Origin of the sequence: Klebsiella sp. Shm-1, assembly GCF_040804525.1 — a bacterium.
Taxonomy (GTDB): domain Bacteria; phylum Pseudomonadota; class Gammaproteobacteria; order Enterobacterales; family Enterobacteriaceae; genus Klebsiella; species Klebsiella pneumoniae.
The window spans coordinates 1,308,506-1,537,582 of sequence record NZ_CP161823.1 but is presented as its reverse complement, the minus strand read 5'-3'; the positions used below and the strand labels follow the sequence as shown (position 1 = coordinate 1,537,582).

211 protein-coding genes, 8 tRNA genes and 1 pseudogene (2 of these 220 only partly in view) are annotated in these 229,077 nt (G+C 58.1%); 83 read left to right on the top strand and 137 right to left on the bottom strand.

Annotated features, from left to right (window positions below):
* From yejM to eco, 4 genes are all read left to right on the top strand, one after another.
* On the top strand, positions 1-182 hold the end of the coding sequence (yejM, locus tag AB1E37_RS07500) for an LPS biosynthesis-modulating metalloenzyme YejM (protein ID WP_002912990.1). It extends 1,579 nt beyond the left edge of the window; 182 of the gene's 1,761 nt are visible here — the last part of the coding sequence; the start codon falls outside the window, past its left edge; the stop codon is at positions 180-182.
* Between the two features lie 76 nt (positions 183-258).
* Positions 259-335: transfer RNA gene (locus AB1E37_RS07495), tRNA-Pro, on the top strand.
* A 184-nt stretch (positions 336-519) separates the two neighbouring features.
* On the top strand, positions 520-1,629 hold the full coding sequence (locus AB1E37_RS07490; protein WP_002912992.1) for an AI-2E family transporter: 1,110 nt from the start codon (positions 520-522) through the stop codon (positions 1,627-1,629).
* Between the two features lie 174 nt (positions 1,630-1,803).
* On the top strand, positions 1,804-2,295 hold the full coding sequence (gene eco, locus AB1E37_RS07485) for a serine protease inhibitor ecotin (protein ID WP_004175048.1): 492 nt from the start codon (positions 1,804-1,806) through the stop codon (positions 2,293-2,295).
* 66 nt (positions 2,296-2,361) lie between these two features.
* Here eco and mqo read toward each other — a convergent pair whose 3' ends face one another.
* Positions 2,362-3,996, bottom strand: coding sequence for a malate dehydrogenase (quinone) (gene mqo / locus AB1E37_RS07480; protein WP_002912994.1), 1,635 nt, complete (start codon positions 3,994-3,996; stop codon positions 2,362-2,364).
* Between the two features lie 359 nt (positions 3,997-4,355).
* On the opposite strand from mqo, the gene AB1E37_RS07475 reads away from it, so the two are divergent.
* Positions 4,356-5,516: a SulP family inorganic anion transporter gene (locus tag AB1E37_RS07475; protein ID WP_074189156.1), complete on the top strand. Its 1,161-nt coding sequence runs from the start codon at positions 4,356-4,358 to the stop codon at positions 5,514-5,516.
* Here AB1E37_RS07475 and mgtE read toward each other — a convergent pair.
* The 6 genes from mgtE to AB1E37_RS07445 form a co-directional block, all read right to left on the bottom strand.
* On the bottom strand, positions 5,479-6,915 hold the full coding sequence (gene mgtE, locus AB1E37_RS07470) for a magnesium transporter (RefSeq protein ID WP_002912996.1): 1,437 nt from the start codon (positions 6,913-6,915) through the stop codon (positions 5,479-5,481). The genes AB1E37_RS07475 and mgtE overlap by 38 nt on opposite strands.
* Positions 6,916-7,065: 150 nt before the next feature.
* The gene (locus AB1E37_RS07465; protein ID WP_032447757.1) at positions 7,066-8,709 is read right to left on the bottom strand and encodes a multidrug ABC transporter permease/ATP-binding protein; all 1,644 of its coding nucleotides are present in this window, start codon (positions 8,707-8,709) and stop codon (positions 7,066-7,068) included.
* 74 nt (positions 8,710-8,783) lie between these two features.
* Positions 8,784-9,437 (bottom strand): DNA oxidative demethylase AlkB, encoded by a 654-nt coding sequence (alkB, locus tag AB1E37_RS07460; RefSeq protein WP_004140817.1) that lies wholly within the window; start codon positions 9,435-9,437, stop codon positions 8,784-8,786.
* Positions 9,437-10,501: a bifunctional DNA-binding transcriptional regulator/O6-methylguanine-DNA methyltransferase Ada gene (gene ada, locus AB1E37_RS07455; protein WP_032447758.1), complete on the bottom strand. Its 1,065-nt coding sequence runs from the start codon at positions 10,499-10,501 to the stop codon at positions 9,437-9,439. Before ada ends, alkB begins: the two co-directional genes overlap by 1 nt.
* 73 nt (positions 10,502-10,574) lie before the next feature.
* A complete protein-coding gene (gene apbE / locus AB1E37_RS07450; protein ID WP_004140821.1) occupies positions 10,575-11,627 on the bottom strand; it encodes an FAD:protein FMN transferase ApbE in 1,053 nt (350 codons plus the stop codon).
* Between the two features lie 103 nt (positions 11,628-11,730).
* Positions 11,731-12,828, bottom strand: coding sequence for a porin OmpC (locus AB1E37_RS07445; RefSeq protein WP_004180702.1), 1,098 nt, complete (start codon positions 12,826-12,828; stop codon positions 11,731-11,733).
* A gap of 771 nt (positions 12,829-13,599) precedes the next feature.
* On the opposite strand from AB1E37_RS07445, the gene rcsD reads away from it, so the two are divergent.
* A complete protein-coding gene (gene rcsD, locus AB1E37_RS07440) occupies positions 13,600-16,257 on the top strand; it encodes a phosphotransferase RcsD (protein ID WP_002913006.1) in 2,658 nt (885 codons plus the stop codon).
* Positions 16,258-16,272: 15 nt separating this feature from the next.
* The gene (gene rcsB / locus AB1E37_RS07435) at positions 16,273-16,923 is read left to right on the top strand and encodes a response regulator transcription factor RcsB (protein WP_002913007.1); all 651 of its coding nucleotides are present in this window, start codon (positions 16,273-16,275) and stop codon (positions 16,921-16,923) included.
* A gap of 45 nt (positions 16,924-16,968) precedes the next feature.
* On the opposite strand, the gene rcsC is transcribed toward rcsB, so the two are convergent.
* Positions 16,969-19,809 carry a two-component system sensor histidine kinase RcsC gene (gene rcsC / locus AB1E37_RS07430; RefSeq protein ID WP_117116841.1) on the bottom strand — a complete coding sequence of 947 codons (2,841 nt, stop codon included), beginning with the start codon at positions 19,807-19,809 and terminating at the stop codon, positions 16,969-16,971.
* Positions 19,810-19,978: 169 nt separating this feature from the next.
* Here rcsC and atoS point away from each other — a divergent pair, with 169 nt between their 5' ends.
* From atoS to AB1E37_RS07400, 6 genes are all read left to right on the top strand, one after another.
* Positions 19,979-21,805 (top strand): two-component system sensor histidine kinase AtoS, encoded by a 1,827-nt coding sequence (gene atoS, locus AB1E37_RS07425; protein ID WP_284302498.1) that lies wholly within the window; start codon positions 19,979-19,981, stop codon positions 21,803-21,805.
* Positions 21,802-23,187, top strand: a complete 1,386-nt coding sequence (atoC, locus tag AB1E37_RS07420) for an acetoacetate metabolism transcriptional regulator AtoC (protein WP_004184948.1) — start codon at positions 21,802-21,804, stop codon at positions 23,185-23,187. Before atoS ends, atoC begins: the two co-directional genes overlap by 4 nt.
* A 196-nt stretch (positions 23,188-23,383) precedes the next feature.
* Positions 23,384-24,046: an acetate CoA-transferase subunit alpha gene (gene atoD, locus AB1E37_RS07415; RefSeq protein ID WP_004899534.1), complete on the top strand. Its 663-nt coding sequence runs from the start codon at positions 23,384-23,386 to the stop codon at positions 24,044-24,046.
* Positions 24,046-24,696 (top strand): 3-oxoacid CoA-transferase subunit B, encoded by a 651-nt coding sequence (locus AB1E37_RS07410; protein ID WP_004899537.1) that lies wholly within the window; start codon positions 24,046-24,048, stop codon positions 24,694-24,696. Before atoD ends, AB1E37_RS07410 begins: the two co-directional genes overlap by 1 nt.
* Positions 24,693-26,015, top strand: a complete 1,323-nt coding sequence (locus tag AB1E37_RS07405) for a TIGR00366 family protein (protein WP_004184957.1) — start codon at positions 24,693-24,695, stop codon at positions 26,013-26,015. Before AB1E37_RS07410 ends, AB1E37_RS07405 begins: the two co-directional genes overlap by 4 nt.
* 28 nt (positions 26,016-26,043) lie before the next feature.
* Positions 26,044-27,228, top strand: a complete 1,185-nt coding sequence (locus tag AB1E37_RS07400; RefSeq protein ID WP_004899541.1) for an acetyl-CoA C-acetyltransferase — start codon at positions 26,044-26,046, stop codon at positions 27,226-27,228.
* A 110-nt stretch (positions 27,229-27,338) separates the two neighbouring features.
* Here AB1E37_RS07400 and gyrA read toward each other — a convergent pair whose 3' ends face one another.
* Positions 27,339-29,975 carry a DNA topoisomerase (ATP-hydrolyzing) subunit A gene (gene gyrA, locus AB1E37_RS07395; protein ID WP_004184961.1) on the bottom strand — a complete coding sequence of 879 codons (2,637 nt, stop codon included), beginning with the start codon at positions 29,973-29,975 and terminating at the stop codon, positions 27,339-27,341.
* 146 nt (positions 29,976-30,121) lie between these two features.
* On the opposite strand from gyrA, the gene ubiG reads away from it, so the two are divergent.
* From ubiG to yfaE, 4 genes are all read left to right on the top strand, one after another.
* A complete protein-coding gene (gene ubiG / locus AB1E37_RS07390; protein ID WP_004211972.1) occupies positions 30,122-30,850 on the top strand; it encodes a bifunctional 2-polyprenyl-6-hydroxyphenol methylase/3-demethylubiquinol 3-O-methyltransferase UbiG in 729 nt (242 codons plus the stop codon).
* Positions 30,851-31,194: 344 nt separating this feature from the next.
* Positions 31,195-33,480 carry a class 1a ribonucleoside-diphosphate reductase subunit alpha gene (nrdA, locus tag AB1E37_RS07385; protein WP_002913016.1) on the top strand — a complete coding sequence of 762 codons (2,286 nt, stop codon included), beginning with the start codon at positions 31,195-31,197 and terminating at the stop codon, positions 33,478-33,480.
* A gap of 101 nt (positions 33,481-33,581) precedes the next feature.
* On the top strand, positions 33,582-34,712 hold the full coding sequence (gene nrdB / locus AB1E37_RS07380) for a class Ia ribonucleoside-diphosphate reductase subunit beta (RefSeq protein WP_004140835.1): 1,131 nt from the start codon (positions 33,582-33,584) through the stop codon (positions 34,710-34,712).
* Positions 34,712-34,966: a class I ribonucleotide reductase maintenance protein YfaE gene (yfaE, locus tag AB1E37_RS07375; RefSeq protein WP_002913017.1), complete on the top strand. Its 255-nt coding sequence runs from the start codon at positions 34,712-34,714 to the stop codon at positions 34,964-34,966. Before nrdB ends, yfaE begins: the two co-directional genes overlap by 1 nt.
* A gap of 461 nt (positions 34,967-35,427) precedes the next feature.
* Here yfaE and glpQ read toward each other — a convergent pair whose 3' ends face one another.
* The gene (gene glpQ, locus AB1E37_RS07370) at positions 35,428-36,498 is read right to left on the bottom strand and encodes a glycerophosphodiester phosphodiesterase (protein ID WP_004899547.1); all 1,071 of its coding nucleotides are present in this window, start codon (positions 36,496-36,498) and stop codon (positions 35,428-35,430) included.
* Between the two features lie 9 nt (positions 36,499-36,507).
* Positions 36,508-37,854, bottom strand: coding sequence for a glycerol-3-phosphate transporter (glpT, locus tag AB1E37_RS07365; RefSeq protein ID WP_002913019.1), 1,347 nt, complete (start codon positions 37,852-37,854; stop codon positions 36,508-36,510).
* A 271-nt stretch (positions 37,855-38,125) separates the two neighbouring features.
* Between glpT and glpA the strand changes: the two genes are divergently transcribed.
* From glpA to glpC, 3 genes are read left to right on the top strand one after another with little or no spacing between them, the layout of a single operon-like run.
* Positions 38,126-39,748: an anaerobic glycerol-3-phosphate dehydrogenase subunit A gene (glpA, locus tag AB1E37_RS07360; protein WP_004899549.1), complete on the top strand. Its 1,623-nt coding sequence runs from the start codon at positions 38,126-38,128 to the stop codon at positions 39,746-39,748.
* Positions 39,738-40,997, top strand: coding sequence for a glycerol-3-phosphate dehydrogenase subunit GlpB (gene glpB / locus AB1E37_RS07355; RefSeq protein ID WP_004899550.1), 1,260 nt, complete (start codon positions 39,738-39,740; stop codon positions 40,995-40,997). The genes glpA and glpB overlap by 11 nt, the downstream gene beginning before the upstream one ends.
* Entirely contained in the window at positions 40,994-42,172 is a 1,179-nt protein-coding gene (gene glpC, locus AB1E37_RS07350; RefSeq protein WP_367777053.1) for an anaerobic glycerol-3-phosphate dehydrogenase subunit GlpC, read from the top strand. Before glpB ends, glpC begins: the two co-directional genes overlap by 4 nt.
* Positions 42,173-42,193: 21 nt before the next feature.
* Here the strand turns inward: glpC and yfaU are convergent, their stop codons facing one another.
* From yfaU to AB1E37_RS07315, 7 genes are all read right to left on the bottom strand, one after another.
* The gene (gene yfaU / locus AB1E37_RS07345; RefSeq protein WP_032447762.1) at positions 42,194-42,997 is read right to left on the bottom strand and encodes a 2-keto-3-deoxy-L-rhamnonate aldolase; all 804 of its coding nucleotides are present in this window, start codon (positions 42,995-42,997) and stop codon (positions 42,194-42,196) included.
* Between the two features lie 14 nt (positions 42,998-43,011).
* Entirely contained in the window at positions 43,012-44,301 is a 1,290-nt protein-coding gene (locus AB1E37_RS07340; RefSeq protein ID WP_002913045.1) for an MFS transporter, read from the bottom strand.
* 42 nt (positions 44,302-44,343) lie between these two features.
* The gene (gene rhmD / locus AB1E37_RS07335; RefSeq protein WP_004175029.1) at positions 44,344-45,549 is read right to left on the bottom strand and encodes an L-rhamnonate dehydratase; all 1,206 of its coding nucleotides are present in this window, start codon (positions 45,547-45,549) and stop codon (positions 44,344-44,346) included.
* A gap of 10 nt (positions 45,550-45,559) precedes the next feature.
* Positions 45,560-46,345: an IclR family transcriptional regulator gene (locus AB1E37_RS07330; protein WP_002913046.1), complete on the bottom strand. Its 786-nt coding sequence runs from the start codon at positions 46,343-46,345 to the stop codon at positions 45,560-45,562.
* A 204-nt stretch (positions 46,346-46,549) separates the two neighbouring features.
* Positions 46,550-47,746 carry a nicotinamide mononucleotide deamidase-related protein YfaY gene (locus tag AB1E37_RS07325; RefSeq protein WP_004184973.1) on the bottom strand — a complete coding sequence of 399 codons (1,197 nt, stop codon included), beginning with the start codon at positions 47,744-47,746 and terminating at the stop codon, positions 46,550-46,552.
* A gap of 102 nt (positions 47,747-47,848) precedes the next feature.
* Positions 47,849-48,391, bottom strand: a complete 543-nt coding sequence (locus AB1E37_RS07320; RefSeq protein ID WP_002913070.1) for a YfaZ family outer membrane protein — start codon at positions 48,389-48,391, stop codon at positions 47,849-47,851.
* Between the two features lie 273 nt (positions 48,392-48,664).
* Positions 48,665-49,606 carry an Rpn family recombination-promoting nuclease/putative transposase gene (locus AB1E37_RS07315; RefSeq protein WP_117116843.1) on the bottom strand — a complete coding sequence of 314 codons (942 nt, stop codon included), beginning with the start codon at positions 49,604-49,606 and terminating at the stop codon, positions 48,665-48,667.
* A 137-nt stretch (positions 49,607-49,743) separates the two neighbouring features.
* Here AB1E37_RS07315 and nudI point away from each other — a divergent pair, with 137 nt between their 5' ends.
* The gene (gene nudI / locus AB1E37_RS07310) at positions 49,744-50,169 is read left to right on the top strand and encodes a nucleoside triphosphatase NudI (RefSeq protein WP_004184975.1); all 426 of its coding nucleotides are present in this window, start codon (positions 49,744-49,746) and stop codon (positions 50,167-50,169) included.
* A gap of 55 nt (positions 50,170-50,224) precedes the next feature.
* Here nudI and menE read toward each other — a convergent pair whose 3' ends face one another.
* The 7 genes from menE to AB1E37_RS07275 form a co-directional block, all read right to left on the bottom strand.
* The gene (gene menE, locus AB1E37_RS07305; RefSeq protein WP_032447763.1) at positions 50,225-51,601 is read right to left on the bottom strand and encodes an o-succinylbenzoate--CoA ligase; all 1,377 of its coding nucleotides are present in this window, start codon (positions 51,599-51,601) and stop codon (positions 50,225-50,227) included.
* On the bottom strand, positions 51,598-52,563 hold the full coding sequence (menC, locus tag AB1E37_RS07300) for an o-succinylbenzoate synthase (RefSeq protein WP_004214603.1): 966 nt from the start codon (positions 52,561-52,563) through the stop codon (positions 51,598-51,600). The genes menE and menC overlap by 4 nt, the downstream gene beginning before the upstream one ends.
* Positions 52,563-53,420, bottom strand: a complete 858-nt coding sequence (gene menB, locus AB1E37_RS07295; RefSeq protein ID WP_002913098.1) for a 1,4-dihydroxy-2-naphthoyl-CoA synthase — start codon at positions 53,418-53,420, stop codon at positions 52,563-52,565. Before menB ends, menC begins: the two co-directional genes overlap by 1 nt.
* A gap of 14 nt (positions 53,421-53,434) precedes the next feature.
* On the bottom strand, positions 53,435-54,193 hold the full coding sequence (menH, locus tag AB1E37_RS07290; protein ID WP_032447765.1) for a 2-succinyl-6-hydroxy-2,4-cyclohexadiene-1-carboxylate synthase: 759 nt from the start codon (positions 54,191-54,193) through the stop codon (positions 53,435-53,437).
* Positions 54,190-55,860 carry a 2-succinyl-5-enolpyruvyl-6-hydroxy-3-cyclohexene-1-carboxylic-acid synthase gene (gene menD / locus AB1E37_RS07285; protein WP_032447766.1) on the bottom strand — a complete coding sequence of 557 codons (1,671 nt, stop codon included), beginning with the start codon at positions 55,858-55,860 and terminating at the stop codon, positions 54,190-54,192. The genes menH and menD overlap by 4 nt, the downstream gene beginning before the upstream one ends.
* Before the next feature lie 82 nt (positions 55,861-55,942).
* Positions 55,943-57,232: an isochorismate synthase MenF gene (gene menF / locus AB1E37_RS07280; protein WP_032412004.1), complete on the bottom strand. Its 1,290-nt coding sequence runs from the start codon at positions 57,230-57,232 to the stop codon at positions 55,943-55,945.
* Positions 57,233-57,367: 135 nt separating this feature from the next.
* Positions 57,368-57,829, bottom strand: coding sequence for a GNAT family N-acetyltransferase (locus tag AB1E37_RS07275; protein ID WP_004184987.1), 462 nt, complete (start codon positions 57,827-57,829; stop codon positions 57,368-57,370).
* Between the two features lie 57 nt (positions 57,830-57,886).
* Between AB1E37_RS07275 and rnz the strand changes: the two genes are divergently transcribed.
* Complete coding sequence (gene rnz / locus AB1E37_RS07270; RefSeq protein ID WP_004899577.1) at positions 57,887-58,807, top strand: ribonuclease Z; 921 nt, start codon at positions 57,887-57,889, stop codon at positions 58,805-58,807.
* A 54-nt stretch (positions 58,808-58,861) separates the two neighbouring features.
* Here the strand turns inward: rnz and nuoN are convergent, their stop codons facing one another.
* The 14 genes from nuoN to AB1E37_RS07200 form a co-directional block, all read right to left on the bottom strand.
* Positions 58,862-60,319, bottom strand: a complete 1,458-nt coding sequence (gene nuoN / locus AB1E37_RS07265) for an NADH-quinone oxidoreductase subunit NuoN (protein WP_004151107.1) — start codon at positions 60,317-60,319, stop codon at positions 58,862-58,864.
* Positions 60,320-60,325: 6 nt separating this feature from the next.
* On the bottom strand, positions 60,326-61,855 hold the full coding sequence (gene nuoM / locus AB1E37_RS07260; protein WP_002913146.1) for an NADH-quinone oxidoreductase subunit M: 1,530 nt from the start codon (positions 61,853-61,855) through the stop codon (positions 60,326-60,328).
* 169 nt (positions 61,856-62,024) lie between these two features.
* Entirely contained in the window at positions 62,025-63,866 is a 1,842-nt protein-coding gene (nuoL, locus tag AB1E37_RS07255; RefSeq protein WP_004899579.1) for an NADH-quinone oxidoreductase subunit L, read from the bottom strand.
* Positions 63,863-64,165: an NADH-quinone oxidoreductase subunit NuoK gene (nuoK, locus tag AB1E37_RS07250; protein WP_002913148.1), complete on the bottom strand. Its 303-nt coding sequence runs from the start codon at positions 64,163-64,165 to the stop codon at positions 63,863-63,865. The genes nuoL and nuoK overlap by 4 nt, the downstream gene beginning before the upstream one ends.
* Positions 64,162-64,716, bottom strand: coding sequence for an NADH-quinone oxidoreductase subunit J (gene nuoJ / locus AB1E37_RS07245; protein WP_002913150.1), 555 nt, complete (start codon positions 64,714-64,716; stop codon positions 64,162-64,164). The genes nuoK and nuoJ overlap by 4 nt, the downstream gene beginning before the upstream one ends.
* An 11-nt stretch (positions 64,717-64,727) precedes the next feature.
* A complete protein-coding gene (gene nuoI, locus AB1E37_RS07240; protein WP_002913152.1) occupies positions 64,728-65,270 on the bottom strand; it encodes an NADH-quinone oxidoreductase subunit NuoI in 543 nt (180 codons plus the stop codon).
* 14 nt (positions 65,271-65,284) lie between these two features.
* Positions 65,285-66,262, bottom strand: coding sequence for an NADH-quinone oxidoreductase subunit NuoH (nuoH, locus tag AB1E37_RS07235; RefSeq protein WP_002913156.1), 978 nt, complete (start codon positions 66,260-66,262; stop codon positions 65,285-65,287).
* Positions 66,259-68,985, bottom strand: coding sequence for an NADH-quinone oxidoreductase subunit NuoG (gene nuoG / locus AB1E37_RS07230; protein ID WP_004149179.1), 2,727 nt, complete (start codon positions 68,983-68,985; stop codon positions 66,259-66,261). The genes nuoH and nuoG overlap by 4 nt, the downstream gene beginning before the upstream one ends.
* Positions 68,986-69,017: 32 nt before the next feature.
* Positions 69,018-70,355 (bottom strand): NADH-quinone oxidoreductase subunit NuoF, encoded by a 1,338-nt coding sequence (gene nuoF / locus AB1E37_RS07225; protein WP_002913158.1) that lies wholly within the window; start codon positions 70,353-70,355, stop codon positions 69,018-69,020.
* Complete coding sequence (gene nuoE / locus AB1E37_RS07220; protein WP_002913160.1) at positions 70,352-70,852, bottom strand: NADH-quinone oxidoreductase subunit NuoE; 501 nt, start codon at positions 70,850-70,852, stop codon at positions 70,352-70,354. The genes nuoF and nuoE overlap by 4 nt, the downstream gene beginning before the upstream one ends.
* A gap of 2 nt (positions 70,853-70,854) precedes the next feature.
* On the bottom strand, positions 70,855-72,663 hold the full coding sequence (gene nuoC, locus AB1E37_RS07215) for an NADH-quinone oxidoreductase subunit C/D (protein WP_002913162.1): 1,809 nt from the start codon (positions 72,661-72,663) through the stop codon (positions 70,855-70,857).
* Between the two features lie 86 nt (positions 72,664-72,749).
* Positions 72,750-73,424, bottom strand: a complete 675-nt coding sequence (nuoB, locus tag AB1E37_RS07210) for an NADH-quinone oxidoreductase subunit NuoB (protein WP_002913178.1) — start codon at positions 73,422-73,424, stop codon at positions 72,750-72,752.
* Positions 73,425-73,439: 15 nt separating this feature from the next.
* The gene (gene nuoA / locus AB1E37_RS07205) at positions 73,440-73,886 is read right to left on the bottom strand and encodes an NADH-quinone oxidoreductase subunit NuoA (protein WP_002913181.1); all 447 of its coding nucleotides are present in this window, start codon (positions 73,884-73,886) and stop codon (positions 73,440-73,442) included.
* A gap of 651 nt (positions 73,887-74,537) precedes the next feature.
* Positions 74,538-75,464, bottom strand: coding sequence for a LysR family transcriptional regulator (locus AB1E37_RS07200; RefSeq protein WP_002913183.1), 927 nt, complete (start codon positions 75,462-75,464; stop codon positions 74,538-74,540).
* 872 nt (positions 75,465-76,336) lie between these two features.
* On the opposite strand from AB1E37_RS07200, the gene alaA reads away from it, so the two are divergent.
* Positions 76,337-77,554: an alanine transaminase AlaA gene (gene alaA, locus AB1E37_RS07195; RefSeq protein WP_002913185.1), complete on the top strand. Its 1,218-nt coding sequence runs from the start codon at positions 76,337-76,339 to the stop codon at positions 77,552-77,554.
* Between the two features lie 81 nt (positions 77,555-77,635).
* On the top strand, positions 77,636-78,235 hold the full coding sequence (gene yfbR / locus AB1E37_RS07190; RefSeq protein WP_002913188.1) for a 5'-deoxynucleotidase: 600 nt from the start codon (positions 77,636-77,638) through the stop codon (positions 78,233-78,235).
* Positions 78,236-78,279: 44 nt separating this feature from the next.
* On the opposite strand, the gene AB1E37_RS07185 is transcribed toward yfbR, so the two are convergent.
* The 4 genes from AB1E37_RS07185 to yfbV form a co-directional block, all read right to left on the bottom strand.
* Positions 78,280-80,112: an SLC13 family permease gene (locus AB1E37_RS07185; RefSeq protein WP_004149189.1), complete on the bottom strand. Its 1,833-nt coding sequence runs from the start codon at positions 80,110-80,112 to the stop codon at positions 78,280-78,282.
* 76 nt (positions 80,113-80,188) lie between these two features.
* The gene (locus tag AB1E37_RS07180) at positions 80,189-80,848 is read right to left on the bottom strand and encodes a sugar phosphatase (protein ID WP_004174996.1); all 660 of its coding nucleotides are present in this window, start codon (positions 80,846-80,848) and stop codon (positions 80,189-80,191) included.
* Positions 80,849-80,859: 11 nt separating this feature from the next.
* A complete protein-coding gene (locus AB1E37_RS07175; protein ID WP_002913193.1) occupies positions 80,860-81,354 on the bottom strand; it encodes a YfbU family protein in 495 nt (164 codons plus the stop codon).
* An 87-nt stretch (positions 81,355-81,441) separates the two neighbouring features.
* Positions 81,442-81,897 carry a terminus macrodomain insulation protein YfbV gene (gene yfbV / locus AB1E37_RS07170; protein WP_002913194.1) on the bottom strand — a complete coding sequence of 152 codons (456 nt, stop codon included), beginning with the start codon at positions 81,895-81,897 and terminating at the stop codon, positions 81,442-81,444.
* Positions 81,898-82,234: 337 nt separating this feature from the next.
* Between yfbV and ackA the strand changes: the two genes are divergently transcribed.
* Both ackA and pta (AB1E37_RS07160) read left to right on the top strand, forming a co-directional pair.
* Positions 82,235-83,437: an acetate kinase gene (gene ackA / locus AB1E37_RS07165; RefSeq protein ID WP_002913195.1), complete on the top strand. Its 1,203-nt coding sequence runs from the start codon at positions 82,235-82,237 to the stop codon at positions 83,435-83,437.
* A gap of 200 nt (positions 83,438-83,637) precedes the next feature.
* Positions 83,638-85,785 (top strand): phosphate acetyltransferase, encoded by a 2,148-nt coding sequence (gene pta / locus AB1E37_RS07160; RefSeq protein WP_002913196.1) that lies wholly within the window; start codon positions 83,638-83,640, stop codon positions 85,783-85,785.
* Positions 85,786-85,877: 92 nt separating this feature from the next.
* Here pta (AB1E37_RS07160) and yfcD read toward each other — a convergent pair whose 3' ends face one another.
* The 3 genes from yfcD to yfcF form a co-directional block, all read right to left on the bottom strand.
* Positions 85,878-86,429: an NUDIX hydrolase YfcD gene (yfcD, locus tag AB1E37_RS07155; RefSeq protein WP_002913197.1), complete on the bottom strand. Its 552-nt coding sequence runs from the start codon at positions 86,427-86,429 to the stop codon at positions 85,878-85,880.
* A 57-nt stretch (positions 86,430-86,486) separates the two neighbouring features.
* Entirely contained in the window at positions 86,487-87,038 is a 552-nt protein-coding gene (yfcE, locus tag AB1E37_RS07150; RefSeq protein WP_004174991.1) for a phosphodiesterase, read from the bottom strand.
* 62 nt (positions 87,039-87,100) lie between these two features.
* On the bottom strand, positions 87,101-87,739 hold the full coding sequence (gene yfcF / locus AB1E37_RS07145; RefSeq protein ID WP_002913199.1) for a glutathione transferase: 639 nt from the start codon (positions 87,737-87,739) through the stop codon (positions 87,101-87,103).
* 180 nt (positions 87,740-87,919) lie between these two features.
* On the opposite strand from yfcF, the gene yfcG reads away from it, so the two are divergent.
* The 3 genes from yfcG (at position 87,920) to AB1E37_RS07130 (ending at position 89,889) form a co-directional block, all read left to right on the top strand.
* A complete protein-coding gene (gene yfcG / locus AB1E37_RS07140) occupies positions 87,920-88,549 on the top strand; it encodes a GSH-dependent disulfide bond oxidoreductase (protein ID WP_004151103.1) in 630 nt (209 codons plus the stop codon).
* 65 nt (positions 88,550-88,614) lie between these two features.
* Positions 88,615-88,977 carry a dihydroneopterin triphosphate 2'-epimerase gene (folX, locus tag AB1E37_RS07135; protein WP_002913200.1) on the top strand — a complete coding sequence of 121 codons (363 nt, stop codon included), beginning with the start codon at positions 88,615-88,617 and terminating at the stop codon, positions 88,975-88,977.
* A gap of 18 nt (positions 88,978-88,995) precedes the next feature.
* Positions 88,996-89,889 (top strand): TIGR01777 family oxidoreductase, encoded by an 894-nt coding sequence (locus AB1E37_RS07130; RefSeq protein ID WP_002913203.1) that lies wholly within the window; start codon positions 88,996-88,998, stop codon positions 89,887-89,889.
* Here AB1E37_RS07130 and AB1E37_RS07125 read toward each other — a convergent pair.
* Complete coding sequence (locus AB1E37_RS07125) at positions 89,869-89,985, bottom strand: hypothetical protein (RefSeq protein ID WP_004217247.1); 117 nt, start codon at positions 89,983-89,985, stop codon at positions 89,869-89,871. The genes AB1E37_RS07130 and AB1E37_RS07125 overlap by 21 nt on opposite strands.
* A 119-nt stretch (positions 89,986-90,104) precedes the next feature.
* Between AB1E37_RS07125 and AB1E37_RS07120 the strand changes: the two genes are divergently transcribed.
* A complete protein-coding gene (locus AB1E37_RS07120; RefSeq protein ID WP_002913204.1) occupies positions 90,105-90,632 on the top strand; it encodes a GNAT family N-acetyltransferase in 528 nt (175 codons plus the stop codon).
* A 5-nt stretch (positions 90,633-90,637) separates the two neighbouring features.
* Here the strand turns inward: AB1E37_RS07120 and hisP are convergent, their stop codons facing one another.
* The 5 genes from hisP to argT all read right to left on the bottom strand — a co-directional run bounded on the left by hisP (position 90,638) and on the right by argT (position 94,715).
* Positions 90,638-91,411, bottom strand: a complete 774-nt coding sequence (hisP, locus tag AB1E37_RS07115; RefSeq protein ID WP_002913206.1) for a histidine ABC transporter ATP-binding protein HisP — start codon at positions 91,409-91,411, stop codon at positions 90,638-90,640.
* A 7-nt stretch (positions 91,412-91,418) separates the two neighbouring features.
* Positions 91,419-92,135: a histidine ABC transporter permease HisM gene (gene hisM / locus AB1E37_RS07110; protein ID WP_002913207.1), complete on the bottom strand. Its 717-nt coding sequence runs from the start codon at positions 92,133-92,135 to the stop codon at positions 91,419-91,421.
* Complete coding sequence (locus AB1E37_RS07105) at positions 92,132-92,818, bottom strand: histidine ABC transporter permease HisQ (protein WP_002913208.1); 687 nt, start codon at positions 92,816-92,818, stop codon at positions 92,132-92,134. Before AB1E37_RS07105 ends, hisM begins: the two co-directional genes overlap by 4 nt.
* 64 nt (positions 92,819-92,882) lie before the next feature.
* A complete protein-coding gene (gene hisJ, locus AB1E37_RS07100) occupies positions 92,883-93,665 on the bottom strand; it encodes a histidine ABC transporter substrate-binding protein HisJ (RefSeq protein ID WP_002913209.1) in 783 nt (260 codons plus the stop codon).
* A gap of 267 nt (positions 93,666-93,932) precedes the next feature.
* Positions 93,933-94,715 carry a lysine/arginine/ornithine ABC transporter substrate-binding protein ArgT gene (argT, locus tag AB1E37_RS07095; protein WP_002913210.1) on the bottom strand — a complete coding sequence of 261 codons (783 nt, stop codon included), beginning with the start codon at positions 94,713-94,715 and terminating at the stop codon, positions 93,933-93,935.
* A gap of 40 nt (positions 94,716-94,755) precedes the next feature.
* Here argT and AB1E37_RS07090 point away from each other — a divergent pair, with 40 nt between their 5' ends.
* Positions 94,756-94,917, top strand: coding sequence for a hypothetical protein (locus tag AB1E37_RS07090; protein WP_004140952.1), 162 nt, complete (start codon positions 94,756-94,758; stop codon positions 94,915-94,917).
* Positions 94,918-94,997: 80 nt separating this feature from the next.
* Here AB1E37_RS07090 and AB1E37_RS07085 read toward each other — a convergent pair whose 3' ends face one another.
* The 10 genes from AB1E37_RS07085 to pdxB form a co-directional block, all read right to left on the bottom strand.
* On the bottom strand, positions 94,998-95,567 hold the full coding sequence (locus AB1E37_RS07085) for a UbiX family flavin prenyltransferase (RefSeq protein ID WP_002913212.1): 570 nt from the start codon (positions 95,565-95,567) through the stop codon (positions 94,998-95,000).
* A 135-nt stretch (positions 95,568-95,702) separates the two neighbouring features.
* On the bottom strand, positions 95,703-97,220 hold the full coding sequence (purF, locus tag AB1E37_RS07080) for an amidophosphoribosyltransferase (RefSeq protein WP_002913213.1): 1,518 nt from the start codon (positions 97,218-97,220) through the stop codon (positions 95,703-95,705).
* Positions 97,221-97,253: 33 nt separating this feature from the next.
* Positions 97,254-97,742, bottom strand: a complete 489-nt coding sequence (gene cvpA, locus AB1E37_RS07075) for a colicin V production protein (protein WP_002913214.1) — start codon at positions 97,740-97,742, stop codon at positions 97,254-97,256.
* A 216-nt stretch (positions 97,743-97,958) separates the two neighbouring features.
* Positions 97,959-98,648, bottom strand: coding sequence for a cell division protein DedD (gene dedD, locus AB1E37_RS07070; RefSeq protein WP_004214089.1), 690 nt, complete (start codon positions 98,646-98,648; stop codon positions 97,959-97,961).
* Positions 98,638-99,906 (bottom strand): bifunctional tetrahydrofolate synthase/dihydrofolate synthase, encoded by a 1,269-nt coding sequence (gene folC, locus AB1E37_RS07065; RefSeq protein ID WP_002913219.1) that lies wholly within the window; start codon positions 99,904-99,906, stop codon positions 98,638-98,640. Before folC ends, dedD begins: the two co-directional genes overlap by 11 nt.
* A gap of 75 nt (positions 99,907-99,981) precedes the next feature.
* The gene (gene accD, locus AB1E37_RS07060) at positions 99,982-100,902 is read right to left on the bottom strand and encodes an acetyl-CoA carboxylase, carboxyltransferase subunit beta (protein WP_002913220.1); all 921 of its coding nucleotides are present in this window, start codon (positions 100,900-100,902) and stop codon (positions 99,982-99,984) included.
* A 185-nt stretch (positions 100,903-101,087) separates the two neighbouring features.
* Entirely contained in the window at positions 101,088-101,747 is a 660-nt protein-coding gene (locus tag AB1E37_RS07055) for a DedA family protein (RefSeq protein WP_002913221.1), read from the bottom strand.
* Positions 101,748-101,773: 26 nt separating this feature from the next.
* The gene (truA, locus tag AB1E37_RS07050; protein ID WP_002913226.1) at positions 101,774-102,586 is read right to left on the bottom strand and encodes a tRNA pseudouridine(38-40) synthase TruA; all 813 of its coding nucleotides are present in this window, start codon (positions 102,584-102,586) and stop codon (positions 101,774-101,776) included.
* Positions 102,586-103,599, bottom strand: a complete 1,014-nt coding sequence (locus AB1E37_RS07045) for an aspartate-semialdehyde dehydrogenase (RefSeq protein ID WP_023280385.1) — start codon at positions 103,597-103,599, stop codon at positions 102,586-102,588. Before AB1E37_RS07045 ends, truA begins: the two co-directional genes overlap by 1 nt.
* Before the next feature lie 63 nt (positions 103,600-103,662).
* Positions 103,663-104,799 carry a 4-phosphoerythronate dehydrogenase PdxB gene (gene pdxB, locus AB1E37_RS07040; protein WP_023280386.1) on the bottom strand — a complete coding sequence of 379 codons (1,137 nt, stop codon included), beginning with the start codon at positions 104,797-104,799 and terminating at the stop codon, positions 103,663-103,665.
* A gap of 110 nt (positions 104,800-104,909) precedes the next feature.
* Between pdxB and flk the strand changes: the two genes are divergently transcribed.
* On the top strand, positions 104,910-105,887 hold the full coding sequence (gene flk, locus AB1E37_RS07035; RefSeq protein ID WP_022615607.1) for a flagella biosynthesis regulator Flk: 978 nt from the start codon (positions 104,910-104,912) through the stop codon (positions 105,885-105,887).
* Positions 105,888-105,973: 86 nt separating this feature from the next.
* Here the strand turns inward: flk and AB1E37_RS07030 are convergent, their stop codons facing one another.
* The gene (locus tag AB1E37_RS07030) at positions 105,974-107,149 is read right to left on the bottom strand and encodes an MFS transporter (protein WP_023286747.1); all 1,176 of its coding nucleotides are present in this window, start codon (positions 107,147-107,149) and stop codon (positions 105,974-105,976) included.
* 209 nt (positions 107,150-107,358) lie between these two features.
* On the bottom strand, positions 107,359-108,579 hold the full coding sequence (gene fabB / locus AB1E37_RS07025) for a beta-ketoacyl-ACP synthase I (RefSeq protein WP_002913291.1): 1,221 nt from the start codon (positions 108,577-108,579) through the stop codon (positions 107,359-107,361).
* Between the two features lie 158 nt (positions 108,580-108,737).
* Here fabB and mnmC point away from each other — a divergent pair, with 158 nt between their 5' ends.
* Positions 108,738-110,726, top strand: coding sequence for a bifunctional tRNA (5-methylaminomethyl-2-thiouridine)(34)-methyltransferase MnmD/FAD-dependent 5-carboxymethylaminomethyl-2-thiouridine(34) oxidoreductase MnmC (mnmC, locus tag AB1E37_RS07020; RefSeq protein WP_023286748.1), 1,989 nt, complete (start codon positions 108,738-108,740; stop codon positions 110,724-110,726).
* A gap of 61 nt (positions 110,727-110,787) precedes the next feature.
* Here the strand turns inward: mnmC and AB1E37_RS07015 are convergent, their stop codons facing one another.
* Genes AB1E37_RS07015 through prmB form a run of 6 tightly spaced genes read right to left on the bottom strand, consistent with a single transcriptional unit; the run spans position 110,788 to position 115,344 of the window.
* Entirely contained in the window at positions 110,788-111,069 is a 282-nt protein-coding gene (locus tag AB1E37_RS07015) for a YfcL family protein (protein WP_002913338.1), read from the bottom strand.
* A 31-nt stretch (positions 111,070-111,100) separates the two neighbouring features.
* Complete coding sequence (locus AB1E37_RS07010) at positions 111,101-111,649, bottom strand: elongation factor P hydroxylase (protein ID WP_021440519.1); 549 nt, start codon at positions 111,647-111,649, stop codon at positions 111,101-111,103.
* The gene (locus AB1E37_RS07005) at positions 111,649-112,458 is read right to left on the bottom strand and encodes a sulfite exporter TauE/SafE family protein (protein ID WP_002913340.1); all 810 of its coding nucleotides are present in this window, start codon (positions 112,456-112,458) and stop codon (positions 111,649-111,651) included. Before AB1E37_RS07005 ends, AB1E37_RS07010 begins: the two co-directional genes overlap by 1 nt.
* On the bottom strand, positions 112,458-113,282 hold the full coding sequence (gene mepA / locus AB1E37_RS07000) for a penicillin-insensitive murein endopeptidase (protein WP_004174960.1): 825 nt from the start codon (positions 113,280-113,282) through the stop codon (positions 112,458-112,460). Before mepA ends, AB1E37_RS07005 begins: the two co-directional genes overlap by 1 nt.
* Before the next feature lie 2 nt (positions 113,283-113,284).
* The gene (gene aroC, locus AB1E37_RS06995; RefSeq protein ID WP_002913342.1) at positions 113,285-114,370 is read right to left on the bottom strand and encodes a chorismate synthase; all 1,086 of its coding nucleotides are present in this window, start codon (positions 114,368-114,370) and stop codon (positions 113,285-113,287) included.
* Positions 114,371-114,411: 41 nt separating this feature from the next.
* The gene (prmB, locus tag AB1E37_RS06990) at positions 114,412-115,344 is read right to left on the bottom strand and encodes a 50S ribosomal protein L3 N(5)-glutamine methyltransferase (protein WP_002913346.1); all 933 of its coding nucleotides are present in this window, start codon (positions 115,342-115,344) and stop codon (positions 114,412-114,414) included.
* Positions 115,345-115,511: 167 nt separating this feature from the next.
* Here prmB and smrB point away from each other — a divergent pair, with 167 nt between their 5' ends.
* The gene (smrB, locus tag AB1E37_RS06985; RefSeq protein WP_002913348.1) at positions 115,512-116,063 is read left to right on the top strand and encodes an endonuclease SmrB; all 552 of its coding nucleotides are present in this window, start codon (positions 115,512-115,514) and stop codon (positions 116,061-116,063) included.
* A gap of 20 nt (positions 116,064-116,083) precedes the next feature.
* On the opposite strand, the gene sixA is transcribed toward smrB, so the two are convergent.
* The 4 genes from sixA to AB1E37_RS06965 all read right to left on the bottom strand — a co-directional run bounded on the left by sixA (position 116,084) and on the right by AB1E37_RS06965 (position 120,677).
* Positions 116,084-116,569, bottom strand: coding sequence for a phosphohistidine phosphatase SixA (gene sixA / locus AB1E37_RS06980; protein ID WP_002913355.1), 486 nt, complete (start codon positions 116,567-116,569; stop codon positions 116,084-116,086).
* Positions 116,570-116,778: 209 nt separating this feature from the next.
* Positions 116,779-118,923 carry a fatty acid oxidation complex subunit alpha FadJ gene (gene fadJ / locus AB1E37_RS06975; RefSeq protein ID WP_367777046.1) on the bottom strand — a complete coding sequence of 715 codons (2,145 nt, stop codon included), beginning with the start codon at positions 118,921-118,923 and terminating at the stop codon, positions 116,779-116,781.
* Positions 118,923-120,233 (bottom strand): acetyl-CoA C-acyltransferase FadI, encoded by a 1,311-nt coding sequence (fadI, locus tag AB1E37_RS06970; protein ID WP_021313703.1) that lies wholly within the window; start codon positions 120,231-120,233, stop codon positions 118,923-118,925. Before fadI ends, fadJ begins: the two co-directional genes overlap by 1 nt.
* A 159-nt stretch (positions 120,234-120,392) precedes the next feature.
* Positions 120,393-120,677 (bottom strand): YfcZ/YiiS family protein, encoded by a 285-nt coding sequence (locus AB1E37_RS06965; protein ID WP_004185011.1) that lies wholly within the window; start codon positions 120,675-120,677, stop codon positions 120,393-120,395.
* Between the two features lie 373 nt (positions 120,678-121,050).
* On the opposite strand from AB1E37_RS06965, the gene fadL reads away from it, so the two are divergent.
* Entirely contained in the window at positions 121,051-122,373 is a 1,323-nt protein-coding gene (fadL, locus tag AB1E37_RS06960) for a long-chain fatty acid transporter FadL (RefSeq protein ID WP_002913360.1), read from the top strand.
* Between the two features lie 61 nt (positions 122,374-122,434).
* On the opposite strand, the gene mlaA is transcribed toward fadL, so the two are convergent.
* A complete protein-coding gene (mlaA, locus tag AB1E37_RS06955; RefSeq protein WP_002913362.1) occupies positions 122,435-123,196 on the bottom strand; it encodes a phospholipid-binding lipoprotein MlaA in 762 nt (253 codons plus the stop codon).
* A gap of 289 nt (positions 123,197-123,485) precedes the next feature.
* On the opposite strand from mlaA, the gene AB1E37_RS06950 reads away from it, so the two are divergent.
* The 4 genes from AB1E37_RS06950 (at position 123,486) to AB1E37_RS06935 (ending at position 126,560) form a co-directional block, all read left to right on the top strand.
* On the top strand, positions 123,486-124,415 hold the full coding sequence (locus AB1E37_RS06950; RefSeq protein WP_004899603.1) for a formate/nitrite transporter family protein: 930 nt from the start codon (positions 123,486-123,488) through the stop codon (positions 124,413-124,415).
* An 89-nt stretch (positions 124,416-124,504) separates the two neighbouring features.
* A tRNA-Arg gene (locus AB1E37_RS06945) sits at positions 124,505-124,579 on the top strand.
* 248 nt (positions 124,580-124,827) lie between these two features.
* Complete coding sequence (locus AB1E37_RS06940; protein WP_002913367.1) at positions 124,828-125,310, top strand: WbuC family cupin fold metalloprotein; 483 nt, start codon at positions 124,828-124,830, stop codon at positions 125,308-125,310.
* Positions 125,311-125,678: 368 nt separating this feature from the next.
* Positions 125,679-126,560 carry a hypothetical protein gene (locus AB1E37_RS06935; RefSeq protein WP_029884305.1) on the top strand — a complete coding sequence of 294 codons (882 nt, stop codon included), beginning with the start codon at positions 125,679-125,681 and terminating at the stop codon, positions 126,558-126,560.
* Positions 126,561-126,569: 9 nt separating this feature from the next.
* Here AB1E37_RS06935 and cynR read toward each other — a convergent pair whose 3' ends face one another.
* Positions 126,570-127,478 carry a transcriptional regulator CynR gene (gene cynR / locus AB1E37_RS06930; RefSeq protein WP_002913369.1) on the bottom strand — a complete coding sequence of 303 codons (909 nt, stop codon included), beginning with the start codon at positions 127,476-127,478 and terminating at the stop codon, positions 126,570-126,572.
* A gap of 132 nt (positions 127,479-127,610) precedes the next feature.
* Between cynR and AB1E37_RS06925 the strand changes: the two genes are divergently transcribed.
* The 3 genes from AB1E37_RS06925 to ypdK all read left to right on the top strand — a co-directional run bounded on the left by AB1E37_RS06925 (position 127,611) and on the right by ypdK (position 129,672).
* Positions 127,611-128,069, top strand: a complete 459-nt coding sequence (locus AB1E37_RS06925) for a nucleoside deaminase (protein WP_004899702.1) — start codon at positions 127,611-127,613, stop codon at positions 128,067-128,069.
* A complete protein-coding gene (locus tag AB1E37_RS06920) occupies positions 128,066-129,262 on the top strand; it encodes a cyanate transporter (RefSeq protein WP_004174937.1) in 1,197 nt (398 codons plus the stop codon). The genes AB1E37_RS06925 and AB1E37_RS06920 overlap by 4 nt, the downstream gene beginning before the upstream one ends.
* 338 nt (positions 129,263-129,600) lie before the next feature.
* Complete coding sequence (gene ypdK, locus AB1E37_RS06915) at positions 129,601-129,672, top strand: membrane protein YpdK (protein ID WP_099119320.1); 72 nt, start codon at positions 129,601-129,603, stop codon at positions 129,670-129,672.
* Positions 129,673-129,742: 70 nt separating this feature from the next.
* Here the strand turns inward: ypdK and alaC are convergent, their stop codons facing one another.
* A complete protein-coding gene (gene alaC, locus AB1E37_RS06910) occupies positions 129,743-130,957 on the bottom strand; it encodes an alanine transaminase (protein WP_002913372.1) in 1,215 nt (404 codons plus the stop codon).
* Positions 130,958-131,045: 88 nt separating this feature from the next.
* Here alaC and AB1E37_RS06905 point away from each other — a divergent pair, with 88 nt between their 5' ends.
* Positions 131,046-131,231 carry a hypothetical protein gene (locus AB1E37_RS06905; protein ID WP_004145585.1) on the top strand — a complete coding sequence of 62 codons (186 nt, stop codon included), beginning with the start codon at positions 131,046-131,048 and terminating at the stop codon, positions 131,229-131,231.
* Here AB1E37_RS06905 and AB1E37_RS06900 read toward each other — a convergent pair.
* Positions 131,228-131,341: a hypothetical protein gene (locus tag AB1E37_RS06900; protein WP_004153200.1), complete on the bottom strand. Its 114-nt coding sequence runs from the start codon at positions 131,339-131,341 to the stop codon at positions 131,228-131,230. The two genes, AB1E37_RS06905 and AB1E37_RS06900, sit on opposite strands and share 4 nt — an antisense overlap.
* Here AB1E37_RS06900 and AB1E37_RS06895 point away from each other — a divergent pair.
* Entirely contained in the window at positions 131,340-133,037 is a 1,698-nt protein-coding gene (locus AB1E37_RS06895; protein ID WP_032447821.1) for a sensor histidine kinase, read from the top strand. The genes AB1E37_RS06900 and AB1E37_RS06895 overlap by 2 nt on opposite strands.
* Positions 133,038-133,048: 11 nt before the next feature.
* Positions 133,049-133,786, top strand: coding sequence for a LytTR family DNA-binding domain-containing protein (locus tag AB1E37_RS06890; RefSeq protein WP_002913374.1), 738 nt, complete (start codon positions 133,049-133,051; stop codon positions 133,784-133,786).
* A gap of 53 nt (positions 133,787-133,839) precedes the next feature.
* Here AB1E37_RS06890 and glk read toward each other — a convergent pair whose 3' ends face one another.
* Positions 133,840-134,805 carry a glucokinase gene (glk, locus tag AB1E37_RS06885; protein WP_032447823.1) on the bottom strand — a complete coding sequence of 322 codons (966 nt, stop codon included), beginning with the start codon at positions 134,803-134,805 and terminating at the stop codon, positions 133,840-133,842.
* A 263-nt stretch (positions 134,806-135,068) separates the two neighbouring features.
* Here glk and AB1E37_RS06880 point away from each other — a divergent pair, with 263 nt between their 5' ends.
* Positions 135,069-136,304: an ion channel protein gene (locus AB1E37_RS06880; RefSeq protein WP_032420327.1), complete on the top strand. Its 1,236-nt coding sequence runs from the start codon at positions 135,069-135,071 to the stop codon at positions 136,302-136,304.
* Here AB1E37_RS06880 and AB1E37_RS06875 read toward each other — a convergent pair.
* Entirely contained in the window at positions 136,301-137,962 is a 1,662-nt protein-coding gene (locus tag AB1E37_RS06875) for an alpha-keto acid decarboxylase family protein (RefSeq protein ID WP_032447825.1), read from the bottom strand. The two genes, AB1E37_RS06880 and AB1E37_RS06875, sit on opposite strands and share 4 nt — an antisense overlap.
* A 180-nt stretch (positions 137,963-138,142) precedes the next feature.
* On the opposite strand from AB1E37_RS06875, the gene mgrA reads away from it, so the two are divergent.
* Positions 138,143-139,135, top strand: a complete 993-nt coding sequence (gene mgrA, locus AB1E37_RS06870) for an L-glyceraldehyde 3-phosphate reductase (protein WP_004174934.1) — start codon at positions 138,143-138,145, stop codon at positions 139,133-139,135.
* Between the two features lie 130 nt (positions 139,136-139,265).
* Positions 139,266-139,625, top strand: coding sequence for a DUF2502 domain-containing protein (locus tag AB1E37_RS06865; RefSeq protein ID WP_002913419.1), 360 nt, complete (start codon positions 139,266-139,268; stop codon positions 139,623-139,625).
* A gap of 57 nt (positions 139,626-139,682) precedes the next feature.
* On the opposite strand, the gene AB1E37_RS06860 is transcribed toward AB1E37_RS06865, so the two are convergent.
* Positions 139,683-140,924: an Nramp family divalent metal transporter gene (locus tag AB1E37_RS06860; RefSeq protein ID WP_002913421.1), complete on the bottom strand. Its 1,242-nt coding sequence runs from the start codon at positions 140,922-140,924 to the stop codon at positions 139,683-139,685.
* 346 nt (positions 140,925-141,270) lie between these two features.
* On the opposite strand from AB1E37_RS06860, the gene nupC reads away from it, so the two are divergent.
* Entirely contained in the window at positions 141,271-142,473 is a 1,203-nt protein-coding gene (gene nupC / locus AB1E37_RS06855) for a nucleoside permease NupC (RefSeq protein WP_002913423.1), read from the top strand.
* 6 nt (positions 142,474-142,479) lie between these two features.
* Here the strand turns inward: nupC and AB1E37_RS06850 are convergent, their stop codons facing one another.
* From AB1E37_RS06850 to AB1E37_RS06840, 3 genes are all read right to left on the bottom strand, one after another.
* Complete coding sequence (locus tag AB1E37_RS06850) at positions 142,480-144,693, bottom strand: EAL domain-containing protein (RefSeq protein WP_004149240.1); 2,214 nt, start codon at positions 144,691-144,693, stop codon at positions 142,480-142,482.
* A 209-nt stretch (positions 144,694-144,902) separates the two neighbouring features.
* Positions 144,903-144,978, bottom strand: a tRNA-Ala gene (locus AB1E37_RS06845).
* 41 nt (positions 144,979-145,019) lie between these two features.
* A tRNA-Ala gene (locus AB1E37_RS06840) sits at positions 145,020-145,095 on the bottom strand.
* A gap of 219 nt (positions 145,096-145,314) precedes the next feature.
* Between AB1E37_RS06840 and AB1E37_RS06835 the strand changes: the two genes are divergently transcribed.
* Both AB1E37_RS06835 and AB1E37_RS06830 read left to right on the top strand, forming a co-directional pair.
* Positions 145,315-145,668 carry a YfeC-like transcriptional regulator gene (locus AB1E37_RS06835; protein WP_002913434.1) on the top strand — a complete coding sequence of 118 codons (354 nt, stop codon included), beginning with the start codon at positions 145,315-145,317 and terminating at the stop codon, positions 145,666-145,668.
* A 3-nt stretch (positions 145,669-145,671) separates the two neighbouring features.
* Entirely contained in the window at positions 145,672-146,064 is a 393-nt protein-coding gene (locus AB1E37_RS06830) for a YfeC-like transcriptional regulator (RefSeq protein ID WP_002913435.1), read from the top strand.
* Positions 146,065-146,115: 51 nt separating this feature from the next.
* Here the strand turns inward: AB1E37_RS06830 and gltX are convergent, their stop codons facing one another.
* Positions 146,116-147,534, bottom strand: coding sequence for a glutamate--tRNA ligase (gltX, locus tag AB1E37_RS06825; protein WP_025368026.1), 1,419 nt, complete (start codon positions 147,532-147,534; stop codon positions 146,116-146,118).
* A 259-nt stretch (positions 147,535-147,793) separates the two neighbouring features.
* Between gltX and AB1E37_RS06820 the strand changes: the two genes are divergently transcribed.
* From AB1E37_RS06820 to AB1E37_RS06805, 4 genes are all read left to right on the top strand, one after another.
* Positions 147,794-147,869 (top strand) — tRNA-Val (locus tag AB1E37_RS06820).
* Between the two features lie 45 nt (positions 147,870-147,914).
* Positions 147,915-147,990, top strand: a tRNA-Val gene (locus AB1E37_RS06815).
* Positions 147,991-148,036: 46 nt separating this feature from the next.
* A tRNA-Val gene (locus tag AB1E37_RS06810) sits at positions 148,037-148,112 on the top strand.
* 4 nt (positions 148,113-148,116) lie between these two features.
* Positions 148,117-148,192 (top strand) — tRNA-Lys (locus tag AB1E37_RS06805).
* An 84-nt stretch (positions 148,193-148,276) separates the two neighbouring features.
* Here AB1E37_RS06805 and AB1E37_RS06800 read toward each other — a convergent pair.
* The gene (locus tag AB1E37_RS06800) at positions 148,277-149,203 is read right to left on the bottom strand and encodes a LysR family transcriptional regulator (RefSeq protein ID WP_002913438.1); all 927 of its coding nucleotides are present in this window, start codon (positions 149,201-149,203) and stop codon (positions 148,277-148,279) included.
* An 88-nt stretch (positions 149,204-149,291) separates the two neighbouring features.
* Here AB1E37_RS06800 and AB1E37_RS06795 point away from each other — a divergent pair, with 88 nt between their 5' ends.
* Positions 149,292-150,290, top strand: coding sequence for a bile acid:sodium symporter family protein (locus AB1E37_RS06795; protein WP_002913439.1), 999 nt, complete (start codon positions 149,292-149,294; stop codon positions 150,288-150,290).
* Here AB1E37_RS06795 and AB1E37_RS06790 read toward each other — a convergent pair.
* The 3 genes from AB1E37_RS06790 to zipA form a co-directional block, all read right to left on the bottom strand.
* Positions 150,287-150,505 carry a DUF3820 family protein gene (locus AB1E37_RS06790; protein WP_002913440.1) on the bottom strand — a complete coding sequence of 73 codons (219 nt, stop codon included), beginning with the start codon at positions 150,503-150,505 and terminating at the stop codon, positions 150,287-150,289. The genes AB1E37_RS06795 and AB1E37_RS06790 overlap by 4 nt on opposite strands.
* Before the next feature lies 1 nt (position 150,506).
* Complete coding sequence (gene ligA / locus AB1E37_RS06785; RefSeq protein WP_004180820.1) at positions 150,507-152,522, bottom strand: NAD-dependent DNA ligase LigA; 2,016 nt, start codon at positions 152,520-152,522, stop codon at positions 150,507-150,509.
* A 69-nt stretch (positions 152,523-152,591) separates the two neighbouring features.
* Positions 152,592-153,653, bottom strand: a complete 1,062-nt coding sequence (gene zipA / locus AB1E37_RS06780) for a cell division protein ZipA (protein WP_004180822.1) — start codon at positions 153,651-153,653, stop codon at positions 152,592-152,594.
* A 230-nt stretch (positions 153,654-153,883) separates the two neighbouring features.
* On the opposite strand from zipA, the gene cysZ reads away from it, so the two are divergent.
* The 5 genes from cysZ (at position 153,884) to crr (ending at position 158,755) form a co-directional block, all read left to right on the top strand.
* On the top strand, positions 153,884-154,645 hold the full coding sequence (gene cysZ / locus AB1E37_RS06775) for a sulfate transporter CysZ (RefSeq protein WP_004174922.1): 762 nt from the start codon (positions 153,884-153,886) through the stop codon (positions 154,643-154,645).
* Between the two features lie 176 nt (positions 154,646-154,821).
* Complete coding sequence (gene cysK / locus AB1E37_RS06770; protein WP_002913498.1) at positions 154,822-155,793, top strand: cysteine synthase A; 972 nt, start codon at positions 154,822-154,824, stop codon at positions 155,791-155,793.
* A gap of 380 nt (positions 155,794-156,173) precedes the next feature.
* The gene (gene ptsH / locus AB1E37_RS06765; RefSeq protein WP_002913505.1) at positions 156,174-156,431 is read left to right on the top strand and encodes a phosphocarrier protein Hpr; all 258 of its coding nucleotides are present in this window, start codon (positions 156,174-156,176) and stop codon (positions 156,429-156,431) included.
* Between the two features lie 44 nt (positions 156,432-156,475).
* Positions 156,476-158,203, top strand: a complete 1,728-nt coding sequence (ptsI, locus tag AB1E37_RS06760; protein ID WP_002913506.1) for a phosphoenolpyruvate-protein phosphotransferase PtsI — start codon at positions 156,476-156,478, stop codon at positions 158,201-158,203.
* 42 nt (positions 158,204-158,245) lie between these two features.
* Entirely contained in the window at positions 158,246-158,755 is a 510-nt protein-coding gene (crr, locus tag AB1E37_RS06755) for a PTS glucose transporter subunit IIA (protein ID WP_000522253.1), read from the top strand.
* 41 nt (positions 158,756-158,796) lie between these two features.
* Here crr and AB1E37_RS06750 read toward each other — a convergent pair whose 3' ends face one another.
* Positions 158,797-159,036: a hypothetical protein gene (locus AB1E37_RS06750; RefSeq protein WP_002913605.1), complete on the bottom strand. Its 240-nt coding sequence runs from the start codon at positions 159,034-159,036 to the stop codon at positions 158,797-158,799.
* A complete protein-coding gene (pdxK, locus tag AB1E37_RS06745) occupies positions 159,033-159,899 on the bottom strand; it encodes a pyridoxine/pyridoxal/pyridoxamine kinase (protein WP_004174917.1) in 867 nt (288 codons plus the stop codon). Before pdxK ends, AB1E37_RS06750 begins: the two co-directional genes overlap by 4 nt.
* 82 nt (positions 159,900-159,981) lie before the next feature.
* Between pdxK and ptsJ the strand changes: the two genes are divergently transcribed.
* Entirely contained in the window at positions 159,982-161,280 is a 1,299-nt protein-coding gene (gene ptsJ / locus AB1E37_RS06740) for a transcriptional regulator PtsJ (protein ID WP_002913617.1), read from the top strand.
* Between the two features lie 140 nt (positions 161,281-161,420).
* On the top strand, positions 161,421-161,816 hold the full coding sequence (locus AB1E37_RS06735; RefSeq protein ID WP_004209729.1) for a nuclear transport factor 2 family protein: 396 nt from the start codon (positions 161,421-161,423) through the stop codon (positions 161,814-161,816).
* Here AB1E37_RS06735 and cysM read toward each other — a convergent pair.
* The 5 genes from cysM to cysP form a co-directional block, all read right to left on the bottom strand.
* Positions 161,813-162,724: a cysteine synthase CysM gene (gene cysM, locus AB1E37_RS06730; protein ID WP_004145610.1), complete on the bottom strand. Its 912-nt coding sequence runs from the start codon at positions 162,722-162,724 to the stop codon at positions 161,813-161,815. The genes AB1E37_RS06735 and cysM overlap by 4 nt on opposite strands.
* A gap of 118 nt (positions 162,725-162,842) precedes the next feature.
* Positions 162,843-163,937, bottom strand: coding sequence for a sulfate/thiosulfate ABC transporter ATP-binding protein CysA (gene cysA, locus AB1E37_RS06725; protein ID WP_002913623.1), 1,095 nt, complete (start codon positions 163,935-163,937; stop codon positions 162,843-162,845).
* Positions 163,927-164,802: a sulfate/thiosulfate ABC transporter permease CysW gene (gene cysW / locus AB1E37_RS06720; RefSeq protein WP_002913625.1), complete on the bottom strand. Its 876-nt coding sequence runs from the start codon at positions 164,800-164,802 to the stop codon at positions 163,927-163,929. Before cysW ends, cysA begins: the two co-directional genes overlap by 11 nt.
* Positions 164,802-165,635, bottom strand: a complete 834-nt coding sequence (gene cysT / locus AB1E37_RS06715; protein ID WP_002913626.1) for a sulfate/thiosulfate ABC transporter permease CysT — start codon at positions 165,633-165,635, stop codon at positions 164,802-164,804. Before cysT ends, cysW begins: the two co-directional genes overlap by 1 nt.
* Positions 165,635-166,651, bottom strand: a complete 1,017-nt coding sequence (gene cysP, locus AB1E37_RS06710; protein ID WP_004185040.1) for a thiosulfate/sulfate ABC transporter substrate-binding protein CysP — start codon at positions 166,649-166,651, stop codon at positions 165,635-165,637. Before cysP ends, cysT begins: the two co-directional genes overlap by 1 nt.
* Before the next feature lie 200 nt (positions 166,652-166,851).
* Between cysP and AB1E37_RS06705 the strand changes: the two are divergent.
* A pseudogene (locus AB1E37_RS06705) lies at positions 166,852-167,096 on the top strand (endonuclease domain-containing protein); the annotation flags it as partial.
* A 194-nt stretch (positions 167,097-167,290) separates the two neighbouring features.
* Here AB1E37_RS06705 and AB1E37_RS06700 read toward each other — a convergent pair.
* The 4 genes from AB1E37_RS06700 to AB1E37_RS06685 form a co-directional block, all read right to left on the bottom strand.
* Positions 167,291-168,190, bottom strand: coding sequence for a Dyp-type peroxidase (locus tag AB1E37_RS06700; RefSeq protein WP_004145614.1), 900 nt, complete (start codon positions 168,188-168,190; stop codon positions 167,291-167,293).
* A gap of 94 nt (positions 168,191-168,284) precedes the next feature.
* Positions 168,285-168,860: an RpoE-regulated lipoprotein gene (locus tag AB1E37_RS06695; protein ID WP_032447831.1), complete on the bottom strand. Its 576-nt coding sequence runs from the start codon at positions 168,858-168,860 to the stop codon at positions 168,285-168,287.
* A gap of 61 nt (positions 168,861-168,921) precedes the next feature.
* Positions 168,922-169,371 carry a DUF2919 domain-containing protein gene (locus tag AB1E37_RS06690; protein WP_002913635.1) on the bottom strand — a complete coding sequence of 150 codons (450 nt, stop codon included), beginning with the start codon at positions 169,369-169,371 and terminating at the stop codon, positions 168,922-168,924.
* The gene (locus AB1E37_RS06685) at positions 169,358-169,783 is read right to left on the bottom strand and encodes a GNAT family acetyltransferase (protein WP_002913637.1); all 426 of its coding nucleotides are present in this window, start codon (positions 169,781-169,783) and stop codon (positions 169,358-169,360) included. Before AB1E37_RS06685 ends, AB1E37_RS06690 begins: the two co-directional genes overlap by 14 nt.
* A 211-nt stretch (positions 169,784-169,994) precedes the next feature.
* Here AB1E37_RS06685 and amiA point away from each other — a divergent pair, with 211 nt between their 5' ends.
* Together amiA and hemF are read left to right on the top strand one after the other, a co-directional pair.
* Entirely contained in the window at positions 169,995-170,867 is an 873-nt protein-coding gene (gene amiA / locus AB1E37_RS06680; protein ID WP_002913639.1) for an N-acetylmuramoyl-L-alanine amidase AmiA, read from the top strand.
* On the top strand, positions 170,867-171,766 hold the full coding sequence (gene hemF / locus AB1E37_RS06675; RefSeq protein WP_032417384.1) for an oxygen-dependent coproporphyrinogen oxidase: 900 nt from the start codon (positions 170,867-170,869) through the stop codon (positions 171,764-171,766). The genes amiA and hemF overlap by 1 nt, the downstream gene beginning before the upstream one ends.
* A 43-nt stretch (positions 171,767-171,809) precedes the next feature.
* Here hemF and eutR read toward each other — a convergent pair whose 3' ends face one another.
* From eutR to maeB, 18 genes are all read right to left on the bottom strand, one after another.
* Positions 171,810-172,862 (bottom strand): HTH-type transcriptional regulator EutR, encoded by a 1,053-nt coding sequence (eutR, locus tag AB1E37_RS06670; protein WP_002913642.1) that lies wholly within the window; start codon positions 172,860-172,862, stop codon positions 171,810-171,812.
* A 45-nt stretch (positions 172,863-172,907) separates the two neighbouring features.
* Positions 172,908-173,393: an ethanolamine utilization microcompartment protein EutK gene (eutK, locus tag AB1E37_RS06665; RefSeq protein ID WP_004151997.1), complete on the bottom strand. Its 486-nt coding sequence runs from the start codon at positions 173,391-173,393 to the stop codon at positions 172,908-172,910.
* Between the two features lie 11 nt (positions 173,394-173,404).
* A complete protein-coding gene (gene eutL / locus AB1E37_RS06660; RefSeq protein ID WP_004174905.1) occupies positions 173,405-174,064 on the bottom strand; it encodes an ethanolamine utilization microcompartment protein EutL in 660 nt (219 codons plus the stop codon).
* A gap of 9 nt (positions 174,065-174,073) precedes the next feature.
* Positions 174,074-174,973, bottom strand: coding sequence for an ethanolamine ammonia-lyase subunit EutC (gene eutC / locus AB1E37_RS06655; RefSeq protein ID WP_004174901.1), 900 nt, complete (start codon positions 174,971-174,973; stop codon positions 174,074-174,076).
* 20 nt (positions 174,974-174,993) lie between these two features.
* Positions 174,994-176,355, bottom strand: a complete 1,362-nt coding sequence (gene eutB, locus AB1E37_RS06650; protein WP_004152001.1) for an ethanolamine ammonia-lyase subunit alpha — start codon at positions 176,353-176,355, stop codon at positions 174,994-174,996.
* A gap of 11 nt (positions 176,356-176,366) precedes the next feature.
* A complete protein-coding gene (eutA, locus tag AB1E37_RS06645) occupies positions 176,367-177,770 on the bottom strand; it encodes an ethanolamine ammonia-lyase reactivating factor EutA (RefSeq protein WP_004213212.1) in 1,404 nt (467 codons plus the stop codon).
* Entirely contained in the window at positions 177,767-178,999 is a 1,233-nt protein-coding gene (gene eutH / locus AB1E37_RS06640) for an ethanolamine utilization protein EutH (protein WP_004149260.1), read from the bottom strand. Before eutH ends, eutA begins: the two co-directional genes overlap by 4 nt.
* A 199-nt stretch (positions 179,000-179,198) precedes the next feature.
* Complete coding sequence (gene eutG, locus AB1E37_RS06635; protein WP_021465895.1) at positions 179,199-180,386, bottom strand: ethanolamine utilization ethanol dehydrogenase EutG; 1,188 nt, start codon at positions 180,384-180,386, stop codon at positions 179,199-179,201.
* Positions 180,376-181,215 carry an ethanolamine utilization protein EutJ gene (eutJ, locus tag AB1E37_RS06630; protein ID WP_004180842.1) on the bottom strand — a complete coding sequence of 280 codons (840 nt, stop codon included), beginning with the start codon at positions 181,213-181,215 and terminating at the stop codon, positions 180,376-180,378. The genes eutG and eutJ overlap by 11 nt, the downstream gene beginning before the upstream one ends.
* 9 nt (positions 181,216-181,224) lie before the next feature.
* A complete protein-coding gene (locus AB1E37_RS06625; RefSeq protein WP_032447834.1) occupies positions 181,225-182,628 on the bottom strand; it encodes an aldehyde dehydrogenase family protein in 1,404 nt (467 codons plus the stop codon).
* 11 nt (positions 182,629-182,639) lie between these two features.
* Entirely contained in the window at positions 182,640-182,927 is a 288-nt protein-coding gene (gene eutN, locus AB1E37_RS06620) for an ethanolamine utilization microcompartment protein EutN (RefSeq protein ID WP_002913719.1), read from the bottom strand.
* A gap of 128 nt (positions 182,928-183,055) precedes the next feature.
* Entirely contained in the window at positions 183,056-183,346 is a 291-nt protein-coding gene (gene eutM / locus AB1E37_RS06615; protein WP_032447835.1) for an ethanolamine utilization microcompartment protein EutM, read from the bottom strand.
* Positions 183,347-183,384: 38 nt separating this feature from the next.
* The gene (pta, locus tag AB1E37_RS06610) at positions 183,385-184,401 is read right to left on the bottom strand and encodes a phosphate acetyltransferase (RefSeq protein ID WP_004213203.1); all 1,017 of its coding nucleotides are present in this window, start codon (positions 184,399-184,401) and stop codon (positions 183,385-183,387) included.
* Positions 184,391-185,197, bottom strand: a complete 807-nt coding sequence (gene eutT / locus AB1E37_RS06605; protein WP_004213201.1) for an ethanolamine utilization cob(I)yrinic acid a,c-diamide adenosyltransferase EutT — start codon at positions 185,195-185,197, stop codon at positions 184,391-184,393. The genes pta (AB1E37_RS06610) and eutT overlap by 11 nt, the downstream gene beginning before the upstream one ends.
* On the bottom strand, positions 185,194-185,883 hold the full coding sequence (gene eutQ, locus AB1E37_RS06600; RefSeq protein ID WP_032447837.1) for an ethanolamine utilization acetate kinase EutQ: 690 nt from the start codon (positions 185,881-185,883) through the stop codon (positions 185,194-185,196). The genes eutT and eutQ overlap by 4 nt, the downstream gene beginning before the upstream one ends.
* On the bottom strand, positions 185,861-186,340 hold the full coding sequence (eutP, locus tag AB1E37_RS06595) for an ethanolamine utilization acetate kinase EutP (RefSeq protein WP_002913727.1): 480 nt from the start codon (positions 186,338-186,340) through the stop codon (positions 185,861-185,863). Before eutP ends, eutQ begins: the two co-directional genes overlap by 23 nt.
* A 12-nt stretch (positions 186,341-186,352) precedes the next feature.
* A complete protein-coding gene (gene eutS / locus AB1E37_RS06590; RefSeq protein ID WP_002913729.1) occupies positions 186,353-186,688 on the bottom strand; it encodes an ethanolamine utilization microcompartment protein EutS in 336 nt (111 codons plus the stop codon).
* Positions 186,689-186,907: 219 nt separating this feature from the next.
* Positions 186,908-189,187 (bottom strand): NADP-dependent oxaloacetate-decarboxylating malate dehydrogenase, encoded by a 2,280-nt coding sequence (maeB, locus tag AB1E37_RS06585; protein WP_004185057.1) that lies wholly within the window; start codon positions 189,185-189,187, stop codon positions 186,908-186,910.
* A 294-nt stretch (positions 189,188-189,481) separates the two neighbouring features.
* On the opposite strand from maeB, the gene tal reads away from it, so the two are divergent.
* Positions 189,482-190,438, top strand: a complete 957-nt coding sequence (gene tal, locus AB1E37_RS06580) for a transaldolase (protein ID WP_004174884.1) — start codon at positions 189,482-189,484, stop codon at positions 190,436-190,438.
* Positions 190,439-190,454: 16 nt separating this feature from the next.
* Positions 190,455-192,449: a transketolase gene (tkt, locus tag AB1E37_RS06575; protein WP_019705961.1), complete on the top strand. Its 1,995-nt coding sequence runs from the start codon at positions 190,455-190,457 to the stop codon at positions 192,447-192,449.
* On the opposite strand, the gene AB1E37_RS06570 is transcribed toward tkt, so the two are convergent.
* The 3 genes from AB1E37_RS06570 to aegA form a co-directional block, all read right to left on the bottom strand.
* Positions 192,439-193,485 carry a DUF1176 domain-containing protein gene (locus tag AB1E37_RS06570; RefSeq protein WP_004149270.1) on the bottom strand — a complete coding sequence of 349 codons (1,047 nt, stop codon included), beginning with the start codon at positions 193,483-193,485 and terminating at the stop codon, positions 192,439-192,441. The two genes, tkt and AB1E37_RS06570, sit on opposite strands and share 11 nt — an antisense overlap.
* A gap of 63 nt (positions 193,486-193,548) precedes the next feature.
* On the bottom strand, positions 193,549-194,145 hold the full coding sequence (nudK, locus tag AB1E37_RS06565) for a GDP-mannose pyrophosphatase NudK (RefSeq protein WP_002913754.1): 597 nt from the start codon (positions 194,143-194,145) through the stop codon (positions 193,549-193,551).
* 58 nt (positions 194,146-194,203) lie between these two features.
* Complete coding sequence (aegA, locus tag AB1E37_RS06560; RefSeq protein ID WP_085855929.1) at positions 194,204-196,186, bottom strand: formate-dependent uric acid utilization protein AegA; 1,983 nt, start codon at positions 196,184-196,186, stop codon at positions 194,204-194,206.
* 372 nt (positions 196,187-196,558) lie between these two features.
* Between aegA and acrD the strand changes: the two genes are divergently transcribed.
* Complete coding sequence (acrD, locus tag AB1E37_RS06555; protein ID WP_029602644.1) at positions 196,559-199,672, top strand: multidrug efflux RND transporter permease AcrD; 3,114 nt, start codon at positions 196,559-196,561, stop codon at positions 199,670-199,672.
* A 127-nt stretch (positions 199,673-199,799) separates the two neighbouring features.
* Here the strand turns inward: acrD and ypfM are convergent, their stop codons facing one another.
* A complete protein-coding gene (gene ypfM, locus AB1E37_RS06550; protein WP_100181659.1) occupies positions 199,800-199,859 on the bottom strand; it encodes a protein YpfM in 60 nt (19 codons plus the stop codon).
* A 365-nt stretch (positions 199,860-200,224) separates the two neighbouring features.
* On the opposite strand from ypfM, the gene AB1E37_RS06545 reads away from it, so the two are divergent.
* The 3 genes from AB1E37_RS06545 to AB1E37_RS06535 are packed head-to-tail and all read left to right on the top strand — an operon-like array spanning position 200,225 to position 201,939.
* A complete protein-coding gene (locus tag AB1E37_RS06545; RefSeq protein WP_032447844.1) occupies positions 200,225-200,578 on the top strand; it encodes an ArsC family reductase in 354 nt (117 codons plus the stop codon).
* Between the two features lie 3 nt (positions 200,579-200,581).
* Positions 200,582-201,709: a succinyl-diaminopimelate desuccinylase gene (gene dapE, locus AB1E37_RS06540; RefSeq protein ID WP_032447845.1), complete on the top strand. Its 1,128-nt coding sequence runs from the start codon at positions 200,582-200,584 to the stop codon at positions 201,707-201,709.
* A gap of 26 nt (positions 201,710-201,735) precedes the next feature.
* A complete protein-coding gene (locus AB1E37_RS06535; RefSeq protein WP_002913768.1) occupies positions 201,736-201,939 on the top strand; it encodes a YpfN family protein in 204 nt (67 codons plus the stop codon).
* Positions 201,940-201,987: 48 nt separating this feature from the next.
* Here AB1E37_RS06535 and ypfH read toward each other — a convergent pair whose 3' ends face one another.
* From ypfH to dapA, 6 genes are all read right to left on the bottom strand, one after another.
* A complete protein-coding gene (gene ypfH / locus AB1E37_RS06530; protein ID WP_002913770.1) occupies positions 201,988-202,683 on the bottom strand; it encodes an esterase in 696 nt (231 codons plus the stop codon).
* A gap of 76 nt (positions 202,684-202,759) precedes the next feature.
* Positions 202,760-204,763 carry a tRNA(Met) cytidine acetyltransferase TmcA gene (locus AB1E37_RS06525; protein WP_032447846.1) on the bottom strand — a complete coding sequence of 668 codons (2,004 nt, stop codon included), beginning with the start codon at positions 204,761-204,763 and terminating at the stop codon, positions 202,760-202,762.
* Between the two features lie 9 nt (positions 204,764-204,772).
* Positions 204,773-205,648, bottom strand: a complete 876-nt coding sequence (locus AB1E37_RS06520) for a neutral zinc metallopeptidase (RefSeq protein ID WP_002913800.1) — start codon at positions 205,646-205,648, stop codon at positions 204,773-204,775.
* Between the two features lie 119 nt (positions 205,649-205,767).
* Positions 205,768-206,481, bottom strand: coding sequence for a phosphoribosylaminoimidazolesuccinocarboxamide synthase (purC, locus tag AB1E37_RS06515; RefSeq protein WP_002913801.1), 714 nt, complete (start codon positions 206,479-206,481; stop codon positions 205,768-205,770).
* Between the two features lie 228 nt (positions 206,482-206,709).
* Entirely contained in the window at positions 206,710-207,744 is a 1,035-nt protein-coding gene (gene bamC, locus AB1E37_RS06510) for an outer membrane protein assembly factor BamC (protein WP_002913802.1), read from the bottom strand.
* A gap of 16 nt (positions 207,745-207,760) precedes the next feature.
* Positions 207,761-208,639 carry a 4-hydroxy-tetrahydrodipicolinate synthase gene (gene dapA / locus AB1E37_RS06505; protein ID WP_002913803.1) on the bottom strand — a complete coding sequence of 293 codons (879 nt, stop codon included), beginning with the start codon at positions 208,637-208,639 and terminating at the stop codon, positions 207,761-207,763.
* Positions 208,640-208,792: 153 nt separating this feature from the next.
* Between dapA and AB1E37_RS06500 the strand changes: the two genes are divergently transcribed.
* Complete coding sequence (locus AB1E37_RS06500) at positions 208,793-209,359, top strand: glycine cleavage system transcriptional repressor (protein WP_002913804.1); 567 nt, start codon at positions 208,793-208,795, stop codon at positions 209,357-209,359.
* 3 nt (positions 209,360-209,362) lie between these two features.
* Complete coding sequence (gene bcp / locus AB1E37_RS06495) at positions 209,363-209,833, top strand: thioredoxin-dependent thiol peroxidase (RefSeq protein WP_002913805.1); 471 nt, start codon at positions 209,363-209,365, stop codon at positions 209,831-209,833.
* Positions 209,834-209,894: 61 nt separating this feature from the next.
* Here bcp and AB1E37_RS06490 read toward each other — a convergent pair whose 3' ends face one another.
* A complete protein-coding gene (locus AB1E37_RS06490; RefSeq protein WP_032447847.1) occupies positions 209,895-210,956 on the bottom strand; it encodes an AI-2E family transporter in 1,062 nt (353 codons plus the stop codon).
* Between the two features lie 54 nt (positions 210,957-211,010).
* On the bottom strand, positions 211,011-211,127 hold the full coding sequence (locus AB1E37_RS06485; RefSeq protein ID WP_004221267.1) for a hypothetical protein: 117 nt from the start codon (positions 211,125-211,127) through the stop codon (positions 211,011-211,013).
* A 51-nt stretch (positions 211,128-211,178) separates the two neighbouring features.
* On the opposite strand from AB1E37_RS06485, the gene bepA reads away from it, so the two are divergent.
* From bepA to AB1E37_RS06470, 3 genes are all read left to right on the top strand, one after another.
* Complete coding sequence (gene bepA / locus AB1E37_RS06480; protein WP_002913807.1) at positions 211,179-212,642, top strand: beta-barrel assembly-enhancing protease; 1,464 nt, start codon at positions 211,179-211,181, stop codon at positions 212,640-212,642.
* Between the two features lie 9 nt (positions 212,643-212,651).
* Positions 212,652-213,011 carry an arsenate reductase (glutaredoxin) gene (gene arsC, locus AB1E37_RS06475; protein WP_002913810.1) on the top strand — a complete coding sequence of 120 codons (360 nt, stop codon included), beginning with the start codon at positions 212,652-212,654 and terminating at the stop codon, positions 213,009-213,011.
* Positions 213,012-213,138: 127 nt separating this feature from the next.
* A complete protein-coding gene (locus AB1E37_RS06470; RefSeq protein WP_004899797.1) occupies positions 213,139-214,050 on the top strand; it encodes an Rpn family recombination-promoting nuclease/putative transposase in 912 nt (303 codons plus the stop codon).
* Here the strand turns inward: AB1E37_RS06470 and AB1E37_RS06465 are convergent.
* From AB1E37_RS06465 to bglK, 5 genes are all read right to left on the bottom strand, one after another.
* Positions 214,047-214,748: a DnaA inactivator Hda gene (locus AB1E37_RS06465; protein ID WP_020947395.1), complete on the bottom strand. Its 702-nt coding sequence runs from the start codon at positions 214,746-214,748 to the stop codon at positions 214,047-214,049. The two genes, AB1E37_RS06470 and AB1E37_RS06465, sit on opposite strands and share 4 nt — an antisense overlap.
* 98 nt (positions 214,749-214,846) lie before the next feature.
* Positions 214,847-216,133: a uracil permease gene (uraA, locus tag AB1E37_RS06460; protein ID WP_002913824.1), complete on the bottom strand. Its 1,287-nt coding sequence runs from the start codon at positions 216,131-216,133 to the stop codon at positions 214,847-214,849.
* Positions 216,134-216,228: 95 nt separating this feature from the next.
* Positions 216,229-216,855 (bottom strand): uracil phosphoribosyltransferase, encoded by a 627-nt coding sequence (gene upp, locus AB1E37_RS06455; RefSeq protein WP_002913827.1) that lies wholly within the window; start codon positions 216,853-216,855, stop codon positions 216,229-216,231.
* A 217-nt stretch (positions 216,856-217,072) separates the two neighbouring features.
* Positions 217,073-218,506, bottom strand: a complete 1,434-nt coding sequence (locus AB1E37_RS06450) for a 6-phospho-beta-glucosidase (protein ID WP_004174870.1) — start codon at positions 218,504-218,506, stop codon at positions 217,073-217,075.
* Between the two features lie 9 nt (positions 218,507-218,515).
* Positions 218,516-219,409 carry a beta-glucoside kinase BglK gene (bglK, locus tag AB1E37_RS06445; RefSeq protein ID WP_004213188.1) on the bottom strand — a complete coding sequence of 298 codons (894 nt, stop codon included), beginning with the start codon at positions 219,407-219,409 and terminating at the stop codon, positions 218,516-218,518.
* Between the two features lie 263 nt (positions 219,410-219,672).
* Here bglK and purM point away from each other — a divergent pair, with 263 nt between their 5' ends.
* The 4 genes from purM to ppx all read left to right on the top strand — a co-directional run bounded on the left by purM (position 219,673) and on the right by ppx (position 225,125).
* Complete coding sequence (gene purM / locus AB1E37_RS06440) at positions 219,673-220,710, top strand: phosphoribosylformylglycinamidine cyclo-ligase (protein ID WP_002913836.1); 1,038 nt, start codon at positions 219,673-219,675, stop codon at positions 220,708-220,710.
* The gene (purN, locus tag AB1E37_RS06435; protein ID WP_004145656.1) at positions 220,707-221,348 is read left to right on the top strand and encodes a phosphoribosylglycinamide formyltransferase; all 642 of its coding nucleotides are present in this window, start codon (positions 220,707-220,709) and stop codon (positions 221,346-221,348) included. Before purM ends, purN begins: the two co-directional genes overlap by 4 nt.
* 180 nt (positions 221,349-221,528) lie before the next feature.
* Positions 221,529-223,589: a polyphosphate kinase 1 gene (gene ppk1, locus AB1E37_RS06430; protein WP_002913838.1), complete on the top strand. Its 2,061-nt coding sequence runs from the start codon at positions 221,529-221,531 to the stop codon at positions 223,587-223,589.
* Positions 223,590-223,592: 3 nt separating this feature from the next.
* Positions 223,593-225,125, top strand: coding sequence for an exopolyphosphatase (gene ppx / locus AB1E37_RS06425; RefSeq protein WP_004149289.1), 1,533 nt, complete (start codon positions 223,593-223,595; stop codon positions 225,123-225,125).
* A 53-nt stretch (positions 225,126-225,178) separates the two neighbouring features.
* Here the strand turns inward: ppx and AB1E37_RS06420 are convergent, their stop codons facing one another.
* Positions 225,179-227,407 carry an EAL domain-containing protein gene (locus AB1E37_RS06420; protein WP_004899809.1) on the bottom strand — a complete coding sequence of 743 codons (2,229 nt, stop codon included), beginning with the start codon at positions 227,405-227,407 and terminating at the stop codon, positions 225,179-225,181.
* A gap of 370 nt (positions 227,408-227,777) precedes the next feature.
* Between AB1E37_RS06420 and AB1E37_RS06415 the strand changes: the two genes are divergently transcribed.
* The gene (locus tag AB1E37_RS06415; protein WP_004174861.1) at positions 227,778-227,951 is read left to right on the top strand and encodes a YfgG family protein; all 174 of its coding nucleotides are present in this window, start codon (positions 227,778-227,780) and stop codon (positions 227,949-227,951) included.
* A gap of 96 nt (positions 227,952-228,047) precedes the next feature.
* Here the strand turns inward: AB1E37_RS06415 and AB1E37_RS06410 are convergent, their stop codons facing one another.
* On the bottom strand, positions 228,048-228,959 hold the full coding sequence (locus AB1E37_RS06410; protein WP_074194804.1) for a LysR family transcriptional regulator: 912 nt from the start codon (positions 228,957-228,959) through the stop codon (positions 228,048-228,050).
* Between the two features lie 73 nt (positions 228,960-229,032).
* Between AB1E37_RS06410 and AB1E37_RS06405 the strand changes: the two genes are divergently transcribed.
* Positions 229,033-229,077, top strand: partial view of an MFS transporter gene (locus tag AB1E37_RS06405; protein WP_004899814.1) — the beginning only. It continues 1,188 nt past the right edge of the window; only the first 45 of its 1,233 coding nucleotides appear in the window; its start codon is at positions 229,033-229,035; the stop codon falls past the right edge of the window.

Sequence of the window (229,077 nt, the reverse complement as noted above, 5' to 3'; positions counted from 1 at the left end):
GGGTCACCGCGGCCAACGGCGATACGCTGGCCATCACCACCCCGACCATCACCGTGGTCCTCAACCATAACGGCACCTATACCACCTGGAGCCGCGACGGCGAGAAAATTAAAGATCAGAAACCGCAGCTCAGCCTGTTGCTGCAGGTCCTGACTGACGAAAAACGCTTTATCGCTAACTGATTGATTAATTATGAATCAATCGCGCGTGACCCGCTTGCATTCGCCTGGGGAACGGGTAATATTGTTCCCCACGCGTCGGCACGTAGCGCAGCCTGGTAGCGCACCGTCATGGGGTGTCGGGGGTCGGAGGTTCAAATCCTCTCGTGCCGACCAAAAACTCCACAGAAACCAGCCTTTTAAGGCTGGTTTTTTTATGCCTGTTTCCCCTGTTGCCGCCCGCTCGCTTAATTTGTGCCCTTTCTTCAATGTATCGTGAAGATGTACGACTATCCTGATGGTAAATTACGTCGTAGCATCTATTATTCGACCGTATGACTCATAAGCAGGAGCGGATAACATGAGAGTTAATGGACTTACCAAAGGATTTTTCATCCTTATCGTCTTCATTGTAACCCTGGCCTTTTTTGATGTTCTCTCACCCTATTATTCCGCCATCCTTTGGGCTGCGATCCTCGCGGTGATTTTTAATCCGGTCAAAAACAAGATCCGTACCCGCCTCGGCGAGCGCAATGGCCTCGCGGCGCTGATGACCATCGTCATTATCTGTCTTATCGTTTTTACGCCGCTGGCTATCATTCTCTCCTCGCTGGCCTACGAGCTCAACCTGGTGTACAGCAAACTGCAGCATAACGACACCCAGTTTCCGACGGTGGTCGCCAGCCTGTTCGCCCATCTTCCCGGCTGGGCCAGAAGCTTCCTCGCCGATCATAACCTTGATAGCGCGCAGCAGATCCAGCAGCAGCTCTCTGATGCCGCTCTGAAAGGCGGTCAGTATCTGGCCGGCAGCGCGTTTCTGATTGGCAAAGGGACTTTTGGCTTCACCGTCAGCTTCGGCATCATGCTGTATCTGCTGTTTTTCCTGCTGAAGGATGGACCTTATCTGGTGCTGTTGATCCTCGAGTCTCTACCGTTATCAAGCTATGTGAAGCAGCATTTGTTCGCTAAATTCGCCGCTGTGGCCCGCGCCACGGTAAAAGGTACCGTCGCCGTGGCGCTGGCGCAGGGGGCGCTGGGTGGCTTTGCCTTCTGGATCGCCGGTCTGGACGGCAGCATTCTCTGGGGAGCGCTGATGGCGTTTCTGTCGCTTATCCCGGCGGTGGGCTCGGCCATTATCTGGGTGCCAGCGGCCATCTACCTCTTCGCCACCGGCCAGCTGTGGCAGGGCGCCTTTATCGTCGGCTTCTTTGTGATTGTGATTGGCCTGGTGGATAACATTCTGCGTCCACTGCTGGTGGGCAAGGATACCAGGATGCCGGACTATCTGATCCTTATCGCCACTCTGGGCGGCATGGAGATCTACGGTATCAACGGCTTCGTGATCGGGCCGCTGATCGCCGCCCTGTTTATCGCCTGCTGGAACCTGCTGTCGGGACGAGAACATGCCGGCAATACCGATGAAATCGATGAAGAGTTTATTGAGGAAGCGAAAAATAGCCGTAATGAATAGCTTTCCCGGCAGGGGGCTGGCGGCCCGCCAGCGCCTCTGTTGCGCTCTGCGCGGCCGATGTCTTACCAGTAGATAACACTATTCATTTTGCAAAAATTGGTAAATAAATCTTAACATTCAGCTGAGTGATGATAGGCTATCTCTGTCAGGAACGAAAATAAAGGATGATCAACCGTGAAAAAAATCACTACGCTAGCCGTTTCTCTGCTGACCGCCGCCTGCATGTCCGCTGGCGCATTGGCCGCAGACCAGCCGCTGGAAAAAGTCGCGCCGTTCCCGAAAGCGGAAAAAGGCATGAAGCGTCAGGTTATTCAGCTGCCGCAGCAGCAGGATGAGTCGGCGCTCAAGGTTGAGCTGATGATCGGCCAGACGCTGGAAGTCGACTGCAACCATCATCGTCTCGGCGGGGAACTGGAAAGTAAAACCCTGGAAGGCTGGGGCTATGATTACTATGTCTTTGAGAAGCTGAGCGGCCCGGTATCCACCATGATGGCCTGCCCGGACGGCAAAAAAGAGAAGAAATTTGTCACTGCCGGCCTCGGGGATGACGCCATGCTGCGCTACAACAGCAAACTGCCGATCGTGGTATACACGCCGAGCAATGTCGATGTGAAATATCGCATCTGGCGCGCCGACGAGACTATCGGCAACGCCGTCGTCCGCTAAGGCGAACAGCGCAAACGGCAATAAAAAACGGCAGCCCGCAGGCTGCCGTTTTTGTCAGAGCGTTTATCAGAGCGCGATATCCGCCATCGGCTTGCCGCCGCTCAGCGGCTTCAGCTCCGCCTGCGGTACCTCATCCACCGCCCCGGCTGGCTCATATTTCAGTTCCAGCACTTCACTGGTCCACGCCAGCGCTTTCTCGATCTCCGCCGGGTTGCCGTCAAGACGAATACCGTAGGTTGGGATGATCGCCTTCAGCTTGGCCTGCCATTCCGGCGAATTGACTTTATCTTTAAACACTTTTTCCATTAGCTGCAGCATGATAGGCGCCGCGGTGGAGGCCCCTGGCGACGCGCCGAGAAGCGCCGCGACGGTGCCTTCATCATCGCTGACCACTTCGGTGCCCAGGCGCAGTACCCCGCCCTTCTTCGCGTCGCGCTTAATGATCTGCACGCGCTGACCGGCCTGCCACAACCGCCAGTCCTCTTTCCGCGCTTCCGGATAATATTCGCACAGCGCGGCCAGACGATCTTTATCTTTCTGCATCACCTGGCTAATCAGATATTTTACCAGATCGAAGTTGTCCAGGCCGACGTTGAGCATTGGCAAAATATTTGAGGTATTCGTCGAGGCCAGCAGATCCCACAGCGAACCGTTCTTCAGGAAACGGGTCGAGAAGGTGGCGAATGGTCCGAACAGCACCACGCGTTTACCGTCGATAATACGGGTATCGATGTGCGGCACCGACATCGGCGGCGCGCCCACTTCGGCCTGACCGTAGACCTTCGCCAGATGGTGGTTCACCACCTCCGGATTTTCGCAGACCAGGAACTGGCCGCCGACCGGGAAGCCCGCATACTCTTTGGCCTGCGGAATGCCGGTCTCCTGCAGCAGGGTCAGCGCTGCGCCGCCGGCGCCGATAAAGATAAATTTAGCTTTAATGACCCGCTTCTGACGACGATTGTCGGCATCCGCCAGGGTGACCGTCCAGCTCTTGTCGGCGTTGCGCTTGAAGCGACGCACCACGGTGCCCAGCTGTAGGGAGAAATTATCATGCTTTTGCAGACCGGCGATCAGCTGGCGGGTAATTTCACCATAGTTGACGTCGGTTCCCACTTCTGAGCGAGTGGCGGCGACCTTTTGCAGCGGGTCGCGGCCTTCCATCACCAGCGGCGCCCAGGCTTTGATCTGCTGATGGTCTTCAGAATAGCGAATACCGCGGAACAGTTCACTTTGCTGCAGCGCCGCGTAGCGCGCACGCAGGAAGTTGACGTTATCTTCGCCCCACACAAAGCTCATGTGCGGCACGCTGTTAATGAAAGATTTTGGTTTGTTCAGGACGCCGCGCGTCACCTGATGCGCCCAGAACTGACGCGAGATATGGAAGGCTTCGTTGATGTCGACCGCTTTGTCGATATTGATGCCGTTGGCGGTCTGCGGCGTGTAGTTCAGCTCCATCAGCGCCGCGTGGCCGGTACCCGCATTATTCCACCCGTTTGAGCTCTCTTCCGCCACGCTGGACATCTGCTCAACCATGGTAATAGACCAGTCTGGCTCAAGCTCCTGCAGCCAGGTTCCCAGTGTGGCGCTCATAATGCCGCCGCCAATCAACAATACATCCGTCTCTTGCTCATGGCGGGTGTTGGTCCGAGTGCTGTTGGGACCAACCGCCTGTGAGCGTGGTACGGCCATCTTTTTATTCATCGGATTTGAGCCTTACTTTACTCGCTGTTTTTATTTAGCGCAGGTGATACGATTCTCACCCCTCACGTTACCACCGAAGCTCAAAAATTTAAATATTGTTTAAATTTTAAGTTCTGTTTTGAGATCCGTTATAAAAATGTTTAATAAATGTATACACCAAATCACTTTTTGTACTGGTGCGCTGACAGATTCCGCGCTATCATCCCTGGTTTTGTGACAGACCGCACGGAAGCAGGGCCTGACACCGCTCCCTCTTTTTTTATAAGCTGCGAACTTTTTTTATGCCCCCAGTTTCTGACCCCGCCGCTTCCGGCAACCTGCGTCCCATCCTCCGCTCCCCGTCTTTACTAACGCGCGAAGTGCTGGCCGGCGTGCTCACCGCCCTGGCGCTCATCCCTGAAGTGATTTCGTTTTCAGTCATTGCCGGCGTTGACCCGCAGGTAAGCCTGATTGCTTCGGTGGTGCTCTGCCTGGCGATGTCAATCTTCGGCGGACGCCCGGCGATGGTCACCGCCGCCGCGGGCTCGGTGGCGCTGGTGATTGGCCCGATGGTGCATCAGCACGGCGTGGGGTACATTTTACCGGCTGTCATTCTGGCGGGTATTATTCAAATTTTGTTTGGTCTGTGCGGCATGGCGCGCCTGATGCGCTTTATTCCCCCGGCGGTGATGACCGGCTTCGTCAACGCCCTTGGGATCCTGATTTTCTTTGCTCAGGTGCCGCATTTCTGGAGTCGACAACCGCTAATCGTTGGCCTGTTCGTCCTGACGCTGCTTATCGTCCTGTGGGCGCCGCGCGTTATTAAGACTATCCCGGCGCCGCTGATCGCCATCGTCGCGCTCACCCTCTATACCGCGACCACCGGCCAGCAGCTGCCGACCGTCGGCGATGAAGGGTCAATGAGCGGCGGCCTGCCGGGGTTCACCGCCCTGACCGTTCCCCTGAACCTGACCACCCTGCAGATAATCTGGCCGTGCGCCCTCAGCATCGCCTTTGTCGGCCTGATGGAGTCCTTGCTGACGGCTAAGCTGGTGGATGATCTCACTCATACCTCGTCGAACAAATCGCGGGAAAGCGCCGGGCTGGGTATCGCCAATATCCTTGCCGGCTGCTATGGCGGCATCGCCGGCTGCGCGATGATCGGCCAGACTATCGTGAACGTGGAAATGGGCCGGGCCCGCAGCCGCCTCTCAACGGTAATCGCCGGCCTGGTGCTGCTCCTGCTGGTGACAGCGCTCAGCCAGGTGATGGCGAAGATCCCGATGGCGGTTCTGGCCGGGGTGATGGTGATCGTGGCGGTGAAGACCTTTAGCTGGCACAGCATTCGCCCGGGCGAGCTGGCGCGTAATCCGTGGCCGGAAACGCTGGTGATGCTGGTGACCGTCGCCGCGACGGTGGGAACCAGCAATCTGGCGATCGGTGTGCTGGCGGGGATTGTCGCGATGGCGATCATCCCCCGCCGCCTGCGGGCAAAAGCGCAGGCTACATTAGAAACAGCGTCGCCAGACCCAGAAAAATAAAGAAGCCGCCGGTGTCGGTGATGGCGGTGATCATTACGCTGGAGCCGACCGCCGGGTCGCGCCCCAGCTTCACCATGACCATCGGGATTATCACGCCCATCATTGCAGCCATCAGCAGGTTGAGCATCATGGCCAGCGTCATCACCCCGCCGAGCTGCGGATCGTCATACAGCCACCAGGTGATGGCCCCCATAATCCCGCCCCACACCAGACCGTTAATCAGCGCGACCCCCATTTCACGCAGGATCAGAAAGGTAAAGCTGCCGGGCTGGATCTGCTGCAGCGCCATCGCCCGGACGATCATGGTGATCGTCTGGTTGCCGGTGTTGCCGCCAATCCCGGCGACGATCGGCATCAGCGAGGCCAGCGCCACCAGCTGTGAAATGGTGTGTTCGAAGCCGTCGATGACCCGGGAAGCAATAAACGCCGTACACAGATTGACCGCCAGCCATGCCCAGCGGGTTTTCACCGCTTTGCTGACCGGGGCGAAGACATCCTCTTCATCGCTCAGGCCGCCCATCCGCCGCAGATCGTTATCGGTTTCTTCATAAACCACATCGACGATCTCATCGATGGTCAGGCGCCCGATCAGCTTGCCGTCGGCATCAATGACGGCGGCGCTGAGCAAGTCGTCGCGTTCGAAGGTGCGCGCCACCTTCTCCGCCTCTTCGTGCGGCTGAAAGGTGACCGGGTCGCCCTCCATCACCTCCCCCACCCGCTTCTGCGCATCATTGAGCAGAATGGTCTGCAGCTCCAGCTCGCCGAGCAGCAGCTTGTTACGGGTGGTAACGAACAGCTTATCGGTGTTTTCCGGCATTTTACCGAGACGCCGCAGATAGCGCTGCACCGCCGCCAGGGTGGCCTCCGGTCGCACCGTAATGACCTCAAACTCCATGATCGACCCGACGCTGTTGTCGGCGTAGCGCATAATCTGGCGAATACGGGCGCGCTTCTCGGCCGGCAGGGTCGCCAGCAGCCGTCCGGTCAGGTTGCGCGGCAGATGCTGCAGCAGGTAAACCTGTTCATCGATATCCAGCGGCTGCATGGCCTGCAGCAGCTCGGGGTCGCTCATCTTGTCGATCAGGTCGCCCCAGACGTTCTCTGAGGCCTCCAGCAGCACTTCGCCGCGTTTATCGTCGGGCACCAGGCACCATAGCGCGGTGCGGGCGTCATAGGGAAGCGCTTCCAGCGCATCGGCGAGATCCGGCGGCGGCAGATGCGAGACCAGCATTTCCACTTCGGCCAGGTCATCGGCCAGCGTCCCTTCATCATATCGTTCAGCCAGCGTCAGTTTGCCCAGCAGCGCGGAAGTCACCGCTTTATCGGTGCTCAAGAGCCAAATCAGACGGGCGCGCTCTTCGTCACGCAAGCGGGCGCTTTTTTTATGCAAAACGGACATCGATCGGGCAATCCTTTTGAGAATGGTGAGCCGGCCTGCGGGCCGGAAGCCTTAAGCATAGCGCGAGGAGGGGGAAATAATAACCGTCAACGATGTAGACGCTGAAAATTTCAGCGGCGCCCGGGCTTTTCACCGGGCGCGTGGCGATTGTCAGGCCGTACGGGCCACCGCATCGCGGGAAGCCTGTTCCCGCTCTTCGCCGGTAAGTTCGGCGAGCTGGCCGGTGCGCATCTCCAGCAGACGATCGGCGTGCTGGAAGTAGTGATCGTCATGGCTGATGGCGAACACGGTTTTGCCCATCTGCTGCATCAGCGGCAGCAGGACCTGGTAAAACTCGCGGCGGAAATGCGGATCCTGATCCGCCGCCCATTCATCCAGCAGAATGATGTCCCGGGACTCGGCCAGCGCCAGCAGGAGCGCCACGCGCTTCTTCTGCCCTTTCGACAGCCGCAGGTCGGCGATTTTTCCGTTCTCCAGCTGCAGCTTGTGGGCCATTTGCAGACGCTCCAGCCATGTCGCCACCAGCGCCGGATCGGGCTCCTCGCCCTGCGGCCCGAGCAGGCGGTCAAACAGCCAGACGTCGGTAAACACTGCGGAAAACAGTTTGCGGTACTCCTCTGGCCTCTCCGCCGCCAGCGGCTGGCCGTCGACGAGGATCTGACCGGATATTGGCTGGTACAGGCCGGTCAGGAGCATCGCCAGCGTTGACTTGCCGCTGCCGTTGCCGCCTATCAAAAACACCAGCTCGCCGCGCTTCAGCGTCAGATTAAGCGGCCCTACCGCAAAGCGCTGGTCCGGATAATGAAAGGTGACATCGCGCAGCTCCAGCGTCTGCCAGTCAGGATGCGCCTGCGGCCGGGGAAAGTCGGCCCGGTACGGGGCGAGGGAGAACTGACGCAGCTTGTTAAACGCCACCTGGGCGCTGAGCAGCGTGGGCAGCGCGCCGACGGCGGAGAGCAGCGGCGTGCGCAGAAACAGCAGCGTCAGGGAATAGGTCGCCGCCACGGCGGTATCGGCCCAGCCGAGGCTGTTGGCCATCCAGAATACCAGCCCGATGGCGCCAAGCATCATAATATTCGACCAGTTGACCGCGCTGAGGTGGAAGGTATCGGCGCGAACGATATGGTGCCGGTACTCCCTGGCGTCCGGGAGGTAGAGCTGGTTAAACACATACTCCGCGCGCTCGCGGTTGAGGGTCAGCTCTTTACGCCCCTCCAGCACCGTCTGATAGTCGTGATACAGTTTATCTTCCGTTTCGCGCAGGCTGGCCATATGTTTGTACACCCGCGAGACCAGCACAAAGCCGCCCCAGATGGTGAGCGCCATCCACAGCGCCGTCACCAGCATCATTTTTCCTGACAGCCAGGCGAGGTAGGCCGCGGAGCCGAAGGTGAGAATGATCCCCTGCACCAGCTCCGGCAGGCGCACAAAGGCGATGGTGATATTGCGGATATCGCTGGTCAGCCCGGCAAGCAGCGACGCGCTGCCGATCTTCTCTACTTGTTCAATCTGGGTATCGAGGATGCGTTTAACAAACTCACCGCGCAGACGATAGACAAAATGGTGGCCGAGGGTGGTTAGCGCCAGCTGCGAGCCCAGGGTCACCGCCATCAGCAGCCCCAGCAGACCAAGAAACTCCGGCAGGACCCGCAGCGAGGTATCGACAGAGGTAATCAGACGCAGGTTAATGAAAGCGATTAAGCCGATACCCAGCGCAGCGCTGAGCAGGCTGAGAGCAATAACGCCCAGAAACGGCCAGCGGTACTGGCGCCAGACGAGAGAGAGAAGTTCCATAACAGGCTATCCGCAAAAGCAAAACAGCCAGCAGTTTAAACGGCTCGCCGATGACATCAAGAATAATTCTTATTTTAATACTGGCGACCGCCCGCCTGTCGGAAGGTGAGATTGTAACGACAGTCGCCCGTTTCCGGATGATGCCCCGCTTTCAGCGGCTGAATGCCATGATAAAACAGGCGCGACTCGCCGCCCCAGACCACCACATCGCCATGCTCCAGCAGCAGCCGCTGCAGCGGGTCGCTGCGTTGCAAGCCGCCAAACTGAAAGATGGCCGGCAAGCCCAGCGAGACCGAGACAATCGGCGCCCGCAGATCCTGTTCATCTTTATCCTGATGCAACGACAGTTTTGCGCCAGGACAATAGCGGTTAATCAAACAGGCGTCGGGGGAAAACTCGGGATAGCCGCCGGCGGCGGCGGCCGCCAGCGCCAGTTCATGAAAGACGGCAGGCATCGGCGGCCAGGTTTGATCGGTTACCGGGTCGACCGGGGCGTACAAATAGCCGTGGCGATCGGTAGTCCAGCCCAGCGCGCCGCAGTTGGTCATGGCGACCGACATGGTGTACCCGCCCGGCGTGACCATCTGGCGAAACGGCGACTGACTGGCGACGTCGGCTATCGCCTGCAGCAGCGCCGGGGCGCGTTCGCGGGCAAATCGCCGCAGCACCACCGCGCCGGGGGCCAGCGGCTCCTGCCACGGTGGGGTATCGCTAAACAGATCGAGCATTACTCCTCCTCATGTTGGGCCTCGCGCGCCAGCAGCTGCGCTTTTCGCGCCGTTCCCCAGCGATAACCGGACAGGGCGCCATCTTCACGCACCACCCGGTGGCAGGGAACAATCACCGCCAGCGAATTCGCCGCGCAGGCGCCGGCCACGGCTCTTACCGCCCGCGGCTGGCCAATATGCTCTGCCACCTGGCGGTAGCTGCGGGTCTCGCCCACCGGGATCTGCCGCAGCGCCTGCCAGACCTGCAGCTGAAACGCGGTGCCCTGCAGATCCAGCGGCAGCGATACCGGCCGCCGGCTGTCGTCGAGGTGGGCGAAAATCTCGGCCATCTGCTGACAAAAATCAGGGTCGCCTTCACGCAGCTCGGCATTGGGAAAGCGCCGGCGCAGGTCGTCGAGCAATGCCGCATCGTTATCACCCGGCAGCACCGCGCAGACGCCGCGCTCGCTCTGCGCCACCAGGCAACGACCCAGCGCGCAGTCGCCCGTGGTCCAGGTTACCACGGTGGCGGCGCCGCCGCGGCGAAACTGGCTGGCGGTCATCCCTAACGCTGCGTCGGCCTGGCGATAATAGCTGCTGCTGTCGGGAAAACCAGCCGCCAGCGCGGCGCGGGTCACCGGTATCCCCTGCTCCAGCGCTTCCCGCAGGCGCTGCGCCCGCCACGCTTGTTGCCAGGCTTTAGGGGTCATGCCGGTGACGGATTTAAATAAACGGTGGAAATGAAACGGGCTCATCGCCAGCTGGCCTGCCAGCGCCTCGAGGGTCAGGGGCGAGTCCTGCTCCAGCAGCCGACAGGCCTGCGCTACTTTGTCGACCCTTTGCTGCTGCGGGTAGTCTTTATCCGGTTGGCAGCGTTTGCAGGGGCGGAATCCCGCCGCCACGGCGGCGGCGACGTCGGCAAAAAAGCGTACGTTTTCCCGCCGCGCGCGCCGCGAGCGGCAGGAGGGACGACAGCAGATGCCGGTGGTCAGTACCGCAAAGACGAACTGACCATCGGCCCGGGTATCACGTTCGCAGACCGCCTGCCAGCGGCGATCATCGGTATCGGCAACTATCGGTTTCATGACGGGTCTCCAGCTGTAAGTGTACCCTCAGTCTGTGGTAAAGCCCGCAGTAAAAAACCCGCAATCTTGCTTTTTAATTTTTCTCGCCGACAAGGAAAGTGCGGAACTGCGGCGACATCCAGGTTTTAAAACCCTCTCCATCTTTAACGATCATGTAGACCGCCAGCCCCTCCTCGCGCACCACCTGCTGCGCTTTTTCCGGCCCCAGCACCATCAGTCCGGTATCCCAGCCGTCCGCCTCCAGCGCCGTTGGCGCAATGACGGTCACGGAGACCAGCTTATGGGTTATCGGCTGCCCGGTCTGCGGATCGATAACGTGCGAGATGCGTTTGCCATCGAGTTCATAGTAGTTGCGATAGCTGCCGGAGGTGCTGATGCCGTGACCATTGATGTCGACAATCGCCTGAACGGCGTTTTCGCGGTCGGTCGGTTTCTGGATCGCTACCCGCCAGGGCTTGCCTTCGCCGTTCATCCCGCGGCTGACCAGCGCCCCGCCCACCGACACCAGATAGCGGGAGATCCCCTCCTGCTCCATCAACCGCGCGAGGTGGTCGGCGGCATAGCCTTCCCCCACGGTGGAGAGGTCGACAAACAGATCGGGAATATCTTTTTGCAGGAACTGCCTGCCGCTCTGATTAATAACCTGCAGATGCTGCAGGCCGGTGCGCGCCTTCGCCGCGGCTATCGCCTCGGCATCCGGGGTGGTGACCGGCTGTTTATCCGGGCCAAAGCCCCACAGGTTGACCAGCGGCCCCACGGTAATATCCATCGCGCCGTGCGTTTTGGCGCCAATCCGCAGCGACAGGGTGACGATATCCGCCATCGCTTCGCTCACCGGCCAGGGTTCGGTAGTGGCGGCATGATTGAAGCGCATCAGCGCGGAGTCGTTTTTCCAGGTCGACAGCAGGCGATCGTCGGCGTCCAGCTGGGCCTGAACCTTGGCGCGCAACGCCTGGGCCTTTGCCTCATCCACGCCAATGACGCTGACCCGCCAGAAGGTGCCCATCGTTTTGCCATCCAGCACGGTGGCCGTCGCGGCGGGGGTCGCAGGAGTGGTAGCTGAATCGCAGCCAGAGAGCAGAACGCAGGCGCCCAGCAGCGCGGCGCGAAAGAAAGTCATATCCATTAATCGAGGCTCCTCTTACCAGGGCGACAAGAGTATACCAGCGAGGTTAAACCGGACATAAAAAAAGGCGCCAGAGGCGCCTTTTTGTTATGCAGCTTGCAACTTAGAACTGGTAAACCAGGCCCAGTGCAACCACGTCGTCGGTAGAGATACCGGCGTTGCGGGTGAAGCTGTTGTCGTCCAGCAGGTTGATTTTGTAGTCAACATAGGTGGACATGTTTTTGTTGAAGTAGTAGGTCGCGCCAACGTCAACATATTTCAGGATGTCCTGGTCGCCGTAGCCGCGCTCCAGATCCTTACCTTTAGACTGCAGGTAAGCCACAGACGGACGCAGACCGAAGTCGAACTGGTACTGAGCAACCACTTCGAAGTTCTGCGCTTTGTTTGCAAAGCCCAGGGAACCGGCGCGAGTTGCGTTGTAGGTCTGGGTGTACTGAGAGGCCAGGTAGATGTTGTTGGCGTCGTATTTCAGACCACCGGTGTAGGTTTCAGCGTTGTCGCCACGACCCAGTGCCGGAACACTATTCTGCTCGTCGGTACGTTTGGAGTGAGAGTACGCGAAACCAGCGCTGATGCCATCCCAAATATCGTAGGTCAGAGAGGTGCCGAAGCCGTCGCCGTTCTGTTTGCTCCAACCACGACCGTTGTTGGTCGCGCCTTCGCCGCTGACGCTGCCGTTTTTACCCTGATACTGCAGAGCAAAGTTCAGGCCGTCAACCAGACCGAAGAAATCAGAGTTACGGTAGGTTGCAACGCCGTTAGCACGGGACTGCAGGAAGTTGTCAGAACCGTAGGTGTCGCCGCCGAATTCCGGCAGAACGTCGGTCCAGGACGTTACGTCGTATACTACGCCGTAGTTACGACCGTAGTCGAAAGAGCCCGCGTCGCCAAATTTCAGGCCTGCGAATGCCAGACGAGTCCATGCCTGATCGCTGGAGCTTTCAGTGTTGTTCGCCTGAACGTTGTATTCCCACTGGCCGTAACCGGTCAGCTGGTCGTTGATCTGGGTTTCGCCTTTCACGCCTACACGCATGTAGGTCTGGTCGCCGTCGACGCTCTTGTCGTCAGAGAAGTAGTGCAGACCGTCAATTTTACCGTACAGGTCTAATTTGTTGCCGTCTTTGTTATAAATTTCAGCCGCATTTGCTGCGCCTGCTACCAGCAGAGCCGGTACCAGGAGGGACAGTACTTTAACTTTCATGTTATTAACCCTCTGTTTGTTATATGCCTTTTATTATGCCACTGCTTACTGATTACCCTTCTAATCAGTCGGCTATTTCATTGTGCTGCAAAATGCAGAATAATCCAACAAGAATATGATACTAAAACTTCTAAGATGTTTCAAAGTTCCCACAAGATGTTTCAATTTGTAAATTCAGCGGAACTTTTTTCACCGCAAAATGGTCAGGGAAATACGCACTAATCATCAAAAAAAATATTTAACCTTTTATAATCAAAGTGATAGACGACAACATATCTATAGCACTGAATGGTAAAACAAAATGATCATTGGTGGCTAAAATAAGAGTCGCTATCATCATTAACTTTATTTATTACCGTCATTCAGTTCTGAATGTCTGTTTACCCCTATTTCAACCGGATGCCTCGCATCCGGTTTTTTTTACCCTTCTTTACACAACTTTAATTTATCTGTGCTACGGCTAATGATTCCCTAACGACTATTAATCAATCAATTAGGCCATCAGTGGTGCATATTCTGCCAATGTCTTGTTATTTCGTGCGATTCTTCCCTTTTGTTTCCGTCAATATCGTCGCCGGTTAACCTTCCCGGCGCGGTTTCATTTACGCTTCGTTTCTAAGATAATTCCTGGGCGGCATCGCACCGCTGGCGCCAATCTGTAGTATGGATTTACGCCATTAGCCTTTATACTGCCAGCAGCATCTGCTTTGTTGCCAGTTACTCTGGCGCTACATCCTGTTTACAAACAATGATGAGTCGTTCAGCCACAAGATGACCCCGAAAAAATTCTCCCTGATCCCCGGCAACATCAGCCGCTTCTTCATTTTGATGGTTATTGTCCTGCTGGCGACAATGGGGGTGATGATCCAAAGCGCCGTCAATGCCTGGCTGAAGGAGAAAAGCTATCAGGTGGTTGATGTCTCCCACGCTCTGCACCAGCGCATTGACGCCTGGCGCTATGCCACCTGGCAGATCTACGACAATATCGCCGCCACCTCAGTCAACACCGCAAGCGGCGGTCTGCAGGAGACGCGTTTAAAACAGGACGTTTACTACCTGGAGAAACCCCGGCGTAAAACCGAAGCCCTGATCTTTGGGTCCCATGACAGCTCCACCCTCGAAATGACGCAGAAAATGTCCGATTATCTCGATATTTTGTGGGGCGCGGAGACCATTCCGTGGTCGATGTACTATCTCAACGGCCTGGACAATAGTCTGATCCTGGTCTCCACCCTGCCGTTGAAGGACCTCTCTTCGAGCTTCAAAGAGTCAACGATCAGCAGCGTCGTGGAGTCACGGCGCGCGGAAATGCTGCTGCAGGCTAATACCCTTGATGAGCGCGAGACGTTCTCGCCGCTGCGCCATCTCGCCTGGCAGAACGCGCACTATTTTACGTTACGCACCACCTTCAACCAGCCCGGACACCTTGCCACGGTGGTCGCCTTCGACCTGCCGATTAACGATCTGATCCCGCCCGGCATGACCATCGACAGCTTCCGTATCGAGCCTGACCCGTCGCAAAATCTCGCCACCACGCCGGATAAAGAGAGCGCCGATCATATCGGGATCACCTTTAACGGCATGCAGATTGACATCGCCACCGACATCAGCACTACCGGTATGCAGTTGCTGTGGACGGTACCAATGAGCACCATGCTGCTGGAGTCCATGCAGAACATTCTTCTGCCGCTGCTGCTCAACATTGGTCTGCTGGCGCTGGCGCTGTTTGGTTTTACCACCTTTCGCCACTATAAAGGACGCAGCCATTCGTCTGGCGCCGGGCTCCCCTCCGCCGCCAACAGCGAACTGCGTCTGCTGCGCGCCATTAACGAAGAGATTGTTTCTCTGCTGCCGCTGGGGCTGCTCGTTCACGATCAGGAAGCCAACCGAACGGTTATCAGCAATCCAATTGCCGACCATCTGCTTCCGCACCTGAATCTGCAGAACATCACCAATATGGCGGACCAGCATCAGGGGGTAATTCAGGCCACCGTCAATAATGAGCAGTATGAAATCCGCCAGTATCGCAGCCAGGTAGCGCCGCGCACCCAGATCCTGATCATCCGTGATCAGGACCGCGAAGTGCTGGTCAATAAAAAGCTCAAGCAGGCCCAGCGCTTGTATGAGAAAAACCAGCAGGGACGGGCGGCCTTTATGCAGCACATCGGCAGCGCCCTGAAGCAGCCCGCGCTGACGCTGGCGGCAGAGGCGGCGGCGCTCAGTAGTACAGAGAATCGGACGCTGGCCCAGCATGCCGATGAGCTGGTCAAACTCATCGATGACATTCAGCTCGCCAATCTGCTGGAAAGCGATGCCTGGAAAACCAACCAGACGTTGTTCTCGGTGCAGGAGCTTATTGACGACGTCGTGCCGGAAGTGCTGCCGGCGATGAAACGCAAGGGTCTGCAGCTGCTCATCAACAATGCGCTCCCGGCCGGCGAGCAGCGCTATGGCGACCGTGAAGCTCTGCGGCGCACGCTGGTGCTGTTAATCCAGTATTCAGTGACCACCACGCCTATCGGCAAGATCACCCTCGACGTCTGTCAGGATGAGTCGGCCAGCGATCGCCTGACCTTCCGCATTCTGGATACCGGCAACGGCGTCTCGGCAAACGAGATCGACAATATGCACTTCCCGTATCTCAACGAGACCCAGAGCGACCTGTACGGCAAAGCAAACGCCCTTACCTTCTGGCTATGCGACCGCATGACGCGCAAGCTGGGCGGGCAATTGACCATTAAAGCCCGGGAGTCGCTGGGGACGCGCTATACCCTGCATCTGAAAATGCCGGCTAGCGAAGAGGCGCCAGAGGCGGGAGAGCATTTGCTGGATGACGTTATCGTCCTGCTGGATGTGACTTCCAGCGAAGTGCGGCGGATTGTCACTCGCCAGCTGGAGAGCTGGGGAGCGTCCTGCATCACACCGGACGATCGGGCGACCAGTCAAGCCTTTGATCTTTATTTAACGGATAATCCGTCTAATCTTACTGCTTCAGGCTTGCTTTTAAGCGATGATGAGGTCGGGATACGCAAGATCGGCCCGGGCCAACTGCGGGTCAACTTTAATATTAGCACGGCGATGCAGGAGGCTATCCTGCAGCTTATTGAGCAGCAGCTGGCGGAGGAGGCGGTTCAGCCCGTCACCTCAGGAAACGAGAGTAACGCCGAACTCCATGCCAGCGGCTATTACGCACTGTTTGCCGATACGGTACCGGATGATGTTCAGAGATTGTATACTGAAATCGAAGCGGGCGATTTTGCTGCTCTGGCGCAAACCGCCCACCGCCTCAAAGGGGCATTTGCTATGCTTAATCTGATACCCGGCAAGCAGTTATGTGAAACGCTTGAGCATCTGATTCGCGAAAAGGATGCGCAAGGCATAGAAAAATATATCAGCGACATTGACGCTTACGTCAAGAGCTTGCTGTAGAAGGTAGCCTTATACATGAACACTATGAACGTAATTATTGCCGATGACCATCCGATCGTACTGTTCGGTATTCGTAAGTCACTTGAGCAAATTGAGTGGGTGAACGTCGTTGGCGAGTTTGAAGACTCCACGGCCCTTATCAACAATCTTCCGAAGCTTGACGCCCATGTGCTGATCACCGATCTGTCCATGCCCGGTGACAAATACGGCGACGGGATCACGCTGATTAAATACATCAAGCGCCACTTCCCGGATCTGTCGATCATTGTTCTGACCATGAACAACAATCCGGCGATCCTCAGCGCGGTGCTGGATCTGGATATCGAAGGGATCGTCCTCAAGCAGGGGGCGCCGACCGACCTGCCAAAAGCGCTGGCCGCGCTGCAGAAAGGGAAGAAATTCACCCCGGAAAGCGTCTCTCGCCTGCTGGAAAAAATCAGCGCCAGCGGCTATGGCGATAAACGCCTGTCGCCGAAAGAGAGCGAAGTACTGCGCCTGTTCGCCGAAGGTTTCCTGGTAACCGAGATCGCCAAAAAGCTTAATCGCAGCATTAAAACCATCAGCAGCCAGAAGAAATCGGCGATGATGAAGCTGGGCGTCGAAAACGACATCGCCTTGCTGAACTACCTCTCTTCCGTCTCGCTGAGCGCGACGGACAAAGAGTAATCTCTTCGCCCTCTCCGTCTCGCCCCGGCGAGACGGAGCTCCCCATTATTCCCGCCCTTTACGCACCCGCGCCGCATATACCGTCAGCGTTTGCTTCAGTACGTCGAGGGTGACCGGCTTGGACAGACAACTGTCCATCCCCGATTCCAGACAGCGCTGCTTCTCTTCCGCCAGGGCATTGGCCGTTACGCCAATCACCGGCAGCGTCAGGCCAAGCTGACGAATGCGCTGCGTCAGGCGATAACCATCCATATTAGGCATGTTGACGTCGCTGAGCACGATATCGATGTGCTGCTTGCTGAGGACGTTGAGCGCGTCGATCCCGTCGTTCGCGGTCACGCACTGGTAGCCGAGCGAACCCAGCTGATCCGCCAGCAGGCGGCGGTTGATCGGGTGATCGTCGACCACGAGGATCATCATGTCGTCGTTATTGCCGGCCTGCGCCTCCGGGGCCATCAGCGCCGGGCTATTTTCCGCACTGGCGAGCGCAACATGGAAAATACGCCCCAGCAGCGGCAGCAGTTCGTGGGGAGTCGTCACGCTGTGCAGCCATTCGCCGGCGGACCGCTCCTGCGGAATACCGATATGACGGCGACAGAAGATGACCATGGCCCTTCCCTGCCATCCGTTCAGCGCCTCATCGTCAGTGAGTAAGACATCCTCGGCGTCCGGCGTTTCGCCGGCATGGCGGCGGACCGTCAGGCCGTGGTAGCTGAGCAGCGAGGTGACGAACATCGCCAGCGAAGTGTTATGAATCGCCAGCCAGCAGGTCTTGCCAGCGAAACCGTCTCTGCTCACCGGTGAGGTATTCTGCACGCCATACAGAGGAATACGGATGGTAAAGCGGCTACCCATCCCCGGCTCGGTTTCGACAGCAATATCGCCATCCATCATGCTGATCAGTTTTTCACAGATCGCCAGGCCAAGGCCGGTGCCCTGAAAATTGCGCTGCACGCCGGTCCCCACCTGGAAGAAAGGATCGAAGAGGCGCAATACCTCTTTCGCCGGGATCCCCTCTCCGGTGTCGCGAACGCTAATCTGCAGATAATCCCCCGCGCACTGGACGTGCAGGACAATACAGCCGGTATCGGTGAACTTTATCGCATTGCTGAGCAGATTTGAGATCACCTGCTGCAGGCGCATCGGGTCGCCGGACATTTGTTCCGGAACGTCCGGCTCGATAAAGCAGTACAGGCCCAGCTGCTTGCGCACCACCAACGGCAGATAGTTAGCGGAGATATGGTTCATGACTTCGCGCGGAGAGAACTCCCGCGGCTCGATCTTCAACTGCTCGGACTCGATTTTCGAGAAATCAAGAATATCGCTGATAATTTTCAGCAGCAGGCTGGAGGAGTTGTTCATCGCCGTCACAAGGCGATCGACGCCTTTCGGCAACGCTTTGGTCTGCAGCAGATCGAGGTTACCGATGATGCCATATAGCGGGGTACGCAGCTCATGGCTAACGGTCGCCAGGAACATCGATTTCGACTGGCTGGCCTGCTCCGCCGCCTGGGCCATCTCCTGCAGCGACTCCTCCATTTTCACGCGGGCGGAAACGTCCACCAGCACGCAAATGGCGACGTTTTCATTGCGATAGCGTGAATGAACAAAGCTAATCTGCAGGTTGGTATGGTTGCTGGTCAGCACGTCGACAAAATTGACCTGCTGGCCGCAGATGATCTGCGTCAGCCGCTGGCGGTCCTCGTGGGTCAGCATGTTCAGGTAGTTGTGCGCCAGTTCATTACTGAGAATATTGGTCCCGTCGGCAGTGCGCAGAATACAGATCCCTACCGGGGCAGAAGCCACAATTTTGCGGTTGAACTGCTCGTGCTCTTCCAGGCGCTGGGCGTCATTCTCCGCGGGGATAAAAATGCGCCGCTCATACATCCGCGCCAGCGCGAACAGCATCGCGCCGCTGAGGATATTAAGAACGATAGCATTGATGATCAGCATACGGATCCGCTCCAGCACCTGATCTACCGAGACGGAATAGACGATGCTCAGGGAGGACGGCGAGAGGCTTTTTTTCAGCACCAGCTCGCGGAAACCCGAACTGTAGCCAAACCACATCCGCTCCTGCATCCACTTCGCTTCGCTCTGGATTTTACCTTCCGCACCGGCCAGCGAAATCAGCGGCTGGCCGTTATCGTCAAAGATCGTCACGCTCATCGGCAGGCTGCCCGGCGTAAAGAAGCTTTCCATGCGGATGGTCTGCTCCACGCCCAGCATCGCCTGCAGGCGATTGGCCATATAGACCGGCGTCAGGGCGTAAAAATAGCCCACCCCGGGGCGAACGCCCTGGCTTATCCAGAACAGGTTGTTGCCGCGCTCATTTTGCGGCGCGTTGCGATATTGCTCTATGCGCTGATGCAGGACTTTCAGCGCCTGATCGCGCTCAATCGGCACGTCCCGCAGGCCAAAGTTGGCCATGCAGAAGTTATCGCTGCCGATGAGAAAGATGCGGTTAAGGTCGTAGGCGGCAGTAAAATTATCCCGCCAGTAGCGCATAAACCATGCCAGCGACTGCAGCGAATTACGCCAGGTGGCGCTCATCGCGCTGCAGTCGGAATCGGGGTACAGGGGTTCAAAGTTGGGCACCGCCATATCGCCGTTTTGCCCTTGCGCTACCGCGTCCCCTGCCGACAAGCGAGTACCGGCGACATACTTCAGCTCTTTCATTACATCCGCGGTACGCTGGATATAGCGCTGGGCCTGATCGGCGTTGAGATTAAGCTCCTGATGGATTTCGGCTTCCCGCTCGTGCAGCGCGTTGACGATATAAAACACAGAGACAAACGCAATAAGCAGCCACAGCAATACCGCCAGCGCTCTGAACAGATAACGTGAAACCTTCAGGGTTGTATGAAAAGAGGCAAGATATTTCAATGTGGCGATGCTCGGCCGTCAGGGACTCAACAGAATGCGGTTAAGGTAGCGGTAAATGCCCGGCGTCGCAATGCCCTCTCTTGATGGGAATATGATACATCCCCGAGAAACCTGTGCTGCGACCCTCGATAATCGACATTTGCATGAGAAGAACTACATGGATGTCTATATGCACTGGTTAAAAAGGATATACCCACGTCGCTTACGCAATCAAATGATTCTGATGGCTATCCTGATGGTCATTGTGCCGACGCTTTCTATTGGTTATATCGTAGAAACCGAAGGCCGGTCAGCGGTGTTATCTGAAAAAGAGAAAAAATTATCGGCCGTCGTACACCTGCTCGACGAGGCGCTGGGCGAACGCTTCAGCCAGCATAGTCAGCTGTCGCGCGCTGAACGGATCCGCATGCTGAATGCGGAATTGTCGCCAGTCACCGAACGCATCACCCACGCGTTTCCGGGGATTGGCGCCGGCTATTACAACAAGGCGCTGGACGCCATTATCACCTACGCCCCTTCGGCGCTGTATCAAAACAACGTCGGGGTGACTATCGCCGCCGATCATCCCGGACGGGAGGTTATGCGCGCCAACGCCCCGCGGGTGTTTTCCGGCAGGCAGGTGCGCGGCGATATCCTCAATTCCATGATTCCGATAGCGCGCCATGGCGAAGTTCTCGGTTATATCTGGGCCAATGAGCTGACGGAGGATATTCGCCAGCAGGCCTGGAAGATGGATGTCCGGATCATTGCTGTTCTGGCGGCCGGGCTTATCAGCAGCCTGTTGCTGATCGTCCTCTTTTCGCGCCGCCTGAGCGCCAATATCGACATCATCACCGACGGTCTGCCTACGCTGGCGCAAAAAATTCCCGCGCAGTTGCCCGATCTGCCCGGCGAACTGGGGCAGATCAGCCGCAGCGTCAACGCGCTGGCGCAAACATTGCGGGAGACCAAAACCCTTAACGACCTGATTATTGATAACGCCGCCGACGGCGTTATCGCCATCGACAGAGAGGGGAATGTCACCACCATGAACCCGGCGGCGGAGATCATCACGGGCTACAAACTGGATGAGCTGGTCGGGCAACCCTATGCGACCTTATTCGCCAACACCCACTTTTATAGCCCGGTGCTGGATACCCTGGCGCACGGCACAGAGCATCTGGCGCAGGAGGTCAGTTTTCCTGGCCGTGACCGCACGATTGAGATCAGCGTCACCACCAGCCGCATCCATAACGCCAACGGCGAACTGATCGGCGCGCTGGTTATCTTCTCCGATTTAACCGCCCGCAAAGAGGCGCAGCGTCGCCTGGCGCAAACGGAGAGACTCGCCACGCTGGGGGAGCTGATGGCGGGCGTCGCGCATGAGGTGCGCAACCCGCTCACCGCCATCCGCGGCTACGTGCAGATTATTCGCCAGCAGACGACCCTGCCGGTGCATCAGGAGTATCTGTCGGTAGTCCTTAATGAAATTGATTCGATCAATAAGGTCATCCAGCAGCTGCTGGACTTTTCCCGCCCACGGCAAAGCCAGTGGCAGCAGGTGCAGCTCAAAGCGCTGATTGAGGAGGCGCTGATCCTGGTACAAACCTCCGGAGTCCAGGCGCGGATCGACTTTAGTACGCAATTCGACGCCGAGCTGCCCGCGATCGTCGCCGATCGCGAACTGCTTAAACAGGTGCTCCTGAATCTGTTAATCAACGCGGTACAGGCGATCGGCGCGCGCGGTGAAATCCGCATCCGCACCTGGCGCGATACGTCAACGCATCTGGCGCTGACCATCGAAGACAATGGCTGCGGTATCGACAGCGATGTGCAAAACAAGATCTTCGATCCGTTCTTCACCACCAAAGCATCAGGAACTGGTCTCGGGCTGGCGCTAAGCCAGCGCATTATCAACGCGCATCAGGGCGATATCCGTGTGGCTAGCCAGCCGGGATTCGGCGCGACCTTTACCCTTATTTTACCGATTAACCCGCAGGAAACCTCGTTAGAATGAAAACCAGCTACCGTATTCTTATCGTTGATGACGAAGATAACGTTCGCCGTATGCTTGCCACCGCGTTTTCGCTACAGGGGCATGAGACCCACTGCGCCAGTAACGGTCAGGCGGCGCTGCAACACTTTGCCGACACGCCGCCCGACGTGGTGCTGATGGATATCCGGATGCCGGAAATGAACGGAATTGAGGCGCTGAAAGTGATGCGCGCGCAGCAGCCGCGGATCCCCATCATTCTGATGACCGCTTACGCCGAAGTGGAAACCGCAGTCGAAGCGTTGCGTAGCGGCGCATTTGATTATGTGATTAAACCATTTGATCTTGATGAGCTTAACCTGCTGATTCAGCGGGCCTTACAGCTACAGGCGATGAAGCAGGAGATCCGCAGCCTGCATCAGGCGCTGAGCACCAGCTGGCAGTGGGGACATATCCTGACCAACAGTCCGCGGATGATGGATATCTGCAAAGACACGGCGAAAATCGCCCTTTCGCAGGCCAGCGTGCTGATTTGCGGCGAAAGCGGCACCGGAAAAGAGCTGATTGCCCGCGCCATTCACTACAACTCCCGGCGGGCTAACGGCCCCTTTATCAAGATAAACTGCGCCGCCCTGCCCGAATCGCTGCTGGAGAGTGAACTGTTTGGCCACGAAAAAGGGGCGTTTACCGGCGCACAAACGCAACGTCAAGGGCTGTTTGAACGCGCCCATCAGGGAACGCTGCTGCTGGACGAAATCGGTGAAATGCCGCTGGTGTTGCAGGCTAAGCTGCTGCGGATCCTGCAGGAAAGAGAGTTTGAGCGTATCGGCGGGCAGCAAACCATTCAGGTGGATATCCGTATCGTTGCCGCCACCAACCGCGATCTGGCGGCGATGGTAAAAGAGGGAACCTTTCGTGAAGATCTGTTTTACCGGCTGAACGTGATCCATCTGCTGCTTCCGCCCCTGCGCGAGCGGCGGGAGGATATCGCCCTGTTAGCCAACCACTTTCTACAGAAATTCAGCGCGGAAAATCAGCGCGATATGATTGAGATCGATCCCGCCGCCATGTCGCGGCTTACCGCCTGGCCGTGGCCGGGCAACATCCGCGAATTATCCAATGTGATTGAGCGCGCGGTGGTAATGAGCACCGGCGCAGTAATTTTCGCTGAAGATCTGCCCGCCCCATTCCGCCAGCCGGTGAGCAAAGGCGGCGAAGTAAAAGCCGCGCAACCAGGGGAGCGCAACCTGAAAGAGGAGATTAAGCGTGAAGAGCGGCGAATTATTATGGAAGTGCTGGAACAGCAGGAGGGAAACCGCACGCGCAGCGCATTAATGTTAGGCATCAGCCGACGCGCGTTGATGTACAAACTGCAAGAGTACGGTATCGATCCGGCCGGCCTTTAGTACCAGAATCTGCTATGCAGAATTTTGCACAGTGCGCAAAATTCTGCATAACGCCCGCCAATATTCCTGCGCACCGCAGGGAAAATAAAAGTTTATATTCAGTAAGTTAACGAATTTCCTTCCGACGAATCAATCCTGGCATCCCGCTTGCTATTCCCTCTGCGTACCCAAAATGGAGTATGCAAAGGGAAACATAATGAAAACAAAACTGATTAGCTTACAGAACGCCTCTGGCTTCTTTCGTGACGGCATGACCATCATGATTGGCGGTTTTATGGGGGTAGGCACCCCGCCCCGCCTTGTGGAAGCCCTGCTTGAATCCGGCGTCAGAGACCTGACGCTCATCGCCAACGATACCGCATTTGTCGATACCGGCGTCGGCCCGCTGATCGTTAATGGTCGGGTGAGCAAAGTCATCGCTTCTCATATCGGCACGAATCCGGAAACCGGACGGCGGATGATAACCCAGGAGATGGAGGTTCAACTGGTTCCGCAAGGCACCCTGATTGAACAAATCCGCTGCGGCGGCGCAGGGCTGGGCGGGTTTCTCACCCCGACCGGCGTCGGCACCGTGGTGGAGGAAGGGAAGCAAACGCTCCAGCTTGACGGTAAAACCTGGCTGCTGGAACGCCCACTGCGTGCGGATTTGGCCCTTATCCGCGCCCATCGCGCCGACCCGCTCGGCAACCTGACCTACCAGCTCAGCGCCCGTAATTTTAACCCCCTCATTGCTCTCGCCGCCGACATTACGCTGGTTGAGCCTGACGAAATGGTGGCGACAGGCGAGCTGCTTCCCGACCAGATCGTCACCCCGGGCGCCGTTATCGACCACATCGTCATTCCACAGGAGAGCAAATAATGGATGCTAAACAACGTATTGCGCGCCGCGTGGCGCAAGAGCTTCGTGATGGCGACGTCGTAAACTTAGGGATTGGCCTGCCGACGATGGTCGCCAATTACCTACCGGAAGGAATTAACATCACGCTGCAATCGGAGAACGGCTTTCTCGGGCTGGGTCCCGTCTCAACCGTCCACCCGGATCTGGTGAATGCCGGCGGACAGCCCTGTGGAATAGTGCCCGGGGCGGCGATGTTCGATAGCGCGATGTCGTTCGCGCTGATTCGCGGCGGTCATGTCGACGCCTGCGTCCTCGGCGGGCTGCAGGTGGATGAACAAGCCAACCTCGCCAACTGGGTAGTGCCCGGCAAAATGGTGCCCGGCATGGGCGGCGCGATGGATCTGGTGACCGGCTCGCGCAAAGTAATCATCGCCATGGAACACTGCGCCAAAGACGGTTCCGCGAAGATCCTGCGCCAGTGCACCATGCCGCTGACCGCCCAGCATGCGGTTCATGTGCTGGTCACTGAACTGGCGGTATTCCGCTTTATTGATGGCCGGATGTGGCTGACTGAAATCGCCGAAGGGTGCGCCCCTGAAACTCTGCGGGCGAAAACCGAAGCACGCTTCGACATTGCCGCAGATCTGCTGATCCAGCGGGGTGGCGCATGATTGGCCGTCTCTCACGCTTTATGACGCGGGTCGTCAGCCGCTGGCTTCCTGATCCGCTGATCTTCGCGATGCTGCTGACCCTGCTGACCTTTGGCATTGCCCTCTGGCTGACGCCGCAAACGCCAATCAGTATGGTGAAATTCTGGGGCGACGGCTTCTGGAACTTGCTGGCGTTCGGCATGCAGATGGCGCTGATTATCGTCACCGGTCACGCGCTGGCCAGTTCCGGCCCGGTTAAAAGCCTGCTGCGCGCCGCCGCTTCCGCCGCGAAAACGCCCGTTCAGGGCGTGATGCTGGTGACTTTCTTTGGCTCCGTCGCCTGCGTGATCAACTGGGGATTTGGCCTGGTGGTCGGGGCGATGTTTGCCCGTGAGGTCGCCCGTCGCGTGCCCGGCTCCGATTATCCGCTGCTGATTGCCTGCGCCTATATCGGTTTTCTCACCTGGGGCGGCGGCTTTTCCGGCTCCATGCCCCTGTTGGCGGCGACGCCGGGCAACCCGGTCGAACATATTGCGGGCTTAATCCCGGTCAGCGATACCCTGCTCACCGGATTCAACATCTTCATCACGCTCGGGCTTATCGTGGTAATGCCGTTTATCACCCGCATGATGACGCCAAAACCGTCCGATGTAATCAGCATCGATCCGAAACTGCTGCTGGAAGAGGCCGATTTTCAGAAGAAACTGCCGGCTGACGCCCCGCCGTCGGAAAAGCTGGAAGAGAGCCGCATCCTCGCGCTGATCATTGGCGCGTTGGGGATTGCTTATCTGGCGATCTACTTCGCCGAAAAGGGATTCAACATCACCATTAACACCGTCAATCTGATGTTTATGATCGCCGGTCTGCTGCTGCACAAAACGCCGATGGCCTATATGCGCGCCATCAGCGCCGCCGCGCGCAGCACCGCCGGTATCCTGGTGCAGTTCCCCTTCTACGCCGGGATCCAACTGATGATGGAACACTCCGGCCTCGGCGGTCTTATCACGGAGTTTTTCATCAACGTCGCCAACAAAGACACCTTCCCGGTGATGACCTTCTTCAGCTCCGCGCTGATTAACTTCGCTGTGCCGTCGGGCGGCGGCCACTGGGTTATCCAGGGGCCGTTTGTGATACCTGCCGCTCAGGCGTTAGGGGCCGACCTCGGTAAATCGGTGATGGCGATCGCCTACGGCGAGCAGTGGATGAACATGGCGCAACCGTTCTGGGCGCTGCCCGCGCTGGCCATTGCCGGACTCGGAGTACGCGACATTATGGGCTACTGCATCACCGCCCTTCTCTTCTCTGGGGTCATTTTTGTCATTGGTTTGACCTTGTTCTGACGGCCCCCCTCACTTTTAAGGAATTAAGATGAAAAATTGTGTCATCGTCAGCGCGGCGCGTACCGCAATCGGCAGTTTTAACGGCGCGCTGGCGACCACCAGCGCCATCGACCTCGGCGCTACGGTAATTAAGGCAGCCCTTCAGCGCGCGCAGCTCGATCCTCAGCGCGTGGATGAAGTGATTATGGGCAACGTCCTACAGGCCGGTCTCGGGCAAAACCCGGCCCGCCAGGCGCTGCTCAAAAGCGGTCTTGCCGAGACGGTATGCGGCTTTACCGTTAACAAAGTGTGCGGCTCCGGCCTCAAAAGCGTGGCGCTGGCCGCGCAGGCGATTCTGGCCGGACAGGCGCAAGCGCTGGTCGCAGGCGGTATGGAAAACATGAGCCAGGCGCCGTACCTGCTGGACGCTAAAGCCCGCTGGGGCTACCGTCTCGGCGACGGGCGGCTCTCCGACGTGATCCTGCGCGACGGTCTTATCTGCGCCACTCACGGTTATCATATGGGGATCACCGCAGAAAACGTTGCTAAGGAATACGGCATCAGCCGGGAAATGCAGGATGAGCTGGCGCTGCTTTCACAGCGTAAAGCGCTTGCCGCCATCGATTCCGGCGCATTCCGGGCCGAAATTGTGCCGGTCAGCGTCACCTCCCGTAAAAAAACGACCATTTTTGAACGTGATGAGTTTCCTAAAGCCGACTCTACGACAGAAGGGCTTGCCGCTTTGCGTCCGGCCTTCGACAAGTCTGGCACAGTAACGGCAGGTAATGCTTCCGGCATTAACGACGGCGCGGCGGCGCTGGTGGTGATGGAAGAATCCGCAGCGCTGGCAGCGGGATTAAAACCTCTTGCACGGATCAAAGCCTGGGCCAGCGGCGGCGTCGCGCCGGCGTTAATGGGGATGGGGCCGGTTCCCGCTACGCAGAGAGCGCTGCAACTGAGCGGACTGACACTTTCTGATATCGATCTGATCGAAGCCAACGAAGCGTTTGCCGCACAGTTCCTTGCCGTGGGTAAGACGCTGGGTTTCGATCCGCAGAAGGTGAACGTCAACGGCGGGGCAATCGCCCTTGGACACCCTATCGGCGCCAGCGGTGCGCGTATTCTTGTGACCCTGCTGCATGCCTTGTCAGCGCACGATAAAACGCTCGGTCTGGCCACGCTGTGCATCGGCGGCGGTCAGGGCATCGCGATGATTGTGGAAAGGATAAATTAACCCCCCTTTGCCGAATGCTTTGTCATTCGGCAGCCCATCGTTACGCAGTATATTCAGAACGAAAAAAAGGGAGGCCAGGCCTCCCTTCTGTGCGATATCACAATACGGAATTACTCGTCGGCGTCATCCGCGACATCGTCATCGGTATCCGCTTCCGGGGCGATATCGTCATCGCCTTCCGCCGCGCTACCGTCGATGGCATCCAGCTCTTCATCATCCACCGGCTCAGCCACGCGCTGCAGACCCACCACGTTTTCATCTTCCGCGGTGCGGATGAGGATCACGCCCTGGGTGTTACGGCCCACGATGCTCACTTCGGAAACGCGGGTACGCACCAGCGTCCCGGCGTCGGTGATCATCATGATCTGATCGCAGTCATCCACCTGCACGGCGCCGACCACGGAACCGTTACGCTCGGTGACTTTGATCGAAATAACGCCCTGGGTGGCACGCGACTTGGTCGGATACTCCGCCGCCGCGGTACGTTTACCGTAACCGTTTTGCGTCACCGTCAGGATCGCGCCTTCGCCGCGTGGAATAATCAGCGAGACGACGCTGTCGTTTTCCGCAAGCTTAATACCGCGTACGCCGGTGGCGGTACGGCCCATGGCGCGAACGGCGTCTTCTTTGAAGCGTACAACCTTACCGGCCGCGGAGAACAGCATCACTTCATCCTGACCAGAGGTCAGATCGACGCCGATCAGCTCATCGCCTTCGTTCAGGTTGACCGCGATGATACCGGCGGAACGCGGACGGCTGAACTCGGTCAGCGCGGTTTTCTTCACGGTACCGCTGGCGGTGGCCATAAAGACGTTGACGCCCTCTTCGTACTCGCGGACCGGCAGGATGGCGGTAATGCGCTCATCGGCTTCCAGCGGCAGCAGGTTGACGATCGGCCGACCGCGCGCGCCGCGGCTGGCTTCCGGCAGCTGATAGACCTTCATCCAGTACAGACGGCCGCGGCTTGAGAAGCAGAGGATGGTGTCATGGGTGTTAGCCACCAGCAGGCGGTCGATAAAGTCTTCTTCTTTAATGCGCGCTGCCGATTTGCCTTTACCGCCACGACGCTGTGCTTCGTAGTCGGTCAGCGGCTGATACTTCACATACCCCTGATGCGACAGGGTGACCACCACATCTTCCTGGTTGATCAGATCTTCGATGTTAATATCAGCGCTGTTGGCGGTGATTTCGGTACGACGTTCGTCGCCGAACTGGTCGCGGATCAGCTCCAGCTCTTCGCGAATCACTTCCATCAGACGGTCGGCGCTGCCGAGAATGTGCAGCAGCTCTGCGATCTGCTCCAGCAGCTCTTTATATTCGTCGAGCAGTTTTTCATGCTCAAGGCCGGTCAGTTTCTGCAGACGCAGATCCAGAATCGCCTGAGCCTGCTGCTCGGTCAGGTAGTATTTACCGTCGCGCACGCCGAACTCTGGTTCCAGCCATTCCGGACGCGCGGCGTCATCCCCGGCGCGCTCCAGCATCGCCGCGACGTTACCGAGATCCCACGCCTGGGCAACCAGCGCCGTTTTCGCTTCTGCCGGGGTCGGCGCGCGACGGATCAGTTCGATAATCGGGTCGATGTTGGCCAGCGCAACGGCCAGCGCTTCGAGGATATGCGCCCGGTCGCGCGCTTTGCGCAGTTCGAAAATCGTACGACGGGTCACCACTTCACGGCGGTGGCGTACAAACGCGGCGATGATGTCCTTCAGGTTCATGATCTTCGGCTGACCATGGTGCAGAGCTACCATGTTGATGCCGAAGGAGACCTGCAGCTGGGTCTGGGAATAGAGGTTGTTAAGCACCACTTCCCCTACCGCATCGCGCTTCACTTCAATCACGATGCGCATCCCGTCTTTATCAGACTCGTCACGCAGCGCGCTGATGCCTTCCACGCGTTTTTCTTTGACCAGCTCGGCGATTTTCTCGATCAGGCGCGCTTTGTTCACCTGATACGGAATTTCGTGCACGATGATGGTTTCGCGGCCGGATTTCGCGTCCACTTCCACTTCCGCGCGCGCGCGGATGTACACTTTACCGCGACCGGTGCGATAGGCCTCTTCGATGCCGCGACGGCCATTGATAATGGCGGCGGTCGGGAAATCAGGGCCAGGAATATGCGCCATCAGCCCTTCAATGCTGATGTCTTCATCGTCAACATACGCCAGACAGCCGTTAATCACTTCCGTCAGGTTATGCGGCGGTATGTTGGTGGCCATCCCTACGGCGATCCCGGAGGCGCCGTTCACCAGCAGGTTAGGAATTTTGGTCGGCATGACGTCCGGAATACGCTCCGTACCGTCATAGTTGTCGACGAAATCGACCGTCTCTTTTTCAAGATCGGCCATCAGCTCATGAGCGATTTTCGCCAGACGAATTTCGGTATAACGCATCGCCGCGGCGGAGTCGCCGTCGATGGAACCAAAGTTACCCTGGCCGTCCACCAGCATGTAACGCAGCGAGAACGGCTGCGCCATACGCACGATGGTGTCGTATACCGCGGAGTCGCCGTGCGGGTGGTATTTACCGATTACGTCACCAACGACACGGGCTGATTTTTTATAGGCTTTGTTCCAGTCATTGCCCAATACGTTCATGGCGTAAAGTACGCGACGGTGTACCGGCTTCAGGCCATCTCGGACATCCGGCAGCGCACGGCCAACAATGACCGACATCGCATAATCCAGATAAGAGTTCTTAAGCTCTTCCTCAATGTTGACCGGTGTAATTTCTCTCGCAAGGTCGCTCATCTAACCGCTATCCCTCTACTGTATCCCGGATTCAAAGGTCGCAAATTATAACACAGCCGCGCTAATAGAGGTAAAGCAATACGGTTTATTCATGGCGCGCTGCTGATATACTCGCAGGTCTGAACAGAAAAGGAGTAAAAGCGCCCATGAATGCCGAAAAAACGTCGGTAGCCCCTAACGTCGATCATGCTGAAATCGCCAAATTCGAAGCCGTCGCCTCGCGCTGGTGGGATCTGGAGGGCGAGTTCAAACCGCTCCACCGCATCAACCCGCTGCGGCTGGGCTATATTGCCGAACGCTCCGGCGGCCTGTTCGGTAAAAAAGTCCTCGATGTCGGCTGCGGCGGCGGCATCCTCGCCGAGAGCATGGCGCGCGAAGGCGCGACGGTCACCGGGCTGGACATGGGGGCCGAACCGCTGCAGGTCGCCAGGCTGCACGCCCTGGAGAGCGGTATTCAGGTAAACTATGTTCAGGAAACAGTTGAGGAACATGCCGCGAAGCATCCCCAGCAGTATGACGTCGTGACCTGCATGGAGATGCTGGAGCACGTCCCCGACCCGCAGTCGGTGGTGCACGCCTGCGCGCGGTTAGTGAAGCCCGGCGGCCAGGTCTTCTTCTCCACCATCAACCGCAACGGCAAGGCCTGGCTGATGGCGGTAGTCGGGGCGGAATATGTCATGAAGATGGTGCCCAAAGGCACTCATGATGTGAAGAAGTTTATCAAGCCGGCCGAGCTGCTGGGCTGGGTAGATCAGACTACTCTGAAAGAGCAGCATATCATCGGTCTGCATTACAATCCGCTGACCAATACCTTCAAGTTAGCGCCGGGGGTTGATGTTAACTATATGTTGCATACCACCGCCAAACAGGACTGAGGTCAGCACCTCCGCTTATGATGATTGCGCGGCATCAAGCCGCGTGATTATTTCTTCCGATGAAGAAATCAGCACTCGATCAAATTTTCATTTTTTTTTCTGTTTTATTGACTTCTTCTCCAGGCCTTATGCGACGTGGACTTGCGGATTATTACCCTTCCGCAACCTCAATTTAACGTCAAAATCAACCCTTGTACTCAAAAGATTCCTTACTAAAATACTCACCATATAGCGTTTCTTTTATCGACAACCCCCTACATATAGTATTTATCCACAGAGTTAGTCACAACGGCCTTCTGTGGATAAACGGGGGATATTTTCTTTCACGGACAGGTAAAATCCACATGAATCAGAGTCTGCTGGTGACAAAGCGCGACGGGACCACCGAGCGCATCAATCTCGACAAAATCCATCGCGTACTGGATTGGGCGGCAGAAGGACTGAATAACGTTTCGATTTCCCAGGTAGAGCTGCGCTCCCATATCCAGTTCTATGACGGCATCAAAACCGCGGACATCCACGAAACCATTATTAAAGCCGCTGCGGATCTGATCTCCCGCGACGCACCGGATTACCAGTACCTCGCCGCGCGTCTGGCGATTTTCCATTTGCGTAAAAAAGCCTTCGGTCAGTTTGAGCCGCCGGCGCTCTACGATCACGTGGTGAAGATGGTTGAGAAAGGTAAATACGATCATCATCTGCTGGAAGACTACACGGAAGAAGAGTTCCAGCAGATGGACGGTTTCCTCGACCACTGGCGCGACATGAACTTCTCCTACGCAGCCGTTAAACAGCTGGAAGGCAAGTATCTGGTACAAAACCGCGTCACCGGCGAAATTTATGAGAGCGCGCAGTTCCTCTATATTCTGGTCGCCGCTTGCCTGTTCTCGAACTATCCGCGCGAAACGCGTCTGGACTATATCAAGCGTTTCTACGACGCGGTGTCCACCTTTAAAATCTCGCTGCCGACGCCGATCATGTCCGGCGTGCGTACCCCCACCCGTCAGTTCAGCTCCTGCGTGCTGATCGAGTGCGGCGACAGCCTGGATTCCATCAACGCCACCTCCAGCGCGATTGTGAAATACGTTTCCCAGCGCGCCGGCATCGGCATCAACGCCGGGCGCATTCGCGCGCTGGGCAGCCCGATCCGCGGCGGCGAAGCCTTCCACACCGGCTGCATTCCGTTCTACAAGCATTTCCAGACCGCGGTGAAATCCTGCTCGCAGGGCGGCGTGCGCGGCGGCGCGGCAACCCTCTTCTACCCAATGTGGCATCTGGAAGTGGAAAGCCTGCTGGTGCTGAAAAACAACCGTGGTACCGACGCCAACCGCGTTCGTCACATGGACTACGGGGTACAGATCAACAAGCTGATGTACACCCGTCTGCTGAAGGGCGGCGATATTACCCTGTTCAGCCCTTCCGACGTCCCGGGCCTGTATGACGCCTTCTTCGCCGATCAGGACGAGTTTGAGCGCCTATACACCCAGTACGAGCAGGACGACAGCATTCGTAAGCAGCGTATTAAAGCCGTTGAGCTGTTCTCGCTGATGATGCAGGAGCGCGCCTCTACCGGCCGCATCTATATCCAGAACGTCGACCACTGTAACACCCACAGCCCGTTCGATCCGGTAGTCGCCCCGGTGCGTCAGTCTAACCTGTGCCTGGAGATCGCCCTGCCGACCAAACCGCTGGAAGATGTCAACGACGAAAACGGCGAAATCGCGCTGTGCACCCTGTCGGCCTTCAACCTCGGGGCTATCGACAGCCTCGACGAGCTGGAAGAGCTGGCGGTGCTGGCGGTGCGTGCTCTGGATGCGCTGCTCGACTATCAGGATTACCCCATCCCGGCGGCTAAACGCGGTGCGATGGGGCGTCGTACGCTGGGTATCGGCGTGATCAACTTCGCTTACTATCTGGCGAAGCATGGCAAACGCTACTCCGACGGCAGCGCCAACAACCTGACGCACAAAACGTTCGAAGCGATTCAGTACTATCTGCTGAAGGCCTCTAACGAGCTGGCTATCGAGCAAGGCGCCTGCCCGTGGTTCAACGAAACCACCTATGCGCAGGGCATCCTGCCGATCGATACCTATAAGAAAGATCTGGACGGCATCGTCAGCGAACCCCTGCACTACGACTGGGAAGCATTGCGCGAATCCATTAAAACCCACGGCCTGCGCAACTCCACGCTCTCCGCGCTGATGCCGTCCGAGACCTCGTCGCAGATCTCCAACGCCACCAACGGCATTGAGCCGCCGCGCGGCCACGTGAGTATCAAAGCGTCCAAGGACGGTATCCTGCGCCAGGTGGTGCCAGATTACGAAAACCTGCAGAACGCCTACGAGCTGCTGTGGGAGATGCCGAACAACGACGGTTATCTGCAGCTGGTGGGTATCATGCAGAAGTTTATCGACCAGTCGATCTCTGCCAACACTAACTACGATCCGACGCGCTTCCCGTCCGGAAAAGTGCCGATGCAGCAGTTGCTCAAAGACCTGCTCAACGCCTATAAATTCGGCGTCAAAACGCTGTACTATCACAACACCCGTGATGGCGCTGAAGACGCCCAGGATGACCTGGCCCCGTCCATCCAGGACGACGGCTGCGAAAGCGGCGCTTGTAAGATCTAAGGTATTTTTGCCGGGTAACGCTACGCTTACCCGGCCTACGTTTGTGTAGGCCCGGCCAACCCATTCCTGCCGGGCAATACAGTTCAACAGGACTCACTTCAATGGCATACACCACTTTTTCACAGACGAAAAACGATCAGCTGCTGGAACCCATGTTTTTTGGCCAGCCGGTTAACGTGGCCCGCTACGATCAGCAAAAATACGACATCTTTGAAAAGCTGATTGAAAAGCAGCTCTCCTTCTTCTGGCGTCCGGAAGAGGTTGACGTTTCCCGCGATCGCATCGACTACCAGGCGCTGCCGGAACATGAAAAACATATTTTCATCAGCAACCTGAAGTACCAGACGCTGCTCGACTCCATCCAGGGCCGTAGCCCGAATGTGGCGTTGCTGCCGCTGATCTCCATCCCGGAGCTGGAGACCTGGGTAGAAACCTGGGCCTTCTCCGAGACCATTCACTCGCGTTCGTACACTCACATCATCCGCAACATCGTCAACGACCCGGCGACCGTGTTCGACGACATCGTCACCAACGAGCAGATCCAGAAACGTGCGGAAGGCATCTCTCACTATTACGATTCGCTGATCGAGATGACCAGCTACTGGCATCTGCTGGGCGAAGGCACCCACACCGTCAACGGCAAAACCGTGACCGTGAATCTGCGCGAGCTGAAAAAGAAACTCTATCTGTGCCTGATGAGCGTTAATGCCCTGGAAGCGATCCGCTTCTACGTCAGCTTCGCCTGCTCCTTCGCCTTTGCCGAACGCAAACTGATGGAAGGCAACGCCAAAATTATCCGCCTGATCGCCCGCGATGAAGCGCTGCACCTGACCGGCACCCAGCATATGCTGAACCTGCTGCGCTCCGGCAGCGACGATCCGGAAATGGCGGAAATCGCCGAAGAGTGCAAGCAGGAGTGCTATGACCTGTTCGTGCTGGCGGCTCAGCAGGAGAAAGAGTGGGCGGACTACCTGTTCCGCGACGGCTCGATGATCGGCCTGAATAAAGATATTCTCTGCCAGTACGTCGAGTACATCACCAATATCCGCATGCAGGCGGTGGGCCTCGATCTGCCGTTCCAGACCCGCTCCAACCCGATCCCATGGATCAACACCTGGCTGGTCTCCGACAACGTTCAGGTGGCGCCGCAGGAAGTGGAAGTCAGTTCTTATCTCGTCGGCCAGATCGATTCTGAAGTCGATGCCGACGATCTGAGTAACTTCCAGCTGTAATGAAGCGGATCTTCCTGAAAATCTCTGACACTCGCCTTGAGTGTCAGGATGAACACCCTTCCCTGCTGGCGGCGCTGGAGTCGCATAATATCGACGTCGAATATCAGTGCCGCGAAGGCTACTGCGGCTCCTGCCGCACGCGTCTGGTCTCCGGCCAGGTTGACTGGCTGACCGAGCCGCTGGCCTTTATCCAGCCGGGAGAAATTTTGCCCTGCTGCTGCCGGGCGAAAGGCGATATTGAGATCGAGATGTAGTCTTGTCAGGTGGCGCTACGCTTACCTGACCTACAAAACCGCAGTTCGTAGATACTGTTATCGGTTTGCAACTTTTTCGCTTGAGAAAAACGTTTATCGCGTGTCGCTTCAGAGGATATTGCGCTCCCGGTTAATTTTTATGCAATATGTTTTCCGTGGCGCAGGGAGCGCACAGAGGGCGGCCAATCGCCGCCGCCCTCTGTACTCCCGGGCTCTGGCCGCCAAAATCGCCACTTCGTGGTTCCTTCGACTTATCCCGGCAGGCTTCGGGTCGGGCCGAGGCAGCGTCCCTGCAAATCACGGCCCTCAGCCCGCATCCATGCGGGCTGCCCCGGCCTGCCGGGTACGTCTCAGCGATTTTGAGGCCACCAACACCGGCAGTTTCAGCCAGCATCGTGAATAAATTAAAGGCAGGCCGCACAGACCGTAGGCCGGGTAAGGCGTAGCCGCCACCCGGCTTTTTAGCGTTTCGCGTCCAGGAACTGCACCGCTTTATCCGGGAAATCGGTAAATAAGCCGTCGACGCCCGCCTGGTTATACAGCACGTCATAGAGCTGATTAACGTTAGTCGCGTACTCCGGCAACTGATCCGCGCGCACGGTGTACGGATGCACCTGCAGATGGCTGGCATGCGCCTCTTTCACCATCGCCGTCAGCTTCACCGCCCCCGGCTTCGAGCCTTCCGCTACCAGCATATGGTAATCCGGGCCGATACCGTCGGCGTACTGCGCAATCTGCGCCATCGCCCCTGGCTTGAACATCCAGTCATAGCTGTAGTTCACCCACTTACCATCGGCCTGTTTCTGCTGGGTTTCATTCCAGTCGGTATAGGCGATGAGCTGCACCAGATTGAGATCCATCCCCATCTTCGGCTCCAGCTCATTTTTAATGCGTTTGAGCTCGTTGGCGTCAAAGCACTGCAGATAAACCTTATCCTGCTTGCTGGTATAGCCATATTCCTTCAGCACCTTCAATGTGCTGGCGGCAATATCTTTGCCTTCCTGGTGGTGGAACCACGGCGCTTTGATTTCCGGGTAGATACCGATGTTTTTGCCGGTTGAATGGTTCAGCCCCTGGACAAACTCAATCTCCTCTTCAAAGGTATGAATACGGAAATCGGATTTGCCCATCGGGAATCGACCGGGATAGGTTTGCACGTTCTTACCATTTTTCGGCTCAAAACCTTCGGTAAACTTCAGCGATTTAATCTCGGCCAGGGTAAAGTCGATGGCGTAGAAACGGCCATCTTTACGCGCCCGCTGCGGGAAACGCTGCGCAACGTCAGTCACCCGATCGAGATAGTGGTCGTGTAACACCACCAGCCGGTCGTCTTTGGTCATCACCAGGTCTTGCTCAAGGTAATCCGCCCCCTGAGCGTAAGCCATCGCTTTCGCCGGCAGGGTATGTTCCGGCAGATACCCGCTGGCGCCGCGGTGGGCGATGACCATTTTATCAGCCGCTGTCGCGCTGAAGCACAGCGCCGAACTGGACAGAATCATTCCGCTCATCAGCGCGGTGAGTTTCATTTTCATCGCCGCTCCTTAGGCTTGTTTCAGCTGTTGGTGATGGCGACGTTCACCGAGCATCACGATAACCAGCAGGATAACCGCCAGCACGCTGCCGCCGATCATCACCATAAAGCCGCCGTCCCAGCCGAAGAAATCGACGGTGTAGCCGACGATAGCGCTCGCGGCCACGGAACCGCCAAGATAGCCGAACAGGCCGGTGAAGCCCGCGGCGGTCCCGGCGGCTTTTTTCGGCGCCAGCTCGAGGGCATGCAGACCAATCAGCATCACCGGGCCGTAGATCAGGAAGCCAATGATGATCATACAGGCCATATCGACGCCCGGATTACCCGGCGGGTTCAGCCAGTAAACGACAGTGGCGATGGTCACCAGGGTCATAAAGAACACGCCGGTGGCGCCGCGGTTGCCTTTAAACACTTTGTCCGACATCCAACCGCACAGCAGCGTGCCCGGGATCCCCGCGTACTCGTACAGGAAATAGGCCCAGGAGGATTTATCCAGCGCGAAGTGTTTAACTTCTTTCAGGTAGGTCGGCGACCAGTCGAGAATGCCGTAGCGCAGCAGATAAACGAAGACGTTAGCGATAGCGATGTACCACAGCAGCTTGTTCGGCAGAATGTACTGCATAAAGATCTGCTTCGCCGTCAGCTCTTCTTCGTGCTTTTCGCTGTAATCGTCCGGGTAGTCGTTTTTATATTCTTCAATCGGCGGCAGACCGCAGGACTGCGGGGTGTCGCGCATCATTGCGAAGGCGAAAATCGCCAGCAGAATGGCGCCGAATGCCGGCATATACAGCGCCGCGTGCCAGTCGTTAAACCACGCCATCCCTAACAGGAACAGCAGCGGCGGAATGCCGCCGCCGACGTTATGCGCGCAGTTCCACACCGAGACAATCCCGCCGCGCTCTTTCTGCGACCACCAGTGCACCATGGTCCGGCCGCACGGCGGCCAGCCCATCCCCTGGAACCAGCCGCAGAGGAACAGCAGCACGAACATTATCATGATGCTGGACGTCGCCCACGGCACGAAGCCCATCACCAGCATCACCAGCGCGGCGAGGATCAAGCCAGCCGGCAGGAAAATGCGCGGATTCGAGCGGTCAGAGACCGATCCCATGATGAATTTCGAAAATCCATAGGCGATGGAGATACCGGAAAGGGCGAAGCCGAGGTCGCCACGAGAGAACCCCTGCTCGATAAGATAAGGCATCGCCAGGGCAAAGTTCTTACGAACCAAATAGTAGGCGGCATAACCAAAAAAGATGCCAATAAAAATCTGCCAGCGTAATCGGCGATATAGCGGGTCAATCTCCGCTGCTGGCAAACGCGCTTTATGCGCGGCGGGTTTAAAAATACTTAACATATCAGCCTCCGTGGCCCTTGCTGTTTTCTACTGACGTCACGACAAAATCCCAGATTAATCACCAACTTCAAATATGGTCGCGATGGTAGGCAATACGTAGAGTTGATACTGTGAAACATCGCACAATTTGTTACAGAAATATGACAAAACGTTCCAATGTGAGCACGAAATCACATAACACGCTCAAATAACGCGCGAATATGCTCGAAATCAAACAATAACCTTACTAATTGTGGCTAAATGGTGTTAAACGAAAGCAGAGGAGCTGAAGATGACGGGACGTATTGATAGCGAGGTCATTATCATCGGCGGCGGAGCAACCGGCGCCGGTATCGCCCGCGACTGCGCCCGGCGCGGATTACGAACGCTGCTCATTGAGCGCCATGATATCGCCACCGGGGCGACCGGCCGGAATCATGGACTGCTGCACAGCGGCGCCCGCTACGCGGTGACCGACAACGAATCCGCCCGCGAATGCATCAGTGAGAACCGCATCCTGCGCCGCATCGCCCGCCACTGTATTGAACCGACCAATGGGCTGTTTATCACCCTGCCTGAAGATGACCTGGCATGGCAGCAAACCTTTATCGACGCCTGTCAGCAGGCTGGCATAGAGGCCACGCCGCTCTCGCCGCAGGAAGCGCTGCGCCGGGAGCCCGCCGTCAACCCGACGCTGCTGGGCGCGGTGCAGGTCCCGGACGGTACCATCGACCCGTTTCGCCTCACCGCGGCCAATATGCTCGACGCCCGCGAACACGGCGCGCAGATCCTTACCGGCTGCGAAGTAACAGGCCTGCTGCGCCGGGGCGATCGCGTCTGCGGCGTCCAGGTATACGACCGCCAACTTCACCAGGCCCGCACTCTGTACGCCGGGATGGTGGTTAACGCCGCCGGGATCTGGGGACAGCGTATTGCGGAATATGCCGACCTGCGCATCACCATGTTCCCGGCGAAGGGATCGCTGCTGATCCTCGATCATCGGATTAACAACCTGGTGATCAACCGCTGCCGTAAGCCGGCCGACGCCGATATTCTGGTGCCCGGCGATACCATCTCGCTGATCGGCACTACCTCAATGCATATTCCTTATGACGAAATTGACGACAACCGGGTAACAGCGGCGGAGGTCGATACCCTGCTGCGCGAAGGGGAAAAGCTGGCGCCGGTCATGGGCCGCACCCGGATCCTCCGCGCCTACTCCGGCGTCCGCCCGCTGGTGGCCAGCGATAACGATCCCAGCGGGCGCGGCGTCAGCCGCGGCATCGTCCTGCTCGACCATGCCCAGCGTGACGGTATGGAAGGCTTCATTACTATCACCGGCGGCAAGCTGATGACCTATCGCCTGATGGCCGAGTGGGCCACCGACGCCGTCTGTCGTAAGCTGGGAAACACCACCCCCTGTACCACGGCCGAAGCCCCGCTGCCCGGTTCACAGGAGCCAACGGAAAGTACCCTGCAAAAGATTATCTCCCTCCCCACCCCGCTGCGCGGCTCGGCCGTCTACCGTCACGGCGATCGCACCCCGTCCTGGCTTGGCGACAGCCGCCAGCACCGTAGCCTGGTCTGCGAATGTGAAGCCGTCACTGCCGGTGAAGTGAAATACGCGGTGGAAAACCTGGCGGTCAACACCCTGCTCGACCTGCGCCGCCGCACCCGGATTGGCATGGGGACCTGTCAGGGGGAACTCTGCGCCTGCCGCGCTGCCGGACTGCTGCAGCGCTTTAACGTCACCACGCCCGCGCAGTCGTTAACCCAGCTCTCGGAATTTCTCAATGAACGCTGGAAGGGCGTGCAGCCCATCGCCTGGGGCGATGCGCTGCGCGAAAGCGAATTCACCCGCTGGGTCTACCTCGGCCTGTGCGGATTGCCACAGGAGCACCGGGATGAAGTTTGATTGCGCGATTATCGGCGGCGGGCTCGCCGGCCTGCTGTGCGGGCTGGCCCTGAATCAGCACGGCCTGCGCAGCGTCATCATCAGCCGCGGGCAGAGCGCGCTGCATTTTTCCTCCGCGTCGTTAGACCTGCTCTCGGCGCTGCCCAACGGCGATCACGTCACTGACGTCGCACAAGGTCTGCAGCAGCTCGCTGAACAGCTTCCTGAACACCCTTATTCCCGGCTCGGCGCCGAGGCGGTACTCAAATACGCGACACAGACCGAAGCCCTGCTGGCCGCCTGCGGCGCGGTGATGCAGGGCGATGCGCGCCGGCCGCACCGGCGGGTAACGCCGCTGGGGACGTTGCGCCCGGCATGGCTGTCGCCCCTTGAGGTGCCTGTCGCGCCCCTGCCGTCGCAGGGCGCCTGTCTGGTGGGGATCAGCGGCTTTGCTGATTTTCAGCCGCATCTCGCCGCCGCCGCGCTCGGTCAACACGGAGTTACCGCCGCGGCGGTGGAAATCGAGTTACCGCTGCTGGATGTGCTGCGTGACAACCCGACCGAGTTTCGCGCCGCCAATATCGCCCGCGTCCTGGATGATGAGAATATGTGGCCGGCCCTGCATGCAGCGCTGCTACCGCTGGCGCAGCAGTATGACCTGCTGATCATGCCCGCCTGTTTTGGCCTCGCCGACGATCGCCTGTACCACTGGCTGCAGGCGCGTCTACCCTGCCCGCTGCGTCTGCTGCCGACGCTGCCGCCTTCGGTTCCCGGGATGCGTTTGCATTCTCAGCTGCAACGCCAGTTCATTCGCGAGGGCGGCGCCTGGCTCGCAGGCGATGAGGTGGTGAAAATCAGCCATCGACAGAACGCCGTCGAGGCGGTCTGGACGCGCAATCACGGCGATATTGCGCTGCGTCCGCGCTTTACCGTGCTGGCCAGCGGCAGCTTTTTCAGCAACGGTCTTGTCGCCACTCGCGATAGCGTGCGCGAGCCGATCCTCGGCCTCGACCTTCACCAGACTCTGCCACGGGAAAGCTGGTACCAGCGCGATTTCTTCGCCTCACAACCGTGGCAGCGCTTCGGAGTGAAAACCGATGCCCTGCTGCGCCCCCTGCTGGGCGGGCAGCCGTTCCATAATCTGTTCGCCATCGGCTCATTGCTCGGCGGGTTCGATGCCATTCAGCTCGGCTGTGGCGGCGGCGTCTGCGCCGTTACCGCGCTGCACGCCGCCAGACAGATCCACGCCCTTGCCGGAGGCCGGCCATGAACGATACCCGTTTTGAAAGCTGCATTAAGTGCACGGTCTGTACCACCACCTGCCCGGTAAGTCGGGTCAATCCGCGCTATCCCGGCCCGAAACAAGCGGGGCCGGACGGCGAACGCCTGCGTCTGAAGGATGGCGCGCTGTACGACGAGGCGCTGAAGTACTGCATTAACTGCAAGCGCTGCGAGGTCGCCTGCCCGTCGGATGTGAAAATTGGCGATATCATTCAACGCGCCCGGGCACAGTACGGCCAGCAAAAGCCGACCCTGCGCGACGCCATCCTCAGCCATACCGACCTGATGGGTACCCTTTCCACCCCCTTTGCCCCCCTGGTCAACGCCGCCACCGGCTTAAAACCGGTGCGCCGTCTGCTCGACGCGACGCTCAACATCGATCACCGGCGTACGCTGCCGAAATATGGTTTCGGCACCTTCCGCCGCGCTTACCGCCAGCTCGCCGCCCGTCAGAAGCAGTACAGCGAACAGGTGGCTTTCTTTCATGGCTGCTACGTCAACTATAACCATCCACAGTTGGATAAAGATCTGATTCGCGTCGTCAACGCGCTGGGTACCGGGGTGCAGTTGTTATCAAAAGAAAAATGCTGCGGCGTACCGCTCATCGCCAACGGTTTTTTCGACAAGGCGCGTAAGCAGGCGCAGAGCAACGTCGCCGCGATGCGGGAAAACACGCTACCGATCATTGCCACCTCCTCGACCTGCGCCTTTACGCTACGTGATGAATACCCCCATCTCCTCGATGTCGATAACAGCGATCTTCGCGATCGGGTCGAGCTTGCCACCCGCTGGATCTGGAAACAGCTGGCTGCCGGCAGGACGCTACCGCTGCGCCCGCTGCCGCTGAAAGTGGTCTATCACACCCCGTGTCATATGGAAAAGATGGGCTGGTCGCTGTATACCCTCGAGCTGCTGCGGCTGATCCCCGGCCTGCAGCTGGAGGTGCTGGATTCCCAGTGCTGCGGCATCGCAGGCACCTACGGGTTTAAAACTGAGAATTACGCGGTATCCCAGGCTATCGGCGCCCCGCTGTTCCGTCAGATTGAGGAGAGCGAGGCCGACCTCGTCGTCACCGACTGCGAGACCTGCAAATGGCAGATTGAGATGTCCACCAGCAAACGCTGCGAGCATCCGCTGACGGTGCTGGCGCAGGCGCTCGTCTGAGCCCAGCGCCAGCCTGTGCCGTCAATAGCTCGTTTTCTCTTGCGGCTGGGCGCTGGCAGATTTAAACATCGCCAGCCGGCGGTCCAGCGCCTGGGTATACAGCATGGTATCCACCCCGACGGCGACAAAGTTGGCCCCCCAGGCAAGACATTTTTCCGCCATCGCCGGGTCGACCGCCAGAAATCCGGCCGCTTTCCCCGCCGCGCGAATGCGCCGGATGCTCTGCTCGATCACCCGCTGCACGTCAGGGTGACCGGCATCGTCCGGGTAGCCCAGCGAGGCGGAGAGATCCGCCGGACCGATAAACACCCCGTCAATGCCTTCCACCTCGAGAATAGCGTCCAGGTTCTCCAGCGCGGTTCGGCTCTCGACCTGAATCAGCAGACAGAGTTCGTCATTCGCCTCCGCCATATAATTCTCCACCCTTCCCCAGCGCGCCGCTCTCGCCACGCCGGCGCCAACGCCGCGGCTCCCGATGGGGGGATAACGGGTCGCTGAGACCACCTCCCGAGCCTGCTCGACGGTATCGACCATCGGCACCAGCAAGGTTCTGGCGCCAATATCCAGCACCTGTTTTATCAGGCTGCGGTTGCCCTCGACCGGGCGAATGACCGGCTGGCTGGCATAGGGGGCAATCGCCTGCAGCTGATGATAAAGATCCTGAATGGTGTTCGGGGCATGCTCGCCGTCGATCAGCAGCCAGTCGTATCCCGACGTCGCAGCGATCTCCGCCATGTAGGATGAGGTGGAGCTCAGCCACAGGCCGATTTGCGTCTCACCGCGTAATAATCCCCGTTTGAAGGGGTTAGATAACAGTGCGTTCATAGCGATTCCTTTATTCAATGCTGTACGCTGCCGCGCTGGGGTACCGCGCGGGTAAGGCTCAATGAAAAGATAATGACCACCCCGACAATGGCGACGCCGGCCAGGGTTAACAGTCCGGCGGCGCTGCTGGCGAACAACGTTTCGGCCTGCACGCGCACGATCGGCGCCAGAAAACCACCGATGGCGCCAAACAGGTTAACAAAGCCAATCCCTGCGGCCAGCGCCGTGCCGGACAGCAGCTGCGTCGGCATCGTCCAGAAGACCGGCTGCACGGCTATCACCCCGACCGCCGCCACGCACAGCGCGATGATAGCCAGCACCGGCGCCACCAGTCCGGACACCGCAATCCCGACCGCCGCCGCCAGCAGCGTCAGGGCGGCAATATTGCGTCGCTCGCCGGTGCGATCGGAGTAGCGAGGGATAAGCCAGGTGCCAAACAGCGCCGCCACCCACGGGATGGCCGTCACCACCGAGGCAACGAAGCCGACTTTGGTGCCCAGCAGCGCAGCAACCTGGGTGGGCAGGAAGAAAATCAGACCATAGACCGCCACCTGAATGGTCAGATAAATCAGCGCCAGCTGCCAGACCCGCCCGTTACGCAGCGCATCGGACAGGCGCGAGGCAATCTTTTTCTCCTCCTCGCGCGCCAGCTCGCTTATCAGCGCCTGTTTCTCCGCTGCGCTCAGGAAGCGGGCATGCTGCGGCGAATCGTCCAGCCAGAAGAAGGTGAACGCTCCCGCGGCGACGGCGAGCAGGCCTTCAATGACAAACATCCAGAACCAGCCGGGATGGCCCATAAATCCATGCATCTCCAGCAGCGCACCGGATAAAGGCGATCCCAGCGTCAGGGCCAGCGGCGCGCCCATATAAAACAGCCCCATAATGCTGGCGCGGTTTTGCTGGGGAAACCACTGTGAAGTGAGGTAGATCATTCCTGGAAAGAAGCCCGCCTCCGCCGCGCCCAGCAGGGTACGTACCAGCAGGAATTTCGCTTCCGTATCCGCCCACGCCATCGCCGCCGACAGCACGCCCCACAGCAGCGTGGTGCAGCCGATCCATCGCCTGGCGCCAAATTTGCGCATCAGCAGATTGGCCGGCACCCCGAGGAAGGCATAGACCACAAAGAAGATACCGGCCCCCAGCGCGTAGGCCTCATTGCTGAGTCCGGTATCCAGCTGGTAGGTCTCTTTGGCGAAACCGATATTAGAACGGTCAAGAAACGCCAGCACGTACAACGCCAGCATAAAGGGGATTAAGCGGGCGCGGTTTTTCTTCACCACGCTCTCCAGCAGAGTGTTGCTCATCATAATATCCTCAGGCGCGGGCCGCCGGGCGGCCCGACGCAATCAGTGTTGATAAGGACGCTTCAGGTTGCAGTCGCGATTGAGCTCGACGCCAAAGCCGGGTTTATCCAGGACCGATTTATGAATGCGCCCTCTCTCCGGCACCGGCTCGCCGAGCAGGATCGGGTCGAACTGCGGGCGCAGCGTGGCGCAGTCCGGACTGGTCATCAGAAACTCACTGAACGGCGTGTTGGTGAAGGTGATCACCGCATGATGTGAGTAAACCGACGAGCCGTGGGGCACTACCAGCTGCCCGCGCGCTTTGGCGATGGCCGCGATCTCCACCAGGGTGGTTAAGCCGCCGCACCAGCCAACGTCGGGCTGCATAATATCGATGCCGGTTTCCGACAGAGTGCGGAAGGACTGCAGCGTGCCGTGGTGCTCGCCGCTGGTCACCATCATCCCGGCCGGCGCCTGGCGCTTCAGCTCGCGATAGCCTTCATACTGCTGCGGCGGCAGGCACTCTTCGATCCACTTGAGGTTATAAGGGGCGCAGGCATGGGCAAGTTTGGTGGCATAGTTAACGTCCTGGCTCATCCAGCAGTCCAGCATTAACCAGAAATCCGGGCCGCATTTTTCGCGCATATCCGCCACCATGGCGACGTCTTTGCGGATCCCGGCGTCGCCATCGTGCGGCCCCCAGTGGGTAGGCATTTTGCCGCCGATAAAGCCCATCTCCTGCGCCAGGTCCGGACGTGCGCCGGTGGCATAGAACTGGATTTCGTCGCGCACCGCCCCACCCAACAGTTTGTAGACCGGCAGGCCAACCACTTTCCCGAACAGGTCCCACAGCGCCAGGTCGACACAGGAGATGGTATTCATCACCAGGCCGCCGGATCCCGCGTAGTAAAGGGTGGCGTTAAGCATCTGGTCATGGATCAGTTTGATATCGCTGACGCATTTGCCTTCGATAAAGCGGTTGAGATGTTTTTCGACGATAAAGCAGCCCATCTCCCCGGCCGTCGACACCGCAAAGCCGGTCTGTCCGTTGTCGGCTTCCACTTCCACAATCAGCGTCCCCAGCACGTTGATGCCAAACGACTGCCGGGACTGCTCATACTGTTTATATTTGCTCATCGGGGTGGCGATATGATCGTCAATCCAGTGGTTAGCCCCCTGGTCGTGGTAATCGCCGCCGCCGGCGCCCTGCTCTGCTGTAGCGCCGCCGATGAACCAGGCGCGGACGTGTTTAATTTTCGGTAGGGTCATGATGTTCTCCTTATGATGAGGCGAGTTGTTCGAAGGGGCTTTTCCACCCCAGCAGACGTGAAATATCTTTCGCGCAGGCAATCGCCTTACCAGCCAGGTAATCGCGATTGTCTTCATTGATTTGCAGACGGGTACCCACCACCGAGATGGCGGCGGTCAGGTCGTTATTGGCGTTAAATACCGGGGCAGCCACGCAGCGCACATCCGGATAGTCCTCGCCATTATCAAAGCTCCAGCCCCGGGCGCGGATCCGCCCCAGCTCCTCCCGCAGCTGTTGAGCATCGGTGATGGTCGTTGGCGTGGCCCGCTCCCACTGCAGGTCTTCGATAATCGACGCCTGAACGCTGGCGGGCTGCCAGGCCAGCAAACATTTGCCGATCCCGGAGCGGTAAAGCGACAGGCTCTTACCCTCATGCGAGCGCACGCTGATGGTGGCGGGAGACTCAATTTTCAGAATGTAGTAGGCGTTACCCTGATCGATAATGCCCAGATGACAAAGCAGGCCGCACTCATCCATCAGCCGGGTGAGGCGCGGCCGCGCCAGCTCGCGCAGGTCCATTTTGCTCAGCGCCTGCCCGGCCAGCTCCACCAGCTTGGTCCACAGGCAGTAGTTATCCTGATTATCCATACTGATGAAGCGCTGCTTTTTCAGCTCGCCCAGCAGCAGATACACCGTGCTTTTCGGGATCCCCAGCTCCGCTATTATCGTCGCCGCGCTGCAGGGGCCGATGCGGCCAATTAAATTGAGGATCTCAATCGCGCGGGTCAGCGCCGGGACTTTCGTTGATTCCAACATACTGGACTCCAATCCTGAATACTGGAATCAGTGTTGCGATTGTCCGGGCGGTAAAGTGTGAGCGACATCGCGGGGCAATCGTTTCCCCGTATACTGGACCGTTCGCAGCAGAAAATTGTGACTTAACGCACAGAATTTTTTCAGAAGAGTACAACAGGTTGGACGACCGGCGCCCCGAGGATACGGTGCGCCGGGGGGAATGACTTACAGCGAGAGGGAATCCACCACGTTAATCCAGCCATGTTCGCTGGCCAGCGGTTGGCCATTCAGCCAGCGACGCAGCATGTTTAACGCCATCATAGCGCAGACTTCCTGGCGTACCGCCAGGCTGTGGCGGGTGGCGCTAAACTTCACCCGCAGTGCGAAGGTGCCGTCCGGGGTGGCCAGGGCCACGTTAAGATGATCGTTTTCCTGACCGCTCACCGCCAGAGCCAGGCCGGCAAAATGGTTTATGCGCCGCTCGGCCGCCCAGCGGGCCGCCTGCGCCAGCGTCTCCTCCTGCGCCGGAACGACTTCGCTGGCCAGCAGCGGCGCGCCGGCGCGGGACAGCTGGAGCGCCAGCAGGCCGCTGGTAAACTGCTCGCTGAGCGTCAGGCTCAGCTGCCGCTCCTGCAGACAGCGGGCGATCTGCGCCGGTAACCCTTCCGTGCCTTCGAAAATCAGGCTGTCGCCAGCCACCTTACGCACCTCCGGCCACAGGGCCAGCATGGCGTCGCGCTGGTTGGCCGGTCCGGTTAGCTTGAGTTCAATGATCGGCATCGACGAGCGGTAACCCATCACCACGCCCGGAGGCAGCGTCAGCGGATTAAGACTTTGCGCCAGCTCGCTCTCCGAGCGGCCAAAGGTGGTCATACGCAGGCATACCGGCGGGTCCGGCAGCGTAAAGCGCTGGCGCAGACGCGGTAAAATTTCCTGCTCGACCATCACCTTAAATTCAGAGGGGACCCCGGGAGTGAAAAACATCAGGCAGCGGTTGAGCTGGATGGCAAAGCCACAGGCCGTACCGACCGGGTTGTTGATCATCTCGGCGCTGGCCGGGATTTCCGCCTGCTTACGGTTGCTTTCCGCCATCGGCCTGCCGCGCTCGGCAAAAAAGCGGGTCATGGTTTCCAGCCACTCCGGATGCAAAATAAGCCCTTCGCCTTTCGCAGTGGCAGCGGCCAGCGCGCTCAGGTCGTCGCTGGTTGGGCCGAGGCCGCCGTTGACGATCAGCACATCCGCCTGTTCGCTGCGTTCGCGCAGAATCGCCACCAGCGCATCGAGATCGTCGCCAACGGTATTGCGGCGCGTTAACGGTAAACCCTGATTAAAAAAGAAATCCGCCAGCCATGCCGCATTGGTATCAATGATTTGACCATGCAACACTTCATCGCCGGTGGACAGCATTTCCACATTCAACATTGCTCACTCCTTGCCTGCCAGGTGAGAAATACTATAACGCAAAGCGGGATGCTGACGAGGAGGAAAATCTGGCGCAGCAAGAAGATGCCGCGCCGGAAGAGATTAGAAGCTGGCGCTGGCGCCGATGTATGGGCCGTCGGCGATGGTGTTATCGCGGTTGCCATCTTTGCCCGCCAGGTTCAGGTAACGGTAGCCGGCCTGGATGCTAAGCGGACGCATAATGGTCCAGCTGGCGCCGACGTTGGCTTCCTGGTAGCTATCAATGCCGCTGGAGAGCGAATCCGGAGAGTAGTAATAATCGCCGTACAGGCGGAAGCTGTCGCCGATTTTCCACTGCAGGCCGCCGCCGACCGCGGCCGCATAACCTTCATCGCCCTGTTTCGGATTGGTGTAAATACCTTTACCACCCACGGTCGCGAGGAACGGCCCCAGCGGAATATTGAGTCCCAGGCCTAAACCCGCGGCGTCGCCGTCGTTATCGCTGTGCAGCCAGTTACCCGAAACGGCCAGGCCGGTGGACTCGGTGCCGAAGCCGACGCCAAGGTTGGTGTAATGCTCGCCGGCTTCACCGGTAACGCTAATCGCATGGGCCGCCGAAGAAACCATCATCACGCCCGCCAGCGCCATAAAAATGCTTTTTTTCATTATTTACTCTATCCAGAAAATTAAAATCAAAGAAGTCCCGAAAAACCTGAAAATTCTACTGCGCACCCATCAGGAATCAATGACCTGGCGAAATGAATTTTCACAAGAGTGTAACCAGTTGCGTATTTTTACGGCATCGAGCGTTGCCAGAACCACGAACAGCCTATTCAACGCCAGTAATATTCATGTTTATTATGATTAACGCTGACACATTGACGAAAACAGAGAGCTGGCGCCGCACGATCGGCGCGGCGCGGGTGGATAAGGGAATAATTAATGCTGCAGCCGGGCCAGACATTCCGGGGCGAGGCCGGTCAGTTTCGCCACCAGCGACAGGTCGAGTCCGTTAGCAAGCATCGCCCGGGCGATACGCTCCGCGGTCTGCTGCTCACCTTGCTCGATACCTTGCTGTAGACCTTGTTCAAGACCTTGCTTTAATCCTTGCTGATGGCCGCGTTGTTCCAGAAACTGGGCAATATTCATTAGCGTCTCCTTATGCGGCCGCCGGGGAACGTTTTGCGCAAGATGGCGCAAAAAAGCAACCGGATCGGCGGCGTTTCCTGCCTGTAATAAATAGTGCAACAGCGTCTTAAGCTGCCTGCGGCTAGTGTATCCCAGCGCCAGGAGCCTGACCAGCTGCTCATGCAGGTCCATCAAATCCCGCTGGCGAATATGCTTCTTTAGCAGCTCCAGCATCGCCACGCGCCGATGGCGCATGATTTCATCGTCCGGGGTGCTAGTGATATCAATTAAGGGAAAATCTTCACCATAGATCCGCCGCGCGATGTCCGGATCGGCAAAGCCTGCCAGCCAGCACATCGGGTAAGGCCAGGGAGAAACGCGACCATGATAAAACAGCAGCGGGATCACCAGCGGCAGCTGCGTATGCCCTTTATCCAGATGACGCTGCATCGCGGCTATCGCATAGCGCATCAGGCGAAATGCCATATGGCGGTCCGCCGAGCTTTGGTGCTCTATCAACAGATAGATATAGCCCTCCCCCGCCTGCGTTTGCAGCGAGTAAAGGATATCGGAATGACTCGCCCGCAGTTCGTCGTCAATAAAGCTCCCGGACTCCAGCCGCAGCGTGTTCAGATTACATAACGCGCGCAGCGGTGCGGGAAGGTGAATGTCCAGAAAATCCCTGGCCGTCGCCCGATGCGACAGCAGGTGTTTAAATACAGCATCGTGGGGGGAATTCGTCGCCCTTTCCATGGCGGTGCTCCATACAATCATTTTCGCTTAACGTAGCACTCAACAAGACCTGAACTGTATTTCGCTTGCAGTTTACCGAGGCGGCTCGCAAACTATTTCACCAGCATACCGCCCCATCCCTCTGCAGGAGAAAACCCATGCGCCACAGGACGATTGTTTGCCCGCTGATCGAGAATGAAGGCCATTATCTGCTTTGCAAAATGGCCGCCGACCGCGGGGTTTTTCCCGGGCAATGGGCCTTATCCGGCGGCGGCGTGGAGCCAGGGGAACGTATTGAAGAGGCGCTGCGGCGGGAAATACGCGAAGAGCTCGGCGAAAAACTCATCCTTACCCATATCGCGCCATGGTGCTTTCGCGACGATACCCGCGTCAAAACCTACCCCGACGGGCATCAGGAAACGATCTACATGATCTATCTCATCTTCGACTGCGTGAGCGCCAATCGCGATGTGACGATCAACGAGGAGTTTGACGATTACGCCTGGGTCAAAGCCGAAGATCTCAAAAACTACGATCTTAATGCCGCCACCCGCGTTACTCTCAGCCTGAAAGGGCTACTTTAGTCCAGCATACCGCGTTCAACCCACCCGGCGTTATGCCGCGGGATAATGCGGGTGGCTACGATACGGTCGCATGCGTCTGCTGCCTGACCCACTCGCACAGCGCCCGGCGCGAAATCTTAATCCCGCCGTTTTTTAACGTTTCCGGCAACCGCAGCCAACGCACCGGCTGCTGAAAACGCGCTAACCGCTCAGCGCTCCATGCCGCCAGCGCGCTCAACTCGCAGCCGTCATCGCATTCCACCACCGCTACCGGGCGCTGGCCGTATTCCGCATCATCCAGCGGCACGATAAACACCTGCTGTACCTGTGGATGGGCGAGTATCACACGCTCGACCTCTTCCGGTTGAATACCTTCTCCACCGCTAAAAAAGAGGTTATCCAGTCGCCCAACAACCGTCAGCCGACCGTTATGCAATGCTCCGCGATCGCGCGTCGCAAACCAACCTTCATTGTTGGTTAATGACAACAATTGACCATCCCGCCAGTAGCCTGCGGCCATACTCGACGCCCGCAGCCAGATCTCGCCGGCGACAATTTTCACCTCTCGCCCCGGCAGCGCTTCGCCAACATCCGCAGCGCCGTCGGCCTCTTTGGCACACACGGTGGAGGCGAATTCGGTGAGGCCATAGCCGCAGAAGCTGCGTATGCCCTGCTTTCGCGCCCGTTCAGTCAATTCGACCGGGATCGACGCGCCGCCGAGCAGCACCGCCTTGAGGGAAACCGCAGCATCATCATTCAGCAGGCGCCATAGCTGAGTCGGCACCAGCGAAGCATGGGTACAGCCGTGCAGCATCTGCGCCAGCGGCTGTTTGTCACGTACCGTGAGTCGCGCGCCGGCCAGCAGCCAGCGCCAGACGATCCCCTGACCGGAGACATGGAACAACGGCAGCGACAGCAGCCAGTCATCTCCTGCGGCAAACGGCATCAGCGCCAGCACGCCAGCCGCGCTGGCCAGATGGGCGTTGGCGCTATGTACCGCCGCTTTCGGCAGGCCGGTTGAACCGGAGGTCAACGTCATCGACACCAACCGATCGCCATGCCAGCAAGCAGCATGCTCGCCCTCGACCAACTGCAGGGTTAACATCGGTAAATTCCCCGGCAACACATCGCCATTCAGCACCAGCTGATGCTGCATGGTTAACGCGGGTAACAACGCCTGCAGCAACACCGCTGGCAGCTGCGGATTCAGCGGCAGCACCCGCGCCCCGCACTGTAGCAGCGCCAGCCATGCCAGCAGAGTTTCCGGCTGGTTATAGGCCCGGAGCGCCACGCCCTGCCCTTCCATTACGCCCTGCGCGGCAAAACCAGACGCCAGCGCGTCAACCCGCGCGCATAGCTCCCACCAGGTCAGCGGCTGGTTATTCAGACGTAAGGCGAGGGCCTCTCCACGCCGCTGACGCCAATGCCGCCAGGGCCAGTCGTTAAAGGTCACAGCAGCGGCTCCAGCGCATCAATGTTGAGCACCGGCAGCGCACTTTCGGGCCACGGCCGTACCAGCTGGGCGCCCATCAGCGCCAGCGTATCGAGTCCGGGGATGGTCTGCGGCGTCAGCCAGGCGGCAACCCGCGCCAGCTGGGTTAACCCAAGGCTGGACTCGATCGACGAGCTGATCACTACGCTCAACCCCAGCGCATGCGCCGCGGCGACCTGTTGCTGCACCTTCTGCAAACTGCCGGTTAGCGTCGGTTTGATCACCACCGCACGCACCCCCGGCTCGGCGACAAAGCGGAAATCCGCCTCGCGCAAGCTTTCATCCCAGGCGATAGCGATCCCTGTCTCGCGGCTAAAGGCCCGAGAATCCTCCCGCGTTTTGCAAGGTTCTTCAAGAAAAGCAATGCGCTGGCGGTACGCCGGATTAACGTATTTGGCGAACTGTTGCGCTTTGAGCGGCGTCCAGGCGCGGTTGGCATCGAGCCGCAGCTGCAGGTCGGGGATCGCCTCCAGCAGCAGATTGACCACCATACCGTCGCGGACCGCCTCCCAGAGGCCAACTTTGACCTTAGCGACCTTCTCGCCGGGCATCGCCGCCAGTCTGGCGAATAGCTCATCCGGATCGCCGGAGCAGAGCGGCGCCGCGCGATAATCCGCGGCCTGCGGTAGTTCGCCGCCAAGCTCCGCCTGCGCACAGCTGATGCCAAACGCGACGGAGGGCTGCGTGGGAAGCGGCGGCTCGGCGCCGTCGCGCCAGGCCTGTGCCCACGCTAACAGCGCCATTTGCGCCTCTTCCAGCGTCTCGACACTGAATCCCGGCAGGGGAGAAATTTCGCCCCAGCCTTCGCGTTCCCCCTCCTGCAGGCGGATGAACAGCCCGTCGCGGGTTTTTAACCGCCGCTCGCGCAGCACCACGCCCGCGTCCATCGGTATCTGCCAGCGGTAAACCTGCGAAACGCGCATTATGGATTCCGTTTAAATTTGCTGAAGTCCGGCTGACGTTTCTGGTTGAAGGCGTTGCGGCCTTCCTGCCCCTCTTCCGTCATATAGAACAGCATAGTGGCGTTGCCCGCCAGCTCCTGCAGACCAGCCTGGCCGTCGCAGTCGGCGTTCAGCGCCGCTTTCAGGCAGCGCAAGGCCATCGGGCTGTTCTGCAGCATTTCACGACACCAGCGCACGGTCTCTTTTTCCAGATCCGCCAGCGGTACCACGGTATTCACCAGCCCCATGTCCAGCGCCTGCTGAGCGTCATACTGGCGGCACAGGAACCAGATTTCGCGCGCTTTTTTCTGCCCGACGATCCGCGCCATATAGGAGGCGCCCCAGCCGCCGTCGAAAGAGCCGACTTTTGGCCCGGTCTGGCCGAAGATGGCGTTTTCCGCCGCGATAGTCAGATCGCACATCATATGCAGCACGTGACCGCCGCCGATAGAGTAGCCGGCCACCATCGCGACCACCGGTTTTGGACAGGTGCGGATCTGACGCTGGAAGTCGAGCACGTTAAGATGATGAACGCCGGAGTCGTCCTGATAGCCGCCGTAGTCGCCGCGGACTTTCTGGTCGCCGCCGGCGCAGAAGGCTTTCTCACCTTCACCGGTCAGCACGATGACGCCGATATTGTCGTCATAGCGGGCATCCGCCAGCGCCTGGATCATCTCTTTGACGGTCAGCGGGCGGAAGGCGTTGCGCACCTGCGGACGATTAATGGTGATTTTGGCAATCCCGTCAGTCGATTTGTGATAGCGAATATCGGTATAGCCTTCGGAGCAATCGTGCCATTCAACGGGGGCGTAGAGCATTGCTTCATCAAGAGAGATCATAGAATGTCCTTCAGTTAACTTGCCAGAATCTGCGCCAGACAGGCAATCACCGCCGCCGGGTTGTCCCGGTGCGCGTTGTGTCCGGCATGGTGAATAAGATGGAGATCCGCCGCGAGCGTCTGCGCGATGGCGCGAAACTTCGCGTCGCGCTCGCCGCACAGGTAGTGAAAAGGAAAATCGCGCGCCTGCAGAGACGCGCGCAGATCGGCCTGCGCGGCAAGGGAGGTTGCCTGCAGCATCGCCGCCAGCGTCGCGCCGTTGTTCCGGCTGCGTAAGGCGACCAATGACTCACGCTGCGCGGCATTCAGCGAAGCGAAGACCGGCTGCTGATACCAGTCGGCAAAGACCTGCTCAAGCGGCTCGCGGTGAAAACGTTCCGCCCAGGCGCGGTCATTGCTGCGCCGCACCTGCCGCGCCTCTACATCCTGCAGGCCCGGATGGCCGCCTTCAACGATCAGCCCGCGCATGCCTGCGCGCGGCTGGCTGGCGAAGTTCATTGCCACCCGGCCGCCCAGCGAGTAGCCGATCAGCCAATACTTATGTATGTTGTAACTATTAAGCATAGACTGCAGCAGAGTATTGACCCCGGCAAAGTCCTGTACCGCGATATCCGCGGAGCCGCCGTGCCCCGGCAGATCGAGATACAGACGCGGCCAGACGGGAAAGGCGTCGCCCACTTCACGCCACTCGTCGCGGTCGCCGGAAAACCCGTGCAGAAACACCAGCCAGGGATAACCTGACTGACCGTTGTCGACCGCCGCGCTGAGTATCACAGGCGGCTTACCTGCGCCAGCAGCTGCTGGAGAGTCTGCGTGCCGTCGGTCTCGTTGACCGCCAGCTCAATCACCGTCGCCCCCGCCCTGCGCCAGGCGCCGGCCAGCGCCTCATCCAGCGACGGCCAGTCATCAGGACGATGATAGGCCAGGCCGAACATCGCCGCCGCGTGGCTGAAATCCACGTCCTGCGGCATTAAATAGAACTGGCGGCGTTCGTCCTGCGGCGTCGGCAGCATAGAAAAAATCTGTCCGCCGTTGTTATTCACCACGATCAGCACCAGCGGCGCCGACGCCTGGCGCAGCAGGGCCAGCGAGTTGAGATCGTAGAGCGCGGAGAGATCGCCAACGATGGCCAGCGTCGGTCGGGCGCTGGCGCGCTGCACGCCGGCCGCAGTGGCGATCAGGCCATCGATGCCGCTGGCGCCGCGGTTGCTGTAGACCGGATACCCGGCCGGTAGCTGCGCCAGGGCGTCGATCAGGCGCACCACCAGACTGTTACCGACAAACAGTTGCCCCTGCTCCGGCAGATAGCGCCGAATACGCTGCGCCAGCTGCGCTTCGCCAAAAGGCTCATTGCTGGCAACCGCCGCCTGCCACGCCTGCCCGGCAAGCTGTGGGATCACCGTCGCCCACGGCTGACGTTTTTCCGCCGGATGCAGCTCAAGCCAGCACTCAACGCTGGCGAGCAGACGGCGGCCGCGGTGCTGCGCCGGGTCGAGGCGGCCTGGCAGATTATCCACCAGCCAGTATTCATCCGGCTCGCAGGTCGCCTGCCACTGGAGCACGCGTTTGCCGGTCAGGCTGCTGCCGAGCTGCACCACGATCTGCGCCTGCGCCAGTTCGCTGACCGCTTTGCCGTTGCCCAGCCACAGGTCGGCGCACGGCAACGGCTGCCCGGTCTGCGACAGGACATCGCCGATCAGCGGCCAGCCGAGAGTTTGCGCCCACTCAGCCACTTTTTTCCCTTCCGCGGCGCTCATTCTCCCCGCCACGACGACGCCGCGTTTTTGCCGCCAGAAGAACCAGTCGCGCTGCTTCTCGCTCTCTAACTGCAGCGCCTGACGCAGCCAGGGTTTATCGCTCTGCCACCAGTTGCCGAGCTGCTGCTGCCACTCCACGCCGGTCTCATCCATATCGCCATACAGCGGTTCGGCGAACGGACAGTTGATATGCACCCCGCCGGCGTGCAGCGCCCCCAGCGCCTGGTCGATGGTTGAGACCAGCCAGCGGGCAGGAATATCCTGCGAGGGACGCGGCAAAGAAATCGTCTGCGCAGGATGGGAGGCAAACATTCCGGGCTGGCGGATCGCCTGGTTCGCGCCGCAGTCGATCAGCTCCGGTGGACGGTCGGCGGTCAACAGGATCAGCTTTTCGCCGGTGAGGCCCGCCTCAATCAGCGCCGGATAGAGGTTCGCGGTGGCGGTCCCGGAGGTGACTATCACCGCCACCGGCTGCCGGCTGGCCTTCGCCAGTCCGAGCGCCAGGTGGCCGAGGCCGCGTTCGTCGAAATGGGTATGATGGATAAAGGCGCGGTTTTCCGCCGCCGCCAGGGTTAAGGGTGTCGAGCGCGAGCCCGGCGCGATGCAGATATGCTGCACGCCATGGCGCGTTAAAGCTTCCAGGATCACCGCCGCCCAGCGTCGGTTAAATGCGCTTACTGACATGAAATTGTCCGGTATCAAATATTGATGCTAAGTATAGATAAGGCAAAGTGACGTCGTTTTGATATGCATCGTCATTCAAGCTTTATGGACACAGCAGCGAGCGCAGCCCGGCCGCTTTGTTGTCAATCTCCTGCCACTCCTGCTGTGCATCAGAGCCGCTGACGATCCCCGCCCCGGCATACAGCCGCAGGGTGTCGTGGTTCACTTTCGCCGAACGCAGCGCCACGCAAAACTCGCTTTGCGCCAGTGACAGATACCCGGCGGACCCGGCGTACCATTCGCGGGAAAACGGTTCATGACGCTGAATGAACGCCAGCGCCGCCCGGCGCGGCAGGCCGGCCACCGCGGCGGTGGGCTGCAGCTGCAGCAGACAGCGGCTGTCGTCAGGCGCCGCCAGCTCGGTCCAGATGCAGCGTCGGAGATGCTGCACCTTACGCAGCCTCACCACCTGCGGCGGCAGGACGTCCAGCGTCGAGGCCTCACTCTGCAGGCGCTGGCAGATATCCTCTACCACCAGCATGTTTTCCCGCTGGTTTTTGTCGTCTTTCATCAACCAGTCGGCCAGTTGCTGCGCCTTCGCGTCTTCCTGATGGTTCGCGACGGTCCCCGCCAGCGCTTCGGTGCGCAGCAGCGCGCCGCGCCGGCGCCACAGCCGTTCCGGCGTGGAGCCGAAAAATGCCTGCCGGGCATTGAACGCCATCAGGAAATGAAAACAGTTAAGATTGCTGCGCCGGCTAGCCGCCATGATGCTCACGGCGTCCAGCGGGGCGGCAAACTGCAGGTCAGTTGCCCGCGCCAGCACTACTTTATCCATTTCACCGGCGCTGATCGCCTTAGCCGCCCGCGCAATCATTGCCTGCCATTGAGGATAGTCGGATGAGTGGCGCTCGCTCAGCAACGGCGGTATGGCGCCGGGAGTCGCCTGAGTGGTTGTCAGGCTGGCGAGAAACGCGCGGGCCGTCGCGGCATCCTCACGCAGGGAGATATCACTATGCAGCACCAGCCGCAGCACGGCCCTGCCGCCGCACCGGCGCCACTCCAGACGCGGCAGCGCCAGGCTGCCCTGCTGCGGTTCAAACGCATTCAGGCCGCAGATACGCAGATCCTGCCGGCCGGACTGGCGTAAAAAGCGGTTCGCCGCGTCGAGCGAGGTAAAGGTTTTTACCGCCCCCAGCGTCGCCAGTTCCTCATCGCCATTGCGCTGCTGCCAGTAAAACTGCGGCCATTGCGCCTGCTGGCCGCACCATAGTAGCGGATCGAAGGCATCATTCAGCGGAAAGGCAACATCGATAATTCGCGTGCCGGGCGAGTCTGGAAATGACTCGCCCAGGCCGTCTTGCAAACGGGCCAGCGCAGTGGAAACAGACAGCACGCAAATCTCCACGGTAGTAAAACCCCACATTATAAGGGGTTCGACGACGGAATAGCAGTACCCATGATGAGGGAGCGGGTTTTATCTTACCCGCTCGCCGGGCCAGAGCTGCGCGTGGACGAGGGTGCAGAGGAGTCAGACAGCGCGCTTTTCTCGCGCCATGCCAATGTGGGGGATGCCATCCTCATCATAGACCTCGGTCACCGGCGTAAAACCGAAGTGGGCGTAAAAGGATTGCAGGTGCGCCTGCGCCCCGAGGTAAATCGCCTTTTGCGGCCAGTGCTGCTGACAGCTGGCCAGCGCCTGCTCCATCAGCTGATAGCCGAGCTTCGCACCACGGGCGGCGGGGCTGACGATGACCCGGCCAATCACCACCGGTGCAAACTCCTCTTCGCTTTTGAGGATCCGCGCGTAGGCCACCAGTTCGCCATCGCGCCAGCCGAGCAGATGGCGATTTTCACCAACCAAATCATCGCCGTCGACATCCTGATAGACGCACTGCTGCTCTACGACAAAGACTTCACTGCGCAATTTCAGCAGCGCATACAGCTGGGGAACGGTGAGTTCACTATGGTGGAGATCCTGCCAGGTCATCATCTGCTGCTCCTTATTGATATACTGATACTTTGCGACTCGCCCTGAGGACACTGGACGATGGAATTAACTTTTTTGGGGACATCCGCCGGGGTGCCGACCCGCACGCGTAATATGACGTCGATAATACTGAATTTGCAACAGCCGACCCGCGCTGAAATGTGGTTGTTTGACTGCGGCGAAGGGACCCAGCATCAGTTTCTTCACACGCCCTACCATCCCGGCAAACTGAATAAGATTTTTATTACCCATCTGCACGGCGACCACCTGTTCGGCCTGCCCGGTCTGCTGTGCAGCCGCTCGATGCAGGGAAACTCTCTGCCCCTCACCCTCTACGGGCCAAAAGGACTCAAAGAGTTTGTTGAGACCGCGCTGCGCCTGAGCGGTTCGTGGACCGACTATCCGCTCACCATCATCGAAGTCGGCCCTGGTCTGGTGTTCGACGAAGAGGGCTATCGGGTCACCGCGTATCCGCTCAGCCATCCGGTGGAGTGCTATGGGTATCGCATTGAGCAGCATGACAAGCCCGGCACCCTCGACGCCGCCCAGCTGATTGCCGATGGCGTGCCTCCCGGGCCGCTGTTCCATCAACTCAAGCGCGGACAGCGCGTCGAGCTGGCAGATGGCCGGGTCATTGACGGCAGCCGCTATCTGGGGCCAGCAACCCCGGGTAAAACGCTGGCCATCTTCGGCGATACCGCCCCCTGCCCGCAGGCGCTGGAGATGGCTCGCGGGGCGGATGTAATGGTCCACGAAACCACCCTTGAGCAGGCGATGGCGGAGAAAGCCAATAGCCGCGGCCACTCTTCCAGTCAGCAGACCGCGGCGCTTGCCAAAGAAGCGGGGGTCGGTACGCTGATCGCCACCCACTTTAGCTCGCGCTACGATGCCGAAGGCTGTCTGCGTATGCTGGCGGAATGCCGGGAGATTTTCCCTAACACGCTGCTGGCGGAAGACTTTATGGTCTACAAGATGGCGTAAAATCCGGGCATAAAAAAACCGCCATCCCGGCGGTTTTTTATTGAGTCAATCAACTTACATCAGCGGCGTCGCCAGCTGCACGATGCTAATCAGCGGCTGCGGCCAGATACCGAGCACCAGCACCAGCAGCGCGGAGATCAGCACCACGATACCGCCGGCGCTGTACTGCCAGTTTGACGGCGCATCGCGATTCAGTTGCTCCGGCGCGCTCAGGTACAGGCTCACTGCCACGCGCAGGTAGTAGTAGAGACCGATCGCCGAGCCGACAACCACCGCGGCAACCAGCCACCACAGATGCGCATGCACACCGACGGCCAGCACGTAGAACTTACCGATAAAGCCGAGGGTCATCGGGATGCCGGCCAGGGAGAGCATCATCACCGTCATCACAGCCGACAGGATCGGACGGTGCCAGAACAGGCCGCGGTAGGAGAACAGCGAGTCAGCATCCGGGCCGCGGTACGGGCTGGACATCAGGCTGACCACGCCGAACGCGCCGAGGCTGCTGAACAGGTAACCGGCCAGGTAGACGCCCACGGCTTCCATCGACATTTCACCGCTCTGCAGGGCAATCAGCGCCACCAGCAGATAGCCGAGATGGGAGATGGAAGAGTAACCGAGCAGGCGCTTAATGTTGGTCTGGCTCAGCGCCATCAGGTTACCGAAGATGATAGAGGCGAAGGCGATCAGGCCCAGCACCACGCGTACCGCTTCGCTGTTGCCCACCGGCATGTACAGGAACAGACGCATCACTACGCCGAAGATAGCGATCTTGCTGGCGGTCGCCAGGAAGGTGGAGACCGGCGCAGGCGCCCCCTGGTAAACGTCCGGCGTCCACAGGTGGAACGGCACCAGCGACAGTTTAAAGCCAAGACCGACAATCATCAGGCCAAGACCCGCCAGCAGCAGCGGCTCGTGCAGCATGTTGTCCGCCAGGCTTTTGCCCAGCGCGAGGAAGGACAGGTTGCCGGAGTTCGCATACACCAGCGCCATACCGAACAGCAGGAAGGACGAAGCTGCCGCGGAGAGGATGGTGTATTTGATGCTCGCTTCCAGCGAACGCTTCTGGCGGAAGGCGTAACCAACCAGGCCGAACAGCGGCAGCGAAATCAGCTCAATACCGAGGAACAGCGCCGCCAGATGATTCGCACCGGCCAGCAGAATGCCGCCCAGGGCGGCGATCAGCACCAGCAGGTAGAACTCTTCTTTGTTGTCCTTGTAACCCTCAAGCCACGGGTAGGCGAAAGTACAGGTCGCGAGGCTCGCCAGCAGCACCAGACCGGTGTAAAGCATGGCGTAGCCGTCAACGCGGATCAGCGGCGTGACGTCCATCGCCCCGTTCTGGCCGACGAACCAGAGCGAGACCAGCGCGGCGTTAAGTCCAAGAACCGACAGCGTGGCATTGAGAAAATGATTGCGTCGCCACGCAATGGAGAGCATCACAACCACCACCGTCAAGCCGACGATCAGCAGCGGTAGCAGTGCGATCAGTTGTTGTGGAGTTATTGTCATGGCGAATTACGGCCTTGTAGTAGAAACAGAATTAACAAACCACTGCTGAATGTTGCTCATCGCAGCATGCGAGGTGTCGAGGATCGGCTGCGGGAAGAAGCCCAACAGCACCAGCAGCACCACCAGCAGCAGGATGATAGACAGTTCACGCAGGGACATCCCCGGCAACTCTTTCGCCGCCACTTCGCTCTTCGCTTTACCGAAGTAAGCGCGATGTAACATCGACAGCGAGTAAACGGACGCGAATACCAGACCAAAGGTGGAGATGACGGTGATCGTCGGCACCACTTTATAGCTGCCGAACAGGATCATAAATTCGCCGACGAAGTTACCGGTGCCCGGCATCCCCAGGGTGGCGACAGCGAAGAACATCGACATCGCCGGCAGCCATTTAATTTTGCTCCACAAGCCGCCCATCTGGCGCATATCGCGGGTGTGCAGACGTTCGTACAGCTGGCCGCACAGAATGAACAGACCCGCCGCGGACAGACCGTGAGCAATCATCTGGATCACCGCTCCCTGATAGGCCAGCTGGCTGCCGGTGTAGATAGCAATCAGCACGAAGCCCATGTGGGACACGGAGGTGTAGGCGATCAGGCGTTTAATATCGGTCTGGGCGAAGGCCATCCACGCGCCGTAGAAGATACCAATCACGCCCAGCCACATGGCGATGGGTGCAAACTCGGCGGAGGCATTCGGGAACAGCGGCAGCGCAAAGCGCAGCAGACCGTAGGCGGCGGTTTTCAGCAGGATCCCCGCGAGGTCGACAGAGCCGGCGGTCGGCGCCTGGGAGTGAGCGTCCGGCAGCCAGCCGTGCAGCGGCACCACCGGCATTTTCACCGCGAAGGCGATGAAGAAGCCGAGCATCAGCAGGTATTCCACGCCGTGAGACATTGGGGTTTTCAGCAGATCTTCATAGTTGAAGGTCCACACGCCGGTGGCGTTGAAGTGGACGAAGGCCAGCGCCAGAATGGCAATCAGCATCACCAGGCCGCTCGCCTGGGTATAGATGAAGAACTTGGTGGCCGCTGTGATGCGCGTTTTACCGTCCGAGGCTTTGTGGCCCCACAGCGCGATCAGGAAGTACATCGGCACCAACATCATTTCCCAGAAGAAGAAGAACAGGAACATGTCGATGGCGAGGAACACGCCGATAACGCCGCCCAGGATCCACATCAGGTTGAGGTGGAAGAAGCCCTGGTATTTTTCGATTTCACGCCACGAACAGAGCACCGCCAGCACGCCGAGGAGACCGGTCAGCACCACCATCAGCAGCGACAGGCCGTCGATCGCCAGATGGATGCTAATGCCGAAGCGTGGGATCCACGGCAGCACGAATTCCGACTGCCATTGCGGAATACCCGCGGATTGCGTCAGAGAATAGCCGCCCTGCATCCACAGCTGCAGGCCAAGCACCAGCGTCAGTCCCATGGTAATCAGCGCGATCCAGCGCGGCACTTTCACGCCAAAGCGTTCGGTCTGCCAGCACAGGAAGCCGCCGATAAAGGGAATTAATATTAGCCAGGGTAGTAACATGGCGATTTTTATTCCTTGTTAAAGTCCCGTTCAGGACCGATTTTCAACGAATTCGACTACATTCACGTTTGAGTGCGGTTTGTTGTGTCGGGTGGCGCTTCGCTTACCCGACCTACGGTCTCGTAGGCCCGGTAAGCGAAGCGCCACCGGGCAAAACCGCGCGATCAAATCAACGCAATACCATCAGCAGCGCCAGCACCACCACCGCGCCGATGCTCATTGAAGCCACATACCAGCGCAGATAACCGTTCTCGCTCACCAGCAGGCCTTTGCCTGCGAAGCGGGAAAGGATCGCCGGGATATTCATCAACGAGTTCAGCGGATCGCGTTTCAGCAGCCAGGCAATACCGAGGAATGGTTTTACGAACACCTTGTCGTATAACCAGTCGAAGCCCCAGGCATGGAACCACCAGGTACCGAAGAAGCGGCCAGGCGCACTGTTGGCGATGGAGGTCACCAGCGTGCGTTTGCCCAGCCACAGCCATGCAGCGATCAGAATCCCGGCAATGGCGATGATCCCGGAGGCAATCTCCAGCGTCATCACGCTACCGTGGGCGAGCTCAGTGGTCTGCGGCAGTACGCCTTCCAGCGGCGGCACAATCAGCGCGCCAACGAAGGTGGATAGTACCAGCAGCACAATCAGCGGCAGATGATGGGTAATCCCCTTCCCTGCGTGCGCGTGAATTTGCTCTTTACCGTGGAATACGATGAAAATCATCCGGAAGGTGTACAGCGAGGTCATAAAGGCGCCGACCAGGCCTGCCACCATCAGATTGATATGGCCATTGGCCATCGCGCCTGCCAGAATCTCATCCTTACTGAAGAAGCCTGCGGTGATAAGCGGCAGTGCGGACAGCGCCGCGCCCCCCACCAGGAAGCAGACGTATACCAGCGGAATCGATTTGCGCAGGCCGCCCATCTTGAAGATGTTCTGTTCGTGATGGCAGGCCAGAATGACCGAACCAGACGACAGGAACAGCAGCGCTTTAAAGAACGCGTGAGTCATCAGGTGGAAAATCGCCGCGTCCCATGCCTGCACGCCCAGCGCGAGGAACATGTAGCCAATCTGGCTCATGGTAGAGTAGGCGAGAACGCGTTTGATATCGGTCTGCACCAGCGCGGCGAAGCCCGCCAACACCAGGGTGACCGCCCCGACGATACCGACCAGATGCAGCACTTCCGGCGTCATCAGGAACAGGCCGTGGGTACGGGCGATCAGATAGACGCCAGCGGTGACCATGGTCGCGGCGTGGATCAGCGCAGAGACCGGCGTCGGACCCGCCATCGCATCGGCAAGCCACGTTTGCAGCGGCAGCTGGGCGGATTTACCGACCGCGCCGCCAAGCAGCATCAGCGTCGCCCACTGCAGCGTGGTGCTGCCGTTAGCGAAGTGCTGCGGCGCCAGCTCCACCATTTCGCGGAAGTTCAGGGTGCCCAGTTCGTTATAAAGAATGAACAGCGCGAAGGCGAGGAACACGTCGCCGACGCGGGTCACCACAAACGCTTTCATCGCTGCGGCGCCGTTCTTCGGATCGGTGTAGTAGAAACCGATCAGCAGGTAAGAACAGAGGCCCACGCCTTCCCAACCGAGGTACATCAGCAGCAGGTTATCGGCCAGTACCAGAACCACCATGCTGGCGATAAACAGGTTGGTATAGGCGAAGAAGCGGGAATATCCCTCTTCACCGCGCATGTACCAGGAGGCGAACATGTGGATCAGGAAGCCGACGCCGGTAACTACGGAGAGCATGGTCAGCGACAGGCCGTCCAACACCAGGTTGAAGCCGATGTTGAAATCACCGACCGACATCCAGGTCCACAGCGGCACGCTGACCGCCTGTTTGCCGTTAGCGAAAAAGTCGACGCCAACGTACACGGTGACCAGCGCCGCCAGGCCTACCGAGCCCATGCCAACGGCGGCGGAAAGATTTTCCGACCAGCGCCCGCGGGAGAAGGCCAGCAGCACAAAGCCAATCAATGGCAAAAGAATGGTTAAGGCAAGCATGTTCATCCACGCAACTCACTTACTGAATCGATGTTCAGGTTCTGGCGGCGACGATGGAGCTGCAGCAGCAGCGCCAGGCCGATACTCGCTTCCGCAGCCGCGAGGCTGATGGCGAGGATATACATTATCTGACCATCTGCCTGACCCCAGTAGCTACCCGCCACCACAAAGGCCAGCGCGGCGGCGTTAATCATGATTTCCAGGCTAATCAACATAAACAGCAGATTGCGGCGGATCACCAGCCCCGTCAGACCAAGCACAAACAGGATGGCCGCGAGGATCAGTCCATGTGTTAAGGGGATCATGCGTGTTCCTCCGTTTTTCGTTTGTCGCTGTCGTTCAGACGGTTGCTCAGCACCTCGCCGGCGCGCTCTTCGCGGCCAATGTGGAAGGCAACCACCAGGCCCGCCAGCAGCAGCATGGAGGCCAGCTCCACCGCCAGGACGTACGGCCCAAACAGCGCAATGCCCACTTCTTTGGCGTTAATCGCCGCACCGTCGATACCCTGGTCGTTAATGCCCAGGATGGCGTAAACGATAACCACCAGCAGCACCGCGGAGAGGATGGCCGGGCCAATCCAGATCCCCGGCTGCAGCCACTTGCGCTCCTGTTCGATCTCGGTGCCGCCCAGGTTGAGCATCATCACCACGAAGACGAACAGCACCATAATGGCCCCGGCGTAGACGATGATTTCCAGCGCTCCGGCGAAGTACGCGCCCAGCGAGAAGAACACCCCGGCAATCGCCAGCAGCGAAATAATCAGGTACAGCAGCGCATGCACCGGATTGGTGTGGGTGACGACCCGCAAGGTTGCGAGGATGGCTATCAGGCCACAGATATAAAAAGCGAATTCCATTGCCCCTCTCCTTACGGTAACAGGCTCTTGACGTCGATTGGCTTAGCTTCATTTTCCGCTTCGCCCTTATCTTTGCCGTCGATTGCCATACCCGCCATCCGGTAGAAGTTATATTCCGGGTATTTGCCCGGACCGGAAATCAGCAGATCCTCTTTTTCGTACACCAGATCCTGACGCTTGTATTCACCCAGCTCGAAGTCCGGGGTCAACTGGATCGCCGTGGTCGGGCACGCTTCTTCGCACAGGCCGCAGAAGATGCAACGTGAGAAGTTGATGCGGAAGAACTCCGGATACCAGCGGCCGTCTACCGTCTCTGCTTTCTGCAGCGAGATACAGCCCACCGGGCAGGCTACCGCACACAGGTTACAGGCGACGCAGCGCTCTGCACCGTCCGGATCGCGGGTCAGCACGATGCGGCCGCGATAGCGCGGCGGCAGGTAGACTGGCTCTTCCGGATACATCCGGGTTTCACGTTTGGCGAAGGCATGCAGGCCAATCATCCAGATACTACGGACCTGGGTGCCGAACCCCACCAATAATTCTTTTAAGGTCATGTTCAATTCACCCCTTATTGCGCCTGCCAGAGAATGACAGCCGCCGTTACCAACAAGTTGACCAGCGTTAACGGCAGGCATACCTTCCAGCCAAAGGACATTACCTGGTCATAGCGCGGACGCGGTAATGATGCGCGGATCAAAATGAACATCATCATGAAGAACGCGGTTTTCAGCGCGAACCAGATGAAAGGAGGTAACCACGGGCCATTCCAGCCGCCGAAGAACAGCGTGACGATCAGCGCTGAAACGGTGACGATACCGATGTATTCCCCGACGAAGAACAGACCGAATTTCATGCCGGAATATTCAATGTGGTAACCATCGGCCAGTTCCTGCTCCGCTTCCGGCTGGTCGAACGGGTGACGGTGACACACCGCCACGCCGGCGATGGCGAAAGTCACGAAGCCGAAGAACTGCGGGATAACGTTCCACAGATGCGCCTGGTTGTTAACGATATCGGTCATATTGAATGACCCCGCCTGCGCCACCACGCCCATCAGGGAGAGACCGAGAAACACTTCGTAGCTCAGGGTCTGCGCGGAAGCACGCATCGCCCCCAGCAGCGAGTATTTGTTATTGCTCGACCAACCGGCGAACAGCACCGCGTAGACCGCCAGGCCTGCCATCATCAGGAAGAAGAGGATGCCGATGTTCAGGTCGGCCACCACCCACGTCGGGCTAACCGGCACGATAGCGAAGGCCAGCAGCAGCGAGGTAAAGGCGATAACCGGCGCCAGAGTAAAGATCACGCGATCGGAGAAGCGCGGGATCCAGTCCTCTTTAAAGAACATCTTGATCATGTCGGCGACCAGCTGCAGCGAACCGCCCCAGCCGACGCGGTTAGGTCCGTAGCGGTTCTGGAACAAGCCGAGCAGACGACGCTCGCCGAAGCTCATGAACGCGCCGCAGGTGACAACCACCAGCAGAATGACCACGGCCTTCAGGATGCTTAACAGAATGTCGATAAGATCCGGCGTTAACCAGCTCATGCTTTCGCCTCCTGCAGTGAATCAATACGCGATCCGGTCAGCACCGGCGCAATGCCCGGCATGCCCATCGGTAAGCCAACCTGTCCCGCGGTCAGGCCTTCAGAGATAACCAGCGGCAGACGCAGGGTCTGGCCTTCCACGCTAAAGGAGAGCATTGCCCCTGGGTTGACGCCAAGCTTCGCGGCATCCGCCGGGTTCAGCTTGATGTACGGCTCAGGCATCCGGCTCTGGAACACCGGCGCGCGCTGAGACAGCTCATCGCTGCCGAACAGATGGTAGTACGGCGCAATTCGCCATTTGCCCTCTTCCGCCTGGAAGCTGGCCGGCACCGCCGTGAAGTACTCCAGTCCGCTGGCGGACGCTTCAAACAGACGAACGCCCGGATCGCCGTGGCGCAGTTTCCCGCCCACTTCATCCTGGAACTTGTTCCATGCCTGCGGGGAGTTCCAGCCCGGCGCCCAGGCGAACGGGATCTGCGAACGCGGGGCGGACGGCTGGTTGTTCCCTTCCATGGAGAAGGCGAACATCGTGTCTTTATCCTGCGGCTGACGCGGCTCGTGCACGCTGATGTTAGCGCGCATCGCCGTGCGGCCGCTGTAGCGGTGCGGTTCACGCGCCAGCTTCTGGCCGCGGATGCGGAAGGTCGCATCCGGCGCGGCGTCTTTAATGCCCGCCAGCTGCGGCAGCGCCGCAATCGCCGCATCAATGACGTGGTCCAGCTGAGTCCAGTCAACCTGACGGTTGTTGACGGTGCTGTGCAGCGAATGCAGCCAGCGCCAGCTTTCCAGCATTACGGTTTTCGCGTCGTAGTAAGCCGGATCGTATACCTGGAAGAAACGTTGGGCGCGGCCTTCGTTGTTCACCACGGTACCGTCGCTTTCCGCAAAGCTTGCCGCGGAGAGCACCAGGTGCGCTTTGTCCATAATCGCGGTGCGCTGATGATCCACCACCATCACCAGCGGCGCTTTCGCCAGCGCAGCGTCAACGCGCGCGGCGGAAGCATGACGGTGAAGGTCGTTTTCCAGCACGATAACCGCGTCTGCGGCGCCGCTTTCCAGTTCGTCCAGCGCCTCTTCAAGCGAGCCGCCGCCGATCATGCCCAGTCCGACGCTGTTAACCGCCCGGGCGACCATGGTCACCCCGACATCGGCGCCGCGGCCTTTCAGAGCTTTCGCCACGTTAGCGGCGGCCTGGATGATCTCCATGCTGCCGGCGTTGGTCCCGGAGATGATCAGCGGTTTTTTCGCCCCGGCCAGCGCCTGAACGATCACATCGACTTTACCCTGCAGGTCCTGGCTCAGGCCGTCAACCGCCGGCGCGCTGTCGTCCAGCGCATGGGCAATAGCAAAGCCGAGACGCGCCTGATCTTCCACCGGCGCGCGGTAGGTCCACGCCGCGATGTCATCCAGGCGGGTGTCATCGACGTTAGTGACGAATAGCGGGTGCTTGGCGCGCTGGCCGATGTTGAGGATCGCAGCGATCTGCCAGTCGGCCACTTTCTGCGCCGCCGCCATTTCGCGTGCTTTCCCTTTCACTGCCTGGCGTACCGCCAGGGCCACGCGCGCGCCGGTCTGGGTAATGTCTTCGCCCAGCACCAGTACCGCATCGTAGGATTCGATATCGCGCAGGCTTGGCGTGTGGATCCCACCCTCGCGCAGCACTTTCAGCATCATCTGCAGGCGCGCTTGTTCGCCTTTGGCGATGCCGGTATAGAAGTTGTCGGCGCCCACCAGCTCGCGCAGCGCGAAGTTGCTTTCAATGCTGGCGCGCGGGGAACCGATGCCGATCACTTTCTTCGACTGGCGCAGGATATCCGCCGCCCCCTGCATCGCCTGCTCGGCGTTAAGGGTGATCAGATCGTCGCCGCGGCGCTGCACCGGCTGACGCGGACGGTCTTTCAGGTTCACGTAGCCATAGCCGAAACGACCGCGGTCGCAGAGGAAGTAGCGGTTCACGGTACCGTTATAGCGGTTTTCGATACGACGCAACTCGCCATAGCGTTCGCCCGGGCTGATGTTACAGCCGATGGAACACTGCTGGCAGATGCTCGGCGCAAACTGCATGTCCCACTTACGGTTATAGCGCTCGGAGTGGGTTTTGTCGGTGAAGACGCCGGTTGGGCAGACTTCCACCAGGTTGCCGGAGAACTCGCTCTCCAGGGTGCCATCTTCCGGGCGGCCGAAGTAGACGTTGTCGTGCGCGCCATAGACGCCCAGATCGGTGCCGTCGGCATAATCTTTGTAGTAGCGCACGCAGCGGTAGCAGGCGATGCAGCGGTTCATTTCGTGCGAAATAAACGGCCCCAGATCCTGATTGCGGTGGGTACGCTTGGTGAAACGATAGCGGCGGAAGCTATGACCGGTCATCACCGTCATATCCTGCAGGTGGCAGTTGCCGCCCTCTTCGCAGACCGGGCAGTCGTGCGGGTGGTTAGTCATCAACCACTCCACCACGCTTTCGCGGAACTGCTTCGCTTCGCTGTCGTCGATAGAAATAAAGGTGCCGTCGGATGCCGGAGTCATACAGGACATCACCAGGCGACCACGCGTGTCTTCCGCGTTCTGATATTGCTTCACCGCACACTGGCGGCAAGCACCGACGCTCCCTAGCGCCGGGTGCCAGCAAAAGTAGGGAATATCAAGACCAAGAGAGAGACAAGCCTCTAGCAGGTTGTCCGCCCCGTTGACCTCGTATTCTTTGCCGTCTACATGAATCGTAGCCATTTGCGTGCTTCCAAAAATAAAAAACCTTTAGATTACCAGCGCGTCTTAAGCAGGTTCGGCTGAATCCCGTTGATTGCATGGGTATTGCTGAACTGCTGCTTAATGCCAGCCTCGAATTCTTCGCGGAAATATTTAATCGCGCTCTGTAGCGGCTCGACCGCGCCCGGCGCGTGCGCGCAGAAGGTTTTACCCGGGCCCAGGAATCGACACAGTTGCTCAAGGGTTTCGATATCGCCAGGCTGGCCTTCGCCGCGCTCCAGGGCGCGCAGGATCTTCACGCTCCACGGCAGACCATCGCGGCACGGCGTACACCAGCCGCAGGACTCGCGGGCAAAGAACTCTTCAAGGTTGCGCACCAGCGAGACCATGTTGATCTCGTGGTCAACGGCCATCGCCAGCGAGGTGCCCAGACGGCTGCCCGCTTTACCAATGCTTTCGAATTCCATCGGCAGATCGAGGTGCGCTTCGGTGAGGAAGTCGGTCCCTGCTCCGCCCGGTTGCCAGGCTTTAAACTTCAGGCCATCGCGCATACCGCCGGCGTAATCTTCGAGGATCTCGCGGGCAGTGGTGCCGAACGGCAGCTCCCAGACGCCCGGATTCTTCACCCGGCCGGAGAAGCCCATCAGCTTGGTGCCAGCATCTTTGCTGGTGGAAATGTTCTGGTACCACTCGACGCCGTTGGCGAGGATCGCTGGCACGTTGCACAGGGTTTCTACGTTGTTGACGCAGGTCGGCTTGCCCCAGACGCCGGAGCTCGCCGGGAACGGCGGCTTGGATCGCGGGTTGGCGCGGCGGCCTTCCAGAGAGTTGATCAGCGCCGTCTCTTCGCCGCAGATATAGCGGCCTGCCCCGGTGTGCACGAACAGCTCGAAGTCAAACCCGGTGCCGAGGATGTTTTTCCCCAACAGACCCGCTTCGGTGGCTTCAGCAATCGCGCGACGCAGATGCTGGGCCGCTTCAATATATTCCCCGCGCAGGAAGATGTAGCCGCGGTACGCTTTCAGCGCAAACGCGGAGATCAGCATGCCTTCCACCAGCAGGTGCGGCAGCTGCTCCATCAGCAGGCGGTCTTTATAGGTGCCCGGCTCCATTTCATCGGCGTTACACAGCAGGTAACGGATGTTCATGGATTCGTCTTTCGGCATCAGGCTCCACTTCAGACCAGTGGAGAAGCCCGCGCCGCCGCGCCCTTTCAGGCCAGCGTCTTTTACCGCCGTGACAATCTCATCCGGGGCCATCCCGGTCAGGGCTTTACGCGCCCCTTCATAGCCATTTTTACTGCGATACTCGTCCAGCCACACCGGCTGCTTGTCGTCGCGCAGGCGCCAGGTGAGCGGATGCGTTTCCGCAGTACGAATTACGGTTTTCATTTGTACTGCTCCAGCAGGTCAGGAATTGCCTCCGGCGTCAGATGGCTGTGAGTATCCTCATCAATCATCATGGTCGGTCCCTTGTCGCAGTTACCCAGGCAGCAGGTCGGCAGCAGGGTAAAGCGGCCATCAAAGGTGGTCTGCCCCGGCTTGATATTCAGTTTCTTCTCAATGGCGGCCTGAATACCCTGATAGCCGGTGATGTGGCATACCACGCTGTCGCAGTAGCGGATCACGTGACGGCCAACCGGCTGGCGGAAAATCTGGCTGTAGAACGTCGCCACGCCTTCCACGTCGCTGGCCGGGATCCCCAGCACATCGGCGATAGCGTAGATCGCGCCATCCGGCACCCAGCCGCGCTGTTTCTGAACGATTTTCAGCGCTTCGATGGACGCCGCACGCGGGTCTTCGTAGTGGTGCTTCTCGTGCTCAATAGCCTCACGCTCTGCCGCACTCAGCTCAAAAGCCTCGGTTTGTGGTTGTTGATTCTCGTGCATAATTAGCGGTCCACGTCTGACATAACAAAATCGATACTACCCAGATAGACGATCAGGTCGGATACCAGGCTGCCGCGGATCGCCGACGGGATCTGCTGCAGGTGCGCAAAGCTCGGCGTACGCACGCGGGTGCGGTAGCTCATGGTGCTGCCGTCGCTGGTCAGGTAGTAACTGTTGATCCCTTTGGTCGCCTCAATCATCTGGAAAGATTCGTTGGCCGGCATCACCGGGCCCCACGATACCTGCAGGAAGTGGGTGATCAGGGTTTCGATATGCTGCAGCGTGCGCTCTTTCGGCGGCGGCGTGGTCAGCGGGTGATCCGCTTTGAACGGGCCTTCCGGCATGTTATCGAGGCACTGCTGAAGAATGCGCAGACTCTGGCGCAGCTCTTCTACTTTCAGCATCACGCGGGTGTAGCAGTCTGAGACGCCCCCCCCGGTCGGGACTTCGAAGTCGAAGTTTTCATAGCCAGAGTAAGGACGCCATTTACGCACGTCGAAGTCGATACCGGTGGCGCGCAGGCCTGCGCCGGTGGTGCCCCACTCCAGCGCCTCTTTGGCGGTATAGGCTGCCACGCCGACGGAACGGCCTTTCAGAATGGTGTTGCGCAGGGCGGCCTTCTCATAGGAGTCCAGACGCTTCGGCATCCACTCGAGGAACTCACGCAGCAGGCGATCCCAGCCACGCGGCAGATCGTGCGCGACGCCGCCGATGCGGAACCACGCCGGGTGCATACGGAACCCGGTAATCGCTTCCACCAGATCGTAAATTTTCTGCCGATCGGTAAAGGCGAAGAAGACCGGCGTCATCGCGCCGACGTCCTGAATAAAGGTCGAGATATACAGCAGGTGGCTGTTGATGCGGAACAGCTCGGAGAGCATCACGCGGATCACGTTCACGCGATCCGGTACGGTGATCCCAGCCAGTTTTTCCACCGCCAGCACGTACGGCATCTCGTTGACGCAGCCGCCGAGATATTCAATACGGTCGGTATACGGGATGTAGCTGTGCCAGGACTGACGCTCGCCCATCTTCTCGGCGCCGCGGTGGTGATAACCGATATCCGGTACGCAGTCGACGATCTCTTCGCCGTCCAGTTGCAGAATAATGCGGAACGCACCATGCGCCGATGGGTGGTTCGGACCGAGGTTGAGGAACATGAAGTCCTCGTTGTCGGTGCCGCGCTTCATGCCCCACTCTTCCGGTTTAAAGGTCAGCGCCTCCATCTCCAGATCCTGTTTGGCTTTGGTCAGCTCAAACGGGTCGAACTCGGTGGCACGCGCCGGATAATCTTTACGCAGCGGGTGACCTTCCCAGGTCGGCGGCATCATGATGCGACGCAGGTTCGGGTGACCATCGAAGGTAATGCCAAACATTTCCCAGGTTTCACGCTCATACCAGTTGGCGTTGGGGAACAGTTTGGTGAAGGTCGGCAGATGCAGATCGTTTTCCGACAGCGCCACCTTGAGCATGATGTCGCGGTTGCGATCGATGGAGATCAGGTGATAGAAAACGGAAAAATCCGCGGCGGGCAGGCCATCGCGGTGCGTGCGCAGACGTTCGTCCATGCCGTGCAGGTCAAACAGCATCACGTAAGGCTTCGGCAATTTCTTCAGGAAATCACCCACCTCCAGCAGCTGTTCACGCTTCACCCATACCACCGGTACGCCGGTACGGGTTGGCTGAACGGTAAAGGCATCCGGCCCAAAGCGGTTGCGCAGTTCGCCAATCACCGGGTCATCAAGGTGATCGCGGGTTTGCCAGGCTGGTGCGGCGTCATGCGCGGTTAAATCGGTCATATTGTTCACCATTGCAAAAGGTCCGTGGTGACTGCCGGCGAGACTTCGCGCTGTTGTAGATTGATTTGCGAAGTGGTTCTCCCGCCCGCAGGCGCAAATTAAATCTCGTCCGGCGTCCGCAGATTGGTCACTGCAATACGTTCGCCGCGTTTACGCTCGCGTTCCGACTGCATATTGGCGCGATAAACGCCCTGATCGCCAACCACCCATGAGAGCGGACGACGTTCTTTACCAATGGACTCCTGCAGCAGCATCAGCGCCTGCATATAGGCCTCCGGACGCGGCGGGCAGCCCGGGATGTACACATCGACCGGAATGAATTTATCCACGCCCTGGACGACGGAATAGATGTCGTACATCCCGCCTGAGTTGGCGCAGGCGCCCATGGAGATCACCCACTTCGGCTCCAGCATCTGATCGTAGAGACGCTGAATAACCGGCGCCATTTTGGTAAAGCAGGTTCCCGCGACCACCATCAGGTCCGCCTGACGCGGAGAGGCGCGCAGAACTTCTGCCCCAAAACGCGCAACGTCATGCACCGCAGTGAATGACGTCACCATTTCCACATAACAGCAAGAAAGGCCGAAGTTGTACGGCCAAATTGAGTTCTTACGGCCCCAGTTCACCATGTCATGCAGCGCGTGTTCGAGTTTCCCCATATACACGCTTTTATTGACTTCCTGCTCCAGAGGATCGGTAACGATCTCCTGTTTCTGCAGGGGGTAACGGTCGTTCTCACCGTTAGGATCTATGCGGGTGAGCGTATAATCCATCTTATTGCCTCGCTTTTACTGCATATGACGGTTAGTGGGACTGTCTGTTTCCGGGTTAACCAGCGTGCGACGGGAACGCGCGGGCGTCCAGTCCAGTGCGCCGATGCGAACGAGATAAACCAGACCAGCCAGTAGCACTAAAATGAAAATTGCGGCTTCCACAAAGCCGACCCAGCCGCTCTCGCGGATAGAGGTCGACCATGCGTAGAGATACAGGGCTTCCACGTCGAAGATAACGAAGAACATGGCAACCAGATAAAACTTCGCAGAAAGACGTAAGCGGGCCGAACCGACGGAGTCGATCCCCGATTCAAACGGCGTGTTTTTACTACGCGCGCGCGCGCGACCGCCAAGGTACCAGCCGCCGACGAGCATGAGGCAGCACAGGCCGATAGCGATGATGAGAAATATAGCGAATGCCCAATGATGAGCGATGACTTCAGTGGATGTTGACATACGCATTGCTTAACCAAAAAAGTGTAGCGCCAAAACCCTCTGCTCTTACTGGCAGATGAACGCCACAGCGTTTCACGGGAGGAATAAAAAATAACCGTGCAAAAAAGCGTCCCTGGTCGATGTGAGAAGCCCAGATGCCGTGGCTTTTTACCCCTTTCTTTAACCTTTTGTCAACTTTAACAAAAGTTTTCATAACATTAATTTACATTGGAATCTTTTCATTAACATTAAATGCCCTTTTCTGCGAAATAACCTTGCATACTGTTCGGTTTTAGTGTTGTTGAATCGTGTCCGTTTCCGTCGTAAATCAAAAATCCCTTCTATTTTGACAGGATTTAGCCTCGATTCCTCCCCCCAAAGAGGGGTATTTTCTTGATCTGCGACACGGTTTTGTTAATTACCCCAGGAAATCGGCAACAATCCATCCGGTTTTTTAACATTAGCAGGAAGTGTTGAAAGTGCAGGGAAAAGTCGACAAGCTGAGCGCCTTGTCACGCCAATACGCTGATTTTTCTGCAAAGAAATACAAAAAAGATTCAAAACATCAATAAGAGTGCAAAAAAAAGAGCCGCCAAGGGGGAAACCAACTCCTGAGGCTCTTTTTGGGCACTTACATTCTGTTACCAGTTTTTGTGATCTTTGTTAGCAAGAATACCCTTACAAAACCAAGGTATTCCCTCCCTCTTCCGGAGTAAGTGCTGTGCCCGTTTCCCAGGGATGGATCTCCTGGCTCAGAGACTGAAAAATCGCCTGCGGCAGTTCGCTCACCGTCCGCGGATTGCAGCTGACGACGTACCGGGTGTCCGGCAACGCCGGTAACCCCTCACTGATGCCAGCCACGCGTAGATCCGGGCTCATCATTTCGACCGGGCGCGCAGTCACGCCCAGCCCGGCCTTCACCGCCGCTTTCACGCCCGATAGCGAGGAAGCTCCGTGGGCCAGATGCCAACTGACGCGAGCAGTTTCCAGCGCGGCGATAATATCCTGGCGGAATGGGCTTGGCTCTTCGAGCAGGATCAGGGGGATAGATTCCCCCTTCGCCAGCACATATTCCGCTGCGCAATACCAGAGAGTAGGTGATGTTCTCAGGGTAAAAGAGGTAAAGCCGGGAGGCTGATGGGTGGTCAACGCCAGATCGACCAGCCCCTCGGCCAACATCTCCATGATGGCGGCATGGGGGTGAACTTTGATCTCCAACGTCATTCTGGGATAGAAACAGCCGATGCGGTTTAACAAAAACGGCAGGATGGTGTCAGCCGTTTCTTCTGACGCGCCGATGCTCAGAGCCCCCTGCAGGCTGCCATACATCAGCGACATACAGGCTTCATCGTTAAAACGGAGAATTTTGCGGGCATAGCCCAGCAGCTGGATCCCCTGCTCGGTCAGCAGCTTATTGCGGCCGTGGCGGGCGAAAAGCTCTTTGCCCACCAGCTGTTCCAGGCGTTGCATTTGCTGACTGACCGCGGACTGAGTACGACACACTGCGGCGGCGGCGGCGGCAAAAGTGTTCAAATCAGCGACCGCGACAAAGGTACGCAGCAGATCGAGATCGAGGTTGAGTATGGGACGTGTTGTATTAATCATCTTTCTTCACTTACAGGTGGCTAACGCTGACCTGCCTTGTTGATGCTTTACGCCAGGTTTCCGGCTATTCCCTGAGCCTCGTGCTCACCGTCTAACGGCGGATAAACAACTGGACGAACGTTATTACATGCCAAAGTACTCGTCTGGGCAAATGCGCAGAACTGCGGAGTAATATATTGTTCGTATTTCTCATTATTATTTATTACCACGACCAGCCAGGCGCCATACGTCGCCGCGGGAACCCGGTCAGTGATGCTGAGAAAATCGCTCTTCTGGCGTAACTTTCCGGCAGAAAAGGAACAATAAAATCCTGTAATAACAATATATTAAATCTCAATGCAACCGCAGTTCTTGGCGGTTAACACGGATATTAACGGTGATATTCTAACCTATCCCCCTCCTTTTTATAAGCCTTAATAAGGATTAACTGAGACAATTTTAAATTTTTTTCAACATTTTATATTAATTAACAAACCTCAGATTATTACCCGCTAAAAATAATAATAATGTGGTCGCACGCTGTTTTTTATTAAAATTATTTAACATCAAAATTACAAGCCAATCGCGCTTGTATGCAGGATAGCGTTTTTTAGCGACTCCCCCTCCTCCCTCCCCATATTACCGGGCAAACAAACGAGATAAATGATGGCAAAATCGCTACTAAATCTATATTTACAACCAAAAAATCGACATAAAAAGGCATAAGCCACAGACCAAATCCACAATCGGTAGATAAATCAATTGCGCTTAAAATCCGGCGTTAGCAAAATCTTCTCCTGCAAAGCCTTCAAAACAGCGGGGAGGGGGAGTACATTGTTCCGTGCTGACTTCCACGGCAGGGAGTGGCGATAACAGCTAAAAGGTCAAGATTCATGTCCCCCATCGAAAAATCCAGCAAGTTAGAGAACGTCTGTTATGACATCCGCGGCCCGGTTCTGAAAGAAGCCAAACGTCTTGAAGAAGAAGGCAATAAGGTTCTGAAACTGAACATCGGCAACCCGGCGCCATTCGGCTTCGAGGCCCCTGACGAGATCCTCGTCGATGTCATCCGCAATTTGCCTACCGCCCAGGGTTACTGCGATTCGAAAGGATTGTACTCGGCGCGTAAAGCTATCATGCAGCATTACCAGGCCCGGGGTATGCGCGATGTCACGGTGGAAGACATCTATATCGGCAACGGCGTGTCCGAACTGATTGTGCAGGCGATGCAGGCGCTGTTAAACAGCGGCGATGAGATGCTGGTTCCCGCCCCGGACTACCCGCTGTGGACGGCGGCGGTTTCGCTTTCCAGCGGCAAAGCGGTGCACTATCTGTGTGACGAATCCTCTGACTGGTTCCCGGATCTGGACGACATCCGCGCAAAAATCACACCGCGCACCCGCGGGATCGTGATCATTAACCCTAACAACCCCACCGGCGCGGTCTATTCCAAAGAATTGCTGCAGGAGATCGTGGAGATCGCTCGTCAGCATAATCTGATCATTTTCGCCGATGAAATTTACGACAAGATCCTCTACGACGAAGCGCAGCATCACTCTATTGCCGCCCTGGCGCCGGACCTGCTGACGGTGACCTTTAACGGATTGTCGAAAACCTACCGCGTTGCCGGCTTCCGTCAGGGCTGGATGGTGCTGAATGGCCCGAAAAAACACGCGAAGGGCTATATCGAAGGGCTGGAGATGCTGGCTTCAATGCGTCTGTGCGCCAACGTGCCGGCCCAGCATGCTATCCAGACGGCGCTGGGCGGCTATCAGAGCATCAGCGAATTTATCATTCCGGGCGGGCGTTTGTATGAACAACGCAACCGCGCCTGGGAGCTTATCAACGATATTCCGGGCGTCTCCTGCGTGAAGCCAAAAGGCGCGCTGTATATGTTCCCGAAAATCGACGCCAAACGCTTCAATATTCATGACGACCAGAAAATGGTGCTCGACTTCCTGCTGCAGGAGAAAGTCCTGCTGGTGCAGGGCACCGCCTTTAACTGGCCGTGGCCGGATCACGTACGCATCGTGACCCTGCCGCGCGAAGACGACCTGGAGATGGCTATCTCCCGCTTTGGCCGCTTCCTCTCCGGCTACCATCAGCTTTAATCGCGCCGCCGCCGGCATTTGCATCCGGCGGCGATCCCTGCGCACAATGGAACCCGATGTTGTCACTGATTAAGGGTCCCTATGAGTCAGAGTCATTTCTTTGCCCACCTCTCCCGCCTGAAACTGATTAACCGCTGGCCGCTGATGCGCAACGTGCGCACCGAAAATGTCTCCGAACACAGCCTGCAGGTGGCGATGGTCGCCCACGCGCTGGCGGCGATTAAAAACCGCAAATTTGGCGGCCAGGTCAACGCCGAGCGTATCGCCCTGCTGGCGATGTACCATGACGCCTCGGAAGTACTAACTGGCGACCTCCCTACTCCGGTGAAATATTTCAATTCGCAGATTGCCCAGGAATATAAGGCGATTGAGAAAATTGCTCAGCAAAAGCTGGTGGATATGGTCCCTGACGAGCTGCGCGATATTTTCGAGCCGCTGATTGATGAGCATCACTACAGTGAGGAAGAGCAGTCGATCGTTAAACAGGCTGACGCCCTCTGCGCTTACCTGAAGTGCCTCGAAGAGCTGTCTGCAGGCAATAACGAATTTCTGCTGGCCAAAGGTCGGCTGGAAAAGACCCTGGCATCGCGGCGCAGCGCGGAGATGGATTACTTTATGCAAGTGTTCGTCCCAAGCTTCCAGCTGTCGCTGGACGAAATTAGCCAGGATTCGCCGCTGTAAGGTTCTGGCCGGGCGGCGGTTGTGCTCTACCCGGCCAGAATATCTTAAAACGGAAACAGTACCGGGATCAGCAGGACGCAGACCACCATCACCAGTATGGTAAAGGGCACGCCTATTTTGACAAAATCGCTAAATGAGTACTTGCCAGGGCCAAGCACCAGGGTGTTAACCGGCGAGGAGACCGGGGTCATAAACGCCGCCGAAGCCGCCATCGCCACCACCATGGCAAAAGGATAGGGAGAGACGCCCATTGACTTCGCCGCCGCTAAGGCAATAGGCGCCATCAGCACCGCCGTGGCGGTGTTTGAGATAAACAGCCCAATCGCCGCGCACATCATGAACAGGCAGCCGAGCATCAGATAAGGCCCCTCGCCTCCGGCGACATCCATCAGTCCCTTCACCACCAGATCCACCCCGCCGGTTTTTTGCAGCGCCAGGGCAAACGGCATCATCCCAACAATCAAAATAATGCTCGGCCAGTGGATCGCCTTGTAGGCGCTTTCGGCATTGATACAGCGGAATTTGCCCATCAGCAGACAGGCGATAATCGCGGCAATCGGGTTGGGAATTTCATCGGTGAGCATCAGGGCTACCATCAGCACCAGGCAGAAAATCGCATGCGGAGCCTGGCTGTGGGCCGGCGAAGCGTCATCGACCTCAACCGGCATATTGAGTACCACGAAATCCCGGCCGCGCTTCGCCAGCAGGGCAATTTGCCGCCAGTTGCCGACCACCAGCAGGATATCGCCGAGCTGCAGCGGCTCATCGACCACCGAACCATCCATCGCTTTGCCATCGCGCTTCATGCCGACGATATTGAGACCAAACCGGGTGCGGAAGGCTATCTCACGCACCGTTTTGCCAATCATCTCTGAATCCGGGATCAGCGCCACCTCCGCCATCCCCACATCCAGCGCCTGATCGGCAAAATACTCGCCGCGCAATACCATCGGCTCAAGCATTTGCTCGCCGCAGAACTGGCGTAAATCGACATCGGAGGCGGACATATCGATCAGCAGGACGTCGCGGGCGCGAAATTCCGATACCCCGTTGACGTTGACAATTACCCGGCGGAACCGCCGCCAGCGTTCAACGCCGATCACGTTGGCGCAGTAGCGCTCACGCAGCTTTAAATCATCCAGCCGCTGACCGATCATCGGCGAACCCGGGCGGATGGCCAGCCGGCGAGCGCGGCCGGTGAGGTGATACTCGCGGATCAAATCGCGGAAGGTGCTTCTTTTTCGCCCATCGCGTGCGGAGTCGCCATTATCCGTCTTCAGCATAAAGCGCACCGCCAGCATATAGACGATGCCCAGGATCAGCACCACCAGGCCAATCGGCGTGACGCTGAAAAAGCTGAAGCCGTGCAGTCCCTCGCGCAGCAATTCACTGTTGACCACCAGGTTGGGCGGCGTCGCCACCAGGGTCATCATCCCGCTGATAAGCCCGGCGAAGCTCAGCGGCATCATCAGCCGCGATGGCGAGGTATTCATCCGCGCCGAGACGCTAAGTACCACCGGGATGAAAATGGCGACCACCCCGGTGGAGCTCATAAACGCGCCCAGACCGGCGACGGTGAGCATCAGGTAGATCAGCATTTTGGTTTCGCTGTTCCCCGCCACGCTCACCAGCCATGCCCCCATTTTGGTGGCGACTCCGGTGCGCACCAGGCCATCGCCGATAATAAACAGGGCGGCAATCAGGATCACGTTAGGATCGCTGAATCCGGAAAAAGCTTCATTTAACGTCAGCGTTCCGCTGAGGACAAAGGCGACAATGACCATCAGGGCGATAGCATCCATGCGCACCTTGCCGGTAGCAAACAGCACAACCGCGATGGCCAGGAGGGATAAAACCCAAATCAATTCACCGTTCACAACGTTTCCTTGTCACAAGTGGGAGTCGACATAGTGGCATAAAAAAGCCCCGACGACGCGGGGCGAAATCATGGGTTTACGCTTTAAGACGCACATTTACCACGCCGTCAGTCTGGCGTTCAACCACCAGATCTTCCAGGCTGCTCAGCACGAGGTCGGCTTCATCCAGGCGAGGGGCATCGGCGGGCACGTTGACCGCGATAGTGCGACAGCCGGCCGCCAGTCCGGAGAGGAGCCCCGCCGGCGCATCTTCCACCACCGCGCACTCCCCGGCAGGCAGACCCAGCCGCTCGGCACCCAGCAGATAGGCGTCCGGCGCCGGTTTGCCGTGTTTCACCTGCTCGGCGGTGACGAACACCTCAGGCATCGGCAGGCCCGCCGCGCGGTGACGCGCGTGGGCAACCGGAATCGAGCCAGAGGTGACAATCGCCCACGGGATCCCGGCCTCATTGAGCGTATTCAGCAGGGCTAATGCCCCCGGCAGCGCGACGATACCCTCAATATCAGTGGCTTCTATCTGCTCGAGGTAGCGAAATTCAGCCTGGATATCCTCCTCGCTGCGCCCCGGCATAAAATGGCGAATGGAGGTAATGGCCTGCTTGCCGTGAATAAAACTGAGAATTTCATCATGGTCAATGGCGAAACGATCCCCCCACTTGCACCATGAACGCTCCACCACCGGCAAGGAATCCACCAGCGTCCCGTCTAAATCGAACAGGAAACCTTTACACTGCACGGGCACCTCCCTCAGGCGTTGATAATTTGATTAATTTCATTACTGCTCAGATGATACTGGCGCGGGCAAGCGTGCCAGACGCTCAGCATCCGCTGATATTTCTCCCACATCGGAGTCTGCGAGTTAAAGCCATGGGTACCGGCGTCAAAATGGCTGTAGCGGCCTTCAACGTTGACCATAAAACGCACATAGCCGAGATAACGCGCTTCGGTGGCGGCATCAAATCCGAGGAAGGTGACCCGGCGTTCATCGATACCCGCCGCGTCTTTCAGGTTGGTCCAGGAGACGTGCAGCGCGTGGTACATCTCCATGATATCAATAACGGTACGGCAGGTTTCTTCCGTCAACTGGCCAAACTCGCGGTCCAGTTCACGCATCTGTAGCCCATACCCACGCTCTATGATGGTTTGCAGACGACGGTAGCGTTCCGCATTATCCGGGTCGAGCATCGTCATCATTTTGTACTGATTGGATAAAATCAGACGCTGCGCATTGGTCATTTCCATGTTGTGACTCCTGTAGCACGGTAGGGCGTGAAATAAAGAAGGCGCATAAATCATGCGCCTTCTTTTATATGCGTTTTCCGTAGTGAATTACAAATCATCAAGGAAAGTTTTATCCAGTTGTTTGAAGGCGCGCTTAAGCGTGTCAGCCAGCGCCTGATAATCGGGCTTGCCTTCGACCGGTGCCAGCGCCTGCCCCGCCTCCTGCAGTTTACCGCGCACTTCATAGAACCAGTTAAGAATGGAGGGCGGCAGCGGCGTCACCGAACGCTTACCCAACCACCAGAGTCCCTGCATCGGCAGGCTCAGCGCAAACAGCGCGGTAGCGACGGCGGGGCCCAGCTGGCCGCCAAGAGCTATCTGCCAGCAGAGGGTAAAAATGGCGATTGGCGGCATGATGCGGATGGCATAGCGGGTGGCACGAATAATGCGGTTTTCAATAAACACCGGCGCGAGGCGCTTGTCGAGAGGCCAGGTCTTTGCGTAATGCTGCCCGCGGTTGAACAAGCTAAAGAAGCTAACGGGGCGTTTCTCAGGGGTCGACATGGCTTTACCTCAACTTTACATATAAAACTTAAAAAATTCGTGCAAAACACCAACTATGCATGACATCGTTCAAAAGATTTTGGCAAAGGATGCCGCAATCAGGTATCCTGTGCCCGCCTGAAAGGGCGGTTAGACTCTTTGCCAGGCTAGTCAAATTATCGCATATTCTGCCATTGGCTGAAAATTATGCAAAATGGCATAAAATCAAATGTACTTCTCTCATCGTGCCCGAAAACAGAACAAGGCATGATGTTAATCATAAATGTCGAGGTCATCCTGCGCTACGCTAATGACACACTGACGTTTTTTTAGCCACGTATCATAAAAAGGTACTTCCATGTCGAGTAAGTTAGTACTGGTTCTGAACTGCGGTAGCTCCTCTCTGAAATTTGCTATCCTTGACGCCGTGAACGGCGACGAATATCTGTCCGGTTTAGCGGAATGCTTCCACCTGCCGGAAGCCCGTATCAAATGGAAAATGGACGGCAGCAAACAAGAAGCCGAGTTAGGCGCGGGCGCCGCGCACAGTGAAGCGCTGAACTTTATCGTTAACACTATTCTGGCACAAAAACCAGAACTGTCTGCTCAGCTGACCGCAATCGGCCACCGTATCGTACACGGCGGTGAAAAATACACCAGCTCCGTGGTGATCGACGAGTCCGTAATTCAGGGTATTAAAGACGCCGCGTCTTTCGCACCGCTGCACAACCCGGCACACCTGATCGGCATCGCTGAAGCGCTGAAATCCTTCCCGCACCTGAAAGACAAAAACGTGGCTGTATTCGATACGGCGTTCCATCAGACCATGCCGGAAGAATCCTATCTCTACGCCCTGCCGTACAGCCTGTACAAAGAGCACGGCGTTCGTCGTTACGGCGCGCACGGCACCAGCCACTTCTACGTGACTCAGGAAGCAGCTAAGATCCTGAACAAGCCGGTGGAAGAGCTGAACATCATCACCTGCCACCTCGGCAACGGTGGTTCTGTTTCCGCTATCCGTAACGGTAAATGCGTTGACACCTCCATGGGTCTGACCCCGCTGGAAGGCCTGGTGATGGGTACCCGCTCCGGTGACATCGATCCGGCCATCATCTTCCATCTGCACGACACCCTGGGCATGAGCGTTGACGCGATCAACAAAATGCTGACCAAAGAGTCCGGCCTGCTGGGTCTGACCGAAGTCACCAGCGACTGCCGCTACGTGGAAGACAACTATCAGGAAAAAGCCGACGCTAAACGCGCGATGGACGTTTACTGCCACCGCCTGGCGAAATACATCGGTTCCTACACCGCGCTGATGGACGGCCGTCTTGACGCCGTTATTTTCACCGGTGGTATCGGTGAAAACGCCGCGATGGTGCGTGAGCTGTCGCTGGGCAAACTGGGCGTACTGGGCTTTGAAGTTGACCATGAGCGTAACCTTGCTGCCCGCTTCGGCAAGTCTGGCTTCATCAACAAAGAAGGCACCCGTCCTGCCGTGGTTATCCCGACCAACGAAGAGCTGGTCATCGCGCAAGACGCCAGCCGTCTGACCGCATAATTCCACATCGCCAGCCCTGACCCGCAATAATTCGAGCTGCAGGAAGGCGGCGACACAGCAAAACCCCGGCCGCGTACAGCGCGTACGTCACCGGGGTGAGCAAGTAGAGCCAACGCACGTGCAACTTGAAATATGACGGATAGCTGGCGGTGCTGTTTTGTATCCCGCCTGATACTGGCGGTAACGAAAGAGGATATACCGTGTCCCGTACTATCATGTTAATTCCTACCGGTACCAGCGTAGGTCTGACCAGCGTCAGCCTCGGTGTGATCCGCGCTATGGAACGCAAAGGCGTTCGTCTGAGCGTCTTTAAACCTATCGCCCAGCCGCGTTCCGGTGGCGATGCCCCAGACCAGACCACCACCATCGTTCGCGCCAGCTCCTCCACCACCACCGCCGCTGAACCGCTGAAGATGAGCCATGTTGAGTCTCTGCTCTCCAGCAATCAGAAAGATGTGCTGATGGAAGAGATCATTGCCAACTACCACGCGAATACACAGGACGCGGAAGTGGTGCTGGTGGAAGGCCTGGTACCGACCCGTAAGCATCAGTTCGCCCAGGCGCTGAACTTTGAAATCGCCAAAACGCTGAACGCTGAAATCGTCTTCGTGATGTCTCAGGGCACCGACACGCCAGAACAGCTGAACGAGCGTATCGAACTGACCCGTAACAGCTTTGGCGGCGCCAAAAATACCAGCATCACCGGCGTTATCGTCAACAAACTGAATGCCCCTGTCGACGATCAGGGCCGTACCCGTCCTGACCTGTCGGAAATTTTCGACGACTCGTCGAAAGCAAAAATCGTGAAGATTGACCCGGCTCAGCTGCAGAAAGGCAGCACGCTGCCGGTGCTGGGCGCAGTGCCATGGAGCTTCGATCTGATCGCGACCCGCGCGATCGACATGGCGCACCATCTGAATGCGACCATCATCAACGAAGGCGATATCAATACCCGCCGCGTGAAATCCGTGACTTTCTGCGCGCGCAGCATCCCGCACATGCTGGAACACTTCCGCCCTGGTTCTCTGCTGGTTACCTCCGCAGACCGTCCTGACGTGCTGGTTGCGGCCTGCCTGGCGGCAATGAACGGCGTGGAAATCGGCGCCATTCTGCTGACCGGCGGCTATGAAATGGACGCGCGCATCAGCAAGCTGTGTGAACGCGCTTTCGCGACCGGCCTGCCGGTATTCATGGTCAACACCAACACCTGGCAGACCTCCCTGAGCCTGCAGAGCTTTAACCTCGAAGTACCGGTTGACGATCACGAGCGTATCGAGAAAGTTCAGGAATACGTGGCCAACTACATCAACGCCGACTGGATCGAATCGCTGACCGCGACCTCCGAGCGCAGCCGCCGTCTCTCTCCGCCAGCCTTCCGCTACCAGCTGACCGAGCTGGCGCGCAAAGCCGGCAAACGTGTCGTTCTGCCGGAAGGCGACGAACCACGTACCGTGAAAGCGGCGGCGATTTGCGCCGAACGCGGGATCGCCACCTGCGTCCTGCTGGGTAACCCGGATGAGATCAACCGCGTAGCCGCGGCCCAGGGCGTTGAGCTTGGCGCCGGCATTGAAATCGTCGATCCGGAAGTGGTTCGCGAAAGCTATGTGGGTCGCCTGGTAGAACTGCGTAAGAACAAAGGCATGACCGAAGCGGTCGCGCGTGAGCAACTGGAAGACAACGTGGTTCTCGGCACCCTGATGCTGGAACAGGACGAAGTCGACGGTCTGGTATCCGGCGCGGTTCACACCACTGCCAACACCATTCGTCCGCCGCTGCAGCTGATCAAAACCGCGCCGGGCAGCTCGCTGGTCTCCTCCGTGTTCTTCATGCTGCTGCCGGAACAGGTTTACGTTTACGGCGACTGCGCGATCAACCCGGACCCGACCGCCGAGCAGCTGGCGGAAATCGCTATTCAGTCCGCTGAATCCGCGATTGCCTTCGGCATCGAACCGCGCGTGGCGATGCTCTCCTACTCCACCGGTACCTCCGGCGCGGGTAGCGATGTCGAGAAAGTCCGCGAAGCGACCCGTCTGGCGCAGGAAAAACGTCCTGACCTGATGATCGACGGCCCGCTGCAGTATGACGCCGCGGTGATGGCTGACGTAGCGAAGTCCAAAGCGCCGAACTCACCGGTAGCTGGCCGCGCGACCGTGTTCATCTTCCCGGATCTGAACACCGGTAACACCACGTACAAAGCGGTACAGCGCTCTGCCGACCTGATCTCCATCGGGCCGATGCTGCAGGGTATGCGCAAGCCGGTCAACGACCTGTCCCGTGGCGCGCTGGTAGACGATATCGTCTATACCATCGCACTGACCGCGATCCAATCGGCTCAGCAGCAGAAGTAATCTGCCGCTGTGGTCAAAGCAAAAGGCAGCCGAATGGCTGCCTTTTTGTCGTCAGGAGGCGAGCGACGATTGCTGCCGCGCGTTTGCGATCTTTATTCGCGCTCGCTCTCTTCCGCATCATCATACTCATTACCGGCGTTGCGGGTCATCCACAGCGCCAGCGCTTTCAGGGAGTCCGGCGTGAACTCATCGCAGCGGGCGGTGATCTCTTCCGGCGTTAACCAGCACACCTCGCTGACCTCTTCTTCCTGCAGGGCGAACGGCCCGTGGGAGACGCAGCTGAACAGGCTTCCCCAGACGCGGCAGAATTTGTCTTCGTAATAAAACTGGCCGTGATCGGCAAACGGCACCCCGGCGATGCCTAACTCCTCTTCCGCCTCGCGACGGGCCGATTCCAGCAGCTGCTCATCAGCCTGCACGACGCCGCCAGCGGTGGCATCCAGCATGCCCGGATGAAAGTCTTTTGTCTCGGTGCGTCGCTGCACCAGAATTTTCCCCATTCCGTCATGAACGACGATATAGGTCGCCCGGTGGCGCAGGCACTGCGCGCGCATTTGCTCGCGGCTGGACTGTGCTATCACCTCATTGTTTTCATTAACAATATCGACCCATTCTGTGCTTGCCAAATGATTCTGTTCCGCCATCAGGAAACCTTACTTTAAATGCGCTCTCGCGGCGCGTCTTTATGATTGAGGGCTAAATTACGGGTAAATTGCAACCTCTGCAATAACCTGATTATCATTGAGTGCTAAAACCTGCAGCCGCCCCTGATCCAGCAGCCCATAGCTGGCGGAATATCCCCCTTTCGGGATACTCACTGAGCCGGGATTAAAGAGGTAAATTGCGCCGCGTTTTTCCGCGACCGGTATATGAGTATGGCCATATGCCAGGACATCGCCAGCGGCCAGCGGCGGCAGATTATCCGGACTATAGAGATGCCCGTGGGTCAGAAACAGGCGATAGCGTTCGCTAAGCACCTGCTGCCAGGGCGCGGTCATTGGAAAACGAAGCAGCATCTGATCCACTTCGCTGTCGCAGTTGCCGCGAACAGCAACAATGCGTTCCGCCACGCTGTTCAACCGCTCCGCCACCTCACCCGGCGCATACCCCTCAGGCAGCGCGTTGCGCGGACCGTGATTGAGCACATCGCCGAGTATGATCAGCCACCTGGCGCCGCTTTGCGCGAACCGTTCAAGCACGCGTTCCGTGGCGGGCAGCGAACCATGAATATCGGAGGCAAACATCAGCTTCATAGGTTCCATCTCCACTGGTTACGATGCCTCTATGATAGCGGAAGCGCGGCGGGTTATCAGCCTCAGCGTTTGGCGGAAAGCGCCACGTAACGCTGGATTGAGGCCCGCTGCCACTGGAAAGACGCATAATCAGCCAGCGCCTCCGGTACCTTATCGCCATTGAGAACCAGGCGATTGAGCATCAGCGCCAGGTCTGCGTCGGCAATAGACCATTCGCCAAATAAATTTTGCCCGCCGTGGGCCAGTAGCATGGTGGCGGTGGCAAACAGCTTTTCCGCAGATTGCCTGCCGGCCTCGCTGAGGTCCGGCATTTTCGCCCCGTCAAACACCACGGCGGTGGATCGCTCTTCACGAATTGGCATCAGATCGCTGCGCAGCCAGGCCTGGATCTGCCGGGCGCGGGCTCGTTTTTGCAGATCATGCGGGTAGATGCGCTCCCACTCCGGCGGCGCGAAACGCTCATCCAGATACTCGGTAATCGCCGAAGACTCACTTAGCGCGAAATCATCAACCTCCAGCAGCGGTACGCGACGGGTGGCGGCATAGCCTGTCCAGCCCGCCTGCAGATGTTCGCCGCGGTTCAGGTCGACGGTTTTAAGGGTAAAAGGCAGGCTTTTTTCCTGCAGAGCGACATAGACAGACATCACGTACGGTGAGAAAAAATCGGCATCGGACCACAGGGTAATGACAGGCTGACTCATAGCTTCCTCAAGGGTGGTAGACAGGACAATAAGCCAACATAGCCTGTCTTACAGGCGATGTCACTGCTCGAGCGCGGACGACTCGTCGCCTGGCTGCCGGGTCGCTTGCGGAATTTCTCCCGGGTGGCGCAGCTTCACCTATACTCGAACAGTTTGCGACCCACGACGGCGGGAAATATTATGATCGATCTTTACTATGCACCCACCCCAAACGGCCACAAAATCACCCTGTTCCTCGAAGAGGCGGAGCTAGCCTATCGGCTAATTCGGGTCGATATCGGCAAAGGGGAACAATTTCATCCGCAGTTTCTGGCGATTTCGCCGAATAATAAAGTTCCGGCTATCGTCGACCACATGCCTGCTGACGGCGGGGCGCCGTTGAGCGTTTTCGAGTCAGGCGCCATCCTGCTCTATCTGGCGGAAAAAAGCGGTAAGCTGCTGAGCGGCGAGCTGCGGGAACGCTACGTCACGCTGCAGTGGCTGTTCTGGCAGGTCGGCGGGCTGGGGCCGATGCTGGGGCAAAATCAACATTTTTCCCACTCCGCGCCGCAAACCGTGCCCTACGCTATTGAACGTTTTCAGGTGGAAACCCAACGACTGTATGGGGTGCTAAATCAGCGTCTGGGATGCAGCCCGTGGCTTGGCGGCGACCACTACAGTATCGCCGACATCGCCGCCTGGCCCTGGGTGAACTGCCATGTCCGACAGCGTATCGATCTGGCGAACTATCCGGCGGTGCACAACTGGTATGAGCGCATTAAGCAGCGGCCGGCAACGTCGGAAGCGATGTTAAAAATTCAGCTTTATTAACCCCCTGCTCGCCCGTCGCGCTTTGTTGTATGATTGCAGGACTTACACCACGGAGGAAGCCTGCAATGTCTCAACCAGACGCCATTATTCGTATTAAGAACCTGCGCCTGCGGACTTTTATTGGTATTAAAGAGGAAGAGATCGCCAACCGCCAGGACGTGGTAGTGAATGTAGCCATTCACTACCCTGCCGATAAAGCGCGCGACAGCGAGGACATCAATGATGCGCTGAACTATCGCACCATTACCAAGCGCATAATCAGCCATCTTGAGAATGGCCGTTTTTCGCTGCTGGAAAAATTAACTCAGGATGTGCTGAATATCGCATGCGAACATCACTGGGTCACATATGCTGAAGTGGAGATTGATAAACTTCATGCGCTGCGCTATGCCGACTCGGTGTCCATGACCATGAGCTGGCGTCGCTAACCATGTCAGGGAGGTGGTATGAAGATCCTGCTTACTGGTGGTACCGGCCTGATTGGCCGACATCTGATACCCAGATTGCTGGAGCTCGGGCATAGCGTCACGGTCTCCACGCGACATCCGGATACCGCCCGCGCCCGTCTCGATCCGCGCGTCACCCTGTGGCGCGATTTCGAGGGCCATCACCACCTCAATGATATTGATGCCGTCATCAATCTGGCGGGTGAACCCATCGCTGATAAACGCTGGACGGCCGAGCAGAAACAACGCTTGTGCCATAGCCGCTGGGATCTCACGCAGCGGCTGGTGGGCCTGATCCACGCCAGCGACACCCCTCCCTCCGTGCTGATCAGCGGGTCTGCCATCGGCTACTATGGCGACCTCGGCGAAGTGGTGGTGACCGAAGAAGAGCCACCGCACAATGAGTTTACCCATAAGCTGTGCGCCCGCTGGGAGCAAATTGCCTGCGAAGCGCAAAGCGAGCGCACCCGCGTCTGCCTGCTGCGCACCGGCGTGGTACTGGCTCCGCGGGGCGGTATTCTCGGCAAAATGACACCCGCCTTTAAGCTCGGCCTCGGCGGGCCTATCGGCAATGGCAGACAGTACCTGGCCTGGATCCATATCGACGATATGGTTAACGGCATTCTGTGGCTGCTGGATAACGATCTGCGCGGTCCGTTCAATATGGTTTCTCCCTACCCGGTGCATAACGAGCAGTTCGCCCATGCGCTGGGTCATGCGCTCCATCGACCGGCGATTTTCCGCGTTCCCGCCGCCGCTATCCGCCTGTTGATGGGGGAATCCGCCGTCCTGGTGCTCGGCGGCCAGCGCGCGCTGCCAAAGCGTCTGGAGGCCGCCGGCTTTGCCTTCCGCTGGTACGATCTGGACGAAGCGCTAAAGGATGTGCTGAGTTAATGGCTGACACAGGGGAGCATTGGCTCCCCTGATTCCATTCTGCTGGCTCATGCTCCACGCCTGGATGGCCTCACCCTGGCGCTGCAGCATCGCCATATTCAGGACAACCAGCGCCCTTAATCGCCTGAATTCACCGCCAGCCGGCCGGTTCGCCGGTGTTACCTGGCAAAGCAAAGTGCTAAGGTAGGCTTTTCTTTCTGCGTATTGACTGCTTTATGACGACCATCACCACACCACGCCTTTCGCTTACCCGCTTTGTTACCGATGACTGGCCCTTTTTTCTGCGCCTGCGCCAGGATCCGCAGGTGATGCGTTTTATGGGGGAGGTGTTAAGCGAGGAGGTGCTGCGCAGCGTCTTCGTCAGTCGCTGTGCCGATCCCGGGGTGTTTGTATTGCGCGATAAATTCGGCGAGGCGCTGGGCGATATTGGGCTCCGCATCAGTCCGAAAAATCCGCACGAAGCTGACGTCGGCTACGCGCTGCTGCCTCAGGCTCAGGGAAAAGGCTATGCCAGCGAAGCGCTGCGGGCGGTCTGCGAGTATGGTTTCACCACCCTGGGGGTGCAGGCCATCAATGCCTGGGTGCTGGGTGAAAACCGTGGCTCATCGCGCCTGCTGGAGAAGCAAGGCTTTGTGCGCACCCAGGTGCTGGAGAAAGCCTATCATCTGAACGGCGTCGATTACGATGACTGGATCTATCGGCTGGAGCGGGAAGCTCATCCGGCGTCCGCAGACGCCGGATGAGCCGATTATTTCAGCGAACCTTTCAGAAACTGCTGCAGGCGCGGGCTTTTCGGCGCGCCAAACAGCGCATCCGGATGCCCTTCTTCTTCAATTTTACCCTGATGCAGAAAAATGACATGTGAAGAGACGTGGCGGGCAAAGCCCATTTCATGGGTCACCACCACCATGGTTTTTCCCTCTTCCGCCAGCTGCTGCATAATGCGTAACACTTCGCCCACCAGTTCCGGATCCAGCGCGGAGGTCGGCTCATCAAACAGCAGCACTTCCGGTTCCATCGCCAGCGCGCGGGCAATAGAGACACGCTGCTGCTGGCCACCGGAAAGATGCACCGGATACTTCGCCTGCTGACGTTCGTCTATCCCGACCTTGGCCAGATATTTTACCGCCCGTTCGCGCGCTTCCTGTTTGCTTAAGCCCAGCACCTGAATCGGTGCTTCCATGACGTTCTCCAGCACCGTCATATGGCTCCACAGATTGAAATGCTGAAACACCATGGTCAACCGGGTGCGCAGCAGGCGCAACTGGTTCTTGTCGGCCACCTTCAGCTGGCCGTCTTTATCCCGTACCAGACCAATATTTTGGCCGCTGACGACGATCGTGCCTTCGCTCGGTTTTTCAAGGAAGTTAATACAGCGCAAAAAGGTACTTTTTCCGGAACCCGATGAACCGATGATGCTGATAACGTCCCCGGCTTTCGCCTGCAGCGAGACGCCCTTCAGCACCTCGTGTTCCCCATAGCGTTTATGCAGATCGATAACGTTTAATTTATTGTCGGACATGGCGTTCTCAATGCGTCGAAGAAGGTTTGATATGCTGCAACCAGCGCTTTTCCGCTTTACGGAACAAGCTAATCAGCACATACGAGATAATTAAATAAAGCACCGCGGCGATGCCAAACGCGGTGAACGGCTGATAGGTGGCCGAGTTGATATCGCGGGCGATTTTCAGCAGATCCGGTACCGTAGCGGTAAACGCCAGCGCGGTAGAGTGCAGCATGAGGATCACTTCGTTACTGTAGGCCGGCAGTGCAATCCGCAGCGCGGAAGGCAGAATAATGCAGCGATACAGTTTGACTGACGAGAAGCCGTAGGCCCGCGCCGCTTCAATTTCTCCGGCGGGTACTGAGCGGATCGCGCCGGCGAAAATTTCAGTGGTATAGGCGCAGGTATTCAGGGTTAACGCCAGAACCGTGCAGTTTAGCCCGCTGCGGAAAAAAGCGTTCAACAGCTCCGTGCCTTTGACGATTTCCAGGGTATACATGCCGGAGTAAAAAACCAGCAGTTGCACATACAGCGGCGTGCCGCGAAATATGTAAGTGAACAGCCAGATGGGGAACTGGATAAACTTATTGCTCGAGACGCGGCCGATGGCCAGAAACACCGCCAGGATGCCCCCCATTACCACTGAAGAGATCAGCAACCATAAGGTAATCGCCACGCCGGTAAAGCGATAGCCGTCGGTCCACAGTAGTGATTTCCAGTACTCCTGAATAATTTCAATCACAGGTCAGCCCTCTTCACGCCAACGGTATAGCGGCGTTCGAGCAGCAGCAGTACGCCATTAGAAACGGTGGTAAACACCAGATAAATCAGGCCGCAGACGATGGCGAAGTAGAACGGCTGCCAGGTGCTTTTCCCGGCCAGCTGCGTGGCTTTGACCACATCCTCCAGCCCTAGCAACGAGACCAGCGCCGTCGCCTTGAGGATAACCTGCCAGTTGTTGCCTATCCCCGGCAGCGCGTAGCGCATCATCGCCGGGAAGAGAATACGCCGGAACGTCTGCCCGCCGCTAAAGCCAAAGGCGGTGGCCGCTTCGATATGCCCCTTCGGCACCGCAAGGTAGGCGCCGCGGAAGGTTTCCGTAAAATAGGCGCCATAGATAAAGCCGAGGGTAATAATCCCGGCGATCATCGGATCGATATCAAACTGGGCCATGCCCAGCGCATCGGTAACGCTGTTTAGCGCAATCTGCAGGCCGTAGAAAATCAGCAGCATCAGCACCAGATCGGGCACGCCGCGGATCAGAGTGGTATAGCCTTCAAACACCAGCGCCAGTGGACGGTTGCTCGATAACTTTGCGCCAGCGCCCGCCAGCCCAATCAGGACGGCGAGAACGACCGAGCTGAGCGCAAGCTCCAGGGTGACGAGCGCACCCTGCAAAATAACCTGTGAAAACCCATACAGCATGCTGCCTACCCTGTCTGTCATTCACCATTGCGCGCGAAACGCACGCAATGGCGAGGCGTGAGAATTATTCGCCGTATACGTTAAAATCGAAATATTTTTTCGCCAGCTTGTCGTAGGTGCCGTCCTTACGCATCTCCGCAAACGCCTTATTCAGCGCTTCACGCAGTTCGTTGTCTTCCTTACGCAGCCCCATACCGGTGCCAACACCAAACAGTTTCTCGTCTTTGATTGACGGGCCACCAAACTGGTAATCTTTACCAATAGGCTGTTTCAGGAACCCTTCGCTGGCCGCGACCTCATCCTGGAACGCGGCGTCGATCCGGCCGGCGGTCAGGTCGGAATAGATATTGTCCTGCCCCTGATAGGAGACAATTTCGATACCTTTCGGCGCCCAGTGCTCATTGCCATAGGTTTCCTGAGTCGTCCCCTGCAGCACGCCCACGCGCTTACCCTTGAGGGTGGCGAGATCCGGCGTTACCGGGCTGCCCTTTTTCACCACCAGACGCGAATCTGCCGCATACAGCTTGTCAGTGAAGGCAATTTCCTGCTGGCGCTTTTCAGTAATCGACAGCGAAGACATAATCGCGTCGATTTTCTTCGCTTTTAAGGAGGGGATCAGCGCATCCAGCGGGTTTTCAACAAAGGTACATTGCGTATTAATACGCTTACACAGCTCTTTTGCCAGATCGATATCAAAACCGACCAATTCTCCCTGCGCATTCTTCGATTCGAAGGGAGCATAAGTCGGATCGGTACCGATACGAATTTTTTGCGGGATGGCGGCAAAGACCGTGGAAACGCTGGAAAGGGCCAGCGCTAAAGAGAGAGACAACGCCAGTTTTTTCATAACTATCCTCGACAGACTGTCATTCTAACGGGTTTATTAGAACTATTTACGCCAGTTATCGTGCCATTATTCGCCCCTTAAGGGCAAAGATTTATGCACCAGAAAGGCCGATTTTTTGCATCAGAAACGCTTAACTATGCATTTTTTAGCCAAAAAACTGGCTGCTTTTGCACTGAAATGATCCACAGCGCGTTTAGATGCACCCTTTTGGGGCATGGATACGAACCTGGCGGCAGGCCCACCCCATTGTGCGGGCCTGCAGCAGTCTTAGTCGCCGTACACGTTAAAATCGAAGTATTTCTTCGCCATTTTGTCGTAGGTGCCGTCTTTACGCATCTCGCCCAGCGCTTTATCAAACGCGGCTTTCAGCTCGGCGTCGTCCTTACGCAGGCCGATACCGGTGCCGTCGCCAAAGTACTTTTTGTCTTTAACGGACGGGCCGGCGAAGGCGAAATCTTTCCCGGCAGGCTGTTTCAGGAAGCCTTCGCTGGCGGCGACTTCATCCTGCAGCGCCGCATCCAGACGGCCAGCTGCGAGGTCTGAATAGATCAGATCCTGGTTCTGGTAAGCCACCACGTCAACGCCCTGGCTGCGCCAGCGGTCGTTAGCATAGGCTTCCTGAGTAGAACCCTGCAGCACGCCGACGTGCTTGCCTTTCAGCGCCTCCAGCGTCGGCTGGATCGGCGACCCTTTGGCGGCGATCAGACGCGAGTCAGCGGCATATAGCTTGTCAGAGAAGGCGATCTCTTGCTGGCGCTTCTCGGTAATAGAGAGGGAAGAGATGATGGCGTCGATTTTCTTCGCTTTGAGGGAGGGGATCAGGGAGTCAAAATCACTGCCGACCCAGGTACATTTCACCTTAATTCGGGAGCACAACTCATTGCCTAAATCGATATCAAAACCAACAAAGTCCCCTTTCGCGTCTTTCGACGAAAATGGCGCATAGGTCGCGTCAGTGCCAATGCGAATGCTCTGCGGCAGAGCAGCAAACACGCTGGCCGTGCTGCTCATTCCCACGAGTAAAGAGAGAGCCAGAATCGTCTTCTTCATACAGTACCCTTAAGTGTCGTGATGTGGTGCGTTGCTTGTTATGGTGATTGCCGATCAATCCTGCAGTTTTTGTGCCATCTTCCCGGTGCGTGCCGGGAACAGGGTTAAATTTGTTAAAATAAAGTTGCAGGATTGTCTTAAAAGGGAAGATACCAGCATTACTGGCGAAACCGCAGCGCCTGAGCGCAAAAAGACGAAATAAATGTCGAGGATTTGATCGCGGCAACAAATTTGCACCACCGGAGCGCAAGCGTACATTTCATGCACCACTATAGTGCGACACTAGGCCCCCTGCCAGCGGGTAAACAAGTCGTGCTCCAGACTAATATCAAATTGATCGAGTACCCGATTGACGGTCTGGTTGATGACATCGTCCAGGCTTTGTGGCCGGTGGTAAAAAGCCGGTACCGGCGGCATTATCACCGCCCCCAGCTCTGCAGCCTGAACCAGCAGACGCAGATGGCCCAAATGGAACGGCGTTTCCCGCACGCAGAGCACCAGCGGACGACGCTCTTTCAGCACGACATCCGCCGCCCGGGTCAGCAGGCCATCCGTATAGCTATGGACAATGCCCGAGAGCGTCTTCATTGAGCAGGGTAAAATCACCATCCCGGCGGTTTTAAAAGAACCGGAAGAGATACTGGCGGCGATATCGCGGGCGTCATGCACCACATCGGCTAGCGCCTGCACCTCACGTACGGAGTAGTCGGTCTCCATGGCCAACGTCTGGCGCGCCGCCTGGCTGAGGATGAGATGAGTTTCAATATCCGGCACATCTCTTAGCACCTGCAGCATCCGCACGCCGTAAATGGCGCCGCTGGCGCCGGAAATGCCAATAATCAGTCGTTTCACGTTCTGTTACCCCTTGCGCGTGTGCCGCAGACTTTGCCGGATTATAGCCTCTGGCGCAACTATTGACGCACAGTTAAGGGGCGAAAAAAAGCCCGCCGTCCTTTAGGTACGGCAGGCCCGCGACGCGTGAACGGCTTAACCCTCGTTGTGCATCTCGAGGTTTTCGACTTCGTTTTGCAGCTGGACCGCTTTGGCATCATCGTTACGCAGGGAGTCAAGATAGTCGAGGTACTGCTGGTCGACATCCCGGGTCACATATACGCCGTTGAACACCGAGCATTCAAACTGCTGAATATCCGGGTTCTCCGCGCGCACCGCGTCGATCAGATCGTTGAGATCCTGGAAAATCAGGCCGTCGGCGCCAATGATCTGGCGGATCTCATCCACTTCGCGGCCATGGGCGATCAGTTCGTTGGCGGTCGGCATATCGATACCGTACACGTTCGGGAAACGAATTTCCGGCGCAGCGGAGGCGAGATACACTTTTTTCGCCCCTGCTTCACGCGCCATCTCAATGATCTGCTCCGAGGTGGTGCCGCGTACAATGGAATCATCGACCAGCAGCACGTTCTTATCGCGGAATTCCGCACGGTTGGCGTTGAGCTTACGGCGAACAGATTTACGACGCAGCTGCTGACCGGGCATGATAAACGTCCGGCCGACGTAGCGGTTCTTCACGAAGCCCTGACGATAAGGTTTGTCGAGAATGCGGGCGATTTCCAGCGCGATGTCGCAGGAGGTCTCCGGGATCGGAATAACGACGTCAATATCCAGATCTTCCCACTCGCGGGCAATCTTTTCGCCCAGCTTAGTCCCCATGTTGACGCGGGCGCTGTAGACGGAAATTTTGTCAATAAACGAGTCCGGACGGGCAAAATAGACGTACTCGAACAGGCACGGGTTGCTGACCGGATTATCGGCACACTGACGGGTATAGAGCTGGCCCTTCTCGGTAATATAGACCGCTTCGCCCGGCGCCACATCGCGCAGGAATTCAAAACCAAGCGTATCAAGGGCCACGCTCTCCGAGGCCACCATATACTCGGTGCGACCGTCGCCAACGTCACGTTTACCCAGCACCAGCGGACGAATGCCGTTAGGGTCGCGGAAGGCCACCATGCCATGCCCGATGATCATCGCCACGCACGCGTACGCGCCGCGGATCAGGCGGTTGGTCGCCGCAATCGCCGCGAAGATGTTGTCCGCTTCCAGCGGGTAGTGACGGAAGTTATCCAGCTCACTGGCGAAAATATTGAGGAGGATTTCGGAATCAGAGGTGGTATTGATATGGCGGCGTTTTTCTTCAAACAGCTTTTTACGCAGCTCGTGCGCATTGGTCAGGTTGCCGTTATGCGCCAATGTGATGCCATACGGCGAGTTAACGTAAAACGGCTGCGCCTCGGAGGCGCTGGAGCTGCCCGCCGTAGGATAACGCACGTGGCCAATACCCATATTGCCCTGCATACGCTGCATGTGGCGGGCCTCGAATACGTCGCTTACCAGCCCGTTAGCCTTACGCAACCGGAAGCAGTTGTTGGCATCAATGGTGATGATGCCAGCGGCATCCTGTCCACGGTGCTGGAGCACCGTTAGCGCATCATAAATCGACTGGTTAACCGGCATAACACCGGCGATACCGACAATACCGCACATACGTCTTTTCCTCGTTCAGCAACGACCCAAAGTCTATACTTTAGGCAAGAAACTTGACGAGCTTTGCAGGTATTCAAAAAACCATCTGATGACGGGGGTAAAATAGGGAATAAACTGCGACTGATGCCAGTCATCGCTCTTCGCCATCCCGGTAAAGGTGTCCAGGAAGAACAGGATAGCGGCGATGATCAGCACCCCACGTAGCGCGCCGAAGCAGATCCCCAATACCCTGTCGGTTCCTGACAAACCGGTCTTCTCCACCAGCTGGCCTATCACATAGTTCACGATAGCGCCAACGATGAGCGTCACGATAAACAGCGCCGCAATAGCAATCCCATTTCGAACCCGTTCATCCTCAAAGCCCGTAAACCAGACAGACAGGTCAGCGTAGTAATGGCTGGCGACATAAAACGCGCAACCCCACGTGACTAACGATAAAGCTTCGCGAACAAAGCCGCGGATCAGGCTGACCAGGCAAGAAAGACCCAGCACCGCCATAATGGCGTAATCAATCCAGACCATATACGTCCCACGATTTACGCCCTGTCGTCCAGTTCGGGGCGCATTCTAACAGAAAAAGAAAACGTTTGCGTAGGGATTTCCATGCCCTACAGAAATAAAAATGGCGCTGAAAAAACATTCAACGCCAGACTGCCTTTCGCCTCTTCAGGGCGGCTGAGACAGGGTTTGCGGGGCGTTTCTCCCCGCCACGTTCTCTCCGCATGGCGGAAAAAACAATCAGTTCGGGGTGAAGCCCATCACCACCCCGCTAAGCCCGGAGATCTGCTGCAGATCGCCCAGCTGGCCTTTCAGCTTGTCTTTTGACGCATCCGGGCCGACGAGGATACGGGTAATTTTACCCTGTACCGGCGTCGAAGGCGACGTATAGACTTTGAAACCCGAGGCCCGCAGTTTACCGACAATCTCATTCACCTTATCGGCGTTCTTCAACGCGCCCAGCTGAACCACATAGGCTTTGCCGGTCGGCGCCGGCAGGGCCGCCTGCTGCTGCGGTGGCTGTTGCTGCTGTGGCTTAGCCGGCGGCGGCGTTGGCGTCGCGGCCTGCTGTTGCGGCTGCGGTTTCGGCTGCGGCTTGGGCTGCGGTTTCGCGGCCACCACCGGCTCCTGAACGTCATCGAAGCTGTTGCTGTTCACCGGAATACGCGATGGATCTAACGATGGCGCGGCGGCATCGCCCGCCCGCACCTCTTCCGCCGCCCCTTCCGGCGGTTGCGAAGGCAACGCCTGGGTTGCCGCCGGCAACATATCCGGTTCATCGCGATCGCCTGGTTTCGGTACCAGCGGGATCGCGGCAAACTCATCCTGGTAATGCTTTTTCTGCCCGTCCAGCAGCCCTGGCAGGATAATCACCCCCAGCGCCACCAGCACGATTGTCCCGACTAAACGGTTCTGAAACTTACTCGCCACCGATTCTCCCCGCGTCTATCTCTTCCATAACCTGCGCTACGGTGTGAAACGAACCACACACCAGCACGGTATCTTCCACTTTAGCGTCAGCCATGGCCGCACGCCACGCCTGCGCCACGCTGCTATAGACTGTACCGCAGCGCAAATGTTCCACCAGCTGCTCTGCCGTCGCGCCGCGCGGGCCTTCCAGCGGCGCGCAGTACCAGGCATCGACTTCCGGAGCCAGATTGGCCAACGTGCCGGCGATGTCCTTATCATGCAGCATACCAATAACCGCCAGCACGCGTCCCGTTTTCGCTAACGTTTTGAGACGCCCGGCGAGATAGGCCGCCGCGTGCGGGTTGTGCGCCACATCGAGGATCACTCGCGGGGCGTCGCTGATTATCTGAAAGCGTCCCGGGAGCATCGCATCGCGGATCCCTGCGCGCAGGATAGCGTCATCCACGGCAAGCCCGCTGGCGCGCAGCGCCGCCACGGCCGTCGCCGCATTCGGCAACGGCACCTGAGGCAGAGGCAGGTGGCTTAACGCCCCTGCCGTATCGCGGAAGGACCATGTTTCGCCTTCCACCTCATAGCGCCAGTCGACGCCGCGGCGCTGGAGCAGCGCGCCCTTCTCGCTAGCCACTTCCGCGATGGTGAGCGGCATATCCGGCTCCCCCACCACCGCCGGTTTACCGGCGCGAAAGATGCCCGCTTTTTCCCGGCCGATACTTTCGCGATCCGGGCCCAGCCAGTCGGTATGATCGAGGGCGATGCTGGTGACCACCGCGACGTCGGCATCAACGATGTTGGTGGCGTCGAGACGCCCGCCGAGCCCGACCTCAAGGATCACCACATCCAGCTGCGCCTGCTTAAACAGCCACAGCGCCGAGAGCGTGCCGTATTCAAAATAGGTCAGCGAGATGTCACCCCGCGCCGCTTCGATTTCAGCAAACGAAGCCGTATGCGCCGCCTCCGGCAGTTCAGCCCCCTGAATGCGCACGCGTTCGGTGTAGCGCACCAGATGCGGAGAGCTGTAGACCCCCACTTTATAACCGGCCGCCATCAGGATGGTTTCCAGCGTGCGGCAGGTGGTGCCTTTGCCATTGGTGCCCGCGACGGTAAAAACGAACGGCGCCGGTTTAACGATATCCATCTGCCCGGCGACCTCGCTGACGCGCGCCAGCCCAAGGTCGATGGTTTTACTGTGCAGATGTTCCAGATAAGAAAGCCACGTAGCCAAGGGCGACGTGGCCTGAGGAATAGGATCTTTTTCCATGATGCCCGTAAGAATTGACGGTTAACGCGTATGAATAAAAAAGGGCAGCGCCGCCAGGCCCTGCCCTCTGCTTTATCAGGCCTCAGGTTCCTGATCCGGTGCCGGCGGCACCACCACGCCTTCATGAGGCGCTTCCGAAACGGCAACCGGCGCCGGCAGGTTCATCAGCTTCGCCAGAATGCTGGCCAGCTTGAGACGCATTTCCGGACGGCGAACGATCATATCGATCGCCCCTTTTTCAATCAGAAACTCACTGCGCTGGAATCCCGGCGGCAGCTTCTCGCGTACGGTCTGCTCGATAACGCGAGGACCGGCAAAGCCGATCAGCGCTTTCGGCTCGGCAATGTTCAGATCGCCCAGCATCGCAAAGCTCGCCGATACGCCGCCCATGGTCGGATCGGTCAGCACGGAGATGTACGGCAGTCCGCGCTCCTGCATTTTCGCCAGCGCCGCGGAGGTTTTCGCCATCTGCATCAGCGACATCAGCGCTTCCTGCATACGGGCGCCACCGGAGGCGGAGAAGCAGATCAGCGGGCAGTTATCTTCCAGCGCCTGCTCCACCGCGCGTACAAAGCGTGCGCCGACGACGGAACCCATCGATCCCCCCATAAAGGAGAATTCAAAGGCGGCGGCAACCACCGGCATCGCGTAGAGCGTACCTTTCATCACCACCAGCGCGTCTTTCTCGCCCGTCTCTTTCTGAGCGGACGCCAGGCGGTCTTTGTATTTTTTTGAATCGCGGAACTTCAGCACATCTTTTGGCTCAAGTTCGCTACCCAGTTCTACCAGAGAACCTTCATCCAACAGGCTATGCAGGCGATTACGCGCCGACATGCGCATATGGTGATCGCACTTAGGACAAACCTCCAGGTTGCGCTCCAGCTCGGCGCGGTAGAGTACCTGACCGCAGCTGTCGCACTTGGTCCATACACCCTCAGGAATGCTCGCCTTGCGGGTGGGAGTGATGTTGCTTTTAATTCGTTCAATCCAGCTCATTGATAACCTTTCTGCCTGAACCTGGTCGATGCCAGTTTTGTCGTAAGGGGCGCATAATGCCATTTTTGCCTCTTACAGACCATGAATGTTGCACATTAAATCATATCATCCCGGAACATGGGATAAAAAAGTGGTCAAACCGCTGCGCGTGACGCTCTGCACCGCCACGCGCAACACAGGCTAAACTACTTCGCCTGCTTCGCCGCCGCCCGCTTGTGGCGAATAATCTCAATCACGCCCGGCAGGACCGAGAGGACGATGATCGCCACGATCAGCAGCTTCAGGTTCTCCTGCACCACCGGCAAATCGCCAAACAGATAGCCGGCATAGGTGAACAACAGCACCCACAGCAGCGCCCCAACTACGTTATAGGCCGCAAAATGACGATAGGACATATGCCCCATTCCCGCCACAAACGGCGCAAAGGTTCGGACTATCGGCACAAAGCGCGCCAGGATAATGGTTTTCCCGCCGTGACGTTCGTAGAAGCTGTGGGTTTTATCCAGATAGCTGCGACGGAATATCTTTGAGTTCGGATTGCTGAACAGCTTTTCGCCGAACAGCCGGCCAATGGTGTAGTTGACCGCATCGCCGACGATGGCCGCGATGACCATCAGCAGTACCATCAGGTGGACATTGAGATCGTTGGTTGGCAAGGCCGAGAGCGCGCCCGCGACGAACAGCAGGGAATCGCCCGGCAGGAATGGCGTCACCACCAGCCCGGTTTCGCAGAACAGAATCAAAAACAGAATGGCATAAACCCAGACGCCATACTGGGCAACCAGTTCGGCAAGGTGCACATCAATATGCAGGATGAAATCAATTAAAAAGTGAATCAAGTCCATGTTTGTCTTTACCCTTAATGACCCTATTAGTCCGCCAGAAACAGCGGGCCCATTGGCAGCACCGGTAAATCATAGTGGGCCGGGTAATCCACCGACACCAGATACAACCCTTCCGCTTTTGCCGTTGCCGCAGCGAGCGTCCTGTCTTTTGCTGCCAGCAGTTCTGCCATCCAGCTCTCCGGCTGGTTTCCGGCCCCGACCTCCATCAGGCTGCCTACAATATTCCTGACCATATGATGTACAAAGGCATTCGCTTTGATATCCACCACCACATACGCGCCGTAGCGGGTAACGTTAATATGCATCACGTTGCGCCACGGGGTACGCGACTGGCACTGTACCGCGCGAAACGAGGTAAAGTCATTCTCTCCCAGCAGACACTGCGCGGCGCGCTGCATACGCTCGGCGTCGAGCGGCTGGTGAAAATGCGTCACGCCATGACTTAACACCGCCGGACGCAGGCGATGATTATAGATGACGTAGCGATAGCGGCGCGCCGTGGCGCTGAACCGGGCGTGAAAATCCGCCGGTACATGTTTGACCCAACGCACCGCGATGTCACCAGGTAAATTCGCATTTACCCCCAGCGTCCAGGCGGCATCTTTCCGCTGCGCCCGGGTTTCGAAATGCACCACCTGGCCGGTGCCATGGACGCCGGCGTCGGTGCGGCCGGCGCAAAAGACGGTAATCGGTTCGTTCGCCACCTGCGAGAGCGCCTTTTCCAGCTTCTCCTGCACGCTGCGCACTTCGTTTTGCCGCTGCCAGCCGTAATATTTGCTGCCGTCGTACTCGATGCCCAGCGCGATTTTACAGATCGGCTGTTGCTCCATCTCAGACATCAGTACAGGTACTCCTCAATCAGCTTCTCGGCGATCTTCACCGCCATCAGCGCGCCGCCGAAGCGCACGTTATCCGCTACCGACCAGAACTGGATCTGCTCCGGCATACCGTAATCGTTATGCACGCAGCCGATGGAGAGGCGGGCATTGCCTGAGGCATCACCAACCTGAGTCGGGAATTCGCCCTCTTCAGAAAGTTCGATATCCTCGCCGCGGGTAAAAGCGTCGCGCGCCTCCTCCGCCGCCAGCGGGCGCATCGCTTCGAAGCTCACCATCTGCGCATGGCCGTAGAAGACCGGCGACTGAACGACGCTGGCGGAGATCATCAGCCCGTCATCCTGAAGAATTTTGCGCGCTTCATCGACGATCCGGCGCTCTTCGCGCACGCTACCTTCACGATCCGGCAGCAGCGGCAGCATGTTGAACGCCAGCTGGCGACCAAAGAAATCGTCTTCATCGATAGGGATGCCGTTCAGCAGCTTAGCGCTCTGACCTGCCAGCGCATCCACCGCTTTTTTCCCCTGCCCCGAGGCGGAGAGCAGGTTAGTGACGCTAATGCGCGACAACCCGCCCTGATCGATCAGCGGTTTGAGCGCCGTCAACAGCTGACTGGTCAGGCTATTAGGCACCGCAATCAGGTTGCGGTTGCGATAATCGTCTAATACGAACGGGTTCACGTCCGGCACCACCAGCGGTACGTCCGGCTCCAGCGCAAACAGGCCGCTGAGATCGATAACCAGACACCCGGCGTTGGTCGCTTCTTCGACATACGCTGCACTGGCTTCGACGCCGGCGGCGAAGAAAGCCAGCTGGGCCTGGGTCCAGTCAAATTCGGCGGCGTCTTTGACGATCACCGACTTGCCACCAAAACGCAGATGTTCGCCCGCGCTGTCGTTGCGCGCCAGAGCAAAAATCTCTCCTACCGGGAACTGGCGTTCAGCAAGAGTTTCGAGCAGGGCTTCGCCTACGGCGCCCGTTGCGCCCAGTACGGCAATATTCCAGCCTTCAGACATGGTGGTTAACTCCAGAAATAAAGCGGCCCCGCCGGAGTATCCGGCAGGGGCATTAAGAAGACATTAACGAACAGGATGATGCACGGCGTTAAAACCGAGCTGGCGCAACAGCGTCGCCGCCTGCTCATCGCTGCACTGCACATACAGCGAAGACCATTCGCGACGTTCCTGATAATTTTTACGCAGCTTGTCGAATTCACCGGCGACGCCGGCCACCTTCCGCAGCGGCGCATCATCGCGGCGCACATCATACACCAAGTGGACCAGTCTTTTCAGCGTCGGCTGATCGAGCGGTCCATGCAGGGTAATGCGGCCAAATTCCGGCGCCGGCAGCAGAGTGTCCAGCGCTACCTGCTGCGGATGGCCGATAAAGGCGCTGTAGGCTTCAAAAACCTGCGTCGTCCCGCGCGCTTTCCCTTCGAGGGTGTAGCCGGCGATATGCGCGGTACCGATATCCACTAGCTTGAGAAGCTCAACGTTTAGATCCGGCTCCGGCTCCCAGACGTCCAATACCACACTCAGCGGCTGACCAGCTTCCAGCCGCTTTAGCAGTGCGGCGTTATCGACCACCGGCCCGCGGCAGGCGTTGATCAAAATCGTTCCGGGCTTCAGGCGGCTTATCAGCGCCTCATCCGCCAGATGCAGGGTTTTATATTGCCCTTCTTTATACAGCGGCGTATGGAAGGTGATGACATCGGCTTCCTGGACCAGCGCCTCGAGGGAGCGGAAGTCACCTTCGTCGCCGCGATCGGCGCGCGGTGGGTCGCAGAGCAGAGTTTTGATCCCCAACGCTTCCAGGCGCTTTTGCAGTCGCCCGCCAACGTTACCGACGCCGACGATCCCGACGGTGCGGTCGCGCAGCGCAAAGCCGTCGCGTTCGGCCAGCATCAGCAGCGATGAAAAGACGTACTCTACCACCGCAATGGCGTTACAGCCGGGCGCCGCAGAGAAACCAATCCCCGCCTGCTGCAGCCACGCCTGATCGACGTGATCGGTGCCGGCGGTAGCGGTGCCGACGAACTTAATGGCCTTGCCGGCGAGCAATGCTTCATTGACCCGGGTGACCGAGCGCACCATTAGGGCATCCGCATCGGTCAGGGCATCGGCCGGGACCGGACGGCCTGGGATCGCCTGCACGTCGCCTAAACGGCTAAAAAGCTCACGGGCATAGGGCATATTTTCATCAACGAGGATTTTCACAGTTCAGTACCTGTCTGAGAACGAGAGTTAACTGGGGAAGTGTGCCATAATCTGGCCGCCAGGCATACTCATCACCTGGTTCCAGCACCGCGATATCGAAAGGATGAATCATGACGCACCCCCTTGCTGATATGCCAGACCGTCCTCCAGGGCGAGGCCCATCAGGCACTGCCGCCACCGGCGAACCTTCGCTTTCCATGCAGCAACGCACCGTTCTGGAGCGACTGATCACGCGCCTGGTGGCGCTGACCTCGCAGCAGAACGCGGAAGTGTGGGCCTGCGTCAAACATGACCTCGGACTGAAAGGCGACTCGCCCCTGCTGGCCTGCCATTTCAGCGCCGCGGAGGCCAGTCTCAACCAGCGCTTAGCCGCCGCTCAGGATAATCATCATCATCGCCAGACCTTAGCGCAGCTCAGCGATCTGCTCGGTCAGGGCAATAACCGCCAGGCGGTGAGCGATTATATTCGTCAGCATTATGGGCAAACGGCGCTGCATGCCCTTAGCCAGACGCAGCTGGAGACCATTCTGCATCTGCTGCAGCATGGCCAGCTGTCGATCCCGCAGCCGCAGCAGCGCCCGCCGACCCTGCGCCCGCTGTTGCCAGCCGAGCATAATACGCTCAATCAGCTGGTGACTAAGCTGGCGGCCGCCACCGGCGAACCAAGCAAGCTGATTTGGCAATCCATGCTGGAGCTTTGCGGCGTCAAGTCCGGGGAGCTGATCCCGGCGACGCACTTCCTGCCGCTTTCGTACTGGCTGCAGGCGCGGCAAACGCTGAGTGCGCAAAGCGCGCCGACGCTCACCTCGCTGCAGGGAGCGCTCAAGCAGCCGCTGGAGGCCGCGGAGTGGCAGACAATTGTCGACTTTGCCCGTCGCAGCTGGCAGGTCACGCCGCGGACCACGCTGAGCCCGGCGCAGATCCTGGCGCTGCTGAACAAGGTGTTTGTGCTGCGGGTGGCCCGCGCCCAGGAGACGCTGGCCATCCCGCAAGAGGAGCCTGTCGCCAGGCGGACGTGGAGCGCTAAGCCGTGGCAGCTGGCGCTGGGCGCAGTTGTCCTGCTCCTTGTGCTGTGGCTCCTGCTGTAGCCCAGCAGCCACCGGCGGCGTTTACGGCTCCCCTTCATGCCAAACGCCGCGGTGTTTCCTACAGCGTTTTCAGGCCGGACAATAACCTAGCGGCGAAATGAGATAAGGGTGACGAGGATCCCCAGCGCCGCGCAGAGGGCGCCGGCAAGGAACACCGACGAGTAGCCCAGCGAGGTCGCCAGCAGGCCGGTCAGCGGCCCGGTCAGGCCATAGGAGATGTCCTGAAAGGCCGCATAGCCGCCGAGCGCGGTGCCGCGCACCTGCGCCGGGACGCGCTTCACTACTTCCACGCCAAGTGAGGGGAAAATAAGCGAACAGCCGCACCCGGTCAGCGCCGCACCGGCCAGCGCCAGCCAGGCATTCGGCGCCAGTCCCAGCAGCGTCAGACCAACCGCCTCTATCAGCAGCGAGACCATCGCCACCTTAACGCCGCCAAACCGATCCGGCATCCAGCCGAACAGCACTCGCATCAGCACAAAGGCGCCACCAAACGCCGTCAGGGTAAAGCCGGCCATTGGCCAGCTATGGCTGGCGAAATAGAGGGAGACGAAGGTGCCGATCACCGCAAAGCCGACACCCTGCAGGCCCAGGCCAATGCCCGGGCGCCAGATCATGCCGATGACGCTCCAGAGTGAAGGCCGCTCGCCTCCGTGGGCCGCCACTTTGCGCACGGTACCGTTAATAAGCCAGGCGACGAGCGGTAGTCCCATGGTGACACAGGCCAGCACCGCCACGCCAAAATGGCTATAGATCAATAATCCCAGCGGGGCGCCCACCGCCAGCGAGCCGTACATCGCCATGCCGTTCCATGACATCACTTTGCCGGAACGGGCCGGTCCCACCAGGCCCATCCCCCAGCTCAGGTTTCCGGTCAGCAGCTGGCTTTCGCCAAACCCGAGGATCAAGCGGCCCAGCAGCAGCAGACCGAGCCTGGCGAGCAGCGGCAGCGGCAGCAGCGCAGCGGCCAGCCATGCCGCGCCCGCCAGGGCGCAGGCCAGCATCCCCTGCAGGACGGAACGTTTAGCGCCGTACTGGTCTGCCAGGCGCCCGGCGTACCCCCGGGTCAGAACGGTGGCGAGGAACTGGATCCCTACCGCCACGCCAACCACGGTGTTGCCAAATCCCAGCTCCTGATGGACAAAGAGCGGGATCACCGGCAGCGGCAAACCAACGGTCATATAGGTCAAAAAGACGGCAAACGTAATACGGAAAAGCGAAAAATTGGCCGAAGAATTGGATGTTGTTTCAGTAACTGCGGACATGCATTACTCCAGATTCGCAGAGTAAGGCGAGCAAAGCGACACGCCCCCTCCACCTGATTATCAGGGTTAAGGCGCGTTGGTTGACGTTAAACGCTTACGCATTAGTGGAGAGACTAATGGATCCGCGAGCAGTGTGCCTGCGGGCTCTTACTCTGTCAAGATGACAAAAAAGGGGAGCCGGTGGCTCCCCTTTGCGCATCACATGCTGATTAGGCGTTGTATTTACGCATCACCAGCGTGGCGTTGGTGCCGCCGAAGCCGAAGCTGTTGGACATTACGGTGGTCAGCTTAGCGTCCGTCGGTTTGGTGACGATGTTCAGGCCAGCAGCCTGCTCGTCCAGCTCTTCAACGTTGATGCTCGGCGCGATAAAGCCGTGCTCCAGCATCAGCAGGGAGTAAATGGCTTCCTGTACGCCCGCCGCGCCCAGCGAGTGGCCGGTCATCGCTTTAGTTGCCGAAATAGCCGGGCTGTTGTCGCCGAATACTTCGCGGATGGCGCCCAGCTCTTTCACGTCGCCGACCGGAGTGGAGGTACCGTGGGAGTTCAGATAGTCGATCGGCGTATCAACGCCATGCATCGCCATCTGCATGCAGCGCACTGCGCCTTCACCAGACGGGGCGACCATGTCCGCGCCATCGGAGGTCGCGCCATAGCCGACGATTTCGGCATAGATGTGCGCGCCACGCGCCAGGGCGTGTTCCAGCTCTTCCACCACGACCATACCGCCGCCGCCGGCGATAACGAAGCCGTCACGGTTAGCATCATAGGTACGGGACGCTTTTTCCGGGGTGTCATTGTATTTAGTGGACAGCGCGCCCATGGCGTCGAATTCGCAGGCCATTTCCCAGCACAGCTCTTCGCCGCCGCCGGCAAAGACGATGTCCTGTTTGCCCAGCTGGATCTGCTCTACCGCGTTACCAATACAGTGGGCGGAAGTGGCGCAGGCCGAGCTGATGGAGTAGTTAACGCCGTGAATTTTGAACGGCGTAGCGAGGCAGGCGGAAACGCCGGAAGCCATCGCTTTGGTGACCACATACGGGCCCACGGCTTTCAGACCACGCGGGCTACGCATGGCATCGGCGCCGAAGACCTGGAATTTCGGGGAACCGCCGCCGGAGCCTGCGATCAGGCCGACACGCGGGTTATTCTGATATGCTTCAGGCGCCAGACCTGCGTCGGCAACAGCCTGTTCCATGGACAGGTAAGCATAGATGGAGGCGTCGCTCATAAAGCGCACTACTTTGCGGTCAATGAGGCCAGTGGTATCCAGTTTGACGTTGCCCCATACGTGGCTGCGCATCCCTGAATCTTTAAGCTCCTGAGAGAAAGTGATCCCTGAACGTCCTTCACGCAGAGATGCCAGGACTTCCTGCTGGTTATTACCGATGCTGGAAACGATGCCCAAGCCAGTAATCACTGCACGTTTCATTAAATACCTCTGTAAGTCGCACTATTTTAAGTTTCGTGTCGCACAATAGCGTACACTTGTACGCCGAACAAGTCCGATCAGACATTTTGTGTATAAATTTGCGCCCTCAGGCACACATCGTTAAGATCGTGCTACGCCTTGTGATTCGAGTAACTTACGTGAAACAAAACGCCATACAACCCGCCAACCTGGAATTCAACGCTGAGGGTACACCTGTTTCCCGAGATTTCGACGATGTTTACTTTTCCAATGACAACGGTCTGGAAGAGACTCGCTACGTTTTTCTCGGCGGAAATCGCCTGCCGGAGCGCTTCCCCAGCCACCCTCGCCCGCTGATGATCGTCGCGGAGAGCGGCTTCGGCACCGGGCTCAATTTCCTCACCCTCTGGCAGGCGTTTGACGTTTTTGTTCGTGATAACCCGGACGTTACCTTGCAAAGGTTACATTTCATCAGTTTTGAAAAATATCCGCTGAAGGCTGAGGATCTCCGCCTGGCGCACCAGCGCTGGCCAGAGCTGGCTCCGTGGGCGCAGCAGCTGCAGGCGCAATGGCCGTCGGCCTTCGGCGGGTGCCATCGTCTGCTGCTCGACGGCGGGCGGGTGACGCTCGATCTGTGGTTTGGCGATATCAATGAGCTGACCAGGGAGCTGGATGATTCGCTGAACCAGCAGGTGGACGCCTGGTTTCTTGACGGCTTTGCCCCGGCGAAAAATCCCGACATGTGGACTCAGGATCTGTTCAGCGCCATGGCGCGCCTGGCGCGACCCGGCGGGACGCTGGCCACCTTTACCTCCGCCGGTTTTGTTCGCCGTGGCCTGCAGGAGGCCGGCTTTACCATGCGTAAAAGCAAAGGCTTCGGCCGCAAGCGGGAGATGCTAACCGGCGAGATGGCGCAAACGCTGAGCTTTCCTGCGCGCGCCCCCTGGTTCGCTCGCAGTAGCAGCGATGCCCGCGAGGCGGCCATCATCGGCGGCGGGATCGCCAGCGCCCTGCTCTCCCTGGCGCTGCTGCGCCGCGGCTGGCAGGTGACCCTTTACTGCGCCGATGAGGCTCCAGCGCAGGGCGCCTCCGGCAATCGCCAGGGCGCGCTGTATCCGCTGTTAAGTCAGCACGATCCGGCGCTGGCGCGCTTTTTTCCGGCCGCGTTTACCTTCGCCCGCCGAATGTATGACGCGCTGCCGGTGATGTTCGATCACCAATGGTGCGGTGTTACCCAGCTCGGCTGGGATGAGAAAAGCGCGCATAAAATCGCCCAGATGCTGGCGCTGAATTTACCCCCGGACATCGCCTGCGCGGTGACGGCGGAACAGGTTGCCGGGCTGACCGGCGTCGATACCGGCTGCGGCGGCATCACCTATCCGGCCGGCGGCTGGCTGTGCCCGCAGCAGCTCACCGCCGAGCTGCTGGCGCTGGCGGCCACGCGCGGACTGCACGTGCACTATGGTTATCACGTTGAAACGCTCAGCGCGGAGGGCGATGGCTGGCTGCTCAATCAGCAGCGCTATCATCAGGCGGTGGTTCTGGCGAACGGCCACCGCATCACTGGTTTTGCGCAAACCGCCCAACTGCCGGTCTACCCGGTTGGCGGCCAGGTCAGCCATATTCCCACCACCCCGCGGCTTGCTGCCCTGCGCCAGGTGCTGTGCTACGACGGCTACCTGACGCCACAGAATCCGCAAAATCAGCAGCACTGCATTGGCGCCAGCTACCACCGCGGGAAAACCGACACCACCTTCAGCGAAGAAGATCAGCAGCACAACCGGCAACGGCTGATCGACTGCTTCCCGGGCGCGGAGTGGCCACAGGACGTGGATATCAGCGCCAACGACGCTCGCTGCGGCGTGCGCTGCGCCACCCGCGATCATCTACCGATGGTCGGCAACGTGCCGGACTACGCGGCAACATTGACGCAATACGCCAGCCTCCACGAACAACCGGATATCGCCGATAGCGCGCCGGTCTGTCGTAACCTGTTTATGCTTGGCGCGCTCGGGTCGCGCGGACTTTGCACCGCGCCGTTAAGCGCTGAGCTGCTGGCGGCGCAAATGAGCGCGGAACCGCTGCCGCTGGATAGCGACACCCTGGCGGCGCTGAATCCGAATCGGCTGTGGGTGAGAAAACTGCTGAAGGGAAAAGCGGTGAAATAAAACCATGAGGGCAGGCAATTTCCCGGGTACGGCTGACGCCTGACCCGGGCTACAACATGGCTCAGGCCTGATTTTTCGCCTGTTGATACAGGTTATGCCACATCCCCTGCACCAGAATTTGGTCCGGCGGCGACAGTTCGCCAGCGCTGATGGCTTTCTCCAGGCTCTGGCTAACTCTGCTGTGTACCGCGTCAGCAGAATGCTCGCCCTCACCTTCCAGCTCAGCCACCGCCAGCGTCAGGTGGCCGCGCAGATAACCGCCGGCAAACAGTTCATCATCACTGGCGTGGTCTACCATGTTGTCAATCAGCGCCAGAATGCGTGATTCAAACTCCGCGATCATCATCTTACCTCTTGTCATGTAATGTGCGGCCTTAGTGCAGGTCTTCCGGCCACGGAAAGTGTTTCGCCGTCAATGGCGGCGTTTGATAATAGTGTTGTAACGCGCGAATAAAGCGCGCCGGACGTTCGGGGATCCCTTGTTCAAGTAAAGTCATCACCCGAGCATGCACCCGGCGCTGGAAGGCGATGCGATCGGGCTCAACGTCCCCGTCCAGATTGTCACAGCTGACGTTAAACGGAAATCCCGCCGCCACGCAGAACAGCCACTCAAAGGCCTGCGGTTTCACCTCGACATCCTCAAACTGGCTTTGGGTCATCGCATCGCGGCCGTCCGGGCAGTACCAGTAGCCAAAATCTACTTGTTCGCGACGCGCCTTGCCGGCGACACACCAGTGAGAGATCTCGTGCAGGGCGCTGGCAAAAAATCCGTGCGCAAACACGATACGGTGATAGGGCGTTTCATCGTCAGCCGGAAGGTAGATCGGCTCATCGTCGCCTTTAATCAGGCGGGTATTAAATTCTTCGGCAAAGCAGCTGTCGAAAAGGTCTATCAGCTGCTGATAATGGTGTTGCTGTTGCATTAATGAATTCCCAACCACTGCAAAATCTCAGCCCCGTGGCTGTCATAAAGAAGTTTCGCGCTCATCACCGCCGAGACGATAACGATCATCGGCCGGATCAGCGACTGCCCTTTACTCAGCACCAGCCGGGACCCGGCACGGGCGCCAATAAACTGGCCGGCCATCATCACAAAGCCGGTGGCCCAGATAACCTTTCCACCGATGATAAACAGCAGCAGGCCGCCGACGTTTGAGGTGGCGTTCAGCAGCTTGGCATGGGCCGTCGACTTGGCAAGGTTAAACCCGGCCAGAGTGACAAAAGCCAGGGCGTAAAACGAACCGGCGCCGGGGCCGAAAAAGCCATCGTAAAACCCTACGCTACCGCCGGCGACCAGCGCAAACGGCAGACCGTAAAGCCGACGCTGCCGGTCGGCTTCGCCCAGTTTCGGCATCAGCAGGAAATAAAGGCCGATGCCAATCACCAGCAACGGCAGGATCTGCTTCAGAATATCGGATTGCACGTGCTGCACCAGCAGCGCTCCGGCGGTTGAGCCGATAAAGGTCATCAGAATATTCAGCTTCTGATCGGCCAGATTAACCACCTTGCGGCGGACAAAATAGAGGGTCGCCGATAGCGACCCGCCGCAGGCCTGCAGCTTATTGGTCGCCAGCGCCTGGGCTGGCGGCATGCCGGCCGCCATCAGCGCAGGGACAGTCAATAAGCCCCCGCCTCCCGCCAGTGAGTCAATAAAACCGGCCAGGATGGCGACAAAGAAGAGTACCACCAGCACCAGCGGCGATACGGCAAACAACTCGATAAAACTATCCATTACAGCACATGCTCATCCAGTAGCGCCTGGCAGGAAGGCGGCAGCGGCGGCGGCGTCTTCTTCACAGGGGGGGTAGACCCGGGTTTAGGTGGTTCGAACCAGCTCTGCAGCTCCGCTCCGCAGCCATCGCCGGGCGGCGGCGGCGCCTGATCCTCGCACTCCAGACTTCCCGCCGGGCAACGCAGTCGGACGTGCATATGAGCGCGATGCTGGAACCAGGGACGGACTTTACGCAGCCACTGGCGGTCGCTGCCCGCGTCCAGGCACAGCTGCTGTTTAATCGCCGGGTTGACGAAGATGCGGGTAACTTCGCTATCTTCCGCCGCCAGCTTGATAAGCTGGCTGATTTGCGGGCTCCATAGCGACGGCACCACATGCTTGCCATCGCTGGCGACCAGGTCCAGCGCCTGCGGCTTCAACAGCTGGGACGATGTCCAGCGCGTTTGCGGCAGCTGAAGGAAGATATCGACATCGAGGCCCGTCTGGTGGCTGGCGTGCCCGCCGTTAAAGCGCCCGCCCGCCGGCATCCCCATGTCGCCAATCAGCACGGTTCCCATACCTTTATTGTGCACCTGATTACTCAGGCGCTGAATAAACTGAACCAGATCCGGATGACCGAAGTAGCGACGCTGATCGGTACGCATCACCTGATAGCCGGGGGCACTCAGGGGGAGCGCCTCGGCGCCAACGATACAGCCATTGGAAAACGCGCCGATTGACTGGGCGCTGCCGCCGATCGGTTGGGTTATTTTCTGCCATGGCGTGGCGGCCAGGCTACCGGCGCTAGCCAACAGCGCAAGCAGTGCGATAACGGTGTTTTTCATGGTTACCAGCGTGGAATTGTCGTCGTCACGTCGCCATTCTGCGCGCGCTGACGCATAAAGTGATCCATCAGAACGATCGCCAGCATCGCCTCAGCGATCGGTACGGCGCGGATGCCGACGCACGGATCGTGACGCCCTTTGGTGATCATCTCCACTTCTTCGCCAAAGCGGTTAATCGTATGACCGGGAACGGTAATACTGGAGGTAGGCTTCAGCGCGATGTTGGCAACGATCTGCTGGCCGCTGCTGATGCCGCCAAGAATGCCGCCGGCGTGGTTGCTCTGGAACCCGGCTTTGGTGATCTCATCGCGGTTTTCGCTGCCGCGCAGCTTCACCACCTCGAAGCCGTCGCCAATTTCCACCCCTTTCACGGCGTTGATGCTCATCAGCGCGTGGGCGATATCGGCATCCAGGCGGTCGAAGACCGGCTCACCGAGGCCTGGCGGTACGCCGTCAGCCACTACCGTCACTTTCGCGCCAATGGAGTCGCCCTCTTTTTTCAGGCCGCGCATCAGTTCATCCAGGGCGTCGATTTTATCCGGGTCCGGACAGAAGAAGGGGTTCTGCTCAACCTGATCCCAATCTTTGATGGCCAGCGGAATATCGCCCATCTGCGTCAGGCAGCCGCGAATGACGATGCCGAACTTCGCGGCAAGGTATTTTTTGGCAATCGCCCCGGCCGCTACGCGCATCGCGGTTTCGCGCGCAGAAGAACGACCGCCGCCGCGATAGTCGCGCAGACCATACTTTTGCTCGTAGGTGTAATCGGCGTGGCCCGGACGGAACAGATCTTTGATCGCGCCGTAATCCTGCGAACGCTGATCGGTGTTCTCAATCAGCAGACCGATACTGGTCCCGGTGGTAACGCCTTCGAAGACGCCGGAGAGGATTTTGACCTGATCCGGCTCGCGACGCTGCGTGGTGTAACGCGAGGTACCCGGGCGACGACGATCGAGGTCGTGCTGCAGGTCGGCTTCGGTCAGCGGGATGCCCGGCGGCACGCCGTCAACGATGCAGCCCAGCGCCAGACCGTGCGATTCGCCGAAGGTAGTGACGCGAAAGAGTTGTCCAATTGTATTTCCTGCCATCACGGCTCCAATCTTTTTCGTTATGTTGGCGTGTTGTTTTTTTAGTCTTTATAAATACCGAAGTGCGCACGGGCGTCAATCAGCTGCTGTTTGGTCAGCATAAAGACCCCGTCGCCGCCGTTATCAAACTCAAGCCAGGTAAACGGCACGTCCGGATACTGCTCCATCAGATGTACCATGCTGTTACCGACTTCACAAATCAGAATCCCGTCGTCGCTGAGATAATCCGGCGCGTTGCCGAGGATACGGCGCGTTAGCTTCAGGCCGTCGCTTCCGGAGGCCAGCCCCAGCACCGGCTCATGCTCATACTCTTCCGGCAGATCGGCCATGTCCTCTTCATCGACATACGGCGGATTGGTGACGATCAGATCGTACTGCAGCTTCGGCAGATCGCGGAACAGATCGGAACGGATCGGCGTAACGTGATGGATCAGGCCGTGGGACTCAACGTTGTGCTCGGCGACGGCCAGCGCGTCCGGGGAGATATCTACCGCATCGACTTCCGCTTCCGGGAAGGCATAGGCGCAGGCGATGGCGATGCAGCCGCTACCGGTGCACATATCAAGGATGTGCTGCGGCTTATGGTTAATCAGTCCGGCAAACTGGTTATTGATCAGTTCGCCAATCGGGGAGCGCGGCACCAGCACCCGCTCATCAACGTAAAACTCATGCCCGCAGAACCATGCTTTGTTGGTCAGATAGGCGACGGGAATACGCTCGTTCACGCGGCGAATCACCCGCTCTACAATGCGGTGTTTCTCGCTGGAGGTCAGGCGCGCAGTGCGCATGTCTTCCGGGATATCCAGCGGCAGATACAGTGAAGGCAGCACCAGCTGTACCGCCTCGTCCCACGGGTTATCAGTCCCGTGACCGTACCAGATATTAGCAGCGCTGAAACGGCTTACCGCCCAGCGCAGCATGTCCTGAATGGTATGCAGCTCATTGACTGCCTCATCAACAAAAATTTTATCCACGACATCCTCCAGGGCACACTCTGCTATAAATTCGGCGGCTAGTGTGCCATGAAGACGGCGATAAATCAGCATTCTTGCGATAAGGGGCGGGGGAAAAAACAGGTTTTCCTTGCCCGAAGGGATATTGAGTCGGGTAAACTAGCGCAAAGTATGAATGAGAGCGGACAATGAAAAAGAAGACATCGCTTAGCGAGGAGGATCAGGCGCTGTTCCGTCAGCTGATGACCGGCACGCGGAAGATCAAACAGGACACTATTGTTCACCGCCCGCAGCGCAAGAAAATTACCGAGGTTGCTCCTAAGCGTTTGCTGCAGGAACAGGTCGATAACAGCCACTATTTTTCCGATGAGTTTCAACCGCTACTGAATACCGAAGGCTCGACGAAATATGTCCGCCCCGACGTCAGCCATTTCGAGCTGAAAAAGCTGCGCCGTGGAGATTATTCGCCGGAGCTGTTCCTCGATCTGCATGGGCTTACCCAGCAGCAGGCCAAACAGGAGCTGGGCGCGCTAATTGCCGCCTGCCGCCGCGAGCATGTGTTTTGCGCCTGCGTGATGCACGGGCACGGGAAACACATCCTCAAACAGCAAACCCCGCTGTGGCTGGCGCAACATCCGCATATTATGGCGTTTCACCAGGCACCAAAAGAGTACGGCGGTGACGCCGCACTGCTGATATTGATTGAGGTCGAGGAGTGGCAACCGCCGGAGCTGCCGTAACGGCGGGCTCCGGGGGGCCGTCAGATGGCGTTGGCCATCTTGAGGTTGCAGGGGCTTTTCTGCCAGAGGAACTCACCTTTGCCGTCGGCATCCAGCGTCACGCAGGCGATAGCCGAGGTGGTGAACATCGGGGGCGTTTCCCCCGGACACAGCTCTGAGACCAGATACCCCACCAGCGGCAGGTGGGAGACAACCAGCGCCGTCGCCACGCCTTCATTCGCCAGCGCCTGCAGATAGGCGCTCACCATTCCCACATCACCGCACGGCGTGAGCTCCGGCATCACGTCGACATGTTTCGGCAGGTTCATGCACTCCCCAACAATATCCAGCGTCTGTTCCGCACGCAGATAGGGACTGACAAGAACGCGCTCAATATCCACTTTTTGACCTTTCAGCCAGGTTGCCATCTGACGAGACTCATCACAACCGCATACGGTTAATGGACGAACCGAGTCACTGGCTGCATCGAGGGCAGCGTCGCCGTGACGCATAATAAAAACTTGCATATTGCACCGCTTTTGTTAACCAGAAGCACCGTAGTTTGGCCTGCGAAGACAATACGCAGGTGACCCGGTGGCCGGGCATTGTGCCTGATCCATTCCACGAATGAAACGCTGTTTTTTACCTCAATGGCGTAAGTATAGTCAATCATTGTTTACAAAACAGCCAATCAACAGCGTCGTCCGCAGCCGGATTTACCTTCTTTGACCACAACTTAGGTCAGCCGTTCATCCGCTGGCCAAAAGGTGGTCCCCTGTTCGGCCATGCGTAATAAAGTGTCACAGGGTGTAAAACGTGGGCCGAACTGGGCGGCCAGGCGCTGCAGGATCGCGGCAACTTCACCCGCGCCGATAGTATCCATATACCGGAACGGGCCGCCAAGAAATGGCGGAAACCCTATACCAAAGACGGCGCCGATATCGCCATCGCGCGCGCTCCGGATAATCTGCTCATCAAAGCAGCGCGCCGCTTCGTTAAGCATCATCATCACACAGCGCTCCGCCACCTGCTGCGCGGAAAGCCGCGACTGCGGGCGGCCGATGCCGAGCAGCGGATAGACTGCCGGGTCGGGCCGTTTTTTGCTTTTACGCCCTTTTGTCTCATAAAGATAGAAACCACGATTATTTTTTCTGCCTTTGCGATCGTCCTTCAAAATCGCGTCAATGATGTTTGCAGGCGGGCTAAAACGTTCTCCAAACGCGCCCTCCAGCACGGGGATAATTTTGGTGCCGGTATCGATACCCACCTCATCCAGCAGTTGAATTGGCCCCACCGGGAAACCGAATTTAACCAACGCGTTATCAATGACTTCAATCGGTTCGCCTTCCACCAGCAGGCGCATCGCTTCATTGATATACGGCGCGAGGATACGGTTCACATAGAACCCCGCTTTATCTGCGACAACAATCGGCGTTTTCCCCTGCCGTTTAGCCAGCTGCACCACGGTGGCGATAGTCTGCGGGTCGGTTCCCTTGTGCGGGATCACCTCAACCAGCGGCATTTTTTCCACCGGACTGAAAAAATGCAGGCCGATTACCTGCCCCGGGCGGCTGGCGTGAGCGGCAATATCGCCGATTGGCAACGATGAGGTATTCGACGCAAAGATGGTCTGCGGCCCGACGTATTGTTCCACTTCGCTGACCATCCGCTGTTTGAGAGCCAGGTCTTCAAATACCGCCTCGATCACCACATCGCGATGAGCAAAGCCCTGATAGTCGGTAGTGCCGGAGATCAGCGCCATCTGACGATCGCGCTCCACTGGGCGCAGTCGACGCTGACGAACCTGTTTATTCAGCAGATCCCAGCTGTACTTTAAGGCGTGGTTGATGCCACGCGGCTGGATATCTTTAATCCGCACCGGCAGCCCACCCTTACAGGCGGTCACATAGGCGATCCCCCCGCCCATCAAGCCACCGCCCAGTACTGCAACGCTTCTCAGCGGGCCGAGGCCCGCCTCGGCGCCAGGGTCTTTTTTCAGATCGGTACTGGCAAAGAAGATCGATCGCAGCGCCTGCGACTGCGGGCTCATTGCCAGTTCGCCAAATGCGCGCGCCTCTTCAGCGTATCCGCTGCTGCAGCCATGGGCCAGACCATTCTCGACGACCTGCAAGATTCGCTTCACCGCCGGGTAATTTCCCTGCGTTTTGCGCTGCGTTTGTTTACCGACAAACTGGAATAACAGATGGCGCCCCAGGGGCCCTGCCAGTACGCGTTCACGAACAGGCACCTCCCGGCTGGTCGGTCGCCCCTTCAGCGCCAACTCCACCGCCGCCTGCAGTAAAATCGCCTGCGGCACCACCTCGTCCACCAGACCGGCCTTCAGCGCCTGCCGCGGCCGCAGCTGCTTGCCGGTGAGCATCATATCCAGCGCGGTGCTGACCCCGATCAGCCGCGGTAAACGCTGCGTCCCGCCGGAACCCGGCAGCAGGCCAAGCTGTACCTCCGGCAAGCCGAGTCGGGTTTTTTCGTCATCGCTACAGATACGGCCATGACAGGCCAGCGCCAGCTCCAGACCGCCGCCAAGGCAGGCGCCGTGGATAGCGGCAATCACCGGGATCGACAGGCCATGGATCTCAGCCATAATCTGCTGTCCCTGGCGCGCCAGCGCTTCCGCCTCCTGCGCGCTGCGGCAGCGGGCAATAATGTTGATATCAGCGCCGGCGATAAAGTTATCCGCTTTGGCGGAGATAAATACTACGCCGCGCACTGACTTATCGTCACGTAACTGGCGTATCAATCCCCGTACCTGACTGCCAAATTCGGCTTTCAGGGTATTCATTTTTTCACCCGGGGCATCAATGGTGATCACCGCGATTTTGTCCGCACGGACCTCAAGCTTAAAAGCGGAAACAGTATCCATTATTCAGCCTCCACGATCATCGCCGCACCCAGACCACCTGCCGCGCAGGCCGTCACCAAACCAAATCCCCCGCCCCGTCGCCGCAGCTCATGCAGCGTCTGGGTGATCATCCGCGCGCCGGTGGCGGCGAAGGGGTGACCGTAGGCGATAGAGCCGCCGAGGACGTTAAACTTGCTTTCATCTACCTCACCGGTGGCCTGCGAGCGGCCCAGCACCTCGCGGGCAAAGCGGTCGCTTGCCAGACACTGGAGATTGGCCAGCGTCTGCGCGGCGAAAGCTTCGTGCATATCGATAAGCGTGAGATCCGCCAGCGTCAGGCCAGCGCGCTCCAGCGCCAGCGGCGTGGACCACGCGGGCCCCAGCAGCATATCCTGCCAGACGTCGATGGCGGTAAAGGCGTAGCTGCGCAGATAGCCCAGCGGCCTCAGCCCCAGCTCTTTAGCCCGCGACTCGGTCATCAGGATCACCGCTGCCGCGCCGTCCGTCAGCGGCGTACTGTTGGCGGCGGTGACGGTGCCATGTTTGCGGTCAAAGGCCGGGCGTAACTTCTGATAATCTGCGAGCGTTGAATTTTTACGAATATTGTTGTCCTGCTCGAGCGGTTCGCGGAAAGGGGGAGCATAGGCGGTCATCACCTCTGCGGACAGTTTACCCTCTTCCCAGGCTTTCGCTGCCAGCTGGTGCGAACGATGCGCCAGGGCATCCTGTTCCTCGCGGGAGATCCCCCAGCTTTTCGCCATCTGCTCGGCGGTATCGCCCATCCGCAATCCGGTTGAATATTCAGCCACCGCCGGGGGGACCGGCAGCAGGTCGCGTGGCCGCAGACGGGAAAACAGCTTCAGCTTTTGGCTCAGCGTGCGTGCCTTATTGGCATCCACTAGCGTGCGGGCCAGCGTTTTACTGACCCCAATGGGCAGGACAGAGGAGGAGTCGGCGCCGCCGGCAATACCGGCGCGGATGGTGCCGGCCATCAGGCTTTCAGCGACGTTCGCCACGGCCTGGAAACTGGTGGCGCAGGCGCGGCTGACGCTATAGGCGTCGGTATGTACGCTCATGCCGGTACCCAGCACAATTTCCCGGGCGATGTTCGGCGCTTCCGGCATCTGCACCACCTGGCCAAAGACCAGTTGCTCGATGACTTCGGCAGGAATGTCGCTGCGCGCCAGCATCTCGCCAACCACCATTTTTCCTAAATCAATGGCTGGAACGCCATGAAAAGCCGTAGCCTGACGAGCAAATGGCGTGCGTAACCCCGTGACAATGGCAATGCGATCGCCCTGACGGGTGATAAGCGGTAATGCCTGACTCATAACACTCCCCTGTTAACCAAGACAACCAAGTGGTCTGACCTGATAACATTCTTAACTAATTTTTTACATTAAGCCAATCGGAGAAGCGCAAAATTGCGAGCCAAAACACAGTGAAAAGGAAAGGAAACGCCCCTTATCAGGGGCGTCGAGGGGGAAGGATTAACGTAAGCCCAGCTGGAAGATCAGGGATTCTGCTTCGCAACTGAAAACAAAATCGATATCCAGCTGCACACCGCCGTCAACGTCAGTGAAGGTTGGGTTAATTTGGCACGGCTCAGATTCGACATTGCGGGCTTTTTCGCTTAACGCGGCGAGCGTTTGCTCGGCTTCAGCGCGGTTGGCGAATACGTGGCTGTAGGAGGCGGTGCAGTCGGTGTTGTCAACAATCGTGCCAACATCCATACAGCAGCAAACCGGGGTTTCATCAGCGCTACATTTACTCATCGTAGATTTCCTCTGGAGATGCACCTTCGGTGCCAGAAAAATGATGTGCCTATTTTACGCCCTGTCCCCGGTGAGCCTCCAGCCGAGAATCGCTCTGCCGGCGTTAAGTGACAGAAATCACACTTAAAAATGATCTAAAACAAAAATCCCCTTCTGTCCCCCTTGCTCTCTCCGAGATTTTTGCCAGCTGGATCGCGTTTCTGTTATCACAATTGAAAAACTTCATAAACATACTTGCAACAAATCATCTGGTCAGACCTATACTCAGCGCACTGGTCTGATTTCTTGGTTGTACCGCAGACCCTACACTCCCGCGCTTCTGTTACGGCATGTAACATAGTTTAAAAAAAAATAACTCAATGAGGTTATGGGCATGAGCCAGAAAACCCGCTTTACCCAATCTGCCCTTGCAGTGGCTGTCGCACTTGTTTCCACCCAGGCCTGGTCAGCAGGCTTCCAGCTCAACGAATTCTCTGCATCGGGGCTGGGTCGTGCCTATTCCGGTGAAGGGGCGATCGCTGACGATGCTGGTAATGCCAGTCGTAACCCGGCATTAATTATGATGTTTGACCGCCCGACCATGTCGGCGGGCGCCGTGTTTGTCGACCCGGGCGTTAATGTTTCGGGCACCTCTCCCACCGGCAAGAGCCTGAAAGCAGACAATATCGCCCCGACGGCGTGGGTGCCCAACTTCCACTTTGTCGCGCCGATTAACGACCAATTTGGTTGGGGGGCGTCTATCACCTCTAACTATGGTCTGGCAACAGAGTATAACGATGATTATGCGGCCGGCAGCATGGGCGGTAAAACTGACCTGACCACCGCGAACTTCAACCTGAGCGGCGCCTACCGCCTCGACAGCAACTGGAGCTTCGGCTTAGGCTTTGACGCGGTCTACGCCAAGGCGAAGATCGAGCGCTATGCAGGCGATCTGGGGCAGATTGTCGCAGGCTCTGGCGCGCTGCCGCCGGCGCTGGCGGGCCAGGTAGCGAAGATCCCGGCCGACACGCAGATCGCCCATCTTAATGGCAACGCGTGGGGCTTCGGCTGGAACGCCGGGATCCTCTATGAGCTGGATAAGAATAACCGCTACGGTTTAACCTACCGTTCTGAGGTCAAGATCGACTTCGACGGTAACTACCGCAGCAGCCTGCCGGCGGCCTATAACCAGATCCTCGGCAACTTCGGCCTGCCGGCGGGCACCAGCGGCCAGACGACAAATGGTTCGCTAACCCTTAACCTGCCGGAAATGTGGGAGCTGTCCGGCTATAACCGCGTGGCGCCGCAGTGGGCGGTCCACTATAGCCTGACCTACACCAGCTGGAGTCAGTTCCAGGAGCTGAAAGCCACCGGCAGCAACGGCCAGACGCTGTTCTATAAAGAGGAAGGCTTCAAGGACGCCTATCGTCTTGCGCTGGGGACCACCTATTATTATGACGATAACTGGACCTTCCGTACCGGTATCGCCTTCGATGACAGCCCGGTGCCGGCTAATAACCGCTCTATCTCTATTCCGGACCAGGATCGCCTGTGGCTGAGCGCGGGTACCACCTACGCGTTCAATAAAGATGCCTCGGTTGACGTCGGCGTTTCATACATGCACGGGCAGCATGTTGAAATTAAGGAAGGCCCGTATACCTTCCGTTCCGAAGGAACCGCCTGGCTGTACGGCGCTAACTTCAACTACCGCTTCTGATAAGCAGCGCGCCACAAAAAAGGGTGAACATTATGTTCACCCTTTTTTTATCATTCGCCGATCACTGTGAATCGATATCCTTCAGCTCATCCTGAATAGCCTGAGCATTCGGGTTGTCCGCCGGGGTCAGCTTACCGCCGTTGGCGATAAAGTCATGACGCTGGAAGTAGGCTTCACGCATCAGAATGTAAGGGTCGGAAGACTGGCGCAGCAGGCCGTCGGAATCCAGCAGCTGAGCACGTGTCTCAATCCCTTCCACCGCCCATTTACCGATCGACATCGGCCAGGTCAGCCAGGAGAGCACCGGATACAAGCCATCGGCCATATCGCCGCCTTCGTCGCGCAAGGTAAAGCTTCCATAGAACGGCAACTGAACATACGGGCCATAGCCAACGCCATAATGCCCAAGCGTACTGCCGAAACGATGTGGCTCAACCCGCTGTAGCTGCGGATTCGCCATCCCGGCCACATCGATAAGCCCACCCATACCGAGAATGGTGTTCAGGAAGAAGCGGGTAAAATGCACCATACCTTTATAGGGGTCGCCCTGCAGGAAGTAGTTCACCATCACTGCCGGCTCTTCCAGGTTACTGGTAAAATTGCTTAACCCGTTGCGCGCCGGCTGTGGGACGTAGTCGCGCCATGCCACCGCGACGGGGCGAAGCACGTAAGGATCAACCACGTTAAAGTTGAAGTTAAACATCGTGCGGTTAAACCCTTCTAACGGGTCTGAGCGCCCCTGCGGCCGATCGCCAGAGCTGGAACTGGCACATCCCACCAGCAATGTGGCGCCAAGCGCAAGCGCCGACAGGCGATAATTCATAGATGTCTCCCTGGTTTTTATGGCTATCGCGAGTTGCCATCCATGACGGAAAGACAACGCTTCCGCCCGTAAAGATGTGAGCGATTGTAACAGCACGTTGAACGATGTCTATATCACCCAAGTTGTTGATTTGATCTTAGCCTGGGAATAACGAAATCGCGGGGCTCCTATTCTACCGGAGCGACAAAAATCTGACGTTACCATTTTTGCGATTTCAGAGTATGCCCAGCCAGACGGCAGGGAAAGCCGCTACGCTATAACTATACAGATTGATAGCGAGGGCCACGAAATGGATGAACTAGACAATAACAAATTAAAGGCAGAGGATGACGAAAGAGAAGTGGAAAGTGAGGAAAATCAGCGTGGTGAAGAGATCGAAGTAAATGAAGATCGCCTTCCCTCGCGGGCGATGGCGATCCATGAACATATTCGCCAGGAAGGGGAAAAAGAGATGGAGCGCGATGCGCTGGCCCTGCTATGGTCAGCGATTGCGGCCGGCCTGTCGATGGGGGCCTCCTTGCTGGCGAAGGGAATTTTTCACGTCAAACTGGAGGGGATCCCGGGCGGTTTTTTGCTGGAAAACCTCGGCTACACCTTCGGCTTTATTATCGTAATTATGGCCCGCCAGCAGCTGTTCACTGAAAATACGGTCACCGCCGTTCTGCCGGTGATGCATAATCCCACCCTCGGTAACGTCGGTTTGCTGATGCGGCTATGGTCGGTGGTGCTGGCGGGCAATCTCATCGGTACCGCGGTGGCCGCATGGGCCTTCAATTATATGCCTATTTTTGATGAGCCAACCCGTCAGGCCTTTGTCAGCATCGCCGAAGACGTAATGAAGAACAGTCCGACAGAGATGTTCGCTAATGCGATTATTTCCGGCTGGCTGGTCGCCACCATGGTCTGGATGTTTCCTGTCGCCGGCGCCGCCAAAATCGTGGTGATTATTCTCATGACCTGGCTTATCGCCCTGGCGGATACCACCCATATTGTAGTGGGCTCGGTCGAGATCCTTTATCTGGTGTTTAATGGAAATCTGCCCTGGAGCGACTTTATCTGGCCGTTCGCCCTGCCGACCCTGGCGGGAAATATCTGTGGCGGGACCTTCATCTTCGCACTGCTGAGCCATGCGCAGATCCGTAACGATATGAGCAGCAAGCGAAAAGCGGAAGCCCGCGCCCAGGCGGCGGAGAAAGGGAAAAAGGCCGACCGGACATAAAAAAAGCGCCCTGAGTGGCGAGGGTTTAAGCAGTCAGACGGTATGGCTCTTACTCAGGCGGGCAAAAAACGCTATACTCATGCCGCCTTGTCCCCTTAGTTAAATGGATATAACGAGCCCCTCCTAAGGGCTAGTTGCAGGTTCGATTCCTGCAGGGGACACCATATAAAAGTTGCCCGCCATTCACCACGATGACCTAAACGCCAGCCAGAACGTATTCTTCTCGTAATCATAATTAGCCAACGATTTCAGTATGGTTAGTCCTGCCAGAAAGGAACGTGTCTTTGTCAATCACGCACACAATAAACCGACAGCAACGCGCATTTCTGCGTACAATACCTTCTGACTTTTTCAGTCACTAGCCGCGACCTTTTACAACCTTCTCTGGACGATACAGGAGCCAGGCGTTGATATGAAACAGATCACCCTCAGCGATATGCAGCAGCAGAGCGAAGCGGCAGCCAGTGCTCCGCGCCTGCGTGCCCATCGCAATTTTCATCCTGAACTAAGCGACCCGATACAGCGTCTGGCCATCGCCATGGAACCCGGCACCTATATCCGCCCCCACCGGCACAGACATACCTTCGAACTTTTACTGCCGCTGAAAGGCCGATTTGTGGTACTGAATTTTGATGACCACGGCGTGGTTACCCGCCGGGTGGTGCTGGGTGAAACCTGCACGGCGCTGGAAATGGAAGCCGGTACCTGGCATACGGTGCTCTCACTCGACGCTGGCGGGATGGTTTTTGAAGTTAAGCAAGGTGCTTATCAACCGCTTGCCGAAATGGACACTATGGCCTGGGCGCCTGCTGAAGGCCAGCCAGGCACTGCCGAAATGATGGCCTGGTATGCCATCGCGCAACCGGGTGACCGCTTCCTGTCTATGCCGCAATAACTACAGGTAGCTTCGACAGGCGCCGCAGGCGTCTGTTTGATACTTCCTGCCGACCACAAAGTTTGCCAAATTAACCGTCCCTTTTTTCGTGCTCCGCTCATACTCACCTTAAATATTGCTGCTAAACAGGAAGAAGCGCTTATATTCAGCAAACTATTTTTCTCTACGAATAAGAGATGATAAGATAACGGGAAAGAGTAAATATGCGGCAGCAAAACAATAAAAACAGCCAATTTATCGATATATTATTCTCAATGTGAATGGATTTTGTTAATCAGATAAAGGAAGTCAGCAGAAAAAAATAAATCATTGTCATTGATGCTTTTGCTCACCATGGCGATTTATTTTTTCATCGACATACAATTCTTATGAATATTACAGAACGGAATATCTGGAAGCTAAATAATTTACCGCCAATGGAGTATTGCTCTCTGGCGCGGGCGCAAAAATTATTAAACTGCGAACTGGAAGACATTCTTCACTGGCATGATATAGGCGCAATCAATCTATGTCTTAAGCTTAACCCAACGCCGGGAATATTAAAAATCGCCGTCCTCTCCCATCAGGAAAAAGAAGTAACCAGCGCGTTTAATCCATTTACCTCAGTCGAGGCAGGAGAAACAGTCTGGTCGCATCACTCCCATATCCGCAGTATTCTGCGGCTTGAAGGCGATATTCCGACGATGGAAACCCTGCGCGGAAATACGGTAACCCAGTTCAACGTAAAGGTATTTGCTTCAGGGCTCTGGCATCCACACTGTCGGAACCTAATGGCGCTGCTGGAGGCGCCAGATGATATTCTTTTCGAAAACCGCCTCAGCATGATGCTGCCGGATAAACCATTTGTTTATTGTCATTTCATTCCAGAGGAAGACGAACGCCCCTCGATATCATTGAACCGCATCTATATCACCAGCCAGGCCATTGAGAAAATATACGCCCACAGTATTAGCGCCCGGCCTATGGACGTGACGAAAAATCCGCTACTGGATCAAACCCGTTACATCCAGCAGGAATTAACCGTCCTGCCGCAAAGTGAGGTATTGCTGGAATTTATCCATTATCTTGTTCAGTCCCATACTGTATTTAATGAGAAGTTGCAGAGTATGGCTGAGCCAGACAAGACTCAGCTCTTTCATCACGTGCTGGAAAGGCTTAAGGAAGAAGGCATGCTTATAGAGAATGCCCAGCCCGATGAAGGCGATATCGGCAGCGAAGCCAGCCGTGAGTCGCAGTTCGCCGGCGAGTAACGTAGTCCTTCAGGCAAGGGACTGGCGGTTTTCCTGCTCAATCGTTATCGCGTTCTCTCGGGCCAGGGTGATGAATTCGCGCGCTGCGGCGCTCTGCCAGGCGCCCTGCCGCTGCAATAAACAGGCCGTGCGCTGCAGCAGCGCAGGTCTTAGCTCAATCGCCACCACATCATCAAACTGCCCGGCGATCGCCGCCGGCAGCAGCGTTGCTAACGTTGTGCTTCGAATAACCGACAGAACGGCCCCGATGGAGTTGGCCTCCATCCGCACGTCTGGTTCGAGCCGATGAAGGCGGCAATAACGATCAATCTGCTCGCGGGTAGCAAACTCGCTGCTCAGTAAAATTAGCGGCTGGGCGTCGAGAGCCTGCAGTTGCAAGTCGCGCTCTCCTGCCAGCGGATGCGCACGGCTCACCACCAGCGCAAGCGTTTCCGTCAGCAGCGGCTGAACCACAATTTCCTGTGACCGGCAATCGTCAAAGGCAATCCCCACATCCAGTTCATCCTCCAGCAGCATCGCCTCCATCCGCTCCTGGTTCATCTCCTGGATAAGCACTTTTACTCCAGGGTAGCGTCGGTAGTACGCCTCCATCAGCGGGCCCAGCATATAGGTAGTGAAAGTTGGCGTCATAGCAATGCGGAGTTTACCGTGCTGGAGATCTTCTGCGTCATGCAAGGCGCGCCGACCTTCCTCAAGCTCGCGTAACGCGCGACGGGCATACTCCAGCCAGATCTCTCCAGCATCGGTCAGGCGAATACGTCGGCCAGAGCGGTCGAAAAGCTGAACCTCCAGCATCGCTTCCAGCTGGCGTATCTGCTGTGACAGCGCAGGCTGGGAGACATGCAGCGCCGCGGCGGCGCGGGAAAAGCCACAATGTTCAGCCACAGCGATAAAGTAGGAAAGTTGGCGCAGAAGCATCGGCCCACCTATAAGAAATTCCAATAGGCATTATCATAAATAAGTCTTTTAACTTATGAAACAAGAGACGTACCCTCTTCGCACGACCCTCAACATATTTCACCTTTAACATCGTTTTATGCAGGAGTGACTATGTCCGCTCACGATCGTTATCTTCAGCGCGCATTAGTGCTGGCAAAACAAAACATTGCTGACGGTGGGCGCCCCTTCGGCGCCGTGCTGGTGCGGAATGATGAGATTGTCGCTGAAAGCGTCAATACCTTTCATCTGAGCGGTGACCCAACGGCGCATGCCGAACTGAACGCCGTTCGCGATCTTGCCACCAGACTGGGAAGCGCGGTGTTGCGCGAATGCGTCATCTATGCCAGCGGACAACCTTGCCCTATGTGCCTGAGCGCGCTCTATTTAACCGGCGTGCGGGAAGTGTTTTTCGCCAATAGCAATCAGGACGGGGAGCCTTTTCAGCTCTCGACCGCCGCGATTTATCAGCAGCTGCAGCAGCCGCTGGCCCAGCAAACGCTGCCGATCCATCATCGCCCGCAGCCGGAGGGAACTGAACTTTATCAGCGCTGGGCGGAACGGCAGTCATGACACCAGCGCTGCGACAGAACCTGACGCTGGCAGTCCTGGTACTGACTGGGATCAATATGCGGCCGCTGCTTACCTCCATTGGTCCTTTGCTGCCGGACATCCGCGCAGCCAGCGGCATGAGCTATACCCTGGCCGCACTCCTGACCGCGCTGCCGGTGATCGCGATGGGGGTGCTGGCGCTGGCCGCTGGCTGGGTCGATCGCTATATCGGTCAAAAGCGCAGTATTGCGCTGAGCCTGCTGATTATCGCGGCAGGCGCCCTGCTGCGGGAAATCGCCCCGAATAGTGGCTTACTGCTCACCAGCGCTCTGGCCGGAGGAATTGGCATCGGCATTATTCAGGCCGCCATCCCGGCGGTAATTAAGCACCTCTTTCCCCGACGGACGCCGCTGGTGATGGGACTATGGTCAGCGGCGCTGATGGGCGGCGGCGGGTTAGGCGCCGCGTTCACCCCATGGCTGGCGTCACATAGCGCGGCCTGGCATGATGCGCTAGCCTGGTGGGCGCTCCCTGCGCTCCTGGCTCTGCTCAGCTGGCTGGCGATTTGTCGGCATTTGCCTCGCGCACCGCATCAGACCAGCGCTTCCCCCCGGGTCGCGATTATTGGCCAGCGCCGCGCCTGGACGCTGGGACTCTATTTCGGACTGATCAATGCCGGTTACGCCAGCCTGATCGCCTGGCTGCCTCCTTACTACATCCAGCTAGGCGACAGCGCCCAGTACAGCGGTTCGCTGCTGGCGCTGCTGACCGTCGGGCAAACCGCCGGCGCGCTGCTGCTCCCGGCGCTGGCTCGCCAGGAGGATCGGCGCCAGCTTCTTCTGCTAGCGCTGGCGCTACAGCTGATTGGCTTCTGCGGCTTTATCTGGCTGCCAGAGCATTTCTCTGCGCTCTGGGCCATTGCCTGCGGCGTGGGATTGGGCGGCGCGTTTCCTCTGTGCCTGGTGCTGGCGCTGGATCACGCCGGACAACCGGCGGTGGCCGGCAGGCTGGTAGCCTTTATGCAGGGGATCGGATTTATCATCGCCGGTCTGTCGCCCTGGCTTTCAGGCCTGCTGCGTAGCCTGAGCGGGAACTACACGCTTGACTGGTCCTGGCATGCGATCTGCGTCCTGCTACTCATGGCGCTGACGCTGCGCTTTATCCCGGCACACTACCCGGCCGAGTGGCGACAGCGCGCCTCAGACCTGCCCTGAACCGACGGCGGCGCGTGGCAAAGATAATGCCGCGCGCTCTCGTTGGCCTTCTCCGCCCGCCCCATCGCTAAAACCCGTTTCCTTCGCGTCGCTGGCGCTAAATTTATTACCCTGTGAAATTAATGTGTCGCCGAATCACGACACTCGTAAGTAACTAAAAATTAATAAAAAAATGCCTCTTGTTTCCCTGATTTTTTAGGCGTACATTAGCGCCATCTGGAGCACTAAACGCACAGAATTACGGGCTGCTGCAGGGTGAAGTTACACTGGCGACAGCCCTTGAAAAACAGAACAATTAATTCATTTGAACGTCGCACAAGCGCGTGGAGTGATGAGTCGTGAAATACTTCTTTATGGGCCTCTCTTTTATGGTCATCGTTTGGGCCGGTACTTTTGCCCTGATGATCTAGACTGCAGCGGTGTCAAAAAAAACGGGAGCCTTCATGCTCCCGTTTTTATTTTGCCGTGCTGCCCGCAGCGCTAGCTCGCGGAGGCCAGCAGACCATCCGCGCGGAACATCGCCTTGATACCGCGGATCGCCTGGCGCGTACGGTCCCGGTTCTCGATCAGGGCGAAGCGGACGTGGGTATCACCATAGTCGCCAAAGCCAATCCCCGGCGAGACGCAAACCTTCGCTTCATTAAGCAGCTTTTTCGCAAACTCCAGCGACCCCATGGCGGCGTAAGGTTCCGGTATTTTCGCCCACACGTACATAGACGCTTTCGGACACTCCACCATCCAGCCGGCCTCATGAAGCCCTTTGACCAGCACATCGCGACGGCGCTTATACTGTTCGGCAATATCGCGCACGCACTGCTGATCGCCCTCCAGCGCAGCTATCGCCGCCACCTGCAGCGGAGTAAAAGTCCCGTAGTCATGATAGCTTTTGATACGAGCGAGGGCATTCACCAAAGTCTTATTACCCACCATAAAGCCAATGCGCCAGCCGGCCATGTTATAGCTTTTCGACAGGGTAAAGAACTCGACGGCGACATCTCGCGCGCCGGGCACCTGCATGATGGAGGGCGCTTTCCAGCCGTCATACACGATATCGGCATAGGCCAGATCGTGGACGACCAGAATGTCATACTGCTTCGCCAGAGCGACAACCTTTTCAAAGAAATCCAGTTCGACGCACTGCGCGGTCGGATTTGAGGGAAAGCCAAGGATCATCATCTTCGGCTTCGGATAGCTCTCGCGGATGGCGCGTTCCAGCTCGTTAAAGAAATCCACCCCTTCCACCAGCGGCACTGAGCGCACCTGCGCCCCGGCGATTACCGCACCATAGATATGAATCGGATAGCTGGGGTTCGGCACCAGTACGGTGTCGCCATGATCCAGCGTCGCCAGCATCAGGTGCGCCAGCCCCTCTTTCGAACCAATGGTGACGATCGCTTCCGATTCCGGATCGATATCGACGTTATAGCGTTCTTCATACCAGCGTGAAATGGCGCGACGCAGGCGCGGGATCCCCCGCGAGGTAGAGTAACCATGGGTGTCAGGCCGTTGAGCAACGGTGCAGAGTTTTTCCACGATATGCGGCGGCGTCGCGCCATCGGGATTACCCATACTGAAATCGATAATATCTTCGCCGCGCCGACGCGCAGCCATTTTCAGTTCAGCAGTAATGTTAAAAACGTACGGAGGGAGACGATCGATACGCGTAAAACGGCGTTCAGGACTGGATTCAGCCATAGGTTCCTCTAATTAACGTTAGCGCCCGGACCGTCCGAGCGACGCTGCCGCTGTTGCGGCTCGTTTAGAAAATAACCTGAAAAAATTCATGTTGTCGAGAGGCCCGTTAAAAAATATTCCCTGGCATATAAAACGGGTATCGACTGCGCTAAATGCGGCAGTTCATTGGCGGAATAATCCCGGGTTGTATAAAGGTGGTAACACACTGATATCTTTCTTAACACAGAATATTATCGTTAATGGCGAAGACCGCCGCTATCGCGATGCTTTTTAATTAATCCCCTTTAAAAAGTGCGACTTTTCCGCTTTATGGTTCCACGGCTGGTCTTCTGCCGTCAGGTTTTTTATCATGTCCCTTTCTGGCCACTGACGCGGCGCACCAATGCACGAAATCTTTACTATGATGCTGGCGGTCTATGATCGTGCGGCCCTGATGCTTATTTGCCTCTTTTTCCTTATTCGCCTGCGCCTGTTCCGCGAACTGTTGCATAAGTCGGCCCATACTCCGAAAGAGCTGCTGGCGGTGACAGCCATTTTCTCGCTGTTCGCGCTATTTAGTACCTGGTCCGGCGTCCCGGTTGAGGGGTCCCTGGTGAACGTCCGCATTATCGCCGTGATGTCCGGTGGGATCCTGTTTGGTCCCTGGGTGGGCGCGATTGTCGGGGCGATTGCCGGCGTGCACCGCTATTTGATTGATATCGACGGCGTGACCGCGGTGCCCTGCTTTATCACCAGCATTGTCGCCGGCCTGCTGTCGGGGTTGATTAATCGTAAAGTGGCCCGCGAACAACGGTGGAAAATCGGCATTCTGGCGGGGATGATGTGTGAAACTCTGACCATGATCCTGGTGGTGGTCTGGGCGCCTTCCCTGAGTCTCGGCGTAGATATTGTTTCGAAAATTGGTATTCCGATGATCCTCGGCAGCGTCTGCATCGGCTTTATCGTGCTGCTGGTGCAGAGCGTTGAAGGGGAAAAGGAGGCCAGCGCGGCGCGGCAGGCGAAACTGGCGCTCGATATCGCCAACAAAACCCTGCCGCTCTTTCGACACGTTAACAGCGATTCTCTGCGCCAGGTTTGCGAGATTATCCGCCGCGACATTACTGCCGACGCGGTGGCGATCACCAATACCGAGCACGTGCTGGCCTACGTGGGCGTCGGTGAAGCCAACTATCAACGCCACGACGATATGATTAGCCCCACCACCCGGCAGGCGATTCGTTATGGGAAAATCATCATAAAAAACAATGACGAAGCCCACCGCACCCCGGAGATCCACTCCTTGATGGTGATCCCGCTGTGGGAAAAAGGGGTGGTGACCGGCACGCTAAAAATCTATTACTGCCACGCCCATCGCATCACTTCGACGCTGCAGGAGATGGCGATTGGCCTGTCGCAAATAATCTCCACCCAGCTGGAAGTCTCCCGCGCCGAACAGCTGCGGGAGATGGCCAACAAAGCGGAGCTGCGCGCCCTGCAAAGCAAAATTAACCCGCATTTTTTATTTAATGCGCTGAACGCGATCTCCTCCTCGATTCGCCTTAATCCAGACACCGCGCGCCAGCTCATTTTTAATCTGTCGCGCTACCTGCGCTATAACATCGAATTAAAAGACGATGAGCAGATTGATATCAAACGAGAGCTGTATCAGATCAAAGATTATATCGCTATTGAACAGGCGCGATTCGGCGACAAGCTGACGGTCATCTACGATATTGACGACGACGTCAGCTGCGTGATCCCGAGCCTGCTTATCCAGCCGCTGGTGGAAAATGCCATCGTTCACGGTATTCAACCCTGTAAAGGCAAAGGCGTGGTGACGATCGGCATTAACGAGTGCGGCAATCGGGTACGCATCAGCGTTCGCGATACGGGCAACGGTATCGATCCCGCCGTGGTCGCCCGCGTGGAAGCCGATGAGATGCCGGGTAACAAAATCGGCCTGCTCAATGTGCATCATCGGGTGAAACTTCTCTACGGCCAGGGTTTGCATATCCGCAATCTGACGCCGGGAACCGAAATTGCCTTTTATGTCCCCAATAACTCTACGCCGCAGGCGCTGACGGAGTCGCTGTTGTCATGAGCGGAGAAAAGATGAAAGTTATCATTGTGGAGGATGAGTTTCTGGCCCAGCAGGAGCTCTCCTGGCTTATTAACACCCATAGCCAGATGGAGATCGTCGGCAGCTTTGACGACGGCCTGGACGTGCTGAAATTTCTCCAGCACAACAAGGTCGACGCCATCTTTCTCGATATCAATATTCCGTCGCTCGACGGGGTTCTGCTGGCGCAAAACATCAGCCAGTTTGCCCATAAACCTTTTATCGTCTTTATCACCGCGTGGAAAGAACATGCGGTGGAAGCCTTTGAGCTGGAAGCCTTTGACTACATCCTGAAACCCTACCAGGAATCGCGCATCATCAATATGCTGCAAAAGCTGACCACCGCCTGGCAGCAGCAAAATAACGCTGCTTCAGGATTAGCCAGCGCGGCGCCACGGGAAAACGACACCATCAATCTGATCAAAGATGAGCGGATCATCGTCACCAGTATTCATGATATTTATTATGCCGAGGCGCATGAAAAGATGACATTCGTCTATACCCGCCGGGAGTCATTCGTCATGCCGATGAACATTACTGAATTCTGCAGCAAACTGCCCACCGCGCATTTCTTCCGCTGCCACCGCTCGTATTGCGTAAATCTCAGCAAAATTCGGGAAATTGAGCCGTGGTTCAACAACACCTATGTGCTGCGCCTGCGTGACCTGGAGTTTCAGGTTCCGGTCAGTCGCAGTAAAGTGAAAGAGTTTCGCCAGCTGATGAATCTGTAGAGAGCGGAAAGCACCGCCATCCGGGCTACGACGGTAGCCCGGGAGAAGAATGCTTAAAGCACCTGGCCCAGCGTCTGACGCAGATGCGCGCCGGAGCCCAGCAGGCCTGGGTTATCATGCACGATCAGGTAAACCGGGATATCCTGAACATAAGCTTTAAAACGGCCTTTGTCTTCAAAACCGCCGCGGAAACCAGAGGCTTTAAAGAACTCCAGGAAGCGCGGCACGATGCCGCCGGCGATATACACCCCGCCAAACGTCCCGAGGGTCAGCGCCAGGTTACCGCCGAAGCGTCCCATAATGACGCAGAACAGCGACAGCGCCCGACGACAGTCGGTGCAGCTGTCCGCCAGCGCTCGCTCGGTCACCTCACGCGGCTGCAGGTTCTCCGGCAGTCGGCCGTCCGATTTGACAATCGCGCGATACAGGTTGACCAGCCCGGGACCTGAGAGCACGCGTTCTGCGGAAACATGCCCCAGCTCGGCGCGTAGCTCTTCCAGAATGATCCCTTCTTCTTCGCTGTTCGGGGCAAAATCAACATGACCGCCTTCGCCCGGCAGGCTGACCCAACGCTTATCAACGTGGACCAGATGCGCCACGCCGAGCCCGGTCCCGGCGCCATAAACGACGATCGGTTTGCCCGCTACCGGCGCACTGCCGCCAAACTGAATAAGGTGCTCAGCTTTCAGCATCGGAATGGCCATTGAAACAGCGGTAAAATCGTTAATTATCTCCAGATGGGCAAAGCCGAGGTTACGCTTCATTTCGGCGATAGAGAAAGCCCAGGTATGGTTGGTCATCGCCACCCAGTCGCCGGTAATCGGGCATGCGATGGCGATACAACCTTCGTTGACCGTTACCTGGTGCTCCTCGAGGTAGACGCGCACCACTGCCTCCAGACTGGGGTAATCGAGCCCGGAATAGGTCTTTGCGCGAGAGATCTCTCCACTCGCCAGATCACATAGCGCCAGGCGGGCGTTGGTCCCCCCGACATCTCCTACTAAAGCAAATTTTGTCATTCCGTTACGGCTCCGCTAAAGTCAAAATAAATCTTTTGGCACACTGTAAATTCATGGCGGCTTAACAACAACGTCCAACGCGCAGACGCCCCTTGTTTAGCGACACAGGTCACATTTAGTTTGTAATCTATGCAAGGTAGCCTGTAAAGGACGCGCCGGATATCAGATGTCACCTTAACTTTATCGTTTCAGCACCATTTGCATCGACGGTCTCCGCTGACGAAGGCAAAGTAGTGCTCCAGCACTTTTACAAGGACATTTCCATGCTCCATCCTCGCGCCAGAACAATGCTGATCCTGTCGGTGCCGGCCATCCTGATAGGTATCGCCTGCAGCCTGATCCTGATCGTGGCGATGAAGGTTGCCGCGCTGCTGCAGCGCGTGCTGTGGAGCAATTTGCCCGCGCAGTTGGGGGTGAGCGCCGACAGCCCGCTGTGGATCATCGCCATGCTGACGGCGACAGGGATCGCGGTGGGTCTGGTCATTCGTTACAGCCCCGGGCACGCCGGGCCGGATCCAGCGACCGAGTCGTTAATCGGCGCTCCCATTGCCACCGGCGCGCTGCCCGGACTCCTCGCCGCGCTGATCCTCGGCCTCGCCGGCGGCGTCAGCCTCGGCCCGGAGCATCCGATTATGGTGGTGAATATCGCGCTGGCTGTCGCCGTCGGCTCCCGACTGTTTCCGCGCGTCAGCTCGCTGGACTGGACCATCCTCGCGGCCTCAGGCACCATCGGCGCCCTCTTCGGTACCCCGGTTGCCGCCGCGCTGATTTTTTCGCAAACCCTCAATAGCAGCAACGATACGCCACTGTGGGATCGCCTCTTTGCTCCCCTCCTCGCCGCCGCCGCCGGCGCGTTGACGACGGGTCTGTTTTTCCATCCCCATTTTTCGCTGCCGATCCCGCACTATGGTCAGATGCGCTTCGTTGATATTCTCAGCGGCATTATCGTCGCCCTGATCGCTATCGCCGTCGGCATGGTGGCCGTCTGGTGTCTGCCGCGACTGCATGCCCTGATGCATCGGTTGAAAAATCCAATCCTGACCCTCGGCATCGGCGGGCTGCTGCTGGGGATCGTGGGGACGATAGGCGGGCCCTTAACGCTATTTAAAGGGCTGGATGAGATGCAGCAGCTGGCCTTCAGCCAGACGCTAACCGCCGCGGATTTTCTGCTTATCGCGCTGGTCAAACTGGCGGCCCTGGTTCTTGCCTCAGCCAGCGGCTTTCGCGGCGGGCGAATTTTCCCGGCGGTGTTCGTCGGGGTAGCGCTGGGGCTGATGCTGCATGCTCATGTTGACGCGGTGCCGGCGGCAATCACCGTTTCCTGCGCGATCCTCGGCATGGTGCTGGTCGTCACTCGCGACGGCTGGTTGAGCCTGTTTATGGCCGCCGTGGTGGTCCCGGATACGACTTTGCTGCCGCTGTTGTGTATGGTGATGCTCCCGGCCTGGCTGCTGCTGGCCGGGAGACCGTTGATGATTGCCAAACGGGATACCGATTAAACGCGGCTGTTTCGCTCCTCAAGGGCCTGCGTCACCGCGCGCAGGAAATCGGGGATATCCATTTTCGGCAGCATCACTTCTACCAGGGTGAGGGTATCGGAGGTGATGCTCTCCGTCATCGCCTCCCGCAGTTCAGACGTCTGAGTGACCCGCCGGCAGCACGAAGCAACGTCAGGGGCGAAGGCTTCCGGCAGCCGCTGCCAGTCCCACAGAGCGATGTCATTGTAGCGCTGCTCTGGACCATGAATCGCCCGTTCCACGGTATACCCTTCGTTATTCAGCAGCAGAATAAGCGGCTTTTGCTTATCACGCAGCATGGAGCCCATCTCCTGAATGGTCAGTTGGGCCGCGCCATCGCCGACAATTAGCACCACCCGCCGCTCCGCCGCCGCGGTTTGTGCGCCATAGGCGGCCGGGAGAGTAAAACCAATCGAGCCCCACAGCGGCTGGACGATCAGCGATGCTTCAGAGGGCAGCTTCAGCGCCGCAATACCAAAGGCGGCCGTCCCCTGATCGGCGAGAATAATATCCCCCGGACGCAGGGCGCCCTGCACCGTCGCCCAGAAATTTTTCTGGGTCAACTCGCCTTCAGCGCCCTCCTCAGCCTCCGGCGCCACGACCTGAGGCGTAGCCCACTCCGCCGCCAGCGGGGCGGAAAGCGTCATCAGCGCGGCCAAAGCCTTATCCATCGGCACCCCGCTGAACCAGTGATCGCCCACCCTGACGGCGAAGGGCTGGATCTCAATAGTCTTTTCCCGCGCCAGATGTTGGGTAAATCCTGCGGTGATGGTGTCGGTGAAGCGCGTGCCAATGCAGATGATGGTGTCGGCGTTTTCAATCGCCTCCCGGGTCTGCGGCGCGCTGGCAATCCCGCTGTAGGTGCCGACAAACCCGCTCTGCTGCTCATCAAACAATCCCTTGCCCATGAGCATCGTCGCATGGGCGACAGGCGTTTTCGCCACCCACTCCCGGAGCGTCTTCTGCAGGCCATAACGTTGCGCCAGGAAGTCCGCCAGCAGGGAAATGCGTCGGCTGCCCCGCAGCAGGCGGCTGGCTTGTTCGCAGAACCCGGCAAGCTGGTTTTCATCCGCCGGAGCGGGCTCCACCAGCAAGCGCTGGGCTGGGGCAATCGCTGCCGCTCTGGCGACATCGGCTGGCAGCATCAAATAGCCGGGGCGATGATGCGTCAACATATCGCGCAGCACACGGTCGATTTCATGGCAGGCGTTGCCGGCGGTCAGCAGCGCCTGGCTACAGGTGATCTGCTCGCTCATGCGGGCGAAATGGCGAAAATCGCCATCGCCGAGGGTATGGTGCAGCAGTTCGCCGCGCTGCTGGGCGCCGGTAGAGGGCGCACCGACGATATGCAATACCGGAATATGTTCCGCATAGCTACCCGCAATGCCGTTCAGCGCGCTCAATTCGCCGACGCCGTAAGTGGTCAGCAGCGCACCGGCTCCTTTGATGCGCGCATAGCCGTCAGCGGCATATGCCGCATTCAGCTCGTTGGCGCAGCCGACCCACCCCAAGGCGCTGTGCGCGATGACGCGATCGAGAAACTGTAAGTTGTAATCTCCCGGCACGCCGAACAAGCGGTCAATACCGCAGTCGACAAGGCGATCCAGCAGATAATCCCCAATAGTGTAGGTCGGTTGCATATCCATTATCCTCATTTTGGTGCAGGTGTAATTTGAGTATTGAATAAGCGATCCGCCTGTCCAGATGGGAGGTGATAATGGCAGTGTAAAGCAATAATTACGCAGAAAAAGCAGTGTACTCCACGCAGAACATTGTTTAGTGTAAACGTATACACATCCTGTTTTGTCGGCGGAGGAAGAATGGTTTACCAGGCAAGCACCACGCGATATCAAACGATGGAGTACCGTCGCTGCGGCCGCAGCGGTCTGCAGCTACCGGCTATTTCCCTTGGCCTGTGGCATAACTTTGGCGATGAAACGCGAGTGGAAACCAGCCGGCAGATGCTCCTGCACGCTTTTGACCTCGGTATAACCCATTTCGATTTGGCCAACAACTATGGGCCGCCGCCGGGCTCGGCGGAAAGCAACTTTGGCCGCATCCTGAAAGAGTCGCTCCTGCCTTATCGCGATGAGTTAATCATCTCCACTAAAGCAGGCTACACGATGTGGGACGGCCCTTACGGCGACTGGGGATCGCGAAAATATCTGGTAGCCAGCCTTAACCAGAGCCTTAAACGCATGGGGCTGGAATACGTCGATATTTTTTACCATCACCGGCCTGATCCACAGACGCCGCTGATGGAAACGATGCGTGCGCTCGATCATCTGGTTCGTCAGGGTAAAGCGCTATATGTCGGGATCTCCAACTATCCTCTGGCCCAGGCGCGGGAGGCGGTGAAGATCCTTAACGACCTCGGCACCCCCTGCATCATTCACCAGCCTCGCTACTCGATGTTCGAACGCGGCGTGGAAGAAGGATTGCTGGATTTTCTGCAGACGGAAGGGATTGGAAGCATAGCGTTTTCACCGCTGGCCGGCGGGCAACTTACCGACCGCTATCTCAACGGCATTCCGGCCGACTCGCGCGCCGCCAGCAGCAGTCGTTTTCTGCAGCCGGAGCAACTGACTCCTGCCCGATTAGAAAAAATTCGTCAGCTTAACAGGCAGGCGGAAGCGCGTGGGCAGAAGCTGTCGCAGATGGCGCTGGCCTGGGTGTTGCGCGAAGAGAAAGTCACCTCGGTGCTGATCGGCGCCAGCAAAACCGCGCAACTGGATGATGCCGTCGGCATGCTGCAGAATCGCCATTTCACCACCGAGGAGTGCGCGGCCATCGACGCCATCCTTGCGCTGTAAAGCAAATGTTACTTTAGCAAAAAGTGCTCTTTCCTGCTCTTTCGGAGTTCGTCCGATGCGGCGGGTCTTTACCGGCCCGTAATATCAGGTTAACAGGCCGCTTACGGCCCCGATCGTGAAGGAGAAGAGTATGTTCAGGTCACTGATTCTGGCAGCAGTACTGCTGGCCGCAGGGCCACTGGTCGCTAACGCTGGTGAAATCACCCTGCTGCCATCGGTAAAATTACAAATAGGCGATCGTGACAATTACGGTAACTACTGGGACGGTGGCAGCTGGCGCGACCGTGATTACTGGCGTCGTCACTATGAATGGCGTGATAACCGTTGGCATCGTCATGACAACGGCTGGCACAAAGGCTGGTACAAAGGCAGAGATAAAGCCTGGGAGCGCGGCTATCGTGCTGGCTGGAACGACCGCGATGACCACCGCGGCGGCTGGGGACGCGGCCCGGGTGGGCGCGGTCACGGTCATGGACATGGCCATCACTAACAGACGTAAAGGGGAGCCCATCGGCTCCCCTTTACTTTATTCAGCATCAGGAATCAATTAATCCACCCCGAGCAGCGACCCCACTATTAACCAGCCGTTCAGGCTCACCACAATAGCGACTATCGCCCAGCCGATGCCTCTCACCCAACGGGTATTCACCAGGTCCCCCATCAGCTTCGCATTGCTGGTAAATATCAGCAGCGGCACCAGGGCAAGCGCAATGCCAAAGCTGAGCAACACCTGACTCATTACCAGGATGCGCGTAGGATCCAGCCCCAGCAGAATGACGACAAACGACGGCAGCATGGTGATCGCCCGGCGAAACCACAGCGGAATATGAAAGCGGATAAACCCCTGCATAACGACCTGACCTGCCAGAGTGCCCACCACGGTCGACGATAAACCGGCGGCAATCAGGCTGAGGCCAAAGATGGTCGCCGCCGCGTGGCTCAGCAGCGGCTCCAGCGTCATGTAGGCCTGATCAAGATCGGCGACGCCGGTATGGCCATTAAAGTGGAATGCCGCCGCAGCGGTCGCCATCATCGCCAGATTGACGAACCCGGCAATGGTCATAGCGATCGCCACATCCCAGCGGGTCGCGTTATAGCGTTCTTTTCGCGTTCCGCCATGCAGATGCTGGGTAAGCGAGGAATGTAAGTAGATAACGTGCGGCATGATTGTCGCACCCAGTACCCCGGCGGCTAAGAATACCGCCTCCCCGTTGGGCAGCGTGGGGATCACCAGCCCTTTCGTCAGAGGAGCCAGCGCGGGCTGGGAAAAGATCAACTCCACGACATAGGCCACGGCGACAAACAGCAACAATCCACCGATCACCTTCTCCAGTGGTTTTTGTCCGCGCCGCTGCAGCATCAGGATCAGAAAAGTCGCCACCCCGGTCAGCACCGCCCCCTGCAGAAGCGACACGCCGAGCACCAGCTTAAAGCCAATCGCGGCGCCGATAAATTCAGCCAGATCGGTGGCCATAGCGATAATTTCCGCCTGTACCCAGTAAAACCAGACAACAGGACGCGGGTAATGGTCGCGGATCTGCTCGGCCAGGTTTTTGCCGGTGGCAATGCCCAGTTTGGCAGAAAGCACCTGGATCAGCATCGCCATCAGGTTAGCCCACACCACGACCCACAGCAGCTGGTAGCCAAAGCTGGCGCCGGCCTGAATGTTAGTGGCGAAATTACCCGGATCGATATAGCCAATGGCAGCGACGAAAGCCGGGCCCATTAAGGCGAGCTTCACCTTGCGCGCGGCGCGACTACTGCTATTCTCAACGCGACTGCTAGTCATCTTCTGCCTCTGGAAATATAGCCTTTGCTATGTTTTATGCTATCAAAATGCGAATGATTATCAAGTTCATTTAGAATGGAGATAATGATTGCTGTGATAGAAGGGAACAATAGCTGGCCGGAAATGAAATACGGGCGTCAGAAAACGAGATCCAGCCCGCTATTAAGAGTAGTACAAGAATGCAACTTTTAAAACCTTTACGTAACATAACAAAAGTGGATGTTGGATCACTATTTTTGCCATTGGTCACAGTTCCTTGCAATAGTGTGCAATTGATCTCGTTTTCTTTAAAGCCGTTGCATAGAATGTGCACGGAAATTTAACCTGCCTCATATTTGGAGCAACTATGGACCGCGTCTTGCATTTTGTCCTCGCGATCGTTGTGGTGGCTATACTGGCCCTGTTGGTCAGCCATGACCGCCAAAAGATCCGTATTCGTTATGTTGTTCAACTGCTTGTCATTGAAGTCCTGCTGGCCTGGTTCTTCCTCAACTCCGATATTGGTCTGGGTTTTGTGAAAGGATTTTCCGAGATGTTTGAAAAACTCCTCGGGTTTGCCAACGAAGGGACAAACTTCGTGTTCGGCGGCATGAACGATAAAGGCCTGGCCTTCTTCTTCCTCAAAGTTTTGTGCCCTATCGTCTTCATTTCGGCTTTGATCGGCATTTTGCAGCATATTCGTATCCTGCCGATTGTCATTCGCGCGATCGGTACCGTCCTGTCGAAAGTTAACGGCATGGGTAAGCTGGAGTCCTTCAACGCCGTGAGCTCGTTGATCCTCGGCCAGTCGGAAAACTTTATCGCGTATAAAGATATTCTCGGCAAAATGTCGCGCAACCGCATGTACACCATGGCGGCGACGGCGATGTCCACCGTGTCCATGTCCATCGTAGGCGCTTACATGACCATGCTGCAGCCAAAGTATGTCGTTGCGGCGCTGGTGCTCAACATGTTCAGCACCTTTATCGTTCTGTCATTAATTAACCCTTACCGCGTGGAAGAGAGCGAAGAAAATCTGCAGATGTCGAATCTGCACGAAGGTCAGAGCTTCTTCGAGATGCTGGGCGAGTATATTCTGGCAGGTTTTAAAGTCGCGATTATCGTGGCGGCGATGTTGATCGGCTTCATCGCGCTGATCTCGGCGCTGAATGCCCTGTTCGCCACCGTGACCGGTTGGTTCGGCTATAGCATTTCCTTCCAGGGTATCCTCGGCTATATCTTCTACCCGGTCGCCTGGGTGATGGGTGTGCCGGCAAGCGAAGCGCTGCAGGTGGGCAGTATTATGGCTACCAAACTGGTCTCCAATGAATTCGTCGCCATGATGGATCTGCAGAAAATTGCCTCGACGCTCTCCCCGCGCGCGGAAGGCATTATCTCTATCTTCCTGGTCTCCTTCGCCAACTTCTCATCTATCGGTATTATTGCCGGGGCGATCAAAGGTCTGAACGAAGAACAGGGCAACGTAGTTTCTCGCTTCGGTCTGAAGCTGGTGTACGGCTCCACGCTGGTTAGCGTGCTGTCCGCCTCGATTGCGGCGCTGGTTCTGTAACAGACGTCAGTCATCTGAGCCGGGCAATGCCCGGCTTTTTTTTGCCCGACATTCACCCAGCGGCTGTGGTTTACCGATCAGATAACCCTGCAGATAATTCACGCCCAGCTCCAGCAAGCGCGCTTTTTGCGGTTCGCTTTCGACATATTCCGCCACCACGCTCATCTGTTTCGCCCGCGCCATCTCGACAATCGATTTCACCATGATGGCGTCCAGCGGGTCCGTGAGGATGTCGCGGACGAAGCAGCCGTCAATCTTAATGATATCGGCCTGTAAATGTTTCAGACGTTCATAGTTCGCATAGCCGGTGCCAAAGTCATCAATAGCGATGGCGCAGCCAAACGCGCGCAACGCTTCAAGATTTTGCCGACTGGTGTCCGCATTAGAGAAGGCCTGCTCTTCGGTCACCTCAATAGTTATAAGTTCTGGCGAGACGCTATAGCGTTGAAACAGCGCGATAATCTGCCCTGCGCTGTTCTTTTGCATCAGAGTTGCAGGCAGCAGGTTGACCGAGAAGCGCTGGCCGGGATGCTTATGGAGCATACTGAACAAGGTCTCCAGCACCAGCATGTCAAAACGTTGGCTGAGGTTAAACTGCACAATCAGCGGAATGAATCGGTCGGGCATAATGACGCTATCGCCACAGCGCATGCGCGTGAGGATCTCATGATAACCCTCCCCCTCCGGATTCTGAATCGGTTGCGCATAGAGCATCAGCGCGCGATCTTTGAGCACTTGCTTGACGCGCATAAGGAGGCGCACCTGCTCGGTAGTTTGATCCACCACCAGATCCTGCTCCTCGTCCAGCGCCAGCACCCGACGTTCACTGCCCGCCTGTTCGGAAAGCCAGCTTAGCTGGCCCAGCATCTGGTAAAGTCCCTCACCCTGGCCGTCATCGCGGCCCCAGGCCGCGCCAAACTCCAAATCCAGCGGCTGATTGTGCCAGCTGAACTTTTTGTGGTTGAGGACCGCGACCATATGATTCAAGCGGGACGACGGCTCCGGTCCATCAAGCACGAGGATCAGTTCGCTGCCCGGTACCTGGAAGACTTTATCCGCCGCTCCCAGCAGCGGTTGCAGCGCCCGAATAATCTGCCGTTTACAGTCCACCCCCATCATCAGACCATAATGCCGACTGAGAAAGTCGAGATTATCAATACGCAGGCTGCAGATAGCCTGCTGAGGACAGCTCTGTAAATGGCTCTCCAGCGCGCGCAGGTTAGGCAAGCCGGTCAGCGGATCCTCTTCCGCCTGGCTACGCCAGCGGCGTTTGTTGCGGTCGCTGCGGGCATAGATGTCGGCCATATAAAACAAACAGATAGTAAAGGAGATCAGAACCGACAGCACAAAGGAGAGTGAATACTCGCTTTGCACCCCCTGGAGAAAGTTTTTGTTATATACCACCAGCAAAAAGGCCGAGACAGACCATGAAATACGCAATAGCGCATGGCCTATTCGACTGATACCGATAAAGTAGACAATAAAAATAACCGGAACTAAATAACCGGCAATAAATTCAGACTGATACGGCGCACACAATAGCGTTAATATCACCGCCAACGCGATAAACCAATATAGGGTAAAGGAGCGATATTGCGGTGCCAGCCACGGTAAACATTCCTGCTGCCAGAAACGTCGGGCGTAGCGCGGACTGATAATCATCCGCATTGGATAATAAAGAAACGTCGTAAAAATTAATGCCGCACTGATTAAACTTTGGATATCTATTACAGTATAAATCAACGGCATACTACCAAAGTAACTGGTAATAGCTAATGGAAACGCAAAATATTGTCCGGCGAGATACATGGTGATTTTCAGGAGCACCGGCGCGAAGAAGCCGCCCCAGAAGATCCGCGCCCCCATATGTTTTGCCGTTGGACCGCAGCGCCAGCGCTTCCCCACCAACAGTCGCAGAATAGCGCAGGAGACAAACACGGCGAACAGTTGACAAAAAAGTAAGATAAACGCCTGCGGCAGCGTTAATTTAATGAGAAAACTATTGGTGATGGCAAACGCGAGAATTAATGGCGCAATCGCATAGCGACCAAAGATAAAAATAACAGAAAACATCACGCTGATTGGCAGCCAGGCAATATAAATAAGGTTGCCGTCAATTATCGTTTGCGGTGAAATAAAACGAGCCAGCGGAATAGCGACTAAACAAATGATAAAGGCCAATAGAGTTTTTTTGATATTAATGTTAATTTTATCAAGCATTATTGTTAATTAAAGCTCCAGAAACCTCATCACGTTTAATGGGGGAAATGTTATGTTGCTTATTTAGGGCAGGCAAGGCGAATTATCAGGAAAAAGTCTGAAATTACTTTCGATTTTAATTGCTGGAGATTAACTGACGTAACCAGAAAGTGCTTTACATGAAACCCGCTAAAAACAAAAACCCCCGCCGAAGCGAGGGTTCTGAATTTTGGTGGAGCTAAGCGGGATCGAACCGCTGACCTCTTGCATGCCATGCAAGCGCTCTCCCAGCTGAGCTATAGCCCCACAGGACTTCTTTACGAACCAAATCCGCTGGGTGCAGAATTTGGTGGAGCTAAGCGGGATCGAACCGCTGACCTCTTGCATGCCATGCAAGCGCTCTCCCAGCTGAGCTATAGCCCCGTAACGTAAAGCGTGTCGTGTTGACGGGCGGCATAATATGAATTCCTCGCTCAGGTGTCAACGGCAAAATTATCCTTCCCGATTCAATCGCTGAAAAAGCAGGCAACTTGCTGACATTGCGAGCCTTATCGCAGTCAGAAGTTAAACAGGTCACCTTTTCACGTAAAAGGATGCTATAACATGGGCAGCTAATTCCCATACATTTACTCAGGAAATAGTATGCTCAAGGAACGAATGACACCTGAAGAAATTGCCCATCTAACCGGCTACAGTCGGCAAACTATCAATAAGTGGGTGCGGAAAGAAGGCTGGCAAACCTCTCCGCGACCTGGCGTCCAGGGCGGCAAAGCGCGCCTGGTCCATGTCAATGAGCAAGTCAGGGAGTTTATCCGCAGCGCCCAGCGCGTGGCGGAGACGCCCGGCATCTATTCTCCCCATGATAGCGATCTGGAATCGCTGCTGCTGACCCTCAGTAAAGAACTCACCCCCAGCGAGCAGAAGCAGCTTATGTCTTTGTTGCTGCGCGAGGGGATCACCGGGTTACTGCTTCGGTTAGGGATCCGCGATCGGTAAACCATGATGAAACTGAAAGATAAAATGACGCCCGCAGAGCTTGCCGACTGCCTGGGGCTGGCCAGACAAACGATCAATCGCTGGGTTCGCGAGAAACAATGGCGCACCGAAGCAATACCCGGCGTTAAAGGGGGGCGAGCGCGACTGGTGGTTATCGACCAACCGGTACGCGAGTTTCTGACCAACATCCCTGCCAGACGCCATCTGCTTACCGACAATCATCTCGCGGAATCGCCAGGTGCATACCTGGTCAATGAGGCAGACGCGATCTGGCGGCAAATCACGGAAACCCTACAGCTGATGACTCCGGCAGAACAGCTGCAGCTCCGCGATCTGCTGGCCCGGGAAGGGATTAGCGGTTTTCTTGCCCGCCTCGGCATCGCCAGTCCGGAATAACAGACAAAAAAAACGGCAGGGTAACCTGCCGTTGTTTCAGCTGAGTCGCCGTCAGGACGCCTGGCCTTCGCGTTCAGCGATAAAAGCCAGCGCTTTATTGATACGATCTACGCTACGGGATTTACCGATAGCATGGACAGTAACGTCTAGCGCAGGAGATTGCCCTGCCCCGGTAACCGCCACGCGCAGCGGCATACCGACTTTACCCATCCCCACCTCCAGCTCATCAGCAGTTGCCTGAATCGCGTGATGGACGTTTTCCGCCGTCCAGTCGCTAATCGCCGCCAGCTTATCGCGAACCACTTCCAGCGGCTGACGCGCCACTGGACGCAGATGTTTTTTCGCGGCGTCGGCATCGAATTCAGAGAACTCTTCATAGAAGTAGCGGCAGCTCTGGGCCATCTCTTTCAGCGTCTTGCAACGCTCGCCCAGCAGTTTCACCAGCTCAGCCAGCTGCGGGCCGTTGCGAGTGTCGATATTTTCCTGCTCGATATGCCACTGCAGATGCGTTGCCACATACTCCGCCGGCAGGGTATTGATATAGTGATGGTTTAACCACAGCAGTTTATCGGTGTTAAAGGCACTGGCGGATTTGCTCACCGCGCCCAGCGAGAAGAACTCAATCATCTCTTCGCGAGTGAAAATCTCCTGATCGCCATGAGACCAGCCCAGGCGCACCAGATAGTTGAGTAGCGCTTCCGGCAGGTAGCCGTCGTCGCGATACTGCATCACGCTCACTGCGCCGTGGCGCTTGGAAAGTTTTTTACCGTCATCGCCGTTGATCATCGACACGTGCGCATAAACCGGCACCGGCGCATTCAGCGCTTTGAGGATGTTGATCTGGCGCGGCGTGTTGTTGATATGATCTTCGCCGCGGATCACGTGAGTGATCGCCATATCCCAGTCATCTACCACCACGCAGAAGTTATAGGTCGGGGAACCATCGGTACGGCGAATGATCAGATCGTCCAGTTCCTGGTTGCTGAACTCGATAGGTCCGCGGATCTGATCGTCAAAAATAACCGAACCTTCCTGCGGGTTGGCGAAACGCACGACGCACGGCTCATCGTCAGCATGGTGCTCGTGGCTATGGCGGCAGCGGCCATCGTAACGCGGCTTCTCACCCTTCGCCATCTGCTCTTCGCGCAGCGCTTCCAGACGTTCTTTCGAGCAATAGCATTTGTAAGCGGTACCGGCTTCCAGCATCTCATCGATTACGTTGTTATAACGATCGAAACGTTTGGTCTGGAAATAGGGGCCTTCGTCCCATTGCAGATTCAGCCAGTTCATGCCATCCATGATGGCTTCAATTGCTTCCGGGGTGGAGCGTTCGAGATCGGTGTCTTCAATACGCAGCACAAACTCACCGCCGTGGTTACGGGCAAAAAGCCAGGAATAGAGAGCAGTACGCGCACCGCCAACGTGCAGATAGCCGGTTGGGCTTGGCGCGAAGCGAGTTTTGATTTTCATGAATTGGCCTTACGTTTAATAAAGATGCCGATAGCCGGCAATGTCCGGTGGAAATTATGGGTCAATATTCTAACACCGTGGGCTGATTCCTCAATGTTGTTCCCATCGGAACGTCACGGTTTGCCATTTTTGTTTATAAATCATGCTATGGCGCCGGTTTCGCGATCGCTTTGTTTAATTTTACGACGAACGAACGAATTCTTTAGAAAAGGCGTTGACTCATTTTCAACTCTCCCTATAATGCGACTCCACACAGCGGGGGTGATTAGCTCAGCTGGGAGAGCACCTCCCTTACAAGGAGGGGGTCGGCGGTTCGATCCCGTCATCACCCACCACTACTTAACGTAGTCTCCGCCGTGTAGAACAGAAAATTGAGAAGTGGGTGATTAGCTCAGCTGGGAGAGCACCTCCCTTACAAGGAGGGGGTCGGCGGTTCGATCCCGTCATCACCCACCACTTTCTCGCCAGCTGGATTTTCTGTCAAAATGTGAAGTACCGAAGTGGGTGATTAGCTCAGCTGGGAGAGCACCTCCCTTACAAGGAGGGGGTCGGCGGTTCGATCCCGTCATCACCCACCACTTCGGGTCGTTAGCTCAGTTGGTAGAGCAGTTGACTTTTAATCAATTGGTCGCAGGTTCGAATCCTGCACGACCCACCAATGTAAAAAGGCGCCCTAAAGGCGCCTTTTTGCTATGCGCGGAACATGGCCCTGCCACGAGTCCCTCCGCAGCAATCTCCCCTGTCAGCGCTGATATAGCGGATCTTCAACCCTGGCGGCGGTTAAATTCTCCCCTTCTTCACGCACAATTTCCCATAACGCCTGAGCGGCGGTCGACAGCGAGCGATTTTTCCTGCATGCCAGCATCAGCTGCCGCTCCATCACCGGAGTCAGCCGTTTCACCGTCAGATGGCTCCCCTGCGGTAACGGTAGCGCCAGCGCCGGCAGAACGCTGATGCCAATTCCCGATTCTACCATCGGAAACAGCGTTGCCGGGTGGCCAATCTCCTGGACGATGTTCGCCCGGATAGCCAGCCTGCTGAGGGCCGCATCGATCAGCGGGCGGCTGCCGGACGCATAATCCTGCAGTATTAGCCTTTCATCCTGCAGCGCCTGCCACGGCACTTCTGTCAGGCTGGCAAAAGGATGATCCTCCCGGCAGAGCAGCAAAAATGGTTCCGCCAGAACCACTTCACACTGAAGGTCTGCCGCCGGCCCCGGATCAATCACGATGCCAAAATCCACTTCCCCCTGGCGGATACTCTCCAGCACCCACTGCTGGGGCCGATCGTGCAGCACAAAATCGATATCGGGATAACGACGATTGCTGTGAGCAATACACTGCGGAATAAGGTGGGCGGAAATCGTCTGACTGGCGGCGACCTTGACGGTGCCGCTCAGCTGCTGGCCTACCCGCCCGGCGTCACGCAGGGTAATCGTCAACTCATCAAGCAAACGTTCCAGCCTGCCCGCCAGCTGCTGACCCGCCTCGGTGAGCACCACTTCGCGAGTAGTACGGTCGAGCAGACGGACGCCGGTCTGATGCTCCAGCTCCTTGACGCTATGGCTGACGGCCGACTGACTTAAGCCAATCATCTCCCCTGCCCGGCTGAAGCTTCTGGCCCGGGCGACGGTGACAAATACTTTTAACTGACGCAGAGAGTAATTCATCTTTTTTATTCATGAATAGATGCAATAAATCAATTTTATTTCTCAAATGAAAAAAAGCACAATAGCGCATCTCTTTTCAGGAGCGTTTATGAAACTTTTCCGTATTCTCGATCCGTTTACGGCAACGCTAATCACCGTTGTCCTGCTGGCCTCATTCTTCCCGGCCCGTGGCGCTTTCGTCCCCTTCTTTGAACATCTGACCACCGCCGCCATCGCGCTGCTGTTCTTTATGCATGGCGCTAAACTCTCCCGGGAGGCGATTATCGCCGGCGGCAGCCACTGGCGTTTGCATCTATGGGTGATGTGCAGCACCTTTATTCTCTTCCCGCTACTCGGGGTTCTGTTTGCCTGGTGGGCGCCGGTGAATGTCGATCCGATGCTCTACAGCGGCTTTATCTATCTGTGCATTCTGCCGGCCACCGTGCAATCCGCTATCGCCTTTACTTCGCTGGCCGGGGGCAACGTCGCGGCTGCGGTTTGCTCAGCCTCGGCCTCCAGCCTGCTGGGGATCTTTGTTTCCCCGCTACTGGTGGGGGTCCTGATGAACCTTCACGGCGCAGGCGGCAGTCTGGAGCAGGTCGGTAAAATTATGCTGCAGCTGCTGCTGCCTTTCGTGCTCGGTCACTTATCGCGGCCGTGGATTGGCGACTGGGTGGCGAAGCATAAGAAGTGGATTGGTAAGACCGACCAGACCTCGATTCTGCTGGTGGTTTACTCCGCCTTTAGCGAGGCGGTGGTGAATGGCATCTGGCATAAAGTCGGTCTGGGATCGCTGCTGTTTATCGTGGTGGTCAGCCTGGTGCTGCTGGCCATCGTCATCGCGGTCAACGTCTTTGTCGCCCGCCGCTGCGGCTTTAACAAAGCCGATGAGATTACCATCGTCTTCTGCGGTTCGAAAAAGAGCCTGGCCAACGGCATTCCGATGGCCAATATTCTCTTCCCGACCTCCATCCTCGGCATCATGGTGCTGCCGTTGATGATCTTCCACCAAATCCAGCTGATGGTCTGCGCGGTGCTGGCGCGGCGCTACAAGCAGCAAACCGATGCGCGTCTCGCTGAGGAAAAGGCCAACGCGGCCAAAGCCTAACGCGCTTTCTTCAGGGGCTGGACCAGATCGCTCAGCCCCTCAGTTTTAATCAGCAGGGTCAACGCCATCAGCTCGCCAAGATGCCCGGCAGGGAATTGATCCTTACGCGCGAACCACAATAAATACTCTTCCGGGACATCGATTAAGCGACGTCCCTTGTATTTACCGAACGGCATTTCGGTATTGGCTATCTCGACCAGCTGCGCTTTATCCACGTTATTCTCCCAGCAGACGCATCATTTCGGCTTCGTCAATCACCTCGATGCCCAGCTCCTGCGCTTTCGCCAGCTTAGAACCCGCCGCTTCGCCGGCAATCACCAGGTCGGTTTTCTTCGACACGCTGCCTGCCACCTTCGCCCCCAGCGCCACCAGACGCGCTTTGGCATCATCGCGTGACAGCTGGCTGAGGCTGCCGGTAAGGACCACGGTTTTGCCTGCAAACGGGCTATCAATCTCTTCCGCCTTCACCACCACCGGCGCAGGCCAGCGAACCCCCTCCGCCAGCAGTTGCGCAATGACATCGCGGTTGCTCTCTTCGGCAAAGAAGTTGAAGGTATGGGTAGCGACGACGATGCCGACATCAGGGACTTTCTGTAGCTCCTCAATGGAAGCCTGCTCCAGGGCTTCGAGAGTGCCGAAATGCGCCGCCAGGCCCGCCGCCGTCGCTTCTCCTACCTCGCGAATACCTAAGGCGTAGAGGAAACGTGCGAAGGTCGTCTCTTTGGCTTTCTCGAGGGCGTTGACTACGTTTTGCGCGGACTTCGGCCCCATCCGATCCAGCCCGGTCAGTTTCCCCGCCGTCAGCCGGAACAGATCCGCCGGGGTATGGACGTACTCTTTCTCCACCAGCTGGTCGATGATCTTGTCGCCCATGCCGTCAACGTCGAGCGCGCGACGGGAGACGAAGTGCTTGAGCGACTCTTTGCGCTGCGCGCCGCAGATCAGGCCGCCCGTACAGCGGGCTACCGCCTCGCCTTCCACCCGTTCAACGTCTGACTGACATACAGGACAGTGGGTCGGGAAGACGACATCCCGGGCATCCGCCGGACGCTCGGAAAGCACCACGTTAACCACCTGCGGGATCACATCGCCTGCCCGGCGAATCACCACCTTGTCGCCGATTTTCAAGCCTAAGCGTTCAATTTCATCGGCATTATGCAGGGTGGCATTGCTCACCAACACGCCGGCAACATGGACCGGCTCCAGACGCGCCACCGGCGTAATCGCCCCGGTGCGGCCCACCTGGAACTCCACGTCCCGGACGAAGGTCATCTGCTCCTGTGCCGGGAACTTAAAGGCCACGGCCCAGCGCGGCGCGCGGGCGACGAAACCCAGCTGCTCCTGCAGCGCCAGCGAATCGACTTTGATCACCACGCCATCAATGTCAAAGCCCAGGTGGGGACGCTCTTCCTCGACTTTACGATAGTAAGTAAGCACTTCCTCGGGGGTATGGCACAGGGTGACGCGATCGCTCACCGGCAGCCCCCATGCTTTGAACTGCAGCAACCGAGCCGAGTGGCTGGCCGGCAGCTCGCCGCCCTCCAGCACGCCCACGCCGTAGCAGAAGAAAGTAAGCGGTCGCTTCGCAGTGATGCGCGGATCGAGCTGGCGCAGCGAACCCGCTGCCGCATTACGCGGGTTAGCAAACACTTTCCCGCCGGTGCGGCGAGCTTCCTCATTGATTTTTTCAAACCCGGCCTGCGGGAGGAACACTTCCCCACGTACCTCAAGGCGTGCAGGAATATTCTCGCCATGCAGCTTGAGGGGGATGGCGCGAATAGTTCGCACGTTAGAGGTAATATCTTCGCCGGTGGTGCCGTCGCCGCGGGTTGCCGCCTGCACCAACACGCCGTTTTCATAGAGAATGCTCACCGCGAGGCCGTCGAGCTTAAGCTCGCAGCAGTAGGTAAGATGATCTGTGCTTTTCAGGCGATCCTGTACCCGCTTGTTGAAGGCGAGAAAGCTCTCTTCGTCAAACACGTTATCCAGCGACAGCATCGGCACTTCATGGCGGATCTGGCTAAAGGCGGTGAGTGGCGCCGCCCCCACCCTCTGAGTTGGCGAATCCGGGGTAATCAGCTCCGGGTGCTGGCTCTCCAGCTCGCGCAGCTTGCGCATCAGGCGGTCATATTCCGCATCCGGCACTTCCGGCGCGTCCATAACGTGGTACAGATATTCATGATGGCGAAGCGTGGTTCGCAGTTCAGTCAGTTGTTGTTCGATTGGTTCCATATCACACCATCAATGATAAAAAACCCCCGACAGGCGGGGGTTGAGAAAGGATTGAGTTAACGCGGAACGTCAGGCGTTCGCGTCTTTCACTTCGCGAATACGATCCTGGTATTCACGCAGTTTTTGCGGCGTCATCATGCGACGCTGATCGTCAAGCACCACGCCGCCCACTTCGTCAGCGATATACTGCGCAGACTGCAGCATCAGCTTGAAGTTCTGCAGTTCATCGCCGTAGGAAGGGACCTGCATAAAGATAGTCACCCCAGGGGTCATCATATCCGCCATGCTGTCCGGATTGAAGGTTCCCGGTTTCACCATGTTGGCCAGACTGAACAACACCGGACCGCTGCCGTCCGGACTTAGGTGGCGGTGGAAAATATTCATTTCACCAAACTTAAAGCCGGCCTGCTGGATACTGTTGATCAGCACTTCACCGTTAAGCTGGGCGCCATGATGCGCGGCGACGTTCATCACAATGACCGTCTCTTTGCGCTCTTTCGGCTGCGGCGCGGCGGGCTGCTGCGGCTCTACCGGCTGCGGTTCCGCGACGGCGGGCTGCGACGCGGCAACAGGCTGTGGCGCAGGCTGCTGCGGGGCGGCTGGCTGCGGCTGAGCGACGGTCGGCGTCACCGGTTGCGGCGCGACAGGCTGCTGCACAACAGGCTGCGGCTGGTGTTGCGGTTGTACGGGCGGCTGCGCAGGTTGCGGCTGTTGCCAGCCAGTCTGCGGAGCCGCATGCGGCGCAGGCTGTTGCTGCGGTGGAACCGGGGCCTGGCGCGGCGGCTGCGGCGGCTGGCGAACCGGTTCTTCAGGACGCGCAGGCTGCTGCATCTGGCGCTCGTAAGGCGGCTGGTACTGGTGCTGCGGCGCCTGACGAGGGGCTTCATGCTCCCCATGCGCGCCGTGCGGGGCGTGAGTCACCGGATGAACGCGGACTTCTCCTACGCCTTCAACATTATCATCAAAGTCGTCGTTTTCCGACTCATCGTCGCGCGACTTCATACGTTTCAGTGGGCGATCGCGAAACATCGAAGAACGTTCTTTACGGCTGGTCCAGAAACCATGTACCAGTAAAGCGATTATGGCGATCGCGCCAACAATGATTAATATCAGACGCAAATCCTGCATCATTATATTCTCTGTTGTTCTAACACCTTGCCACCACGGCAAACATTTACTCACTAAGAGTATTTGCCGATTACCTCAAGTGCAAGTGCGTCGGTCGCTTTCACCACATAAAGATGAACTAAATCGTGCTTTTTGCTGTTTTTTCGAACATTTCCTAACTGGTTATTGTCTGACGACCCGATAAAATAAGCGAGCATTCACACCGGATGTTAAAAAAGGAGCAATGCCTGGCTATGGTTTCATCATCCGCACCGACCCCGCGCAGCGGCGTTTATTATTTTTCGCAGGGCTGGAAACTCATCGGGCTGCCGGGCATACGGCGATATGTCTTCCTGCCTTTACTGGTTAACGTGCTGCTGATGGGCGCTGCCTTCTGGTGGCTGTTTACCCGTCTCGGCAGCTGGATCCCCTCGCTGATGAGCCATGTGCCGGACTGGCTGCAGTGGCTAAACTACCTGCTGTGGCCGGTGGTAGTGCTCTCAATCCTGCTGGTGTTTGGCTACTTCTTTTCGACGATCGCCAACTGGATAGCCGCGCCGTTCAGCGGCCTGCTGGCGGAACAGCTGGAAGCGCGCCTGACCGGCGCTACCCCGCCGGACGTCGGCGTCTTTGGCATCATGAAAGATATTCCGCGGATTATGAAGCGTGAGTGGCAGAAGCTGGCCTGGTATCTGCCGCGCGCCATCGTGCTGTTGCTGCTCTACTTTATTCCCGGCGTTGGGCAGACGGTAGCCCCGGTACTCTGGTTCCTGTTCAGCGCATGGATGCTGGCGATTCAATACTGTGATTATCCCTTTGATAATCACAAGGTTCCCTTCAAAACCATGCGCGAAGCGCTGCGCAGTCGCAAAGTGATGAATATGCAGTTTGGGGCGCTCACCAGCCTGTTCACAATGATCCCGGTGTTAAACCTGGTGATCCTTCCGGTGGCTATCTGCGGCGCCACCGCCATGTGGGTCGATTGCTATCGCGATAGACACGCCAGCTGGAAATAGCGGTAACACCTTCACTTGGGGGCGGCAAAGGCCGCTCCCTTATATCGCGCTTATTCCTTCTTGCTTATCATTATTTCCCTTCCGCATATAGATATGCTAAATCCTTACTTCCGCATATTCTTTAAGCGGGTATGCTGATGCCGTACCCCCAAATTTCATACAGTTAAGGACGGGCCATGAGTAAGATTTTTGAAGACAACTCCCTGACTATCGGTCATACGCCGCTGGTACGACTGAACCGCATCGGTAATGGCCGTATCCTGGCAAAGGTAGAATCTCGTAACCCGAGCTTTAGCGTAAAATGCCGTATCGGCGCCAATATGATCTGGGATGCTGAAAAGCGCGGCGTTCTGAAACCTGGCGTGGAACTGGTCGAGCCGACCAGCGGCAACACCGGTATCGCCCTCGCCTACGTGGCGGCGGCCCGCGGCTACAAACTGACGCTAACCATGCCGGAAACCATGAGCATCGAGCGTCGTAAGCTGCTGAAAGCCCTGGGCGCCAACCTGGTGCTGACCGAAGGCGCCAAAGGCATGAAAGGCGCTATCCAGAAAGCGGAAGAGATTGTCGCCAGCAACCCGGAACAATTCCTGCTGCTGCAGCAGTTCAGCAACCCGGCTAACCCGGAAATCCACGAGAAGACTACCGGCCCGGAAATCTGGGAAGATACCGATGGTCAGGTGGATGTGTTTATCTCCGGCGTAGGTACCGGCGGAACGCTGACCGGCGTCAGCCGCTATATCAAAAACACCAAAGGTAAAAAAGATCTGATCACCGTCGCCGTTGAACCGACCGATTCCCCGGTGATCGCCCAGGCGCTGGCGGGGGAAGAGCTCAAGCCGGGTCCGCACAAAATTCAGGGTATCGGCGCCGGCTTCATTCCTGGCAACCTGGATCTGAAGCTGGTCGACAAAGTGATCGGCATTACCAACGAGGAAGCTATCTCCACGGCGCGCCGCCTGATGGAAGAAGAAGGCATCCTGGCGGGTATCTCTTCCGGGGCCGCCGTTGCCGCCGCGCTGAAGCTGCAGGAAGATGAGGCCTTTACCAATAAGAATATTGTGGTTATCCTGCCTTCCTCAGGTGAGCGTTATTTAAGCACCGCGCTGTTCGCCGATCTCTTCACTGAGAAAGAGCTGCAACAGTAGTGCCAGCTTGTAAATAATGTGTAAAAAAGCACCTTTTCGGGTGCTTTTTTGTGGCGCACGTCAAAGTTTTACCCCTCCTGGCATTGATTCACCTCGTAGGGTCTGGTATTTAACCAGCACATTTATTTTGATGCGCGAAATTATTCAGAAGAGGATTTCCGCCAGCTGAATCGATTTTATGATTTGGTTCAAGTCTTCCTTTCGCGGCATAATGTTTAATGACGTGCTAGACGTCAATGGCCCGCAGGTCTTCGCAGCGCCAGGCGCTGCCGACGCCAAGGCCGGAAACGTAACGCCGGCGCTAACAATACAGGCTAAAGTCGAGTCGTTAGACTAGACTTTAGGTCCACAACACTAAACCTATAAGTTGGGGAAATATAATGTTCCAGCAAGAAGTTACCATTACCGCTCCGAACGGTCTGCACACCCGCCCTGCTGCTCAGTTTGTTAAAGAAGCTAAAGGCTTCACTTCTGAGATCACTGTAACCTCCAACGGCAAAAGCGCCAGCGCCAAAAGCCTGTTCAAACTGCAGACTCTGGGCCTGACCCAGGGCACCGTAGTGACCCTCTCCGCTGAAGGCGAAGATGAGCAGAAAGCTGTTGAGCATCTGGTTAAACTGATGGCTGAACTCGAGTAAGTTCACGGGTTCTTTTTCATATCAGTCACAAGTAAGGTAGGGTTATGATTTCAGGCATTTTAGCATCCCCGGGTATCGCCTTCGGCAAAGCATTGCTGCTGAAGGAAGATGAAATTGTCATCGACCGGAAGAAAATTTCTGCCGATAAGGTTGATCAGGAAGTCGAACGTTTCCTGAGCGGCCGCGCCAAGGCCTCCGCCCAGCTGGAGGTCATCAAAACCAAAGCTGGTGAAACTTTCGGTGAAGAAAAAGAAGCCATCTTCGAAGGGCATATTATGCTGCTGGAAGATGAGGAGCTTGAGCAGGAAATCATAGCCCTGATTAAAGATAAGCACATGACTGCCGACGCGGCAGCCAATGAAGTTATCGACGGTCAGGCCACTGCCCTGGAAGAGCTGGATGATGAATACCTGAAAGAACGTGCGGCTGACGTACGTGATATCGGTAAGCGCCTGCTGCGCAACATCCTTGGTCTGGCAATCATCGATCTGAGTGCGATTCAGGATGAAGTCATCCTCGTCGCCGCCGATCTGACCCCGTCTGAAACCGCACAGCTGAACCTGAAAAAAGTGCTGGGTTTCATCACCGATGCGGGCGGTCGTACCTCCCACACCTCTATCATGGCGCGTTCCCTGGAATTGCCGGCCATCGTGGGCACCGGCAGCATCACGGCGCAGGTGAAAAATGGCGACTATCTGATTCTCGACGCGGTGAACAACCAGGTTCTGATCAACCCGTCTAACGAGCAAATTGAAGCGCTGCGTAGTCTGCAGGCTCAGGTTGCGGAAGAAAAAGCCGAACTGGCGAAACTGAAAGATCTGCCGGCGATTACCCTCGACGGCCATCAGGTTGAAGTCTGCGCCAACATTGGTACCGTTCGCGATGTCGAAGGTGCTGAGCGCAACGGCGCCGAAGGCGTAGGCCTGTATCGTACCGAATTCCTGTTCATGGACCGTGACGCGCTGCCAACTGAAGAAGAACAGTTTGCGGCTTATAAAGCGGTGGCTGAGGCCTGTGGCTCTCAGGCCGTTATCGTCCGTACCATGGATATCGGCGGCGACAAAGAGCTGCCGTACATGAACTTCCCGAAAGAAGAGAACCCGTTCCTCGGCTGGCGTGCCGTGCGTATTGCGATGGATCGTAAAGAGATCCTGCGCGACCAGGTTCGCGCCATCCTGCGTGCCTCCGCTTTCGGTAAGCTGCGCATTATGTTCCCGATGATCATCTCTGTTGAAGAAGTGCGTGCGCTGAAGAAAGAGATCGAAATCTACAAACAGGAACTGCGTGACGAAGGTAAAGCATTTGACGAATCCATTGAGATCGGCGTGATGGTGGAAACACCGGCTGCGGCGACTATTGCTCGTCATCTGGCCAAAGAAGTTGATTTCTTTAGTATCGGCACCAATGATTTAACGCAATATACTCTGGCAGTTGACCGTGGTAATGATATGATTTCACATCTTTACCAGCCGATGTCACCGTCTGTACTGAATCTGATTAAGCAAGTTATTGATGCTTCTCACGCTGAAGGTAAATGGACTGGCATGTGCGGTGAGCTTGCGGGCGATGAACGTGCTACACTTCTGTTGCTGGGTATGGGGCTGGACGAATTCTCTATGAGCGCCATTTCCATCCCGCGCATCAAGAAGATTATTCGTAATACGAACTTCGAAGATGCGAAAGTATTAGCAGAGCAGGCTCTTGCTCAACCGACAACGGACGAGTTAATGACGCTGGTTAACAAGTTCATTGAAGAAAAAACAATCTGCTAATCCACGAGATGCGCGGCCCAAATTACTGCTTAGGAGAAGATCATGGGTTTGTTTGATAAATTGAAATCTCTGGTTTCTGATGACAAGAAAGACACCGGAACTATTGAGATTGTTGCTCCCCTCTCCGGTGAGATCGTCAACATTGAAGACGTGCCGGATGTGGTTTTTGCGGAAAAAATTGTGGGCGATGGGATTGCCATCAAACCGACTGGCAACAAAATGGTCGCGCCGGTAGACGGTACCATTGGTAAAATTTTCGAAACCAACCACGCGTTCTCTATTGAATCTGATAGCGGCATCGAGCTGTTCGTTCACTTCGGTATTGATACCGTTGAACTGAAAGGCGAAGGCTTCAAGCGCATCGCTGAAGAAGGTCAGCGCGTGAAAGTCGGCGATCCGGTTATCGAATTTGATCTGCCGCTGCTGGAAGAGAAAGCCAAGTCGACTCTGACGCCGGTGGTTATCTCCAACATGGACGAGATCAAAGAGCTGATCAAACTGTCCGGTAGCGTGACCGTGGGTGAAACCCCGGTAATCCGCATCAAGAAGTAATGCTTGCTGCATAAAAATGGCGCCGAAAGGCGCCATTTTTTTTATACCGCGCAGGTTACCGGTCGATAGCACTTCTCGCGAGACAAGACGCGCAATCCCTCCGGGGTGCTCTCCAGAATTCGCCGCTCGCTGTCAGCGACCAGCAGTTCGCACTGATATCCACCGGCCAGGCCGAACAGCGACCGCGCCACGCAGGCATCCTCCAGCGCCGCCTCACCTGTCGTATCAAAATGACCAACAATGCGTCCCTGCTGGCGGATCACTAACCGATAGCTTTTCATCTGCTTTGCTCCAGCGGCGGTAGGATCAATTCGTCACAACCCTGGGCGGCAGTCCAGTTCATCACCTCCAGCACGCGCTGGGCAGCAGCCTGCGTCGCTGCCCCCAGCGCCAGGCCGGAAAGCAACCCGCTCACCAGCTCCGCGCAGAACAGATCGCCGGTTCCTTTTAAGTCTGTCTCCACCCGCGGGTGAACCACCACTTCCACTGCATCGGCCGTCACCACCAGCACATTGATCGTCGAATCGGCCTCTCCCGGCGCGCTGGTGATCACCACCCATTTGAGGGTGTCCGACAGCAGGCTTCGCGCCGCGGCGACCGCCTCCTGCCGATCGCGACAGCGCTGGCCGCTCAGCGTCTCCAGTTCGAACAGATTGGGGGTGATCCCTTGCGCCAGCGGCAGCAGGTGCTGACGATAGGCGTCCGGGATCTCAGCCTTGACATAGATGCCGCTGTCGACATCGCCGATGACCGGATCCACCAGAATGCATAACCCGGGATGGCGGGCCCGTACGCGCGTCAGCCACTGCGCCAGGCGTTCGATTTGCACAGCGCTGCCCATATAGCCGGTGGTGACCGCACGCAGTTCGCGCAGCGCGTCGCGCTCCTCCAGCGCCTGCAGATACCCGACAAACCACTCTTCCGGAATAATGCCGCCATAGAACGTCTCATAATGGGGCGTATTACTGAACAGCACCGTCGGCACCGCCAGCACGCGCAGACCATGCTGTTTAATCGCCGGAACCGCGATGCTGTTGCCGACGCTGCCATAGACTACCTGCGACTGCACGGCGACGATATCCACTTCCGACGCCCGGCTTTTGTCGTGAAAGAGCACTGATTGTATATCATCCTGCTGGCCCATCTTTTCTCCCCCCGCTGGACAGCGGGTCACGCACTGATTATGATTCGTCCTATGCTAAATTCCATTTTGTCATAGGTCAATAATGTTAGCCGGAAAAACCGCCAGCGAAATCTTCGATAACATCCGCCATCTGGTGCAGAGCGGCGGGTTGCAGCCCGGAGAGGTTCTGCCGCCGGTACGTGAACTCGCCAGCCAGCTTGCAGTGAATCGCAACACTGTCGCCGCCGCCTATAAACGGCTGGTGACCTCCGGGCTGGCCGTCAGTCAGGGACGCAACGGTACAGCCATTAAAGCGCGGGACACACTGCCGGCGCTGGAGGGAGGTGACCCAACGACCCCGCTGAACGATATCTCCAGCGGCAATCCGGATCCGGCCAGACTGCCTGATTTACCCCGCTATCTGGGCCAGATTGCCCGCACGCCCCGCCTGTATGGCGATGCGCCCATCGAGCCGCGGCTTGGCCAATGGGCCGAGGCGTGGTTTGCCAGAGAGATAGCCGTTCCCTTTGCGGTGAATCTCGCCAGCGGGGCGATAGACGCCCTGGAGCGCCTGCTGTGCGCTCTGCTGCTCCCCGGCGACGGCGTTGTGGTGGAAGATCCCTGTTTTCTCAGCAGCATCAATATGGTGCGTTACGCCGGTTTTACCCCCTGCCCGGTGGCGGTGGATGCCGAAGGGATGGATCCTGACGGCCTGGAGGAGGCGTTACGCAACGGCGCACGGGCGGTGATCTTAACCCCGCGCGCGCATAATCCTACCGGCTGTAGCCTGACGGAAACCCGGGCGCATGCCCTGCGGGAGGTGCTAGCCCGCTATCCGCAGGTACTGGCGATTGTTGATGACCATTTTGCCCTGCTGTCGGCCACGCCATGGCACTCCCCTCTTCCTGCAAGCACCCAACGCTGGGCGCTGGTGCGCTCGATGTCAAAAACCCTCGGACCAGACCTACGGCTGGCCTTTATCGCCAGCGATGCCGCTACTTCAGCGGCGCTGCGCCTGCGGCTTAACGCCGGCAGCCAGTGGGTCAGCCATCTGCTGCAGGACCTGACGCTGGCCTGCCTGACCGACGAGGCGTTTATCGCCTCGATGACGGAGACCCGTCGTCACTATCGCCAGCAGAATGAGAAACTGGCGGCGGCGCTGGCCCGGCACGGCTTCAGCCATGCTACGCCAGGGGATGGCCTCAATTTCTGGCTGCCGCTGCCAGCGGCGAGCCAGCCCTACGCCTTACGCCTGGCCCGCGCCGGCTGGCTGGTCCGGGAGGGAGAGGTGTTTGGCATCCGTACGCCCTCCCACGGGCTACGCCTGTCGCTGGGCCGTCTGAGTGACGCTGAGATTTCCCGCCTGGCGGCCGATATTGCGCAGGCCTTAGACGCCCCCTGACGCAGGCAGTCCACCGAACGTATCGGGGAGTGATGGCAGCTGCCGACAAATTAATGAAAAATAAACGACAGCAGGCTAGTCTTACCTGCATGCCCTGATCGCCGAGGCGGACAAATCGCTCACAACAAGGAGCACCAGAGATGCATAACGCTGACCCGGCACTGAAAGCGGTCATTGAAGCCTGCGATCGCGCTATCTCGCAGGAAGATTACGATACCCTGATGAGTTATTACGCAGAAGACGCCGCGCTGGTCGTCAAACCGGGCATGGTGGTCAGAGGGAAAGAGAATATCCGCAAAGCCTTTATCGCCATTGCCGACTATTTCCAGCACCGACTGGTGGTGACTCAGGGGAAAATGGAGGTTATTGAAGGCGGCGGCAATGCGCTGGTGATTATGGAGACCCGGCTGGATATCCCGACGGCGGACGGGATATCCCAGGTTACGCGACGCGCCACCTATGTCTTTCAGAAGCAGGGCGAACGCTGGCTGTGCACCGTCGATAACTCCTACGGCACCGACCTGCTTGATGATTAAATGCCCGCCCCCTGGCTAAAGTGTTCTTCGCCGAACACGCCGGTGGAAAGGTAACGATCGCCGCGATCGCAGACGATCGCCACCACCACCGCGCCAGGATTTTCGCGGGCTATGCGTAACGCGCCCGCTACCGCGCCGCCCGAACTGACGCCGCAGAAAATGCCTTCCCGCACCGCCAGCTGACGCATGGTGTTCTCGGCATCCTGCTGATGAATATCCAGCACCGTATCCACCAGCGAAGCGTTAAAGATCCCCGGCATATACTCTGCCGGCCAGCGGCGGATCCCGGGAATACTGCTCCCCTCCTCCGGCTGCAGGCCAACAATGGTCACCGGTTTACTCTGTTCACGCAGAAAACGTGACACGCCGGTAATGGTGCCAGTGGTCCCCATACTGGAGACAAAGTGGGTGATACGCCCCGCGGTCTGCTGCCAGATTTCCGGGCCGGTGGTGGTGTAGTGGGCGTAGGGGTTATCCGGGTTGTTAAACTGATCGAGCAGTTTGCCTTCGCCGCGCTGGGCCATCTCCAGAGCCAGGTCGCGGGCACCCTCCATCCCCTGCTCTTTGCTGACCAGGATAAGCTCGGCGCCGTAAGCGCGCATCGCGGCCCGACGCTCCTGGCTCATGTTGTCGGGCATCAGCAGCTTCATCCGGTAGCCTTTCAGCGCGGCGATCATCGCCAGCGCAATACCGGTGTTGCCGCTGGTCGCTTCGATCAGCACGTCTCCGGGCTGAATTTCGCCGCGCTTTTCCGCTTCAACGATCATTGACAGCGCGGCGCGATCTTTCACCGAGCCGGCCGGATTATTGCCTTCGAGTTTGACCCAGACTTCGCTGCCGTTGTCCGGTCCCAGACGCTGAAGTTTGACCAGAGGGGTATTGCCGATGGTTTGTTCGAGTGTATTCACGATTTTTACTCAATAAAAAAGCCGGGCGGCGCTTCGCTTACCCGGCCTGGCAGACGCGTGATAATTCCAGACCGGGTAAGCAGAGCCTCACCCGGCAAAAGCACATGGATTTAAGCTATCAGGCCGACTCCGCCAGAGCAAGCTCGCCGCGCGGCTCGATACGCTCGGTACCGTTGTACAAACGCGCGTTTTGCAGCCCGACGAACAGCCGTTCGCCGCGGGACGGCGCCTCGTCGCCCGTTAACACCACGCTCAGCGGTTCGTCATACCACCCCAGAGGCTGGACGACTAATTGGGTGTAGTGCCCTTTCGGACTGGCCTCCAGGACCTGCACCGGCAGCGGCGAATCCAGGCTGGTCCGCCGGCTGATGTCCACTTCCCACGGGCGCAGGAACAGGTCCACTGGCCCCTGGTATGCCGGGGTATAGCCTAACGGCCAGCGGTGGGCGCCGACGTGGAACTGTCCACCGCGGATGACCCCCTGCAGGCGGTTCACTTCCCCCATAAACTCCAGCACGAAACGGGTAGACGGCTCACGCCATACGCGCTCCGGGGCATCGGCCTGTTCGATGTTGCCCTGGCTCATGACCACCACCCGGTCGGCAACTTCCATCGCCTCTTCCTGATCGTGGGTGACGAACACGCTGGTGAATTTCAGCTCTTCATGCAGCTGACGCAGCCAGCGGCGCAGCTCTTTACGCACCTGCGCATCCAGCGCACCGAAAGGTTCATCCAGCAGCAAAATTTGCGGCTCCACCGCCAGGGCGCGCGCCAGCGCCACGCGCTGCTTCTGGCCTCCGGACAGCTGCGCCGGATAGCGATCCGCCAGATGGGCCAGCTGCACCATCTCCAGCAGTTTGGTCACCTTGGCTTTAATCGCCGCCGCATTGGGGCGTTCGCGGCGCGGCAGCACGGTCAGGCCAAAGGCGATGTTATCGAACACCGTCATATGGCGGAACAGCGCATAGTGCTGGAAAACGAAGCCCACTTTACGGTCGCGAGCGTGCATCCGACTGACGTCGGTACCGTGGAAGCGGATATGACCGCTGGTCTGATGCTCCAGACCGGCGATAATTCGCAGCAGGGTGGTTTTTCCGGAGCCCGAGGGCCCCAGCAGCGCAACCATTTGTCCGGAAGGGATATCCAACGAGATATCATTCAGCACCTGGGTGCGACCAAACGATTTCTTAATATTGGCAATCTCAATGCTCATGATTTCCCTCCTGTTGCGCGCGTTCTTTCTGATTGGCCAGACGCCATTGCAACATACTCTTTAAAAACAGGGTCAGAATAGCCATTAACGTCAGCAGGGCGGCGGCGGTAAACGAGCCGACGGTGTTGTAATCCTGCTCCAGTAGTTCAATTTGCAGCGGCAGCGACAGCGTTTCGCCGCGGATCGAGCCGGAAACCACCGACACCGCGCCAAATTCGCCGATGGCGCGGGCGTTGGTCAGCACCACGCCGTACAGCAGCGCCCAGCGAATATTGGGCAACGTCACCCGGCGGAACATCTGCCAACCGGACGCGCCCAGCAGCACCGCGGCCTCATCTTCATGACTGCCCTGACTCATCATCACCGGCACCAGCTCACGCACCACAAACGGACAGGTAACAAAGATGGTCGCCAGCACCATGCCCGGCCAGGCGAACATGATTTGCAGATTATGCGCGTCAAGCCAGCCGCCCAGCGGACCGTTAGAGCCGTAAAACAGCAGATACACCAGACCGGCCACCACCGGCGAGACGGCGAACGGGATATCCAGCAACGTCAGCAGCAGCTGGCGCCCCGGAAAGGTAAAACGTGTCACCAGCCAGGCCAGCAAGGTACCGAACACCAGGTTCACCGGTACGGTAATCAACGCAATCATCACCGTCAGCCAGATGGCATGCAGCATGTCCGGGTTCGCCAGGTTTTCCAGCACCGGCATCAATCCTTTGCTGAAGGCCTGGATAAAGATGTAGAGCATCGGCACCACAAGGATGAAGGCGGAGACCAGCATCCCGACGCCAATCAGAAACCATTTTCCCCAGTTGATACGGGGCGCGTCGTAGCGTTTCAATTGAGTAACTTCCGCCATTAGTGACCTACCACGCGTCGACCAAAGCGACTCTGCAGGGTATTGATGGAAAACAGCAGCAGCAGTGAGGCGGCCAGGATCACCGAGGCGATGGCGCTCGCCGCCGGATAGTCAAACTCCTGCAGACGAATAAAGATCATCAACGACGTTACTTCCGTCTTCCACGCGATGTTGCCGGCGATAAAAATCACCGCGCCGAATTCGCCGAGGCTGCGGGTAAACGACAGAGCAATGCCCGCCAGCAGCGCCGGCGACAGCTCCGGCAGCACCACCTTGCGGAAACTCTGCCAGCGCGTGGCGCCCAGCGTTTCCGCCGCTTCCTCATACTCGGGCCCCAACTCTTCCAGCACCGGCTGCACGGTGCGTACCACAAACGGGATGCTGGTGAAGGCCATCGCCACGGCGATGCCGAGCCAGGTATAGGTGACTTTAATATCGAACTTCGCCAGCCATTCCCCGTAAATACCGTTCACCGAAAACAGCGAGGCCAGGGTCAGACCGGCTACCGCCGTCGGCAGCGCAAACGGCAGGTCCATTAAGGCATCCAGCAGCGTGCGGCCCGGAAAACGATAGCGGGTCAGGATCCAGGCCATCAGCAGACCAAAGACGCCGTTAAAAATCGAGGCCACAAACGCCGACAGCAGCGTCACCTTATAGGCGGCCACCACCTGCGGGTTGGTGATCACATCCCAGTACTGCGCCCAACTCATCTGCGCCAGCTGCATCACCAGCGCGCTGAGCGGTAATAACAAAATCAGACAGACAAACAGCAGGCTGGTGCCAAGGCTCAGGGTAAAGCCCGGCAGCACGCGCTTGGACGACACAGCAAACATTACTTACGCCCCGCCGCCAGCAGTTTGTCCAGTTCGCCGCCGCTGGCGAAGTGGGTTTTCATTACCTCAGGCCAGGAGCCAAACTTATCTTCCACGCGGAACAGCTCGGTCTGCGGGAATTTATCCTTCAGAGCATCCATCACTTTCGGGTTGTTTACCCGATAGTAGTAGTCGGTAATGATAGTTTGCGCCTGTGGCGTATAGAGCCAGTTCAGGTAGGCTTTCGCCGCCTTTTCCGTGCCATTGGCTTTGACGTTTTTATCGACCCAGGCTACCGGGAACTCCGCCAGAATGTTGGTTTTCGGGATAACCACTTCAAATCCCTGCGCCTCATACTGCTTGCGAATATTATTCACTTCCGATTCGAAGCTAATCAGCACATCGCCGAGGCCGCGCTCGGCGAAGGTGGTGGTCGCTCCGCGCCCGCCGGTGTCAAAGACTTCGACGTTCTTGAGAAACTGAGTCATAAACTGTTCGGTTTTAGCTTTATCGCCGCCATCAGCTTTATCCGCCGCGCCCCATGCCGCCAGGTAGGTGTATCGGGCGTTACCCGAGGTTTTCGGATTCGGGAAGATCAGCTTAACGTCAGAGCGAACCAGGTCGTTCCAGTCATGAATGTTTTTCGGATTGCCTTTACGCACCAGGAAACCCATCGTCGAATAGAACGGTGAGCTGTTGTTCGGCAGACGGCTTTGCCAGTCGGCCGGGATCAGGTTGCCTTTGTCATGCAGGATCTGCACGTCCGTCACCTGGTTGTAGGTGACCACGTCCGCCTTCAGGCCCTGCAAAATAGCCAGCGCCTGCTTGGATGAACCGGCATGCGACTGCTTGATGGTCAGCTTGTCCCCGCCATTGTCTTTCGCCCACTGCTGCTCAAAAGGCGGGTTAAGGGCGGCAAACAGCTCGCGGGAGACATCATAGGAGCTGTTCAGCAGCTCCGTCGCCTGCGTCTGCGCCACCAGCAGCATGGAAGCCGCCAGCGCCAGATATCCTTTTTTCAGTGATTTAACGGCCATTGCGCACCCTTATCAACGTTGAACATTTTCTGATGATCATCATATTTATAACGGGTACGAAAGGAGTAACGGTTTTATATACCGTTTGGCGATTTGGAAGTCGAAAAGGGAATAAGCAACTGGCAAAGCTTAGCTGAAAGCGGCTCGCAGATTAGACGGGTCATTGTGACAAACGGCAGCCAGGCGTGCACTGTGTTTATATGAAAAACACACAGATATTTGCTCGTCAGCTCAGACGTAGCTTAACGCCCGCAGAACGTCGACCAGGGTACTTACTGGGCAACCGCCGTTTTGCTAGCGACACGTTTCGCCGTCAGCACCCCGTTGGCCCCTATATTCTCGATTTCGCCTGCTGCGCAATACGGCTGGCGATTGGACTAGACGGCGGCCAACACGATGACGCCGCACCCGCTGGCAACAGAGCGAGGGATGGCGAGTTTTACGCTTCTGGAATATTGAGTTTGAAGAGCATGGTGATGCGGTGATGGAGGGGATACTTGAAGCGCCTGAGTCGCCGATGCCCTCACCCCTCCCCTCTGACTGAGGGAGAGGGAGTAAAAGAATCCGCACGCAGATCCCATAGCCGCACCTTACCGTCCCCTCTCCCCTTTGGGGAGAGGGTTAGGGTGAGGGGAAAAATTACAGCGCCTGGATACGCTCCAGCGACGGCGCGAAGTAATACCCGCCGGTCACCGGTTTGGTGAAGCGCAGCATCGCGTCGCGTTTACCGTCGGTATCGCCAAACATGCTCAGCAGCTGCTGCTCGATGTTATACAGGCGCGCGCAGTAGGCGCAGAAATAGAGGCCATGGGTGCCGCTGGCGGTGCCGTACGGCAGGCTCTGACGGACGATTTTCAGCCCTTTGCCATCTTCTTTTAAGTCCACGCGGCTCAGGTGCGACGTGACCGGACGTTCATCGCCATCGATCTCTTCGTTAGCGTCTTTAGTACGGCCGATCATCATCTCCTGATCCGGCACGCTCATGCGGTTCAGCTGTTTGAGATTATGCTCCCAGCGCTGGACGAACACGTAGCTGCCGCCCGCATCCACGCCGTCTTTAATGACCGCCACTTCGCGGCGGGTTTCTTCCCCCGCCGGGTTTTCGGTGCCATCGACGAAGCCGCTGAGGTCACGCTCTTCCACCCAGCGGAAGCCGTGGATCTCTTCTTTCACGTCGATAGCGTCGCCAAAGGCGGCCAGCGCGGCCTGCGCCACCGAGAAGTTAACTTCATGACGGGCGGATAAAATATGAATCAGCAGGTCATACTGGGTGGACGGCGCCAGCCCTTTGCCATAGACCGGGAAATCTTTTAACTCATCCGCCCCTTCGCCGCCGCTCAGCTGACGCCAGACGTTATTGCCGAACGCCACCACCGCACCGAGTTTGGCGTCGGGGAATTTAGCCTGGAAGGTGGCCACGTTATCGACAAAAATTTTGCTCGCTTCGCGCAGGGCGTTAACGTCCCCTTTGAGATTGGCTTCAATCCAAATCGCCGCGCGGCAATGTTCCGGCAAAATGCCGCTCTGAACCTGAGACATCGCTCCTCCTGAAATGATGCAACCACAACGCTGTCGCGTTGCTAACGCGCCATTGTAACCGTTTTTCAGAGCTGTCGTGTCTCTTCAGATCAATTTAGCGACGCCAGATAATCTTGCTGACCTTCCAGTTTTTCAGCGTATCGTCGGAGGGCATCAGCTCGTCCGGACCGCTCCAGTGGCCAGTGAAGGCATAGCTGATATGCTGGCTCCCCTCGGCCTGACACTCGACGACCGCCCCGTTGTCATGGCTGCCTTTCTGGCAGTTGCCGAAGGCTTTGCTGTACAGGTCGCTAAACGGTGTGCCGATTTTCACGCCGCTGGCGGTTTTGATATCCGCATCACGCACGTCAATCCGGCTGATAGCACCGTTGTCGCCATTGATGGTCAGCGCCACGCTGTTGTTTTTCAGCGCTTCAAAGTAGTGGACGATATTGCCCTTATCGGTCTTCATTCCGCTGCGTAAACGGTAGTCGCTGCCCAGCGCATCGCTAATCGCCTGTTCATTGAGCGGCGTGAAAGCCGTCAGTTTACCCACTCCCTGCTCGGTCACCTCGGTGGAAGCGCCAAACCAGTTCCACGGATAGGCCGCCGACCAGTTGACTGCGCTCATCGTGGAGCAGCCGGTCAGCGCCAGCGGAAGCGCACAGAGCATTACACGTAGCGATTTCATATCTCAATCCTTTCTGAGTCATTCAACGCATGTTGGAGTTCACGATCGGCAAAAAGTGCCATTAAAAGGTGGTCTGGTGAAAACAGGCGCCCAGGCGACGGCTGGTTAACAGCCACCACAGGGCATAGCCATCCGCGACCAGCAGCGCAATGGTCAACGAGGAGGGAGATTCGCCGCTCAGCCATAGCATCGGCTGCCACAGCAACAGCAGCACTTGCGATAGCACCAGCAGCCAGCGCATCGCCCGCCACAGGCGCGGCAGGCGCTGACGATAGCCGCTAAGCAGAAAGGCCAGCACCGCCGGCACGCCTGGCAGTAAACCAAGCCAGAAGCGCTCGTGATCGGGATAGAACAGATTAAGAATCGCGTCGCCCTGCTGGCGCGATGCGCCGGCCATCAAAAACAGCACCCACGTGCGGGCCTGCAACAACAGCACGCACCAGAAAAGCAAAGGCAGGCGCAGACGGCCATGGGCATCAAAATCGGCGGGGATAAACTCAGTATTCTTCATCTTCGATCAGGCGCTTGCCCAGGGTCAGGACATCGGCGTACTCATAGCCCAACCGCTCGTACATTCCCTGCACCACATCATTGTCTTCACGGACCATAATGTTGATTTTCGGGCAGCCGCGGGCAATCAGCTTTTTCTCCAGACGGTTGAGCAGCGCGTTCGCGATACCCCGGCCGCGATATTCCGGATGGACGCCGAGATAATAGGCCGATCCGCGATGACCGTCATATCCGCCCATCACCGTGCCGACCACTTCGCCATTCACTTCCGCCACCAGAAACAGGCTGACGTCGTGATTCAGCTTGCGCTCAATATCCATCTCCGGATCGTTCCACGGGCGCAGCAGATCGCAGCGCTCCCACAGCGTCACAACCTCTTCGAAATCCTGCTGGCGAAAAACGCGAATCTCCATGGTATTCCCCACCATTGACGGTTAAAAACAGTGATTATGGCGCGAATATAACTGATAGCCAATATCAGGCGAAATCAGCGACAAAAAATGGCATAATATGACTTTGTCATGTATTGAAATGAAAAGTAAAACAATTCTTATTTTGAATGGTCGTAACGGCAAACGCGATACGATATAACATTGGACATCACTTGTTTACAATTCAGGCCGAATGAGCACTTTTAAACCCTTAAAAATACTTGCTTCGCGCCGTCAGGTGCTGAAAGCCGGGCTGGCTGCGATGACGCTGAGCGGCGTCGCCTCACAGGTCAGCGCAAAAGAACAGCCACTGAAAACGTCAAATGGACATAGCAAACCCGCCGCCAAAAAGGCCGGGGGTCGCCGGATTGTAATGTTAGATCCGGGCCACGGCGGCATCGATACCGGCGCTATCGGCCATAACGGCTCGAAAGAGAAGCATGTGGTGTTGGCGATCGCTAAGAACGTGCGCAGCATTTTGCGCAGCAACGGCATCGACGCCCGCCTGACCCGCACCGGGGATACCTTTATCCCGCTGTACGACCGCGTGGAGATCGCCCATCAGCACGGCGCCGATCTGTTTATGTCAATCCACGCCGATGGCTTCACCAACCCGAGCGCCGCCGGCGCCTCGGTGTTCGCCCTGTCAAACCGCGGCGCCAGTAGCGCCATGGCGAAATACCTCTCCGATCGCGAAAACCGCGCCGATGAGGTCGCCGGTAAGAAAGCGACGGATAAAGACCATCTGCTGCAGCAGGTACTGTTCGATCTGGTGCAGACCGACACCATCAAAAACAGCCTGACGCTGGGCTCGCATATCCTGAAAAAGATCAAGCCGGTACATAAGCTGCACAGCCGCAATACCGAGCAGGCGGCGTTCGTGGTGCTGAAGTCACCATCCATACCGTCCGTGCTGGTGGAAACCTCGTTTATCACCAACCCGAACGAGGAGAAACTGCTCGGCACCACCGCCTTCCGGCAGAAAATCGCCACCGCGATTGCCAACGGCATTATCAGCTATTTCCACTGGTTCGATAACCAGAAAGCCCATTCGAAGAGACGTTAATGAAACCCGATGCCGCGCAGGTAAAAACTTTTCTGCTCCAGCTCCAGGACAACCTCTGTCAGCAGCTGAGCGCCGTGGATGGCGCGCCGTTTATTGAAGATGCCTGGCAGCGGGAAGGCGGTGGCGGCGGACGCAGCCGGGTGCTGCGCGAAGGCCGGGTGTTCGAGCAGGCGGGGGTCAACTTTTCCCACGTCCATGGCGACGCCATGCCTGCCTCCGCCACCGCGCACCGCCCGGAGCTGGCCGGACGCAGTTTTGAAGCCATGGGCGTCTCGCTGGTGGTTCATCCGCTGAACCCCTACGTGCCCACCAGCCATGCCAACGTGCGGTTTTTTATTGCCGAAAAGCCTGGCGCCGACCCGGTGTGGTGGTTCGGCGGCGGCTTTGATTTAACCCCTTACTACGGCTTTGAAGAGGATGCCGTCCACTGGCATCGTACCGCCCGCGATCTGTGTCTGCCGTTCGGCGAGAAAGTCTATCCGCGCTATAAAAAATGGTGCGATGATTACTTCTATCTCAAGCACCGCCAGGAGCAGCGCGGCATCGGCGGTCTGTTCTTTGACGACCTGAACACCCCGGATTTTGACCACTGCTTCGCCTTTATGCAGGCGGTCGGGAACGGCTATGCTGACGCCTATTTACCTATCGTCGAACGCCGGAAAGCCACGCCGTACGGCGAACGCGAGCGCCACTTTCAACTCTACCGTCGCGGCCGCTATGTCGAGTTCAATCTGGTCTGGGACCGCGGCACCCTGTTCGGCCTGCAGACCGGCGGGCGTACGGAGTCGATTCTGATGTCGATGCCGCCGCTGGTGCGCTGGGAATATGATTATCAGCCCGAGCCCGGCAGCCCCGAGGCGGCGCTGAGCGAGTTTATTCAGGTGCGCGACTGGCTGTAACGGCCGGATGGCGGCTGGCCACCCGGTAGCGGAGTCTCTTCCCTCACACCCACTGGCGCAGGCGATGGTGCAGCGTCATCGACGGTTTCTCAGCAAACAGCTGCTGATAGTCGGTGGCGAACTGCCCCAAATGCCAGAATCCCCACTGCATGGCCGCCTCCTTGACCGTCTCGCGCTCTGACCAGGGGCTTATCAGCTCCCGACGCACGGCGTTCAGGCGGATCCGTTTGAGCCAGGCGTTAGGACCAATCCCCAGTATCGCATGGAAGGCGTTCTGCAAGGTGCGACGGCTGACGTACAGCTGCTGGCACAGATCGAGAACGGTTAACGGCTCCGCGCTGTTTTCCAGCACATATTCGCGCGCCTGCGCCAGCAGGCGGCGGTAGCTCTGGTGGCTGACGCTCTCTGCACTTACCATCGGCTGCGCTTCTTCCAGCATCGTGCCCATCGCCAGCAACAGATTATCCCGCAGGACCTTACGCACGGCCGGCTGATGAAGGGTATCCGGATGCTCGCTAAAGGTGGCCAGCGCCTGTTGGACAAACCCCCACAGCGCGGCCTTATGCGGCTCGCGGACCGCCAGCGCTGACTGGTTGCGTAGCATATGTAGCACCCGTTCCGGGTGGTGCAGGAAACTGGCGTGACGCGCAATCACCTCCTGCGAAATCACTACCCCGAGAATGGTGTAATCATCCGGCGTGCTGAGCTCGAACTCCGTACCGCCGGGACGGGTGGCGATTTCTGCCCGGCCCAGACACTGCGAGCCGATAAACCCCTGTTCACCCCGGGTCGCCGGAATGCCAAACCAGAAGGAGTTCGGCCAGACCAGGCAGGACTGGCGCAGCGCCAGCCCGGTATATTCGCGGAAGACCTGGATCTCATCGAGTAGGATTTCGGTAAACTCGCCGCGAAACTGCCCCGGATGCAGCTGATCGTAGATCTGTTGCCAGGCGGTAATGGTCAGGGCGTGCTCATACACATCGGTTGTGTGTCGTTGATGAATATTGTCAATTTCAACCTGAGGCGTCAGCCTGGTGTCTTCCGGCAACGCCTCGCAACAGAGATGGTGCAAATTTGCAGAACGACGCTTTTTCATAATCGTTAAAGCCGGGGGCAAGCCGCTCCCGGCACCTCCGACAGGTTATGGATTTTTGAGACGATAGCGGCTACTGCGTTTTCGTAGCGTCCCTGCGGAAAAGAGCTGCTCCAGCGCCTGGCGGGCCTTATCCAGCGGCCAGGCAAAATGCGCGGCGACCTCGCCGGCCGTCATGCCCTGACGAACTGAAGCCAGCAGCGTCAGTAAGGCTTCCGATGAAGCCGGGTCAGCAGGCGGCATGGGCGCTGGCGGCGGTGGCTGAAAACCGCCGATCAGCCGCTGGGTATCCTCTTCCGGGCGGCCAATTTCCCGACGGCTGATCACGCAGCCGGTCCGCCGGGCAGCGGCGGCCCCGGCATCCAGCGCGGCGCGGCAGGCCGCCAGGTCGCCCTCCACCACCAGCGTTAACCTGCCCGGGTCGAGCACTTCATGACTGAGCAGGCGCACATTGGCCGCCTTAAGCATGGCATCCGCAGCGTCTACAGCCGCGACCATGCCCTCCACTTCGAGCAATCCCAGCGCATTGATCATCGCTCCCTCCATTACGCACGCTGTACAGGATGACGGGCAATATCGAGAACGGCATCGGTAAAGGCATTGCAGGCGGCTTTACAGGCGGCCTGGCTTCCCGTCAAAAAGGCGGCCGAATAGTTGGTTTCCGATGGCGGCGGGACGTAGGTCACCAGCTGAACGTCGGCCGACTTCATCGCCGCATCGATACCAAACGTCGCCTCCAGCGGCGGCGCCACCAGATAAGCGATCGGATCGCCCAACGCGATGCCAGCGGCCGATGAAAGATAAGAGCCGGTACGCGACACCACGTGCGCCAGAAAGGCGGTATCTTGCGCGTCGTTAGCCCACTGGAATGCCGCCCCACCTTCAATATGCGCCATCATGGCATCCAGCCCGGCGCGAACTTCCGCCGGGTTCGGGCCGCCAAGCATGATCAGTACTTCGCCGGCGGTAGGCGACGGACCATGGGCCGCGCCGGCGTAGAGGGAGCGGCCATAGACCACCTCCACCATCGCCTGCTTTGTCGCTTCGTCGGCGGCAATATACGTCACATCGTCAGAATCTGCCGTGATGAGTCCGAGGCTACGTATATGCGACGGTAATTTAAGCTCGCGCGCGAAACCGTCATTCACCGAGGCAATCACGCGCATCGCGGTGACCGAGGGTCGAATCAAATCTAATGCTGGCATGATGCCTCCTTAACGGCTCATGTTGATGCCGGAGGCTTTCTGCTCCAGCATACGTTTGGCTAAATCCACGATCACCGCGGCGGCTTCTACCGGCGGGGTGCCGCCCTGGTGGATATTGGAGATACAGGTCCGGTCGGCCTCGACGGTGGTCGCCACCCGCGGGGAGTACACCGCGTAGCAGGAGAGGCTCTCCGACTGGCCGAGCCCCGGGCGCTCGCCAACCAGCAGGATCACCACCTTCGCGCCGAGGATCTCGCCGATCTGATCTTCAATCTTGACGCGGCCATAGCGCACGAAGAACGGCGTCCCGACCTTCAGACCCGCCTGTTTCAGGCCGGCAAGCAGCGGCGGCAGGATCTCTTCGTAGTTGGCGGTGATGGCATCCGTCGACAGACCATCGGAGACCACCACCTGCACATCCGGATCCATCACGCACTGCGCCTTCAGCGCATCAATCGCTTCCGGACTGAGGCGACGGCCCATATCCGGACGCGTCAGGTAGAGGTTCTTATCGCTAATCTCGGAACGCACTTCCAGCAGCCCCTGCGCTTTCACCCACGCTTCCGGCACCTCTTTGAGCACCGTGTCTTTCGAGCGCGAGTGATCGGCCAGGAAGCGCAGCAGCGCCTGAGTGCGCGGACGCGGGCCGGCGCGGCCGGTGCAAACGCGCGCCGCGGTACTGCGTTTCAGTTCAGTCAGTACTTCGGCGCGGTGCGGATGTTGTACCCCAATCCAGGCTTTCGCTTCCGCTGAGCCCAGGTCCAGCGCGCAGCTTTCCACCACCGCTTCGCTGGCGCAGGCGGCATGGCAGGCCGGCGTCGACGCTGCGGGGGCCTGCGGCTGCGACTGTGGTTGTCCCATTGACGCCATTACGCTGCGTACAATGTCTTCAATCTGTTTTTGATCCATGATGTGTCATCCCCGCGTCATCAGAAGAACAGTGACGGATCGCCCGCCCGTTTGGTCAGGCGACCATTTGCCATAATGCCCATCGTTTCCAGCCAGCGTTCAAACTCCGGCGACGGCCGCAGGCCCAGCAGCTGGCGCACGGTCGCGGTATCGTGGAAGGCGGTGGTCTGGTAGTTGAGCATGATGTCGTCGCCGAGCGGCATGCCCATGATGTAGTTGCAGCCTGCGGTCGCCAGCAGGATCATCAGGTTTTCGTTGAGATTCTGGTCGGCATCGGCATGGTTGGTATAGCAGCAGTCGCAGCCCATTGAGATGCCGCTCAGCTTGCCCATAAAGTGGTCTTCCAGTCCGGCGCGAATGATTTGCCGGTCGTTATAGAGATACTCCGGCCCGATAAAGCCCACCACGGTGTTGACGAGGAACGGATCGTAGTGCCGCGCCAGGCCATAGTTACGCGCTTCCATGGTCACCTGGTCGGCGCCGAAGTTAGCGCCAGCGGAAAGCGCCGAGCCCTGCCCGGTTTCAAAGTAAAGACAGTTCTCCCCGGCGATGCGGTTAAACTCCGCCCCCACCGCCCGCGCTTCATCGAGCATCGCCAGCTCGACGCCGAACTCTTTAAGCCCTTTTTCACTGCCGCAGATGCTCTGGAAGATAAGCCCCCCCGGCGCGCCGCGGCGGATGGCTTCAATCTGGGTAGTGACGTGCGCCAGCACGCAGCCCTGGGTCGGGATGTTAAACTTGTCGATCACCCCGTACACCGTATCCAGCACCCGGCTCAGGTTCTCCACGTCGTCAGTGACCGGGTTGACGCCAATCACCGCGTCGCCCGCGCCGAAGGAGAGCCCTTCATAGATTTGCGCGGCAATACTCTGCACGTCGTCGCGGGTATCGTTCGGCTGCAGGCGGCAGCTAAAGGTCCCCGGCAGACCGATGGTGGTATTGGCTTTTTTGATCACCGGCATTTTTTTACCGCCGTAGATCAGATCGGCGTTGGAGCAGATCTTGGCCACCGCAGCCACCACCTCGGAGGTCAGCCCTTTGCGGACAAAGGCGATATCGTCGCTGGTGACCTCGTCGTTGAGCACGTATTCCCGCAGGTCGCTGATGGTCCAGTGTTTAATCCGCTGATAGGCGGTTTCGTTCACGTCATCCTGGATCAGGCGCGTAACGCAGTCCTCCTCATACGGGATCACTGGGTTATTACGGATATCGGCCACCGTCATATCGGAGAGCACCTGCTTGGCGGCCACGCGCTGCTGCGAACTCTCCGCCGCTACCCCCGCCAGCACATCCCCCGAACGCAGTTCGTTGGCTTTCGCCAGCACCTCTTTTACATCCTTAAACTGATAAACATTGCCGAACAATGTGGTCTTTAGTTTCATAAGTCGTTCCCTCAGGAAGGAAATGCGAGTGATTTCACCGTCACCGGCACAACCGATCCGCCAAAAAGAGGCGTACCAATGTCGATATAGTCTCCCGCCCGGATGCTCACCTCATCGATGACCGCCAGCGGAAGGTGTGGAAGCTGTGGCCGCAGCAGCATGCCCAGCGCTTTGCCAAAATCCTGCTCGGCCACCAGCAGCAGCGGACGGGGATTGGGAAAGCGGGCGACAAACGCCAGCAGGGCGTCAATTACGGTCAGTAAGGTGGCGTAGCGCACCGGAAGTGAAGCGGGAAGCGCCAGCACGTAAGCGTCCGCCTCGGGAGCCAGATCGAGCTGCGTCAGCGCCTGGAGCCAGGCGTTCGGCAGATCGGCGGCATCCTGCGGGATAGCCACCGGCAGATTGCGCAGCGGCAATGGAACCCCCTCCAGCCAGATGGTGCTCCCGGACAGGGACAGCGTATGCGCCCCGGCGCCAATCACCGTGGCGCGCACGGTTTGCGCCGGGAACTGCACGTTCATCTCACGCAGGCGCGGATGCTCGTGCAGGGCCGTGGCCAGCAGCGGCCCGATATCGGAAAAACAGAAAGGATCGGCGGGCTGATGGCGGTAGCACTCCCCCACTCCGCCGGAAAGGGTAATCACCTCCGGCTGAATACCCGCAGGCAGTACTTCGGTTTGCATCAGCCCCTGCGCCAGCGGTGAGAGGGTGCCGTCGATCACCTCGACGATCAGCGCCGCCATCCGGCGCGCCACCTGCGCCAGCTGCCCGGCGGTCAGCGCCAGGGCGTTAGTGCCGGCGCCAAACAGCGCATCGACAATCCGCTGCCCCGGCGGGTGCGCGTGGACCACGCGCCCCTGAGCGTCGGTTTCCAGCAGGCGGCCGCCGACGTTGAGGCAGGCGGTGGCGCTGACGTTTCCGGCGTCAAACAGGGCATAGTTCGAGGTACCGCCGCCAATATCGATATTAAGCACCCGGCACATCCGCTGCCGGGACAGGGTCTGCGCCCCGGCGCCGTGTCCGGCAATGACCGACTCCAGATGCGGCCCGGCGCTGGCGACGACAAAATCGCCCAGCGACTGCGAGAGCGCCATCACCGCCGGGCGGGCATTGCGGGTTTTCGCGCTTTCGCCGGTGATGATGATCGCCCCGGAATCCACCGCTTGTGGAGCGATCCCTGCGGCCCGGTACTGAGCCAGAATCAGCGCCTCAAGCTCGGCCTCTTTCAGTTCTCCCTGCTTATCAACCGGCGTAAAGAAGACCGGGCTTTGCCAGCTAATGTCGCGTTTGATGAATTCATAACGCGGCACCTGGGAAACCGCCGCGCGGTTCACCAGCTCGAGGCGCGAGAAGATCACCTGCGTGGTGGTGGTGCCGATATCAATACCGACGCTCAATAGCTGGCGCGTGTTCACGAGTGCGCCTCCGCTTCGTTGTTGGCAGGCGCCGGTACGTTTTCATCTTTTGGCACCAGCAGCATCGCCACGCCAATCGCGGTAACGCCGCCGACCAGCTTGCCGACAATCATCGGAAAGATCATGGCGTTCATATTGGCCGCCGCAAAACCGAGATGGTCGCCGAGGGCGAACGCCGCTGACACCGAGAAGGCGCAGTTGATCACTTTCCCGCGGGTATCCATCTGCTTCATCATGCCGAACATCGGGATATTGTTCGCCAGGGTAGCGACCATGCCGCCGGCAGCCATATTGTTGATTTTTAGCAGATTACCAACGCGCATCAGCGGTTTTTCAAACCAGCGGGTCAGCAGGAGCACCATCGGATAAGCGCCGAGCAGCACGCAGGAGATAGAGCCAATGACTTCGATGGCGCGCATCACCTCGCCGGGCTGGTCGCCAGGCGCCATAAAGATCGGATCGAGCCCCGGTATCAGCTCCCAGCCGAGCAGGAACTTGATCACCGCCGCCGCCAGGCCGATGGTGATCAGCGCCACGAGGAATTTGGCGAAGATCTGGAAGCCGTTGATCATTTTTTCCGGAATAAACTTCAGCCCCAGCGCCACCAGCACGGCGACGATGATCACCGGGATCATATTCATCAGGATCAGCGCGAAGGTAAACTCTACCGGCTGGCCGTTGATCTCCACCCCGGAATACATCGCCACCAGACCGCCGGCGATACAGCCGATGGGAATGGTGACAATGCCCGCCAGCACGCCGAGCGCCAGCCAGCGGCGATCGGTTGGTTCGATAATGCCGAGCGCCACCGGAATGGAGAACACAATGGTCGGACCCATCATAGAGCCGAGGATCAGGCCTGAGTACATCCAGGCCGCCACGTCGCCGCCCGCGAGTTCTTTAGCGAGGAAGAAACCGCCCATGTCGCACGCCAGCAGCGTGCCGGCGAACATCGACGGGTTGGCGCCGAGCATCTCATACAGCGGAATAATCACCGGACCAAGCAGATGAGCCAGCACTGGCGCCAGGGCGGTCATCCCGACCATCGCCAGGCCCAGCGCGCCCATCGCCATAAACCCTTCTTCAAACTGACCGCCGGATCCCTCAATGCTTTTCCCCAGTTTGCCGAGAAAGCGCGCCGAGCCGCCGAACTGCGACAGGATCCTGTCCACGGCGGCAATCAGCATAAAGAACATCATGATGTACATGATGATTTCGTTAATTCCCATAGCCCTTACTCCCTGTCATTTATGATTTGTAGATACTGTGAATACCGGGACATTAGCCGCACTCAGGCAACTTTCCCGGGCCGCGGCGTGAACGCCTTACCCGGGCTACGGCATAGCAGACGGCTGTGATCCTGTAGCCCGGCTAAGCGCAGCGCGAGCCGGGAAAGCCACAGCCACACGCCTCCGGGAAAATCGGCATTTATCGCGCCGCCGCGTACAGCTCGATAATCTGCTCCCGGCTGGCGGTGCGTGGATTGGTGCGCAAACAGATGTCCTCCTGCGCCGCTTGCGCCCAGGCGGCGTAGTGCGCGGACGTCGCGCCAGCCTCCGTCAGCCGCATCGTCAGACCGACCTCGGCGATCAGCTCGCGCACGGCGGCGATAGCCTCGCGGTCATCGGTTTTCTTGCCGGTTAACGCCCGGCCGATCTGGCTGAAGCGCGCCCGGCGCACCATGCGGTTAAACTCCATCACCGTTGGCAGCAGCATGGCGTTGGCCAGACCGTGTGGAATATGCAGCGCCGCCCCCGGCTGATGCGCCATGGCATGGCATAGCCCCAGCCCGGCGCTGGAAAACGCCATCCCCGCCATGCAGGAAGCCAGCAGCATGTTTTCCCGCGCCGCCAGATCCTGACCGCAGCCCACCGCTTTCGGCAGCGCCTCGCCGATCATGGCTATCGCCCCCATCGCCAGACTGTCGGTAAACGGCGTGGCGTGGCGGGCGCTGTAGGCCTCGACGGCGTGGGTCAGCGCATCAATCCCGGTCATTGCCGTGATATGCGGCGGGACGCCCTCGGTCAGCGCGGCGTCGAGGATCGCCACATCCGGCATCAGCGAGGCATGCGCCAGCACCTGTTTGCGTCCACTCACCGCATCGATAATCACCGTCACATTGGTGGTTTCAGACCCGGTGCCAGCGGTGGTCGGCACCGCGATCAGCGGCGGACGTGGGCGCAACTCGCTGTGCTCCGTCATCTCCCCCAGCGTCTGCTCAGGATTGGCGACCAGCAGCGCCACCGCCTTCGCCGCATCCAGTACCGATCCACCGCCAAAGGCCACCACGCCGTCGCAGCGCGCGTCCCGCAGCTGGGCGACGGCGGCGCAGACATCGGTGACGCAGGGTTCGCCGGCGGGACAGGGCCAGAGAGTCATAGCAATCCCTTTCATCGCCAGGCTACGCTCCAGCCCGGCGGTCATTCCCGCCTGATGGAGAAAACTGTCAACCATGACAAACAGATGCCTAAGGCCCCGGGACTGCGCTTGCGGACCGCAGGCCGCCAGCGCGCCGACGCCGTGCAGCGTCACCGGCGGAACGTTGAAGCTTTTCATTTGCTGAAGATTCAGCGTATCAAAGGCATGGAACAGCGCCGTCTGCAGTTCAGCTTGCATACATCCCCTCCGCTTTTTCCCTCCCGCTGTTGGCGATTGCCAGCGGGGTCATAAACAGGCTGTGCTGCGGCAAATGCACCGGTAATGCCGGGAAGCGCTGACGAAACAGCTCATGCACGCCCGGCTGCATACAGGCGCCGCCTGCCAGCCACAAATCGACAATCCCTTGTCCGGCAATATGTCGGGCGACAATTTCGGCCATCTTCTCGTACACCGGCTTAACCACCGGCCAGATCTCCCCGGCGTGGCTGCGCTTGTACTGCTCCGCCTCCTCAAGCCCGATGCCGCGATTCCCGGCCAGAGTCAGGGAGATATGGTGGCCGCCGGTGGCTTCATCCGCCGAATATGTCACCCTGCCCTGTTTAACGATGGCGATCCCGGTGGTGCCGCCACCGATATCCACCACCCCGGCGTTATCGAGCTGCAGCAGATCGGCCACCGCGGTAGGCTCATCCAGCACATGACTGATCTCCAGCCCGGCGGACTCCAGGACATTGATCGAAATGCGCGGATCGGTGCCGGGCGGAAACGAGGTCGCCGCATGGGTGAAGCGGCAGCCCAGCTGCTGCTCGAGAGTCGCAAGATGTCGGCGCACGAGGGTGACGGCGCCAAAAAAATCCCAGACGATGCCGTCGCGCACCACGTCGGCCCAGTCAAGGCATACCGCAACCGGCTGGCCATCGCGGTCGACCACCATCGACACCACGTCGCAGGTGCCCAAATCGATGCCCAGCCACAGCGGCGACTCGCTGGCGGCGGGCGCCTGGTTACACAGGGCAGCGGCTTTTTGCAGTCTCGGCGAAAGCCAGCGTTGTTCGTCGTGCGCCATGTTCATCCCTTATACGATTCGAAACGCATCCACCAGTACGCAGCGACGCAGACGAACGAAGGTCCGCGCGCTGGTTACCCCTTCCCCGGTTGGGGTGGTGATGGTCATGGTGGTCCAGCCCTCACCGCCCAGCCCAAGCCCGGCGATGCACGGCCCGTTTTTGACGAAGATGCTGGTGTCGATGGCATTCGCCATCTGGTTCATGTTGTCGATATTGCGCGAGTGCATCGCCGCGGTGTGGTGGCAGCCGCCTTCCAGTTGCACCGCCAGGGCGATGGCCTCCTCGACGTTCGCCACCCGCACCACCGGCAGCACCGGCATCATCAGTTCAGTCACCGCAAACGGATGGCTGGCGGGGGTTTCCACGAACAGCAGACGGGTTTGCGCCGGCACCTGCAGGCCAATCGCCGCGGCGATTTTGCCCGCGTCGCGGCCGACCCAGTCGCGGCTGACCGTGCCTTTGCCGCGCTCGTCGATATTTTTCAGCAGCAGCGGCTGGAGCTGTTCGGCCTGCGCCGCCGTGAGTTTCACCGCCTGCTGGCCTTCCATCAGGCGCATCAGTTCGTCGGCAACGCTATCGACCACGATCAGCACCTTCTCGTCGGCGCAGATGATGTTGTTATCAAACGAGGCGCCTTTGACGATCGCCTGCGCGGCGCGCGGTAGATCGGCAGTCTCATCCACCACCACCGGCGGGTTGCCAGCCCCGGCGGCGATCAGGCGTTTGTTGGTATGTTTGCGCGCCGCCTCGACCACCGCTTCGCCGCCGGTCACCACCAGCAGGCCGATGCCAGGGTACTTAAACAGCCGCTGGGCGGTGTCGATATCCGGGTTCGCCACGGTCACCAGCAGGTTGGCCGGGCCGCCGGCGGCCACTACCGCCTGGTTAAGCAGGGTAATTGCCCTTTGCGAGACCTTTTTCGCCGCCGGATGGGGGGCGAAGACCACGCTGTTGCCGGCGGCTATCAGGCTAATGGCGTTGTTGATCACCGTCGCCGCCGGATTGGTGGACGGCGTCACCGAGGCCACCACGCCCCAGGGCGCATTTTCAATCAGCGTCAGGCCGTTATCGCCGGTGAGCACCTGCGGAGTCAGACACTCCACGCCCGGCGTGCCGCGCGCCTGCGCCACGTTTTTGGCAAACTTATCTTCAACGCGTCCCATGCCGGTCTCCGTCATCGCAAGCTCCGCCAGTTCACGGGCATACTTTTCACCCGCCTCACGAATGGCCTGAATCACCTGCTGACGCATCGCCACCCGCTTTAATCCCTGCTGGGCCACCGTTGCCGCCGCGACAGCGTCATCCAGTGAGGCAAAAACGCCCATATCATGAACGGTGCCGGCAGGCTGGCTGCTGTCTTTCATTTTCAGCAGTACCGCTTTCACTACCTGTTCAATGTCCTGTTGATTCATGATTTTTCACCCTACTTATGGAAGAGCACCTGACCATCGGCCGCAGCCTCATCCACGATACCAATCACGCACAGATCGACCGGAGAGGCGCCGTGTGCGTGCGCCTGTCGCGCCGAGCTGCCGCTGACCAGCAGTACCCACTCGCCACATCCCGCGCCGATGCTGTCGATGGCGACCGCACATTGCCCGTCGGGCTCGCCGCGGGCATTGAGCATCTCCACCATCAGCAGTTTGTCGTGGGCCAGACCTTCATGGCGTACGGTGCAGACCACATATCCGGTTACCACAGCCAGCTTCATGTCCGTCTCCGCGTGTGATGTGCAGGCCGGAAAAGCGCAACGCCATCCGGCATTCATGCCTTTTCATGGCCGGATAGCGACGCGCTGGCGTCTTATCCGGCCAGAACTTTCCGGCCCCCCCTCCCCCGTTAGATGCTGCTGTCGCCCTTGAAGCTAATCGGGAAGACCTCTTCCAGATCGCCATGCGGGCGCGGGATGACATGTACAGAGACCAGCTCACCGATACGCTGAGCCGCCGCCGCCCCGGCATCCGTCGCGGCTTTGCACGCCGCGACATCGCCGCGCACCATGGCGGTCACCAGGCCCCCGCCGATCTGTTTCACTCCCACCAGCTTGACGCGGGCCGCTTTGACCATGGCGTCGGAGGCCTCAATCAGTGCAACCAGGCCCCGGGTTTCAATCATTCCTAATGCTTCCATTGTGTTTTCCTCTCATAAGGGGTCCTGAAGGGGACCATTCATTCAACCAGCGTGGACGAGTCGGGGATCCGGCTTGCGTCCGTCTGGCGCGGTACCGACGCCACCAGCGCCAGTTCGATAATTTCCTCTACGCTACAGCCTCGCGAGAGGTCGTGAAGCGGGGCGGCCAGGCCCTGGATCAGCGGCCCGATGGCGCGATATCCGCCCAGCCGCTGGGCGATTTTGTAGCCGATGTTGCCCGCCTCCAGCGACGGAAAGACCAGCACATTAGCCCGGCCCTGCAGCGGGCTGCCGGGCGCTTTGTGCGCAGCGACGTCCGGTACAAAGGCGGCGTCAAACTGCAGCTCGCCATCGACCATCAGCTGCGGCGCCCGCTGACGCACGATCTCCGTGGCCTGCTGGACGTTAGCCACACAGGGATGCCGGGCGCTGCCGTGTGTCGAGAAGGACAGCATTGCCACCCGCGGCGCTTCGCCAGCGATCGCTTGCCAGGTCTCGGCGCTGGCAATCGCGATATCCGCCAGCTGCGCCGCGGTCGGCTGCGGCACCACGCTGCAGTCGGCAAACCCCAGCGGCTGTCCGGTATACTGCGGCAGCATCAGAAACAGCGAAGAGAGCGTTTTACATCCCGGCTGCAGGCCGATAAGGCGCAGACCAGCGCGCAGCACGCTGGCGGTTGACGAGAGATTTCCGGCGATACACACCTCGGCCTGCCCGGCGCTGACCATCGCCGCGGCGAACATCAGCGGGTCGGCCAGCTTGTCGACCGCGTCAGCGGGCGCTTTATCGCCGGCGCGCGCCTGCCAGGCGGCGGCAAACGCCTCGCGCATCGCCAGGTTGCTGTGCGGATCGATGACCTGCACCCCGGTCAGCGGCAGACGTTCGCCAAGGGCGAACTGCCGCAGCGCGAAGGGGCTGGCGACGAGGATCGGATGCGCCAGGCCCTGCTGCTGCAGATAATGCGCCGCCTTCAACACGCGGACGTCCAGCGCATCCGGGAACACCACCCTGGCGGGGGCGCGCAGCGCCAGTTTGCGACACTGGTCAATGATCATCTTCACCTCCCAGCTGCTGCAGTTGGCTGAGCGCTGGCGGCGAGTCCGTCACGCCCAGGATCATCATCACGTAGACCGCGCTGGAAAGGCGGTTGAGCGCTTGCATAATATCGGCGCGCTGGACCGCAAATTGCGGCGTAATAAACACCTGCGCCGCGGTCACCTCCGCCTCGCGCACTTTGCCGCGCAGCAAATTAAGCAGCGCGACATCGCGCCCATGGCGGGCCTCCGGCACCAGGTGATCGTGACCCAGGTAACGCAGCGGCTGATGGGACAGACGATGCAGCTGCGCCTCGCTGAATCCGGCTATCGACTGCGCCGCCAGCGGTTCCTCCAGCGCATCGGCGCGCATGATGTTGCCCAGCCGCGAACGGATGTCCGTCAGCCACGGCTGCCAGGGCTCCGCCAGTTCAATTTGCAGCCACACCGTCAGGGCGATGGTGCTGTCCAGCACCGCGCGGAAGGCCAGCCGCGGATCGTTTTTCGCCACGAGGGTATCGGCCGTCAGATGAGTTAAGGTGTCCGGCTTTTTGCCCACCGGCTGGTGACAAAGCTCGCAGCAGGCCTGGGGCGGATGGTCGCTGCTGGTCAGGACATGCACCGGCTGCGGCGTCTGTTCGTCATCCTCGACAAACAGGCGCCCCTGGCGGTCGAGAAATTTGACCCGCAGATGCCGACTTTCCAGCAGTTCCCTCGCCGAGGGCGTCAGGCGGGCATCGGCAGGAAGATGGATTTCACCGCCTTCGCTGAGCGTATGATTCGCTCTGAGCCACGCTTCGGTAATGAAATCGTTCATAGCGATTGCCAGTTTGCCGGCCAGGCGACGTACAGGAAGCGCACCGTCGCCGGGGTACCGAATTCGATGCTGGAGCCTTTCGGGATGAACATGACGTCCCCCGCTTTGGCGACCAGCGTTTCCCCCTGATGGCGCACATGCAGCTCGCCCTCCAGCACCATATCGATTTCGTCGTAGTTCAGCGTCCACGGGAAGAAGGCGTTCTCCCACTGCATAAATCCGGCCGCCATGCTGCTGCCATCCTGGTCAGTCACCAGGTCCGTTAAGCCAACGCAGTGCGGCTGGGCGCCGTCGAAGCGGCCAAACTTCACGCTGCTGCCGTCGATCACTTTGATGCCGCCTTTGCCGGTCACGGAGTCAAATCCCGGCTGCATCGCCTCCTGCTCCAGGGACTGCTTCTCCTTCATCACCTTTTCCATCAGCTGCGCGACCAGGCTTTCGGTAAACTGGCCTTCCGGTAGCTGCGCCAGGATGGTTTCCCGGATCCGCTGGCTTTCCGTTTTGTCGCTGTCCGCCGCTGTCGCCGCCGGCGCGGCGCCATCGTCTTCGGTGATAGTGAATCCCAGCAGCTCGGCGACTTCGCGCGCTTCCGGGGTGATAATGCTGGCGCGCAGAACTACTGACATCGCCTGTTCGCCGCGCGCGTGGGCGGCACGAATATCGTTAGCGGTAATGAGTTTCTTCACCTGGCCCTTCCTCCTTTTGGCTGAGCTCACTCAAGTAATTTTCCAGCGGCGCAACGCTTTGCGGATCGCAACCGTTGAGGGCGAAAACCGGCGCCTGAAACCCCATCCCGTCCAGCAGCTGCCGCACCGCGGCGACATTGGCATCCGGCAGATCCGTTTTGCTGATCGCCACGATAAGGTGCTTTCGGCTGCCAATATCCAGCAACCCGGGTGGCAGGCGACTTTCGGTATCATTGGCCGCATGGACATAAATCAGGGTGTCCACATCCTGCAAGGTGGTAATTAAGGCGTGATACCAGCGCGGATGGCTGAAATATTCCCCGGGTGTATCGATGTCGCCACGATCGTTAAATTCCAGCGCCTGCGTTTTTCTGGCGAGGGAATAATTCCCCTGCAGGGCATTAAATAACGTGGTTTTTCCTGCACCGACGGCGCCGACAATCGCAATACGCTTCATGGTCGCTCTCAATTAACTTTTCGTTAATTCGCACAAGGTATAATTTAATAAGCGGCCTAATCCGCCGATGGTCTGCAGAAGCGCCTCCTCCACCGCGCCGACCGAGCCGTAGATCACCAGCGCGCCGCTAAACCGGTCGAGAAAACCGATGTGCACGTCGGCGGCCTTCATCGCCAGATCGCCGGCGATCATCGCCGTTTCTCCCGGCGTCAGCGTCATAATGCCGATCGCGCCGGATTCGGGTACGCCGATCTTTTTCGCCAGCTCCGCTCCCGGGTGGGCAATCAGATGCGCCAGCGTGACCTGTTTGCCTGGTACGAATTCCTGAATAATGCGTTCTTTATCCATGACTGATTGCCCCCCTGAAATCTGTCCTCATGGTGACGGTATTTCAGCGCGGCAAATAACAAATTTCGGCAAGTGGGGTTAAAAGGTGAAGTGGATCACTCAGGAGAGAAAATAATATTGCGGTGGAATTAAAAAGGCAGGCTCAGCGTTTTTTACTCACCGGCCTGCCTGATATTGCGCGCGGAAACGGATCCGCGCGTTAGCGGGGGAAATAGAAAATTACAGCGGTTCGGTTTGCGCTTCAACAACCGCCAGCGCCACCATATTAACGATCCGACGTACGGAGGCGATCGGCGTCAGGATATGCACCGGCTTCGCCACCCCCATCAGCACCGGCCCGACGGTCACCCCTTCCGAACTGGAGACGCGCAGCAGGTTATAGCTGATCCGGGCGGCTTCCATATTCGGCATCACCAGAATATTGGCCGCCCCCTTCAGCGGGCTGTCCGGCATGCGATCGTTGCGGATGCTTTCCACCAGCGCGGCGTCGCCATGCATTTCGCCATCGATCATCAGCTCCGGGGCGCGGGCCTTCACCAGCTCCAGGGTTTTACGCATTTTGCTGGCTGACGGACAGTCGGCAGAGCCAAAGTTGGAGTGCGACAGCAACGCCACCCGCGGTTCAATACCAAAGCGTCGCACGCTTTCCGCCGCCATCAGGGTGATCTCCGCCAGCTCTTCCGGCGACGGATCGTGATTGACATAGGTATCGGCGATAAAGGTGTTGCCGCTCGGCAGCAGCAGCGCATTCATCGCCCCGGCGGTGCTGACGCCGTCGCGATAGCCAAACAGCGGCTGCACCACGCGGTAGTGATCGTGGTACTCGCCAATAGTCCCGCAGATCATCGCATCCGCTTCACCGCGATGAACCATGATGGCGCCAATCACCGTGGTGTTGCTAATCACCGCCCGCTGCGCCTGCTCCTGGGTAATGCCGCGGCGCTTCATCAGCTGGTAGTACTCGCTCCAGTACTCTTTAAACCGCGGGTCGGATTCATTATTGACGATCTCAAAGTCAACGCCGGCCTTGATCTGCAGGCCCAGCTTCTGGATGCGCATTTCAATCACGCTCGGGCGCCCCACCAGAATCGGTTTGGCCAGTCCCAGAGACACCAGCTCCTGGGTGGCGTGCAGCACCCGGGTCTCCTCCCCTTCCGCCAGCACCACGCGCTTCGGCTCTTTGCGCGCCTGAGAGAAGATAGGCTTCATAAACAGGTTGGTTTTATAGACGAACTCGCTCAGCTTCTCGATATAGGCGTCAAAATCAGCGATGGGGCGCGTTGCCACGCCGGAATCCATCGCCGCCTTCGCCACCGCAGGGGCTATCTTGACGATCAGCCGCGGGTCGAATGGTTTCGGAATGATGTAGTCCGGACCAAAGCTTAAATCCTGATCGCCGTAGGCGGAGGCCACCACTTCGCTCTGCTCGGCATGGGCCAGCTCGGCAATTGCATGCACCGCCGCCAGCTTCATCTCTTCGTTGATCGCCGTCGCGCCGACGTCCAGCGCGCCGCGGAAGATGAACGGGAAGCAGAGCACGTTGTTGACCTGGTTAGGGTAGTCGGAGCGGCCGGTACAGATGATGGCGTCATCGCGGACCTGCTTCGCCAGCGGCGGCAGGATTTCCGGCTCCGGGTTGGCCAGGGCGAGGATCAGCGGCGCCCGCGCCATCTTCTTCACCATCTCCTGAGTCAGCACTTTCGGGCCAGAGCAGCCGAGGAAAATGTCGGCGCCGTCGATCACGTCATCGAGGGTGCGTTTGCCGTCGTCTTCCACCGCATAGGCGGCTTTGGTTTCCGCCATGTTCGGCTCACGGTCTTTATAGATAACGCCTTTCGAATCGCAGACCACGATGTTGTGCTTTTGCATCCCCAGCGCCACCAGCAGATTCATACAGGCGATCGCCGCCGCGCCCGCGCCGGAGACCACCATCCGCACGTCGGACAGATTCTTCTCGACGACGCGCAGACCGTTGAGGATCGCCGCGGTGCTGATGATCGCCGTGCCGTGCTGATCGTCATGGAAGACCGGGATATTCATCCGCTCGCGCAGCTGCTGCTCGATGTAGAAACACTCCGGCGCTTTAATATCTTCCAGGTTGATACCGCCGAAGGTCGGCTCGAGGGCGGCGACGACGTTAATGAATTTGTCCGGATCCAGCTCATCGACTTCGATATCAAACACATCGATACCGGCAAATTTCTTAAACAGGACGCCTTTGCCCTCCATTACCGGCTTACCGGCCAGCGCGCCGATGTTGCCGAGCCCCAGCACCGCGGTGCCGTTGGAGACGACCGCCACCAGGTTGCCACGGGCAGTGTATTTGTAGGCGGCCAGCGGATCTTTTTCGATTTCCAGGCAGGGGGCTGCGACGCCCGGCGAGTAGGCCAGCGCCAGATCGCGCTGGGTGGCGAGAGGTTTGGTCGGCGAGACCTGGATTTTTCCGGGAACCGGAAATTCGTGGAAGTCGAGGGCGCTCTGTTTTAACTGCTCATCCATTTTCTATTCCTTTCTTTCACGTATCGTTCGTAGGGGAAAAGCGTGATGACCATCCTGTCGTTCACCTTTCAGTGGCAGACAGTATCCCTCCTGGCGGGGCGATAAACTTTGAACACCGCCAAACTCTGGCCATCGTTATGATTTTGTTGTTATCAATTTATAGCGGTTATGTTACCCGGATTCGCCGCCAATAATAGCCCTGTCTGCTATGCTTTTTGGTTATGTACCTCATCAATGTTTATACCGTATACCGGCAAGCACTCATGTAACACCTTGTTCCAGGAGGACTTATCCATGAATCAGTTAGACAGCATCAAGCAGTTCACCACGGTAGTCGCCGACAGCGGAGACATCGAATCCATCCGCCACTACCATCCGGAAGACGCCACCACCAACCCCTCTCTGCTGCTGAAGGCCGCCGGCCTGGCGTCCTATAGCGGCCTCATCGACGACGCTATCGCCTGGGCCAAAAAACAGGGTGGCGGCCGCGAAGCGCAGGTGGCTCACGCCTGCGATAAGCTGGCGGTCAATTTTGGCGCGGAGATCCTCAAAAGTATTCCCGGACGGGTCTCCACCGAGGTGGACGCCCGGCTCTCCTTCAACCGCGAGAAAAGTATCGAGAAGGCTCGCCACCTGGTGGCGCTGTATCAGGAGATGGGCATTGATAAGTCGCGGATCTTGATCAAGCTGGCATCCACCTGGGAGGGGATCCGCGCCGCGGAGGTGCTGGAGAAAGAGGGGATCCACTGCAACCTGACGTTGCTGTTTTCCTTCGCCCAGGCCCGGGCCTGCGCCGAGGCCGGGGTTTATCTCATCTCCCCGTTCGTTGGGCGTATTTATGACTGGTATCAGGCGCGCAAACCGCTGGAGCCGTACGTGGTGGAGGAAGATCCGGGGGTGAAATCGGTGCGCAATATCTATGACTATTTCAAACAGCATAAATACAACACCATCGTGATGGGCGCCAGCTTCCGCCGCACCGAGCAGATCCTGGCGCTGGTCGGTTGCGACCGGTTGACCATCGCCCCGCCTTTATTAAAAGAGCTGCAGGCCAGCGATACCCCGGTGGTGCGCAAACTGATCCCTGCCAGCCAGATCCTGCCGCGTCCGGTGCCGCTCAGTGAAGCGGAGTTCCGCTGGGAACATAATCAGGATCCGATGGCGGTCGAAAAGCTAGCGGAGGGGATCCGCCTGTTCGCCGTCGATCAGCGCAAACTGGAAGATCTGCTTGCCGCCAAACTGTCACTTTAGTCTCACGGAGAAAAATATGTCCCGAAGAGAGCTTGCCAACGCCATCCGCGCCCTGAGTATGGACGCCGTGCAGAAAGCCAACTCCGGCCATCCCGGTGCGCCGATGGGGATGGCTGATATTGCCGAAGTGTTGTGGAACGATTTTCTCAAGCACAATCCGCAGAACCCTGACTGGGTAGACCGAGACCGTTTCATCTTGTCCAACGGCCACGCGTCGATGCTGCTCTACAGTCTGCTGCACCTGACCGGCTACGATCTGCCGCTGTCTGAACTGAAGCAGTTCCGTCAGCTGCACTCTAAAACGCCCGGCCACCCGGAGCATGGCTATACCCCTGGGGTGGAAACCACCACCGGCCCGCTGGGCCAGGGGCTGGCGAACGCCGTCGGGATGGCCATCGCCGAACGGACGCTGGCGGCGCAGTTTAATCGCCCCGGCCATGAGATCATTGACCATCACACCTGGGTTTTCATGGGCGATGGCTGTTTGATGGAGGGGATCTCCCATGAGGCCTGTTCGCTGGCCGGCACGCTCGGACTGGGCAAGCTGATCGGTTTTTACGATCACAACGGCATCTCCATCGACGGCAAAACCGAAGGCTGGTTTTCCGATGATACGGCGGAACGCTTCCGCGCCTATCACTGGCACGTCATAGGCGATATCGACGGCCACGATCCGCAGGCTATCAAACAGGCGATAACGGAAGCGCAGGCGGTGAAAGATAAACCGTCACTGATTATCTGCCGGACCATCATCGGCTTCGGTTCGCCCAACAAAGCCGGCTCAGAGGAGTCTCACGGGGCGGCGCTGGGCGAAAAAGAGGTAGCGCTGGCCCGCCAGCAGCTTGGCTGGAAATATCCTCCGTTCGAGATCCCGAAAGAGATCTACGCGGGCTGGGATGCGCGTCCGCGCGGGGAAAAAGCGGAGCACGCCTGGAACGAGAAATTCGCCGCCTACCAGCAGCAGTTCCCGGAGCTGGCCGCTGAGCTGACCCGACGTATGAATGGCGCCCTGCCGGAAGACTTTGCCGCGATCGCCCGCGACTACGTGGCGAAACTGCAGGCCGAGCCGGCGAAAATCGCCAGCCGCAAGGCTTCGCAAAACGCGCTGAACGCCTACGGCCCGCACCTCCCGGAACTGCTGGGCGGTTCTGCGGATCTTGCGCCGAGTAACCTGACCATCTGGTCTGGATCGACATCGATTAAAGACGATCCTGCGGGCAATTATATCCACTACGGGGTGCGCGAGTTTGGCATGACCGCGGTGGCCAACGGCATTGCCCTGCACGGGGGCTTTATTCCTTATACCTCGACCTTCCTGATGTTTGTGGAGTACGCCCGCAACGCCGCGCGCATGGCAGCCCTGATGAAGGCCCGGCAGATCATGGTCTATACCCATGACTCGATCGGTCTTGGGGAAGACGGGCCGACGCACCAGGCGGTGGAACAGCTGGCCAGTCTGCGGCTGACGCCCAACTTCAGCACCTGGCGCCCCTGCGACCAGGTGGAGACCGCCGTCGCCTGGCAAGCGGCTATCGCGCGACAGGGCGGGCCGACGGCGCTGATCCTGTCGCGACAAAACCTGGCGCAGATGCCGCGTACCCCGGAACAGGTGCAGGATATCGCCCGGGGTGGCTACGTGCTGAAGGATGCCGGCGGAAAACCCGACCTGATCCTCATCGCCACCGGCTCGGAAGTGGAGATCACCGTCCTGGCCGCGGAAAAACTGTTGGCCAAAGGGGTAAATGTGCGGGTCGTCTCGCTCCCTTCCACTGATGTGTTTGACGCCCAGGATGAGGCCTGGCGCGAATCGGTGCTGCCGTCGGACGTCAGCGCCCGGGTGGCGGTCGAAGCCGGGATAGCGGACTACTGGTATAAATATGTCGGCTTAAAAGGCAAGATCGTCGGCATGACCGGCTATGGCGAATCCGCCCCGGCAGAGCAGTTGTTCCCGTTCTTTGGCTTTACGGTCGACCATATCGTCGCCACCGCCGAACAGGTGCTTAACGGGTGATCCACAGCGTGGGCCAGGCATCTGGCCCCTGCCAGTTGTCGCACGTCGGCTGCTGCGCGTAGCGGGAGAGGCTGAACCGCTGGCCGTCAAAACGCCAGCGGGTTTGGATCCCGCAATCGCCGGCCCCGCGGCCTTTATCCAGGGTCACCAGCTCATGGCGGCGGTCATCATAGCTGGCGTTGATCAGCTCAATCTCACGCGGCGCCTCGCCCGGCGGCTGGAATGGCAACGTTAGCCGCACCTGACGGGCGACATAGGGGCGCTGGCGGGAGACCAGCCAGGCCAGCCAGACGGTGTTGTAGGCGCCGGATTCGCAGCTGGTCATCAGCAGCACTTTGTCATCCGTCAGCGCAGTAACGCGAATTTCACGGCGGAAGGGATCGAGGGAGCAGTGGCTGTTGGTCATCCGCTCATTACCGTAGTCCATCAGATCGTTGAGCTCCTCACGCCCCAGCGGCGACTGCGCCGTTTCCGCGCTCGCCACCGCGCGCAGCGCCGGCGCCGGCGGTACGCTGAGCGGCGGCTCTTCCCCTTTGCCGACCCAGGCCGTTTCGCTACCTACCCGCTTTTGCCGATCGTCGATAAAAAACAGAGCCGCTTTCAACCCCTGCAGGGAGATGGTCTGCAGGCCATTGGCCAGCGAGAGCGCTTTACCCTCCTGAACCTGCTGGAGAAACGCATCGATCGTCACGCTGTCGGCGGTTTTAATGAGCTTATCTTCAATGTGCCAGCGCTTGTCGGTCAGGGACAGCGGTTTACCATCCAGCAGCAGGCGCGGCGCTATCGGCGCGAGCGTCGCCACTGGATTGCCGGTGCCGCCCAGCTCGATACGCAGACTGGCGTCAGTGACTGCCCCAGCGCTGCGGCTGAGGGTCATCACCAGGCCATGATGCAGCCCCACGTTACGGGTGACGCAGAAATTTTGGTTGTTACAGGTGACCAGCCAGTCGTTGAAGCGCTGCTGCGTCGGTGCCGACCATGCCTGCGAGCAAGGCAGCACCGCCAGAAAAAGGAAAAAGATGACGCGAAAAAGCATGAACCGCCCGACCCCAGATAAACCCGACCACGGCGCCTATCCTGGACAACGGCAGCGGGTTACTCAATCGGATTTGTCAGAGTTCCCCGACATCAGGCCGGAGGTTTGCAGATATTGCAGCAGAATGACCGCCTTACCGTCGCGGATCTCCCCGTCAGCGACCATCTGCAGCGCCTGGCTAAAAGGCAGCTCCAGCACCTCGATGGCTTCATCATCCACCCCGCCGCCGCTGGTGGTTCGCTGCGCGTCGCTGTACTCGGCGATAAAGAAATGCACTACCTCGGTGACGCCCCCTGGCGACATAAACAGCTCAAACAGCTTTCTCACCTCGCCCACTTCGTAGCCGGTCTCTTCCACCGCCTCTTTACGAATGCAGGCTTCCGGCTCGTCGTTGTCCAGCAGCCCGGCGCAGGTTTCAATCAGCATGCCGTCATGATTGCCATTGACCCAGGTGGCGACACGGAACTGACGCACCAGGACCACCGTCTGCTTATGGCGGTTATACAGCAGCACGGTGGCGCCATTGCCGCGATCGTAGACCTCGCGCTTGTGGCGCACGACGCTGCCGTCCGCCCGCGTCAGCTCATAGGTCATGTTGCGTAGTACGAACCAGTTCTCAGAGAGGATTTTATCTTTAATGACGTGAATATTGAGTGACATACCGACCCCACAGCGTAAAAGGACGCCCTCATACTACGCTGCGGAGCCGGGTTTGTCGTCAGTGAAGCGGCGTCGTTTTCCGCGCCAGATAGTCCAGGATCCCCTGCGCCGCGTGACGGCCTTCCGCCATCGCCGTCACTACAAGGTCTGCGCCGCGCACGGCATCGCCGCCGGCAAAGATCTTCTCCTGACTGGTCTGATAACGGTAACGGCTCTCCACTCCGGCTTTAATACGCCCCTGACTGTCCAGCACCACCCCCGCCGCTTCCAGCCAGGGCATGCGGTGCGGGTGGAAGCCAAAGGCCATGATCACCGCATCTGCCGGCATAACAAACTCGCTGCCGGGGATCGGCGTCGGGCGGCGTCTTCCCCCGGCGTCCGGAGCGCCCAGCTCGGTGCGCAAAAAGCGTACCCCGTTAACTCGCCCTTTCTCGTCCAGCTCAAGCGTCACCGGCTGGACGTTAAACTCAAAGAGCGCCCCCTCTTCGCGGGCGTTTTTGACCTCTTTTTTCGAGCCCGGCATGTTGGCTTCATCTCGCCGATAGGCGCAGGTCACCTGGCGGGCACCGTGGCGCAGCGCGGTGCGCACGCAGTCCATCGCCGTATCGCCGCCGCCCAGCACCACCACGTTCAGCCCGGCGGTGTTGACATAAGGCTCTTGCGCCGATGCCGCCAGCCCCATCACCTGTTTGGTGTTGGCGATGAGGAACGGCAGCGCATCGTAGACCCCGGGGGCCTCTTCGTTCGGCAGCCCCGCCTTCATGGAGCGATAGGTTCCGGCGCCGACGAACACCGCGTCATAATCGGCCAGCAGTGTCGCCATGGAGATATCTTTCCCCACCTCGCAATTGAGCTCAAAGCGGATACCCATCTCGCTGAAGATCGCCCGCCGCCGGGCCAATAGCGATTTATCCAGCTTGAACGCCGGAATGCCGAAGGTCAGCAGACCGCCAATCTCCGGATGACGGTCGAAGACCACCGGCTGGACGCCGTGGCGCACCAGCATATCGGCGCAGGCCAGCCCGGCAGGCCCGGCGCCGATAATCGCCACCCGCTTGCCGCTCGGCTTAACCTGCGAAAGGTCCGGACGCCAGCCGCTGGCCAGCGCCTGGTCGGAAATATAGCGCTCAATATTGCCGATGGTGACTGCCCCGCTTTCATCGCGCAGGGTGCAGGCGCCTTCACACAGCCGGTCCTGGGGACAGACGCGGCCGGTGATCTCCGGCAGGCAGTTGGTCTGATGGGAAAGCGCGACCGCGGCGGCGATATTCCCCGCTTTAACCAGCTCGATCCACTGCGGGATATGGTTATGCAGCGGGCAGGTCCATTCGCAAATACTGTGCTCCCCACACGTGAGACAGCGGGCGGCCTGCTGCTGCGCCTGCTGCGGGGTGAACGGCTGATAGATCTCCTCAAAGTGGCTCTTACGCACCTCCGCCGCCAGCTTATCCGGCTCCCCGCGCGGGGGCGTCATCGCCATTTGCCTGACCTTCGCGCCAGCATTGGGCTGGCTGCAGAGCGACGTAGCGCGCTGCCACGGCTGCACCTCCTGGCATGCCGAGCGCAGTCGCCGCTGCTTCGCCAGGGTGATCAACGTCTCATCGTCGGCGAGGGTCAGCGCCTGCGCGGGACAGTTTTCCACACAGGCTGGCCCCGCCTCGCGGCCCTGGCATAGATCGCACTTGTGCGCGCTGGCTTTCACCAGGCCTGCGGCCTGGGGCGTCACCACCACCTGCATCACCCCGAACGGGCAGGCCACCATGCAGGATTTACAGCCAATGCATTTCTCCTGACGGACCTGAACGCTGTCGCCGGACTGGGCGATGGCGTCGTTGGGACAACAGCGGACGCAGGGGGCGTCCTCGCAGTGGCGGCAGGTGATGGCGTTACGCTGGCCCTCCGCTTTGATCACGGTGATACGTGGCAAAAAGCGCTGCGGGGTCAGCACGTGTTGCTCCTCGTTATGCGCCATCACGCAGGCCACTTCGCAGGCCTGGCAGCCGATGCACTTTCGGCTATCGCTCAAAATAAAGTGGTTCATGGCTTCCTTTTGTCTTCTTGGTGAATAACCCCTCAATGCGCATGCCTATTTATTACCCGACAAGATGACGCCGGAACAATGTCCAATTGCCCAGGATAAACTTTTTCTGGAGAGAATCCGTTTTGGATCAATTTTTTTGACTTAAATGAAATGAGGTTTCACACCGGCAAGGGATAATGCGCCGGTCTGCGGTGACGAAGCAGACTCGCTACCTGCTGGCAGGAAAGCTCGAGGTTTCTTTACGATACGGCAAAAGCAACATGATAAATTACACTATCTCCTTAATTTCTCCACGATTGCCGGAGAGGCTGGCGCTAAAGTGGCACAGGCTGTGCAATAACAAGAAAATGTGCATATGAGGTTTTTATTCTGATGGCGAATTTCTTTATCGATCGCCCCATTTTTGCATGGGTGCTGGCAATCCTGTTATGCCTGACGGGCACCCTTGCCATTTTGTCGCTGCCGGTTGAACAGTATCCCGACCTCGCCCCGCCGAATGTGCGGATCACCGCCAACTATCCCGGCGCCTCCGCGCAAACCCTGGAGAATACCGTCACTCAGGTTATCGAACAGAATATGACCGGCCTCGATAACCTGATGTATATGTCCTCCCAGAGCAGCGCCACCGGCCAGGCGACGATCACCCTCAGCTTTACCGCCGGTACCGACCCGGATGAAGCCGTGCAGCAGGTTCAGAACCAGCTACAGTCGGCGATGCGTAAGCTGCCGCAGGCGGTGCAAAACCAGGGGGTGACGGTGCGCAAGACCGGTGATACCAATATCCTGACGCTTGCCTTCGTCTCCACTGACGGCAGTATGGATAAACAAGATATCGCCGACTACGTCGCCAGTAACATCCAGGACCCGCTCAGCCGCGTCAACGGCGTGGGGGATATCGACGCCTACGGTTCGCAATACTCAATGCGCATCTGGCTCGACCCGGCGAAGCTCAACAGCTACCAGATGACCACCAAGGATGTTACCGACGCCATCAGTTCGCAGAACGCCCAGATTGCCGTCGGCCAGCTTGGCGGGACGCCTTCGGTCGATAAGCAAGCGCTGAACGCCACCATCAACTCGCAATCTCTGCTGCAAACCCCGGAGCAGTTCCGCAATATCACTCTGCGCGTCAATCAGGATGGTTCAGAGGTGACGCTGGGCGATGTCGCCACCGTCGAGATGGGGGCGGAGAAGTACGACTATCTTAGCCGCTACAACCGCCAGCCGGCCTCAGGCCTCGGGATCAAGCTGGCTTCCGGCGCCAACGAAATGGCCACCGCGGAGCGCGTGATCAATCGCCTCAATGAGCTGGCGCAGTTTTTCCCCCACGGTCTGGAATATAAGGTCGCCTACGAGACCACCTCCTTCGTGAAGGCTTCCATCACCGACGTGGTGAAAACCCTGCTGGAGGCGATCCTGCTGGTCTTCCTCGTAATGTATCTGTTCCTGCAGAACTTCCGCGCCACCCTGATCCCGACCATCGCCGTGCCGGTGGTGCTGATGGGCACTTTCGCGGTGCTGTATGCCTGTGGCTACAGCATCAACACCCTGACGATGTTCGCGATGGTGTTGGCGATCGGCCTGCTGGTGGATGACGCCATCGTGGTGGTGGAGAACGTCGAGCGCATCATGAGCGAGGAGGGCCTGTCGCCACGCGAGGCGACCCGCAAATCGATGGGACAAATTCAGGGCGCGCTGGTGGGGATCGCGATGGTGCTGTCGGCGGTATTTGTGCCGATGGCCTTCTTCGGCGGCACCACCGGCGCCATCTATCGCCAGTTCTCAATCACTATCGTCGCGGCGATGGTCCTCTCGGTGCTGGTGGCCATGATCCTCACCCCTGCCCTTTGCGCCACGCTGCTTAAGCCGGTTAAGCCAGGTGAATCCCATGAAAGAACAGGCTTCTTCGGCTGGTTCAACCGCACCTTCAACCGCAGCGCCAGCCGCTACGAAACCTTCGTCGGTAAAATACTGCACCGCTCGCTGCGCTGGATGCTGATCTACGTCGTCCTGCTCGGCGGGATGGTGTTCCTGTTTCTGCATTTGCCGACCTCGTTCCTGCCGCTGGAGGATCGCGGGATGTTCACCACCTCGGTCCAGTTGCCGAGCGGCAGCACCCAGCAGCAGACGCTGAAGGTGGTGCAGAAGGCGGAAGATTACTTCCTCAATAACGAGAAGCAGAACGTCGAGTCGGTGTTCGCTACCGTTGGCTCCGGCCCCGGCGGCAATGGGCAGAACGTGGCCCGCATGTTCGTTCGTCTCAAAGACTGGGACCAGCGCGACCCGCAAACCGGCACCTCCTTTGCCATTATTGAACGCGCCACCAAAGCGTTTAATCAGATTAACGAAGCGCGGGTTATCGCCAGCAGCCCGCCGGCGATCAGCGGCCTCGGCAGTTCGGCAGGCTTCGATATGGAGCTGGAGGATCATGCCGGGAAGGGGCACGATGCGCTGATGGCGGCGCGCGATACGCTGCTTGAGCTGGCCGGGAAAAATCCGCTGTTGACCCGCGTCCGGCATAACGGGCTCGATGACAGTCCGCAGCTGCAGGTCGATATCGATCAGCGTAAAGCGCAGGCGCTTGGCGTCTCCATTGACGACATCAACGATACGCTGCAAACCGCGTGGGGGTCGAGCTACGTCAACGACTTTATGGATCGCGGCCGGGTAAAGAAAGTCTACGTCCAGGCGGCGGCGAAATACCGGATGCTGCCTGACGATATCAATCTTTGGTACGTGCGCAACAGCAGCGGCACGATGGTGCCATTCTCGGCCTTCGCCACCTCGCGCTGGGAGACCGGCTCGCCGCGGCTGGAACGCTACAATGGCTACTCAGCGGTCGAGATCGTCGGTGAGGCGGCGCCGGGTATCAGTACCGGTACCGCGATGGACATGATGGAGAAGCTGGCCGCGCAGTTACCCACCGGCTTTGGCCTCGAATGGACCGCCATGTCCTACCAGGAACGCCTCTCTGGCGCTCAGGCGCCGGCCCTGTACGCGATTTCTCTGCTGGTGGTGTTCCTGTGCCTGGCGGCGCTGTACGAGAGCTGGTCGGTGCCGTTCTCGGTGATGCTGGTGGTGCCGCTGGGGGTGATTGGCGCCCTGCTGGCGACCTGGATGCGCGGGCTGGAGAATGACGTGTACTTCCAGGTGGGTCTGTTGACGGTGATCGGCCTGTCGGCGAAAAACGCCATTCTGATCGTCGAGTTCGCCAATGAGCTCAACGAGAAGGGCCAGGATCTGCTCAGCGCCACGCTGTCGGCTTGCCGTCAGCGCCTGCGCCCCATCCTGATGACCTCGCTGGCGTTCATCTTCGGCGTGCTGCCGATGGCGACCAGCACCGGCGCCGGTTCCGGCAGCCAGCATGCGGTCGGCACCGGAGTGATGGGCGGGATGATCTCCGCCACCGTGCTGGCGATCTTTTTCGTGCCGCTGTTCTTTGTGCTGGTGCGTCGCCGTTTTCCGCTAAAGGAGCGTCCGCAATAAACCGACGAGCTTCGGCGGCGAGGCGTAATAACAGAAAAGGCGACCACGGTGGTCGCCTTCTTTATGTGTTCAGAACCCTAGCGCGCTTATTTACTTCGCGTTATTCCCCTGCTCACATTGCGGAAATTTATTTACGAAGCATGCCTTCAATAAAGTCTTTCCAGTTCCCCAGTTCATGTTCAATCATAATAGCCTCTCTTATTATTATGGTCGATTCTATATAACTTCATTACCGATGGGAAGTTGTGCTCCCCTATTGCTCTGATTGTCTTATGGACCGCTGACAGAGATAAAACCTCTGGTTGTCGCTACTATGCCGCTTCGTATGTAAACATAATGTGACGTAGAGCAACCTCAGACAACATTTTTGCAATAATGTTAAAGCCCTCACATCATGCCCACAGGTGGCCAACATTTAACCACCCGATATATCGAATGAGATCCCCGGTAAAAAGTTATATTTATTCATCTGAATCACGTATTATTTCAGTAAGACTTATATATTCGGAAATATCTGAGTTAACCGCTTAATTGAATGTAAAAGGTTTATCTATGCTCAACATGTACGGAATTAAAAACTGCGATACCATTAAAAAAGCCCGCCGCTGGCTGGAAGCGCATCAGATTGAGTATCGCTTCCATGATTACCGCGCCGATGGCCTTGAGCGCGCGCAACTGGATACCTTTATTGCCGAGCTGGGCTGGCAGGCGCTGCTGAACACCCGTGGCACCACCTGGCGCAAACTCGACGAGTCGCTGCGCAATAGCATCGATAATGCCGACGCCGCAGCCGCATTGATGCTGGAAATGCCGGCAATTATCAAACGCCCATTGCTCTGCGCGCCCGGTCGTCCTATGCTGCTGGGTTTTAGTGAAGCAAGTTATCAGCAGTTTAACGAGGTATAGTCTATGTCTTGCCCGGTCATTGAGCTGGCTCAGCAGCTTATTCGCCGCCCTTCCCTTAGCCCCGATGATGCGGGATGCCAGGCGTTAATGATTGAACGCCTGCGTGCGATCGGCTTTACCGTTGAACCGATGGATTTCGGCGATACGCAGAATTTCTGGGCCTGGCGCGGCCACGGCGAGACGCTGGCCTTCGCCGGCCACACCGACGTAGTCCCGGCAGGCGACGCCGACCGCTGGATCAATCCCCCGTTCGAACCGACCATCCGCGACGGGATGCTGTTTGGCCGCGGAGCGGCGGATATGAAAGGCTCGCTGGCGGCGATGGTGGTTGCCGCAGAGCGTTTTGTCGCGCAGTACCCGAACCACAGGGGCCGACTGGCGTTTTTGATCACCTCTGATGAAGAGGCCAGCGCCAAAAACGGCACCGTCAAAGTGGTGGAGACGCTGATGGCGCGTAACGAGCGTCTGGACTATTGTCTGGTCGGCGAACCTTCCAGTACCGAAGTGGTCGGCGATGTGGTGAAAAACGGCCGCCGCGGCTCGCTGACCTGCAACCTGACTATTCACGGCGTGCAGGGCCATGTCGCCTATCCGCACCTTGCCGATAACCCTGTCCACCGCGCGGCGCCGATGCTGGCGGAACTGGTCAATATCGAGTGGGATAAAGGCAATGAGTTCTTCCCGCCGACCAGCATGCAGATCGCCAACGTGCAGTCCGGCACCGGCAGCAATAACGTGATCCCCGGCGATATGTTCGTCCAGTTCAACTTCCGCTTCAGTACGGAGCTGACGGACGAGATGATCAAATCCCGGGTGATCGCCCTGCTGGAAAAATACCAGCTGCGTTACAGCGTGGAGTGGTGGCTCTCCGGCCAGCCGTTCCTCACCGAACGGGGCAAGCTGGTGGATGCGGTCGTCAATGCGATTGAGCACTATAATGAGATCAAACCGCAGCTGTTAACCAACGGCGGCACCTCAGACGGACGGTTTATCGCGCGCATGGGGGCGCAGGTGGTTGAGCTGGGCCCCGTAAACGCAACGATTCACAAAATTAATGAATGTGTGAACGCCGCCGACCTGCAGCTGCTGGCGCGGATGTATCAACGCGTCATGGAACAGCTGGTCGCCTGACGAATTGACGTAAAGAGGAAGCGCGCATGGAATGGCTTATTAAACACTGGTGGATTCTGGTGCTGGTCTTTTTGGTGGGGGTAATTATCAACGTGATTAAAGATCTAAATCGCGTTGACCACAAAAAATTCCTCAACAACAAACCCGATCTGCCGCCGCACCGTGATTTTAACGATAAATGGGACGACGACGACGACTGGCCGAAGCACGACCAGTCGAAGAAACCGTAAGTTTGCCTTTATCGCGGTACCGCCCGCCTGTAACCCCGCTCTCCGGGGTTACAGCATTTCGATGATATCATCCCCTTTTGGCGTACTGCCGCTCAGTGCCTCATCAAAATAGTGCTTTGGCACGGTATAACGCAGACGCTCGATCGCCAACTGCATACTGCGATCGTCAATGGCATGCCCGAGATCGTCGACAATATCTAAGGTCACGTCGCCGCCCGCCTGCTGTAACGCCTCCTCGGCCGACACCGCCCACGCCAGGTCGATAACCCGATCTTCACCACCGTGGATCAGGTGAATGGTAGTGGCCGTCGTTGCCGTCTCCGGCAGCGTCGCATAGCGGCCATTAAAGGCGATGACCCGCGAAGCCAGATCCGGCGCCGCTTTGATACTCTCCAGCGACATAATCGCCCCCTGAGAGAAACCGATCAGCGCGGTGGCCAGTGGACTGACGCCGCTCTTTTCCTGCCAGTAGCGTACAATTTCAATAAAGGTCGGCATAATGGCGTCGATGCGCTGCTGACGATTCTCTTCCGTCACCCCCTGCAGCGAAAACCACTGCCGACCGTTGGGACCGCAAGGTTCCACCCCGCCGATACTGACGATCAGCGCATCGGGAAACTGCGGCGCGAACCAGCTGCCGATTTGCCCCATGGAGACCGGGTTATCCCCTACGCCATGAAACAGCAGCAACAGCTGTTGCGCAGGCGTCGCAGGACTTTGAACAATAAAATGATCGTGTTTCATGGCTGTCTCCTTAGTGTTTGCGGGCAGTGTACGCCGCTCGCCAGATATGACCATGCCATTTAACTGAATGAGTTAGTTAAAAAAATTGCAGATGCGCCACCTGCTGACGCAGCGCCTCAGCGCGCGCTGCATCAAGGGAGCGCAAGGCGTCAGCGGCCTCCCGACGCCATCTCGCCTGCAAGGCTTTTCGCCCCGTCAGCTGCAGCACGGCGCAGAGTGCGGCCTCTTCTTTGCCCTGCAGTCGTCCCCGCAGGGCCGGCAACGGCATGTCGGCCTGCATCAGTAGGCGGTTGAGGCAGCCCAGCGCCGCGGCCAGCGGGCGGTGGGCGAAGGCAAAGCTCGCCGCTTCCAGCCAGTCCTCATCACTAAGCATAGCGTCTGCGACGGCCGGCAGCGGCGCGGATTCCTCTCGCCACGGGCGAAGCCAGTATTCATCGCGCTGCAGCCGCTGCGCCTCCCGCTGCGCCAGCTGGCGCCCTGCCGCGGTCAACGGATAGAGGGCCATCGCCGTATAGCAGCCGCTGCTGGCCTCGCGATGGGTACCCAGCCGTACGAGGGTAAACCCGCAGCGTTGCCAGAAGCGCCACAGCTCAGCGGTATAGCCGAAGCTGACGGAGAGATAGTCATAGCCAGCGGCATCGGCGGCGATATCGGCGATCATCTTCCGCCCAAGGCCTTCCCGCTGGCGGGTGGGATGGACAGCGATCCGACTGACCCGCAGCCCGCGCAGCGTCGCCGCCAGGGGACTGCCGCCGTGCGCCGCCAGCGACTGGGCGACCAGATTCCCGCGCGGCCGGCGAAAACCCGCCCATACCGCCCGGCTCAGTTCGCGAGAAAGTCCCCCCTCGGCCACCAGCCACAGGGCGCCCGCTACCGCGCCGCCGGCGCGAGCGCAGCGGAAAGCCTGGCCCGGAGCATCCATCATGCGCCGCAGATCGAGCGGGGAAGTTCGGTAATGCGCCCCGGACAATAGCTGGTACATCGCCTCCGGTAGCGCTGGCTGCGTTTGCCAGCAGGACTGATTGACCGCCTCCAGGGCTATCTCCCCCATCGGCGCGTCGCGAAATGCCTCATCGTTAAAGATAAGCAACTGACTGATGGCTGACTCCAGCGGACAGCCCGCCGCCCAGCGGATCGGGGCGCTCAGGGTGAACGATTGCAGATGGGGCAGACTGGCGCAAAATTTCAGCAGGAATCCGCGACCGGTGCCCTCGTACCCTTGCACCGTCGTGGTGAGTAGCGTGCGGGGAAAACGGCTCACCAGCTGCCGGAGAAGCGGAGCCGGGATAGCCGCGGCCTCATCGACTATCAGCCACGCCGCCTTTTCTTTCGACGCCAGCAGCGCATCGGGCGCCATAAAGCGCAACGTCTCCCCGGCAAAGCTGGCCAGCACCACGACAGCGCTACGCGTTGGGGCGGTGACGATGGCCTCGCCCCCAAGCTGGCGCAGAAGCATGCCCGCCAGCGCGGACTTCCCCCGTCCACGCTCCGCCGTCACCGCCGCGATACCGGGCGGCAGGCGTATCAGTTGCTCAAGGATTGCCGCCTGCTCGGCCTGCGGGCGGCCATCGGCGGGATGCCAGTCGGGACGCGGGGCGGCCAGCGGGAAACGTGGCCGGTCCGACTGCCGCCAGAGCAACACCTCCGGATCGGCGATAAACTGCCGACAGCAGCGGTGAACAAAGTTAGGGGTAACGATAGGGTCAGGCGTATCGCTCCAGCGCAGAGAGTCCTCATCCGCCCGGGTCGGCCAGTCGGCGAAGGGGGGCGTCAGCAGCACCAGCCAGCTTCCCGCCCGCAGCGTGCCGCTCAGGGCCGCCATGGCGGCCACATCAAACCCGCGCCGGGCATCGAAAAAGGCGTGCATCACTTCCCGCCCCAGCAGCGTTTTCAGCGCGCAGGGCGCCACGCAGGGCGCAGAAACCGGCTCGGGGCCAACCCACAGGCCATCGCCGCCGAGCCTCTCCCGTAGCGCCTGCGCCTGCTGCAGCGTCCAGCTCTCATCGCCGCTGAGCACCAGCAGGCGACGGATCCCCTCCCGCGCCATTTGCGCGGTGAGGTTAAGCAGCGCGTCCATCATGGGGGACGATTACAGCGCGCTGCCGAAGGTATTGCACTGCGCCGGATCGCCGCTATCGAAACCGCGTTTGAACCAGGTGTAGCGCTGTTTCGAGGTGCCGTGGGTAAAACTGTCCGGCACCACGCGTCCCTGGCTCTGCTGCTGTAGACGATCGTCGCCGATGGCCTCGGCGGCGTTCAGCGCCTCCTGCAGATCGCCAGTTTCCAGAATATCCTGCTGCTGCATATTATGACCCCAGACGCCGGCGAAGCAGTCTGCCTGCAGCTCCATCTTAACCGACAGGCGGTTGGCTTCGGCCTGCGTGGCATGCTGCTGTTGCTGGCGGACCTTCGGCTCAATGCCCAGCAGTTTTTGTACGTGATGACCCACTTCATGAGCAATGACGTACCCCTGGGCAAAGTCGCCGTCGGCGCCCAGTTTATTTTTCATCTCATCGTAGAATGACAGGTCGATATAGACCGTACTGTCGGCAGGACAATAGAAGGGGCCCATCACCGACTGACCGGTGCCGCAGCCGGTACGGGTCGCGCCGCGATAGAGCACCAGCTTTGGCTGCGGGTACTGGCGGCCCATCTTTTCAAAGATCGGCCCCCAGGTATCTTCGGTAGTAGCCAGAATGACGGAAGTAAACTTCGCCGCTTCATCGTCTTTCGGACTGATGGAGCGCTGCGTGGAGGTCTGCTGCTGCGGCATCGGTTCGCCGGTCAACATGCCGGTCAAATCCACGCCGTAGTAGCCCGCCACCAGCACAATAATCAGCAGTACAATGCCGCCCTTCCCGCTCGGCAGACGGAAGCCGCCGCCCCCGCCGCCGCCAAACGGCGAGCCTGATTGTCCACGTCGATCTTCAACATTGTCGCTTTCGCGACGCCCTTGCCAGCGCATAAGCACCTCATTCCCTGTTATGTATCAATAGCAGAGATCGTAGGCGGTTCAGCGCAGGATTACCACAGGAAACAGCAAGAGACGCCAGAAGATGAGGCCATCTTCTGGCGGCGGGCGGGTTAGTCGAGCTTAACGCCCAGGCGGTGAGCCACTTCTTCGTAGGCTTCGATCAGGCCGCCAAGGCTCTGGCGGAAGCGGTCTTTGTCCATTTTATCGAGGGTGTTTTTATCCCACAGGCGGCTGCCGTCCGGCGAAAACTCGTCGCCCAGCACCACTTCGCCTTTGAACAGACCAAACTCCAGCTTAAAGTCCACCAGAATCAGACCGGCGTCATCGAACAGTTTTTTCAGCACGTCGTTGGCTTTGTAGGTCAGCTCGCGCATCCGCGCCAGATTCTCTTTACTCACCCAGCCGAAGGTTTCGCAGTAGGAGTCGTTGACCATCGGATCGTGCATAGCATCGTTTTTCAGGAACAGGTCGAACAGCGGCGGATTCAGCTCGATACCTTCTTCAATGCCTAAACGTTTTACCAGCGAGCCTGCCGCACGGTTACGCACCACGCACTCTACCGGCACCATATCCAGTTTTTTCACCAGACATTCGGTATCGGAGAGCAGCGCTTCCATCTGGGTAGGGATGCCCGCTTCTGCCAGTTTACTCATAATGAAATGGTTGAATTTGTTGTTCACCATGCCTTTACGATCGAACTGCTCGATGCGCGCGCCATCACCTGCTGACGTATCGTTACGGAATTCCAGTACCAGCAGGTCCGGATTATCGGTGCTGTATACTGTCTTCGCCTTACCACGATACAACTCAGCTTGCTTTTTCATCTTTCACTACTCCAGTGATATTGAGCCTAAAAATACGTTTCCACCTATACACAAAATCATTCAAAGTGCATCGAGGCGGCAACTGAGCGAATCCCCAGGAGCTTACAAAAGTAAGTGACTGGGGTGAACGAAGGCGGCCAACAAAGAGGCAATTTGAAGGATGATGTGTATACGCACACGTTTGCGTCACTATATATTAAAAGGGCCGGATTGCTCCAGCCCTTTTGATTACTTGTTAAATGCGGCCTGGAATACGGCTACCAGGGCGTCATTTTGCGACTGCGTCAGGGTGTGGCCTTTCGGGTCGATAAACTGCAGGCTACTGCGGTTATCGAGGTCGCCGACCTGCAGTTTGTAGTCGCCGGAGACCAGCTGCGGGTCACGTGCGCCCAGTTCCTGCCAGCTGCTGTCAGACAGCGGCTTATAGGTCAGCGCCATGCTGCCCTGAGAGCGCGTGCTGTCGGTCACTTTCATCCCCACTTTCTCGAGGGCGCCCGGCAGACGCTGCCACACCAGGTTAAACGGCGCGCGAACAACGAGCATCGGCAGGCCGGTATCGTCGGCGGCGCTCTGCACGTCGAAGGTGGCCCCCGCGCTGCGCTGGGCGGCGTTCTGGGCGCTGGTGGCATTCATGTCAAGGCCTTCCGAAATGACGTTCAGCATAGCGGTGCTGTAGCGCTGCAGAGATGCCGGATCGGCAACCGGTTTACCCGCCTGCTCCAGATTCACCAGCTTAACGACCACCGCTTGCTGATAACCCTGCGGTTTGACGGAGATTTGATAACGACCGCGATACTGCTGATCTTCATCAAGACGGTTCCACTCAACCCAGTCGGTGTTCAGCGTCTGGCTCGCATCATCGCGCTTGGCGATAACGTAGTTCTTCGACTGAAGAATACTGGTGACCTGTGCCCACAGCGAACCGCTGCGGCCGTTCTCGACCATCAGCGTCGCGGTATCGCCGTTAAACTGGGTCCGCGCACCGCTCACCAGCGCCAGCGGCTGCGCCGGCGGACGAATGTCCAGCGCTTTACCGACCGCGCCGGTGCTGTTAGCCACCGGAATATTGTAATCACCCACCTGAATCGGCAGGATCATCCCCGCCGGCGCGTGAAGTTCGCTCAACGGTGATGCCTGTAAATAGGCCTCATCACCGCTCACCTGACGCTTATAGCGCGAGTCAGAACTACAGGCCGCGAGGAGTAGAACCAGCGAAACACCCGCAACCTTCGCCAGGCGCGACTTCTGTACTGAGTAAGCCATCAAATCTCCCTAAACTTTACAGCAAACCGGCATGCTTCAGCGCGGCAGTGACGGCTTCACGACCATGATCGGTGATAGGCGTCATCGGCAAGCGCAGCGTATCGGTCGCCACAAGACCCAACGCCTTGCATCCCCATTTCACCGGGATAGGATTGGGTTCGACAAATAATTTTGTATGCAGTGGCATCAGACGCTGGTTAATCGCACGAGCTTCGGCAAATTGACCCGCCAGCGCCAGACGGCACATGTCGGCCATTTCGCGCGCCGCCACGTTGGCCGTGACAGAAATCACGCCTACGCCGCCGAGCTGCATGAAGTCCATACCGGTCGCATCGTCACCGCTCAGCAGAATAAAGTCGTCTGAAACCAGCTCTTTGATCTGGTGAACGCGACTTAAGTTCCCTGTTGCTTCCTTAATACCGACAATATTTTTAATTTCCGCCAGACGGCCAACGGTTTCCGGCAGCATATCGCAACCGGTACGGGACGGCACATTATACAGAATTTGCGGCAGGTCAGTATGTTCGGCGATAGCTTTAAAGTGCTGGAACAGGCCTTCCTGGGTCGGACGGTTATAATAAGGAGTGACCGTCAGGCAGCCAACAACACCGCTATCGTTAAAACGTTTGGTCAGGCTAATCGCCTCTGCGGTTGCATTGGCTCCCGTTCCAGCGATAACCGGAATACGCCCGTCGGCCAGCTCCAGCGTCATCATCACCACGTCGCCATGCTCTTCATGGCTCAGCGTTGCGGATTCACCGGTAGTCCCTACCGAAACGATCGCCGAGGTTCCGTTGGCGACATGGTAATCAATCAGTTTTTTCAGGCTTGTCCGGCAGACATTACCGTTTTCATCCATCGGCGTGACAAGCGCTACAATACTTCCCGTGAACATGGGCCATCCTCAGAGCAGAAGTGCGACAAGATTCTCAATGTTACGTTTGGAGCTGTAATAAAAGCAAGAGACCCGACGCCATCAGGGATGTTGTATGGCGGTTTTTTTTATGCTTTCCTAATGTTACCTCACCTTTTTAAAGGAAGAACAGGTTTGACAGCCTCATTACAACACTATCTGGTTATTACCGCCCTGGGGGCTGACCGTCCCGGCATCGTGAATACGATCACTCGCCACGTCAGCAGCTGCGGTTGTAATATCGAAGACAGCCGGCTGGCCATGCTCGGTGATGAGTTTACGTTTATCATGCTGCTTTCCGGGTCGTGGAATGCGATTAACCTGATCGAATCAACTCTGCCGCTGAAAGGCGCGGAGCTGGAGCTGTTGATCGTGATGAAACGCACCACTGCGCGCCCGCCGCAGGCCATGCCAAACACCGTTTGGGTCCAGGTTGAGGTGCCGGACTCACCGCATATCATCGAGCGCTTTACTGCCCTGTGCGATACATGGAATATGAATATTGCGGAGCTGGTGTCCCGCACGCAGCCGGGAGACGGCGATTCCGCGCAGCTTTTTATCCAGATAACTGCCCACAGTCCTGCGACGCAAAATGCAGCAAATATCGAACAAGCGTTCAAAGCCCTATGTACAGAACTGAACGCACAAGGCAGTATTAACATCGTTAATTATTCACAGCATGATGAACAGGATGGAGTTTAACCCATGACCCCACTGAAAGCCGGTGATATCGCACCGAAATTTAGCTTACCGGACCAGGATGGCGAGGAAGTAAATTTAACCGACTTCCAGGGACAACGTGTCCTGGTTTATTTTTACCCGAAAGCCATGACCCCGGGCTGCACCGTACAGGCGTGCGGCTTGCGCGATAATATGGACGACCTGAAAAAAGCCGGCGTTGAAGTGCTGGGCATCAGCACCGATAAACCGGAAAAACTCTCCCGTTTCGCCGAAAAAGAGCTGCTGAACTTTACGCTGCTGTCTGATGAAAACCATCAGGTTTGCGAGCAGTTTGGCGTCTGGGGCGAAAAATCCTTTATGGGGAAAACCTACGACGGGATCCACCGGATTAGTTTCCTCATCGATGCCGATGGCAAAATCGAACACGTCTTTGATGATTTCAAAACCAGCAATCACCACGACGTGGTGCTGAACTGGCTGAAAGAAAACGCCTGATGCAAAGCAAGACGCCGGGAGAGGAAGCCCTCGCCCGGCGTCTTTTTTTATTCTCATTGCCTTAGTCCTCGACTGCCAAACCATCCGGCCAGGCATGCACCACTGCTTTAATCAGCGTGGCCAGAGGAATGGCGAAGAAGACGCCCCAGAATCCCCACAGTCCGCCAAAGATCACCACCGACAGGATAATCACCAGCGGGTGTAAATTGACCGCTTCCGAGAACAGCACCGGAACCAGCAGGTTACCGTCCAGCCCCTGAATAATCAGATAGACCGCAAACAGGCTCCAGAACTCGGTGCCAGCGCCAAACTGAAACAGCGCCACCCCCACCACCGGAATGGTCACCACAAACGCGCCGATATAGGGGATCAGCACCGAGAAGCCCACCAGCACCGCCAGCAGCAGCGAGTAGTTGAGGCCAAAGAGAATAAAGCCTATCCAGGTGGCGACGCTGACGACAATCATCTCCAGCACCTTGCCGCGAATGTAGTTGGTGATCTGCTGGTTCATCTCTTTCCACACCTGCCCGGCAAGCCCGCGATTGCGCGGCAGAACGCGGCGCACCGCGTTGAGCATCTGCTCTTTATCCTTCAGCAGGAAGAAGACCATCAGCGGCACCAGCACCAGATAGACCGCCAGGGTGAGTAACCCCACCAGCGAGGCCAGAGAGTACTTAACCACCGAGTCGCCCACCGTCAGCATCCGGGTGCGCATATTTTCCGCCATCGCATCGATAATGCCGGCATCCATTAACGCCGGATAGCGCCGCGGTAGCGTGGCGGCGAAATCAGAGAGCTTATTTAGCATGCCCGGCATATCGCGGATGAGGTAGATCCCCTGCTGCCAGGCTACCGGCAGCACCACAAAGGCCAGCAACAGCAGGATGCCCACAAAGAGGATCAGCACCAGCGAGGTGGCCCAGGTGCGCGACAGACCGATGCGCTCCAGACGAACGGTCGGCCACTCCAGCAGATACGCCAGCACGATAGCCACCAGCAACGGGGCCAGCAGGCCGCTGAAAAAGAACATAATGCCGAAACCGGCAAGCAAAATAACCAGCAGCGCTATCGCCTCAGGGTCGCTGAATCGACGGCGGTACCACTGCATTAACATCTCAAGCATAAAACCTTCCCTGAAGGGCCAAGCGGCGACAATCCGGGGAATTGTATCGAAATGTCACAAAAAAGACTTCGCTTTTTGATGCGCCGCAGTCAAACCGTTCTCCGCCATGAAGAACATATTTTCAAGGCGGCCAACGCCAGCTAAACTCGCTGGGATGCGGCCAGGGAACATTACGCCGCACAATCGGTCAAACTGGCACACCCACATTACAGGACAGAGGTTATGTTCAGGCAGTTGAAGAAAACGCTGGTGGCGACCGCGATCGCGTCGCTGACGCTGGGTTCGATAGGTCCTGCTTTTGCTGACTCCGCAGATACCCTGCCGGACATGGGAACCTCCGCAGGAAGCACGCTGTCAATCGGTCAGGAAATGCAGATGGGGGATTACTACGTCCGCCAACTGCGCGGTAGCGCGCCGCTGATCAACGACCCTCTGCTGGTGCAATATATCAACGGGCTGGGTATGCGTCTGGTGGCTCACGCCAACTCGGTGCGTACCCCGTTCCACTTCTATTTGATTAATAACGACCAGATCAACGCCTTCGCCTTCTTCGGCGGCAATGTGGTCCTCCACTCCGCCCTGTTCCGCTACTCTGATAACGAGAGCGAACTGGCCTCTGTCATGGCGCACGAAATCTCCCACGTGACGCAGCGGCATCTCGCCCGCGCGATGGAAGATCAGAAGCGCAATGCGCCGCTGACCTGGGTCGGTGCCCTAGGTTCGATTCTGCTGGCGATGGCCAGCCCGCAGGCCGGAATGGCGGCCCTGACCGGGACGCTGGCCGGTACTCAGCAGGGTATGATCAGCTTCACCCGCCAGAACGAAGAAGAGGCCGACCGGATTGGCATTCAGGTTCTGCAGCGCTCGGGTTTCGACCCACAGGCCATGCCGATGTTTATGGGTAAACTGCTTGACGAGTCGCGCTACTCGACGCGACCACCGGAAATGTTGCTCACCCACCCCCTGCCGGAAAGCCGACTGGCCGATGCCCGTAACCGCGCCAACCAGATGCGCCCGGTGGTGGTACAGTCCTCGGCGGACTTCTATCTGGCGAAGGCGCGTACCCTCGGGATGTACACCAACGGCGACAACAAGCTGGGCACCGATCTGCTGAACGCCTGGGATAAAGGCAATATCCGCCAACAGCATGCCGCCCAGTATGGTCGCGCTCTGCTGGCGATGGAAAGCAACAACTTTGACCAGGCACGCAAAACGCTGCAGCCGCTGCTCAACGCCGACCCGCAAAATGCCTGGTATCTCGATCTGGCCACCGATATCGACCTCGGACAGAAGAAAACCAGCGACGCCATCAATCGCCTTAAAAACGCCCGCGAGCTGCGTACTAATCCGGTGCTGCAGCTGAACCTGGCCAACGCCCTGCTGCAGGGCGGGCAGCCCGGGGAAGCGGCGACCATTCTGAACCGGTATACCTTTACCTATAAAGAGGATGGCAACGGCTGGGACCTGCTGGCCCAGGCGGAAGGCGCGCTGGGCAATCGCGATCAGGAGCTGGCGGCGCGGGCTGAAAGCATGGCGCTGGTCGGCCAGCTGGAGCAGGCGATTTCCCTGCTCAGCAGCGCCAGCTCGCAGGTGAAACTGGGTAGCCTGCAGCAGGCACGTTACGATGCCCGTATCGATCAGCTACGCGATCTGCAGGCTCGCTTCCGTCCCTATCAAAAAATGTAAGGAGACCCCATGACCGACGCGGTAAAAATTTACCATAACCCACGCTGCTCCAAGAGCCGCGAAACGCTGAGCCTGCTGCAGAGCCGCGGCATCGATCCTGAGGTGGTGCTTTATCTTGAGACGCCACCGGATGCCGGGACGCTGCGCCAGCTGCTGCAGCTGCTGGGTATGGAGAGCCCCCGCGAGCTCATGCGCCAGAAAGAGGATCTGTATAAATCGCTCAATCTGGCCGACCCGGCTCTCAGCAACGCGGCGCTGATACAGGCGATGGTCGACAATCCGAAACTCATCGAGCGCCCTATCGTCGTCAGCCGCGGCCAGGCGCGTATTGGCCGCCCGCCGGAACAGGTTCTTGAGATCGTAAGCTAACTCACCCGCGCCGCGCTTGCGCGGCGCTTTTTTTACGTAGGAGATTCCAGATCTTTCACGCCAATATCTCCCGCCCGCCGGACGGTGCTACTGTTCATCCATCGCTCAATCCACTGGACGGATGAACATGAAAAAGCCGACCTCCACGCCCCATGACGCCGTGTTTAAGACCTACCTCTCCCATCCCGATACCGCCCGTGATTTCCTGCAACTGTATCTGCCCGAGACGCTGCTTAAAGTGTGCGATCTGCGTACGCTGCATCTCGAGTCCGGGCATTTTGTCGAAGACGATCTGCGTCCCTTTTACGCCGACATTTTGTATTCCCTGAAAACCACGGCGGGCGACGGTTATATTTATGCGCTTATCGAACACCAGAGCACGCCCGACCGGCATATGGCCTTTCGTCTGATGCGCTACGCCATCGCCGCCATGCAGCGCCATCTCGATGCCGGCCACGATCGCCTGCCGCTGGTGATCCCTGTTCTCTTCTACCACGGTCTGGTGAGCCCCTATCCGTTCTCTCTGCGCTGGCTCGATGAATTCGTCGCTCCGGAGCTGGCCGGCCACCTTTATCACGGGGCGTTTCCGCTGGCGGACATAACCGTCATTCCGGATGACGAGATTGCCACCCACCAGCGCATGGCAACGCTGGAGTTACTGCAAAAACATATTCGACAACGCGATCTGGCGCAGTTCCTCGACAAGCTGAGCGAATTATTATTGACTGGACTGGCGACGGAATCGCAGGTACAAGCCCTGATGCACTATCTGGTACAGGCAGGCAACACGCGCGAGCCGATTAAATTCATTCGCGAGCTGGCGTTACGTACGCCGCAGCATAAGGAGACGTTGATGACGATTGCGGAATATCTGGAACAACAGGGGCTGGAGCGGGGCCTGGCGCAAGGCCGTCAGGAAGGACGGAAAGAAGAGGCGCAGCGCATCGCTGTCGCTATGCTGCACAGCGGCCTTCCGCGCGACCTGGTCGCCCGGTTGACCGGGCTGACGGAGCAGGAGCTGACTCCCCTGGCGGACTAAAGCTTAAGGATCTCTTTCACGAAGGGGATCGTCAGCTTGCGCTGAGCGGTAATCGAGGCATGATCCAGCTGATCGAGGGTCATAAACAGCGAACGCATCTCGCGATCCAGCCGCTTCAGCAGGAAGCGGCACACATCTTCCGGCATCTCGAAGCCGCGCAGTCTGGCGCGCAGCTGCAGCGCCTGCAGTTTGTCTTCATCCGACAGCGGCTGCAGCTTATAGATCTGCCCCCAGTCCAGCCTTGAGGCCAGATCCGGCAGGCCAAGATTCAGCTGCCGCGGCGGCCGATCGCCGGTGATCAGCAGCCGGGTTTTGCCTGATTCCAGGATCCGGTTATAGAGATTAAAGATGGCCATCTCCCAGGGCTCATCGCCGGCGACGCACTCGATGTTATCGATGCACACCAGCGCCAGCTGTTCCATCCCCTCCAGCACCTCGGGCACAAACCACGTCCGTTTATCCAGCGGCACGTAGCCTACCGCATCCCCGCGCTGGGAAAGCTCCGCGCAGGCGGCGTGTAACAGGTGGCTACGACCTGCCCCTTCACGTGACCAGATATAAATGTACCCGCTGTGTTCCTGGCGCAGTACGTTCTGGAGGGCGGCAAGTAGGGAAGGATTATCACCCGGCCAGAAACTCGCGAAGGTTTCGTCGTCAGGAAGATACAGTGGCAAAGAGAGCTGTGCCGGTGCGTTCAGATGGACCTCAACATAGGCTTACAGAAAAACGCGAAGAGTTTACCACAGATTTAGGTCAGGAGAGAACCGGGCGGGATCGCCGCCCGGTCAGGCGATCGTTATTTAAACTCTTCGCTATCCGCCGCGTCGAGGACCACCTCTTCCGGACGCAGGACGCTAATAAGCTTGAAAATCAGGCTGAGGGCGATGCCCACGATAGTCGCCAGCGCCATCCCTTTCAGCTCGGCGGCGCCAATGTGCACTTTAGCGCCGCTAACGCCGATGATCAGGATCACGGAGGTGAGGATCAGATTCTGCGCTTTACTGTAATCCACCTTCGATTCAATCAGTACGCGGATCCCCGAGGCGCCGATCACCCCGTACAGCAGCAGGGAAACGCCGCCCATCACCGGCACCGGGATGATCTGGATAGCCGCCGCCAGTTTGCCGACGCAGGAGAGCAGAATCGCAATGATCGCCGCGCCGCCGATTACCCAGGTGCTGTAGACCCGGGTAATCGCCATCACGCCGATATTTTCACCGTAGGTAGTGTTGGGCGTCGAACCGAAGAAGCCGGAAACGATCGTCGACAGGCCGTTGGCAAACATCGAACGATGCAGGCCCGGGTCGCGGATCAGATCGCGCTTAACGATATTGGCGGTCACCACCAGATGCCCCACGTGCTCGGCAATCACCACCAGCGCGGCGGGCAGTATGGTGAAGATAGCAAACCACTCAAAGCGCGGAGTGTAGAAAGTCGGCAGCGCGAACCAATGCGCCTCGGCAATCGGGGTGGTATCGACCACGCCCATCACAAACGACAGCGCATAGCCCACCAGCACGCCGATCAGGATCGGGATAATCGCCAGGAAGCCGCGGAACAGCACGGATCCGAACACCGTCACCGCCAGGGTCACCATCGAGATAATAATGGTTTTACTGTCCGGTGACTGGCCGTCGGCCGGCAGCAGCCCGGCCATATTAGCCGCCACGCCCGCCAGTTCGAGGCCGATAACCGCCACGATGGCGCCCATCGCCGCCGGCGGGAACATCACATCCAGCCAGCCGGTACCGGCTTTTTTGACAATAAAGGAGACGAGGCAGAACAGCACGCCGCACATAATAAAGCCGCCCAGCGCCACTTCGTAGCCCAGCGGCAACAGCAGCAGCACCGGGGAGATAAAAGCGAAGCTTGATCCCAGATAAGCGGGAATTTTGCCTTTACAGATAAAGAGGTACAACAGCGTACCGATGCCGTTGAACAGCAGGACGGTGGCCGGGTTAATGTGGAACAGAATAGGCACCAGTACCGTTGCGCCAAACATGGCGAACAGATGTTGCAAACTAAGCGGGATTGTCTGTAAAAGCGGCGGTCTTTCACTCACCCCGATGGCACGGCGCGTCATAGTGTATTCCTCTGAGAGTCGTCTGTTATTTGCTGTGGATTACTTTTATTCAAAAAAAAGCCGACTCTCAAAGTCGGCTTTTTTCGCGGTATATTTTATTTCGTTCCAAAAATCTTGTCGCCGGCATCGCCGAGACCGGGAATGATATACCCGTGCTCGTTCAGTCCCTTATCGACAGAGGCGGTGTACAGCTCAACGTCCGGGTGGGCTTTCTCCAGCGCGGCAATCCCTTCCGGCGCCGCCACCAGCACCAGCACCTTGATGCTGGTGCAGCCGGCGTTTTTCAGCAGATCGATAGTGGCGATCATCGACCCACCGGTGGCCAGCATCGGGTCAACGACCAGCGCCATACGTTCATCGATGTTAGACACCAGTTTCTGGAAGTAAGGCACCGGCTCGAGGGTTTCTTCATTGCGATAGATACCGACCACGCTGATACGCGCGCTTGGCACGTGCTCCAGCACCCCTTCCATCATGCCGAGGCCAGCGCGCAGGATAGGCACAACGGTAATTTTCTTGCCCTTGATCTGCTCGACTTCCACCGGACCGTTCCAGCCTTCAATAGTGACTTTCTCAGTCTCCAGATCGGCGGTGGCTTCATAAGTCAGTAAGCTGCCCACTTCTGAGGCGAGTTCACGGAAGCGTTTGGTGCTGATGTCGTGCTCGCGCATCAGGCCCAGCTTGTGTTTGACGAGTGGGTGTTTGACTTCCACAATCTTCATTCTCTTTCTCCTCTGAGGGGCAGCCACAAAAAAAATCGCGGGATTATACCGCTTTTTGCGGATTGTGCCATACCCATCTTGCTTGACGTATATCAAGCAAAGTGATTTAGAGACAAAAAAACCGGAGGCGAGGCTCCGGCTTGGGTGCGGGGTGCAGTCCATACGCTTACGCGGGCCTACGTGTATTGTAGGTCGGTTAAGCGTTAGCGCCACCCGGCTACGACAGGTTCTCCCCGTTGCTGGCAATTACCTGCTGATACCAGGCAAACGACTTTTTCCGGCTGCGTGCCAACGTGCCATTGCCTTCATTATCTTTATCGACATAAATAAAGCCGTAGCGTTTTTTCATTTCCCCCGTGCCGGCGGAAACCAGATCGATACAGCCCCAGGGGGTGTAGCCCATCAGATCGACGCCATCCTCGACCACCGCCTTTTTCATCTCCGCGATATGAGCGGAGAGATAATCGATACGATACTGGTCATTGACGCTGCCGTCCGCTTCGCGGACATCAATCGCGCCAAAGCCGTTTTCGACAATAAACAGCGGCAGCTGGTAGTGATCCCAGAACCAGTTCAGCGAATAGCGCAGGCCGACCGGGTCAATCTGCCAGCCCCAGTCCGACTTTTTGACGTACGGGTTGGAGACCAGGCTGGTGGTTTCATCATAATCAAGCAAGGGGTTGTCTTCGGTGGCTTTGGTAGCGAACGACATATAGTAGCTAAAGCCAATGTAGTCGACACAGCCCTCGGTTAACGCCTGACGATCGGCTTCGGTGATATCCAGAGTAAAGCCGCGGCGGGCAAAATAGTTGAGCAGATGCTGCGGATAGCGACCGCGCACGTGGACGTCGGTAAACCAGTAACGGCGGTGCATGGCGTTCATCGCCATCATCATATCGTCCGGGGCGCAGGTCAGCGGATAGATGGGGCACATAGCGATCATGCAGCCAATCTGCAGCGCCGGGTTGATCTCGCGCGCCGCTTTCACCGCCAGGGCGCTGGCCACCAGCTCATAGTGCGCGGCCTGGTACATCACCGGTTCCCGGTCTTCATCCGGCAAATATTTCAAACCGGAGTTGGTGAAGGGAGCAAAGTCCTCATGGAAGTTGGCCTGGTTGTTGATCTCGTTAAAGGTCATCCAGTACTTCACTTTATGTTGATAGCGGGTGAAGACGACCCTGGCAAAGCGCACGAAAAAGTCGATTAGCTTGCGGTTGCGCCAGCCGCCGTACTCGGTGACCAGGTGATAAGGCATTTCAAAATGCGACAGCGTAATGACTGGCTCAATGCCGTGTTTCAGGCATTCGTCGAACAGATCATCATAAAACTGCAGGCCAGCCTCGTTGGGCTCCAGCTCATCGCCCTGCGGGAAAATACGCGTCCAGGCAATCGAGGTGCGAAAACATTTGAAGCCCATCTCGGCAAACAGCGCCAGGTCTTGTGGATAACGATGATAAAAATCGATCGCCTCATGGTTCGGGTAGTTTTTCCCGGCCACCACGCCGTCGGTAATTTCCCGCGGCACGCCGTGGGCGCCGGCGGTCATCACATCCGCCACGCTGATCCCCTTGCCGCCCTCCTGCCAGCCGCCCTCTAACTGATGCGCTGCGACCGCGCCGCCCCACAGAAAACCTGCTTTAAATCCGGACATAGTCTCTCCCTAATGTCGATCGTCGTCTGGCGAACGATACAGCTGATTAAAATGGTAAACCGCGCCAATCAGGCCGGCATCGTTACCGTGACTGACGGTATCGAGATAGTCGGCAATGCCGAACCAGGCCAGATGCTGGCGCAGTAGCGTCAGAAATCCTGGGCGTTCCACAACGCCGCCACCGATAAAAATGGTCTGCGGATCGAAGATATGGACGAGGTTATAAAGGCCATGGCCCAGGCCATTGAAGAACTCGGCGACCAGACGCTGACAAACCGGGTCGCCGGCGTCATAGCGGTCGAAAATCAGTTCGCCTGTCACGCTATCCAGCGGCGCGCCAATATGTTGCGCATAGCGATGGCGCAGCACCCGCAGAGTGCAGTTCTCATTCATTGAATAGCGACGAGGATCGCGTCCGCCGGGACGGTCGGTAAGCATGTAGCCGAATTCGCCGGCACGAAAACGCGCCCCGTTGATCAGCTGGTGTTGGCAGAAAATCGCCCCACCGATGCCAGTACCGATAGTGAGCACCAGAAAATTGGCCATCTCCGCCGCTTTGCCCTGCCAGCGCTCGGCCAGCAGCACACAGTTGGCGTCGTTTTCCACCGAGACCGGCAGCCCGGTTCGCGTCTCGAGCCACGATTTCATGGCGAAGTTATCAAATCGACGGATAGCGCCGCCCATGGTGATAAAACCGCTGTGCGGATCGATATAGCCCGGCGCGCTGATGGCTATTCCTTCACACGACGGATGGGCCGCCAGCCACGACAGCATTGCCTGTAAGATCCGATCGCCATCGCTGTCATTGATTGACTGCCTGGCGGTTTCCAGCAGCCTGCCGTCGCGGGCCATCACGCCCATCTTTAACGCGGTGCCACCGATATCAAATGCCGCAATCTTCATTCATCCCTCTCCTGACCCGCGTCAATCACCGACAAAATGCGTGGCAAACCAACACGGAAACCGGTTTCAGTCGTATAATGAGGATTCCTTTACGTAGAGGCAAGCACCAGACTGTACCCGGTTTCATTTTCGTGAGCAGTATCAAATTTAACCATTCATCAGCGGTTTTACGCCAACTGTAAAGCAGGCTCGCAAACGTTTGCTTTCCCTGTTAGAATTGCGCCGATTTTTCTTGCTTACCGCAAACGCGTGGAGACTTCGCAGTGACCGATAAAACCTCTCTCAGCTATAAAGATGCCGGCGTGGATATTGATGCAGGCAACGCTCTCGTCGACCGTATTAAGGGCGTGGTGAAGAAAACCCGTCGCCCGGAAGTGATGGGGGGACTGGGCGGATTCGGCGCGCTGTGCGCACTGCCGCAGAAATACCGCGAGCCGGTACTGGTCTCCGGCACCGACGGCGTCGGTACCAAGCTGCGTCTGGCAATGGATCTGAAGCGTCACGACACCATCGGTATCGACCTGGTCGCCATGTGCGTGAACGACCTGGTGGTTCAGGGCGCTGAGCCGCTGTTTTTCCTGGATTATTACGCCACCGGTAAACTGGACGTCGATACCGCAGCCAGCGTCATCAACGGCATCGCCGAAGGCTGCCTGCAGTCCGGTTGCGCGCTGGTCGGTGGTGAAACCGCAGAGATGCCCGGGATGTACCACGGCGAAGATTACGACGTGGCGGGTTTCTGCGTCGGGGTAGTGGAAAAATCAGAAATCATCGACGGCAGCAAAGTGACCGATGGCGACGTGCTGGTGGCGCTGGCGTCCAGCGGCCCGCACTCTAACGGCTATTCGCTGGTGCGTAAGATCATTGAGGTTAGCGGCGTTGACCCACAAACTACCGACCTTGACGGTAAACCGCTGGCCGACCATCTGCTGGCGCCAACCCGCATCTATGTGAAATCGGTGCTTGATCTGATCGCCAGCGTTGACGTCCACGCTATTGCCCACCTGACCGGCGGCGGCTTCTGGGAAAACATTCCGCGCGTACTGCCGGATAACACCCAGGCGATCATCGATGAGTCCTCCTGGCAGTGGCCATCCGTCTTCAACTGGCTGCAAACCGCCGGTAACGTCAGCCAGCATGAAATGTACCGTACCTTTAACTGCGGCGTAGGGATGATTATCGCCCTGCCGGCAGCGGAAGCGGACAAAGCGATTGCCCTGCTGAATGACAAAGGTGAAAACGCGTGGAAAATCGGGTATATCAAAGCCTCCGATTCCGAACAGCGTGTGGTCATTGCATGAAAAACATCGTGGTGCTGATTTCCGGTAGCGGCAGCAATTTGCAGGCGATCATCGACGCCTGCGGCCGGAAACAGATAAACGGCACCCTGCGTGCGGTATTCAGTAACAAGGCTGATGCGTTCGGCCTTGAGCGCGCGCGCCTGGCCGGCATCCCGGCCCATGCGCTGGCGCAAAGTCAGTTTGCCGACCGGGAAGCGTTCGATCGTCAGCTGATGCATGAAATCGACGCCTACGCCCCGGATCTGGTGGTGCTGGCAGGCTATATGCGTATCCTTAGCCCGGCGTTCGTCAGCCACTATCAGGGACGTCTGCTGAACATCCATCCCTCGCTACTGCCGAAGTATCCTGGCCTGCATACTCATCGTCAGGTGCTGGAGAACGGTGACGAGGAGCACGGCACCTCGGTGCACTTCGTCACCGATGAGCTGGACGGTGGGCCGGTTATCCTGCAGGCCAAGGTGCCGGTCTTCGCTGGCGACAGCGAGGAGGAAATCACGGCGCGGGTTCAGGCCCAGGAACATGCCATTTATCCGCTGGTCATCAGCTGGTTCGTCGATGGACGTCTGCGCATGGCAGGCAACCACGCCTGGCTGGATGAGCGACAGCTTCCCCCGCAGGGCTATGCCGCCGACGAATGAACAACCAGCCCCGCATGAGCACATCGCGGGGCTTTTTTTTAATTAAAAGTGTTTACTAATCAAACATCTCACAGAAATAATTCTTCTTACTGTCATATTGTTGTGACACAGTAAATCGCTACGCAGAAAAATTCGTCATAATAGTCTACGTCCTGTGAGTAAAACGGAGTGTGAGCGGTAATGGGCCAGGAAAAGCTATACATCGAAAAAGAACTCAGCTGGTTGTCTTTTAACGAACGCGTGCTGCAGGAAGCGGCGGACAAGAGTAACCCGCTGATTGAGCGCATGCGCTTCTTAGGGATTTACTCCAACAACCTGGATGAGTTTTACAAAGTGCGCTTCGCTGAGCTGAAGCGCCGGATTATTATCAGTGAAGAACAAGGCAGTACCGCCCATTCTCGCCACCTGTTAGGCAAAATTCAGGCCCGCGTTCTGAAGGCCGATCAGGAATTCGATAGTCTGTATAATGAACTGTTGCTGGAGATGGCGCGTAACCAGATCTTCCTGATCAACGAGCGCCAGCTGTCCGTCAATCAGCAGGCCTGGCTGCGCAACTACTTCAAGCAGTATTTACGCCAGCATATCTCGCCGATCCTGATCAACCGCGAAACGGACCTCGTGCAGTTCCTGAAAGATGATTACACCTATCTGGCGGTGGAGATTATCCGCGGGGAAAACATCAACTATGCTCTGCTGGAAATACCGTCGGATAAAGTGCCGCGCTTCGTGAACCTGCCGCCGGAAGCGCCGCGTCGCCGCAAGCCAATGATCCTCCTGGATAACATCCTGCGCTATTGCCTGGACGATATTTTTAAAGGCTTCTTCGATTACGATGCGCTGAACGCCTACTCGATGAAGATGACCCGTGACGCCGAGTACGATCTGGTGCATGAGATGGAGTCGAGCCTGATGGAGCTGATGTCCTCCAGCCTCAAGCAGCGCCTGACCGCCGAGCCGGTTCGCTTCGTCTACCAGCGCGATATGCCGGATGCGATGGTCGAAATGCTGCGCGATAAGCTCTCCATTTCCAACTACGACTCAATGCTGCCGGGCGGCCGCTATCACAACTTTAAAGACTTTATCGGCTTCCCGAACGTCGGTAAGGCCAATCTGGTCAATAAACCCATGCCGCGCCTGCGTCATCTGTGGTTTGATAAATTCCGCAACGGCTTCGACGCCATTCGCGAACGCGACGTGCTGCTCTACTATCCCTATCACACCTTTGAGCACGTGCTGGAGCTGCTGCGTCAGGCCTCCTTCGACCCCAGCGTATTGGCGATCAAAATCAACATTTACCGCGTGGCCAAGGATTCGCGCATTATTGACGCGATGATCCACGCCGCCCACAACGGTAAGAAAGTCACCGTAGTGGTGGAGCTGCAGGCGCGCTTCGATGAAGAGGCTAACATTCACTGGGCGAAACGCCTGACGGAAGCGGGAGTCCACGTTATCTTCTCTGCGCCAGGTCTGAAGATCCACGCCAAGCTGTTCCTTATCTCGCGTAAAGAAGGCGATGAGGTGGTGCGCTACGCCCACATCGGCACCGGTAACTTTAACGAGAAGACGGCGCGGATCTACACCGACTATTCGCTGTTAACCGCCGATGCGCGCATTACCAATGAAGTCCGCCGGGTGTTTAACTTTATCGAGAACCCCTATCGTCCGGTTAGCTTCGACTACCTGTTGGTGTCGCCGCAGAACTCGCGTCGTCTGCTGTATGAGATGATCGATCGCGAGATCGCCAATGCGCAAAACGGGCAACCGTCCGGGATTACGCTGAAGCTGAACAACCTGGTGGATAAAGGTCTGGTGGACCGACTGTATGCCGCCTCCAGCTCCGGCGTGCCGGTTAATCTGCTGATCCGCGGCATGTGCTCGCTGATCCCGGGTCTGGAAGGTATCAGCGAAAATATCCGCGTCATCAGTATTGTGGACCGTTTCCTCGAGCACGACCGGGTCTACTGTTTTGAAAACGGTGGCGATAAACAGGTCTGGCTCTCCTCTGCCGACTGGATGACGCGTAACATCGATTATCGCATCGAAGTTGCCGCTCCGCTGCTCGATCCGCGTCTGAAGCAGCGGGTGCTGGATATTTTTGATATCCTGTTCAACGATACGGTAAAAGCGCGCTATCTTGATAAAGAACTGAGTAACCGCTATGTGCCGCGCGGCAATCGCCGTAAAGTGCGCGCGCAAATGGCGATTTACGATTATCTCAAATCACTCGAACAACCCGACTAACCTATGCCAATAAACGATAACACCCCTCGGCCGCAGGAGTTCGCTGCGGTTGACCTTGGTTCGAACAGTTTTCATATGGTGATCGCCCGTGTCGTCGACGGCGCCATGCAGATCATCGGACGCCTGAAACAGCGCGTACATCTGGCCGATGGCCTCGATGAAAACTCGGTGTTGAGCGAAGAAGCCATGACCCGTGGGCTGAACTGCCTGTCGCTGTTTGCCGAACGCCTGCAGGGGTTCTCCCCCTCCAGCGTCTGTATCGTCGGGACGCATACGCTGCGTCAGGCGACCAACGCGGCGGAGTTTCTTAAACGCGCGGAAAAAGTGATCCCCTACCCGATCGAGATCATCTCCGGTAATGAAGAAGCGCGCCTGATTTTTATGGGCGTTGAGCACACGCAGCCGGAGCGCGGCCGCAAGCTGGTGATTGATATCGGCGGCGGTTCAACCGAGCTGGTCATTGGCGAAGATTTTGAGCCCCGCCTGGTGGAAAGCCGCCGCATGGGCTGCGTGAGCTTCTCGCAGGCCTATTTCCCTGGCGGCGTTATCAATAAAGAAAACTTCCAGCGCGCGCGCCTGGCGGCGGTGCAGAAGCTGGAGACGCTGGCCTGGCAGTTCCGTATTCAGGGATGGACCGTGGCGCTGGGCGCCTCCGGCACCATTAAAGCCGCCCAGGAAGTGCTGGTGGCGATGGGCGAGAAGGACGGATTTATTACGCCGGAACGCCTCGAAATGCTGGTCAGTGAGCTGCTGAAGCATAAAAACTTCGACGCGCTCAGTCTGCCTGGTCTTTCTGAAGATCGTAAAGCGGTCTTTGCCCCGGGGCTGGCGATTCTGTGCGGCGTGTTTGACGCGCTAGCCATTAAAGAACTTCGTCTGTCCGATGGCGCCCTGCGTGAAGGCGTGCTGTACGAAATGGAAGGCCGCTTCCGCCACCAGGATATTCGTAGCCGCACGGCACAGAGTCTGGCAAATCAGTACAACATCGATCGCGAACAGGCGCGCCGGGTACTGGAAACTACCACCCAGATGCTGGAGCAGTGGCAGGAGCAGAATCCCAAGCTGGCCAATCCGCACCTCGCGGCGCTGTTGAAATGGGCGGTGATGCTCCATGAGGTAGGGCTGAATATCAACCACAGCGGCATGCATCGTCACTCGGCCTACATTCTCCAAAATAGCGACCTGCCGGGCTTCAACCAGGAGCAGCAGATGCTGATGGCCACCCTCGTACGCTATCATCGCAAAGCGATCAAGCTCGACGATCTGCCGCGCTTTACGCTATTCAGGAAAAAGCAGTTTCTGCCGCTAATTCAGCTACTGCGCCTGGGCGTACTGCTGAATAATCAGCGTCAGGCTACCACTACGCCGCCGACGCTGCGCCTGCAGACGGAAGCTCACCACTGGACGCTGACGTTTCCGCACAACTGGTTTAGCCAGAATGCGCTGGTGCTGCTGGATCTGGAAAAAGAGCAACAGTACTGGGAAGGCGTGCCGGAATGGATGCTGAAGATTGCTGAAGAAGAGCCAGACGCCTGATCGTATCTCTGGCTATCAACCGAGCCGGGCGCTTACGCCCGGCTTTTTGCTGCTCAGCCGGTCATCTCCTCCGCCAACTGCGTCAGAGGTACCGGTACCCCGATATCATAGCCCTGCATATAATCGATCCCCAGCGTGATGACCGCCTGACGTATTTCCGGCGACTCCACATATTCGGCCACCACCTGCATGTTCTTCATACGCGCCAGACGACAAATAGAGTCCACGACCTGGTAATCAAGACTGCTGGCAAGCAGATTGCGAATAAAACTGCCGTCGATTTTAAGAATGTCGACGTTCATTGATTTTAACCGGGCGTAGCTGGCGTAGCCGGTACCAAAATCATCGATCGCCACCCGGCAGCCCAGCGCCCGCAGATGCTCTAAAGTCTGGCAGACCAGCTCGGGATTGCTGAGCGCGTAGTTCTCGGTCAGCTCGAAAATAATCTGCCATGGCTCAATGTTGTAGGCCTGCAGCAGCGCTTCGACCTCCTGAGGAAACTGGCTGCGGCTCAGCGACACCGGAGAAAGATTGATCGCCAGCCGCAGACCGGGCAGCGCCCGCCGGTTGGCGTCCATAAAGGCCAGCGTATGCTCAATAACCCACTGGTCCACCCGCGTTGACAGCCCAAACTCGTGCGCCACCGGCAAGAACTCGTTTGGCCCCGTTAGCTCACCCGACTCCCCTTCCATCCTCACCAGCACTTCATGATAGCGATCGCCGCGAATGCCCTGGATAGGCTGCGCCATCAGGACAAAATGGTCATGTTCCAGCGCTTTGAGAATGCGGTTCATCATCACGACTTTATCTTTCAGATCCTGCTGAACATGGCCCGCGCCGCGGCGCTGTAAATTTTCCGGATGGCCGCTGGCTAACGACATGTCGGCAATGGTGTTCAACTCGCCAAGCAGTAAATACAGATGCTTGACCGGCGAGCGAACGTTGCAATAGCTCATGCCGATCCGCGGCTGCAGGGGGACCCCGTCCCAGTGGAAACGGAACTGTCGCAGGGAGCGGTCAATTAAGTGAATGCGCGCCTGGTGCCCTTCGCTATTGAGACGGAACACTAAATCGTGACCGGCAAGATGATATACCGCTTCGTTGGGCTGCAGCAGCGTTCTCAGGTGGTTCGCCAGCATTTGCTTATACTGGATTCGCAAAAGTACCCCATAGTGGCGCCCAAGCAGTTCAAGCTCAGGAATGCGCAGAAAACAGAGCGTCGACCAGCTCGTGCCGTTGAGCGCCCGGCTCAGCGCCCGCAAGTTCGGCATATGAACCACCGGGTCGAGGAAGGCCATCTGCCGGACGCGAGCGTAGATCAGCCGCTGCTGTGTCGCCAGCATCGCCGTATAGGCGACAATAAACGAGAATACCAGATAGCTTGATGACGTGATCGCCAACTGGGTGTTATAGCTTGGGTAAATTGGTAAGTAACGGTAATGAAAATGGATCACGGCAATCAGCACCGGCGTCCAGATCAGTGAGATAAAGCGATAGCCAAAACGCATGGCACCCCAGAGCATCACCGGCATCAGCAATGACAACGTATAATTCGTACTAAATATGGTGCTGCTATCATTAAGCGGCATCAATAATAGCCACAGTAACAGAATTAATACCGTCGCCCAGCAAATGATTTCAATTTTTTTTATTTTTGGATCAATTTGTAAGCGAACCTGAGAAATAAAGCCGCGTAAATGAAAAGGATTACGAATGACCCGTAACACAAAATAACACAGCGGCATGCCGGTCAGGCACCCTACCATTAGCGCCTGAAAGGTGATTAATGAACGTAAACTAAATGGCGTAACGCCGGTCATTTCCGTTGTGCGCGGATGGAGTCCAAGATATTCGGCAATCTGTGACAAAATCAGAAAAATGACCGAAGGGAGCAGCATTTGCCAGAACAGACGATGCGGCATCAGTCGGACGTTGCCGTGTGAGACCTGCTGACGCTGGGGGACAAAAATGCGGTAGCCGCCCCAGCAGAGCACGCAGGGGATAAGGAAATGGAACAGTACACCGATGGACTGCTCAAGCATCATGCCGTGGGCCAGAGTTAACAGCAGGCCAATAATAATGCCAGGGATCGCCGCCCAACCAAAAAACATCATCAGGCTGAGCACCAGCGCCAGGGGAAGATAATACAAAAATACCATATGACCATTGAGCATGGTGTAGGTATTCGCCCATCTGGCGACCGGTAATAACAGCGCAGGCAGAACGAGCGGTAAAGCCCACCACTTGTCGCGATATTGTTGATAGTATTTTAATAAATTCATAGGTGCTCTACAGAGTGCCTCTGCTCCCGCGAGGCATATTCAGGCAGGCATCCAACCACCCATGCTGACCGCGTAAATAATAACGATACGGTAACGTCCGCTGATTTTAGTGGCCAAGAGAAGGAGACTATTGATATAAATCAACAAATGCTGACGCCAACATTAATAAATCTTATTTTTCCCGACATTTCACGGCTAATAAAGTGAGCATGTAAATACGACGATTATCTTATATAACATTAATTAATGTTTTCACTGCCGCACTTTTACATCTGCATCAATTGACCCCATCTCGTTCCTGTGCCTTAATACCCCCATCGCCCATCTTCGGGTATACTTCAAGGATCCTTTTGTGAGTCAGGCACCCAGTATGCGTAAACGACATCGATTTAACCGTCGCATGACCCGTATCGTACTGCTTATCAGCTTTCTCTTCTTCTTTGGACGCTTTGTCTACTCCTCCATCGGCGCCTGGTACCATCATCAGGATAAAAAAGCGTCGCAGGAGTCATCGCTCACCGTCGAGCCCTCCCCCCGCGAGTAATCTTTTGATTCTAATACTGCAAGCGCCACACTCCGCAGGCAGAGCCGCTCGCTGCTGAAGTACTGTCTTTGATGCGGTAATTTTGCCGTCGGCGATTTATAAGCGCACGGTATGCAGCAGGCGCAGCATTTCAGCGATACCTTTTGTCACAATTTTGTCCTGACGCATGACTACCGCCAGCTGTCGGTATAGCCGCGGCGCCAGCGAGTGTACGCGTAATCCGTCGCGATCCTCCACCCGCTCCACCGCCATGCGGGGCACGATGCTGTAGCCCAGCCCTGCCCGCACCATGCGCTTAATCGCCTCGATGCTCCCCAACTGCATTACCGGCGTCACCGCCAGTCCCGCCGAGCGGAACCAGCGGTCAATCAGATCCCGCGTGCCGCTACCCGCCTCGAAGGCAATGAGCGGCTGCGCCTGCAGTTCGGCGGGAGTATAAACCGCCGGCATCTCCGTCTCGCGGCTGGCATAGATGGTCACGAACTCCTCATCTAACACCGTAGTCACCGCCAGACTGCGCCCCTGCACGGGCAGCGTGACCAGCCCGAGATCGAGCCGGTTTTCTTCCACCGCGCGGACGATATCCAGCGTGTTGCCGGTGGTCACCCCCACCGTCAGCAGCGGGTGCTGCTGACGAAGATGCTGCAGCAGCGGTGGAAGAAGATGAATGCAGGCCGTCGCGCCGGTCCCCAGCGTCAACGATCCATTAACCTCCTGACTGAATGCGCTGACCGACTGCACCGCGCTATTCACCGCCCGATCGATCTGCTCGCTGTGGGCCAGCAATGCCATTCCCGCCGCCGTCGCCTTGATCCCACGTCCGGTTCGCTCCAGCAGCCTGGTCTGTAAAAACTGCTCCAGCTGACGTACCTGCAGGCTGACGGCAGGTTGGGAGATCCCCAGCGCGTCGGCGGCGGCAGAAAAGCTGCCGCGCTGTACGACCAGCCGGAAGGTCGCCAGATTTCCCAGGTTCAGTGTTGTCATAAAAGTTTCTCTTATACCGCGCATAAGGTGGCCGCTCTGCCAGAACAATAGCCTGCCGGGTATGCTCAGGACAACTGTCTTAACGGAATGAAAAACCATGGAAATAAACGCTATTCCCCGACGCCTTGCCTTCACCGCGGGC

Bases quoted from the DNA above. Each gene is read 5' to 3' on its own strand.
- mepA (WP_004174960.1), bottom strand. From the start codon at position 113,282: ATGAAAAACACCGTTATCGCACTGCTTGCGCTGTTGGCTAGCGCCGGT.
- yfcE (WP_004174991.1), bottom strand. From the start codon at position 87,038: ATGAAGCTGATGTTTGCCTCCGATATTCATGGTTCGCTGCCCGCCACG.
- AB1E37_RS06940 (WP_002913367.1), top strand. From the start codon at position 124,828: ATGAAACAGATCACCCTCAGCGATATGCAGCAGCAGAGCGAAGCGGCA.
- nuoM (WP_002913146.1), bottom strand. From the start codon at position 61,855: ATGTTACTACCCTGGCTAATATTAATTCCCTTTATCGGCGGCTTCCTG.
- eutM (WP_032447835.1), bottom strand. From the start codon at position 183,346: ATGGAAGCATTAGGAATGATTGAAACCCGGGGCCTGGTTGCACTGATT.
- cysT (WP_002913626.1), bottom strand. From the start codon at position 165,635: ATGTTTGCTGTGTCGTCCAAGCGCGTGCTGCCGGGCTTTACCCTGAGC.
- cvpA (WP_002913214.1), bottom strand. From the start codon at position 97,742: ATGGTCTGGATTGATTACGCCATTATGGCGGTGCTGGGTCTTTCTTGC.
- yfaU (WP_032447762.1), bottom strand. From the start codon at position 42,997: ATGAACGCACTGTTATCTAACCCCTTCAAACGGGGATTATTACGCGGT.
- nuoN (WP_004151107.1), bottom strand. From the start codon at position 60,319: ATGACAATAACTCCACAACAACTGATCGCACTGCTACCGCTGCTGATC.
- AB1E37_RS06905 (WP_004145585.1), top strand. From the start codon at position 131,046: ATGTTGTCGAGAGGCCCGTTAAAAAATATTCCCTGGCATATAAAACGG.
- menD (WP_032447766.1), bottom strand. From the start codon at position 55,860: ATGTCAGTAAGCGCATTTAACCGACGCTGGGCGGCGGTGATCCTGGAA.
- cysA (WP_002913623.1), bottom strand. From the start codon at position 163,937: ATGAGCATTGAGATTGCCAATATTAAGAAATCGTTTGGTCGCACCCAG.
- AB1E37_RS06800 (WP_002913438.1), bottom strand. From the start codon at position 149,203: ATGAATTACTCTCTGCGTCAGTTAAAAGTATTTGTCACCGTCGCCCGG.
- AB1E37_RS07175 (WP_002913193.1), bottom strand. From the start codon at position 81,354: ATGGAAATGACCAATGCGCAGCGTCTGATTTTATCCAATCAGTACAAA.
- AB1E37_RS07445 (WP_004180702.1), bottom strand. From the start codon at position 12,828: ATGAAAGTTAAAGTACTGTCCCTCCTGGTACCGGCTCTGCTGGTAGCA.
- maeB (WP_004185057.1), bottom strand. From the start codon at position 189,187: ATGGATGAGCAGTTAAAACAGAGCGCCCTCGACTTCCACGAATTTCCG.
- folC (WP_002913219.1), bottom strand. From the start codon at position 99,906: ATGGAAAAAGATCCTATTCCTCAGGCCACGTCGCCCTTGGCTACGTGG.
- mgrA (WP_004174934.1), top strand. From the start codon at position 138,143: ATGGTTTACCAGGCAAGCACCACGCGATATCAAACGATGGAGTACCGT.
- rcsB (WP_002913007.1), top strand. From the start codon at position 16,273: ATGAACACTATGAACGTAATTATTGCCGATGACCATCCGATCGTACTG.
- rcsD (WP_002913006.1), top strand. From the start codon at position 13,600: ATGACCCCGAAAAAATTCTCCCTGATCCCCGGCAACATCAGCCGCTTC.
- AB1E37_RS07030 (WP_023286747.1), bottom strand. From the start codon at position 107,149: ATGTCCGCAGTTACTGAAACAACATCCAATTCTTCGGCCAATTTTTCG.
- AB1E37_RS06965 (WP_004185011.1), bottom strand. From the start codon at position 120,677: ATGAGTAAATGTAGCGCTGATGAAACCCCGGTTTGCTGCTGTATGGAT.
- smrB (WP_002913348.1), top strand. From the start codon at position 115,512: ATGAAAAAGAAGACATCGCTTAGCGAGGAGGATCAGGCGCTGTTCCGT.
- AB1E37_RS07120 (WP_002913204.1), top strand. From the start codon at position 90,105: ATGACGACCATCACCACACCACGCCTTTCGCTTACCCGCTTTGTTACC.
- nuoL (WP_004899579.1), bottom strand. From the start codon at position 63,866: ATGAACATGCTTGCCTTAACCATTCTTTTGCCATTGATTGGCTTTGTG.
- purC (WP_002913801.1), bottom strand. From the start codon at position 206,481: ATGAAAAAGCAAGCTGAGTTGTATCGTGGTAAGGCGAAGACAGTATAC.
- AB1E37_RS06485 (WP_004221267.1), bottom strand. From the start codon at position 211,127: ATGTTCCCTGGCCGCATCCCAGCGAGTTTAGCTGGCGTTGGCCGCCTT.
- alaC (WP_002913372.1), bottom strand. From the start codon at position 130,957: ATGGCTGAATCCAGTCCTGAACGCCGTTTTACGCGTATCGATCGTCTC.
- purN (WP_004145656.1), top strand. From the start codon at position 220,707: ATGAAAAACATCGTGGTGCTGATTTCCGGTAGCGGCAGCAATTTGCAG.
- mlaA (WP_002913362.1), bottom strand. From the start codon at position 123,196: ATGAATTATCGCCTGTCGGCGCTTGCGCTTGGCGCCACATTGCTGGTG.
- eutS (WP_002913729.1), bottom strand. From the start codon at position 186,688: ATGGATAAAGAACGCATTATTCAGGAATTCGTACCAGGCAAACAGGTC.
- AB1E37_RS06890 (WP_002913374.1), top strand. From the start codon at position 133,049: ATGAAAGTTATCATTGTGGAGGATGAGTTTCTGGCCCAGCAGGAGCTC.
- nuoK (WP_002913148.1), bottom strand. From the start codon at position 64,165: ATGATCCCCTTAACACATGGACTGATCCTCGCGGCCATCCTGTTTGTG.
- accD (WP_002913220.1), bottom strand. From the start codon at position 100,902: ATGAGCTGGATTGAACGAATTAAAAGCAACATCACTCCCACCCGCAAG.
- AB1E37_RS06690 (WP_002913635.1), bottom strand. From the start codon at position 169,371: ATGAAGAATACTGAGTTTATCCCCGCCGATTTTGATGCCCATGGCCGT.
- AB1E37_RS06880 (WP_032420327.1), top strand. From the start codon at position 135,069: ATGCTCCATCCTCGCGCCAGAACAATGCTGATCCTGTCGGTGCCGGCC.
- pta (WP_004213203.1), bottom strand. From the start codon at position 184,401: ATGATCATTGACCAGTGTCGCAAACTGGCGCTGCGCGCCCCCGCCAGG.
- glpC (WP_367777053.1), top strand. From the start codon at position 40,994: ATGAACGATACCCGTTTTGAAAGCTGCATTAAGTGCACGGTCTGTACC.
- AB1E37_RS06735 (WP_004209729.1), top strand. From the start codon at position 161,421: ATGCATAACGCTGACCCGGCACTGAAAGCGGTCATTGAAGCCTGCGAT.
- AB1E37_RS07320 (WP_002913070.1), bottom strand. From the start codon at position 48,391: ATGAAAAAAAGCATTTTTATGGCGCTGGCGGGCGTGATGATGGTTTCT.
- AB1E37_RS07045 (WP_023280385.1), bottom strand. From the start codon at position 103,599: ATGTCTGAAGGCTGGAATATTGCCGTACTGGGCGCAACGGGCGCCGTA.
- AB1E37_RS06850 (WP_004149240.1), bottom strand. From the start codon at position 144,693: ATGCTTGATAAAATTAACATTAATATCAAAAAAACTCTATTGGCCTTT.
- flk (WP_022615607.1), top strand. From the start codon at position 104,910: ATGACGCACCCCCTTGCTGATATGCCAGACCGTCCTCCAGGGCGAGGC.
- nuoH (WP_002913156.1), bottom strand. From the start codon at position 66,262: ATGAGCTGGTTAACGCCGGATCTTATCGACATTCTGTTAAGCATCCTG.
- fadL (WP_002913360.1), top strand. From the start codon at position 121,051: ATGAGCCAGAAAACCCGCTTTACCCAATCTGCCCTTGCAGTGGCTGTC.
- nuoC (WP_002913162.1), bottom strand. From the start codon at position 72,663: ATGGTGAACAATATGACCGATTTAACCGCGCATGACGCCGCACCAGCC.
- bglK (WP_004213188.1), bottom strand. From the start codon at position 219,409: ATGAAGATTGCGGCATTTGATATCGGTGGCACCGCGTTAAAGATGGGC.
- AB1E37_RS07010 (WP_021440519.1), bottom strand. From the start codon at position 111,649: ATGCAACAGCAACACCATTATCAGCAGCTGATAGACCTTTTCGACAGC.
- AB1E37_RS06625 (WP_032447834.1), bottom strand. From the start codon at position 182,628: ATGAATCAACAGGACATTGAACAGGTAGTGAAAGCGGTACTGCTGAAA.
- purF (WP_002913213.1), bottom strand. From the start codon at position 97,220: ATGTGCGGTATTGTCGGTATCGCCGGTGTTATGCCGGTTAACCAGTCG.
- bcp (WP_002913805.1), top strand. From the start codon at position 209,363: ATGACCCCACTGAAAGCCGGTGATATCGCACCGAAATTTAGCTTACCG.
- menB (WP_002913098.1), bottom strand. From the start codon at position 53,420: ATGATCTCTCTTGATGAAGCAATGCTCTACGCCCCCGTTGAATGGCAC.
- gltX (WP_025368026.1), bottom strand. From the start codon at position 147,534: ATGAAAATCAAAACTCGCTTCGCGCCAAGCCCAACCGGCTATCTGCAC.
- nudK (WP_002913754.1), bottom strand. From the start codon at position 194,145: ATGTCACTCAATATTCACGTCATTAAAGATAAAATCCTCTCTGAGAAC.
- nuoA (WP_002913181.1), bottom strand. From the start codon at position 73,886: ATGCGTATGTCAACATCCACTGAAGTCATCGCTCATCATTGGGCATTC.
- AB1E37_RS06415 (WP_004174861.1), top strand. From the start codon at position 227,778: ATGCGTAAACGACATCGATTTAACCGTCGCATGACCCGTATCGTACTG.
- cynR (WP_002913369.1), bottom strand. From the start codon at position 127,478: ATGCTTCTGCGCCAACTTTCCTACTTTATCGCTGTGGCTGAACATTGT.
- nupC (WP_002913423.1), top strand. From the start codon at position 141,271: ATGGACCGCGTCTTGCATTTTGTCCTCGCGATCGTTGTGGTGGCTATA.
- nuoF (WP_002913158.1), bottom strand. From the start codon at position 70,355: ATGAAAACCGTAATTCGTACTGCGGAAACGCATCCGCTCACCTGGCGC.
- AB1E37_RS06920 (WP_004174937.1), top strand. From the start codon at position 128,066: ATGACACCAGCGCTGCGACAGAACCTGACGCTGGCAGTCCTGGTACTG.
- AB1E37_RS07055 (WP_002913221.1), bottom strand. From the start codon at position 101,747: ATGGACTTGATTCACTTTTTAATTGATTTCATCCTGCATATTGATGTG.
- ypfH (WP_002913770.1), bottom strand. From the start codon at position 202,683: ATGAAACACGATCATTTTATTGTTCAAAGTCCTGCGACGCCTGCGCAA.
- eutC (WP_004174901.1), bottom strand. From the start codon at position 174,973: ATGGATCAAAAACAGATTGAAGACATTGTACGCAGCGTAATGGCGTCA.
- AB1E37_RS07125 (WP_004217247.1), bottom strand. From the start codon at position 89,985: ATGGCGATGCTGCAGCGCCAGGGTGAGGCCATCCAGGCGTGGAGCATG.
- AB1E37_RS06830 (WP_002913435.1), top strand. From the start codon at position 145,672: ATGATGAAACTGAAAGATAAAATGACGCCCGCAGAGCTTGCCGACTGC.
- ligA (WP_004180820.1), bottom strand. From the start codon at position 152,522: ATGGAACCAATCGAACAACAACTGACTGAACTGCGAACCACGCTTCGC.
- AB1E37_RS06835 (WP_002913434.1), top strand. From the start codon at position 145,315: ATGCTCAAGGAACGAATGACACCTGAAGAAATTGCCCATCTAACCGGC.
- alaA (WP_002913185.1), top strand. From the start codon at position 76,337: ATGTCCCCCATCGAAAAATCCAGCAAGTTAGAGAACGTCTGTTATGAC.
- cysP (WP_004185040.1), bottom strand. From the start codon at position 166,651: ATGGCCGTTAAATCACTGAAAAAAGGATATCTGGCGCTGGCGGCTTCC.
- glpA (WP_004899549.1), top strand. From the start codon at position 38,126: ATGACGGGACGTATTGATAGCGAGGTCATTATCATCGGCGGCGGAGCA.
- AB1E37_RS06895 (WP_032447821.1), top strand. From the start codon at position 131,340: ATGCACGAAATCTTTACTATGATGCTGGCGGTCTATGATCGTGCGGCC.
- tkt (WP_019705961.1), top strand. From the start codon at position 190,455: ATGTCCCGAAGAGAGCTTGCCAACGCCATCCGCGCCCTGAGTATGGAC.
- eutL (WP_004174905.1), bottom strand. From the start codon at position 174,064: ATGCCAGCATTAGATTTGATTCGACCCTCGGTCACCGCGATGCGCGTG.
- AB1E37_RS06685 (WP_002913637.1), bottom strand. From the start codon at position 169,783: ATGGAGATTCGCGTTTTTCGCCAGCAGGATTTCGAAGAGGTTGTGACG.
- eutK (WP_004151997.1), bottom strand. From the start codon at position 173,393: ATGATCAATGCGCTGGGATTGCTCGAAGTGGAGGGCATGGTCGCGGCT.
- glpB (WP_004899550.1), top strand. From the start codon at position 39,738: ATGAAGTTTGATTGCGCGATTATCGGCGGCGGGCTCGCCGGCCTGCTG.
- cysW (WP_002913625.1), bottom strand. From the start codon at position 164,802: ATGGCGGAAGTTACTCAATTGAAACGCTACGACGCGCCCCGTATCAAC.
- pdxK (WP_004174917.1), bottom strand. From the start codon at position 159,899: ATGGGCCAGCAGGATGATATACAATCAGTGCTCTTTCACGACAAAAGC.
- nuoE (WP_002913160.1), bottom strand. From the start codon at position 70,852: ATGCACGAGAATCAACAACCACAAACCGAGGCTTTTGAGCTGAGTGCG.
- AB1E37_RS06935 (WP_029884305.1), top strand. From the start codon at position 125,679: ATGAATATTACAGAACGGAATATCTGGAAGCTAAATAATTTACCGCCA.
- atoS (WP_284302498.1), top strand. From the start codon at position 19,979: ATGCACTGGTTAAAAAGGATATACCCACGTCGCTTACGCAATCAAATG.
- cysZ (WP_004174922.1), top strand. From the start codon at position 153,884: ATGGTTTCATCATCCGCACCGACCCCGCGCAGCGGCGTTTATTATTTT.
- ptsH (WP_002913505.1), top strand. From the start codon at position 156,174: ATGTTCCAGCAAGAAGTTACCATTACCGCTCCGAACGGTCTGCACACC.
- AB1E37_RS07325 (WP_004184973.1), bottom strand. From the start codon at position 47,746: ATGTTGAATGTGGAAATGCTGTCCACCGGCGATGAAGTGTTGCATGGT.
- dapE (WP_032447845.1), top strand. From the start codon at position 200,582: ATGTCTTGCCCGGTCATTGAGCTGGCTCAGCAGCTTATTCGCCGCCCT.
- AB1E37_RS07490 (WP_002912992.1), top strand. From the start codon at position 520: ATGAGAGTTAATGGACTTACCAAAGGATTTTTCATCCTTATCGTCTTC.
- AB1E37_RS07275 (WP_004184987.1), bottom strand. From the start codon at position 57,829: ATGATGACCTGGCAGGATCTCCACCATAGTGAACTCACCGTTCCCCAG.
- AB1E37_RS06470 (WP_004899797.1), top strand. From the start codon at position 213,139: ATGAAAAAGCCGACCTCCACGCCCCATGACGCCGTGTTTAAGACCTAC.
- hisJ (WP_002913209.1), bottom strand. From the start codon at position 93,665: ATGAAAAAACTGGCGTTGTCTCTCTCTTTAGCGCTGGCCCTTTCCAGC.
- AB1E37_RS07015 (WP_002913338.1), bottom strand. From the start codon at position 111,069: ATGATCGCGGAGTTTGAATCACGCATTCTGGCGCTGATTGACAACATG.
- aegA (WP_085855929.1), bottom strand. From the start codon at position 196,186: ATGAACCACTTTATTTTGAGCGATAGCCGAAAGTGCATCGGCTGCCAG.
- atoC (WP_004184948.1), top strand. From the start codon at position 21,802: ATGAAAACCAGCTACCGTATTCTTATCGTTGATGACGAAGATAACGTT.
- eutG (WP_021465895.1), bottom strand. From the start codon at position 180,386: ATGCAAGCTGAACTGCAGACGGCGCTGTTCCATGCCTTTGATACGCTG.
- nuoI (WP_002913152.1), bottom strand. From the start codon at position 65,270: ATGACCTTAAAAGAATTATTGGTGGGGTTCGGCACCCAGGTCCGTAGT.
- apbE (WP_004140821.1), bottom strand. From the start codon at position 11,627: ATGGATATGACTTTCTTTCGCGCCGCGCTGCTGGGCGCCTGCGTTCTG.
- argT (WP_002913210.1), bottom strand. From the start codon at position 94,715: ATGAAGAAGACGATTCTGGCTCTCTCTTTACTCGTGGGAATGAGCAGC.
- AB1E37_RS06520 (WP_002913800.1), bottom strand. From the start codon at position 205,648: ATGCGCTGGCAAGGGCGTCGCGAAAGCGACAATGTTGAAGATCGACGT.
- folX (WP_002913200.1), top strand. From the start codon at position 88,615: ATGTCTCAACCAGACGCCATTATTCGTATTAAGAACCTGCGCCTGCGG.
- tal (WP_004174884.1), top strand. From the start codon at position 189,482: ATGAATCAGTTAGACAGCATCAAGCAGTTCACCACGGTAGTCGCCGAC.
- AB1E37_RS07340 (WP_002913045.1), bottom strand. From the start codon at position 44,301: ATGAGCAACACTCTGCTGGAGAGCGTGGTGAAGAAAAACCGCGCCCGC.
- AB1E37_RS06420 (WP_004899809.1), bottom strand. From the start codon at position 227,407: ATGAATTTATTAAAATACTATCAACAATATCGCGACAAGTGGTGGGCT.
- ackA (WP_002913195.1), top strand. From the start codon at position 82,235: ATGTCGAGTAAGTTAGTACTGGTTCTGAACTGCGGTAGCTCCTCTCTG.
- amiA (WP_002913639.1), top strand. From the start codon at position 169,995: ATGAGCACTTTTAAACCCTTAAAAATACTTGCTTCGCGCCGTCAGGTG.
- bepA (WP_002913807.1), top strand. From the start codon at position 211,179: ATGTTCAGGCAGTTGAAGAAAACGCTGGTGGCGACCGCGATCGCGTCG.
- upp (WP_002913827.1), bottom strand. From the start codon at position 216,855: ATGAAGATTGTGGAAGTCAAACACCCACTCGTCAAACACAAGCTGGGC.
- ada (WP_032447758.1), bottom strand. From the start codon at position 10,501: ATGAAACCGATAGTTGCCGATACCGATGATCGCCGCTGGCAGGCGGTC.
- alkB (WP_004140817.1), bottom strand. From the start codon at position 9,437: ATGCTCGATCTGTTTAGCGATACCCCACCGTGGCAGGAGCCGCTGGCC.
- yfbR (WP_002913188.1), top strand. From the start codon at position 77,636: ATGAGTCAGAGTCATTTCTTTGCCCACCTCTCCCGCCTGAAACTGATT.
- atoD (WP_004899534.1), top strand. From the start codon at position 23,384: ATGAAAACAAAACTGATTAGCTTACAGAACGCCTCTGGCTTCTTTCGT.
- AB1E37_RS07090 (WP_004140952.1), top strand. From the start codon at position 94,756: ATGGTGATTGCCGATCAATCCTGCAGTTTTTGTGCCATCTTCCCGGTG.
- AB1E37_RS06700 (WP_004145614.1), bottom strand. From the start codon at position 168,190: ATGTCTCAGGTTCAGAGCGGCATTTTGCCGGAACATTGCCGCGCGGCG.
- aroC (WP_002913342.1), bottom strand. From the start codon at position 114,370: ATGGCAGGAAATACAATTGGACAACTCTTTCGCGTCACTACCTTCGGC.
- ptsJ (WP_002913617.1), top strand. From the start codon at position 159,982: ATGTTAGCCGGAAAAACCGCCAGCGAAATCTTCGATAACATCCGCCAT.
- menC (WP_004214603.1), bottom strand. From the start codon at position 52,563: ATGCGCGTTTCGCAGGTTTACCGCTGGCAGATACCGATGGACGCGGGC.
- nudI (WP_004184975.1), top strand. From the start codon at position 49,744: ATGCGCCACAGGACGATTGTTTGCCCGCTGATCGAGAATGAAGGCCAT.
- ptsI (WP_002913506.1), top strand. From the start codon at position 156,476: ATGATTTCAGGCATTTTAGCATCCCCGGGTATCGCCTTCGGCAAAGCA.
- fadJ (WP_367777046.1), bottom strand. From the start codon at position 118,923: ATGGATACTGTTTCCGCTTTTAAGCTTGAGGTCCGTGCGGACAAAATC.
- AB1E37_RS07400 (WP_004899541.1), top strand. From the start codon at position 26,044: ATGAAAAATTGTGTCATCGTCAGCGCGGCGCGTACCGCAATCGGCAGT.
- AB1E37_RS06570 (WP_004149270.1), bottom strand. From the start codon at position 193,485: ATGCTTTTTCGCGTCATCTTTTTCCTTTTTCTGGCGGTGCTGCCTTGC.
- zipA (WP_004180822.1), bottom strand. From the start codon at position 153,653: ATGATGCAGGATTTGCGTCTGATATTAATCATTGTTGGCGCGATCGCC.
- eutT (WP_004213201.1), bottom strand. From the start codon at position 185,197: ATGAACGATTTCATTACCGAAGCGTGGCTCAGAGCGAATCATACGCTC.
- acrD (WP_029602644.1), top strand. From the start codon at position 196,559: ATGGCGAATTTCTTTATCGATCGCCCCATTTTTGCATGGGTGCTGGCA.
- ubiG (WP_004211972.1), top strand. From the start codon at position 30,122: ATGAATGCCGAAAAAACGTCGGTAGCCCCTAACGTCGATCATGCTGAA.
- AB1E37_RS06695 (WP_032447831.1), bottom strand. From the start codon at position 168,860: ATGAAATCGCTACGTGTAATGCTCTGTGCGCTTCCGCTGGCGCTGACC.
- eutP (WP_002913727.1), bottom strand. From the start codon at position 186,340: ATGAAGCGTATTGCGATTGTCGGCGCCGTCGGTGCAGGAAAAACCACG.
- AB1E37_RS07105 (WP_002913208.1), bottom strand. From the start codon at position 92,818: ATGCTGTATGGGTTTTCACAGGTTATTTTGCAGGGTGCGCTCGTCACC.
- AB1E37_RS06450 (WP_004174870.1), bottom strand. From the start codon at position 218,506: ATGTCCGGATTTAAAGCAGGTTTTCTGTGGGGCGGCGCGGTCGCAGCG.
- glpT (WP_002913019.1), bottom strand. From the start codon at position 37,854: ATGTTAAGTATTTTTAAACCCGCCGCGCATAAAGCGCGTTTGCCAGCA.
- glpQ (WP_004899547.1), bottom strand. From the start codon at position 36,498: ATGAAAATGAAACTCACCGCGCTGATGAGCGGAATGATTCTGTCCAGT.
- AB1E37_RS06925 (WP_004899702.1), top strand. From the start codon at position 127,611: ATGTCCGCTCACGATCGTTATCTTCAGCGCGCATTAGTGCTGGCAAAA.
- rnz (WP_004899577.1), top strand. From the start codon at position 57,887: ATGGAATTAACTTTTTTGGGGACATCCGCCGGGGTGCCGACCCGCACG.
- nuoG (WP_004149179.1), bottom strand. From the start codon at position 68,985: ATGGCTACGATTCATGTAGACGGCAAAGAATACGAGGTCAACGGGGCG.
- nuoJ (WP_002913150.1), bottom strand. From the start codon at position 64,716: ATGGAATTCGCTTTTTATATCTGTGGCCTGATAGCCATCCTCGCAACC.
- fabB (WP_002913291.1), bottom strand. From the start codon at position 108,579: ATGAAACGTGCAGTGATTACTGGCTTGGGCATCGTTTCCAGCATCGGT.
- nrdB (WP_004140835.1), top strand. From the start codon at position 33,582: ATGGCATACACCACTTTTTCACAGACGAAAAACGATCAGCTGCTGGAA.
- AB1E37_RS06535 (WP_002913768.1), top strand. From the start codon at position 201,736: ATGGAATGGCTTATTAAACACTGGTGGATTCTGGTGCTGGTCTTTTTG.
- gyrA (WP_004184961.1), bottom strand. From the start codon at position 29,975: ATGAGCGACCTTGCGAGAGAAATTACACCGGTCAACATTGAGGAAGAG.
- AB1E37_RS06545 (WP_032447844.1), top strand. From the start codon at position 200,225: ATGCTCAACATGTACGGAATTAAAAACTGCGATACCATTAAAAAAGCC.
- AB1E37_RS06490 (WP_032447847.1), bottom strand. From the start codon at position 210,956: ATGCTTGAGATGTTAATGCAGTGGTACCGCCGTCGATTCAGCGACCCT.
- AB1E37_RS07465 (WP_032447757.1), bottom strand. From the start codon at position 8,709: ATGGAACTTCTCTCTCTCGTCTGGCGCCAGTACCGCTGGCCGTTTCTG.
- rhmD (WP_004175029.1), bottom strand. From the start codon at position 45,549: ATGACCCTACCGAAAATTAAACACGTCCGCGCCTGGTTCATCGGCGGC.
- truA (WP_002913226.1), bottom strand. From the start codon at position 102,586: ATGTCTGAGATGGAGCAACAGCCGATCTGTAAAATCGCGCTGGGCATC.
- AB1E37_RS06750 (WP_002913605.1), bottom strand. From the start codon at position 159,036: ATGAAAAGCTATCGGTTAGTGATCCGCCAGCAGGGACGCATTGTTGGT.
- AB1E37_RS07005 (WP_002913340.1), bottom strand. From the start codon at position 112,458: ATGGATAGTTTTATCGAGTTGTTTGCCGTATCGCCGCTGGTGCTGGTG.
- AB1E37_RS06865 (WP_002913419.1), top strand. From the start codon at position 139,266: ATGTTCAGGTCACTGATTCTGGCAGCAGTACTGCTGGCCGCAGGGCCA.
- AB1E37_RS06875 (WP_032447825.1), bottom strand. From the start codon at position 137,962: ATGCAACCGACCTACACTATTGGGGATTATCTGCTGGATCGCCTTGTC.
- ppk1 (WP_002913838.1), top strand. From the start codon at position 221,529: ATGGGCCAGGAAAAGCTATACATCGAAAAAGAACTCAGCTGGTTGTCT.
- cysK (WP_002913498.1), top strand. From the start codon at position 154,822: ATGAGTAAGATTTTTGAAGACAACTCCCTGACTATCGGTCATACGCCG.
- yfcG (WP_004151103.1), top strand. From the start codon at position 87,920: ATGATCGATCTTTACTATGCACCCACCCCAAACGGCCACAAAATCACC.
- AB1E37_RS06950 (WP_004899603.1), top strand. From the start codon at position 123,486: ATGGATGAACTAGACAATAACAAATTAAAGGCAGAGGATGACGAAAGA.
- bamC (WP_002913802.1), bottom strand. From the start codon at position 207,744: ATGGCTTACTCAGTACAGAAGTCGCGCCTGGCGAAGGTTGCGGGTGTT.
- AB1E37_RS06795 (WP_002913439.1), top strand. From the start codon at position 149,292: ATGAAACTTTTCCGTATTCTCGATCCGTTTACGGCAACGCTAATCACC.
- yfcD (WP_002913197.1), bottom strand. From the start codon at position 86,429: ATGGCGGAACAGAATCATTTGGCAAGCACAGAATGGGTCGATATTGTT.
- sixA (WP_002913355.1), bottom strand. From the start codon at position 116,569: ATGCAAGTTTTTATTATGCGTCACGGCGACGCTGCCCTCGATGCAGCC.
- eutB (WP_004152001.1), bottom strand. From the start codon at position 176,355: ATGAAACTAAAGACCACATTGTTCGGCAATGTTTATCAGTTTAAGGAT.
- AB1E37_RS07330 (WP_002913046.1), bottom strand. From the start codon at position 46,345: ATGTTGGAATCAACGAAAGTCCCGGCGCTGACCCGCGCGATTGAGATC.
- AB1E37_RS06525 (WP_032447846.1), bottom strand. From the start codon at position 204,763: ATGATGGACGCGCTGCTTAACCTCACCGCGCAAATGGCGCGGGAGGGG.
- hemF (WP_032417384.1), top strand. From the start codon at position 170,867: ATGAAACCCGATGCCGCGCAGGTAAAAACTTTTCTGCTCCAGCTCCAG.
- AB1E37_RS07200 (WP_002913183.1), bottom strand. From the start codon at position 75,464: ATGATTAATACAACACGTCCCATACTCAACCTCGATCTCGATCTGCTG.
- mgtE (WP_002912996.1), bottom strand. From the start codon at position 6,915: ATGTCCGTTTTGCATAAAAAAAGCGCCCGCTTGCGTGACGAAGAGCGC.
- yfcF (WP_002913199.1), bottom strand. From the start codon at position 87,739: ATGAGTCAGCCTGTCATTACCCTGTGGTCCGATGCCGATTTTTTCTCA.
- AB1E37_RS06410 (WP_074194804.1), bottom strand. From the start codon at position 228,959: ATGCGCGGTATAAGAGAAACTTTTATGACAACACTGAACCTGGGAAAT.
- fadI (WP_021313703.1), bottom strand. From the start codon at position 120,233: ATGAGTCAGGCATTACCGCTTATCACCCGTCAGGGCGATCGCATTGCC.
- eutH (WP_004149260.1), bottom strand. From the start codon at position 178,999: ATGGGAATTAACGAAATCATCATGTACATCATGATGTTCTTTATGCTG.
- yfbV (WP_002913194.1), bottom strand. From the start codon at position 81,897: ATGTCGACCCCTGAGAAACGCCCCGTTAGCTTCTTTAGCTTGTTCAAC.
- glk (WP_032447823.1), bottom strand. From the start codon at position 134,805: ATGACAAAATTTGCTTTAGTAGGAGATGTCGGGGGGACCAACGCCCGC.
- dapA (WP_002913803.1), bottom strand. From the start codon at position 208,639: ATGTTCACGGGAAGTATTGTAGCGCTTGTCACGCCGATGGATGAAAAC.
- nrdA (WP_002913016.1), top strand. From the start codon at position 31,195: ATGAATCAGAGTCTGCTGGTGACAAAGCGCGACGGGACCACCGAGCGC.
- AB1E37_RS07315 (WP_117116843.1), bottom strand. From the start codon at position 49,606: ATGGAAAGGGCGACGAATTCCCCCCACGATGCTGTATTTAAACACCTG.
- eutN (WP_002913719.1), bottom strand. From the start codon at position 182,927: ATGAAGCTGGCTGTGGTAACCGGATATGTGGTCTGCACCGTACGCCAT.
- ppx (WP_004149289.1), top strand. From the start codon at position 223,593: ATGCCAATAAACGATAACACCCCTCGGCCGCAGGAGTTCGCTGCGGTT.
- eutR (WP_002913642.1), bottom strand. From the start codon at position 172,862: ATGAAAAAGCGTCGTTCTGCAAATTTGCACCATCTCTGTTGCGAGGCG.
- nuoB (WP_002913178.1), bottom strand. From the start codon at position 73,424: ATGGATTATACGCTCACCCGCATAGATCCTAACGGTGAGAACGACCGT.
- AB1E37_RS07130 (WP_002913203.1), top strand. From the start codon at position 88,996: ATGAAGATCCTGCTTACTGGTGGTACCGGCCTGATTGGCCGACATCTG.
- AB1E37_RS07405 (WP_004184957.1), top strand. From the start codon at position 24,693: ATGATTGGCCGTCTCTCACGCTTTATGACGCGGGTCGTCAGCCGCTGG.
- yfaE (WP_002913017.1), top strand. From the start codon at position 34,712: ATGAAGCGGATCTTCCTGAAAATCTCTGACACTCGCCTTGAGTGTCAG.
- AB1E37_RS06860 (WP_002913421.1), bottom strand. From the start codon at position 140,924: ATGACTAGCAGTCGCGTTGAGAATAGCAGTAGTCGCGCCGCGCGCAAG.
- AB1E37_RS07410 (WP_004899537.1), top strand. From the start codon at position 24,046: ATGGATGCTAAACAACGTATTGCGCGCCGCGTGGCGCAAGAGCTTCGT.
- hisP (WP_002913206.1), bottom strand. From the start codon at position 91,411: ATGTCCGACAATAAATTAAACGTTATCGATCTGCATAAACGCTATGGG.
- arsC (WP_002913810.1), top strand. From the start codon at position 212,652: ATGACCGACGCGGTAAAAATTTACCATAACCCACGCTGCTCCAAGAGC.
- uraA (WP_002913824.1), bottom strand. From the start codon at position 216,133: ATGACGCGCCGTGCCATCGGGGTGAGTGAAAGACCGCCGCTTTTACAG.
- crr (WP_000522253.1), top strand. From the start codon at position 158,246: ATGGGTTTGTTTGATAAATTGAAATCTCTGGTTTCTGATGACAAGAAA.
- eutJ (WP_004180842.1), bottom strand. From the start codon at position 181,215: ATGGCGCACGACGAACAACGCTGGCTTTCGCCGAGACTGCAAAAAGCC.
- mqo (WP_002912994.1), bottom strand. From the start codon at position 3,996: ATGAATAAAAAGATGGCCGTACCACGCTCACAGGCGGTTGGTCCCAAC.